Source organism: Mesorhizobium sp. RCAM 06353 (genome assembly GCF_059683585.1).
The window spans coordinates 6,881,338-7,106,924 of the sequence record NZ_CM185031.1 but is presented as its reverse complement, the minus strand read 5'-3'; the positions used below and the strand labels follow the sequence as shown (position 1 = coordinate 7,106,924).

General features: G+C 59.4%; 213 protein-coding genes and 22 pseudogenes (2 of these 235 only partly in view). 132 read left to right on the top strand and 103 right to left on the bottom strand.

Going from position 1 to position 225,587, the window contains the following annotated elements; translation table 11 throughout:
* From hisS to AC56QX_RS34350, 5 genes are all read left to right on the top strand, one after another.
* Positions 1-1,094, top strand: the 3' portion of a protein-coding gene (gene hisS / locus AC56QX_RS34370; protein ID WP_497112966.1) for a histidine--tRNA ligase. The gene continues 412 nt to the left of window position 1, outside the view; only the last 1,094 of its 1,506 coding nucleotides appear in the window; its start codon lies off the left edge, out of view; it ends in the stop codon at positions 1,092-1,094.
* Positions 1,095-1,270: 176 nt separating this feature from the next.
* Positions 1,271-2,392, top strand: coding sequence for an ATP phosphoribosyltransferase regulatory subunit (locus AC56QX_RS34365; protein ID WP_497112965.1), 1,122 nt, complete (start codon positions 1,271-1,273; stop codon positions 2,390-2,392).
* A complete protein-coding gene (gene hisG / locus AC56QX_RS34360) occupies positions 2,389-3,087 on the top strand; it encodes an ATP phosphoribosyltransferase (protein ID WP_497112964.1) in 699 nt (232 codons plus the stop codon). The genes AC56QX_RS34365 and hisG overlap by 4 nt, the downstream gene beginning before the upstream one ends.
* Before the next feature lie 102 nt (positions 3,088-3,189).
* Positions 3,190-4,962 (top strand): AMP-binding protein, encoded by a 1,773-nt coding sequence (locus tag AC56QX_RS34355; protein WP_497112963.1) that lies wholly within the window; start codon positions 3,190-3,192, stop codon positions 4,960-4,962.
* Between the two features lie 69 nt (positions 4,963-5,031).
* Positions 5,032-6,135 (top strand): calcium:cation antiporter, encoded by a 1,104-nt coding sequence (locus tag AC56QX_RS34350; protein WP_497112962.1) that lies wholly within the window; start codon positions 5,032-5,034, stop codon positions 6,133-6,135.
* A 46-nt stretch (positions 6,136-6,181) separates the two neighbouring features.
* Here AC56QX_RS34350 and AC56QX_RS34345 read toward each other — a convergent pair whose 3' ends face one another.
* The gene (locus AC56QX_RS34345) at positions 6,182-7,090 is read right to left on the bottom strand and encodes a LysR family transcriptional regulator (protein ID WP_497112961.1); all 909 of its coding nucleotides are present in this window, start codon (positions 7,088-7,090) and stop codon (positions 6,182-6,184) included.
* Positions 7,091-7,189: 99 nt separating this feature from the next.
* Between AC56QX_RS34345 and AC56QX_RS34340 the strand changes: the two genes are divergently transcribed.
* Positions 7,190-7,714, top strand: coding sequence for a DUF8737 domain-containing protein (locus AC56QX_RS34340; RefSeq protein ID WP_497112960.1), 525 nt, complete (start codon positions 7,190-7,192; stop codon positions 7,712-7,714).
* A gap of 84 nt (positions 7,715-7,798) precedes the next feature.
* Here the strand turns inward: AC56QX_RS34340 and AC56QX_RS34335 are convergent, their stop codons facing one another.
* Entirely contained in the window at positions 7,799-8,707 is a 909-nt protein-coding gene (locus AC56QX_RS34335; protein WP_497112959.1) for a hydrogen peroxide-inducible genes activator, read from the bottom strand.
* A 164-nt stretch (positions 8,708-8,871) separates the two neighbouring features.
* Here AC56QX_RS34335 and katG point away from each other — a divergent pair, with 164 nt between their 5' ends.
* Positions 8,872-11,061, top strand: a complete 2,190-nt coding sequence (gene katG / locus AC56QX_RS34330; protein WP_497112958.1) for a catalase/peroxidase HPI — start codon at positions 8,872-8,874, stop codon at positions 11,059-11,061.
* A gap of 66 nt (positions 11,062-11,127) precedes the next feature.
* Here the strand turns inward: katG and AC56QX_RS34325 are convergent, their stop codons facing one another.
* A complete protein-coding gene (locus tag AC56QX_RS34325) occupies positions 11,128-11,805 on the bottom strand; it encodes an MIP family channel protein (RefSeq protein WP_475452944.1) in 678 nt (225 codons plus the stop codon).
* 301 nt (positions 11,806-12,106) lie between these two features.
* Between AC56QX_RS34325 and AC56QX_RS34320 the strand changes: the two genes are divergently transcribed.
* The 6 genes from AC56QX_RS34320 (at position 12,107) to AC56QX_RS34295 (ending at position 18,314) form a co-directional block, all read left to right on the top strand.
* Positions 12,107-13,396, top strand: coding sequence for an RsmB/NOP family class I SAM-dependent RNA methyltransferase (locus tag AC56QX_RS34320; protein WP_497112957.1), 1,290 nt, complete (start codon positions 12,107-12,109; stop codon positions 13,394-13,396).
* A 73-nt stretch (positions 13,397-13,469) separates the two neighbouring features.
* Positions 13,470-13,922 (top strand): TspO/MBR family protein, encoded by a 453-nt coding sequence (locus tag AC56QX_RS34315; protein ID WP_497112956.1) that lies wholly within the window; start codon positions 13,470-13,472, stop codon positions 13,920-13,922.
* Between the two features lie 99 nt (positions 13,923-14,021).
* The gene (locus AC56QX_RS34310; RefSeq protein WP_023686843.1) at positions 14,022-14,480 is read left to right on the top strand and encodes a PaaI family thioesterase; all 459 of its coding nucleotides are present in this window, start codon (positions 14,022-14,024) and stop codon (positions 14,478-14,480) included.
* Positions 14,480-15,145: a 5'-methylthioadenosine/S-adenosylhomocysteine nucleosidase gene (locus AC56QX_RS34305; RefSeq protein WP_497112955.1), complete on the top strand. Its 666-nt coding sequence runs from the start codon at positions 14,480-14,482 to the stop codon at positions 15,143-15,145. The genes AC56QX_RS34310 and AC56QX_RS34305 overlap by 1 nt, the downstream gene beginning before the upstream one ends.
* A gap of 55 nt (positions 15,146-15,200) precedes the next feature.
* Positions 15,201-16,763, top strand: coding sequence for a glutamine-hydrolyzing GMP synthase (guaA, locus tag AC56QX_RS34300; RefSeq protein WP_497112954.1), 1,563 nt, complete (start codon positions 15,201-15,203; stop codon positions 16,761-16,763).
* Between the two features lie 294 nt (positions 16,764-17,057).
* Positions 17,058-18,314, top strand: a complete 1,257-nt coding sequence (locus AC56QX_RS34295) for a tyrosine-type recombinase/integrase (protein WP_497112953.1) — start codon at positions 17,058-17,060, stop codon at positions 18,312-18,314.
* On the opposite strand, the gene AC56QX_RS34290 is transcribed toward AC56QX_RS34295, so the two are convergent.
* Positions 18,268-18,564, bottom strand: a complete 297-nt coding sequence (locus AC56QX_RS34290; protein ID WP_497112952.1) for a helix-turn-helix transcriptional regulator — start codon at positions 18,562-18,564, stop codon at positions 18,268-18,270. The two genes, AC56QX_RS34295 and AC56QX_RS34290, sit on opposite strands and share 47 nt — an antisense overlap.
* A 338-nt stretch (positions 18,565-18,902) precedes the next feature.
* On the opposite strand from AC56QX_RS34290, the gene AC56QX_RS34285 reads away from it, so the two are divergent.
* Together AC56QX_RS34285 and AC56QX_RS34280 are read left to right on the top strand one after the other, a co-directional pair.
* Positions 18,903-19,859, top strand: a complete 957-nt coding sequence (locus tag AC56QX_RS34285; protein ID WP_497112951.1) for a DUF3987 domain-containing protein — start codon at positions 18,903-18,905, stop codon at positions 19,857-19,859.
* 972 nt (positions 19,860-20,831) lie between these two features.
* Positions 20,832-21,068: a hypothetical protein gene (locus AC56QX_RS34280; protein WP_497112950.1), complete on the top strand. Its 237-nt coding sequence runs from the start codon at positions 20,832-20,834 to the stop codon at positions 21,066-21,068.
* A gap of 303 nt (positions 21,069-21,371) precedes the next feature.
* Here AC56QX_RS34280 and AC56QX_RS34275 read toward each other — a convergent pair whose 3' ends face one another.
* A complete protein-coding gene (locus tag AC56QX_RS34275; RefSeq protein ID WP_497112949.1) occupies positions 21,372-21,746 on the bottom strand; it encodes a helix-turn-helix domain-containing protein in 375 nt (124 codons plus the stop codon).
* A gap of 84 nt (positions 21,747-21,830) precedes the next feature.
* Here AC56QX_RS34275 and AC56QX_RS34270 point away from each other — a divergent pair, with 84 nt between their 5' ends.
* Positions 21,831-22,694 carry an ATP-dependent DNA ligase gene (locus tag AC56QX_RS34270; protein ID WP_497112948.1) on the top strand — a complete coding sequence of 288 codons (864 nt, stop codon included), beginning with the start codon at positions 21,831-21,833 and terminating at the stop codon, positions 22,692-22,694.
* Between the two features lie 387 nt (positions 22,695-23,081).
* Here AC56QX_RS34270 and AC56QX_RS34265 read toward each other — a convergent pair whose 3' ends face one another.
* Together AC56QX_RS34265 and AC56QX_RS34260 are read right to left on the bottom strand one after the other, a co-directional pair.
* On the bottom strand, positions 23,082-23,615 hold the full coding sequence (locus AC56QX_RS34265; protein ID WP_497112947.1) for a hypothetical protein: 534 nt from the start codon (positions 23,613-23,615) through the stop codon (positions 23,082-23,084).
* Positions 23,616-23,732: 117 nt separating this feature from the next.
* Positions 23,733-24,284: pseudogene (locus AC56QX_RS34260) on the bottom strand (pentapeptide repeat-containing protein); the annotation flags it as partial.
* 221 nt (positions 24,285-24,505) lie between these two features.
* Here AC56QX_RS34260 and AC56QX_RS34255 point away from each other — a divergent pair.
* The 6 genes and pseudogenes from AC56QX_RS34255 to AC56QX_RS34230 all read left to right on the top strand — a co-directional run bounded on the left by AC56QX_RS34255 (position 24,506) and on the right by AC56QX_RS34230 (position 27,475).
* A complete protein-coding gene (locus AC56QX_RS34255) occupies positions 24,506-24,706 on the top strand; it encodes a hypothetical protein (protein WP_497112946.1) in 201 nt (66 codons plus the stop codon).
* A gap of 212 nt (positions 24,707-24,918) precedes the next feature.
* A pseudogene (locus AC56QX_RS34250) lies at positions 24,919-25,130 on the top strand (DUF768 domain-containing protein).
* A gap of 60 nt (positions 25,131-25,190) precedes the next feature.
* A complete protein-coding gene (locus tag AC56QX_RS34245) occupies positions 25,191-26,336 on the top strand; it encodes a Gfo/Idh/MocA family protein (protein ID WP_497112945.1) in 1,146 nt (381 codons plus the stop codon).
* 90 nt (positions 26,337-26,426) lie between these two features.
* A pseudogene (locus tag AC56QX_RS34240) lies at positions 26,427-26,754 on the top strand (ATP-binding cassette domain-containing protein); the annotation flags it as partial.
* Between the two features lie 55 nt (positions 26,755-26,809).
* Positions 26,810-27,199, top strand: a complete 390-nt coding sequence (locus AC56QX_RS34235; protein ID WP_497112944.1) for a GntR family transcriptional regulator — start codon at positions 26,810-26,812, stop codon at positions 27,197-27,199.
* A 108-nt stretch (positions 27,200-27,307) separates the two neighbouring features.
* Positions 27,308-27,475 (top strand): FCD domain-containing protein, encoded by a 168-nt coding sequence (locus tag AC56QX_RS34230; RefSeq protein WP_497112943.1) that lies wholly within the window; start codon positions 27,308-27,310, stop codon positions 27,473-27,475.
* A 325-nt stretch (positions 27,476-27,800) separates the two neighbouring features.
* On the opposite strand, the gene AC56QX_RS34225 is transcribed toward AC56QX_RS34230, so the two are convergent.
* Entirely contained in the window at positions 27,801-28,400 is a 600-nt protein-coding gene (locus AC56QX_RS34225; protein WP_497112942.1) for a sulfotransferase family protein, read from the bottom strand.
* Between the two features lie 147 nt (positions 28,401-28,547).
* Entirely contained in the window at positions 28,548-28,685 is a 138-nt protein-coding gene (locus tag AC56QX_RS34220; protein ID WP_497112941.1) for a hypothetical protein, read from the bottom strand.
* A 124-nt stretch (positions 28,686-28,809) separates the two neighbouring features.
* On the opposite strand from AC56QX_RS34220, the gene AC56QX_RS34215 reads away from it, so the two are divergent.
* The 6 genes from AC56QX_RS34215 (at position 28,810) to AC56QX_RS34190 (ending at position 32,345) form a co-directional block, all read left to right on the top strand.
* Positions 28,810-29,055, top strand: a complete 246-nt coding sequence (locus AC56QX_RS34215) for a hypothetical protein (RefSeq protein ID WP_497112940.1) — start codon at positions 28,810-28,812, stop codon at positions 29,053-29,055.
* Positions 29,052-29,309: a hypothetical protein gene (locus tag AC56QX_RS34210; protein WP_497112939.1), complete on the top strand. Its 258-nt coding sequence runs from the start codon at positions 29,052-29,054 to the stop codon at positions 29,307-29,309. The genes AC56QX_RS34215 and AC56QX_RS34210 overlap by 4 nt, the downstream gene beginning before the upstream one ends.
* Positions 29,309-29,473, top strand: a complete 165-nt coding sequence (locus tag AC56QX_RS34205; RefSeq protein ID WP_497112938.1) for a hypothetical protein — start codon at positions 29,309-29,311, stop codon at positions 29,471-29,473. The genes AC56QX_RS34210 and AC56QX_RS34205 overlap by 1 nt, the downstream gene beginning before the upstream one ends.
* Before the next feature lie 119 nt (positions 29,474-29,592).
* Positions 29,593-29,886: a hypothetical protein gene (locus AC56QX_RS34200; RefSeq protein ID WP_497112937.1), complete on the top strand. Its 294-nt coding sequence runs from the start codon at positions 29,593-29,595 to the stop codon at positions 29,884-29,886.
* Between the two features lie 986 nt (positions 29,887-30,872).
* Positions 30,873-31,160, top strand: a complete 288-nt coding sequence (locus AC56QX_RS34195; RefSeq protein ID WP_497118043.1) for a hypothetical protein — start codon at positions 30,873-30,875, stop codon at positions 31,158-31,160.
* A gap of 357 nt (positions 31,161-31,517) precedes the next feature.
* Entirely contained in the window at positions 31,518-32,345 is an 828-nt protein-coding gene (locus tag AC56QX_RS34190; RefSeq protein WP_497112936.1) for a hypothetical protein, read from the top strand.
* 490 nt (positions 32,346-32,835) lie between these two features.
* Here AC56QX_RS34190 and AC56QX_RS34185 read toward each other — a convergent pair whose 3' ends face one another.
* Positions 32,836-33,306, bottom strand: a complete 471-nt coding sequence (locus AC56QX_RS34185; RefSeq protein ID WP_497112935.1) for a hypothetical protein — start codon at positions 33,304-33,306, stop codon at positions 32,836-32,838.
* A gap of 289 nt (positions 33,307-33,595) precedes the next feature.
* Between AC56QX_RS34185 and AC56QX_RS34180 the strand changes: the two genes are divergently transcribed.
* Positions 33,596-34,795, top strand: a complete 1,200-nt coding sequence (locus AC56QX_RS34180) for an IS256 family transposase (protein WP_497112602.1) — start codon at positions 33,596-33,598, stop codon at positions 34,793-34,795.
* A 44-nt stretch (positions 34,796-34,839) separates the two neighbouring features.
* Here the strand turns inward: AC56QX_RS34180 and AC56QX_RS34175 are convergent, their stop codons facing one another.
* Positions 34,840-37,116 carry an ATP-binding protein gene (locus AC56QX_RS34175; protein WP_497112934.1) on the bottom strand — a complete coding sequence of 759 codons (2,277 nt, stop codon included), beginning with the start codon at positions 37,114-37,116 and terminating at the stop codon, positions 34,840-34,842.
* 378 nt (positions 37,117-37,494) lie between these two features.
* Here AC56QX_RS34175 and AC56QX_RS34170 point away from each other — a divergent pair, with 378 nt between their 5' ends.
* Together AC56QX_RS34170 and AC56QX_RS34165 are read left to right on the top strand one after the other, a co-directional pair.
* Entirely contained in the window at positions 37,495-37,926 is a 432-nt protein-coding gene (locus AC56QX_RS34170; RefSeq protein WP_497112933.1) for an Ohr family peroxiredoxin, read from the top strand.
* Positions 37,927-38,022: 96 nt separating this feature from the next.
* Entirely contained in the window at positions 38,023-38,301 is a 279-nt protein-coding gene (locus AC56QX_RS34165) for a VOC family protein (protein WP_497112932.1), read from the top strand.
* 120 nt (positions 38,302-38,421) lie between these two features.
* Here AC56QX_RS34165 and AC56QX_RS34160 read toward each other — a convergent pair whose 3' ends face one another.
* The 3 genes from AC56QX_RS34160 to AC56QX_RS34150 form a co-directional block, all read right to left on the bottom strand.
* Positions 38,422-38,817, bottom strand: coding sequence for an Ohr family peroxiredoxin (locus tag AC56QX_RS34160; RefSeq protein ID WP_497112931.1), 396 nt, complete (start codon positions 38,815-38,817; stop codon positions 38,422-38,424).
* 114 nt (positions 38,818-38,931) lie between these two features.
* A complete protein-coding gene (locus AC56QX_RS34155) occupies positions 38,932-40,221 on the bottom strand; it encodes an epoxide hydrolase family protein (RefSeq protein ID WP_497112930.1) in 1,290 nt (429 codons plus the stop codon).
* Between the two features lie 382 nt (positions 40,222-40,603).
* Entirely contained in the window at positions 40,604-45,412 is a 4,809-nt protein-coding gene (locus tag AC56QX_RS34150; protein WP_497112929.1) for an nSTAND1 domain-containing NTPase, read from the bottom strand.
* A gap of 161 nt (positions 45,413-45,573) precedes the next feature.
* On the opposite strand from AC56QX_RS34150, the gene AC56QX_RS34145 reads away from it, so the two are divergent.
* Positions 45,574-46,434 (top strand): DUF1194 domain-containing protein, encoded by an 861-nt coding sequence (locus AC56QX_RS34145; RefSeq protein WP_497112928.1) that lies wholly within the window; start codon positions 45,574-45,576, stop codon positions 46,432-46,434.
* Positions 46,435-46,894: 460 nt separating this feature from the next.
* On the opposite strand, the gene AC56QX_RS34140 is transcribed toward AC56QX_RS34145, so the two are convergent.
* Together AC56QX_RS34140 and AC56QX_RS34135 are read right to left on the bottom strand one after the other, a co-directional pair.
* Positions 46,895-47,197, bottom strand: a complete 303-nt coding sequence (locus AC56QX_RS34140) for a YdhR family protein (RefSeq protein ID WP_497112927.1) — start codon at positions 47,195-47,197, stop codon at positions 46,895-46,897.
* A gap of 78 nt (positions 47,198-47,275) precedes the next feature.
* The gene (locus tag AC56QX_RS34135; RefSeq protein WP_497112926.1) at positions 47,276-47,983 is read right to left on the bottom strand and encodes a winged helix-turn-helix transcriptional regulator; all 708 of its coding nucleotides are present in this window, start codon (positions 47,981-47,983) and stop codon (positions 47,276-47,278) included.
* A 112-nt stretch (positions 47,984-48,095) separates the two neighbouring features.
* Between AC56QX_RS34135 and AC56QX_RS34130 the strand changes: the two genes are divergently transcribed.
* The 3 genes and pseudogenes from AC56QX_RS34130 (at position 48,096) to AC56QX_RS34120 (ending at position 51,078) form a co-directional block, all read left to right on the top strand.
* Positions 48,096-48,404: a hypothetical protein gene (locus tag AC56QX_RS34130; protein ID WP_497112925.1), complete on the top strand. Its 309-nt coding sequence runs from the start codon at positions 48,096-48,098 to the stop codon at positions 48,402-48,404.
* Between the two features lie 372 nt (positions 48,405-48,776).
* Complete coding sequence (locus tag AC56QX_RS34125) at positions 48,777-50,279, top strand: winged helix-turn-helix domain-containing tetratricopeptide repeat protein (protein ID WP_497112924.1); 1,503 nt, start codon at positions 48,777-48,779, stop codon at positions 50,277-50,279.
* 167 nt (positions 50,280-50,446) lie between these two features.
* Positions 50,447-51,078, top strand: a pseudogene (locus AC56QX_RS34120) (tyrosine-type recombinase/integrase).
* A 122-nt stretch (positions 51,079-51,200) separates the two neighbouring features.
* Here the strand turns inward: AC56QX_RS34120 and AC56QX_RS34115 are convergent.
* Positions 51,201-53,075: an adenylate/guanylate cyclase domain-containing protein gene (locus AC56QX_RS34115; RefSeq protein ID WP_497112923.1), complete on the bottom strand. Its 1,875-nt coding sequence runs from the start codon at positions 53,073-53,075 to the stop codon at positions 51,201-51,203.
* Positions 53,076-53,707: 632 nt separating this feature from the next.
* Here AC56QX_RS34115 and AC56QX_RS34110 point away from each other — a divergent pair.
* From AC56QX_RS34110 to AC56QX_RS34100, 3 genes are read left to right on the top strand one after another with little or no spacing between them, the layout of a single operon-like run.
* The gene (locus tag AC56QX_RS34110; RefSeq protein ID WP_497112922.1) at positions 53,708-58,330 is read left to right on the top strand and encodes a GAF domain-containing protein; all 4,623 of its coding nucleotides are present in this window, start codon (positions 53,708-53,710) and stop codon (positions 58,328-58,330) included.
* The gene (locus AC56QX_RS34105; protein ID WP_497112921.1) at positions 58,327-58,716 is read left to right on the top strand and encodes a response regulator; all 390 of its coding nucleotides are present in this window, start codon (positions 58,327-58,329) and stop codon (positions 58,714-58,716) included. Before AC56QX_RS34110 ends, AC56QX_RS34105 begins: the two co-directional genes overlap by 4 nt.
* Positions 58,713-59,957 (top strand): adenylate/guanylate cyclase domain-containing protein, encoded by a 1,245-nt coding sequence (locus tag AC56QX_RS34100; RefSeq protein ID WP_497112920.1) that lies wholly within the window; start codon positions 58,713-58,715, stop codon positions 59,955-59,957. Before AC56QX_RS34105 ends, AC56QX_RS34100 begins: the two co-directional genes overlap by 4 nt.
* Positions 59,958-60,237: 280 nt before the next feature.
* On the opposite strand, the gene AC56QX_RS34095 is transcribed toward AC56QX_RS34100, so the two are convergent.
* The 3 genes and pseudogenes from AC56QX_RS34095 to AC56QX_RS34085 form a co-directional block, all read right to left on the bottom strand.
* Positions 60,238-60,606, bottom strand: a complete 369-nt coding sequence (locus AC56QX_RS34095; protein WP_497112919.1) for a hypothetical protein — start codon at positions 60,604-60,606, stop codon at positions 60,238-60,240.
* A 204-nt stretch (positions 60,607-60,810) separates the two neighbouring features.
* Positions 60,811-61,258: pseudogene (locus tag AC56QX_RS34090) on the bottom strand (GFA family protein).
* Positions 61,259-61,384: 126 nt separating this feature from the next.
* On the bottom strand, positions 61,385-61,645 hold the full coding sequence (locus tag AC56QX_RS34085; protein ID WP_497112918.1) for a hypothetical protein: 261 nt from the start codon (positions 61,643-61,645) through the stop codon (positions 61,385-61,387).
* 106 nt (positions 61,646-61,751) lie between these two features.
* Between AC56QX_RS34085 and AC56QX_RS34080 the strand changes: the two genes are divergently transcribed.
* Positions 61,752-61,964: a hypothetical protein gene (locus tag AC56QX_RS34080; protein WP_497112917.1), complete on the top strand. Its 213-nt coding sequence runs from the start codon at positions 61,752-61,754 to the stop codon at positions 61,962-61,964.
* Positions 61,961-62,305, top strand: a complete 345-nt coding sequence (locus tag AC56QX_RS34075; protein ID WP_497112916.1) for a hypothetical protein — start codon at positions 61,961-61,963, stop codon at positions 62,303-62,305. Before AC56QX_RS34080 ends, AC56QX_RS34075 begins: the two co-directional genes overlap by 4 nt.
* Here the strand turns inward: AC56QX_RS34075 and AC56QX_RS34070 are convergent.
* The 3 genes from AC56QX_RS34070 to AC56QX_RS34060 form a co-directional block, all read right to left on the bottom strand.
* Positions 62,283-62,588: a helix-turn-helix domain-containing protein gene (locus AC56QX_RS34070; protein ID WP_497112915.1), complete on the bottom strand. Its 306-nt coding sequence runs from the start codon at positions 62,586-62,588 to the stop codon at positions 62,283-62,285. The genes AC56QX_RS34075 and AC56QX_RS34070 overlap by 23 nt on opposite strands.
* A 35-nt stretch (positions 62,589-62,623) precedes the next feature.
* Positions 62,624-63,448, bottom strand: coding sequence for a non-homologous end joining protein Ku (ku, locus tag AC56QX_RS34065; protein WP_497112914.1), 825 nt, complete (start codon positions 63,446-63,448; stop codon positions 62,624-62,626).
* 86 nt (positions 63,449-63,534) lie between these two features.
* On the bottom strand, positions 63,535-67,695 hold the full coding sequence (locus AC56QX_RS34060; protein ID WP_497112913.1) for a GAF domain-containing hybrid sensor histidine kinase/response regulator: 4,161 nt from the start codon (positions 67,693-67,695) through the stop codon (positions 63,535-63,537).
* A 56-nt stretch (positions 67,696-67,751) separates the two neighbouring features.
* On the opposite strand from AC56QX_RS34060, the gene AC56QX_RS34055 reads away from it, so the two are divergent.
* Both AC56QX_RS34055 and AC56QX_RS34050 read left to right on the top strand, forming a co-directional pair.
* Positions 67,752-68,729, top strand: coding sequence for an SDR family oxidoreductase (locus tag AC56QX_RS34055; RefSeq protein ID WP_497118042.1), 978 nt, complete (start codon positions 67,752-67,754; stop codon positions 68,727-68,729).
* A gap of 220 nt (positions 68,730-68,949) precedes the next feature.
* Positions 68,950-69,393 (top strand): hypothetical protein, encoded by a 444-nt coding sequence (locus tag AC56QX_RS34050; protein WP_497112912.1) that lies wholly within the window; start codon positions 68,950-68,952, stop codon positions 69,391-69,393.
* Positions 69,394-69,607: 214 nt separating this feature from the next.
* Here the strand turns inward: AC56QX_RS34050 and AC56QX_RS34045 are convergent, their stop codons facing one another.
* Together AC56QX_RS34045 and AC56QX_RS34040 are read right to left on the bottom strand one after the other, a co-directional pair.
* Positions 69,608-70,120, bottom strand: a complete 513-nt coding sequence (locus AC56QX_RS34045) for a YciE/YciF ferroxidase family protein (protein ID WP_497112911.1) — start codon at positions 70,118-70,120, stop codon at positions 69,608-69,610.
* A 313-nt stretch (positions 70,121-70,433) separates the two neighbouring features.
* Positions 70,434-70,571 (bottom strand): hypothetical protein, encoded by a 138-nt coding sequence (locus tag AC56QX_RS34040; RefSeq protein WP_497112910.1) that lies wholly within the window; start codon positions 70,569-70,571, stop codon positions 70,434-70,436.
* 253 nt (positions 70,572-70,824) lie between these two features.
* On the opposite strand from AC56QX_RS34040, the pseudogene AC56QX_RS34035 reads away from it, so the two are divergent.
* Positions 70,825-71,037: pseudogene (locus AC56QX_RS34035) on the top strand (PRC-barrel domain containing protein); the annotation flags it as partial.
* 53 nt (positions 71,038-71,090) lie between these two features.
* The gene (locus AC56QX_RS34030) at positions 71,091-71,597 is read left to right on the top strand and encodes a DUF6894 family protein (RefSeq protein WP_497112909.1); all 507 of its coding nucleotides are present in this window, start codon (positions 71,091-71,093) and stop codon (positions 71,595-71,597) included.
* Positions 71,598-72,148: 551 nt separating this feature from the next.
* Here AC56QX_RS34030 and AC56QX_RS34025 read toward each other — a convergent pair.
* On the bottom strand, positions 72,149-72,385 hold the full coding sequence (locus AC56QX_RS34025) for a hypothetical protein (protein WP_497112908.1): 237 nt from the start codon (positions 72,383-72,385) through the stop codon (positions 72,149-72,151).
* Positions 72,386-72,697: 312 nt separating this feature from the next.
* Between AC56QX_RS34025 and AC56QX_RS34020 the strand changes: the two genes are divergently transcribed.
* Positions 72,698-72,919, top strand: a complete 222-nt coding sequence (locus AC56QX_RS34020; protein ID WP_497112907.1) for a DUF768 domain-containing protein — start codon at positions 72,698-72,700, stop codon at positions 72,917-72,919.
* Between the two features lie 350 nt (positions 72,920-73,269).
* On the top strand, positions 73,270-73,479 hold the full coding sequence (locus tag AC56QX_RS34015) for a hypothetical protein (protein WP_497112906.1): 210 nt from the start codon (positions 73,270-73,272) through the stop codon (positions 73,477-73,479).
* A gap of 48 nt (positions 73,480-73,527) precedes the next feature.
* Here the strand turns inward: AC56QX_RS34015 and AC56QX_RS34010 are convergent, their stop codons facing one another.
* The 3 genes from AC56QX_RS34010 to AC56QX_RS34000 form a co-directional block, all read right to left on the bottom strand.
* On the bottom strand, positions 73,528-73,674 hold the full coding sequence (locus AC56QX_RS34010) for a hypothetical protein (RefSeq protein WP_497112905.1): 147 nt from the start codon (positions 73,672-73,674) through the stop codon (positions 73,528-73,530).
* A gap of 120 nt (positions 73,675-73,794) precedes the next feature.
* Positions 73,795-73,983 (bottom strand): hypothetical protein, encoded by a 189-nt coding sequence (locus AC56QX_RS34005; RefSeq protein ID WP_497112904.1) that lies wholly within the window; start codon positions 73,981-73,983, stop codon positions 73,795-73,797.
* A 70-nt stretch (positions 73,984-74,053) separates the two neighbouring features.
* The gene (locus AC56QX_RS34000; RefSeq protein ID WP_497112903.1) at positions 74,054-74,353 is read right to left on the bottom strand and encodes a DUF1236 domain-containing protein; all 300 of its coding nucleotides are present in this window, start codon (positions 74,351-74,353) and stop codon (positions 74,054-74,056) included.
* 615 nt (positions 74,354-74,968) lie between these two features.
* Between AC56QX_RS34000 and AC56QX_RS33995 the strand changes: the two genes are divergently transcribed.
* Complete coding sequence (locus tag AC56QX_RS33995; protein WP_497112902.1) at positions 74,969-75,313, top strand: low affinity iron permease family protein; 345 nt, start codon at positions 74,969-74,971, stop codon at positions 75,311-75,313.
* Positions 75,314-75,442: 129 nt separating this feature from the next.
* Positions 75,443-76,843, top strand: a complete 1,401-nt coding sequence (locus AC56QX_RS33990) for a phospholipase D family protein (protein ID WP_497112901.1) — start codon at positions 75,443-75,445, stop codon at positions 76,841-76,843.
* 188 nt (positions 76,844-77,031) lie between these two features.
* Here the strand turns inward: AC56QX_RS33990 and AC56QX_RS33985 are convergent, their stop codons facing one another.
* The 3 genes from AC56QX_RS33985 to AC56QX_RS33975 all read right to left on the bottom strand — a co-directional run bounded on the left by AC56QX_RS33985 (position 77,032) and on the right by AC56QX_RS33975 (position 78,821).
* The gene (locus AC56QX_RS33985) at positions 77,032-77,667 is read right to left on the bottom strand and encodes a LolA family protein (protein ID WP_497112900.1); all 636 of its coding nucleotides are present in this window, start codon (positions 77,665-77,667) and stop codon (positions 77,032-77,034) included.
* 55 nt (positions 77,668-77,722) lie between these two features.
* Entirely contained in the window at positions 77,723-77,986 is a 264-nt protein-coding gene (locus AC56QX_RS33980; RefSeq protein WP_057144520.1) for a YMGG-like glycine zipper-containing protein, read from the bottom strand.
* Positions 77,987-78,311: 325 nt separating this feature from the next.
* The gene (locus tag AC56QX_RS33975; protein ID WP_497112899.1) at positions 78,312-78,821 is read right to left on the bottom strand and encodes a pyridoxamine 5'-phosphate oxidase family protein; all 510 of its coding nucleotides are present in this window, start codon (positions 78,819-78,821) and stop codon (positions 78,312-78,314) included.
* 495 nt (positions 78,822-79,316) lie between these two features.
* Between AC56QX_RS33975 and AC56QX_RS33970 the strand changes: the two genes are divergently transcribed.
* The 3 genes from AC56QX_RS33970 (at position 79,317) to AC56QX_RS33960 (ending at position 82,736) form a co-directional block, all read left to right on the top strand.
* A complete protein-coding gene (locus AC56QX_RS33970; RefSeq protein WP_497112898.1) occupies positions 79,317-80,822 on the top strand; it encodes an ATPase domain-containing protein in 1,506 nt (501 codons plus the stop codon).
* Positions 80,819-81,859, top strand: coding sequence for a sensor histidine kinase (locus AC56QX_RS33965; protein WP_497112897.1), 1,041 nt, complete (start codon positions 80,819-80,821; stop codon positions 81,857-81,859). The genes AC56QX_RS33970 and AC56QX_RS33965 overlap by 4 nt, the downstream gene beginning before the upstream one ends.
* 694 nt (positions 81,860-82,553) lie before the next feature.
* On the top strand, positions 82,554-82,736 hold the full coding sequence (locus tag AC56QX_RS33960; protein WP_497112896.1) for a hypothetical protein: 183 nt from the start codon (positions 82,554-82,556) through the stop codon (positions 82,734-82,736).
* A gap of 827 nt (positions 82,737-83,563) precedes the next feature.
* On the opposite strand, the gene AC56QX_RS33955 is transcribed toward AC56QX_RS33960, so the two are convergent.
* Complete coding sequence (locus AC56QX_RS33955) at positions 83,564-84,763, bottom strand: IS256 family transposase (protein ID WP_497112602.1); 1,200 nt, start codon at positions 84,761-84,763, stop codon at positions 83,564-83,566.
* Positions 84,764-84,820: 57 nt separating this feature from the next.
* On the opposite strand from AC56QX_RS33955, the gene AC56QX_RS33950 reads away from it, so the two are divergent.
* From AC56QX_RS33950 to AC56QX_RS33935, 4 genes are all read left to right on the top strand, one after another.
* Positions 84,821-85,159, top strand: a complete 339-nt coding sequence (locus tag AC56QX_RS33950; protein ID WP_497112895.1) for a hypothetical protein — start codon at positions 84,821-84,823, stop codon at positions 85,157-85,159.
* Between the two features lie 97 nt (positions 85,160-85,256).
* On the top strand, positions 85,257-86,141 hold the full coding sequence (locus AC56QX_RS33945; protein ID WP_497112894.1) for an ATP-dependent DNA ligase: 885 nt from the start codon (positions 85,257-85,259) through the stop codon (positions 86,139-86,141).
* Positions 86,116-86,325 carry a hypothetical protein gene (locus AC56QX_RS33940; protein WP_497112893.1) on the top strand — a complete coding sequence of 70 codons (210 nt, stop codon included), beginning with the start codon at positions 86,116-86,118 and terminating at the stop codon, positions 86,323-86,325. Before AC56QX_RS33945 ends, AC56QX_RS33940 begins: the two co-directional genes overlap by 26 nt.
* 13 nt (positions 86,326-86,338) lie before the next feature.
* Positions 86,339-86,578, top strand: a complete 240-nt coding sequence (locus AC56QX_RS33935; RefSeq protein WP_497112892.1) for a hypothetical protein — start codon at positions 86,339-86,341, stop codon at positions 86,576-86,578.
* Here AC56QX_RS33935 and AC56QX_RS33930 read toward each other — a convergent pair.
* Positions 86,565-86,879: a helix-turn-helix domain-containing protein gene (locus AC56QX_RS33930; protein WP_497112891.1), complete on the bottom strand. Its 315-nt coding sequence runs from the start codon at positions 86,877-86,879 to the stop codon at positions 86,565-86,567. The genes AC56QX_RS33935 and AC56QX_RS33930 overlap by 14 nt on opposite strands.
* Before the next feature lie 169 nt (positions 86,880-87,048).
* A complete protein-coding gene (locus AC56QX_RS33925) occupies positions 87,049-87,336 on the bottom strand; it encodes a hypothetical protein (RefSeq protein ID WP_497112890.1) in 288 nt (95 codons plus the stop codon).
* 1,658 nt (positions 87,337-88,994) lie between these two features.
* On the opposite strand from AC56QX_RS33925, the gene AC56QX_RS33920 reads away from it, so the two are divergent.
* Positions 88,995-89,943 (top strand): IS630 family transposase gene (locus AC56QX_RS33920; protein ID WP_497110998.1). Its coding sequence is split into 2 segments (ribosomal slippage): positions 88,995-89,330 and positions 89,332-89,943, totalling 948 coding nucleotides; the frame shifts between segments, so codons are not numbered across the junction.
* A 353-nt stretch (positions 89,944-90,296) separates the two neighbouring features.
* Here AC56QX_RS33920 and AC56QX_RS33915 read toward each other — a convergent pair.
* The 3 genes from AC56QX_RS33915 to AC56QX_RS33905 form a co-directional block, all read right to left on the bottom strand.
* Positions 90,297-90,950 carry an outer membrane protein gene (locus AC56QX_RS33915; protein WP_497112889.1) on the bottom strand — a complete coding sequence of 218 codons (654 nt, stop codon included), beginning with the start codon at positions 90,948-90,950 and terminating at the stop codon, positions 90,297-90,299.
* A 593-nt stretch (positions 90,951-91,543) separates the two neighbouring features.
* The gene (locus tag AC56QX_RS33910; RefSeq protein ID WP_497112888.1) at positions 91,544-91,732 is read right to left on the bottom strand and encodes a hypothetical protein; all 189 of its coding nucleotides are present in this window, start codon (positions 91,730-91,732) and stop codon (positions 91,544-91,546) included.
* A 62-nt stretch (positions 91,733-91,794) separates the two neighbouring features.
* Entirely contained in the window at positions 91,795-92,100 is a 306-nt protein-coding gene (locus AC56QX_RS33905; protein ID WP_497112887.1) for a hypothetical protein, read from the bottom strand.
* A gap of 500 nt (positions 92,101-92,600) precedes the next feature.
* On the opposite strand from AC56QX_RS33905, the gene AC56QX_RS33900 reads away from it, so the two are divergent.
* From AC56QX_RS33900 to AC56QX_RS33885, 4 genes and pseudogenes are all read left to right on the top strand, one after another.
* On the top strand, positions 92,601-97,436 hold the full coding sequence (locus tag AC56QX_RS33900) for a HAMP domain-containing protein (protein ID WP_497112886.1): 4,836 nt from the start codon (positions 92,601-92,603) through the stop codon (positions 97,434-97,436).
* Between the two features lie 10 nt (positions 97,437-97,446).
* Complete coding sequence (locus AC56QX_RS33895) at positions 97,447-99,522, top strand: PAS domain-containing hybrid sensor histidine kinase/response regulator (RefSeq protein WP_497112885.1); 2,076 nt, start codon at positions 97,447-97,449, stop codon at positions 99,520-99,522.
* Positions 99,523-100,056: 534 nt separating this feature from the next.
* Positions 100,057-101,061, top strand: a complete 1,005-nt coding sequence (locus AC56QX_RS33890; RefSeq protein WP_497112884.1) for a YihY/virulence factor BrkB family protein — start codon at positions 100,057-100,059, stop codon at positions 101,059-101,061.
* 782 nt (positions 101,062-101,843) lie between these two features.
* A pseudogene (locus AC56QX_RS33885) lies at positions 101,844-102,202 on the top strand (YciI family protein).
* Positions 102,203-102,284: 82 nt separating this feature from the next.
* Here AC56QX_RS33885 and AC56QX_RS33880 read toward each other — a convergent pair.
* Complete coding sequence (locus AC56QX_RS33880) at positions 102,285-102,665, bottom strand: hypothetical protein (RefSeq protein WP_497118041.1); 381 nt, start codon at positions 102,663-102,665, stop codon at positions 102,285-102,287.
* A gap of 920 nt (positions 102,666-103,585) precedes the next feature.
* On the opposite strand from AC56QX_RS33880, the gene AC56QX_RS33875 reads away from it, so the two are divergent.
* The gene (locus tag AC56QX_RS33875; RefSeq protein ID WP_497112883.1) at positions 103,586-103,837 is read left to right on the top strand and encodes a hypothetical protein; all 252 of its coding nucleotides are present in this window, start codon (positions 103,586-103,588) and stop codon (positions 103,835-103,837) included.
* Positions 103,838-103,933: 96 nt separating this feature from the next.
* On the opposite strand, the gene AC56QX_RS33870 is transcribed toward AC56QX_RS33875, so the two are convergent.
* The 6 genes and pseudogenes from AC56QX_RS33870 to AC56QX_RS33845 all read right to left on the bottom strand — a co-directional run bounded on the left by AC56QX_RS33870 (position 103,934) and on the right by AC56QX_RS33845 (position 109,834).
* The gene (locus AC56QX_RS33870) at positions 103,934-104,551 is read right to left on the bottom strand and encodes a DUF2062 domain-containing protein (protein ID WP_497118040.1); all 618 of its coding nucleotides are present in this window, start codon (positions 104,549-104,551) and stop codon (positions 103,934-103,936) included.
* A gap of 303 nt (positions 104,552-104,854) precedes the next feature.
* A complete protein-coding gene (locus tag AC56QX_RS33865) occupies positions 104,855-105,259 on the bottom strand; it encodes an MAPEG family protein (protein ID WP_497112882.1) in 405 nt (134 codons plus the stop codon).
* Between the two features lie 452 nt (positions 105,260-105,711).
* Positions 105,712-106,869: an IS110 family RNA-guided transposase gene (locus AC56QX_RS33860; RefSeq protein WP_497112881.1), complete on the bottom strand. Its 1,158-nt coding sequence runs from the start codon at positions 106,867-106,869 to the stop codon at positions 105,712-105,714.
* A gap of 252 nt (positions 106,870-107,121) precedes the next feature.
* Positions 107,122-108,140: pseudogene (locus AC56QX_RS33855) on the bottom strand (IS110 family RNA-guided transposase).
* Between the two features lie 225 nt (positions 108,141-108,365).
* Entirely contained in the window at positions 108,366-108,653 is a 288-nt protein-coding gene (locus AC56QX_RS33850; protein WP_023785323.1) for a hypothetical protein, read from the bottom strand.
* A gap of 551 nt (positions 108,654-109,204) precedes the next feature.
* Complete coding sequence (locus AC56QX_RS33845) at positions 109,205-109,834, bottom strand: hypothetical protein (protein WP_497112880.1); 630 nt, start codon at positions 109,832-109,834, stop codon at positions 109,205-109,207.
* A 299-nt stretch (positions 109,835-110,133) separates the two neighbouring features.
* On the opposite strand from AC56QX_RS33845, the gene AC56QX_RS33840 reads away from it, so the two are divergent.
* From AC56QX_RS33840 to tnpC, 6 genes are all read left to right on the top strand, one after another.
* On the top strand, positions 110,134-110,940 hold the full coding sequence (locus AC56QX_RS33840; protein ID WP_497112879.1) for a sulfotransferase family protein: 807 nt from the start codon (positions 110,134-110,136) through the stop codon (positions 110,938-110,940).
* Positions 110,941-111,004: 64 nt separating this feature from the next.
* A complete protein-coding gene (locus AC56QX_RS33835) occupies positions 111,005-112,309 on the top strand; it encodes a cytochrome P450 (RefSeq protein ID WP_497112878.1) in 1,305 nt (434 codons plus the stop codon).
* Positions 112,306-113,298, top strand: a complete 993-nt coding sequence (locus AC56QX_RS33830) for a glycosyltransferase family 2 protein (protein ID WP_497112877.1) — start codon at positions 112,306-112,308, stop codon at positions 113,296-113,298. Before AC56QX_RS33835 ends, AC56QX_RS33830 begins: the two co-directional genes overlap by 4 nt.
* 176 nt (positions 113,299-113,474) lie before the next feature.
* On the top strand, positions 113,475-113,921 hold the full coding sequence (gene tnpA / locus AC56QX_RS33825) for an IS66-like element accessory protein TnpA (protein WP_095205360.1): 447 nt from the start codon (positions 113,475-113,477) through the stop codon (positions 113,919-113,921).
* A 26-nt stretch (positions 113,922-113,947) separates the two neighbouring features.
* Positions 113,948-114,274 carry an IS66 family insertion sequence element accessory protein TnpB gene (gene tnpB, locus AC56QX_RS33820; protein WP_224690299.1) on the top strand — a complete coding sequence of 109 codons (327 nt, stop codon included), beginning with the start codon at positions 113,948-113,950 and terminating at the stop codon, positions 114,272-114,274.
* 109 nt (positions 114,275-114,383) lie between these two features.
* Entirely contained in the window at positions 114,384-115,862 is a 1,479-nt protein-coding gene (gene tnpC / locus AC56QX_RS33815) for an IS66 family transposase (protein WP_095205361.1), read from the top strand.
* 658 nt (positions 115,863-116,520) lie between these two features.
* On the opposite strand, the pseudogene AC56QX_RS33810 reads toward tnpC, so the two are convergent.
* A pseudogene (locus AC56QX_RS33810) lies at positions 116,521-117,676 on the bottom strand (IS30 family transposase).
* Positions 117,677-118,273: 597 nt separating this feature from the next.
* Here AC56QX_RS33810 and AC56QX_RS33805 point away from each other — a divergent pair.
* From AC56QX_RS33805 to AC56QX_RS33795, 3 genes are all read left to right on the top strand, one after another.
* Positions 118,274-118,501, top strand: coding sequence for a hypothetical protein (locus tag AC56QX_RS33805; protein ID WP_497112876.1), 228 nt, complete (start codon positions 118,274-118,276; stop codon positions 118,499-118,501).
* Between the two features lie 659 nt (positions 118,502-119,160).
* Positions 119,161-119,921, top strand: a protein-coding gene (locus tag AC56QX_RS33800; protein WP_497109867.1) for an IS5 family transposase whose coding sequence is annotated in 2 segments (ribosomal slippage) — positions 119,161-119,488 and positions 119,488-119,921 — 762 coding nt in all. Because the reading frame shifts where the segments join, the coding sequence is not laid out codon by codon here.
* 49 nt (positions 119,922-119,970) lie between these two features.
* On the top strand, positions 119,971-121,806 hold the full coding sequence (locus AC56QX_RS33795; protein ID WP_497112875.1) for a hypothetical protein: 1,836 nt from the start codon (positions 119,971-119,973) through the stop codon (positions 121,804-121,806).
* 651 nt (positions 121,807-122,457) lie between these two features.
* Here the strand turns inward: AC56QX_RS33795 and AC56QX_RS33790 are convergent.
* Positions 122,458-122,703, bottom strand: a complete 246-nt coding sequence (locus AC56QX_RS33790) for an ArsR/SmtB family transcription factor (protein ID WP_497118039.1) — start codon at positions 122,701-122,703, stop codon at positions 122,458-122,460.
* Between the two features lie 103 nt (positions 122,704-122,806).
* A complete protein-coding gene (locus AC56QX_RS33785) occupies positions 122,807-123,130 on the bottom strand; it encodes a DUF982 domain-containing protein (protein WP_497112874.1) in 324 nt (107 codons plus the stop codon).
* A 585-nt stretch (positions 123,131-123,715) separates the two neighbouring features.
* Here AC56QX_RS33785 and AC56QX_RS33780 point away from each other — a divergent pair.
* Positions 123,716-123,928, top strand: a complete 213-nt coding sequence (locus AC56QX_RS33780; protein WP_497112873.1) for a hypothetical protein — start codon at positions 123,716-123,718, stop codon at positions 123,926-123,928.
* 213 nt (positions 123,929-124,141) lie between these two features.
* Here AC56QX_RS33780 and AC56QX_RS33775 read toward each other — a convergent pair whose 3' ends face one another.
* The 3 genes from AC56QX_RS33775 to AC56QX_RS33765 all read right to left on the bottom strand — a co-directional run bounded on the left by AC56QX_RS33775 (position 124,142) and on the right by AC56QX_RS33765 (position 126,059).
* Positions 124,142-124,456, bottom strand: coding sequence for a hypothetical protein (locus tag AC56QX_RS33775; protein WP_497112872.1), 315 nt, complete (start codon positions 124,454-124,456; stop codon positions 124,142-124,144).
* A 430-nt stretch (positions 124,457-124,886) separates the two neighbouring features.
* Positions 124,887-125,516: a zinc ribbon domain-containing protein gene (locus AC56QX_RS33770; protein ID WP_497112871.1), complete on the bottom strand. Its 630-nt coding sequence runs from the start codon at positions 125,514-125,516 to the stop codon at positions 124,887-124,889.
* Between the two features lie 165 nt (positions 125,517-125,681).
* Complete coding sequence (locus AC56QX_RS33765) at positions 125,682-126,059, bottom strand: hypothetical protein (protein WP_497112870.1); 378 nt, start codon at positions 126,057-126,059, stop codon at positions 125,682-125,684.
* 257 nt (positions 126,060-126,316) lie between these two features.
* Between AC56QX_RS33765 and AC56QX_RS33760 the strand changes: the two genes are divergently transcribed.
* From AC56QX_RS33760 to AC56QX_RS33740, 5 genes are all read left to right on the top strand, one after another.
* Positions 126,317-126,655: a hypothetical protein gene (locus AC56QX_RS33760; RefSeq protein WP_497112869.1), complete on the top strand. Its 339-nt coding sequence runs from the start codon at positions 126,317-126,319 to the stop codon at positions 126,653-126,655.
* A 455-nt stretch (positions 126,656-127,110) separates the two neighbouring features.
* Entirely contained in the window at positions 127,111-127,449 is a 339-nt protein-coding gene (locus AC56QX_RS33755; protein WP_497112868.1) for an ArsR/SmtB family transcription factor, read from the top strand.
* A 97-nt stretch (positions 127,450-127,546) separates the two neighbouring features.
* The gene (locus tag AC56QX_RS33750; protein ID WP_497112867.1) at positions 127,547-127,813 is read left to right on the top strand and encodes a hypothetical protein; all 267 of its coding nucleotides are present in this window, start codon (positions 127,547-127,549) and stop codon (positions 127,811-127,813) included.
* 277 nt (positions 127,814-128,090) lie between these two features.
* Positions 128,091-129,719, top strand: coding sequence for an IS1634 family transposase (locus tag AC56QX_RS33745; RefSeq protein ID WP_497112866.1), 1,629 nt, complete (start codon positions 128,091-128,093; stop codon positions 129,717-129,719).
* 2,294 nt (positions 129,720-132,013) lie between these two features.
* Entirely contained in the window at positions 132,014-132,265 is a 252-nt protein-coding gene (locus AC56QX_RS33740) for a DUF1858 domain-containing protein (RefSeq protein WP_497112865.1), read from the top strand.
* On the opposite strand, the gene AC56QX_RS33735 is transcribed toward AC56QX_RS33740, so the two are convergent.
* A complete protein-coding gene (locus AC56QX_RS33735; protein ID WP_497112864.1) occupies positions 132,216-132,932 on the bottom strand; it encodes a Crp/Fnr family transcriptional regulator in 717 nt (238 codons plus the stop codon). The genes AC56QX_RS33740 and AC56QX_RS33735 overlap by 50 nt on opposite strands.
* A gap of 132 nt (positions 132,933-133,064) precedes the next feature.
* Here AC56QX_RS33735 and AC56QX_RS33730 point away from each other — a divergent pair, with 132 nt between their 5' ends.
* The 4 genes from AC56QX_RS33730 (at position 133,065) to AC56QX_RS33715 (ending at position 136,291) form a co-directional block, all read left to right on the top strand.
* The gene (locus tag AC56QX_RS33730) at positions 133,065-133,505 is read left to right on the top strand and encodes a pseudoazurin (protein WP_497112863.1); all 441 of its coding nucleotides are present in this window, start codon (positions 133,065-133,067) and stop codon (positions 133,503-133,505) included.
* A gap of 278 nt (positions 133,506-133,783) precedes the next feature.
* Positions 133,784-134,887 carry a copper-containing nitrite reductase gene (gene nirK, locus AC56QX_RS33725; protein WP_497112862.1) on the top strand — a complete coding sequence of 368 codons (1,104 nt, stop codon included), beginning with the start codon at positions 133,784-133,786 and terminating at the stop codon, positions 134,885-134,887.
* 55 nt (positions 134,888-134,942) lie between these two features.
* Positions 134,943-135,833 (top strand): SUMF1/EgtB/PvdO family nonheme iron enzyme, encoded by an 891-nt coding sequence (locus AC56QX_RS33720; protein WP_497112861.1) that lies wholly within the window; start codon positions 134,943-134,945, stop codon positions 135,831-135,833.
* A 23-nt stretch (positions 135,834-135,856) separates the two neighbouring features.
* Positions 135,857-136,291 (top strand): group III truncated hemoglobin, encoded by a 435-nt coding sequence (locus AC56QX_RS33715; protein WP_497118037.1) that lies wholly within the window; start codon positions 135,857-135,859, stop codon positions 136,289-136,291.
* A 161-nt stretch (positions 136,292-136,452) separates the two neighbouring features.
* Here AC56QX_RS33715 and AC56QX_RS33710 read toward each other — a convergent pair whose 3' ends face one another.
* From AC56QX_RS33710 to AC56QX_RS33690, 5 genes and pseudogenes are all read right to left on the bottom strand, one after another.
* Positions 136,453-136,764, bottom strand: a complete 312-nt coding sequence (locus AC56QX_RS33710) for a cupredoxin domain-containing protein (protein WP_497112860.1) — start codon at positions 136,762-136,764, stop codon at positions 136,453-136,455.
* 11 nt (positions 136,765-136,775) lie between these two features.
* Complete coding sequence (locus tag AC56QX_RS33705) at positions 136,776-137,300, bottom strand: DUF4142 domain-containing protein (protein WP_497112859.1); 525 nt, start codon at positions 137,298-137,300, stop codon at positions 136,776-136,778.
* Positions 137,301-137,414: 114 nt separating this feature from the next.
* The gene (locus AC56QX_RS33700) at positions 137,415-138,044 is read right to left on the bottom strand and encodes an RNA polymerase sigma factor (protein WP_497118036.1); all 630 of its coding nucleotides are present in this window, start codon (positions 138,042-138,044) and stop codon (positions 137,415-137,417) included.
* A 150-nt stretch (positions 138,045-138,194) separates the two neighbouring features.
* A pseudogene (locus AC56QX_RS33695) lies at positions 138,195-138,397 on the bottom strand (HPP family protein); the annotation flags it as partial.
* Positions 138,398-138,569: 172 nt separating this feature from the next.
* Positions 138,570-139,007 carry a MarR family winged helix-turn-helix transcriptional regulator gene (locus AC56QX_RS33690; RefSeq protein WP_497112858.1) on the bottom strand — a complete coding sequence of 146 codons (438 nt, stop codon included), beginning with the start codon at positions 139,005-139,007 and terminating at the stop codon, positions 138,570-138,572.
* A 149-nt stretch (positions 139,008-139,156) separates the two neighbouring features.
* Here AC56QX_RS33690 and AC56QX_RS33685 point away from each other — a divergent pair, with 149 nt between their 5' ends.
* Positions 139,157-140,950, top strand: coding sequence for a chloride channel protein (locus AC56QX_RS33685; RefSeq protein WP_497112857.1), 1,794 nt, complete (start codon positions 139,157-139,159; stop codon positions 140,948-140,950).
* 95 nt (positions 140,951-141,045) lie between these two features.
* Here AC56QX_RS33685 and AC56QX_RS33680 read toward each other — a convergent pair.
* Positions 141,046-142,201 (bottom strand): annotated as a pseudogene (locus AC56QX_RS33680) (IS30 family transposase).
* Positions 142,202-142,901: 700 nt separating this feature from the next.
* Between AC56QX_RS33680 and AC56QX_RS33675 the strand changes: the two are divergent.
* Positions 142,902-144,218, top strand: coding sequence for a tyrosine-type recombinase/integrase (locus AC56QX_RS33675; RefSeq protein ID WP_183447973.1), 1,317 nt, complete (start codon positions 142,902-142,904; stop codon positions 144,216-144,218).
* Between the two features lie 612 nt (positions 144,219-144,830).
* Here AC56QX_RS33675 and AC56QX_RS33670 read toward each other — a convergent pair.
* From AC56QX_RS33670 to AC56QX_RS33660, 3 genes and pseudogenes are all read right to left on the bottom strand, one after another.
* Positions 144,831-147,848 (bottom strand): EAL domain-containing protein, encoded by a 3,018-nt coding sequence (locus AC56QX_RS33670; RefSeq protein ID WP_497112856.1) that lies wholly within the window; start codon positions 147,846-147,848, stop codon positions 144,831-144,833.
* 452 nt (positions 147,849-148,300) lie between these two features.
* Positions 148,301-148,789, bottom strand: a complete 489-nt coding sequence (locus tag AC56QX_RS33665; RefSeq protein ID WP_497112855.1) for a hypothetical protein — start codon at positions 148,787-148,789, stop codon at positions 148,301-148,303.
* Positions 148,790-149,006: 217 nt separating this feature from the next.
* Positions 149,007-149,269 (bottom strand): annotated as a pseudogene (locus tag AC56QX_RS33660) (DUF1236 domain-containing protein).
* Positions 149,270-149,486: 217 nt separating this feature from the next.
* Between AC56QX_RS33660 and AC56QX_RS33655 the strand changes: the two are divergent.
* From AC56QX_RS33655 to AC56QX_RS33635, 5 genes and pseudogenes are all read left to right on the top strand, one after another.
* Positions 149,487-149,741, top strand: a complete 255-nt coding sequence (locus tag AC56QX_RS33655; RefSeq protein WP_497112854.1) for a hypothetical protein — start codon at positions 149,487-149,489, stop codon at positions 149,739-149,741.
* A 49-nt stretch (positions 149,742-149,790) separates the two neighbouring features.
* The gene (locus AC56QX_RS33650; RefSeq protein WP_497112853.1) at positions 149,791-150,099 is read left to right on the top strand and encodes a DUF1236 domain-containing protein; all 309 of its coding nucleotides are present in this window, start codon (positions 149,791-149,793) and stop codon (positions 150,097-150,099) included.
* 185 nt (positions 150,100-150,284) lie between these two features.
* A complete protein-coding gene (locus AC56QX_RS33645) occupies positions 150,285-150,629 on the top strand; it encodes a low affinity iron permease family protein (RefSeq protein ID WP_497118034.1) in 345 nt (114 codons plus the stop codon).
* A 37-nt stretch (positions 150,630-150,666) separates the two neighbouring features.
* A pseudogene (locus AC56QX_RS33640) lies at positions 150,667-150,866 on the top strand (hypothetical protein).
* Between the two features lie 30 nt (positions 150,867-150,896).
* Entirely contained in the window at positions 150,897-151,421 is a 525-nt protein-coding gene (locus AC56QX_RS33635) for a hypothetical protein (protein WP_497112852.1), read from the top strand.
* Between the two features lie 1,276 nt (positions 151,422-152,697).
* Here the strand turns inward: AC56QX_RS33635 and AC56QX_RS33630 are convergent.
* Together AC56QX_RS33630 and AC56QX_RS33625 are read right to left on the bottom strand one after the other, a co-directional pair.
* Complete coding sequence (locus AC56QX_RS33630) at positions 152,698-154,038, bottom strand: IS1380 family transposase (RefSeq protein WP_497112851.1); 1,341 nt, start codon at positions 154,036-154,038, stop codon at positions 152,698-152,700.
* 1,171 nt (positions 154,039-155,209) lie between these two features.
* Entirely contained in the window at positions 155,210-155,368 is a 159-nt protein-coding gene (locus AC56QX_RS33625) for a hypothetical protein (RefSeq protein ID WP_497112850.1), read from the bottom strand.
* A gap of 60 nt (positions 155,369-155,428) precedes the next feature.
* Here AC56QX_RS33625 and AC56QX_RS33620 point away from each other — a divergent pair, with 60 nt between their 5' ends.
* Complete coding sequence (locus tag AC56QX_RS33620) at positions 155,429-155,974, top strand: DUF982 domain-containing protein (protein ID WP_497118033.1); 546 nt, start codon at positions 155,429-155,431, stop codon at positions 155,972-155,974.
* Positions 155,975-156,354: 380 nt separating this feature from the next.
* Here AC56QX_RS33620 and AC56QX_RS33615 read toward each other — a convergent pair whose 3' ends face one another.
* Positions 156,355-156,585, bottom strand: coding sequence for a hypothetical protein (locus tag AC56QX_RS33615; RefSeq protein WP_183447994.1), 231 nt, complete (start codon positions 156,583-156,585; stop codon positions 156,355-156,357).
* 629 nt (positions 156,586-157,214) lie between these two features.
* Here AC56QX_RS33615 and AC56QX_RS33610 point away from each other — a divergent pair.
* Complete coding sequence (locus tag AC56QX_RS33610; RefSeq protein ID WP_497112849.1) at positions 157,215-157,595, top strand: hypothetical protein; 381 nt, start codon at positions 157,215-157,217, stop codon at positions 157,593-157,595.
* A gap of 275 nt (positions 157,596-157,870) precedes the next feature.
* Here the strand turns inward: AC56QX_RS33610 and AC56QX_RS33605 are convergent.
* The 3 genes and pseudogenes from AC56QX_RS33605 to AC56QX_RS33595 form a co-directional block, all read right to left on the bottom strand.
* Positions 157,871-158,506, bottom strand: a pseudogene (locus AC56QX_RS33605) (transposase); the annotation flags it as partial.
* Positions 158,507-158,589: 83 nt separating this feature from the next.
* Positions 158,590-159,399, bottom strand: coding sequence for a transglutaminase-like domain-containing protein (locus tag AC56QX_RS33600; RefSeq protein WP_497112848.1), 810 nt, complete (start codon positions 159,397-159,399; stop codon positions 158,590-158,592).
* 92 nt (positions 159,400-159,491) lie between these two features.
* A complete protein-coding gene (locus AC56QX_RS33595) occupies positions 159,492-160,364 on the bottom strand; it encodes a transglutaminase family protein (protein WP_497118032.1) in 873 nt (290 codons plus the stop codon).
* Positions 160,365-160,735: 371 nt separating this feature from the next.
* Here AC56QX_RS33595 and AC56QX_RS33590 point away from each other — a divergent pair, with 371 nt between their 5' ends.
* The 5 genes from AC56QX_RS33590 to AC56QX_RS33570 all read left to right on the top strand — a co-directional run bounded on the left by AC56QX_RS33590 (position 160,736) and on the right by AC56QX_RS33570 (position 164,682).
* Positions 160,736-160,921, top strand: a complete 186-nt coding sequence (locus AC56QX_RS33590; RefSeq protein ID WP_183448000.1) for a hypothetical protein — start codon at positions 160,736-160,738, stop codon at positions 160,919-160,921.
* A 506-nt stretch (positions 160,922-161,427) separates the two neighbouring features.
* Positions 161,428-162,516, top strand: coding sequence for a L,D-transpeptidase family protein (locus AC56QX_RS33585; protein ID WP_497112847.1), 1,089 nt, complete (start codon positions 161,428-161,430; stop codon positions 162,514-162,516).
* A 760-nt stretch (positions 162,517-163,276) separates the two neighbouring features.
* Positions 163,277-163,465 carry a hypothetical protein gene (locus AC56QX_RS33580; protein ID WP_183448002.1) on the top strand — a complete coding sequence of 63 codons (189 nt, stop codon included), beginning with the start codon at positions 163,277-163,279 and terminating at the stop codon, positions 163,463-163,465.
* 281 nt (positions 163,466-163,746) lie between these two features.
* Positions 163,747-163,974 (top strand): hypothetical protein, encoded by a 228-nt coding sequence (locus tag AC56QX_RS33575; RefSeq protein WP_497112846.1) that lies wholly within the window; start codon positions 163,747-163,749, stop codon positions 163,972-163,974.
* Positions 163,975-164,334: 360 nt separating this feature from the next.
* On the top strand, positions 164,335-164,682 hold the full coding sequence (locus AC56QX_RS33570) for a response regulator (protein ID WP_497118031.1): 348 nt from the start codon (positions 164,335-164,337) through the stop codon (positions 164,680-164,682).
* A 95-nt stretch (positions 164,683-164,777) separates the two neighbouring features.
* Here AC56QX_RS33570 and AC56QX_RS33565 read toward each other — a convergent pair whose 3' ends face one another.
* Positions 164,778-165,788 (bottom strand): sensor histidine kinase, encoded by a 1,011-nt coding sequence (locus tag AC56QX_RS33565; RefSeq protein ID WP_497112845.1) that lies wholly within the window; start codon positions 165,786-165,788, stop codon positions 164,778-164,780.
* Between the two features lie 498 nt (positions 165,789-166,286).
* Positions 166,287-166,706 carry a DUF982 domain-containing protein gene (locus tag AC56QX_RS33560; protein WP_497112844.1) on the bottom strand — a complete coding sequence of 140 codons (420 nt, stop codon included), beginning with the start codon at positions 166,704-166,706 and terminating at the stop codon, positions 166,287-166,289.
* A gap of 208 nt (positions 166,707-166,914) precedes the next feature.
* Here AC56QX_RS33560 and AC56QX_RS33555 point away from each other — a divergent pair, with 208 nt between their 5' ends.
* The 3 genes from AC56QX_RS33555 (at position 166,915) to AC56QX_RS33545 (ending at position 169,486) form a co-directional block, all read left to right on the top strand.
* Positions 166,915-168,114 carry an IS256 family transposase gene (locus tag AC56QX_RS33555; protein WP_497112602.1) on the top strand — a complete coding sequence of 400 codons (1,200 nt, stop codon included), beginning with the start codon at positions 166,915-166,917 and terminating at the stop codon, positions 168,112-168,114.
* Positions 168,115-168,498: 384 nt separating this feature from the next.
* Positions 168,499-168,903, top strand: a complete 405-nt coding sequence (locus AC56QX_RS33550) for a host attachment family protein (RefSeq protein ID WP_497118029.1) — start codon at positions 168,499-168,501, stop codon at positions 168,901-168,903.
* 79 nt (positions 168,904-168,982) lie between these two features.
* Positions 168,983-169,486, top strand: a complete 504-nt coding sequence (locus AC56QX_RS33545; RefSeq protein ID WP_183448018.1) for a hypothetical protein — start codon at positions 168,983-168,985, stop codon at positions 169,484-169,486.
* Positions 169,487-169,548: 62 nt separating this feature from the next.
* On the opposite strand, the gene AC56QX_RS33540 is transcribed toward AC56QX_RS33545, so the two are convergent.
* Positions 169,549-169,851, bottom strand: a complete 303-nt coding sequence (locus AC56QX_RS33540) for a hypothetical protein (protein ID WP_183454655.1) — start codon at positions 169,849-169,851, stop codon at positions 169,549-169,551.
* 1,472 nt (positions 169,852-171,323) lie between these two features.
* Here AC56QX_RS33540 and AC56QX_RS33535 point away from each other — a divergent pair.
* Positions 171,324-173,045 carry an OmpA family protein gene (locus AC56QX_RS33535; RefSeq protein ID WP_497112843.1) on the top strand — a complete coding sequence of 574 codons (1,722 nt, stop codon included), beginning with the start codon at positions 171,324-171,326 and terminating at the stop codon, positions 173,043-173,045.
* 439 nt (positions 173,046-173,484) lie between these two features.
* On the opposite strand, the gene AC56QX_RS33530 is transcribed toward AC56QX_RS33535, so the two are convergent.
* From AC56QX_RS33530 to AC56QX_RS33520, 3 genes are all read right to left on the bottom strand, one after another.
* Positions 173,485-173,814 (bottom strand): hypothetical protein, encoded by a 330-nt coding sequence (locus tag AC56QX_RS33530; protein WP_497112842.1) that lies wholly within the window; start codon positions 173,812-173,814, stop codon positions 173,485-173,487.
* 649 nt (positions 173,815-174,463) lie between these two features.
* Positions 174,464-174,727, bottom strand: a complete 264-nt coding sequence (locus AC56QX_RS33525; RefSeq protein WP_183448022.1) for a YMGG-like glycine zipper-containing protein — start codon at positions 174,725-174,727, stop codon at positions 174,464-174,466.
* A gap of 186 nt (positions 174,728-174,913) precedes the next feature.
* On the bottom strand, positions 174,914-175,165 hold the full coding sequence (locus AC56QX_RS33520) for a GlsB/YeaQ/YmgE family stress response membrane protein (protein WP_111546598.1): 252 nt from the start codon (positions 175,163-175,165) through the stop codon (positions 174,914-174,916).
* 284 nt (positions 175,166-175,449) lie between these two features.
* Between AC56QX_RS33520 and AC56QX_RS33515 the strand changes: the two genes are divergently transcribed.
* Positions 175,450-176,319: a PRC-barrel domain-containing protein gene (locus AC56QX_RS33515; RefSeq protein ID WP_497112841.1), complete on the top strand. Its 870-nt coding sequence runs from the start codon at positions 175,450-175,452 to the stop codon at positions 176,317-176,319.
* 473 nt (positions 176,320-176,792) lie between these two features.
* Here AC56QX_RS33515 and AC56QX_RS33510 read toward each other — a convergent pair whose 3' ends face one another.
* Entirely contained in the window at positions 176,793-178,586 is a 1,794-nt protein-coding gene (locus tag AC56QX_RS33510; protein ID WP_497112840.1) for a PAS domain S-box protein, read from the bottom strand.
* 147 nt (positions 178,587-178,733) lie between these two features.
* Positions 178,734-179,039: a hypothetical protein gene (locus AC56QX_RS33505; RefSeq protein WP_497112839.1), complete on the bottom strand. Its 306-nt coding sequence runs from the start codon at positions 179,037-179,039 to the stop codon at positions 178,734-178,736.
* A gap of 125 nt (positions 179,040-179,164) precedes the next feature.
* On the opposite strand from AC56QX_RS33505, the gene AC56QX_RS33500 reads away from it, so the two are divergent.
* On the top strand, positions 179,165-179,338 hold the full coding sequence (locus AC56QX_RS33500; protein ID WP_497112838.1) for a hypothetical protein: 174 nt from the start codon (positions 179,165-179,167) through the stop codon (positions 179,336-179,338).
* A 230-nt stretch (positions 179,339-179,568) separates the two neighbouring features.
* Here the strand turns inward: AC56QX_RS33500 and AC56QX_RS33495 are convergent.
* From AC56QX_RS33495 to AC56QX_RS33485, 3 genes and pseudogenes are all read right to left on the bottom strand, one after another.
* Positions 179,569-179,842 (bottom strand): annotated as a pseudogene (locus AC56QX_RS33495) (GlsB/YeaQ/YmgE family stress response membrane protein).
* Between the two features lie 211 nt (positions 179,843-180,053).
* Positions 180,054-180,806 (bottom strand): PRC-barrel domain-containing protein, encoded by a 753-nt coding sequence (locus AC56QX_RS33490; RefSeq protein ID WP_183448030.1) that lies wholly within the window; start codon positions 180,804-180,806, stop codon positions 180,054-180,056.
* A 211-nt stretch (positions 180,807-181,017) separates the two neighbouring features.
* Positions 181,018-181,989 (bottom strand): magnesium transporter CorA family protein, encoded by a 972-nt coding sequence (locus AC56QX_RS33485; RefSeq protein ID WP_497112837.1) that lies wholly within the window; start codon positions 181,987-181,989, stop codon positions 181,018-181,020.
* A 1,219-nt stretch (positions 181,990-183,208) separates the two neighbouring features.
* Here AC56QX_RS33485 and AC56QX_RS33480 point away from each other — a divergent pair.
* Positions 183,209-183,418, top strand: coding sequence for a cold-shock protein (locus AC56QX_RS33480; RefSeq protein ID WP_027145347.1), 210 nt, complete (start codon positions 183,209-183,211; stop codon positions 183,416-183,418).
* A 170-nt stretch (positions 183,419-183,588) separates the two neighbouring features.
* The gene (locus tag AC56QX_RS33475) at positions 183,589-183,864 is read left to right on the top strand and encodes a hypothetical protein (protein ID WP_258590100.1); all 276 of its coding nucleotides are present in this window, start codon (positions 183,589-183,591) and stop codon (positions 183,862-183,864) included.
* A 337-nt stretch (positions 183,865-184,201) separates the two neighbouring features.
* On the opposite strand, the pseudogene AC56QX_RS33470 reads toward AC56QX_RS33475, so the two are convergent.
* A pseudogene (locus tag AC56QX_RS33470) lies at positions 184,202-184,782 on the bottom strand (DUF2062 domain-containing protein).
* Positions 184,783-184,973: 191 nt separating this feature from the next.
* Between AC56QX_RS33470 and AC56QX_RS33465 the strand changes: the two are divergent.
* Positions 184,974-185,582 (top strand): ABC-type transport auxiliary lipoprotein family protein, encoded by a 609-nt coding sequence (locus AC56QX_RS33465; RefSeq protein WP_497112836.1) that lies wholly within the window; start codon positions 184,974-184,976, stop codon positions 185,580-185,582.
* 698 nt (positions 185,583-186,280) lie between these two features.
* Entirely contained in the window at positions 186,281-186,637 is a 357-nt protein-coding gene (locus tag AC56QX_RS33460) for a hypothetical protein (protein ID WP_497112835.1), read from the top strand.
* Positions 186,638-186,739: 102 nt separating this feature from the next.
* On the opposite strand, the gene AC56QX_RS33455 is transcribed toward AC56QX_RS33460, so the two are convergent.
* A complete protein-coding gene (locus AC56QX_RS33455) occupies positions 186,740-187,732 on the bottom strand; it encodes a L,D-transpeptidase family protein (RefSeq protein ID WP_497112834.1) in 993 nt (330 codons plus the stop codon).
* A gap of 239 nt (positions 187,733-187,971) precedes the next feature.
* Between AC56QX_RS33455 and AC56QX_RS33450 the strand changes: the two genes are divergently transcribed.
* The gene (locus AC56QX_RS33450; RefSeq protein ID WP_497112833.1) at positions 187,972-188,463 is read left to right on the top strand and encodes a YidB family protein; all 492 of its coding nucleotides are present in this window, start codon (positions 187,972-187,974) and stop codon (positions 188,461-188,463) included.
* On the top strand, positions 188,357-188,878 hold the full coding sequence (locus AC56QX_RS33445) for a DUF4112 domain-containing protein (RefSeq protein ID WP_497112832.1): 522 nt from the start codon (positions 188,357-188,359) through the stop codon (positions 188,876-188,878). The genes AC56QX_RS33450 and AC56QX_RS33445 overlap by 107 nt, the downstream gene beginning before the upstream one ends.
* A gap of 203 nt (positions 188,879-189,081) precedes the next feature.
* Here the strand turns inward: AC56QX_RS33445 and AC56QX_RS33440 are convergent, their stop codons facing one another.
* Positions 189,082-189,618: a cytochrome b gene (locus AC56QX_RS33440; RefSeq protein ID WP_183448046.1), complete on the bottom strand. Its 537-nt coding sequence runs from the start codon at positions 189,616-189,618 to the stop codon at positions 189,082-189,084.
* A 472-nt stretch (positions 189,619-190,090) separates the two neighbouring features.
* Positions 190,091-191,110: a Fic family protein gene (locus AC56QX_RS33435; RefSeq protein ID WP_497112831.1), complete on the bottom strand. Its 1,020-nt coding sequence runs from the start codon at positions 191,108-191,110 to the stop codon at positions 190,091-190,093.
* A gap of 122 nt (positions 191,111-191,232) precedes the next feature.
* Here AC56QX_RS33435 and AC56QX_RS33430 point away from each other — a divergent pair, with 122 nt between their 5' ends.
* A complete protein-coding gene (locus AC56QX_RS33430; RefSeq protein ID WP_497111020.1) occupies positions 191,233-192,654 on the top strand; it encodes an ISNCY family transposase in 1,422 nt (473 codons plus the stop codon).
* A 267-nt stretch (positions 192,655-192,921) separates the two neighbouring features.
* Here the strand turns inward: AC56QX_RS33430 and AC56QX_RS33425 are convergent, their stop codons facing one another.
* From AC56QX_RS33425 to AC56QX_RS33410, 4 genes are all read right to left on the bottom strand, one after another.
* Positions 192,922-193,125 (bottom strand): hypothetical protein, encoded by a 204-nt coding sequence (locus AC56QX_RS33425; RefSeq protein WP_497112830.1) that lies wholly within the window; start codon positions 193,123-193,125, stop codon positions 192,922-192,924.
* Positions 193,122-193,871 carry a COG4280 domain-containing protein gene (locus AC56QX_RS33420; RefSeq protein ID WP_497112829.1) on the bottom strand — a complete coding sequence of 250 codons (750 nt, stop codon included), beginning with the start codon at positions 193,869-193,871 and terminating at the stop codon, positions 193,122-193,124. Before AC56QX_RS33420 ends, AC56QX_RS33425 begins: the two co-directional genes overlap by 4 nt.
* A gap of 161 nt (positions 193,872-194,032) precedes the next feature.
* Positions 194,033-194,590, bottom strand: a complete 558-nt coding sequence (locus AC56QX_RS33415) for a cytochrome c (protein ID WP_497112828.1) — start codon at positions 194,588-194,590, stop codon at positions 194,033-194,035.
* Positions 194,591-194,646: 56 nt separating this feature from the next.
* Positions 194,647-195,189 carry a phosphatase PAP2 family protein gene (locus AC56QX_RS33410; protein ID WP_497112827.1) on the bottom strand — a complete coding sequence of 181 codons (543 nt, stop codon included), beginning with the start codon at positions 195,187-195,189 and terminating at the stop codon, positions 194,647-194,649.
* A gap of 41 nt (positions 195,190-195,230) precedes the next feature.
* Here AC56QX_RS33410 and AC56QX_RS33405 point away from each other — a divergent pair, with 41 nt between their 5' ends.
* Complete coding sequence (locus tag AC56QX_RS33405; RefSeq protein WP_183448056.1) at positions 195,231-195,713, top strand: DUF2127 domain-containing protein; 483 nt, start codon at positions 195,231-195,233, stop codon at positions 195,711-195,713.
* 8 nt (positions 195,714-195,721) lie between these two features.
* Here the strand turns inward: AC56QX_RS33405 and AC56QX_RS33400 are convergent, their stop codons facing one another.
* From AC56QX_RS33400 to AC56QX_RS33385, 4 genes and pseudogenes are all read right to left on the bottom strand, one after another.
* Entirely contained in the window at positions 195,722-195,856 is a 135-nt protein-coding gene (locus AC56QX_RS33400) for a phosphatase PAP2 family protein (protein ID WP_497112826.1), read from the bottom strand.
* Positions 195,857-195,894: 38 nt separating this feature from the next.
* Entirely contained in the window at positions 195,895-196,425 is a 531-nt protein-coding gene (locus AC56QX_RS33395; protein ID WP_497112825.1) for a phosphatase PAP2 family protein, read from the bottom strand.
* A gap of 116 nt (positions 196,426-196,541) precedes the next feature.
* Positions 196,542-196,804, bottom strand: a pseudogene (locus AC56QX_RS33390) (MerR family DNA-binding transcriptional regulator); the annotation flags it as partial.
* 428 nt (positions 196,805-197,232) lie between these two features.
* Positions 197,233-198,015 (bottom strand): alpha/beta fold hydrolase, encoded by a 783-nt coding sequence (locus tag AC56QX_RS33385; RefSeq protein ID WP_497112824.1) that lies wholly within the window; start codon positions 198,013-198,015, stop codon positions 197,233-197,235.
* Between the two features lie 794 nt (positions 198,016-198,809).
* Here AC56QX_RS33385 and AC56QX_RS33380 point away from each other — a divergent pair.
* Positions 198,810-199,316 (top strand): hypothetical protein, encoded by a 507-nt coding sequence (locus AC56QX_RS33380; protein WP_497112823.1) that lies wholly within the window; start codon positions 198,810-198,812, stop codon positions 199,314-199,316.
* 216 nt (positions 199,317-199,532) lie between these two features.
* Here the strand turns inward: AC56QX_RS33380 and AC56QX_RS33375 are convergent, their stop codons facing one another.
* Both AC56QX_RS33375 and AC56QX_RS33370 read right to left on the bottom strand, forming a co-directional pair.
* Positions 199,533-200,279 (bottom strand): ferredoxin reductase, encoded by a 747-nt coding sequence (locus AC56QX_RS33375; RefSeq protein WP_497112822.1) that lies wholly within the window; start codon positions 200,277-200,279, stop codon positions 199,533-199,535.
* Positions 200,276-200,881, bottom strand: coding sequence for a sulfite oxidase-like oxidoreductase (locus AC56QX_RS33370; protein WP_497118026.1), 606 nt, complete (start codon positions 200,879-200,881; stop codon positions 200,276-200,278). Before AC56QX_RS33370 ends, AC56QX_RS33375 begins: the two co-directional genes overlap by 4 nt.
* Positions 200,882-201,030: 149 nt before the next feature.
* Here AC56QX_RS33370 and AC56QX_RS33365 point away from each other — a divergent pair.
* The 4 genes and pseudogenes from AC56QX_RS33365 to AC56QX_RS33350 form a co-directional block, all read left to right on the top strand.
* Positions 201,031-201,105 (top strand): annotated as a pseudogene (locus AC56QX_RS33365) (MucR family transcriptional regulator); the annotation flags it as partial.
* Positions 201,091-201,393 carry a hypothetical protein gene (locus AC56QX_RS33360; protein ID WP_497112821.1) on the top strand — a complete coding sequence of 101 codons (303 nt, stop codon included), beginning with the start codon at positions 201,091-201,093 and terminating at the stop codon, positions 201,391-201,393. The pseudogene AC56QX_RS33365 and the gene AC56QX_RS33360, both read left to right, overlap by 15 nt.
* Positions 201,368-201,577 (top strand): hypothetical protein, encoded by a 210-nt coding sequence (locus AC56QX_RS33355; protein ID WP_497112820.1) that lies wholly within the window; start codon positions 201,368-201,370, stop codon positions 201,575-201,577. The genes AC56QX_RS33360 and AC56QX_RS33355 overlap by 26 nt, the downstream gene beginning before the upstream one ends.
* A 35-nt stretch (positions 201,578-201,612) precedes the next feature.
* A pseudogene (locus AC56QX_RS33350) lies at positions 201,613-202,267 on the top strand (response regulator).
* Between the two features lie 131 nt (positions 202,268-202,398).
* Here AC56QX_RS33350 and AC56QX_RS33345 read toward each other — a convergent pair.
* Positions 202,399-202,899 (bottom strand): DUF2127 domain-containing protein, encoded by a 501-nt coding sequence (locus AC56QX_RS33345; RefSeq protein ID WP_497112819.1) that lies wholly within the window; start codon positions 202,897-202,899, stop codon positions 202,399-202,401.
* A gap of 171 nt (positions 202,900-203,070) precedes the next feature.
* Between AC56QX_RS33345 and AC56QX_RS33340 the strand changes: the two genes are divergently transcribed.
* From AC56QX_RS33340 to AC56QX_RS33330, 3 genes are all read left to right on the top strand, one after another.
* A complete protein-coding gene (locus tag AC56QX_RS33340) occupies positions 203,071-203,292 on the top strand; it encodes a DUF768 domain-containing protein (RefSeq protein ID WP_497112818.1) in 222 nt (73 codons plus the stop codon).
* Positions 203,293-204,689: 1,397 nt separating this feature from the next.
* Positions 204,690-204,992 (top strand): hypothetical protein, encoded by a 303-nt coding sequence (locus AC56QX_RS33335; protein WP_497112817.1) that lies wholly within the window; start codon positions 204,690-204,692, stop codon positions 204,990-204,992.
* Positions 204,993-205,197: 205 nt separating this feature from the next.
* The gene (locus AC56QX_RS33330; protein WP_497110464.1) at positions 205,198-205,368 is read left to right on the top strand and encodes a hypothetical protein; all 171 of its coding nucleotides are present in this window, start codon (positions 205,198-205,200) and stop codon (positions 205,366-205,368) included.
* 294 nt (positions 205,369-205,662) lie between these two features.
* Here AC56QX_RS33330 and AC56QX_RS33325 read toward each other — a convergent pair whose 3' ends face one another.
* The gene (locus AC56QX_RS33325; RefSeq protein WP_497112816.1) at positions 205,663-207,681 is read right to left on the bottom strand and encodes an acyltransferase family protein; all 2,019 of its coding nucleotides are present in this window, start codon (positions 207,679-207,681) and stop codon (positions 205,663-205,665) included.
* Positions 207,682-208,097: 416 nt separating this feature from the next.
* On the opposite strand from AC56QX_RS33325, the gene AC56QX_RS33320 reads away from it, so the two are divergent.
* From AC56QX_RS33320 to AC56QX_RS33310, 3 genes and pseudogenes are all read left to right on the top strand, one after another.
* Entirely contained in the window at positions 208,098-208,625 is a 528-nt protein-coding gene (locus AC56QX_RS33320) for a PRC-barrel domain-containing protein (protein ID WP_497112815.1), read from the top strand.
* Positions 208,626-209,181: 556 nt separating this feature from the next.
* The gene (locus AC56QX_RS33315; protein ID WP_497112814.1) at positions 209,182-209,934 is read left to right on the top strand and encodes a class I SAM-dependent methyltransferase; all 753 of its coding nucleotides are present in this window, start codon (positions 209,182-209,184) and stop codon (positions 209,932-209,934) included.
* 15 nt (positions 209,935-209,949) lie between these two features.
* Positions 209,950-210,158: pseudogene (locus AC56QX_RS33310) on the top strand (SLC13 family permease); the annotation flags it as partial.
* Between the two features lie 26 nt (positions 210,159-210,184).
* Here AC56QX_RS33310 and AC56QX_RS33305 read toward each other — a convergent pair.
* Positions 210,185-210,868, bottom strand: a complete 684-nt coding sequence (locus AC56QX_RS33305; RefSeq protein WP_497112812.1) for an alpha/beta hydrolase — start codon at positions 210,866-210,868, stop codon at positions 210,185-210,187.
* Between the two features lie 575 nt (positions 210,869-211,443).
* Between AC56QX_RS33305 and AC56QX_RS33300 the strand changes: the two genes are divergently transcribed.
* The 4 genes from AC56QX_RS33300 (at position 211,444) to AC56QX_RS33285 (ending at position 215,474) form a co-directional block, all read left to right on the top strand.
* The gene (locus AC56QX_RS33300) at positions 211,444-213,342 is read left to right on the top strand and encodes a PAS domain S-box protein (RefSeq protein WP_497112810.1); all 1,899 of its coding nucleotides are present in this window, start codon (positions 211,444-211,446) and stop codon (positions 213,340-213,342) included.
* Positions 213,339-213,698: a response regulator gene (locus AC56QX_RS33295; protein ID WP_497112809.1), complete on the top strand. Its 360-nt coding sequence runs from the start codon at positions 213,339-213,341 to the stop codon at positions 213,696-213,698. The genes AC56QX_RS33300 and AC56QX_RS33295 overlap by 4 nt, the downstream gene beginning before the upstream one ends.
* A 973-nt stretch (positions 213,699-214,671) precedes the next feature.
* Positions 214,672-215,190, top strand: a complete 519-nt coding sequence (locus AC56QX_RS33290) for a hypothetical protein (protein ID WP_497112808.1) — start codon at positions 214,672-214,674, stop codon at positions 215,188-215,190.
* 14 nt (positions 215,191-215,204) lie between these two features.
* The gene (locus AC56QX_RS33285) at positions 215,205-215,474 is read left to right on the top strand and encodes a phage holin family protein (protein WP_497112806.1); all 270 of its coding nucleotides are present in this window, start codon (positions 215,205-215,207) and stop codon (positions 215,472-215,474) included.
* 616 nt (positions 215,475-216,090) lie between these two features.
* On the opposite strand, the gene AC56QX_RS33280 is transcribed toward AC56QX_RS33285, so the two are convergent.
* On the bottom strand, positions 216,091-216,312 hold the full coding sequence (locus AC56QX_RS33280) for a hypothetical protein (RefSeq protein ID WP_497112805.1): 222 nt from the start codon (positions 216,310-216,312) through the stop codon (positions 216,091-216,093).
* 219 nt (positions 216,313-216,531) lie between these two features.
* Here AC56QX_RS33280 and AC56QX_RS33275 point away from each other — a divergent pair.
* Positions 216,532-216,796, top strand: a pseudogene (locus AC56QX_RS33275) (hypothetical protein).
* 32 nt (positions 216,797-216,828) lie between these two features.
* Here AC56QX_RS33275 and AC56QX_RS33270 read toward each other — a convergent pair.
* From AC56QX_RS33270 to AC56QX_RS33260, 3 genes are all read right to left on the bottom strand, one after another.
* Positions 216,829-217,002, bottom strand: coding sequence for a hypothetical protein (locus tag AC56QX_RS33270; RefSeq protein ID WP_497112803.1), 174 nt, complete (start codon positions 217,000-217,002; stop codon positions 216,829-216,831).
* 77 nt (positions 217,003-217,079) lie between these two features.
* Positions 217,080-217,226: a DUF982 domain-containing protein gene (locus AC56QX_RS33265; protein ID WP_497118024.1), complete on the bottom strand. Its 147-nt coding sequence runs from the start codon at positions 217,224-217,226 to the stop codon at positions 217,080-217,082.
* A gap of 96 nt (positions 217,227-217,322) precedes the next feature.
* Positions 217,323-217,703, bottom strand: coding sequence for a response regulator (locus AC56QX_RS33260; RefSeq protein ID WP_497112802.1), 381 nt, complete (start codon positions 217,701-217,703; stop codon positions 217,323-217,325).
* A 545-nt stretch (positions 217,704-218,248) separates the two neighbouring features.
* Between AC56QX_RS33260 and AC56QX_RS33255 the strand changes: the two genes are divergently transcribed.
* The gene (locus AC56QX_RS33255) at positions 218,249-218,671 is read left to right on the top strand and encodes a hypothetical protein (protein WP_497112800.1); all 423 of its coding nucleotides are present in this window, start codon (positions 218,249-218,251) and stop codon (positions 218,669-218,671) included.
* Between the two features lie 162 nt (positions 218,672-218,833).
* Positions 218,834-219,466, top strand: a complete 633-nt coding sequence (locus tag AC56QX_RS33250; RefSeq protein WP_497112798.1) for a recombinase family protein — start codon at positions 218,834-218,836, stop codon at positions 219,464-219,466.
* Positions 219,467-219,478: 12 nt separating this feature from the next.
* On the opposite strand, the pseudogene AC56QX_RS33245 reads toward AC56QX_RS33250, so the two are convergent.
* Together AC56QX_RS33245 and AC56QX_RS33240 are read right to left on the bottom strand one after the other, a co-directional pair.
* Positions 219,479-219,862 (bottom strand): annotated as a pseudogene (locus tag AC56QX_RS33245) (thermonuclease family protein); the annotation flags it as partial.
* 89 nt (positions 219,863-219,951) lie between these two features.
* Entirely contained in the window at positions 219,952-220,206 is a 255-nt protein-coding gene (locus tag AC56QX_RS33240) for a DUF1127 domain-containing protein (protein ID WP_497112796.1), read from the bottom strand.
* A 180-nt stretch (positions 220,207-220,386) separates the two neighbouring features.
* Between AC56QX_RS33240 and AC56QX_RS33235 the strand changes: the two genes are divergently transcribed.
* From AC56QX_RS33235 to AC56QX_RS33220, 4 genes are all read left to right on the top strand, one after another.
* Entirely contained in the window at positions 220,387-220,902 is a 516-nt protein-coding gene (locus AC56QX_RS33235; protein ID WP_497112795.1) for a winged helix-turn-helix transcriptional regulator, read from the top strand.
* Between the two features lie 193 nt (positions 220,903-221,095).
* Positions 221,096-221,398 (top strand): YdhR family protein, encoded by a 303-nt coding sequence (locus tag AC56QX_RS33230; RefSeq protein ID WP_497112793.1) that lies wholly within the window; start codon positions 221,096-221,098, stop codon positions 221,396-221,398.
* A gap of 676 nt (positions 221,399-222,074) precedes the next feature.
* Entirely contained in the window at positions 222,075-222,479 is a 405-nt protein-coding gene (locus AC56QX_RS33225) for a hypothetical protein (RefSeq protein ID WP_497112792.1), read from the top strand.
* A 283-nt stretch (positions 222,480-222,762) separates the two neighbouring features.
* A complete protein-coding gene (locus AC56QX_RS33220; RefSeq protein ID WP_497112791.1) occupies positions 222,763-222,855 on the top strand; it encodes a putative RiPP precursor in 93 nt (30 codons plus the stop codon).
* 278 nt (positions 222,856-223,133) lie between these two features.
* Here AC56QX_RS33220 and AC56QX_RS33215 read toward each other — a convergent pair whose 3' ends face one another.
* Positions 223,134-223,424, bottom strand: a complete 291-nt coding sequence (locus AC56QX_RS33215; RefSeq protein WP_497112789.1) for a hypothetical protein — start codon at positions 223,422-223,424, stop codon at positions 223,134-223,136.
* 126 nt (positions 223,425-223,550) lie between these two features.
* Complete coding sequence (locus AC56QX_RS33210; RefSeq protein ID WP_497112787.1) at positions 223,551-223,790, bottom strand: DUF6894 family protein; 240 nt, start codon at positions 223,788-223,790, stop codon at positions 223,551-223,553.
* Between the two features lie 462 nt (positions 223,791-224,252).
* Between AC56QX_RS33210 and AC56QX_RS33205 the strand changes: the two genes are divergently transcribed.
* Together AC56QX_RS33205 and AC56QX_RS33200 are read left to right on the top strand one after the other, a co-directional pair.
* Positions 224,253-224,405, top strand: a complete 153-nt coding sequence (locus AC56QX_RS33205; RefSeq protein ID WP_497112785.1) for a hypothetical protein — start codon at positions 224,253-224,255, stop codon at positions 224,403-224,405.
* Between the two features lie 1,115 nt (positions 224,406-225,520).
* Positions 225,521-225,587, top strand: the beginning of a protein-coding gene (locus tag AC56QX_RS33200; protein WP_497112784.1) for a hypothetical protein. 83 nt of this gene lie beyond the right edge of the window; 67 of the gene's 150 nt are visible here — the first part of the coding sequence; it begins with the start codon at positions 225,521-225,523; the stop codon falls past the right edge of the window.

Here is a 225,587-nt window from a genome sequence, read left to right as displayed (position 1 = left end):
GCACGCCGGGCGTCGCCGCCGACGCCGAAATGGCGATGATGATGGCCGACGTCATGGAAGCACTCGGCATCAAGCGCGGCGACTACGTCATCCGCGTCAACAACCGCAAGGTGCTTGACGGCGTGCTGGAGGCGATCGGCCTTGGCGGCGAGGAGAACGTCGGACGCCGGCTGACCGTGCTGCGCGCGATCGACAAGCTGGACAAGCTCGGCCCGGAAGGCGTGAAGCTTCTGCTTGGGCCGGGGCGCTGGGATGGCGGCAAGGAAGGCGAAGGCGACTTCGCCAAGGGCGCCGGGTTGAACAATGGGCAAGCCGAGGCGGTTCTTCATGCAACCGCGAGAAATGCACAGGCCGGCCAGGATTCCATGGTCAGTTCGAACGCGACCTACCAGGAAGGCGTCGGCGAACTCTCGACCATCGAAGCCCTGGTCAGGGCGGCGGGATATGGCGAGGATCGTATTGCCATGGACCGCTCGGTGGTGCGCGGCCTGGAATACTATACAGGGCCGGTCCTCGAGGCCGAACTGCTGGCCGAAATCCCCAATGAGGACGGCCAGATCGTGCGCTTCGGTTCGGTCGGTGGCGGCGGCCGCTATGATGGCCTGGTCTCGCGCTTCCGTGGCGAACCGGTGCCGGCAACGGGGTTCTCCATCGGCGTTTCGAGGCTGATGACGGCGCTGAAGAACCTCGGCAAGCTCGACAGCGCCGATGTGATCGCGCCGGTCGTCGTGCTGGTGCTGGACAAGGACACCGACAGCCTCGGCCGCTACCAGAAAATGGTCGGCGAGCTGCGTGCCGCCGGCATCCGGTCCGAAATGTATCTCGGCGGCGCCGGCATGAAGGCGCAGCTCAAATATGCCGACCGTCGCAACTGCCCGGTCGCAATCATCCAGGGCGGCGACGAGCGCGCCAAGGGCGAGCTGCAGATCAAGGATTTGATCGAGGGCGCGCGCATGTCGGCCGAGATCACCGACAACGCCGAATGGCGCGCCGCCCGCCCGGCGCAGGTCACGGTGGCGGAAAGCGAACTCGTCGCCGAGGTGAAGAAGATCCTGGCGGCGCAGGCGGCAGACCGCGCGAAGGGTGGCGCTTGAACACCCCCCTCTGGCCTGCCGGCCATCTCCCCCGCAAGGGGGGAGATTGGATGTCGTCTAGTCTTTCGCCAATCTCCAGCGTTGAATATGAGGCGCCGAGCCTCAAGCTAGCGATCTCCCCCTTGCGGGGGAGATGGCCGGCAGGCCAGAGGGGGTGCCTCGCGCCCATCCTATCCATGACCTCCCGCTACCCCGCCATCGCAGCCGACATCACTGGCCTCTTCGCTACCCGCAACACGCATGCGGTCGAGGTCGCCATCCTGCAGCCGGCCGACCCGTTCCTCGACATGGCTGGCGAGGATCTGCGTCGCCGCATCTTCCTCACCGAAAGCGAGACCGGGCAGACACTGTGCCTGCGGCCGGAATTCACCATTCCGGTCTGTCTCGATCACATAAGTTCGCAGGCCGGCACGCCGCGCCGTTATTCCTATCTGGGCGAGGTGTTTCGCCAGCGCCGCGAAGGCGGCAACGAGTTCTTCCAGGCCGGCATCGAGGACCTTGGCGACCGCGACACGGCTGAAGCCGATGCCCGCTCGGTAGCCGACGCGCATGCGCTCCTATCGCTGGTGCTGCCCGGTCAGTCGCTCGCGATCACGCTCGGCGACCAAGGCATCTTCGAAGCGGTGCTGGCGGCGCTCGGCCTGCCGCGCGGCTGGCGCATGCGGTTGGCGCGTGCCTTCGGCTCGGCGCCGATGTTGCAGGCGGCACTTGCCGATCTCGCCAATCCGCCGCGCAACGGCCAGCTTTCCGGCGATGTCGCCGCACTTGTCCTCGATGGTGATCTCGAAGGTCTTTCCACCCACATCGCCAGCGGCATGGAGGAAGCCGGCCTGTCGGCATCCGGCGGGCGCTCGCCCACAGACATTGCGCGGCGATTGATCGAGAAAGCCGAATTGCGTAGCGTGCGGCTGTCCAACGAGGCCTTCGCGGCATTGAAGGGCTTTCTGGCGATCGACGTGCCGCTCGATGGCGCGACGCAGGCGCTGGAGACCTTCGCCACAGGCGCCGGGCTGTCACTCGGCCCCGCGCTGGAAAAATTCGCGGCCCGCGCCAGGGCGATCGAGGCGCATGGCTTGCCGGCGGCAAAAATCCGCTACGACGCCGCCTTCGGCCGTCCGCTCGATTACTACACCGGTGTGGTTTTCGAAATCGCGGCGCAGGATGGCGACCGCCCCCTGGCCGGTGGCGGCCGCTACGACCGGCTGCTGACGCTGCTTGGCGCGAAGACCGCCATTCCCGGCGTCGGTTTTTCCGTCTGGCTCGACCGCATTGAGGCGTTGCGGGAGACGGCACCATGATCACGCTGGCGATCCCGTCGAAAGGCCGGTTAAAGGAGCAGGCGCTGGAGGTGCTGGCCAGAGCCGGCCTCGCCATCAGCCTGCCCGGCGACGAGCGCAAATATCACGCCCGCGTCGAGGGCCTGGACAATGTCGAGGTCGCCTTCCTGTCGGCTTCGGAAATATCGGGTGAAATCGGTCAGGGCGCGGTCGATCTCGGCATCACCGGCGAGGATCTGGTGCGCGAAAACCTCGCCGACTGGGAAGCCCGCGCCGAGATTGTTGCCCGTCTCGGCTTTGGCCATGCCGATGTCGTGGTCGCGGTACCGGAGATCTGGCTCGATGTCGACACCATGGCCGATCTCGACGATGTCGCCGCCGATTTCCGCCAGCGCCATGGAAGGCGATTGCGCATCGCCACCAAATACTGGCGGCTGACGCAGCAATTCTTTTCGCAAAAGCACGGCATCCAGGTCTATCGCATCGTCGAAAGCCTCGGTGCCACCGAAGGCGCGCCGGCGGTCGGCCTTGCCGACGTCATCGTCGACATTACCAGCACCGGCTCGACGCTACGCGCCAACCACCTCAAGGTGCTGGGCGACGGCGTTGTGCTGAGGTCTCAGGCCTGTCTGGTGGCGTCGAAGAAAGCTCGCGCCGCAGGCGATGAAGCCATCTTGCGCGACATCATCACGAAGATGGTGGCGGCGGTCGGATAGCGATCCCGCCCCCCGAGGGGAACAGAACTCCAGTACCATCGACAGGATTTCCACTGCCACGTCGGGCTGATGAGACTCGGGCGCGCCTGGGAGGAAACAGCGATGCCGGTCAATCTCGACGAGCTGAAGAACGCCACCAATCTGCGCGGCCGCGGCGCGCGCGCCGGCAGCGTCTTTATCGCACCCGTCGACGGCCGGGCGCATGTCTCGGGCGAGCGCAAGGTGCCGCTGCTCGACAAGACAATCCCCGCGCTTTTCTCCGACACCGCCAGCAGATACGCCACGCAGGATGCCGCCGTCTTCGTCGGTCAGGACAAGCGCTTCACCTGGAGCGAACTGTCGGACACGGTGGATGCGCTGGCCGCCGGCTTCCTGGCGCTGGGCCTCGAAAAAGGCGACCGCGTCGGCATCTGGTCGCCCAACCGCTGGGAATGGCTGGTGACGCAGTTCGCCACCGCCCGCATCGGCCTGATCCTGGTCAACATCAACCCGGCCTACCGGCTGACTGAGCTCGACTACGCGCTGAACAAGGTCGGCTGCAAGGCGCTGGTCACCGCGGCCAGCTTCAAGACCTCGGACTATCTCGGCATGATCGAGACGCTGGCGCCGGAGATCGCGAAGGCCACGCCGGGCAAGCTCAAGGCGCAAAAACTGCCTGATCTGAAGATCGTCATCCGCATGGGCGAGGACAACTCGCCAGGCATGTTCAATTTCGCCGACGTGCTGGCCATGGCCGGCCGCGACGAGCATGACAGCCTCGACCGCATCTCCGAAGGGCTGAAGCCGAACGATGCGATCAACATCCAGTTCACCTCGGGCACGACGGGCGCGCCGAAAGGCGCGACGTTGACGCACCACAACATCGTCAACAACGGCAATTTCGTCACCTCGGCGATCAAGCTCACCGTCGACGACCGGCTCTGCATCCCGGTGCCGCTCTATCACTGCTTCGGCATGTCGATGGGCACGATGGGCTGCGTGTCGAAGGGCGCGACCATGGTGTTCCCGGGCGAGGGCTTCGACCCCGGCGCGACACTGAAAGCAGTGGCGCAGGAGCGCTGCACCGGCCTCTATGGTGTGCCGACCATGTTCGTCGGCATGCTCGATCATGCGGATTTCGCGACCTTCGACCTCTCCAGCCTGCGCACCGGCATCATGGCCGGCTCGCCATGCCCGATCGAGGTGATGAAGAAGGTGGTGTCGCTGATGCACATGTCGGAGGTGACCATCGCCTACGGCATGACCGAGACCAGCCCGGTATCGTTCCAGAGCGGCGTCGACGATCCCCTGGAAAAGCGCGTCTCGACCGTTGGACGCATCCATCCTCATGTCGAGGTCAAGGCCATAGATGCCGATGGTGCCACGGTTGCCGTCGGCGCGCCGGGCGAACTGTGCACGCGCGGCTATTCCGTGATGAAGGGCTATTGGGACGACGAGGAAAAGACCCGCGAGGCAATCGACAGCGACGGCTGGATGCACACCGGCGATCTCGCCACCATCGATGGCGAGGGCTATTGCAACATCGTCGGCCGGGTCAAGGACATGGTCATCCGCGGCGGCGAGAACGTCTACCCCAGAGAGGTCGAGGAATTCCTCTACCGCCATCCCAAGGTCAGGGAAGTGCAGGTGTTTGGCATTCCAGATACCAAATATGGCGAGGAGCTGTGCGCCTGGATCGTGCTCAAACCCAACCAGATCGCCACCGAGCAGGAGATCAAAAACTTCTGCGCCGGCCAGATCGCCCACTACAAGATCCCCCGCCACATCCGCTTCCGCACCGAATTGCCGATGACGGTGACCGGCAAGCCGCAGAAATTCCTGATGCGCGAAGCGATGGTGGAGGAATTGGGGTTGGTGGTGCAGAAGACGGTGTGAACGGGTGAACGCTTCGATCTGTCGGCGCGCGAATGCAGCCAAGGTCCGCAGAAACGCACAGGGGCTTGAATGGGCGGTTTCGGACGATCGGTGACTTCCTATGGGATGCCACTGGCCGCCTTGGTGATGGCCTTAGCAGTCAGAGCCAGCGGACTGTCGGTAGACGTAGGTTCGCCGAGCACCAGGATCCTTGTCGGTGCGCTGTCGTGTGCGATCATGTTCGTCACCATTTTCGTGGTGCTCGACCACGCCGAGGCGGTAGCTCGGCGGGTAGGGGAGCCGTACGGCACGCTGGTCCTGACCTTTGCCGTCACGGCAATCGAAGTGTCGATCATCGTTTCCATGATGCTGCATGGAGAGAACAACCCGACGCTGGCACGCGAGTCCGTCTTCTCGACGGTGATGATCACATCCACCGGCGTTGTCGGCATGTGTCTCGCGTTTGGCGGCTGGCGTCATCGCAAGCAGGCCATCGTGCGGCAAGGGACCAGTGCCTATCTGGCGGTTCTGGCCGCGCTGACCGTCATGACGCTTATTCTGCCGACCTACACCCAGACCACGGATCCCGGCACGTTTTCGGCAGCCCAACTTGGTTTCGTCAGCGTCCTTTCAGTGCTGCTCTATGCAAGCTTCGTGTTCGCGCAGACCGTCCGGCACCGGGAAGACTTCATCCAGGGACAACCACACGACGTTTCGGTGCGCGCTGCCCCTCACGAGAACATCTCTGCCAGCGCTCTGCTGCTGATGGCCGGGCTGATCGGAATTGTCATGCTCGCCGAGCAGGTCGCGGCAAGTGTCGAAGATACGCTCGTTGCCTACCAGGTGACCCAGGCTGACAGCATTGTGGGGGCAATGATCGCGGGGCTGGTGCTGATGCCGGAGGCCATTTCGGCGGTGCGCGCTTCACTCAACAACGAGTTGCAGCGCGGCTTGAATGTCGCGATGGGTTCGGCTTGCGCCACGATCGGCCTGACCATACCGGGAGTCGCAGCCGCCAGCCTGCTGACGGGGAGAGGACTGACCCTGGGGCTGCCAGCTGCCGATGCGGTCCTTTTGGTCTTGGCGCTTTTCATATGCAATGTAAGCTTCAGCACCGAAAGAACGACGTTCTTGACCGGAATGGTCCATCTTGTCGTATTTTTTACTTATGTATTTCTGATATTTATACCATGAGAGCTTTGGTGCAAGCGAAGCACCAAGGGGGACATCCTTCGCTACCTCAGACCCCGGATTTGAGGTGGTCGATGAAGGCGCGCAGTTTCGGCAGGATCTGGCGCCTGCCGGGATGATAGAGGAACACGCCCGGTGTCGTCGCCGCGATGGTGTCCAGCACGGGCTCGAGTTTTCCCTGGCCTATCGGACCTTCGGCGACGGGCCGAGGGATCTGCGCCAGCCCGATCCCCCGCATCGCGGCCCCGACCAGGGTCGGATAGTCATGTGCGATCAGCGGGCCTGAGACCATCGCCTCGATCGCCTCGTTGCCGTCGACGAACGTCCAAGGCGCGATGGCGCCGTTCGAACGGCGCAAGCGCAGGCAGGCGTGGTGGCGCAGATCGTCGACACGCTTGGGGTGGCCGTGGCGCTCGAGATAGTCGGGACTGCCGACGACCACGAACCGGAACGAAGGGGTCAGCCGCACCGCGACCATGTCGGTGGCAATGAACTGGCCGAGGCGAATGCCGGCATCGAACCCGCCACGCGCCAGATCGACCATCTCGTCGCTCGCGGCGATCTCCAGTTCAACTTCGGGATAGGCCTGGCAGAAAGACGCGATCACCGGCTCCAGGATCAACGGCACGACGGCGCGCGGCACCGACAGGCGCAGCAGACCGGTCGGCCGCTGGCCGACAGCCCTCGCGGCCTCGCCGGCGGCGACGATCTCCTCGAAGGCAGGGCCGGCACGGTCGAGGAACCGCTGACCGGCCTCGGTCAAACCGACACTGCGCGTCGTGCGGACAAACAGCGCCGCACCCATGCGGGCCTCTAGCGTGCGCACCGCTTGGCTCACGGCGGATGGCGTCACGCCGAGATCTGCGGCGGCGCGGCGGAAGTTACGGCGCCTGGCGACAGCCAGGAACACCTCGACGCCCTCCAGGGCTCCATGCCGGACTGTGTAGCTGTGCTTCATAGGTTGTTGTGATTACAGCGGCTAGTCGAACTATGGAAGCGGGTTTAGGTAATCGACTAAAGCCAGGGGGCCGCGCGCCAGCTGCCGACAGGAGGCCAAATGCCGACGGAAATACTGTTCCAGACCCATCTCGTTCTAGGCTACGTCGCATGGCTGCTTTGCTTGGGCGCCTATGGCCTGCCGTGGCTGAGCTCGATGGACCGGCTCGCGGCGCAACGCGCCATCGCCACACTGCACAGCTTCCGCTTCTTCGGGCTCGTCTTCATCCTTCCGGGCGTCGTCAGCCCCGATCTGCCCGCAAGCTTCGCCACCTTTGCCGCCTATGGCGACTTCGCAACCGGGGTGCTGGCCATGCTGGCGCTGCTCACGGTGAGGATAAGCCCGCTGTTTTGGTTCTTCATCGTCGCCTTCAATCTCGTCGGCACGATCGAACTCATCATCGACTACTACCACGCCATCCAAGCCGACCTTCCTGCCCATGCGGGCCTACTGGGCGCCGCTTACGCGATTCCCGTCATCTACGTACCGTTGCTGATGATCACGCACATCGCTGCATTCTATTTTCTGCTACGACCGCACCAGAAAACGACGCGCGCCGTCACAGGTGATGCGACCGCTTCCTAGCTTGTCTGGGAGCGCGAGATGATCGCCAACCCGAAATCGCCACGAACCCGCGAATTCCTGTCCCGGGTTCTCTGACGCCTGGCTTCAGGCGGCAAACACCGCGGTGCCGAGGCTGCGGATGATCTTCGCCAGTTCCACGCACTCCCCATGCCTGGCATTGTTGCGCCGCCAGGCAAGGCAGATCATGCGTTGCGGCATCGGTTCCTGGAACGGCACGATCTTGAGATCGGGGATGGTGCCGGCGGGCCCCGTGGCCATTTCGGGGATCAGTGTGACGCCGAGCCCGTGCGCCACCATCTGCAACAGCGTGGTCAGACTGGTGGCGCCGTAGCTTGCCATCGCCACCGGCCGCACATTGCCGCAGACGGCGAGCGCCTGTTCGCGTAGGCAATGGCCTTCTTCCAGAAGCATCAGTCGTTCCAGCGCCGGGCTCTCGGGCGGTACCGGCGGCGAGGCGAAGGCCGGATCGCCAGCCGGCACGGCGAGAAAGAACCGGTCGGGGAACAGCGCCTCGGTGACCAGGCCGGGATGATCGAGCGGAAGCGCGGCGATAAAAGCGTCGAGCTTTCGCGATGCGATGTCCTCGACCAGCGAGGCGGTCACTGCCTCGCGCAATTCGAGCAGCAAGGCTGGAAAGTGCTTCTTCAGTTCGGGCAAAGCGCGCGGCAGGAGATAGGGCGCGACGGTTGGGATGATGCCCAGCCGGAAGCGCCCCTCCATGGCCGTTCGGCCGCGCCGGGCCGTCGTTTCGACATCGCGTATGTCGGCCAGGATACGCTCGATGCGCGGCAACAGCACGACCGCCTCGTCGGTCATGCGGACCGACTTGCCGCCGCGTTCGAACAGCCGGCAGTTCAGCCGCTGCTCCATTTCGGCGATCTGCGAGGACAGCGCCGGCTGGCTGACACCGGCAAGTTTGGCCGCACGCCCGAAATGCAGCGTCTGCGCCAGCGCGTCGAAATAATGCATCTGGCGAACTGTCAATCCGATCATAAGAAAATCCTATCGAAATGAACAGGAAAGGCAATTTGTTTTTATCAGAAATGCGGCCTAGTCTGGAACCATTCCAGATTGGTGCGGTCGTTGGCCGGCCCCGAAATCTTGGGCGAAACCAATCCTGGCAAAAAATCAAACCTCGGCAAAATCGGAGCAGTAAGATGGACGCGAAAACCGACGACAACAGCGCGGGCAAATGCCCTGTGGCGCATGGATCCGCCGGCCGGACCAACCGTGACTGGTGGCCGAACCAGCTGAATGTCCAGATCCTGCATCAGCAGTCATCCCTGTCCGACCCGATGGGCGAGGCGTTCGACTATGCCGAGGAATTCAAAAGCCTCGACCTCGACGCCGTCATCAAGGATTTGCATGCGCTGATGACGGATTCGCAGGAATGGTGGCCGGCCGATTTCGGCCATTACGGCCCGCTGTTCATCCGCATGGCTTGGCACAGCGCCGGCACCTACCGCATCGCCGACGGTCGCGGCGGCGCCGGGGCCGGCCAGCAGCGTTTCGCGCCGCTCAACAGCTGGCCTGATAACGTCAACCTCGACAAGGCCCGCCGCCTGCTGTGGCCGATCAAGCAGAAATATGGCCGCAAGATCTCCTGGGCCGACCTTCTGATCCTCACCGGCAACGTCGCGCTGGAATCGATGGGCTTCAAGACCTTTGGTTTCGCCGGCGGCCGCGCCGACGTCTGGGAGCCCGAGCAGGACGTCTACTGGGGTCCTGAAGGCAAGTGGCTGGCCGACGAGCGCTACAGCGGCGACCGCGACCTGCAGAATCCCCTCGGCGCCGTGCAGATGGGCCTGATCTACGTCAACCCGGAAGGGCCGAACGGCAAGCCTGATCCGCTGGCTTCGGCGCGCGATATCAGGGACACTTTCGCCCGTATGGCGATGAACGACGAAGAGACCGTAGCGCTCATCGCCGGCGGCCACACATTCGGCAAGACCCATGGTGCCGGCGACGCAACGCTGGTCGGTGTGGAGCCGGAAGGCGCCGACATCGAACAACAGGGCCTCGGCTGGGCCAACAAGTTCGGCACCGGCAAGGGCGGCGACGCCATCGGCAGCGGCCTGGAGGTGATCTGGACGACGACGCCAACCAAGTGGAGCAACGACTTCTTCGACAACCTGTTCGGCTTCGATTGGGAATTGACCAAGAGCCCGGCCGGCGCCCACCAGTGGACGCCGAAGGGCGGCGCCGGCGCCGGCACCGTGCCGGACGCGCACAATCCGGCCAAGCGCCATGCGCCCGCAATGCTGACCAGCGATCTGGCCCTGCGCTTCGATCCTTCCTACGAGACGATCTCGCGCCGCTTCCATGAGAATCCGGATCAGTTCGCCGACGCCTTCGCCCGCGCCTGGTACAAGCTGACCCACCGCGACATGGGCCCGGTCGTGCGCTATCTCGGCCCGTTGGTCCCGAAGGAAGAGTTGCCCTGGCAGGACATCATCCCGGCCGTCGATCATGTGCTGATCGACGAGCAGGATGCGGCGGCCCTCAAGGCCAAGATCCTGGCCTCCGGCCTGTCGGTGTCGCAGCTGGTCTCCACGGCGTGGGCGTCGGCCTCGACCTTCCGTGGCTCCGACAAGCGCGGCGGCGCCAATGGCGCGCGCATCCGCCTCAGCCCCCAGAAGGACTGGGCCGTCAACCAGCCGGCCGAACTCGCCAAGGTGCTCGACAAGCTCGAAGCCATCGCCAAGGACTTCAACGCTGCGCAGACCGGCAGCAAGAAAGTCTCGCTTGCCGACCTGATCGTCCTCGGCGGCAATGCGGCCATCGAGAAGGCCGCGGGCCACAGCGTCGACGTTCCGTTCTGGCCGGGCCGCATGGATGCCTCGCAGGAGCAGACCGACATCCACTCCTTCGCGCCGCTGGAGCCGACGATTGACGGCTTCCGCAACTATGTCAGCGGCAAGCAGCGCCAGACGGTAGAGGAAGCGCTGGTCGACCGGGCGCAGTTGCTGACGCTGACAGCGCCGGAATTGACCGTCCTCGTCGGCGGCCTGCGCGTTCTTGGCGCCAATGCCGGGCAGTCCAAGCACGGCGTCTTCACCAAGCAGCCGGAAACGCTGAGCAACGACTTCTTCGTCAACCTGCTCGACATGGGCACGGAATGGAAGGCGACGTCCGACGCCAAGGACGTGTTCGAAGGCCGCGACCGCAAGACCGGCGAAGTCAAGTGGACCGGCACCCGCGCCGACCTGATCTTCGGTTCGCATTCGCAGTTGCGCGCGCTCGCCGAAGTCTATGCGACGGCGGACGCCAAGGCGAAGTTTGCGAAAGACTTCGTCGTGGCCTGGACCAAGGTGATGAACGCCGACCGCTTCGACATCGCCGGCTGATCCGAGCTTGAGGATGAAAAAAGGCGCGGGTCGTGGCCCGCGCCTTTTTCATTCAGGCTTTCGAGATCAATCCTTCTCGAAGACGCGTGCCTTGGCGACGACGCCGGCAATGGCGCCGCCGATCAGCGGTGCGACGATGAACAGCCAGAGCTGGCTGAGTGCGGCACCGCCGGTGAACAGCGCCGGGCCGATGGAGCGGGCCGGATTGACCGAGGTGCCGGTGACCGGGATCATGGCGAAGTGAATGCCGGCCAGCGTCAGGCCGATGACCAGCCCGGCAAACGCCGTCGAGTGCTTTTCGGCGGTAACGCCGAGGATCACCGTGACGAAGGTGAAGGTGCCGATCAGCTCCCACAGGAACGCCGAGCTCATGCCCCATTTCGTCTCGTCCCAGCCATTGGCGCCGAAGCCGGTGGTGTGGCCGCCGGTCTGGCCGGAAACGATGATCCACAGTGCCAGCGAAGCCAGGATGGCGCCGATGATCTGCGCGATCCAATAGGGGATGACGTCCTTGGCTGGCAGCCGGCCGGCGAGGAAGACGCCGAGCGTCACCGCCGGATTGAGATGCGCACCCGAAATCGGGCCGATCGCATAGGCCGCGGCGATGAGGCCGATGCCGAATGCCAGACCGATGCCTTCCTGGCCGAGCGGTAGCGCGCCGCCGAAGCCACCCGTCACCACCGACGCCGTGCCGATGAACACCAACAAAAATGTGCCTAGAACTTCCGCCAGATAAGTTTTCATTGCCCTCTCCTCGTAGCGACCCGCCGGTTCGCGTTTCTCGCGCCGCGAATCATGGTCTGAAGAGTATTCCCAACGCAAAAACTTGGAAAGCAGAGCGGTTGCGCCACAGGCCGTGCTTGCGGTCGCCAGTTACGAACATTAGAGACCTATCATCTATTGATCGATCTGCTGTTGCCGGCCGGGGATATCTATCGATCGGACAGATTTCAGGCGGGCTCTTCGTCGCAGATGGAGCGGGGTTCAATCCGGACGCGAAAGGCTCTAAGAGCAGGCGATAGATTTCGATTTGATGGAATGATGAATGCGACTGGGCGGACGGCTGGCTGCGGCCATCGAAGTGCTGGAGGACATTGGCCGGCGTCACCGGCCGGTGGCCGATGCGCTGAAGGATTGGGGCCTGTCGCACCGCTTCGCCGGCGGCGGTGACCGCGCGGCGATCGGCAACATCGTCTACGACGCGCTGCGCCACAAGCGTTCCGCTGGCTGGCTGCTCGGCGAAGACACGCCGCGCGCCATCGGCTTCGGCGCCTTGCTGCTCGAATGGGGGCAGACGGCGCAGTCGCTCAACGACGCGCTCGACGGCGACAAGTTCGCGCCGCCGCTGCTCAGCGCCACCGAGTTGCAGACGATCGCCGGTCGCCGGCTTGCCGACGCGCCGCCCGCGGTGCGGGCCGACATCCCCGATTGGTGCGAACCGCTTTTCGAACGGGCTTTTGGCGAGACATGGGTCGGCGAGGGCGCGGCGCTGGCGACCCGCCCGCCGCTCGACATCCGGGTCAACACGCTGCAGGCCGATCGCGCCAAGGTCCTCAAGGAACTGGCCGACACCGGGGCGCAGGCCGCGCGGATCGCGCCGCTCGGCATCCGCATTCCGCCCATCGACGGCGACGGCAGACATCCGAACGTGCAGTCCGAGCCCGCCTTTCAGAAAGGCTGGTTCGAGGTCCAGGACGAGGGTTCGCAAATCGCGGCAACACTTGCCGGTGCCGAGGCCGGCATGCAGGTGCTCGACTTCTGCGCCGGCGCCGGCGGCAAGACGCTGGCGCTGTCGGCTGCAATGGACAACCGCGGCCAGATCTTCGCCCATGATGCCGAGAAGGCGCGGCTGGCGCCGATCTTCGACCGCATCCGCCGCTCGGAAAACCGCAATGTCCAGGTCGTCACCAAGCCGGCTGAACTCAGCCCCCTCGCCAATCATATGGACATCGTGCTGGTCGATGCGCCCTGCACCGGCAGCGGCACCTGGCGGCGCCGTCCCGACGCCAAGTGGCGGCTGACGCAAAGGCAGCTCGACGCCCGCAAGGGCGAGCAGTCGGCGATCCTCGATGTCGCCAAGGTGTATGTCAAACCCGGCGGCCTGCTGGTCTACATCACCTGTTCGGTGTTCGACGAGGAGAATGGCGAGCAGATCGCGGCGTTCCGCGAGCGCAACAAAGGCTTTGCCCCGGTCGATCACCGTGCGCTCTGGGACAATCGTTTTCCAGGCCACGAGGCAGCCGCGCGGATCGGCGCTGGCGGCGATATTTCCCTGTCCCCGGCGCTGAGCGGGACTGACGGGTTTTACTTCTGCGCCATGCGCCGGACGAATTGACGCTGCCGTTGAAAGCTGACGATGCCGCCCCAGTTGCAGATGCGCGGCGTCGGGCCGCCACGGGGTGGAATTCTTGCATAGATGCCTGTCGCTTCTGCTTTTCATTGTCCTGGTGCTGGGTGGAGGCCTGGTGATCGGTTACGCGACCTTGCCGGGCGCCTGGTACGCATCGCTGGTCAAGCCGCCCTTCAATCCACCCAACTGGGTCTTTGGGCCTGCCTGGACACTGCTCTATGTGCTTATCGCCGTGGCTGGCTGGCGGACCTGGGTGCGAGAACCCAAGGGAACAGCGATGAAGGTCTGGGGCATCCAGCTCGCCCTGAATTTCGCGTGGTCGCCAACCTTTTTCGGCGCCAAGATGATGGGACCTGCCTTGATCGTCATTGTGCTTCTTCTCGCGAGCATCTTGCTGTTCATCGCCAGCGCCTGGAACCGCGACCGGCTGTCCGGATGGCTGTTTGTGCCTTACGTGGCCTGGGTGGCGTTCGCCACTCTGCTCAACGCCTCGCTTCTGTGGTTGAACTAGGACGCTCGCATCGTCGTTTTGTTGCAGTGCAGCAAAAGCATTTGCCTGCCGCTCGTGCCTCTGCGATAAGCTTTCCCGGCAAAACTGAAGGCATCAGCGATGGCAGCAAAGATCGTACCGGCTCCGGACTATGAGGACCGCGTCAGGGCATCCTTCGCCCGCCAGCAGGCGATGGCGACGATCGGCGCCGAACTGACATTGGTGACGCCCGGCATCATTGAGATCGAGATGCCCTATTCGGCCGCCTTGACCCAGCAGCATGGTTTTCTCCACGCTGGCGTCATTTCAACCGCGCTGGACTCGGCCTGCGGCTACGCGGCGTTCTCGCTGATGCCGGAGAATTCCGGCGTGCTGACCATCGAGTTCAAGGTCAACCTCCTGGCGCCGGGCAGGGGCGAACGTTTCCTGTTCCGTGGCTCGGTGACCAAGCCCGGCCGCACCATCATCGTTGCCGACGGCCAGGCCTATGCCTTTGCCGCCGACGGCGAGGCCAAGCTGATCGCCACCATGACCGGCACGATGATGACGGTGGTGGGCCGCGACGGGATTGCGGGCTGATGGCCAACGTTACGCGAATTGGTGGCAAGGACGTCCTCTTTGTCATGGCGGCGAAGGCCGAATACGGCCCGCATCTGCAAAAACTGTTCACGCCGCTGATGACAGGCGTCGGTCCGGTCGAAGCCGGTGTCCGGCTTGGCGCCGAACTGTCCTGGCTGAAATCCGAGAAGGCCTTGCCGGACCTCATCGTATCGCTCGGCTCAGCCGGCAGCCGGACCCTGGAACAGACGGAAATCTATCAGGCCGTCTCCGTCAGCTATCGCGACATCGACGCCTCGTCGCTGGGTTTCGAAAAAGGCGCGACGCCGTTCCTCGACCTGCCGGCAACCGTGCCGCTGCCGTTCCGGATTCCTGAAATCAAGCAAGCCACGCTGTCGACCGGCGGCGCCGTCATCACCGGCGCCGCCTATGATGCGATCGCGGCCGATATGGTCGACATGGAAACCTTCGCCTGCCTGCGCGCCTGCCAGCTGTTCGATGTGCCCCTGATCGGGCTGCGCGGCATTTCCGACGGCGCAGCGGATTTGCGGCATGTCGGCGACTGGACGGAATATCTGCACGTCATCGACGAGAAGCTGGCCGACGCCGTCATGCGCCTCGAACAGGCGATCGGCTCGGGTCTGCTCCGGGCGGATTCACCCCGTGCCGAGACGAGACCCGTCTGAAAGTCAGCCTACGCAACCCATTGCGCCGACTCATTTCTTTCTCTAAACGCTCGCCATGAAAACAGCCAATCATCCCGACACCGTCCTGATTGTCGATTTCGGCAGCCAGTTTACGCAGCTCATCGCCCGCCGCATCCGCGAGGCAGGCGTGTTTTCCGAGATCGTGCCGTTCCAGTCGGCAGAAGCCGCGTTCAAGCGCATCAATCCGAAAGCGGTCATCCTCTCGGGTGGCCCGGCCTCGACGTCCGACATCGGCAGCCCGCGCGCGCCGCAGATCGTTTTCGACGCCGGCGTGCCGGTGCTTGGCATCTGCTACGGCCAGATGGCCATGTGCGTGCAGATGGGCGGTGTCGCCGAAAGCTCCAACCATCGCGAATTCGGCCGCGCCTTCGTCGAGATCGAGAAGGACAGCCCGCTGTTCGAGGGCCTGTGGGCGACCGGCCAGCGGCATCAAGTGTGGATGAGCCATGGCGACCGCGTCATCGCCTTGCCGCCGGGTTTTCAGGTGTTCGGCAAGTCGGAAAGCTCGCCCTTCGCCATCTTCGGCAATGTCGAGCGCAAGATGTACGGCATCATGTTCCACCCGGAAGTGGTGCACACGCCGGACGGCGCCAGGCTGCTCAGGAACTTCGTCCACAACATCGCCGGCATCGAAGGCGATTGGACGATGCGCGCCTACCGCGAACACGCGGTCGAGGCGATCCGTAAACAGGTCGGCAAGGGCAAGGTCATCTGCGCGCTGTCGGGCGGCGTGGATTCTTCGGTCGCCGCGCTCTTGATCCATGAGGCGGTCGGCGACCAACTGACCTGTATCCTTGTCGACCATGGCCTGATGCGCAAGGACGAGGCGGCCGGTGTGGTGGCGATGTTCCGCCAGCACTACAATCTGCCGCTGATCTTGGTCGATGCCTCCGAAAAATTCATCTCGGCGCTGGAAGGCGAGGTTGACCCGGAGAAGAAGCGCAAGACCATCGGCCGGCTGTTCATCGAAGTGTTCGAGGACGAGGCCAAGAAACTCGGCGGCGCCGATTTCCTGGCGCAAGGCACGCTCTATCCCGACGTTATCGAGAGCGTCTCCTTCACCGGCGGCCCGTCGGTGACCATCAAGTCGCACCACAATGTCGGCGGCCTGCCTGCGCGCATGAACATGCAGCTCGTCGAGCCGCTGCGCGAACTGTTCAAGGACGAGGTGCGGGCGCTCGGCAAGGAGCTTGGCCTGCCCGAAAGCTTCATCGGCCGCCACCCGTTCCCGGGACCGGGTCTCGCCATACGCTGCCCGGGCGGCATCACGCGCGAGAAGCTGGAAATCTTGCGCGAGGCCGATGCCATCTATCTCGACGAGATACGCAAGGCCGGCCTCTACGACGCCATCTGGCAGGCCTTCGCCGTGCTATTGCCCGTGCAAACCGTCGGTGTGATGGGCGACGGCCGCACCTACGAATTCGTCTGCGCGCTGCGCGCCGTCACCTCGGTCGACGGCATGACGGCGGACTTCTACCACTACGACATGGCCTTCCTGGGTGCGGCCGCCACGCGCATCATCAACGAGGTCCGCGGCATCAACCGCGTCGTCTACGACGTGACGTCGAAGCCGCCTGGTACAATCGAGTGGGAATGATTCAGGCCCACTCAGACGCCGCCGAAAATACGACAGTTTGCGACGTAACCTACTGAAAATAAAAATAAATCTCTCCAAAGACAATCAGCGACAATCGGTACGCAGAGATTGGCTGTGACGGACCGACTGACGGGTCGCATACATATTGCCCACAAGAAATTTTCTGAGTACCGTCACGGTCAATGAGGCTAGTGACGGTACTTTTTTGCCCCATAAGGCATTGAAGAAAAAAGGAATTTTCTGCCGAGAAGCCTCAAAATTGTACTGACGGTACTTTTTCAGGAGGCAGTAGGCATGCTGACGGATGCCGCCCTTAAGGCGCTGAAACCAAAACAGAAAATCTACAAGATTGCTGACCGTGACGGCATGTACGTCCGCGTCATGCCCAGTGGGGCGATCTCGTTTCGGCTGGATTACAGGCTCAACGGGCGTCGCGAGACGGTCTATCTCGGCAGGTATGGGCGGGACGGAATCTCGCTCGCCTTGGCTCGAGAGAAGTGCCTTGACGCGAAGCGCGCTGTTCGCGAAGGACGATCGCCGGCCATCGAGAAGCAGCGCGCGAAGCGCCGCCTGAAAGAGGCTAAGAGTTTTGGCGAGTTCGGGGAGAAGTGGCTCACAGCCGCCCCGATGGCCGACAGCACGCGTGCCATGCGGCGCTCGATCTTCGAGCGGGAGCTTCTTCCGGTCTGGCGCAATCGCCTCCTGACAGAAATCACTCCGGACGATCTGAGAGCCCACTGCAGTAGCATTGTCGAACGTGGTGCTCCGGCGACCGCTATCCACGTAAGAGACATCTTGAAGCAGATCTACGGTTTCGCGGTCCTGCACGGGGAGAAGGTGGCCAATCCGGCTGATGAAGTCGGGCCGGCATCGATTGCTACGTTCGTTCCAAAGGACCGCTCACTTTCGCCCTCAGAAATTCGCGTGATGCTGAAGCAGCTCGAGCATATTCCCACACTTCCCACGATCCGTTTGGGAATGCGGCTTTATCTGCTCACCATGGTGCGCAAGAGCGAGCTGCAAGACGCGGTATGGGACGAGGTCGATTTTGAAAAAGCAGTCTGGACGATCCCGAAGGAACGGATGAAGCGGTCGAAGGCGCACAACGTCTATCTATCACGCCAAGCGCTCGACATCATGATCGCCCTAAAGACCTGTGCAGGAAATTCCAAATACCTTCTTCCTTCACGGTACGAAGCGGACGCCCCGATGTCGCGCGCCACGTTTAATCGGATCACTTACGCGGTCGTCGAACGGGCGAAGACCGAGGGGCTGCCCCTTGAGCCATTTACGGTTCATGACCTACGGCGGACGGGCTCGACCCTGTTGAACGAACTTGGCTTCAACAGCGATTGGATCGAAAAATGTCTGGCTCACGAGGACGGGCGCTCGTCGCGCGGTGTCTACAACAAGGCCGAATACGAGATGCAGCGCCGCCACATGATGCAGGAATGGTCGGACATCATCGATGCCTGGGTCAGTGGCAAGAAGTACGTCCCGACGCTCATCCCGCCGATGATGCCGATCCTGGAGCCTGATCCAGCTCTCTGACCGGCCGAGTTCTGCGCTGCTTTAGGTCTGGTTTCGGGGCGCGGAGAATTGGCTTTGAGCGGCGTGCCGCGAGCCATGCTTGAACCTCGCCCAGATCCCAGACCACGCATCTTGGGGTCAACGCGAAGCGTCGCGGGAATTCGCCCCGCTGTTCCATTTCATAAATCGTACTGTCTGCAAGCGGCACCATTTCGCGTAGTTGATGCCTGCGGATTGTGCGTTTCAATTGTTCTTCATTCGATCGGGTCATCTCGTACTCCTGAGCAGTGGTCCGAAATTGAAGACGATTGTGTTCGATGAGAACAGAGCTTCAGCCCCGGCATCGTGTCATCGGCGGTTTCGGCCTGTAGAAGGGACAGGTCCACCTACGCCAATGGTTCCACTGAAATGGAAGAAGGACTGGCTCGTTCGTGATCTATTGAAGGGGATCCCTTCGCGGGTCGGGGGTCGGTAGCGGTAGAGGGATACCGCCAATACCGTGCGGCCACTGAATTCGTTCGCTAACCCGATTGACCGCGCAAAGGCGGATGTTCGCAGGGATATCCACGAACCCCCTGGGCCGAGTCCGCGCGCCTGTGGGTGAAAATTATGGGTGGGCCAAGCGCCGGGAAGACCCCTCAAATCAATGCGGCGGCCAAACCATTGCGCGCGATCGATGACAGATATCAGCGTCTACATCGTGAGGCGTTGGTGGAGTGGAATGCGCTCGACAGAGAGGCGCAGAAAGCCACGCCAATGCCAATTGCGAAGCGTATTCGCATCTCGGACGCCACCGCGGAAAAGGTGGGTGAAATCCTGAAGGACAATCCCCACGGTCTGCTGCTCGATCGTGACGAACTGACAGGATGGTTTGGCGCCATGGAGAAATACTCTTCGGCCAAGGGTGCGGGTGCTGAGCGCGCGTTCTGGCTACGAGCGTTCAATGGTGGCAGCCATTCGGTCGACCGTATAGCCCGCGGCAGTATCTGGGTTCCCAATCTGTCCGTCTCGATGATTGGCGGCATTCAGCCAGGGCCGCTTCGTACAATCATGCAGGGCAAGGACGACGACGGGCTGATCCAGCGCTTCACGCCCATCATGGTCGCTCCTTCTGGTGATGGCTGCGACGAGCCGACCGGGCCCGTGGTGCCAATGTACGAAGCGCTCATTGAGAGGCTCCATGCGCTTCGGCCGCCTACAGGCAAGGCGATACCTGTCCAGCACCAATTGCGTTTTGACGAGGGCGCTCAAGCTATCTTCGTGGACGTCGGCAGGAGGAATCGTGCGCTGCAAAGGGCCTGGGAAAGGTCAACGCCAAGTTGGCAATGCATGTCGGAAAATACGACGGTCTCTTCGGACGCCTCTGCATGCTTTGGCATTGCATTGAATCGACTGAAAGCGATTTGCCCACACGCGTTAACGAGGGCACAGCACAGCGGGTTGCCGAGTTCCTTCATAGGTATCTGTTGCAGCACGCTCTTGCATTTTACCGCGACGTTGTCGGCCTGGCAGACGATCAAGACATCGTGCTTGCCGTCGCAAACTGGATCCTCGCGCGCGATATGAAGACGGTAACCGTAAGCGAGGCTCGCCGCGGGGACCGCGTGCGGAGTCCGCCGATCTCGGCGCCGCGCGCGTGGTGCCACCTGCGGCTACAGCGACACGCGTTGGGGTTGTTCGGTTGGGGCCGGCATCGAGTGGGCGATGAACCAACACCTGTCTTTCAAGGCAGATACCTGCATGTAGATTTGGGAAACCAGACTTCGAAGTTGCTAGGCTGTAGTGACAATTTAATCATTTGAGCCAGAGCATGATGGCTGCGAGCTTGACGAAGCCGAGGAAGTTGGCGACGATTTTGTCGTAGCGCGTTGCGCCGGCCGGCCGGTCTCGCCCCGAACCCTACAGCCATATTGGTACCGCGTCGTCGACGAGCGTGAAGCGACAGTGCATGAATTTAGTGTCTCCGGATCCGATGAAGTCCGAAACTTTGCAAAATGACGAAGCTATCGCTTTCTTCAGCGCAGTGACGGGCTTTTCCAAGTGGCCCGCACTGTCCGCGCTGGCAACGAAACGAGAGGTCGGCGGTAGTAGTGTCGTACTACGTTAGAAAGCGGCTCTCAGTAATTAAGGTGGATCCGGCATTGCGGCCCCGGCCGGCGTACCGCCTCGGTGTACGCGACCAAGCGGCTGAAGTGGCACGGTGGCTCACGGTTCTCGGTAATCGCTACCGTTTCTTGGCAGTCGTCCATTTGATAGACGGTGAAAAAACGGTTGGAGAGTTGGCATCGCTGATCGGCCTCTCCCTTTCGGCCTCGTCACAGCACCTCGTGCCAGGCGGCTCCTATACTTCGCCTTTGATGTTCGCGTAGGAGATGTCACCTTCCACGCCAAGCACGAAGCCGCCATCGCCTCACGCATCATCGCCAACTACACGGCCGGCATCAAGGACGAGGCCGAATTAGTTTCTTTGTCCAAACAGTCGTTGGGCAGGTAAGGCGGCGCGGCCGGAACCTTTGCCATCAATAGAACTTATTGCAGATGAGCAGACGTGGGATCGATTTTCTCAACGAATGGATCGCGGAGCATCTGCCGGACGCCTTCACCGACGATCCGTCTGCAATCACCGATCTTGCCGACCAGATGATGACCGCGGCTGAAAGGCAGGGGCTATCTCGACAGGATATTTCCGAGGAGGTCGGCAGCGTGTTCCAGGTCATTCTCGAAGCGATGCAAAATCGATCTGGAGGAAGATACTACAGCAGCCGCTGGGGCTAATATCGCCGTTCCCAAAAAGGACCAGGAGCGCATCACCTACGCGTGGATGTACTGCTCACAGGTCCGCAAGGACGGGAAGGAAAGGGTCGTGCCAGAGTACTGGCAGGAACTCTCAGACGTTTGGCTGCAAGGCTTCGATGGGCGAGCCGGTAGCCGGTGGCGGCAAGATCAAGGCGGTAGGCGAACGGATGGAAGCGGAGGTGGACGAAACCGGAGTCGACAATCTGCCTACTGAGATTTGGTGCACTCGCTTTCAATCAACGCCAAATTTTCTGACTATGTCTAAGTTTATAGACACGAACTTTAGCTCGCTCTAATGAGAGCCATGCGCTTTCCTGGGGGTGTTGGGCACGGGGCGAGGCCGTCGTTCGTGGGAAACGACGGCCTATCTGCTTGATCTGCCTCTAAAACGTGCGTCCGCTCGGTCGTGAGACCTCTATCACCTTCAAGGCGGGCTAGCGACGGAGCGCCTTCGACGTTGAAAACAATTCCGACGTCCTCCAACGCTTGGCGTATTGCAGCGATATTATGGGGACGCGGTTTCCTAAAGCCGTTCTCAAAATCGCGGATCGTCATTTCGCTAAGATTAGCCTTTGCGGCAAGGCGCACTCGCGACCAGTTCAGTAGGGCTCGTGCTGCCCTTGATTGATCCGCTGAGAGTAGGTTTCGGCTGTCCATAGAACTCGAAACATCCAATATGGCTAAAATGTTCCGGAACATTTTAGGGCGAGCTAATTGACTCGCAGTTATGCAGGTCAGTGCATGCGTCTCAAGTTCATCAAGCCCATGGAACCCGATCTGGTCGACACGCCGCCACAGGGCGATGAATGGCTGCATGAGATCAAGTTCGATGGCTACCGCACCCAGCTTATCAAGGATGAAGATGGCATTCGGCTGATCACCAAGAACGGCTATGATTGGACGTCCCGCTATATCCATCTTGCCGAAGAGGCGGAGGCGATCGAGGCTCAAAGCTTCATCATCGATGGCGAGGCTATCACCGTCAACGAGGCAGGCCTGTCCGACTTCCACGCCCTGCAATTAGCCATGACCAGGCGTAAGCCGTCGCGAGACCTGTATTTGGTAGCATTCGATATCCTGCACCTGAACGGGCATGATTTGCGCAACGTGCCGGTGGACGGCCGTCGCAAGATCCTACAGGAGATGATCCCGTTCGTCGGCCGCATCCAGTTTAGCAAGGCGATGCCTGGCACCGGCGACGCCGTCTATCGCCTGGTCGAGAAAGCAGGGCTGGAGGGCATGGTCTCGAAGCGCAAGGACAGCACCTATCTTAGCGGGCCGACGATGAACTGGCGCAAGATCAAGTGCTATGCCGAAAAGGAAATGGACATCATCGGCGTGCAGCGCGAAGCCGGCAAGCCTGCGATGGTGCTGATGGCCGACAAGGGCCGCTATGCCGGCGGCGCCTTCGTCACTTTCAAGGCCGACATGCGCCAGCGCCTGTGGGACCGCGTCCAAGGTAAGGTAGGCGGGCCGGCGCCTATAGGGCTCAAGAGCGACAAGGCGGAATGGCTGAAGCCCGGTCTCGTTGGTCGCGTGCGGTTCCTCAAGGGCGAGGATAAGCTGCGGCACGCGGAGCTGCTGGATTTCCGGGACAAACAATAGAAGACGCTTGCGGCCACTATCGATCTCAGGAATATAATCCTCCCGTTGCGGCGACCCTTCAATAGAGATCGCCATGCCCCTCAAGACCCTCTCCGACACCCGGGCCGCCCGCGAAACCATCTATGTGCGCGCACCCGATGTGCGGCAGGACGACCAAGCTCGATATTCAGGCGCTGATTGACCGGCTCGGGCCGGGTCATGGCTCAATGCATCAGGATCTTGTCGGGCTTTTCATCTGCTTGCATTGCAAGGCCGCCGGCCGCGACAGGCGCCCCGTGTTCTTCACATGCGTTCCAGACTACGAAGGCCTCAACGCGAAGCGCAACCGCGACTGGAAGTCAACGTTCGGAAGCGCCAAGCCAGAGACCTAGAGCTGCGGCCCAGCGGTCAGTAAGACTCGACGCTCCCATCTTGAAACAGGATCTTCTTCACCGCCACCTCGACCTTGGCCTTTTTGGTCCAGACCGCATTATACATCTTGCGATATGCGTTGTCGGGCATAAGTTCGCTGTCTTCCCAATAGAAGTACGGCGTTGCTGATGTCTGGGTGTGCGGCGCGATGGCTATGTCCATCTTCGCGTCCGTTGCAAGGACATTGTCAACAAAGGCATCCTTGATCGTGATGAATACCGAAAGCCCGGTGACTGGCTTATCGGAGGCGTTCGCAAATGACACATGCAGTTCAATCCGGGGAGTGTTTATTCCTCGGTATGTGTCGACTGCCATGACGTTGAAGAATGAGGTCGATAGCATAACGGGTGACGATTGTGTCGTGGCTGCATTGGCAGACGCCACGCTGTCATAGCAGGCCAGTCTTTCACCATCGTTTTCTATCTGGCGGCACGTCTCAACTGTTCGAGTTGACTGCGCTTCGGCTTGTGAAATTACCAATGCAGCCAGCACAGAAAATATTCTGAGCATCGCCGGTTACTCCCCACCAACGCTCTAATACTTGCGCAACTGTGGGGCGCGCGCAAGCGTCGCCACCGCAAGGGCGCGCTTGACGATCTCAGCCCCGGCAGCGACACGGCGCCGAGCCTATGGCTCGCTACATGGCCAATGTTCAGGCCTCGTCAAGCCAGAAGGCAACTCGGTCCGGGCGTCTCCGCAAGCCATGTTGAGCTGCCACTGGGATAGACCCGCCGAATTGGAAAGATCGAGGCCCTCGATACGGGTCAGAAAGAGAAAAGCGCGGTCAAAGTCTATCGGCGCGGTGAACCTCGCTCCTCGGAAGTCCGCCCGCGCGAGATTGGCAAACGAAAAGCGGCTGCCGCTGATATCGGCGTCATTGAACTGCGCTCGCCCCAATTCCGCCTTTGTGAAATCAACATTGGTCAGATTGGCGTCCTGGAAATTCGAGCGCTGCACTTCCGCGCTCGTAAACACAGCGCCCGGCGCGTCCATATGGCTGAAGTCGGTCCTGTAGGCCTCGATTTTGTCGAACCGGGCGCCTTTGGCGGTCGAGTCGGCCAGGGAAGCACGCACAAGCGTTGCCTTCTCAAAATTTGCGGCAAGGAGATTGCTGTTCCTGAGGTCTGTCGAAGTGAAATCAACACCGATCAGGTTCGCCCCGCTCAGGTCCTGTCCTTTTCTGCAAATCCGGTGCCAGCATTTTTCGTCCCGAAACGAGACAGGCTAACGCGAGCCATGCAGGATCACGAACTTGTAGAGCGGCCATGCAAGGCATGGACGCCGTGGAAGGAAGGCCCACCCGACGGCGCCATCGACAAGATTTGGTGGCCGGGCACGAGCGCTGCATTTCGCGAAACTCAACGTGACACGCTGGTTTGACGGCTCGGATCTGGTCGGGATTGAACACTGGGGTTTCCGCCGGCCGAAGTGGTAACAAGCCCAAGGACTGGCAGCCGTTGCCCGAGATCTACCGCATGGAGCGAGAGTGGGAGAAGGAAGCGGCGTTGCTGCGCTACCGGCTTCCCGCGGAAGAGCGCATGTTGGCCGCTCTGGCGCGCAGCGGGAGGCGCCTGAGCGGGCCGGACGATGCGGCGGCGTAGGACCGCGGCCGAAGACAACGCTCGCTGGTGAGGCTCTGAGGGCACCGGAACCGAATCAGGGTTCGCAGCTTCTACTGGACAAGCATGCATGAGGCGCACCTAATGTTCAGTGACAAAGAGACCCGATTGCTGGAAGTTGGGCTTTTCCTAGCGGTGCCTCTTTCCATCCTGGCCGCGGTGGTGATGGTCAGCGTGACATTCGGCTGGTTTACATGACCACACGCGGGATCAACTTCCTGGATCAATGGCTGGCCAATAACGTCCCTGAGTCGACGAAGGCAGATGTCATCTCCGTTGACGAACTCACGCACAAGCTGATCGCCAACGCCAAGGCACTGGGCATCAAGCGGTCGAGATCGACGAAGAGGTCGACAGCCTCTATCGCACGATCCTTGACGCAATTGTGCATTACGCGTCAAGATAGTGGCTGTGGGAGTTTTGGGAGAATGACGTGCCGTCAACCCGGGGCTTGAGGGTTGGGCTCGTGGGCACCGGCTTCATGGGCCGTACCCATTCTAATGCCTATCATCAGGTGCGGCGCTTTTTTCCCGAGGAAGCGGGCGCGGAATTGGTGGCGGTCTGCTCGCGCGACGAAGCCAAGGCCCGGGATTTTGCCGCCCAATGGGGTTTCGGCTCGCATGAAACCGATTGGCGCAAACTGGTCGAGCGCGACGACATAGATCTTATCGACATCGCCAGTCCGAATGACACCCATGGCGAAATAGCGATGGCCGCCGCGAAAGCCGGTAAGATGGTGGCGTGCGAAAAACCGCTCGGAACGACGCTCGCCGAGGCGCGGCGCATGGTCGAGGTGGTGGAGCGTGCGGGCGTCGCCAATATGGTCTGGTATAATTACCGGCGGGTGCCCGCGCTGGCGCTGGCCAAGCAGATGGTCGAGGAAGGGCGGCTCGGCCAGATCTTCCACAGTCGCTTCAAGTTCCTGCAGGACTGGACCATGTCGGCGGATCTGCCACAAGGGGGGCCGGGTACGTGGCGGCTCGACGCCAGCCGCTCAGGGAGCGGCGTCACGGGCGATCTGCTTGCCCACTGTATCGATGCGGCACTTTGGCTCATCGGGCCGTTTGCCGAGGTGTGCGGCATGACCGAGGTTTTCATCCGTGAACGCATGCACGCGCTGAGCGGCAAGCGTGAAGCCGTCACGGCGGAGGACGCCGGCCTTTTCCTTGCCCGGTTTGCCAACGGCTCGCTCGCAAGTTTCGAGGCGACCCGCTTCGCGCGCGGCCACAAGGCGCTTTTTACGCTGGAAGTGAACGGCGAACACGGCTCGATCGCATGGGATTTGCACGACCTCCACCGGCTTCAGTACTTCAGCCACCATGACGAAGGCGCCCTTCGCGGCTGGCGCACGATTCACGTGTCCGACAGCGACCATCCATACATGAAGGCCTGGTGGGTGCCGGGCCTCCAGATCGGGTACGACCACACATTCGTACATCAGGTCGCCGACTTCCTTCGCGGCCTTCGCACTGGAGAGAAGGTTGTGCCCAACTTTCGAGACGGCCTTGCGGCCGACGCCGTGGTGGACGCGGTGCTGCGGTCCGCCCGGTCGCGGCGGTGGGAGACCATCGAGGAGGTTGCAGCGCCGGTCAATCTGGAGGGTGTCGGCTAAGGGTCGTCGCGTAAACCGCTGCCGTCAGAGCGCGGATGAACAGGCCGTTCGGACCGATTTTCGCGAGTCGCTCGGGAAAGGGAGACAAAAGTGTCACTTCTGGAAGTCCGTGGCGTTTCGAAGAGTTTCGGGGCAATCCGCGCCCTGACGGATGTCAGCTTTACTGTGGAGTCGGGCGAGGTTGTGGGCCTGATGGGCGACAACAGCCGGCAAGTCGACGATGGTGAAGCTGATCGCCGGCAACTTCCCGCCAAACGATGGTAAGGTGCTCGTCGACGATCAGGTTTGCGATTTCCACAAGCCCATCGAGGCGCGGGCCCAGGGCATCGAAGTAGTCTACCAGGACCTTGCCTTGGCCGACAACTTGACGACCGCGCAGAACGTTTTCCTTGGGCGGGAGATCAAGAAGGGTTTCTGGCACCGGATGCCAAAAGTTAGATATCGAAGCCATACGTCTTAAACGCGGTGTCGCGTTGAGCGAACAGGTTTACCAAGTTGTGCGCGGGCTGATCGTCAGCGGCCGCATGCGGCCGGGAGAAGCTGTCATCGAGGCGACGCTCGCAGCCCGGCTCAGCGTGTCGCGCACGCCCGTGCGCGAGGCGCTTAAACGCATCAGCGACGAGGGTCTGATCGACGTCTTTGCCCAGAACGGCACATTCATCGCGCCGATCAGCCGCAGGGCGCTCGAGGAAGCCTACGTGATTCGCACGGCGCTGGAAGCGGAAAGCGCCTCACGCGCGGTGGGTCGCTTGACCACGACGGCCGCCGAAGCATTCGCCGACAACATCGCCGCGCACGAACTCGCCATTGGCGTCGTCATTTTGCCGAGGCGATCCGGCTGGACGACACCTTCCATCGTATGATCGCCGAGGTGAACGGACTGCATATGCTGTGGCGCGCCGTCGACATTTCCAAGGCGCAGATGGATCGCGGCCGGCATCTCGCCAGTACCCGAACCCGGTCTGGGTGCGGTGACGATCCGCCAGCACCGGCTGATCCTGGAAGCGATGCAGACCGGAGACGCCCCGCATGCAGCGCAATGCATGCGTGAACATTTGGCAACTTCACTCCGCAACACGCTCGAAGACTCGCGGCGAAGGCGAGTGGTGGGCACGCATGGTGGAGGTCTTCCACCATGATTGACAGGGCCATTCGCACCCGTTGCCTGTGAGTTTGCTTTCGCCGCGAGGTTCGCATGAGATTTCGGTATCCGCTTTGGGTCGGGCTCTCTTCAGCAGAAGCACACATGACCGCTTTGCGCCTCAATGTTGGCCGTTGAACCTATCATGGCCGCCGTCCAGAAGCGGACATCCGAGCGGCTAGCCGCAATGGCACTTTCGCGCCCAACAGCGGCCACTCTCCCTTGCTGGTGCACCCGCTTCTATTGGTTACAAGCATCGGAGCCTGCTGGACAGGCTGGTACGCGCGTTTACCCGGGCTGCGGCCTCGAACTCGGTGCGGGGCTTATTTGGCGTAGCGCCTTCGAAATTCGTTAGTGGTGTTGCTGTGGGGGAAGGGTTCGTCCGGGATCGGAACGCCGAGAAAGGCGCACAGATTCGGCCAGCCGTCGGCCACCTGATAGACCAGCAGGCGCGACGGCGGGAAAGCCGAGATCACTTCGGCGTTGTGGGCTTCGAGCACTTCGATAGCATGGGTTTCGTCGTCGAGACGACCGCCGAAAATCTTCGTCTCTATGACGGCCCGGCCAAAACTTTGCGGGTCGGAGGTCTCGCCCATGGTGTTGAAGATCGTGGCACGTGCGCTCCTGTACCAGTCTTTGGGGTTGCGAACGGTGAGAATGAGCTTGGCGTCGGGGAAATACTCGGCGAGTTCGCGCCAGAAATAGGCCGTCGGCCAGTCAACTGCCGACTTGTAACCGGCATAGACGACGTCCCAATCCACCGGCTCGCCGCGCCCGGCGGCGCGGATCAGGTCGCGGTGCTCGGGATTAGAATTGACGTCCTCCATGTGATGGCACGGCCCGAACCCGAGCATTTCAAGCGCCAGGTTCAGAGTGTGCGTGCCGGTGCGGCCGAACCCAGCCCCGATAACAGATAATGCCATGCAATCCTCCCGTGGCGGGAGCGGATCATAGATTGCAGAGGTTGGGAAGGGAGGATGGTACTGGCGCTCACCCTGAGAGACCAAATCGGCATATCGAGCGATACGCCGAACTCGCTCTGCCCGAACGCTGCATAGCGGGCTGGCCGGTTAACGGTCGACCACTTCGTGCTCCGGCTGCCAGATGACATTGACGACGCGACCGCCGTTGTCCGCCGCTTCGTTGAGCTTCAAGTGCAGAGCCTTCGCGTCATTCGGACACGGCTCGACGGCATAGCGCAGTGGCATGTGAGATCCCTTTCCACGCCGAATAGATTCCACAACTGGCCTTGACGTTCAAGGAATTTGTTCCTTTTCTGTTCTCATGGCGCATGAACCGATCGACACGCTGGGCAAGGCAACCCGGCACAACATGCTTGTGAAGGCGGAGTGCACCTGTGGCAACGTCTTCTACTGCCGCTCGGCCGACCTGATGATGGTCTATGGCGGCGGCGTTGACCCGTTGCGCCTGAAGTTCGACTGCAGTCGATGCAAGCCGAATATCAAGATCACGCTTCTGGAGGTTCACCCTGAACATCTGCCAAAGCGCCTGGTCATTCACAAGCCGATGAAGGTCGGCGGCAAAATCGTTTGGCACACCGAGAGGTTTCGCGGTTGACCAAGGGCGGGACCTATCAATCGCTGATCGATGAAAAGATGAAGGTGACGGCGCGCTGCCACAACCCGGCCTGCCATCATAAGCAAGTGCTCGACCTGGTGAAGCCCCGCGACCGATTCGGCCCAGATGCGCCAGCAATGGAATGGGACATTCGGCCGAAGCTTCGTTGCAAGAAATGCAACGGGAATGATGTCGGCCTAATTTACACCCCAGACACCAGCCCGACCGCCTACGGCAAAGCCAAAGGTGGATGATGGCCGACAAGCCTGTAACAACCTACATCGTGAGCGTGTTCGAAAAGCCATCCTGGCGGACAGTGCTGACCACCAAGGACAAGCAGAAAGCGTTCGATATGGCCAAGGAGATCGGCGACAAGGTGCGGATCGAGACGATCACGCCGAAGCCGAAGAAGCGGTAGAGGCCCGCCAGGCGACGCAATGGAACATTAGATGTTTCTAATAGTTCTTTAATCAGCAGGGGCAAACCAACACCCCAAGCGTGATTAATTGCGATCGCACTCAAACCGGGAGAAATATCATGCAACGGCTTATGTTAACATCAATTCTAATCGCTTTGTCGGCTGGCCTGTCGTTGTCACAAGCTGCCACGCCCGTTCAACATAAACACGGTATCAGAACGAATTATGGTGCGGCCGGCGGCATGAAGCTTGACCCCACCATAACGGGCGGCACATCGAAACCGAATGCGGCAAAAGATTGTGCCACCGGCCAGCAGACCGGCAGTGCACAGACCTTGGCGCCTGGTCAGGCGACAGACGACGCGAAGGGCGCCGCCCCTGGCCAGATGGACAAGACAGCTGCGCGCTGTTGAAACCATCGCCGCGCGCTCGGTAATGGAAAAGCATGCCGCCTATTGGAGCGTCGTGCGGGATGTCACCGGGAAGGAAGTCGGAGCCATCCAGTGGAACACAATAGCACCGGTGCGACCGCCTAGCGCTTAGCCATACGGGGTTCAAAGAGAGGCGTGATGGTTCGAGCGTCTTTGATCATCCTCGCGGCCTCCTCTCTGGTGAGGCCGAACTTGCGGGCATAGTATTCAGCCTCGGTAGCTCGTTCGCTATCGGCTGGCGGTTCGATCTTGCGCTTTTGCTTAGCCTTCTTGCCCACGACGCGAATCATAACACATCCGCGTGATTACCTCTACTTGACCGCCATTCCCCTACGGCTGTAGCGCGCATGCCGTGCGTCTTTGTGCCCTGCGACATTGGGCACTCAGTCTCATTTAAGGGACTGCTAATGTCCGATAGAATGCCTTCAGAACGGGTTTTGTTAGTTCCCGTGTGGCCGGTGCAGTTGGTTGGGGTACTGCGCCGGCCTATTCGGTAGCGCCTGGGTGGCGCGCGGACGGCGGGTTTCACTGTTGTCTCACCGGGCAATATCGCGTCGGCCATTTTTGGCCGGCTCTGTCGTCCAGATAAATCGGATAAAAAGGCCGGCGCCCTCGCTGGGAGCTTGCCTGAATGGCGCCGGCCGGACGGTCCCTTCTCAGGTCCGCCGCGCCTCAGACATAGCTGAGTCTTTCCGTTACGTCATGTGGTCGGCGCCGGTCACCTTTGCCTCAGCGCCAGCGCGCGACCGACGGCGATGCCAATGCCGACTACACGGCCGCCGCCGGCGTTGAACCCGAGCCGCCCGCCGCTCGTTGACTTTTGCTGGATGATTCCAGCGCTCCAGAACCTGCCCGCCCGTATCCCATTTCGGGCAGGTCTTTTTCACTAAGCGGAGAAACTTTTGCCGAAGAGCCAAGTTGACGTATTAAGCTGCCGCTTTGGCAGCCCTTTATTGGGAGAAATTTCTATGAACATCAAGATGCTTACAATGGGCGCGATGGCGCTTGCGATGACGACTGGTTCGGCTCTCGCTGGCAGCGGCACCGGAACGTCGGCGCTAGACGACCCGGCAAAGATGTCGCCGTTCTTCACCGATGCCGGCATGAAAACCTTGAGGTCGGACGCGGATTTCAAGACCGCATGGATGGCCATGAAACCCGAGGAACAGAAGGCTGTGTTGAAAGACTGCGGCGATACCACGATCAACAAGTCGCATGCGGATTTCTGCGCAATGGCGAAGAAGATGGGCGGCTGAATGTAGGCCCACCCTCGAAGGCGGGACTCGGTGCCCGCCTTCGATTTGACGGCGGCTCGGCGCCCTTCTTTTGAATGGCGTGCGCTCTTTTATGAACGTGGATCCGAACCGCGACAGGATGATACTTGGGCGATAGCCTGGTGGACGTCGTACCGGGCGGCAAGCCGGCTTTAGAGTGCCTTCTACATGAGACAGGACTGTGTCCAGGTGATCGGCGGGACTAGCGGGAAAGCGCCGCGGTTGAGACAAGAAAGCCCGCGCGAGGCGGGCTTTTTGTTGTGAATTTGCTTCGTCTATGATCGAAGAGGATCGCAAGGACTCGGAGATCGAATTTGCCAAGCCTTGCTGTAGGCAACCATGAGCCCCTTTACGTTCCAGCAAGTCGCAAATTACGGGACTAGCGAACCAATAGTCTCGCGCCTGACATTGCAGGCCTTGGCGTTGAGGTTAAGCCACACAGACGACGAGGATGACGTGTTCGGAGAGATTTGGCGGTGCCAGCAGGGTTTGATGGAATGTCACCAAGCTCGCTTGAGGGTTCAGGCCAGTGTCACGTCAGGACAAGAAAAAGCGATTGCCGATCGAGGGAGGGGGATAAACGCCATTCCCTATGCGATTGGCCTTGAGACCGACGCGCAGGCCTTCCTGCTCTCCACAAAGCAGTACCTGCACGCCGTTGCCGGTTTAATCCTGCGGCTGTTCAGAACGGATGCCTTCAAACCTGATGCTGGCTCATTGTGGACGAAAGTCGAGAACGGCAAGGCGAAGATTGCTCCAGCTGTAACCTGGGCAGAAAGCGCCTTGGGTCAGGATGCGGGAATCACAAAGCTCCTCACATTTGCCGACGCTCACGTGGGCGAAGTCATTAAGTGGCGAAATGCAGCCGAGCACTCCAACGACCCCAATTCCAAATCAGGCAATCTTGAGATCAAAAATTTCACAATCGAGCATAGCAGAGTTCTGCCACCCCGTTGGCGCCGCACAATCGTCGTCACCGAGGCTTTTGTGGACGTAGAGGAAAGGCTGGTTGGGTGGGAGAACTTCCTGCTCGAGTTTGGCGAGAGGGTAATTTTGGAGGGCTATCAAAGTCGCCTCCCTGCAATGATGACCATTGCCCTAATTCCACAGGCCGAAATCAATCCGGCGAATCCTTACCGCTATAGATTGGCATTGAGGGGGAGGTAAGCCTTCGCGATGTTGCCGGTGCATGTTACTATCCGTGTTGCTATCGCGATTTCCCGCAACCCTTACAAATCGTTACAAATCAAAGGCTTATGTTGCTAGGCGTTACGCCGGTTAGCAACACGGTTTTGATCGATTTTGGTAGCTAAGTGATTGATTTTGTTTGGCTGGGGTTCCTGGAAGCTTTTCGAACTTTCTGCGTCGCGCGTCAGCCCGAATTGCGGTTGCTTATGGACAAAGTGGGATACTAGATTCGGTTTTTGGATAGCTTTGAAGGCAGCGACTTCTAGCACATACGCCAGATAGCGCGTCGGCACGAACTTCCAAGCGTGCTACCTTTTTGAACGACAGCTTTGCGCCTCATTCCGGTCCTTCGCGTTCCCGGTGGTGCGTACCAGAAGCGGACATCGCGGATGCTCACGGCCAAGTGTGAGGTTGATCAATGAACGAGCAAAGCGGCCTCGTTCAGAAGACTTATCCCGACGTCGCTGCGCTAACTCAATGCTGCAAGCAGCCGTTCGGCCGCTTTTAGATCAGCAGTTTCGAAACCCTCCGTAAATTGCGCCAGCACCGGGTGCAGCAGTGCTTTTGCTTCATCACGGCGTATCTGGCTTGCCAAGAATGCCGCAAGGTCGGTGGCGGTCCGCAGTTCCCAGGCGCGTGCGCCTTGTTGGCGGCTCAGGGCCAGCGACTGGGCAAAGCACCTCTCCGCCTCATCGTAGCGCTGTTCCCGCATAGATATAAGAATGCCGCCTTTTAGGCGGAGAAGTTCCGGCATGTACAGGTCGTCACCGTTCAATTCGACTTTATGGATCGTCTGATCGATCAGCTGAATGGCATCCGTGAGTTTGCCGAGTACTCTAAGTCCTTGCGCAAGGGAGATGTTGAACTCTGTGGTCAGAACTTCATAACCGAGTGCGTGGTTCGCCTCCAACCCGGCTCGCAGACTGGCGACGCCATTCATTGCGTCGCCTCGGAGAATGGCCAACTCTCCCTTTCGCGCTTGCGCAACGGCAACAAAGGGTCCTAGCGAGTTGGATCGGGCTTGGTAGAGCATCGAATCGATGTGTTCATCAGCACTCTGCAAATCGCCGATGGTCGCGTCCCCGGACGTGGTGTAGCTCGGCGGTAGCGAAGCCGCTCGCGAGCGCGCCCTCAACAGCGCCGTAGCGAGCGAGCGGCTTTGCGGCGGTCATCGATGTTCCCCGGTAAGGTCGGGTTGCTGACACCAACCTGATTCGAAGGAACCACCGATGACCGACGACATGATGAACCTGCGCACGCTCGTGGAGAAGACCCCCGACGCCGATATCTTGCGCGAGATGATCGGCTTTGCCGCCGAGCGGCTGATGGAGCTGGAGGTGGGCGCCGCCACCGGCGCCGGCTATGGCGAGAAGAACCCGCTGCGGACGGCTCAGCGCAACGGCTATCGCGATCGCGACTGGGAGACGCGCGCCGGCACCGTCGAGCTGCGCATCCCGAAGCTGAGGAAGGGCTCCTACTTCCCCGGTTTCCTCGAACCGCGGCGCATGGCCGAGAAGGCGCTGACCGCCGTCATCCAGGAGGCCTACGTCCAGGGTATCTCGACCCGCTCGGTCGACGACCTGGTCAAGGCCATGGGCATGAGCGGCATCTCCAAGAGCCAGGTCAGCCGGCTGTGCGAAGAGATCGACGGCAAGGTCAAAGCGTTCCTTGAAAGACCCATCGAGGGCGACTGGCCATACCTGTGGATCGACGCCACCTACCTGAAGGTGCGCCGCGGCGGCCGCATCGTCTCGGTCGCCGTCATCATCGCCGTCGGCGTCAACGCGGACGGCCGGCGCGAGGTGCTGGGCATGGAGGTCGGCACGTCTGAGGCCGAGCCGATCTGGACGGAGTTCCTGCGCAAGCTGACCCGCCGCGGCCTGCGCGGCGTCAAGCTCGTCGTCTCCGATGCCCATGAAGGCATCAGGGCGGCCGTCACCAAGGTGCTGTGCGCGACATGGCAACGCTGCCGCGTCCACTTCATGAGGAACGTGCTGGCCCATGCCGGCAAGAGCGGGCGCCGTGTCGTCTCCGCCTTCATCGCCACCGCGTTTGCCCAGGAGACGCCAGAAGCCGCAAGCACGCAATGGCGTGCCGTCGCCGACCAGATCCGGCCGAAGGTGCCAAAGCTGGCGACAATCATGGACGACGCCGAGCCCGACGTGCTGGCCTACATGACCTTCCCCAGAGAGCACCGCGCCAAGCTGCATAGCACCAACCCGATCGAGCGCCTCAACGGCGAGATCAAGCGGCGCACCGAGGTCGTCGGCATCTTCCCCAACGATGACGCCATCGTCCGCCTCGTCGGCGCGCTCCTGCTCGAACAGAATGACGAATGGGCCGTGCAGCGGGCGCGCTACATGACGCTGGAAACCATCAGCCAAATGAGCGATGATCCTCTCACCAGCCTGCCAGCCGTGGCACGCTGATCATCCCGGCCCTATGCCGGAGAGCGCGGCGACCAAGCCGTCAGCTACACCACTCCCTGGGACACGATCTCGCCGATCCAAAGGAATACCGACGCAGCCCACCCTAGAACGACGACCAGCGCCGCTGGACGGTCGATACTCGCAGCGCTGTCGATCACCTGGAGCGAACGTGCTCTGGCCTGGTCCGGAAGACCTTGCAACCAGAGGGTTCGCGCTAAGGTGACGTCGCTTGGGTAGTGGCGTTCGTGGGCGAGATAAATCGTGGCGCTCCGGGCGCGCGACCAGTGATGCAAGCTGGTCTCAAGCTCGGCCCGCGCGCCCGTCAGGTCGCCCATGAGATGAAGGGATCTACCCAGGAGCGAACAAGCCTGTCCGGTAGCAGCCGAATCCTCGATGAGGTTGGCTGCGGCTCTACAACGACGAGCGTAAAGGAGAGCGGTGATGAAATCCCCGCTACGAAAATAGAAGGTTCGCAACAAACCTAAAAGTCCAACTTGGCTGATGAGGTCACCGCACTCCTCAGCGATCGTGACACTTCTCTCCAATGCCGCGAGCGCCGCATCACTTTTTCCGCGCATCATCATCAGCGATGTCCCGAAGACGGCCTGAAGATGCATTTCCTCCGGGCTGCCCTGTGCGGCATCGTCGAGAACGACAAGCGCACGTTCCGTCCAGTTATGACACTCGGGGAACAGCGACATAGCCAGAAACGCCGGCCCTGCAGCCGAAGCAAGGGCGATCCCAGTTCTCACATTGCCGCCTTCGCCAAAGCACCAGTTCAACGCCGCCCGAGCATTGTTGAGAGCAGCAAGGTGTGGAGCACGCTCCGTCCAATTGGTCAGCGTCGCCCACTCGGTGCCGCTCTGCTCCAGCCAGCGCTGATAATAAACCGCGTGGCGAACGGCCAGACCGGCAAGTTCGGTGGAGTCTACTCCACTTTCGATAACATAGGCGCGCGTCGTATCTAGAAGTCGATAGCGCATCATCGCGCCCAGTTGATGGGTAGCGACCAAAGACTTTCCAACAAGGCTATCGATCGCGTTGAAGACTGTAGATCGATCAAGGTCGACGCCTACGGCGACCTCGAGCGCCGCATCGAGCGTGAAATGCCCGACGAAAACCGCAAGGCGGCGCAGCACTCTACGTTCCGACGAAGACAGTAGCGCATAGCTCCAGTCGAGCGTGGCTTGCAGTGTCTTCTGGCGTGCAGGCGCCGTGCGCGACCCTAGCCAGCCCAGCGCTAGATGCTGGTCGAGAAGCGTGTCGATCTGTGGCAGGCCAAAGGTCTCCACACGTCTGGCAGCGAGTTCAAGTGCAAGCGCCACGCCGTCCAGCTTTCGGCAGATGCTTGCAACGATGCGCGCGTCCGTATCGCTTATGTCGGGGCCAATGCCGCTGGCCGCCGCGCGCTCCATGAACAACTGCGTTGCCGGAAACGACAGTAGGGCCACGGTCGCAATCTGTGGGTCGTCCGGCGGACACGGCAGGGCGTCTAGCTTGTAGACGTGCTCCCCGTCGATGCGAAGAGCTTCGCGGCTTGTGACTAGGATGTGAACCTGCGGCGCAAACTCAAGAATGATCGCCGCGAGCTTAGCGACCGCGTCTATCAAATGCTCGCAGGTATCGAGGATCAGCAGAACTCGTTTGTCACGCAAATACGCGATCAGGTTCGGCTGGATATCGTCGGAGCCGACGGCCAGCCCCAGCATGGACGCGACAGCGGGCGCGACGAGACCTGGATCGCTCAGCATACCGAAATCGACGAAAAGCACGGCCCCGCTGAAGTCGTGGTTTAAATGATGTCCTACCGCGATCGCCACTGTTGTCTTGCCGATCCCGCCAGCACCGACGATGGCGACAATACGCGAGGCGGCGAGTTGGGCCGATAGATTGAGAACATCTCGCTCCCGACCCACAGTCCGACTCTGACGGTTTGGAAGATTGGCGTGCCGAAATTCGGCGGCAAGTGTCTCGCCCGACGTACTAGGGCGCGAGATCGGCGCCACGAAGCAGTAGCCGCGACCTGGCAGGGTCACGATGTATCGCGCGCCGTCCTTTCCATCGCCTAGTACCTTGCGGAGGGCGTTCATGTGGAACCGCAAACTGCCTTCTTCGACGACAACGTCTGGCCAAACGCGCGCCAGCAAATCTTTCTTGCTTACGACTTCGTTCGAGGAGGCGATGAGCACAATCAACAGGTCGAGCGCACGCGCACCCAATTCTATTGGCGCACGTTCTTTCGTGAGAAGCCTTTCGCTCACGAGCAAATTGAAAGGACCGAACGACAATCCTTCCTGATTTTGATTTGAGGTTCCCTCCACCGCACCTACCCAGCGCCCAGGCCGGGCGCATTCCCACATGCTTGAAAAGAAAGACCTGTCAGCTGCTAACAGCCGCTAACAACGCATAACGGGCGACTTCCGCCTCTTGGGCTTAGCTGTTGCCCAGCATGAGAAGTGCGACCAGCAAACCACCAAATCCTGGGGAGAGCAATCGTGACTCCCGAGACGCTCGAAGTAATCGACCGTGATCACAGTCGAAATTCTGCCCAAGCTGTGCTCCTGCGACGATGTCATCGGCCCCTTCACTGCACGCTGGCTTGTGGCCTCTCAGAACTTGGTCGGCCGCGAATGCCGGAGTCCGCTCAGACCGTGTACAGGCATTCGCCTTGCGGGATAAAACACTGAAGAGCGCACACCATGACGCAGGGCCCAAGAGTTCTGTATACGGCCAAAATTCGCACCACGGGGGTGCGCCATAGTGGCGTCTCGCGCAGTTTGGATGGCGTTCTCGACATCAGGCTTTCTATTCCTGGCTCCTCAGGCATAGGAGCAAATCCGGAGCAACTGATTGCGTCAGGATGGTCCTCGTCCCTCGTAAGATCCATCACGCTTGCGGCCGTCAAAAACGGTGTAGTGCTACCGACCGGCGTTAGCATCGACGCGGAAATCGATCTGTGCATAGCGAACGAAAAACACTTTCTGCGGGCTCGTTTCGATTTCTCCCTGTTGGGGCTGGAGCGAAGCGCTGGCCTGATCCTGGCGAATGAAGCGTTCGAATCGTGCCCATATTCGAAAGCCGTTCACGGCAATATTGACGTCACGATTACGCTGACCCAAGAGGTTGATTGAGATGGTTGCGAGGCTCTATGCAGTCGTAGGTTCAAATTGCTTGGAAAAAGCGAGGCCATTCTACGATCGCTATTCGGGTCGACCGGGATCAAGCCGTTGCTCGAACATCCCACGGGTGGTCGCTATTATGGCAAGGACGGTACCTTGTTCTTCGGGGTGCTTGGCCCACACAACAAACACCCCGCCACGGTAGCCAATGGAAGCATGATCTCGTTTTGCTTTGATACTCCCGCAGAAGTGGATGCCTTTTATCAAAAGGCTATCGAGCTTGGCGCCACCGATGAAGGCGCTCCCGGCTATCGTGGCCCGACCTACTATATGTCGTATTTCCGCGACCTCGACGGAAACAAACTATGCGCGAATTGCATCGGCTAGTGTCGCGTCGACTAGGCCGGGCAGAGGCCGACCTCGCGCAGACGCCGTTTTAACGATCATCCATTGCCTCTAGTAAGAGCCTTCGGGGCCGAGCGCCAAGCGCTGACCCCGAATGGCTGCTCAGACCAAAGTTGTCGTGACGTTGATATTGCCGTGGGTCATCTTGGAGTAGGGACAAATGCTATGTGCTGCCGTGAGTAATTCACGTGCGACGAGGGGATCGACTCCAGGTACGCTGACGTTCAGGCGCGCACGCAGAAAATAGTCGCCCTCGCTGGAGTTCAAACCGATCTCGGCCTCGACGGCCGTGCCAAAGGGAAGTTGGAGTTTTCGTTGTGACGCGGCGACTTCGATTGCACCCATGTAACAGGCAGACCACGCTGCCCCGAATAGGTTTTCAGCAGCGGGATGAGGTTGTTTGAGCTTGAGGTCGAGTAAACCGTCGCTGCTGCGTGCGCTGCCATCAAGCCCGTTGGTGTTGTGGGTTTTGCCTGTGAAAGGAGTCTTCTCAGCCATAACGAGATCCTTTGTCGCTTGCGACAAATGCCAACCCATAGGGCTGTGGCATTTGCAGCGGATTGAAGAGTTGGAGGTGTGGACGGCGCATGTATCGGCGCCGTCCCTGATCTTTCAGGCTTGGCGCAGTGGCCGGAACGCCGCCCTTAGATCTTCCGAGATGAGACGAGGCTGCTCCCAGGCAGCGAAGTGCCCGCCAACGTCGTGCTTCTTGTAATATATCAGCTTTTGATACGCCTGCTCGCTCCAGCTTCTTGGCGCCTGGTAAAGTTCGTCTGGGAAAGCGCTCACGGCCACCGGGATGGCGACCCCTTTGACATTGAAATATCCCTTGCCCCAGTACTCCCAGTAGAGCCGGGCGCCTGACACAGCCGTGTTCGTCAGCCAGGTGATTGTGATGTTGTCGAGGACGTCGTCGCGGGACAGACCAGCAGGCTTCCCATCAAAGACACTCGCGATGAGCGCATAGCTTCGGGCATCATGGTCGAGGAAATAGGCTGCCAGGCCGATAGGCGAGTCCGCAATTCCGTACATCGTCTGCGGACGTAGCCCCATCTGGAACCCATACGCGATCCCTTTTTGATAGGCGAATTGCAGACGGTCGTAGGCAGCTTTCTCGTCGTCGGAGAGGTTGGAGGGCGCGGGGGATCCGGAAAAGGCCGCCGCATCAATTTCGGCCGGAAAGATACCAGGCATGTTGCTGTGGATGCCGAGCAGTTCCGGTGCCGCGTGTACACCCATAAGGTCAACGACCACGGCCCCCCAATCGCCGCCTTGCGCCACGAATTTATTGTAGCCAAGGCGTTTCATCAAAACGACCCAGGCACGTGCAATGTGGTCGGGGCCCCAGCCTGTTGTGGTGGGTTTCCCGGAAAAGCCGTAACCCGGCATCGATGGGATAACCACGTCAAATGCGTCTGCTGCGGTACCGCCGTACTCTGTAGGGTCTGTGAGCGGACCGATGATTTTGAGCTGTTCCACAATGGAGCCTGGCCAACCATGGGTGACGATCACCGGTAAGGCATTGTCGTGCTTGGAACGTACATGAATGAAGTGGATGTCTAGCCCATCGATCTCTGTCACGAAGTTGGGCAGAGCTGCCAGCTTTGCCTCACACCTGGACCAGTCGTATTCAGACGCCCAATAGCGGGCGAGCTTTTGCATCGTCGCGAGCTGAACACCTTGTGTAGCGTCGGCGACCGTCTCGCGTTCCGGCCACTGGGTCGCGGCAATGCGCCGACGAAGTTCAGCTATTTTTTCTTCCGGTGCCTTGAAAGTGAATGGGCGGATCGAAACGTCTCCACCTGCAGATCGAGCTGCCTCCGGCAATATTGCAATTGCGCTAACTGCACCGGCCGCAACAATGATGTCACGACGCGATGGCGACGAGAGATTTGCAGACATAGTTATCCTCCATTTGTTGAACGATGTTCGGACGCGGCCTGGTGTGACCGCAGACAACGTTCGCTCAAAAAGGAGAGATCGCGCGAGTTATGCGTTGTTAACATTTGTTAGTTGGTTGGCGGTGCGTCTGTCGTAGAGCTCTCTGGCTGACCAAGCATCAAGATCGCCTCCGTCGCTTTCCAAAAGCAGAGATCACAAGTGAACGCTCTGGTGATCGTGGTCGGATGATAGCGCTCCTCCGACGGGCAAGCGAAATCCCAACAATCATCGTTATGCGCCACGCCGCCCGGATCCGGGGCCGATCCGCTCTGTCACACTTTGGTCCGGACGGTTGGCGGTTCCAGCAGGGGCCTAAGGGGCAAAGTCTGACCCGTTGTCCACCTCAGCCCGGACAAGTACCGGTTGCAGGGTCTTCAGGAAGGAAGAAGCTTCTCCGTTCGCAAGGGGTGAGTTCGCGGGGCACAGTACGCCGGGCGAAATCGATGAGGTCCATGGGTGCCTGGAAAACGCGTACGATCCGGACGCCTTTTTCGCCGGAAACAATTGCGACATGGGTGCCGTCGGAACTGAAAGCTGCGCGTGTAAAGCCCAGTAGAACGGTTGCTTCGTCGTGGCTGCCAAGGACGGCAATCTGGCGCCCCGATTGCGTCGCCCATAGCCGGACCGTGCGATCGTTCGAGGACGCGGTCACGACATACAAACCGCTGGGACTGAACTGGGCGCTGTCCACCGCGCCGCTGTGGCCCCTTAGAACTGCCCTTTCCAGTCCGCCAGCGACGCTCCAGATCCGGACGGTTCCATCGCGCGAGCCGGTTAGCAGCAACTGACCGTCGGGGCTGAAGGCGACGACCGTTACCGCGCCGGTGTGTCCCACTAGCGTTCTGACGTTTGATCCGTCCGTGGTCGACCAAATGCGAGCCGTGTGGTCGAGTGAGCCCGTGGCGACGAGTTGACCGTTCGGGCTGAAGGCCGCTGCCGTGATGCGATCCTGATGCCCCACAAGAACCCTGAGCTCGGCTCCGCCTGTCGTCAGGAGATGGCCCGCATTGTCTTCCCTGGCCGAGAGGATCAGATTTCCGTCAGGGCCAAGGATGGCCTGCGGCAGGTTGCTGCTCGTATTGATGGCGGCTAGCTCGGTGCCGGTCGCCGCGTCCCACAGCTGCGCGGTGCCGTTCATCGATGCGGAAACCAGCGATTTGCCATCGCGGCCAAACTGGATCTGGATCAGTCCGCCATGCGATCGGAACTGGGCGGTCTCGTGTCCCGTGGCCACATCCCAAACACGGACCTGCCCCCCTAGAGATGCCGTCGCGACGCGCCTTCCATCCAGGCTGAACGTCGCGCTTTGAACGATCTCATGTGTATCGAGCCGGATTGTCTCGCGCCCGCTCACGACATCCCAAAGATGCGCCGCGCTGTCGCCGCCGCCGGTCAGCAGGTGGACATTGTCGGGACTGAAGACCGCGAAAGTCGGCCGATATTCATGTGAGAGCGCGGTTGTCAGCGCGCCGTCGACATCCCACAGCCGAGCGGTGCCATCGTGTGAAGCAGTGAGAAGAATGTTGCTGTCGACCGGGCTGAATTCCAGATGCTCGACCAAAGATTCATGACCGGCGATCGTCGTCACCAACGAGGCGCGTTCAGCGTCCCAAATGCGGATCGGCCCATTGATCGAGGCGGTCGCCAGGAAGCGGTCGTCCGAGGTGAAAGCACCGTTCATCTCCACATCGCGTTCATCTGTGTCGATGTCTGGCTTCAACCCCGAAACCTCCTGGCCGAGCAGGTCATCCAGCGTTCCCAAAGCTCCATCCCAAATCCGGGCAGTGCCATCGAGGGATACCGTGGCGATTCGCTGACCCCCGTGACTGAAAATCACGCCGTTCAATTGCGTGTCGCTCTTGCTGCCGGCCAATTTTGCGATCTCCGTTCCTTTCGACACATCGAAAAGGCTGGACGTGTCGCGGTGTGAATGCCAGCCCCACGGGCCGGCCAGCATGCGGCTTCCGTCCGGGCTGAACGCCAGGCTGTAGGGCCAGGAGGTCACTCGGATTGACTGCGTCAGCGCGCCGTCTGCGGTATTCCAGATCGAAACAAAATGCTTGCCTGCCGTCGCGAAGCTGCGGCCGTCTGAACTGAAAGCAGCACGCGTATATGCGTCGCTTCTTACACCTAGCACTTTCTTTCCGGTCCGAGCATCCCAGAGCGTTGCATCGCTGTTCTCCCCCGCTGTCAGCACCCGGGTGCCATCCGGGCTGAAGATTGCCGTTGGATAATTGCCTACCGGCTGCAGCATGAAGAGCTGTTCTCCTGAGACGGTGTCCCAGAGACGTGCAGTGCCGTCCCTCGCGGCGGTCAGGATACGGCTCCCGTCCGGGCTGAATTCAGCCCTCTCCAAGGCCTCTTCATGACCTTTCAGAACTTCAGTTTCGGCACCGCTGGAGATGTCCCAGACGCCTGCGGTTTTGTCGTAGGATGCGGTGACGATGCGATCGCCGGTCGGATTGAATGCCGCATACGTTACGCCGGCGCCATGCCGGAAGATTTTGATCTGTTGGTGCGCCAGCAGAGCCTTGTAGAGGGCTGCCTCCGCCTCGAAGAGATATGGCCGCTCGGATTGGTCTTTCGAGGGCAGTGCTTCAAGCGCCAACAGGATCGCAGCCTCGGTGTTGCCTCTTGCCGTGGATTGCTCCGAAAGGAACGAGAGCGAAAGAGACTGATTGCGCAGCGCCTGGTCTCGTTGCCGCCTTGCCTCCTCCTGGGCCCTGAAGGCGACCAGTGCACCTGCGCCCGCCATGAGAGCGAGCATTATCGCCACGATCGCGGCGTTGCGTGTACGTCGGGCAAGCCGGTTTGCTGCGGCAGCCGCGAGGTTCCGGCGCTCGGCTTCGCGCTCCAGGCGCTCGCGTTTTGCCTCTTCGGCGGCCTCGATCAGCACCAGCTGTGCCTGCCGGTCCTTTTCCTCTTTCTGCCTATGGGCACGCAAGGACGCCTCGATGTATTCAACGACGACGACGTCGACCTCCTCCCGTCTTGACAGCAGCAGCTCTTCGCCCTCCGCAAGACGTTTGCCGGACGGAAGGAGAAGCTCTCGATTCATGCCCTCCATGTGCCATCGGTGGGCGTCGGTCCTGAGGCGTCCGCGTGTTTCGAGGAAGTTCCGGTTTGCATTCACAATGTCACCGGCGCGCGGCCAACGGCTCAAAAGTGCTTCATGCGCAACGCGGACGAAGACATGCCCCCCGGCGTCCTCATCGCTGACGAGGAGCCGTGCGTCGATCAGAGCCCTGACGAGGGCCGACCGCGCGGGAGTGCCTGCAACTTCGCTGAGCAGGGCCGGACGTGCCGTGACTGTTTCATCACCCGGATTTGCCGTGGTGAGGGCGCGCAGCACCGCGGGCAAGGCCTCCTGGATCTCCGGCGCCAGCAAGTCCACGACTTCGTCGGCGCGGCGCGCGATAGCCCCTTCGAGCCCGCCGAGCGCACGATAGTGCGCAAAGGTGAGAACTCGGCGCTCGCGGCCGGCGTCGTACAACGCGTCGAGGACAAACTCGAGAAGCGGCAATGATCCAGGATCGGCAGCTGCTGCCTCCTGCAGCACATCATCGAGGCGCCCCCGCTCGGCATTCTCCTCGAAGCGGAGACCCGCAACGCGCGCAGGTTCGCGGATGATCTGCCCAATCTCTGAGCCAGTCGGCGGCAGGAGTTCGTAGCTAGCGAGGCCGTCCTTGAGCGCCGAGAAACCCTTGACCTCACCGCAGCGGTGAAAGAAGTCCGAACGGATCGCCGCGATCACCCATACCAGTCCGCTCGCGGCCAGCACCGCCATGAACCGCACAAGGGCCTCGCGCGTCGCCGGCTCCCTCTCCGTCGTAACCAGCTCCTCCAGCTGATCGATGGCGACAAGCAATCTGATCTGCGGACGGGCCGGCCCGGCGGCCTTGCCAAGAGCCTGTCGGACCATCGCCAGTGCCCGATCCGGCGCGCTCCTGCAAAGCAGAGCAAACTCCGCGGCCGTTACTTCGCAGGCCAGCTCCGGCACGGCAGCTTCGCGAAGCAGCGCCGCGGCCAGCACAGCGAATGCATCCGGTCCTTCGGAGAGGCGGATCAGGCAGCGACGCCACAAGGATATGCCCGCCACGGCTCCAGGCCGGGTCAATGACGGCAGCAGGCCAGCGCGCAGGAGGGAAGACTTGCCGCAACCGCTCATTCCGTAGATGAGCAGGAATGCCGTGCCGCTGGCTGCCTGCTGCTCCAGTCTTGCAGTGCAGGCAGCAATCGCCCGCGCTCGGCCGAAGAAAAGGTCGGCATCTTCGAATTCGAATGCATCGAGACCGCGAAATGGCGACCTGACCGGTTCCTCCGAAGCAAGGGGTACGCGGTAGATGCGGAAGGCGCGTGCGACGTTCTTCAGCTTGTGCTCGCCGAGATCGACGAATTCCAGCGAGAGTCGGTCTTGAGCCTGGGCGTGGACCGCCTCCGTGACGCAAATCCCGCCCGGTCGTGACAATTTTTGCAGATGAGCGGCGACCTCGACAGCCTCGCCCGCGAGGTGGTCGCCCTCGGCAACGACGTAACCCAGGTGAACGCCGATGCGGAAGCGCAGGCGCTTCGTCGCGGGAACCTCGCAGTTCCGCCTATCGACGTCATGCTGGATCTCGCTCGCACACCGCATCGCCTCGACAGGGCCGGTGAACTCGGCGACCACGCTCTCTTCGCCGCTCCAGAAGACGCGACCTGCATGTTGAACCAGCAGCCGATCCATGATCTGCCTGTACGCCCGGAAAGTTGCAGCAGGGATCCGCTCATCCTTGCCTGTCGGCCGGCCCTCGGCGGCCACTTCGGCGACCAGGATGGTGGCCATTCTCGGTCCGACATTTGAGGGAAGGACCAGCCTGTAACCGCGCCTCGGCACTGTCTGCACGACGGCCTGCCGATTGTCGTCGAGCGCCGCACGGATCTCGTGAATGCATTGCACCAGGCTGTCATCGGTCACGGCAATCCCGTTCCAGACCGCCTTCATCAGGTTGTCCTTGGTGATGACGCGATCGGCGTTCTCCAGAAGGTGGCGAAGCACCGCGAAGGTCTGGTGGCGAAGTGCGATTGTCCTGTTGGACTTGTCGCGCAAGGTCTCGCTGCTCAGATCGGCGGTAACGCCGTTGAGTACGAACGTCGTGGGCGGCGAGCTATTCAAGCCGGTTCCCTCAAGCACGAAGCCGCAGTCTAGCACGGTTTCGCACAGCGAAGAGTCACCCGGACCGGCGGGGAGCACAGATTTCGGCGAATGATCGGAAGCCGTTCGTGACCCGGGAGACGCCTCGGACCGACAATTGCATTGTCAGCGAGAGGTTCGCCATGGACTACTTGGTTCAGATTGCTCGATGTGCGGGCGCAAGACCGGTGCTACGGCTCACGGGCGTCTGTCTGCTCACTCTGTTCTTCGCGATGGCGCCACAGGCCCACTCGACCGACCGTCCGGCGGACGACCTGGCCGAAGTCGATCTGCAATTGATCCTTGCCGTGGACGTCTCGCCCTCGATGAGCAAAGTTGAGCAAGGAGTGCAACGCGACGGCTACGTCGGTGCCTTCCGCCACGCGGACATCGCGATGGCAATCAAGTCGGGAGAGCGGGGCAGAATCGCAGTGCTCTATCTGGAGTGGGCAGGGCCACGGCAGCAAATAGTCATTGTCCCGTGGACAATTGTCGAAAGCCTCGACGACGCTCTGACGTTGGCGGACAGGCTCGCGGCGCTGCCGTTGACCGAAGGCCGCGGAACGTCGATTTCCGGCGCATTGTCGGCAGCGAATTATCTGTTCGCCAAGAGTGGCTTGCGCAGCCCGCGCAGAGTTATCGACGTGTCCGGAGATGGACCCAACAATGCCGGAGTACTCGTTGACCCCGTCCGACAAGTTCTTCTAGCGGAAGGTGTGACGATCAATGGGCTGGCCATCGCACTGTCTCCGATCGGCGCGGCGGACGGATTTGCGAGGTACGACCCTTCCAACCTGCAATCCTATTTCGAGCGCTGCGTTATTGGCGGACCAGACGCATTTGCAATCGGCGTCACCGAAGCCGCGATGTTCGCCACCGCGGTCCGGCGAAAGCTGGTTCGTGAAATCTCCATGAACATGGATCAGGTGATCTACGCCGCATACACCGAGCGTTCGGGCCGCAGGGTCGATTGCAACATGATGGGTCAGTTGCCGGGCCGATAACGCTCGGCAATTGGGTGCCCGAGCAGCAACGGAATAGCTTCGCCCAGCCCACAGTCAAACACGGCAGGTAGCATCAACAGCGATGAACGCCGTCAAAAGGGCTGAAAGGCTGCTTGTCGATAACTTCGTTCCGAAACCGGAAGGCCAAGTTTCGGCCCAGACGCTGCCGGACCGCAATCGCCAATAGCCGGACTCTGTAGCCGACTACCGACCTGGTCTCGCACCACGGCGTGCACCGCGACGCAGCCAAGCTTGGCATGCTCTCGACACACGCTGCAACATTGCCGCCGTCGCAATAGATGCCACCGTTTCTCGACGATGATGTCTCCCACATTCACCCCGATGTGGAACTCGATCCGCCGCTCTTCCGTCCGCTTCTGCACTACTGCGCGCGGCGTGCTAGGGATCGTCGAGCTTCTGGCCGCGCTCCTGCTACTACTCCCTCGTGCCCCCGAGAATACTACTTCACCGGGCCACGTGTGATGGACGTAAGTTCCCCGATCACGTCAAACGCCTTGATGCTCAACGTCGGGTCACCTTTCATCTCCGCAATAATTGGCCCCTCCACGAAGGCTTGCACTGCGGCGTCATCGTCGAACAGGTAGATCCCGCCGGCTTCGCTTTGGGCCTCGTTTATGATCCAGACCTTCCAGCGCAGGCCAGGTATGTCCGCGATAGGTTGAGCATAGGGCAGGTTTTCTTTCTCGTACTCGGCCCTCGGCCCGTTGAGCTTGTAGTTGATTTGCAGAATTTTGGCCGACATGTCTTTCCTCCCTTATTCTCTAGGCGTTGCATGGCCACCCCGGACAGGTCGAATGAGGCTGCAACCTCAGTATGGTCTTCAAGAAAGCGGGACGATCCCCTCAAGCGCGGCATAGACCGAGGTTCGCAGCCAACGGTCCATGCTGCGGGCAAGGCCGGGGTCGCCGCTCAGGAAAAGGCCACCCCTTTCTTTCTCACGCTGGATGCTGGAGCGGCCCTCCAGGATGGCCCCCAGCGAAACAACGCCGGTCTCGACGTAAAGGTCGACGTCCCGGCGGGGGTCGAGCGAGCATAGCTCGGGCAAGTCCGCGCCTGGCTCGACCACAAACCAGTAATGGGGACACTTCGGTGGGGGATCGTCGCGGAAATGGAAGCGGATGACGGCGCGCCGCCGCGGCAGTTCTGCGAGGTCGATCTTTCGCCGCACGGCCCACATGAGGGTCGAAACATCCACGTCGCCGAGCGCGATCTCCGCCTCGATGTTGCATTGCGCCCATTCCGCCAGCGCGTTCATCGCCGGCTCGAGCTTGATCGACTTCTCGGTGCGGAAATAGCCGATGGTGCCCGTCGCCTCGTCCTCGACGCGCTCGACCAAGCCCAACGCTTCCATCTCCTTGAGCCGCCTCGACAAGAGGGCGGACGAGATGTTGCCCACCCCCTTGCGAATGTCATTGAAGCGGGTCGAACCGTTCCAGAGCTCGGTCAGGATTTGGATCGTCCAGCGCGGCTCCAGGAACTCGCAGGCGCGCGAGATCGGGCAGACCAGTCCGTAAGGCCGTCGCGTCATGGCTGACCGCTCCTTTGCCGCAGGTTAGGCCTTGCGGAGGTCTAAGGCCAGTTCACAATCTGAAGCGGAACGCTTCCGAAGCTGCCCTGGCACCTTCCCGCCTTCTGCCGTCATGGTGATCGTCATTCGGCATCCGCAACCAACAGAGGTTACCATGACCTGGCATAACATGACGCAAACGACCGCTCGGCACTTGCCGGGCACCTTTCTCAATCGTTCGCTGGAACGCCTGCTTGTCCTTGTCCATGAGTTGCGGACCCGCCGAAACATAGAGCGCTCGCTTGGTCACCTGTCCAACTTCTATCTGCGCGACGTCGGCTTGACCAAAGCAGACGTCGAAACGGCCTGCGCCGACAGCTTCGATCGATCCGCCTCCCGCGCGCTCAAGAGTGTAGCGCAGAACCGCACGGGCAATTGGTGAGAAGGGAAAGCTGGCGTGTTCGGCGCGCGGTCTAAGTGCCGCGTTGAAACAAAGAAAGGAACCACTGAAGAAGGTAAATGACCAGCCGAAGCCCGAGCCGCCATCGATCTCTAAACCTTAATTTCCAGAAAACTGGCGCACCGGAACTGATTCGAATTGATGCGTCCGCTTCCGGTGCGCAAGCAGACTTATCGGCTATGCGCCCAATTTCGGTCGGTGCGCACGCTCGACCTGAACCCTAAAAGCGGACATCGCTTTGCAAATCTGGTGCCGCGCAAATTGATGACGCAACTTTTGCCGGAGGGTTCGACCCGGGGATTTAAGCGGTGCAGAAACTGTTCCGAAAACTTCCGAAACGTCTAGTATGCCCACATGCAGGGCACTCGCATCGCTTTTGGTCCGTTCGTACTCGATCCCGACATTGGGACGCTCGTTAAAGAGCAGATCCCGATCGCTGTTGGGCATCGCGGGCTGACGCTGCTTGCTGCGCTTACGGCGAGACCCGGTGAGATCCTGACCAAGGCCGAGTTGATGGACGCTGCCTGGCCGGGCACCGCCGTTGAGGAGGGGAACCTTACCGTCCAAATCGCGACACTAAGAAAGGCACTTGGTCCGGCCGACAACGGCGGCGAGTGGATCGCCACGGTGCCTCGCGTTGGCTACCGCTTCAACGGGACTGTCGAGGCGGTGGCGAGCGAATCCCACAGACCGATACCACCGTCCGGCAAGCCGTCGATTGCAGTGCTGCCTTTTGCCAATTTGAGCGGCGATCAGGACCAGCAATATCTCAGCGACGGCATAACCGAGGACATCATTACGGAGCTGGCCAGGTTCCGCTCCCTCCTTGTCATCGCGCGAAATTCATCTTTTCAGTTTCGCCATCCGGCACTGGACATTGCCGAAGTCCATCACAAACTCGGCGTTCGCTACCTCGTCGAGGGCAGCATACGAAAGCTCGGTGATCGCATTCGGATCACCACGCAGTTGATCGATGCGGCCACCGGCACCCACCTGTGGGCCCAACGGTACGATCGGGCCCTCGACGATATCTTCGCGTTGCAGGACGAGGTTGCGGCTCTTATCGCCTCGATGGTCGAAGGCCAGGCGGAGGCCGATTCGGCGAGTCGGACCAGGCGCAAGCCTCCCGCCGATTGGGATGCATACGACTACTACCTGCAGGGGCGCGCGCACTTCCATCGGTATGAACTGGACAAGTCCGAGCCCCTGTTCGTCCGGTGTGTCGAGCTCGATTCGACGTTCGCTCAAGGCCACGCCTTCCTTGCGCAGGCCCTTGTCGGCAGATTTTGGTACGACAACGATCGGCGGACGCTACAGAAGGCCTGGGACTCGGCGCGAACGGCGCTCGCTCTCGACAGGAGCGATGGCGTCTGTCACCAGAGCATGGGGCTGGTGCTTACGCACATGCGCCAGCACGGCGATGCGGGAGTACATTTCGAGCAAGCGCGCTCGTTGAACCCGCTCGACGTGAACATAGCTGGGGACTACGCAAGCTGGCTCAACTACGGCGGACGGGCCGAAACGGCGCTGAGCGTGCTCGAAACTGCGCACCTGCGCGACCCGTTACCTCCGATATGGTTCTGGGAGGTGAAGGGCAGCTCCCTCTTCCTGCTTGGAAGGTACGCGGAAGCTGTCGGTTCGTATCAGAAGGCCGGCGACCAATTCTTCATTCATGTCTTCCTTGCAGCGGCGTACGCACATTTGGGCGAGACGCAGAAGGCGCGCGCTGAAGTCGAGGAAGCACTGACGAGGAAACCCGACCTGACTGTCCGGCTGTTTTCAGGTTTCCCATTCGCCGACCAAGTCGCCCTCGAGCTTTTCATGTCAGGCTTCAGAAAGGCCGGTTTTCCCGCGTGAACGCACGTTCGGTTGGGTGGCTGTCAGATCGTCAAGGCGAGCACCACTGGGCGTCAGCGGAACTACTGCTTTTCTAAATCTGACCGAAAGATGTCGGTCCGCTTTCGGCCCTCCAACCGTCTACCGGCGTTTCTCCGGTGGCCAATCATGGCCGAAGGAGAAACGAAATGGGACACTCGTGCTACGACCTCACCGCCTCCGATCGCCGGGCATGGAATGCTGGCAAGAAGGTCGGAACGAAACGCCCTCTGAAACCTCGACAGATATGGGCGATACGCTTCTTTCTCGATCGGGAACGGCGTCTGCGAGACAGAGCGCTCTTCGATCTGGCGATCGACAGCAAGTTGCGCGGCTGCGATCTCGTCAAGATCAAAATCGGCAACCTTGTCGTAGGGCCGGAAATCCGAACTCGCGCGATGGTCATCCAACAGAAGACCGGCCGACCTGTTCAGTTCGAGTTGATGAGCGACGCACGCTCCAGCCTTGTCGCATGGCTGGCACGACGCGGCGGGACAATGGATGATTACGCATTTCCGAGCAGGATCGATCCAAGGGCTCACATGAGCACAAGCAGTATGCCCGCCTCGTCGACGAATGGGTCGAGGCGATCGGGCTTCGACCCCAGGAATACGGCACTCATTCCCTGCGTCGCACCAAGGCGTCGATCATCTACAAAGCGACGGGAAATCTGCGAGCTATCCAGATTTTGCTCGGTCATACCAAAATCGAGAACACTGTTCGCTATCTGGGAGTCGATGTAGAAGATGCTCTCGAACTTGCCGAGACAACTGAGGTTTGATCAAGAGCGGCTCCACTTCACGAGTGGAGCCGTGAACAATTTGCGCCTCATCTTGGTCAGCTGTTGGTCGCTTTTGCGCCAACACCGGACGATGCAGAGGCTTGACCTGTCGTTTCCCTTACTCACGTCTTCACGCATTCCGGCAGACGGAAAGGCTTCACGAGGCCAGCAAGCTTTTCAGGAGGCGCACATGCCGGAAACCCAGCCTCAAGCATCGTCTCGGCGAGCTTCTTGCGTTCGGTCTCATTGAACCCGGGCTCGTTCGCAAAACCCTCGGCGGTCAGATCGGGATCATGCTCCAGCGCTTCTTTTGTGGCTGTATTCGCCCGGTCAGACTGACCAAGGGCGGCATAACTCGCTGCCCGTATTGTCCAGCTGAATTTGGTGCGGTTCTCGACCGGTTGCCTGTCGATGATACCCAAGGCATCTTCATAGCGTTGAGCCATGAAGTAGGCCATGAAGAAAGACCCCGCCATGACGGTCGGGTAGTTGGGATCGATTCGGATCGCTTGATCTGCAAGCTCAGCGCCGCGTTTGGGGTCACCGAACGTGCTCGCCCAACCTGCATATAGGGCGAGGATATTCGCGTTGCCGGGATTTAGGCGTAGCGCCATATCGAGCTCCACCTTCCCCTGTTCGAAGTCCCCGTCGACTGCGATTTGGTTGGCCAAGACGGCATGAGCGGGGCCGTCCATAGGGTCGATTTCCACCGCCCGCCGCGCCGCCTCCAATGCGAGCGGGTGAGCTGTTGCGAAGTCAGCCCCAAACCAGATGGTGTGATCATAGGCCCAGGCAAGATCTGCCCACGCGCGGGCAAGCGTGGGGTCCTCGTCAAGCACTTGCTTAAAGAGAGCAATGGCCTCGTCAGTTCCCTCCTTGGTGGGCGCCAGGAGTCCTTCGCGGGCGAGGAGATACTTCTCATATGCGCTGAGGTTCCCTGGCCGCTTCCTCTGCGCTGCATTGTGCTCCAACTCCATGATCACCCCGGTAGCCCCGACGCCACCGAGCCGGTTAGCCGCCTGCCGGACGATTTCGGTCTGGAGCGCAAACACATCCGCAGCCGGCCGGTCCCAGCGCTCGGACCAGACATGGGCGCCGGTTTTAGCGTCAATAAGCTGGGCCGTGACGCGGATTTGATCGCCCTGGCGTTGGACCGAGCCTTCGAGAACATAACGGACCTTCAGATCGATGCCGACCTGACGGACGTCGACCGGCTTCCCGGCGTAGACCGCAGTGGAGTTTCGAGCCATCACATAAAAGTCAGGAAACCCGGCGAGATCGGTGATGATGTCCTCGGTTATGCCGTCGGCGAGCCTCCCCGAGGCTTCATCGCCGCCGATGTTGTCGAAGGGCAGAACCGCAATGGCTGGCTTGCCCATGGCGCCATCGATCGGCCTCAGCCACCAGGTTGCGGCGGCCGCAACCGCAAGCAAAACGACGGCTGCAACTGCCATCGGCAGCCACCGGCGAAACCGGCGCGCGCGCAGCTTCCACGCCCGTGGCGCTCCGTTCATTCTGACGCTGTAGGTCCGCACAGGGTCGGAAATGTTCTTGACCCGCTGCTCGCCCATATTGTCCAGCGGCAGACTGATTTTGCCTTTCATCTGATCGTAGGCGGTGCCGGAGATGAGGACGCCGCCAGCCGGCGAGAGCTGCTCCAACCGTGCCGCCACGTTCACGCCGTCACCGAAGATATCGTCCCCTTCGACCACCACGTCGCCCAGGTTGATGCCAATCCGAAAGACGATGCGCCGACCAGGAGCGCTCTCGGCTTGGTGCACGGCGACGCCTTTTTGCATCGCTATTGCGCAGGCGACAGCATCGACGACCGAGTTGAATTCGACCAGGGCTCCGTCGCCCATCAGCTTGACGATACGGCCCTTATGCTCTGCGACAATCGGATCGACGACTTCAGCCCGCAACGTCTTGATCGTCGCAAGAGTCGCAGCCTCATCCGCGTCGATCAGACGCGAATAGCCGACGATGTCGGTGGCCATGATCGCCACCAGACGCCGCTCTACCGGGGCAGCTGTCAACGAACGCCCTCCCGCTCTGCGGTCCGGCATGCTGCCTCAGTCATACAGTGGCTAGGGCGGAGCTGTCGAAACGCCTCAGGCATTCTAGAGCAGTCTGCTCGTCAATGGGAGTGGCTCGCTTTGGGTCAGCTTCAGACCTTGGTACCACCGGGCTGAACGTCCGCTATCGTTCTTCGGACGCCAAAAGCTGCCATTCTGCTCCCGGCCCCAAGGCCGCCTGACCGGAATGCGCCGGTTGAACCCACCGCCTGATACCGGCCGTTGAGGTGATCTTTGCTGCGGCCCGATAGCAGACCTTGCTGGCGACCACCCTGGACATCGCCGTTGCGTCAACACCTGACATTGCTCGTAGATACAGGAGGTCGCGATCAAGCCCACGCAGGCCCTCAGCAGGAAGTGCCACCTAAAGGTTCTGATTGCTGGCGAACCGCTCTATCGGTGGAAAAAACGTCGAGAATCCGGCTTCCGATCTTCCTCGCTGCGAATGGGGGACGAATCGATCGACCGTCGGTGACCTAGTATTTTTAGCTTTATTCTGCCTATGGTTCGTCTCCCAACTTAGTGGGTAGCGGTGCGAAGGCTAGAACCTGCACATGCGGGAATCACACGGCGAACTCGAAGCCACCACGCGCGAGCTTAGTGAAGCCCTCGAACGCGAGACGGCGACCGGCGAGCTGCTTCGCGTCATCGCCTCGTCGCCGACCGATATTAAGCCGGTCCTTGACGCCGTGGCGGCGAGCGCCGCCCGTCTTTGCGACGCCTATGACGTGATCATCCGGCTCAGGAAGGACGATATGCTCCATCTCGGTGCTCATTCCGGCCCGATCGCGGTCGATGAGGCGCCGTGGCCGCTGGGGCGCGACCGGGTTATGGCGCGGTCCGTGATCGATGCGAGGACCGTGCAGGTCGAAGACCTCTCCGAGGCCGGGGCCGAATTCGCGGCAGGCCGGGAAATGGCCATTCACTACGGATTTCGCACGATTCTGGCGACACCTCTCGTGAGCGATGGAAGAGCGATCGGGGCGATCAGCCTGCGGCGAAGAGAGGTGAGACCGTTCAGCGACAGGCAGATCGAGCTTCTGAAGACCTTTGCCGACCAGGCCGTGATCGCCATCTCGAACGTGCGGCTGTTCGAAGAAGTGCAGGCGCGTACGGCCGAACTCAGCGAAGCGCTGGCTCAGCAGACCGCGACGGCCGACGTGCTCAAGGTGATCAGCCGGTCGGCGTTCGACCTTCAACCCGTATTGACGACGCTGCTTGATTCGGCGATCCACCTGGCTGGCGGGGATATGGGCGCGATCTCGCTGCGCGATGGCGATTGGCTACGGGTCATGACCGGCACCGGCTGGACCGATGAACTTCGCGCTTATGAGGAAAGCCATCCACACCCGATCGGGCGTGGGACATTTCAAGGTCGAGCCGCTCTCGATGCAGCAACCATTCATGTGCCCGATGTGTCCAAGGATATGGAATACAAAAGGCAAGAAGCGGCAAGGATGGGCCATTTCCGCGCGGCCCTTTCGGTCCCCCTCAAGCGAGGCCAAGAGGTGATCGGTGTCTTCGGCATGGCGAGGCGGACCGTGGGGCCGTTCTCACAACGCCAGATCGAACTTGTGGAGAGTTTCGCCGACCAGGCGGTCATCGCGATCGAGAACGTGCGCCTTTTCGACGAGGTGCAGGCGCGCAATCGCGAAGTGACCGAGGCACTCGAGCGCGAGACCGCGACGGGCTCCATCCTGCGCGTAATCGCGGCGTCGCCCACCGACATCGAACCGGTTCTGGACGCCGTCGCTGAAAGCGCCGCGCGTCTCTGCGATGCCCATGACGCGACGATCTATCTGCGGCAGGGCGATCGTTTGGCGGTCGGAGCGCATCACGGGCCAATCCAGGTCGACAACGCCGGGCTGCCCGTTGCCCGCGACGTGGTCACCGGTCGCGCGGTGATCGACCGGGCACCGGTCCATGTTCATGACCTGACCGAGGCGGGTGTAGACTTTGCAGCGGGCAGGGCAATGGCCCACCGGCTCGGCTTTCGCACCATCCTTGCGATCCCACTGCTGCGTGACGAGGAAGCGGTCGGAGCGCTGATGATTCGGCGCATCGAGATGCGGCCCTTCACTGACAAGCAGATCGAGCTGCTCAAAACGTTCGCCGACCAAGCGGTCATCGCCATCTCCAACGTGCGGCTCTTCGAGGAGGTCCAAGCACGTACCGCCGAGCTAACCGAAGCGCTGCAGCAGCAGACGGCGACGGCCGACGTGCTCAAGGTCATCAGCCGCTCCGCCTTCAATCTAGGGGCCGTTCTCGACACATTGATCGCTTCCGCCTGCCGGCTCTGCAATGCCGAAATGGGCCTCATATTTCTGGCGCGCGATGGGTCCTTCTCTCCCGAGGCGAGCCACGGCACGCCCCCCGGATACCTGGATTTCGTGCGAACCCATCCCATCAAACCGGGACGCGAGACGTTCACGGGACGGGCGGCGCTGACCAAGGCGGTCGTGAATGTCGCCGACGCGCTTGAGGATAAGGAATTCACGTTTTCCGAAGCCCGCGACCGCGCCGGCTATCGTGCCATCCTTGCCGTGCCGCTATTGCGGCAGGGAGAAGTGATCGGCGTCTTCGCCATGCCCCGTCGCACGCCAGGCGCGTTCAGCGACAAGCAGGTCGAACTCGTGCAGACGTTCGCCGACCAGGCCGTAATTGCGATTGAGAACGTCCGCCTTTTCGAGGAGGTGCAGCAGCGGACACGGGAGGCCACAGAGGCGCTGGAGTATCAGACGGCGACCAGCGATGTGCTTAGCGTTATCAGCCGCTCGCCCACCGATGGGCAGCCAGTGTTTAATATGATCGCGCAAAGTGCCGCCCGTCTATGCGAAGCGCAGTTCTGCTTTGTCTACAGATTTGACGGCGAGCTTCTGCATTTCGTCGCGCATCACGGCATCACCGAAGAAAGCGTTGAGATCGTGCGCAACACCTTTCCTGTGGCACCTACTCGCGGCAGCGCTGCCGAACGGGCAATTCTATATCTTGACGTGGCGCAGATCCCGGACCTCACCTTGGATAGTGAATTCACGCATCGCGCCGCGGCGGCTTTTTCGGGCCTGCGCAGTGCTGTCGCCGTGCCGATGCTGCGTGACGGCCTGCCCATCGGTTGCATAGCAGTCGGGCGTGCTGAGACGGGCTTTCTTGCCGCTAAGCAAGTCGAACTTCTGAAGACCTTCGCCGACCAGGCCGTGATCGCCATCGAAAATGTTCGTCTGTTTGATGAGGTAAAGGCGCGGACCGCGGAGCTAAGCGAGTCGCTTCAGCAGCAGACAGCGACAGCAGACGTGCTCAAGGTCATCAGCCGGTCGGCCTTCGACCTCCAGAACGTCCTTGACACCCTGGCAGAGTCCGCCGCGCACCTCTGCGACGCGGACATTGCCGATTTCTATCGTCTGGTCGACGATGGATTTCAGTGGACCACGACCTTCAGCCGAGATCCGGAAGCGGCCCCTGCCCATACCAAGATCATGCGCCAGCCGGGGCGCGGATCGGTGTCGGGGCGCGTTCTGCTGGAACAGAAAACCGTTCACGTACCGGATTTCGAAGCCGATCCCGAGTTCACCTTCACCGACGTGGCGCGGCAGCGCGGCGTTCGCTGCATCCTCGGCGTTCCGCTCCTGCGCGGCACGGAGCTGATGGGGTTGCTTCTGGTCATGCGCAAGGCGCCCGGGCCGTTCTCTCCAAAGCAGATCGAGCTGGTCGAGACTTTCGCCGATCAGGCTGTCATCGCCATCGAGAACGCGCGGCTGTTTGAGGAGGTGCAGACGCGCACAGCCGAGCTAAGCGAGTCGCTGCGGCAGCAGACCGCGACGGCGGATGTATTGAAAGCCATCAGCCGCTCGACCTTCGACCTGCAACCGGTGCTCGACACTCTGGTGGAATCGGCGGCGCGGCTCTGTGACGCCGACAAGGGCGTCATCTTCAAGCGCGACGGCGATGTCTACCGCTGGTCGGCGAATTACGGCAACCCTCCGGCGCTGGAAGCCTTCGCCAGAACAAATCCGTTCAGGCCCGGCCGCTATTCGGTGACGTCGCGGGTCGCGCTCGAGGCGAGGACCATCCAAGTTTCCGACGTGCTCGCCGACCCGGAATATGGCGCGACGCAGTTTCAGAAGCTCGGCGGCTATCGGACGATCCTGTGCGTCCCGATTTTACGCGAGGGCGCGCCGGTCGGCGTATTCGCGCTGACCCGCGCGGAGGTGCGGGATTTTACGCCGAGGCAGATCGAGCTGGTCGAAACCTTCGCCGACCAGGCCGGTATCGCCATCGAGAATGTGCGCTTGTTCGATGAAGTGCAGGCCCGCACGGAGGAACTGTCGCGCTCGCTGGAAGACCTGCGCAAGGCCCAGGATCGGCTCGTGCAGACCGAAAAGCTCGCCTCGCTCGGCCAGCTGACGGCGGGAATAGCTCACGAGATCAAGAACCCGCTCAACTTCGTCAACAATTTTTCCTCGCTGTCCGGCGATTTGATCGAGGAGCTGCGCGAGGCGCTGCAAGGCGCGGCGCTTGACGACAAAACCCGCGCGGAGATCGACGACTTGTCGGATATGCTGAAGGGCAATCTCGACAAGGTGGTGCAGCACGGCAAGCGCGCCGACTCGATCGTCAGGAACATGCTGCTCCACTCGCGCTCGGGCTTGGGCGAGCACCGTCCGGTCGACATCAACGCGGTGGTGGAGGAGAGCTTGAACCTAGCATATCATGGCGCACGCGCCGAGGGGAACAGCTTCAACATCATGTTGGTAAGGAATTTCGATCCAGGCGCCGGCGAGGTCGATCTCTTTCCGCAGGAGATCACTCGCGTGCTGTTGAACCTGATCTCCAACGGCTTTTACGCGACGACGAAGCGGCGGGCGGGTCAAGGCGAAACCGGCTACGAACCGGTGTTGGCGGCATCGACGAAAAGCCTGGGAGATGCGGTCGAGATCAGAATCCGCGACAACGGCACGGGCATCCCGCCGGACGTGAAAGAAAAAATGTTCAACCCGTTCTTCACCACCAAGCCGGCAGGCGAGGGGACGGGGCTCGGCCTATCGTTGAGCCACGACATCGTCGTGAAACAGCACGCGGGCACCATAGAGGTCGACACTGAGCTGGGCGCCTTCACCGAATTCCGCATCGTCTTGCCGCGCGGGGCCGCGACGCTCGCCAAAGCAGGAGGCAACGCTTGAGTCTGCTCATCCTGATCGTGGACGACGAGCCTGATGTGGAGGTGCTGTTCAGGCAGCAGTTCCGGCGCGATCTCAAGGTAGGGCGCTTCGACATGGCATTCGCCCGTTCCGCGCCGCAGGCGCTCAAGGTGATCGAGGCGGCGGAAAGCGCCTCGCTGATCCTCATCCTGTCGGATATCAACATGCCGGGCATGAGCGGCCTGGAGCTTCTGCCTAAAGCGAAGGCGTTGCGTCCCGATGTGCCCGTGATCATGATCACCGCCTATGGCGACGCAGAGACCAAGAGGAAGGCGCTGGAAAACGGCGCCGAGGCGCTATTGACGAAGCCGCTCGATTTCGTCGCGCTGCGCGGCGAGATCGACGTCCGCGTCGAGTTCGCGGCATGACAGCGCTGATCCTCGTCGTCGACGACGAGCCGGACCTGGAGCCGCTGGTCCTGCAGAAATTCCGCCGCCAGATCCATGCTGGCGAAGTTTCCTTCCTGTTCGCCCGCGACGGTGTCGAGGCGCTCGACGTGATCGCCGCCAACCCCGACATCGAAATGGTCGTTACCGACATCAACATGCCGCGCATGGACGGGCTGTCGCTGCTTGCGAAGCTCCAGGACGCCGAGGAGCGTTTGTCGACCATCATCGTGTCGGCCTACGGCGACATGGCCAACATCCGCACGGCAATGAACCGCGGCGCCTTCGATTTCCTGATGAAGCCGATCGATTTCGCCGACCTGGAGACGACTATCGCCAAGACGCTGAGGCACCTTGCCCTTCTGCGTGAGGCGCGGGGCAAGCAGGTGGCGGCCGAGCGTGCGCACGCCTCGCTGTCGCGCTACTTCTCGCCCAACCTCGCCGAGCGGCTCGCCGGCGACGCTGGCGAGCTTGCCGGGCAGCGACGCGAGGTGGCATCGCTATTCACCGACATCGCCGGCTTCACAGCGATGGCGGAAACGCTCGACCCGGCGGTACTGGGCGAACTTCTCAACGCGTACCTCGGCGGCATGACCGACATCGTTTTCCACCATGAGGGCACGGTGGCCAAGATCGTCGGGGACGCACTGCATGTGCTCTTCGGCGCGCCGGGCGAGCAGCCCGACCACGCCGCCCGCGCGGTCGCCTGCGCGCTTGACCTCGACGACTTTTCGGAAGACTTCCGCGCCGGCTGGCGGGCCAGGAGCGTGGCACTCGGCCCCACCCGCATCGGCGTCCACGCCGGGCCGGCGATCGTCGGCAATTTCGGCGGCGCCCGCTTCTTCGACTACTCCGCCTATGGCGACACCATCAACATCGCGGCGCGGCTGGAAGTCGCCAACAAGCAACTAGGCACCCGTATTTGCGTGAGCGAGAGCGTCGCGAGGCAAGTTGCGAATTTCCGAGGGCGGCCGGTGGGTGACCTCGTGTTGAGAGGACGAACGGAGTCGCTGCGCGCTTTCGAGCCACTGCGACACGAGCAATGCGACGACCTCGCGACAAAGGATTACCTCGCGGCCTTCGCCAAACTGGAAGCCGGCGACCCTAGTGCCCTCACCTCGTTCGCTGCTGAAGTAGGCAGGCGCGCAGAGGACCAGCTTGCGAGCTTCCACTTGAAGCGATTGCTGAACGGGGCGACAGGTCCGCGGATCAACATGGATTGATCGAGCCTACATTCAAATGTCCGCTTCCTCTCCCTTCGATCTCTCTGAGGCTTGTTCTGAAATTCTTCAATACATGAACGGCATCGGCGGGCGCGCCAATCTTGGCGATGGCGCGCAATCTGGAACATCCTTGGCCATCGCCAGGGACTGCCGCACCCTCCGGGCAATCTATTAAAGGACTTCGCAAAGCCGGCCTCGGATGAGCGAAGCGTCAATCGCTGCGCATTCCGAATTAGCAGCGCTCATTGAACGAGTGCCCCCGCCCTCTCTCTGTCGCTTCTCAGTACCTTTTCTTCCAGCCCGTCCGACTGGGTGAGATTCGGGCGGTCGCCTCATCCAGGCGAATATCTGCTTTTCCACCTTGGCTGCACAAAGCGGACTGCCAGCCTTCGGCCCCATTTCGGTCATTCACTACCAGGGAGTTCCTGTCATGGGTCGAGACGGTGTCGTAGTGCCCGGTCAACACGATGGTGCCTCTTCCCGCACCCCGGACCAGCATTGCCACGCAGTGGCGGCCATCCCCGGGTTCAACCTCGATCGTCCAGATTCTTGCATCTCGAAACACAGTCTCCGCGCTAAGCGCGTCGGCAAGCCACAACCCGAACGACGCCTCGCCATCCGTTCCGGTGACACTTTTCTGCTGCGTCAAGGCAATCGCCCAACGGCGCGCTCAAACAGATTGCTTGTTGTCGAGTTGCCCATCATGTCCCCGGTCAAATGGCAAAATTCGATAGTAGAGGTTGGGGACGGGGCCTCAAGTGCATGCGTGGCCGTGTGTGATGGGCACCACCCATCGCTCATCGATCGCTGTCGATCTGGATGGTTGACGGGGGCAGGGCACGCCTGGTTGCAGTCAACCATCCGGCTGCAGAGGTGGGGCTGCGATTTCAGGCTCAATTGATGGCGCGTCTATCGCACGCGGCTCACGGTCATGCTCAAACTGCTCAGCCCACTGCAGATCCATCAGCCAAGGTTCGCGACGGCCGATCCAAAATTCATAGCCGGGTATGATATCGCTGGGGGCAATGTCGAGGGTACCGAGCATGATCTCGGCCTCTTCCTCCCGCAGCGAAACAATGCGCGATCCGCATTCAGGGCAAAAGCTGCGTCCTTCGAAAGCCCGCAGGTTACCAACGCCTTTAAGCAGGTCGTGGCCAAACGCCGAAGAAGGTGAACGCACTGCCACTTGTGCGCCGACAATCCTGGCAATGGCAAAGTCCAACGCGCAGGGGTGCGCCTTTCACCATAAAGCGAACCGCACCGCAAAGGCAGCCACCGCTGCGCACCTCATCGATGCTCATTGCAGAGCTCGCTTTGGGGGATCACGGTTCTCGTCGGGATTGGGGAGAGGAAGTTCGTCCGGCAGAAGATCCGGGTCAGGCTCTCGCACGTCGGGTGTCCAGGCCGGGGCATCTACCGGCGGTTCTTCATTTGGCTCTGGTTTGGGGGGCATGATTATTCTCCCGGTCTGTCGGTCGGACGAGGTGTTTTGCCGGCCACCGGCCGCGCATCGCTTTGTCTGGCAGGGAAGGGTTCTGCCAGAGGGTTTTTGTTTTTAGGAAATGCACCTGCCGTCCTAGGGGCGACGCTTCCTCGTCGCTACCGTTCAGGCCTTTACGCTCTATTTTGGCGCCGGCTGTCTCCAACTCCCTGACAATCGCCGCGCCGAGTTTTTTGATCTTGGCCATTTCCATGTCTCCTTTGCTGGCCAACGACCGGCCGTAGGGAATGTTCCATCTGGAGCGGAACTAGCACTGCCGGGGGTGGTTATCGTTGATCACACGGAGAACACACATGTCTGACAACGAAAACCATCGCGAAACCGGGGCAACAAAATATCCGGCAAAGACCGCCGATCCGTCGGATGCGTTCTCTCAAGACGCGGCCGGAAACAAGAAGCCCAAGAATGGCGTTGGACTGACGCGCCCCGTCAATGAGGTGGACGACAAGACTCACCAGTCAGACGGGCAGAACCCATCCGAGCAGGTAAGGAGTTCCAGGCCATGAACGTCGCCAATCTTCAGCTTGAAGGTCTGGCGGTCGCGTCGATCAACAATTTGCTCGTCCACAAAGGCCTGCTTTCAGTCGACGACATTGATATCGCGTTGCGGAAGTCCGAAGCCAATGTCACGGGCGATGAGCGCACCTACGAAGACATGTCGCCGGCCAATCGCGACGCCATCTGCTTTCCAATCCGTCTTCTGCAGATCGCGAACAATTCCCAAGGCGAATCCGACATTCTACCGTTTTCGGAACTCGCGAAGATGGTTGGACAAACGAAAGAACAACGATCAGAGGTAACGGCAGCTCGATCTGAGCGGCGGCTTACATTTCGCTGTTCTGAATAATTCCCGCTTCGCCATCCTGGATAGGCGTGCGTAGCGCTGTTGACGTCTTGAGCCGAACGCCTGGTCCGCCATGGATCGTCTCGCCATCACTTAGAAACGCAACCCCTGCCAGCTCAAGCGCGGATCGCATCGCAACCAGCATGTCGCCGGCCGGAACGCGCTTGCTCTTCTCGAAGTCCCGAACGGTTCCCTCACTGACCTGCGCTTTGGCGCCAAGCCTGGCTTGTGACCAGTCCACCAGAGCCCGCGCCGCCCGACATTGCTCGACAGTCAATTGGGTCACAAACGGCTCCTTGATCGACTCTGTGCGGGTTTGCACTAAGCGCTCTTGCGCTTCGGAGTGCTCGTCATAGGCGTCGCTAATCCTTCCTGCGCGAGGCTCTTCTTGAGCACCTCGGACAGGTTGATGACGTTCTCCTGCGGCTTGGGCGCCGCCTTTGGGGGCGCCTTGCCCCTGCGCTTCGCGTCTATCATGGAAATCAGCGCATCTTCGTAGGTGTCTTCGAATTTCGAGGGGTCGAAAGTGGTCACCTTTTTGTCGATCAGCATGCCGGCGATTTCGAGCAACTCTGGATCGTATTTTGCCTTGGTCAGACCATCGAAGACACTCTCTTCGGAAACCATCTCGTTGTGGTTTCGCAGCTCGGTCATCACCATGCCCTTGCCGTAGGGCTGGATCACAACTTCCCGGCCGCGCTGATAGAGCACGATGCAGGACCGGGCTGCGACGCCCTTGTTCTTCATGGCATCGCGGATCACGCCGTAAGCCTCGACGGCAGCGCCGTCGGCTGGAATGAGGTAGTAGGGCTTCTCCAGATAGCGGGTGTCGATCTCGCCGATCGCCACAAACTCACCCACCTCCAATGTGTGATCCGAGGTGAGCTTGAGCGCCTTGATGTCGTCCGGCTCGATCTGGAGGAATTCGTCCTTCTCGACCTCGAAACCCTTGACCTGGTCTTCCGTTTCGACTGGCTTCCCTGTCTTCTCGTCGGCATAGACGCTTTTGACGGGCAGGCCGTCCTTGCGGTTCAAGATCTTGAAGTGAATCTTCGAGGCTTCGCTGGTGGCGCCGACAATCTTGACCCCGCAGGTGACCGAGCCAACCTTCAAAAAACCTTTCCAGACAGCACGCGGCGCGACCATGGCATTCATCCTGTTTCCGGTCAGGGGCAACGACAGTGCATGTAAATCGTTCCGTCGAGCCGGCCCAGATGCCGGCTGGGCGCAGGCTATGTAGGATCATCAAGAATCGTCCTCACCTTTTCGGCGAGGTCTTCTAGGCTGAATGGCTTTGGCAAAAGCTGCGTTCCAGGATCGAGGATACCGTTATGAACGATGGCGTTGCGCGTGTAGCCCGTGGTGTAGAGAACCTTGAGCTTGGGGTTGTTCTTGCGCAGGATATCCACCAACTGCCGTCCGGACATCTCCGGCATGACCACGTCGGTGAACAGCAGGGACAATTGCTGCCCAGCTTCGATCAGCTTGATCGCTTCGTTAGGGCCACTGGCTTCCACGACCGTATAGCCAAGTTCGCGCAACGCTTCGGCTGACACGGCGCGGACGCGATCCTCGTCTTCAACCACCATGACGATTTCGCTTGCCAGGCCGCCATTAATCGACCGAGCTTTGAGCTCGGGAGAATCCTGCTCCGTGCTGCCATAATGTCGTGGCAGATAGATCTTGATCGTCGTGCCGACGCCCGGCTCCGAGTATATCTTTACGTTGCCGCCAGATTGCCGGACAAAACCGTAAACCTGGCTGAGACCCAGTCCGGTCCCCTTGCCAACGCCCTTGGTCGTGTAGAACGGGTCGAAGGCTTTGGCGAGCACGTCCGGGGTCATGCCTGTACCGGTATCGGTTACGGCGATCAGCACGAATTGCCCGGCCGCAATGGCCGACTCACGAGCGTATCGCTCATCGACATAGGCGTTCGACGTCTCGATGGTCAGCTTGCCGCCGTTGGGCATGGCGTCCCGTGCGTTTACCGACAGGTTGAGCAAGGCACTTTCCAGCTGGCTGGGGTCGGCCTTGACCTGCCAGAGGCCGGCACCAAAAGCCGTCTCCACCTTGATCGTTTCACCGAGCGTTCGCATCAAGAGATCGGTCATTCCGCCGACCAGGCGGTTCGCGTTGATGGCCTCCGGCTTGAGCGGTTGCTGTCGCGAGAATGCCAGGAGCCGCTGGGTAAGGGCGGCGGCGCGGTGAGCCCCATCCATGGCACCCTCGACAAATCGGCCGACGTCTGTCTCACCCTTGGACAATTTGCGCTGAAGCAGATTGAGCCCACCGATGATGACCGCAAGCATGTTGTTGAAATCGTGCGCAATGCCCCCCGTCAACTGGCCGACGGCCTCCATCTTTTGAACTTGCCGTAGCTGTTCCTCTGCCTTCGAACGTTCCGCAACTTCGTCAATGACGCGCTGTTCAAGCGTGGAGTTGAGTGTCTGTAATGCGGCTTCCGCGCGCCGCCTTTCAGCCAACTCGCGCTCGCTTGACTGGAACAGGCGGGCATTGTCGATCGCCGTTGCTGCATGGCCGGCGATGCCTAAAAGGGCACTCTCGTGCTCAGGGCGAAATTTGCCGGTGTCTGCGTGACCGAAGAACAAACCACCCAGAACTTCGCCAGAGTTCGACACGACCGGCACCGCCAGATAGGAGCGAACTGGCAGATGACCCTCCGGCATACCCTTGCGCGGCGCATTCTTGCCGTATCGCGGATCCTTGAGAATATCGTCCGATCGAACGACGCCTTTTCCGAGGAAGGTCGGTTCGAAGACCGCCGTCGCGCGTGGCATGGGGTAATTTTGGAAGGCCGAACGTGGAGCACCTGACAGGGCGTAGAGCATGTAGCTGCCGCCCTGATCGTCGAGCACGTTGTAAAAGAAAGCGCCAAACTGCGCTCCGGAAAGCTCTACGCCGGCATCGGTGGTGATTTGCACGATCTTGTCGAGATCGAGTTCGGCAGCGACCGCCGCTCCGGTATCGTTCATGATCTTGAGGTGTCGCTCGGCCTTTTTGCGATCGGAAATGTCGATCACAGTGCCGATAAATCGAACGGCCTTGCTGGCTTCGAAGATGGCATGCCCGCTTGCCGCCACCCAACGCTCGATACCGTCTTCCAGGCCAATGGTTCGGTACTCGATGCTAAATCCCTCCAGACTGTCTGGAGCGATTGCCCGTCGGACTGCCTCATCTGCGCGGATGCGGTCGTCTGGATGGAGGCCGGCGATGAAGGACCCCTCATACGACACCTCATCGGTCGACGAAATGCCGAACAATGCGCGGCATTGCGCGTCCCACCGCAAGCGGCCAGTGACCGGGTCGTAGTCCCAGATTCCGATTGCCGCCGCCTGGGTGGCCAGGCTCAGCCGTTCAGCGGTCTCGGCAGCGCCCTGATCCGACCTAACTCGTTCTATATGCGCCCACGACCGCTCGGTTACCTCGGTGAGAAGGGCAAGCTCGTTTTGCGTCCAGACCCGCGGAGCGGTGTCGTGGATCGCCATCAGCGCGCTCAGGCGTCCCTCTTTGACCAGGGGCATGCAGATGGTTGCAGCGATGCCGATGGTCTGGAATGTCGCGGCGTCTTCGGGCGGCAACTCGGCGCGATTGTCGTTGATGATCAAGGGCAGGCCCTGGTGAAGCCTGCGGACGGCGAGCTGGCCAAAATCCCGGAGACTGTAGTAGCCTACGATGCTCGAAGAGCCTAGTCGGTGCCAGTCTCCCCGAATCGTAAAGTGGTCCTGGTCAGGCTCCATATCGGCATAGGCACAGATTGCGACGCCGAGATGCTCGCCAAGCATCCTGGTCGTGATGTCGAGCACCGAGTCGGCGTCCGCACTGTTCGATGTTTCTTTCCCAAGTCGGTCGAGGAAGCGCAAACGAGCTTCATTCTGTCGCAGTTCCGCCTGTGCGCGCCGTCGTTCAACCGCGGTGCGCGTACGCTCCGCCATTTCACGAACAAACTCGATCTCTTCCTCGGTCCAAGTGCGGGGCCTGTCATGATTGAGGTAGAGCAGAGCCACAAAACCACCCCGTTCGGTGACGGGCATGTTGATGAAGGATTGAGCGCTGATCGCTTTCAGAGCCGCTGGATTCTGGCTTGTTCGAGGATCTGTGTCCGCGTCCTCGAGGACAACTGTGATCCCTCGCTTGAGGTCATCGATATACGTGCCGTAGTCGCGAAAATGCAGCACCCCGGCCAGGCTTTTAATGCCAGGGGCATTCCAGTCTCGTTCGATGGAGATGGTCTCGTTCGCCAGATCGATCGTGCCATATCCGGCACGGCTGACATCCAGCTCCTTGCCAATGATCTCGGCCGCGGCATAGGCGAGCTCGTCGGGGTCTTCGACCAGGCGCACGATGTCGCCAAGTTCGGCGAGGGCAGCGCTCCTCTTCCTGGCGCGAAATGTTTCGGTAACGTCAAACCCTTCGCAGAATATTCCTGTGATGATGTTCCCGCCATCATAGAGCGGTGCGTAGATAAACGTCAGATAGCGCGTCTCCTCCGGACTATCCGCCGAGCGGCGAAATCGCACAGGAACGCCCTGCGCTTCAAAAGTCGCGCCGCTTTTGAAGACGTCGTCGAGCCGTTCAAAGAAACCCTGCCCCTCCAGGCTGGGAACGGCATCCCGAATGGGCTTCGAGAGCCAATCGCCGCTGTTGAAAACCTGGCGATGGGCGTCATTCACGAATTCAACCACATGGGCGCGACCGCGCATGATAATGATGAAACCCGGTGCCTGTTCGAACAGATGGATCTGACGTTCAGCGGTGAGGCGTTCGCGCTTTTCGGCCAGAAATCGATCGGTGGTTTCCGTGCAGACGCCAAGCAGGCCGGCGGTCTTCCCAGTTTCGGGCTTCGTAATAGGGTTGTAGGAGAACGCGAAATGCGTCTCTTCCGGCGCGCCGTGCTTGTCGATCCGGATCTCGATGTCGTCCATATGGACAGACTGGCCCTGGTAAACCAGATCGAACATCGGGCCGATCGTCTCCCATGCCTCCGCCCAGACCTGTTGGCTGGGCAGGCCGAGAGCGGTGGGGTGCTTGCGGCCAAGGATCGGGATGAAGGCGTCGTTGTAGAGCCAGATGCGATCCTGACCCCAGACGACGAACATAGGCTGCGCAGAGCCTAGAATGAGATCGACGAGTGTCTTCAGCTCTGACGGCCATGACGAGACAGGCCCGATAGATGTAGCGCTCCAGCCAAACGAGCCGATACGCTCAGCCATTTCTCCAGCACTGCGAACCGCAGCGCTCGCCTTGTCCTCGCTGGATGGTCCCAAGCTATCCCCCGAAATATCGAACCGGACAAAACGGCGGAACTTGGTTTTGGTTGCACAGCGAGGGCAAGGCAAGCAGACGCCTCTTGCGGATGGATGCGTTATCGACATCACTGGTCAACCTTTTCGTTGACGGCACGTTGTTTTTGATAACGAAGGAGACAACGATGCCGAGCGCAAGAAAGACCGACACGTCCAAAGTGATCCAAAAACAAAGCCGTATACAACGCAAAGTCGATGCGGACGACCGAGCCAAACCAAAATCGAAACCAGCTGGGGCCATGCAGGCCGGTGCGCGAAACTACCCGGCGCCGCCTTTCCCCAAACAGCACCACCCAAAGCCAGGCCATGAGTCAGACATCAAACCGGCCCCGTTATACGACGCGCCTTTCTGGCGTGGCTCCGGCAAACTGGAAGGCAAGGTCGCGATAATAACTGGCGGCGATTCTGGCATTGGGCGCGCAGTCGCCGTCTTGTTCGCTCGCGAAGGCGCCGATGTTGCGATTGTCTATCTTTCGGAGGATGGTGACGCGGAAGTCACGAAGCGAGCCGTGGAAGGTGAGGGCCGTCGCTGCATCACGCTCCGCGGCGATGTCGCCGACCGCACCTTTTGCCGCAAAGCGATCGGCAGCACGGTAAAGCGACTAGGAAGCCTGGACGTCCTCGTCAACAATGCCGCCTTTCAGGTGCATTCGAGCGACTTCGCCGACCTGACCGAGGAGCATTTCGACACCACGCTGAAGACGAACCTGTACGGCTATTTCCATATGGCCCAGGAAGCGGTGGCGCAAATGAAACCTGGCTCCGCGATCATCAATACCGGGTCGATCACCGGGATCGATGGATCAAAGGAATTGGTCGATTACTCGATGACCAAGGGCGGAATCCATGCCTTTACAAGAGCGTTGTCAGGCAATCTCATCGACAAGGGAATTCGTGTGAATGCCGTCGCGCCCGGCCCGGTCTGGACACCACTCAACCCATCTGAAAAGCAAGCTGGCGATGTTTCAACATTCGGCGCAAAGACTCCGATGAAGCGACCGGCGCAACCCGAGGAGATTGCGCCCGCTTATGTCTTCCTGGCGTCGCCACAATGCTCCAGCTACATCACCGGAGAGATCCTGCCCGTGATCGGTGGCTATTAGCATTGCGCGGTGACGGAACGTTTCCGCTCACCGCAAGTTCGGGCGACGGCAGCAAATTCCGTGAGGTCTTTCTGCTGTCGGAATCGGCAAAGCCCGACGGCCCGCCACAGGGCGAAAACCCGGTGGCCTCTAATTCAGTGCATTCCGATGGTCGGTGTCACGCCAGATTAGCAAGGGTCTCCAAAGGGGAACCTATTGGCCCATGTGAGCTTAGTCATTCATGAGCAAACGCGGACTTGCCTTTCTACACAAATGGATCAACGAGCACGTTCCCGATCGCCCCTCCACCGACCCGTCGTTGATTACCGACCTCGCCGACAGAGCGTTGGAGGATGCATTGGTGGAAGGCATTTCATCCAGCGAGATTGGCGAAGAGGTTCACAGCCTATTCGCCCTTATGGTCGAAGCGGTGGCAAACCAGAAAAACGGGCGCGTTAAATCATCGGAGTTCACCAGCCGTCATCATGGTGCGAGCTTAGAGCTGGTTTTCCGACCAGTGCCGACGCGAAGCCGCCAACCACCGCTGGCGCTATCGGGTGGCCAAGTGCGAGCTGGGCGCAGGCGTACTGTCTCAGGTCGCTTGAGCTGTCACGGTCTTGATTTTTTCCTGGCCGCCGCGGGATTTTGCCCGGTCGCTGCCGACGTCTTGGCGTCCTTGGAATGAGCCGCGATCGCGGGGCCCGCGCCGGTAGCCTTGCGCATGTCCCCACTTGGTTGTTTGTCTGCCCGTGCTTTGCGGCCCAGGCCGGAGAAGTATTTGCCGAAAAAGCCCATTTTACACTCCCTTTGGCGCTATGCGACGCGCCACTTCAGGTTCTTGCGAGGATGAGCCCTGGAGCACAAATTGACCAAGGCTCATCTGCGCATCGATAGACTGGTTATGCAGCTTCTGCCGCGACATTGACCGCAGACTCCGCGAGCTTGGTAAGCGCGACGTCCGTTTTCTTCTCTTCAGCCAAAGTTAGATCCAGCAGTCGCACCGCCTCGGTCAATCCAAGTTCAGACGCCCATGTCCGCATGGTCCCGTAACGCGAGATTTCGTAATGCTCGACGGCCTGCGCGGCGGCCAGGAGACCGGCGTCCAGGGCAGGGCTGCCCTTGTACTCCTCCATGATCTCAGCGCCTTCTTCTGTGATGCCCATAATGGCGGCGCAGGTGTTGGCCTGGGGCTTCTGCTCAAGGAGTTCGAAAATTTCCTCGAGCCGCGCAACATGCTCGTGCGTCTCGCCACGATGCTTTTCGAACGCCGCCTGCAGTTCGGAACTCTGGGCGGCCTTGGCCATTTTCGGCAATGTCGAGAGGATCTTCTTCTCGGCGAAATAGATATCCTTGAGGGTATCTTGGAAGAGTTCATGTAGCCCCTTGGTCGAGGCCTTTTTTGTCGTCGCCATCTTCGCTTCTCCTGGTTTGTTCGCCTTCTCAAATCAAGGCACAGGAAGCAACTTCACGTTAGCCTACTGGTTCCGGCACTAGGCCGAAAAGCAAATGTGGAATTTCAAGCGCCCAGGCAACCGACGCGTGGCTCGGACATTTAGGGTGCCGGGCGACCACACGAGAACTCTGCAAATCTCGCGCCGCATGAGTAACGAAAAGCACAGAGAACAGTATCGCTAAAGCTAGCGCTTTTTCTGTAATCAGCGCCATTGCCGGGCCTCCACCATCCAGTCGAAACACTTCCTGACCGTCTCGAGAATAAGGCTGCCTTCAGCGGCGCGCCGCGTTCGTGGCGCGCTGATCGGGTCGCGTCGGCAAACGGTGAACTCCGGCCTCGGCACGCCCGACACTTTCACCAATCCTGTAGGCTGCGTAAACGACGCCGATCTGGATCAACAATCTGAGCATCTCATAGTCTCCTTGGCAGGAGAACTTTGTCCCTCGCCATTGGTTCCGACGACGATTCCGCGCAGCCGAATTGTCAAAGCGTCTAAATGCAGGGTCGATCCGTAAACGGGCTCTCATTCGGCTCTGTTTCCCGACGTCAGATCGCTGCGAAGGCACTTCGGCATATTTTGGAACCCTTAGTGACCTCGTAGATTGGGACTGAGCCACTCATTACGGAAGCTATGGACCATAACAATCACACGCGCTTGCCAGCTACGGCGCTGACGATGAAAAGGTCGGCACCGTTTCTCATCTGCACGGCAGCCAAATTGTCATTGATGTCGGCGGCTTTCTCGGCATCGGCGCCAGACCGGTGGCCGTCTCAGCCAACCAACTGCATTTCATGCGCGCCGAAGACGGCGATATTCATGCCGTTACAACCTGGACCAAAGACCAGCTCGAAGTCATGCCTGAGCACCAGGATTGAGACTTGGGCCGGCCTTGAGCCGGCTTGTCACCACCGATGCCAAGGAGCCTGCAATGGAAATCGTTCGCACCCAAATCTTGAATGCCACTGCGCCGGACGGCCAAGCGATTTTACGCGTGGTGTTTTGCGGCGTGGGCAGTGAGTGCGTTACCGTGGATATGGCCAATGCCGACGGAAGCGAGGAACTTGCGCTGAACCGGGCAAAGGCCATCCTCGTCCAAACCGCGACTTTCGGTCTCGCTGCCAATGAATATGACGCTACCAGCAATGGAAATTTCGATGAAGTTGCAGTCACGTCGGTGAGCGATACGGCCGGCGATGTCTATGTCTTCGAATATCGCGACGGCGACACCAGCCGGAGGATTCCTCCGTCGCGAATGCCGAGCTTCGACGCGGCCAAGACCGAAGCAGTTCGCTGCGCCGTTGACCTCTTGGTCGATCTGCAGCCCGGCACCGATGAACTGTCCGGCTGGCTGATACGGGTCTCCAACGAAAAGGGCGAATTGCTCTATACGGTGGACGTCCAGGAGGCCGAGGCCGCTCGTCAGGGCAGTCAATAACGGCGTGAGCCTTTTCTAGTCATTGTCACTGAGCAGCGCCACGATACCGCTCGCTATGCTGCAGATTGAAGAATTGTTGACGCCTTGGCCCGCCGTGTTTTTTGGCTCGAAGAACGCATCCAGTCGGAAACTTGCAGGAGCAGCTTCATTAAAACCGCGCCATCGTTCGCTTAGTGGCGGCTTTTTCGTTGGCGACGGACTTCGAAGGCTGCGGCAAGTTAGCGGGCATGCAGCGTCCCTACCTGGACAGCGCTGCAGGTCGAGGTTCGCAACTTGATCGGCCCGGATCTGACAGAGGTTCGGGCCATTCCTCCTTTCCCCAAGGTACAAAATATGACGACCAACATCCCGGAAAAGAAGGCTCGCCAAGGTGGATTGGGTCGACCTGTTTTGGGCGTCCTTCTGGGCGCGCTTGTTCTGGCCATCGTTGCCTGGCGCATCGCCGAAATCTAGCAGCACCCGAAGTCACTTCGCCTTCGAGCAGCGGCGAGCAGCAGGGCAATCAGCCGGCACCGACAACTTCCAAGCATTCAAAAAGCCGCTCGGAAAGTTCAGCCAGCAATCTTCCAGTCATTTTGCCAACGTGCCCTGACGGCGATCACCAGCATGTCTTCATTGGTCATGCCGGCCTGGAACAGTCTTATCAACTCGGCGGCAATCCCCTGTGCATCATCCGTATCAGGGCAAACGTTGAGTTCGGCACAAAGGGCATCATACGCCGCCTTCAGAGCCTCGAGGTCGGCAGGATAGAACGCGTCGTTATACGAGCGGATGGGTCGTTCTAACATCAGGCGCCTCCGGGTGACAGTGCGATCGTCGCTCTCAAGCAGCAGAGCCTACAAGCAGCCGCCGCCCACTTCTCATGCGACAGTTCGTACAGCGCGTCATTTCACTTTGATGTACCCCGAACTTCTAATCTACCCACACGGTAACCGGCCTTGGGCGTGCAGAAGGTTAGCCGCGCAATGGCCTCCAGAATCATAGCCAACTACATGGCCGGCGTTGTTGATGAGGCCGAGTTGGTCGCGCTGTCCAGGCAGCCGTTGGGACGCTAGAGAAGGGCGCGCGGAACTTAAGCTTGCGGTTGAGCTTATCGCTCCATGAGTGAGCGCGGCCGTAACTTTCTGGATCAATGGATCGCCAACAACGTCCCTAGGACTATGAAAGCCGATGTGATCCTGGTTGATGAACTCACGCACATGCTGCACGCGGACGCCAAGGCGCTCGGGATCAAGCGGGTTGAAATCGACGAAGAGGTCGACAGCCTTTACCGCACTATTCTGGATGCCATCGAGCAGCCCCAGCCTGACTTTCCTGAATGACACGATACGGGTAGGCTCGCACCAATCGGTTGCATTCAGGGCGCCCTCGTGAGCCCACTGCCACGGGATTCAGGGCAGATGACCGTTTCGGCTAGCCCTAGGTTTTAGCCGGTACTGATGTGACGGGCCTGAGACTTATGGCCTCCGAGACCAGGCACTCATCTACCAGGCACTATCCAAGGCAAGCTTCAATGCCCGCGATTTGATCGGTGCTGGAACATTATGGACTCCTGAGGGTTGGTGATTGCGGCAGGCAGCGCTTTCTCGCGTCACCTGCCGAAGATGGGACCAAACCTGGATCGGCCGGCGCCTAAGACGAGGCCTTCCCCATTTGTCGAGAGATCGCGCGCATGTCCCAAGCCATTCAACCACCCATATTGTCGGAAGCTAGCCCGGACCGAACGGTTAACTGCGAGGTGGCCCTGGAAGCAGCGTTCGCGGCATTGGTGGCTGAATCAGAGGCCCAGGGATGGACAGCGAAAGAAACCGCGGAAACCCTGCTCAAAATTGCGACCGATCATATCAAGCTTCTCGAAGCGACCGTCGACCCCAAGGCCTAAAGGAGAGCCGCACCACGCAATCGCTCTGCCGGCCTTACCCGCCTCACACTATTCGGCGGACCCATTGTTGGTGAAGGGCGAAGCGCTCGGGATGCACTGCAAGGTCCAGCCCGGCGGCGTTGGCTGCTTCTGGTATTCGGCGACGGCGGCCGCGCATTGTTCGCGCTTGTCGAAAGTGCTTGGCAACACCGCCATGCCTCCCTGCGGACGACCAGATATCAGATGAGCGCTGCCGTCGAAGTCATGTCGTTTCCTTGCTCCAATCCGACGCTATAGCGCGGGCGGCTGGTCCACCTTAGGCCAAGCGCCAGGAAGCTAATCCTCATTCAAGAAAGTGGCGGCGATCAGGTCGTCTCCGTCAATCTGCCCTCGCCAGTCCGCCATCACAGTCGCGACTTTTCGAAAGGCCTTCATGTCGCCGCCGGTGATGTTCGCGTCCGCGAACCTTGTTCTGAGGGCTGCAACGCGCGTTTCCAAGGCATCGGATTTTGCGAGATCTTGCATTTTGTGACCTTTCCGTTTCATTTGAAAACCCGCCGCCGGCAGAGGCGGCGGGTTTTGGCGGCAAGGCCGTTCAGTCGTAGACTTTGATGATCTTGTGGGTGCTTGGATCCACCAGAACGGTGCGGTTGTCGATCACGACGTAGCGGTATTTGACGTTTGGAACTTCTCGAAGTTCGACCGTGTCGGGCAGAGCGGTGCCGATGCTGAGTTCGACGCCGGGAACCTTCACCGACGCAAGCGGCTGCTTCTTCACATATTCACGGATAATCGTGTCCTGCTCCGGTTGAATAATGATGTCCTCGGCCGCTGCGACGCCGACGCCTGCGAGCAGAAGAAATGCCGCAGCTGCGGCAGATAGATGGAATTTCATAGTCTTGCTCCTCGTGAGATTGGCCTCGATCAAAGACGTCGAAGCCCGACCGCCAACCTGGCGCGGATGCAATCGTTCCCTTGGTCGGACTTCAGTAGAGGACGCAATCGGACCTAGGTCTGATCAGAATTCGGCAATGGTCCTGCAGTCCACTCAGCTTGGAACGGTCGCCTGTAGCGGAGGTTGTCAGGCACGGAAACGGAGGACGGAATTTGTGGATAGGAGTGTTGGTCAAGCACGCTGGTTGCTCGCGCCGGTTTTCCTGTTGGCCATAACCTTGCTCGTGATTGGAATATCCCTTGGCTGAAGACGACATTCGCAACAATCAAAATCCGCGCAGCTATGTCCCTTCCTGCGCTGATAACGGTTCGCTCGCTGCGCCAGCGGCGAGCGAACCCTTCCACTTCAATTTGCTAAGCGCGGGGGGCTTGGATGTTCCACGATAAAGAAAATCGCCTCATCGAGGCTGGCTTGCTCTTGGCCGGGCCCATCTGCGTCGTCATCACCGCGTTGATAGCGGTATTTGCCCTGGTGAAAATATGATGGAGTGGTCTTATCCAAGGCGGCATTTGACGCGAAATCGAGCCGCGGTGTCACAATTATGCGGCCGCTAGAATGAACCGAATCCTTTTCTTGGCGGCCGACTTTCTTTCCCGACCACCGGGTTTCTACGTCATGATGGTCGCGATGCTGGTGTGCACCGCTCTGGTTCCGTTCGGAATGACCAACGCGGTCACCTATGCGCTTTCGGTGGCCGCCATTGTGATCACTGGTGTTGTACTCATACAGGGCTATCGCGATACCGCCGCCATCCATGCCAAGCTAGATGAGATCGTCGTTTCATTGAACGAGACCAGAAACGACGTTGTCGGACTGGAGCATGCCGAGCCGGAGGAAATCCGGGAGAAGATTGGGATGCTGGAACAAGAAGCAGCGCAACGAAATGGGCGAGCCACCTGATCATCACCGGCGAGCTTTTCGTGATCCATCAGCAGGCTCACGACCCTCCTCTCCTGCAACCAGATCAGCGCTTGCGGGTTCTTGATCTATCAAACGGCGCCTCGTTCTCCTCCTAAACTGGTCAAATTCATGGACGTCTCGATTACGCAAACCACGACAGACAAGATCCAAGCGGGTAAGAGTGGCCTGCTGCTGATCTCGGACAATTACGATGCGTTCGCTGCACGTGTGTTGGCGGCAAGGGGCGCCGCTCGCACGCTCGATCTCATGTATTATCTCTGGCATGACGACCACACGGGACGCTTGCTTTTACAAGAAGTTGTCCGGGCCGCCCAGCGGGGCGTGCGCGTCAGAATGCTGCTCGACGATGTCAATCCGCGCACGAGCGATGCCGCTTATTTGGCGCTGAGTAAGCATCCAAACATCGAACTCAAATTGTTCAACCCGAGCGGCATCAGAGCGCGCGGCGTCATGCGTGGCGCGGAAGTCCTCTTGCGGCTTTTCGCATTGACAAGGCGGATGCACAACAAAGCGTGGATTGCCGACGATAACATCGCCATCGTTGGTGGGCGCAATGTCGGCGATGCCTATTTCGACGCGGCAGAGACGAATTTCCGCGACCTCGACATGCTGCTCCTCGGTCCCGCCGTCCAGCAAACCGCACAAATCTTCCAGACGTTCTGGGTATGTCGGCACGCGAAGCCAATAGGTGAACTCGCAGCCGCCGCACCAGACTCGCATGCCCCTTATATCGAGGGAAGCGACGCTGAAACCGAGTCGACGCTTTTGAGCGGTATCGGAGACAAGGGCTCCATCGCCGAGTTCATAGCGGCGAGCAGCGACGTGCATTGGGTCGAGCGCGTGCGCGTGATCTCGGACCCTTCGGAGAAGGTTCGAGGATGGAGACCGCGCAGTTGGCTGATGAAGGAGTTGCTCCCAATCATTCAGTCGGCGCGCAAGTGTGTGGAAATCGTGTCGCCATATTTCATCCCCGGCAAGAAGGGTTCAAAAATCCTCGGCGACCTCGTCGACGACGGGGTGCAGGTCTCTGTTTTGACCAACTCCTTGGCCGCGACAGATGTCGCCGCAGTCCACGGGGCATACGCCAACTATCGCAAGCGCTTGCTGAGAAAGGGCGTCAAGCTTTTCGAGCTTCAGCCCTTTAGCCGCCAGCCGAAGATCTCCGTATTTGGATCCAAAGGCGCCAGCCTGCACACCAAAGCGTTCAGCGTCGACGACCGCGTCGGTTTCGTCGGATCCTTCAACTTCGATCCGCGGTCCGTATCGTTGAATTCGGAAATGGGCGTGCTTTTTGAAGACGAAAAGCTGGTCGCGGAACTGCGACATCGGTTCAAATCGGAGATAGCGCCGGAAGCGAGCTATCGCCTCGAACTGAAGAACGAGGTTCTGCGCTGGCATGGCAGCGATGAAGGCAGACCGCAAACCTATACCCGGGAACCCGAGGCAGCATTTCTCCGCCGCGTCTTGGCAGCGCTCGTCAGGCACCTTCCGATCGAATCCCAGCTTTAGCAATCGGTGACTTGTGCCGAAGGAGGGGGCGGTCCTGAGCATGTTGCCTAGCATGGTCGAATGGAAGCGACGACCAGCAGCCAGTGCACACATGGGCGAGGATTACGGAGTTGGTTGTCGTACTGACAGTGACGATTCCCATTTGCGCATCGTCTCAGCGCTAGACCTGGACCGTACCTGCTCGAAGGCTATTTCGTTTTGGTGTTGAATTCACGATTTGCCGCATAGTCGATCATGAAGGTGCCCGCGGGAGCGCGAATGCCCTGCTTCACGTTGGTTATAGTGACTGTCGTTGTAAGGCCCTTCTCGTCGGTAAGGCTCCATCGGCGCAAATCGAGCGACTTTCTTTCAAACACCATTGTTATGTTCGAATTGCCGAAGGCCGACTTGTCAGCCAGCCTGACCATAACCTGGGTGCCATCGTCCCTGATGCTTTTGACGCGATTGCTGGAGAAATCGACATGATCGTCGAGCAAAAGCTTAAGAGGGGTCTTCGAGAGGGCATAGAGCCGCGAAGTCTTGAGCTTCTTGTTATAGACCACCAAGGATTTTCCATCTGCGATCACGCTGATCCCTGATTGACCTGCATAGTTGAACCGAATCTTGCCCGGCCGCTGGAGAAAAAATGTTCCGCTGTTCCTTTCCGCTCTTGGGCCCGACTGGACGAAGTCACCGGACATGGACTTTACCGATGAGAAGTGATCGGCAATGGTCTTCGCTTCTACAGGCGCGGCCGACACCGTAGCCGTAAGTGCGAAGTTTATCGCGGCAGCGATGAGAACGGCAAACCATAAACCCAGCAATGTTTTGATCTTGTGTGCCATTCACTTGTCCTATCGCGAGGAGGCGCGTGATCGAATGAGATCACGCGCCCTCACATCAATATCCGTCCGGGCACCGTGCAACGTAGACTCGGCCATGCCGATCGCGATATCTGCATTGGCCGGCTTCGCTGGCGTGCCCTATCACCGCCCCGGCTAGTGCGCCGACCGCCCCGCCAACAACCGCTCCTTGCACCGGGTCGCCGGCCACTGCTGCGCCTATAGCTGCTCCACCCAAGCCGCCGACGGCAGCGCCTTGTTCTGTGCGGGAGCATGCCGCGAGCGGAATGAGTAGACTCAAAATGAGCAGCGTCTTCTTCATGGGTTCTCTCCTGAGGCCATTATTAGCCGAAGCTTAAATGCGCCACGGAGTTTTTCGATCCATCGACCCCGGCTAGGTCTTCCAAGGCGCCGGCGTTCTCGCTGAAGGGTGATGACTTCGTCTGACAATCCCGTTGTGCCCTCGGAGATGAGGTTGAGCGCTTGCGTGAATTTATGCCAACCAAAGAGCGCATCCTCGTCGAGCGCCAGCTTCCGCGTCGTGGCAGGGGGCATCTTTCGTTTCGGATTTTCTGAACGCCGTGCACCATCCCAAGATGAGGGAAACCGGTCATATGATACGCGCAATGCTTGGCGGCCTTGCTGTCTCAGAGATCGACCTTGGCGTTGTCGCCCACATTTGGTTTGGCGCCGGTCACAGCCGCGAACACCATTTTCGCTGTAGCGACGACCAGTCCGGGGCTGTCCCACAATTCGCCTTCGTCCGGGTTCACGGTTATCAGCCGGATTTCTGGATCGTCTGCGTTATCCCACCAAGCTGCATCAGTCTTCTCCCACAGCTCGGCGATCTTTGCTCGGTTATTTGTGACTGAAGCCGGGCCGGAGATCGTGACATATTTGTAGTGGCTGCTGTCACTCCAGACCAATGTCACTTTCGGATATTGCGACAGCTGCTTGTTCTTGGCGCTGTCGTCATTGACGAGGAAGTAGATAGCGTTTTCCTCACGGAACACACGGGCAGAAAGCGGCCTGGCGCGATTGTATTCGCCGTCCCACGTCACGAACATGCAGATGTCGATTTCCTTGGCGAGTTCCCAAATGCGGTCTGTTGCCTCAGCGGGTGAGAGATGCGTCTTTTGTTCTCGACGCCTGGCCATAATTTATACTCCGCGGTTGATGTGCTCGTACAACTCGTATGCGGATATCCTGTTCCCGTGGAATTGCCGGGTTGCTCGCCATTTGCATTTTTGGCAGTGCCGGTGACCGCGGGACATTGATGCGGTGGAGGCACTCATCCGGTGTGGAGTTCGATGTGCAGCAAGTTTGGTCGACCGGTCGGATCTGTCCGCCAACTCTCGGATCTCACGCAGGGGCGCGGCAACCGCCTGATCGTCCCGTCGATGTCTGATGGGCCGGCTTAGCGCCGAGTTACCGTATTGTGACTTCCTTGGGGTCCCCGGTGTCGCGTTTGTTGCGGCCTTGGGTGGTGCGCAGAGAGCCGTACCGTGCCGCAACACGGACGTGCCCGCGGCAACTCAGGTTGAAGAGACAAATAGCGCAGGGCCGCCGCCTGCCGGCATCGAATGCACAGCAGCGCCACTCTCCTCTCGGAAGGAACCATTGAAAATGCCATCCGTTAGGGTGTTCACGAAATGCATGAGCGAGGCAACGTGGACCAAACTGACGCTTCACCTACGCCATCCGGCGTTGAGGGCCTCGATTACGTCCTGCGGGGTGGATACGCGAAATTTCGTTCACATCTCGTCGAGGGCAGGCCAGGTTCGGGCAAGACGACGCTCGGGCTCCAGTTCCTGATCAAGGGCGCCGAGAATGGCGAGAAATGCCTCTACATCACCCTTTCCGAAAGCAAGCGAGAACTGCGGGCGGTCGCTGACCGGCACGGGTTTTCACTTGACGGCATTGAGATTCTTGAGTTGGTGCCGCCCGAGCTTAGCCTCGACCCTTCGCAACTTCAGACCTTGGTGCACTCGTCCGATCTGGAGTTGGGTGAGACTGTGCAGTCCGCGCTCGCCGAAATCGAGCGCATGAAACCTGATCGCGTGGTTTTCGATTCCTTGTCGGAAATTCGCCTGCTGTCACAAGGCTCGTTGCGATACCGACGCCAGGTCCTGGCCTTGAAGAGCTTCTTTCTTCTCAACAACGCAACCGTACTTCTGCTGGATGATCTCACCGCCGAACATGACGATCTCAACTTGCATTCGATCAGCCACGGCGTGATCCGAATGGAGCAGCTTTCGCCGATCTATGGTGGGGAGCGTCGACGGCTTCGTGTGATCAAAATGCGCGGCGTCCAAATCCGCGGCGGCTTCCACGATTTCGTCATTCGCCCGGGCGGCGTCACAGTCTTTCCCCGTCTTGTTGCTGCCGAACATGAAATGGCCGAGCACGGCACGCCGGCTGTCAGCAACAGCTCCGTCGATACGCTGGTTGGCGGCGGCCTTGAACGCGGCACCAGCACTCTGCTGATGGGGCCATCTGGCGTAGGCAAGTCCACTATTGCCTGCACCTATTGCCATGCCGCTCTGGAGCGCGGTGAACCCGTGATGGTTCTTTTATTCGATGAGACCAAGCGGATATTCCTGGCGCGCGCGTCGGGGCTCGGCATGGATCTGAAGTCGTTTGCCGATGATGGGAGCTTGTTGCTGGAGCAAGTTGACCCAGCGGAACTGTCGCCGGGCGAGTTGTCGTCGCGCATCCAGTCGGCCGTGGAGCGCTCCAATGCCAGAATAGTCGTGATCGATAGCCTGACTGGCTATCTCAACGCCATGTCGGAGGAGCAACATCTTGTGCTGCAGATGCACGAGATTCTCACCTATCTCAACCAGAAGGGTGTGGTCACGATTTTGCTTCTGGCCAACCATGGATTGATCGGGCAAATGGCGGCACCTGTCGACATGACCTATCTCTGTGATTCCGTCATGCTGCTGCGCTTCTTTGAAAGTGGTGGCCGGCTGAGACGAGCTGTTTCGGTCGTCAAGAAGCGCGTCGGCCCGCATGAAGACACTATCCGCGAATTCAAGATCAGCGCCGCGGGCTTGGCCGTCGGCGAGCCCTTGGAGGAATTCAGAGGGATCTTGACCGGTGTGCCAACCTATGAAGGCAAACAGGGCGATCTCCTCAAAGACAAGGCATCGTGATGCCATCGGAACGCGGTGTGCTCGTGCTTGCGCCGGTGGGGCGCGATGCAAAGATTGCAGCCTCAATTCTGGCGACGAATGGGATAGCGTCGCATTTCTGCGCGAGCCTAGACGAAACCCTTCCGCATCTGGACAAGGCCCAGTGTCTGGTCGTGGCCGAGGAAGCCTTGATTAGCGCGGACCGAAACCAGTTTGCGTCCTGGCTGGATCGGCAGCCAACGTGGTCGGATTTTCCGATCGTGCTGCTGACCATGCGGGGGACAGAAATCGACAAGCGGCTCTCGTTTCTGGATGGCTACCTGATTGTCCTGGAACGGCCGTTCCTGGCCTCCAGCCTGGCAAATTCCGTGCGATCGGCACTGCGCGCTCGCGCCCGCCAGCTTGAGGTGAAGTCCTATATCGAACAAAAGCAGGAAGTTGCCGATCGGCAGAAGCTGCTTATCCGAGAGCTTCATCACCGTGTCAAAAATACGCTGGCCAACGTCCGTGCCATGATGGGGGCGACCGCGAAGTCGAGTGACAGCGTCGAAGACTTCATACGAGATTTCTCGGCAAGAATCGTCTCGCTGGCCGACACGCACTCGATGCTGACTGACGACTACTGGCAGATGGCCTCTCTACAAAAGCTGCTTGAGTCTGAGCTGCGACATTATGATACAAACGACAAGTCGCGTGTCTTGCTCGAAGGCCCCGATGTAGCGCTTGTCGCCGATATCGCGATACCGGTTGGAATGGCGTTTCATGAGCTTGCGTCCAATTCCTCGAAGTATGGGGCGTTATCTCGGCCTCAAGGGCGCCTTGAAGTCCGGTGGTCGGTTGGCATGCTGGGCGATGCTCGAATCGTCACTCTCGATTGGTTGGAACGGGGAGGGCCTCCAGTAGAGAAGCCCAAAAGGCGCGGTTTCGGCACGACGCTGCTAGAGAAGGTTGTAGCTGTACAGTGCGACGCCAAGGTGGAATTGAACTACCACCCCGAAGGTCTGCGCTTCGCAATGGCGTTGCCTGTGCGCGATACAAGGCTCGTGCCTGGGTATTGACGGCGGCGCACCAAATGGTCCTCCCCGGTTTTTCGGACGCGGCCGAAGAGGCGCAGTGCTCGCACCCGCAGTCCTGGGTTAGAGGTCGCTGGTTTCGCCGTATAGCGCGTCGGGTTCGGCGCTATCGTCAAGCGTTCGGCGCGGTCAGCCGGCGAAGTAAAGGGAAATGCTGGCGCCTATCGCGGTGAGACCAATAATGAAGACCAAGAACGCCTCAAACCCATTGCTGCGGTTCCCTAGTCTGTCCATGGATCTCCCCTTCCTTAGCAGTCAGCGAGATTCAAACGTAGTCCGCAAAAAAAGGTTGCGTTCGGTCCCGCAAACCGCGACTTCGCTCTTGCATGCTCTAATCTGCCAGCCAAGCTGCTTCGAGGGTGGGAACCTAAGCCTTGGTAGCGATATTCGCCTGACTTGGCGCTTGTTCAGACACGCGCTTCAGCGCACGGCACGAGAGCAGCCGCCGAAAATTCATCGCCAATCGCCGATTACAGCAGCCTGAGTAACGCGGTACCAAATTCGCGCAGAGTTCGCGGATCTAGGCTGCCGCGAGGCGCCCCTCAATTGCGTGCCGTTCACGGAACATATTTGGCTTACCGCTGTTAGGCTCAGCGGCGCGGTCGCTTGGCCAGGGAAACCTTGGTCGGCCCGCGTATCGCCGAGATGGCGCGGGCCACCGCCCCTTACGGTTAGGCAGATGACAAACATCAGAAGGCAAACTGCAATCGCGAAGCCTGTTCTTGGCATCCTGCTGGGAGGATTGCAGCTTGCTGTGATTGGCTGGGGCATCGGCAGGCCGGACGACGAAGAAGCCATCGCCCGTAACTCCGCCGGTACCGCGATAGTCCACCAGCTGTCTGGAACCAATTCGCGCCCTTGAGGTTCACCATCTGCTCGGTTGTCCCTCGACCGAGCGGACAAACGAGAGCCCGTCACTGCTTCGTCGGTGGCGGGCTCTTCGTTTGGCGATGAAATCCAAGCGGTTAGTTGGATCGTCGCACCGCTCTATTGCGCGGGAGCAACACCCGAGCCTTAAGCTTTCGCTAGTTTAGCGTATCCGATTGATAATCTTTGGCGGCTAACCGCAGTTTCGCGGTCGAGGGACCAACCGGGGGATACTCCATGAAGAAGACCTATCAGAAGCCTGAATTCAAGAAGCGAGAGAAGCTGTCGGCTGTCACAGCCGCTTGCACTCCATCGAGCTGCGTCGCTACCTGATCTACGTTGGCGGTGATCGCCGCCGAAGAGTTTGACCGAAAACCCACGCAAGGCAGTTTGCCGACCGAGGGATAAGCGAGGAGCTAATATGAAGAAGACATGTGAAAAGCCTGCACTGTCAAAGAAGGACCGTCTCTCCGCCGTAACGGCAGGTCCCGGCGCATCGATCATTCCGCCGCCACCGCCGCCAGCTCCCTGAAGGCATGCTCACCATCACCCGCTAGCTCCGCTGGCGGCTTTTTTGTTTCTCACGCAAGGCAGTTTGCAGCGAGGGAAAAGCGAGGAGCGTACATGACGAAGACATATGAAAAGCCGGTTCTGACCAAACGCCAGTGCCTGCCGACGATAACGGCGCAGGCCATTCCGATCTCTGGGCCAGTGCAAAACGGCTGATCACCTTTTCGAGGTGAGCGCACCAAGGATCGTGTCCCAGGGAGTGGTGTAGCTGACGGCTTGGTCGCCGCGCTCTCCGGCATAGGGCCGGGATGATCAGCGTGCCACGGCTGGCAGGCTGGTGAGAGGATCATCGCTCATTTGGCTGATGGTTTCCAGCGTCATGTAGCGCGCCCGCTGCACGGCCCATTCGTCATTCTGTTCGAGCAGGAGCGCGCCGACGAGGCGGACGATGGCGTCATCGTTGGGGAAGATGCCGACGACCTCGGTGCGCCGCTTGATCTCGCCGTTGAGGCGCTCGATCGGGTTGGTGCTATGCAGCTTGGCGCGGTGCTCTCTGGGGAAGGTCATGTAGGCCAGCACGTCGGGCTCGGCGTCGTCCATGATTGTCGCCAGCTTTGGCACCTTCGGCCGGATCTGGTCGGCGACGGCACGCCATTGCGTGCTTGCGGCTTCTGGCGTCTCCTGGGCAAACGCGGTGGCGATGAAGGCGGAGACGACACGGCGCCCGCTCTTGCCGGCATGGGCCAGCACGTTCCTCATGAAGTGGACGCGGCAGCGTTGCCATGTCGCGCACAGCACCTTGGTGACGGCCGCCCTGATGCCTTCATGGGCATCGGAGACGACGAGCTTGACGCCGCGCAGGCCGCGGCGGGTCAGCTTGCGCAGGAACTCCGTCCAGATCGGCTCGGCCTCAGACGTGCCGACCTCCATGCCCAGCACCTCGCGCCGGCCGTCCGCGTTGACGCCGACGGCGATGATGACGGCGACCGAGACGATGCGGCCGCCGCGGCGCACCTTCAGGTAGGTGGCGTCGATCCACAGGTATGGCCAGTCGCCCTCGATGGGTCTTTCAAGGAACGCTTTGACCTTGCCGTCGATCTCTTCGCACAGCCGGCTGACCTGGCTCTTGGAGATGCCGCTCATGCCCATGGCCTTGACCAGGTCGTCGACCGAGCGGGTCGAGATACCCTGGACGTAGGCCTCCTGGATGACGGCGGTCAGCGCCTTCTCGGCCATGCGCCGCGGTTCGAGGAAACCGGGGAAGTAGGAGCCCTTCCTCAGCTTCGGGATGCGCAGCTCGACGGTGCCGGCGCGCGTCTCCCAGTCGCGATCGCGATAGCCGTTGCGCTGAGCCGTCCGCAGCGGGTTCTTCTCGCCATAGCCGGCGCCGGTGGCGGCGCCCACCTCCAGCTCCATCAGCCGCTCGGCGGCAAAGCCGATCATCTCGCGCAAGATATCGGCGTCGGGGGTCTTCTCCACGAGCGTGCGCAGGTTCATCATGTCGTCGGTCATCGGTGGTTCCTTCGAATCAGGTTGGTGTCAGCAACCCGACCTTACCGGGGAACATCGATGACCGCCGCAAAGCCGCTCGCTCGCTACGGCGCTGTTGAGGGCGCGCTCGCGAGCGGCTTCGCTACCGCCGAGCTACACCACGTCCGGGGACGCGACCGCACCAAGCCCGCTGGCTCCGGCCGGCGGGTTTTTTCATTTCCGTCGCGGGAACTCGATGATCGTCGCTTGTGGCTCTGTCTCAAGCTGCTCATGCCCAGGCTCCTCGTGCCAAAACACCTGTCGCAAATCGCGCTGGTCCACCTTCTGTCCGCAGTTCGGACAATTGTAGAAATGGCCTTCCTCGCGGATCAGGTCGCCGCCATGCAGTTTGCCGGGGATCGGCGGGCCAAGGTCTGATAGCTTTGTCATGACCGATCGAACTTCCAATTCGCGTAAAATGTTCCGGAACTATTTTAGCACATGCTAATTGAATCGCGGTCCTGCGAGTCAGTGCATGCGTTTGAAATTCATCGAGCCACTAATGCCGACCCTGGTGGAGAAGCCCCCCGAGGGCGACGGCTGGATTCACGAAGTGAAGTTCGACGGGTATCGGTCGCAACTCGTCATCGACGAGGACGGCACGCGCATCCTCACCCGCCGCGGTCTCGACTGGACGTCCAAATATCGCGACCTCGCGGCGGCCGGCGCTGCGCTTGGTGTCGGGAGCGCCATCATCGACGGCGAGATAATCGTTCTGAACGAAGCCGGCCTCTCTGATTTCGCCGAATTGCGAAAGGCGATCACCCGCCGGCAGCATGACCTCTATTTCGTCGCCTTCGATCTCCTGCACCTCAATGGTCACGATCTGCGCGACATGGCACTGGAGGACCGGCGCGAGATATTGGCAGCGGTGATCCCGCAAGGCGGCCGTATCCAGTTCAGCGAGCCTATGCCAGGCGACGCGAAAGCTATCTTCCACTTGGTTGACCAGGCCGGGCTGGAGGGCATGGTTTCGAAGCGCCGTGACAGCAAATATCGCAGCGGTCCGTCGACCAACTGGCTGAAGGCGAAATGCTATCAGATTGAAGAGTTCGAACTGCTCGGCGTTGAGCGTGAGCCGGGCAAGCCGGCCTTCGCGCTGATGGCTGAACGCGGCACGGGGCGCTATGTCGGCAGCGCCTTCATTAACCTGAACCGGGAAATGCGCGAACGGCTGTGGAAACGCGTCCAGGACCACGCGGGAGCGGCGCCTGAGGGCATGAAGCGACCGGCGACGCAATGGGTCAAGCCTGGTCTTATCGGCCGTGTGAAGCACTTGCGCGGCGAAGAGGATTTGCGGCACGCTTCGCTGCAAGACTTCCGGGAGGATATCGATGCCAATACGCACCAAGGCGAATGAGGCCGGCATTTTCAACCCCTCCGAGGTGGCGTTGCTCGGCAGGGTGTTTGAGCACTTGAGACTCGACAATCAGTCGCCGGAAGCTCGTGACGCCATTGCCTCCCGGATCATCGCCAACTACATGGCCGGCATCAAAGACGAGGCTGAACTTGTCTCACTTTCAAGACAGCCCTTGGGGCGCTAGCGGGAGGAAGACAGTGCCAGTCGCTAAAAAGGACCAGGAACGCGCCAACTACGCCTGGATGTACGGCGCCCAGGCTCGCAAGGACGGCAAGGAGCGTGCGGCGCCGGGATACTGGCAGGACTTTGCCGACGCCTGGCTGCAAGGCTTCGATGGCGAGCCGGTGACCGGTGGCGGCAAGATCAAGGCGGTAGGCGAACAAATGGAAGCGGAGATGGACGAAGCCGGAGTCGACAATCTGCCTACTGAGATTTGATGCACTCGCTTCCAATCAAGGCCAAATTTTCTGCGTGCGTCCGCTCGGTCGTGAGACCTCTATCACCTTTAAAGCGGGCTAGCGACGGAGCGCCTTCGACGTTGAAAACGATTCCGGCGTCCTCCAACGCTTGGCGTACTGCAGCGACATTATGGGGACGCGGTTTCCTAAAGCCGTTCTCAAAATCGCGAATCGTCATTTCGCTAAGATTAGCCTTTGAGGCAAGGCGCACTCGCGACCAGTTGAGTATGGCTCGAGCTGCCCTTGCTTGATCTGCTGAGAGTGGGTTTCGGCTATCCATAGCAACACGAACATTCAATATGGCTAAAATGTTCCCTTGACCCAGTCGTTTGACGCTTCGGATCTCGTCGGCATCGACACGCGCTTACGTGGTGCCCACTATGAGTCCGGACAGCCGTGCGGTCAAATCGAAGGCGGGCACCGGTGCCCGCCTTCGGGGTGGCCTAGCTTCAGCCGCCCATCTTCTTCGCCATTACGCAGAAATCCGCATGCGACTTGTTGATCGCGGTATCGCCGCAGTCTTTCAACACAGCCTGCTGTTCCTCGGGTTTCATGGCCATCCATGCGGTCTTGAAATCGCCTTCCGACCGCAAGGTTTTCATGCCGGCATCGGTGAAGAACGGCGACATCTTTGCCGGGTCGTCCAGCGCGGACGTTCCGGTGCTGGTGCCAGCCAGAGCCGAACCAGTCGTCATCGCAAGCGCTAGCGCGCCCATTGTTAGCATCTTGATGTTCATAGAAATTTCTCCCAATAAAGGGCTGCCAAAGCGACAGCTTGTTGCATCAACTTGGCTCTTTGGAAAAAGTTTCTCCGCTTAAACGAAAAAAGACCCGAAATGAAATACGCTGCAGGGCGCCCCATTAGTTGGGACCGAAAAGCCAAAAGCAGTCACCGGCCAGTTCGAGGCCGAGCTTGACGAAGGCGCAGTCGATAGCCGCCTACCAAGTGATTGGCTCTCGTCCAAAAATCGAGAGCGCGATTCCTGCCTATGATGTCAAATTTTATAGACGGCGGGTTTTAGTGCGCTCTAATACGAGGCTGCGTGCCGTTTCCGGTGGGTGTGGACGGCAAGCATGAGGCCGTCGCGAGGTGGGATGCGACGGCCTCTCTGAGGGACGAAAGCAAGCTGCGCCACGCCACAACGGCGCCCCAACAGACTCTTGCCGACACCCTGGCGCCCGCGAAAGCGTTCACGTCAACTGCTCTCATCCGGCATGCGGTAGGTCTAGCAAGCTCGATATCCAAGCGCTCATTGACCGCCTCGGGCCGGATCATGGCTCAATGCATCAGGATCTCGTAGGGCTTTTCAGCTGCTCGCATTGCAAGACCGCCGGTCGCGATAGGCGGCCCGTGTTCTTCACATGCATTCCTGACTACGAACGGATCGACGCGAAGCGCACAGCGACTGGAAGCCGACTTTCGAGCAGTAGCATAGGGGACTTCAGTCTCAGTTGAGCAATCTCCAATATGCCTATAAATTAGGCATTGCGGGCCAATAACCCCTAGCCACACCCACCCGCAAATGGCCCGACGTGCGCTTGGGTTCCGCCGACCTTCATGGCGCGTGTCGGGCTGTTTCTATTGACGTCTCCAAACAAATCCGAATTTCGCCACTGATTAGCTATCGCTAATATGCTATGTCATTAGGCGAGGGACGATATCATGGGGCGCTCGCAACGGTATTTTGCGTTTGCATTGCTTTTTGCCGGCGATGCCGACGCCCATAGCTGGTATTCCGGCAAGACCGATCCTGTTCTTCATCTCAATTGTTGCAGTGATCACGACTGCCATCCTATCGCTTCACGGGATGTCAGATCGACTAGGCAGGGCTATTACGTCCAGCAACCTCAGCCTTACTCACGAAATGACCCGCCTACTGGCGAGTGGTTCATTCCGTGGGACCGCGTCCAGGTATCGCCTGATGACAAATATCCTATCTGCGAAACTCTTTATCCGGCGTTTCGCGTAGGCAGATACCGAATGAGGTGGACCTGCTTCTTCGCCCCGCGCGGGACCAGTTAAGGGTGGCTCGTGGGAGCTGCCGCAATTCGCTGGCTCGCTTCTTCACCTGCATGTGGCAAGGCTGTTTTCAATGTCAAATGATCGCGGAACATTAGGCGGTTCTAAAAGTTGATCGGCGCGGCAGGTGGTGCCCTCCATCTCCTGCCGAAGATCGGGCCTCCGATCGGCCCGCGCACCTCTGGCCGAGAAGCGCGGGCTTTTCAATTTCTCCAGGGATAGAGATGGCCGACAAGCCCAGCGACCACGTATTTTGTTAGCGTCTTCGCATGTCTGGCGATCCCTAGAGCGTTTCCTGTTTTGAGAGAATCGTAGGATTCCCAAAGAAGGGTGTTTGTGATTCAAGATGCTGGCTGGATTGGAGGCCAGCATCTGATGACGCGAGCGCTTTCAAATGATCTTCGTGAGCGTGCAGTAGCGGCAGTTGGCGAGGGGGAGACCTGCCGTGCGGTTGCCTCGCGCTTTGGCGTTGCAGTTTCCTCTGTAGTGAAGTGGTCGCAGCGTTACCGTGCGACCGGATCGGTGGCGCCGGGCAAGATGGGCGGACACCGCAAGCGCGTTCTGGAGCCGCATCGGGCCTTCATCGTGGAGCGGATCAATCAGACCTCTGAACTGACGCTGCATCGGCTGAAGGACGAATTGGATGCGCGCGGGGTCAAGGTCTCGCACAATACGGTGTGGCTGTTCCTGCGCCGCGAGGGCCTGAGCTTCAAAAAAAACGCTGTTCGCCCTTGAGCAGGCACGCGCTGATATTGCCCGCAGGCGTCAGCGATGGCGATCCTGGCAGACCGGTCTCGATCCGCGGTGCCTGGTCTTCATTGATGAGACCTGGATCAAGACCAACATGGCTCCGCTGCGAGGTTGGGGGCCGAAGGGCAAGCGGCTGCGCGGTCTGGCGCCGCACGGCCACTGGCGCACGCTGACCTTCCTTGGCGCGCTGCGCTGGGATCGGCTCGCAGCACCTTGCGTCTTCGACGGACCGATCAACGGCCAATGCTTTCGCGCGTATGTCGAGCAGCAGCTCGTCACCGTTCTGAAGCCCGGCGACATCGTCGTCATGGATAATCTGGGAAGTCATAAGTCGGCGGCCATCAGGCAGATGATCAAGGCTGCCGGCGCCAGGCTTTGGTACCTGCCGCCCTACTCTCCAGACCTCAATCCCATCGAGCAGGCCTTCGCCAAGATCAAACACTGGATGCGCCAAGCTCAGAAACGCACCGTCGAGGACACTTGGCGCTACATCGGCCACCTCGTCGAAACCATCGAGGCAGCCGAATGCAAGAACTACTTCCAAAACGCAGGCTACGCTTCCGTCAAAACGTGAAAGGCTCTAGGGACGGCCCGCCGCTGCCGTGAATGGGGCGGCGGGGTTGTCGGACAGCAGAGTTTTGGGAGGCCGGCGCCACGCCTTGGAGAACAACGCGACACCGGCCGGACGAACCGTGAGGTCCGCCGCATTGCTCACATGGCTGATTTGCGGCGCGACTGTTATGCCGTGATCACGGAAGAGTTACGCAGGACCGTTCACACTACGCCCGGGATGATTGTTTGGCCTTCGGCTTGGCCGGAGCCTTTTCGGCGGCGCCGCTTTCCGCCCGGGCCTAATCGATTTTGCCAAGGCTAAGCGTTAGGCGGCATTCCTGCCCCAAAGGGCGCACGAACAAACGCCGTGTGAGCTTAAAATTTCATGGCGATTCCGACGCGGAAGTCGTGCGTCTGAACCGTGTGTTCAAGCGTGCACCCGCCGCCGCAATACTCCAGCGACTTCTTGCCGAAGAAGGAAAAATCGTACTCACCACGTAAGAACACGTTGTGAGTAAGTGCCACATCGACACCGGCACCCACAATGCCACCGACAATCGTCGCATCGCGCTCAGCAGGGCCGCCAGGATAGAATGTCTTCAACTTCGCTGCTGTGACACCTGCCGTGACGAACGGTAGATACGATCCCATATCCAAGCCAACCCGGCCCTTCAGAGAACCGAACAGCCCGGTCGACGCATCGAGGACGCCCGGTCCGGGAATGTCGTCGAAAGTGTTCTTCTTGAAGCGATAGCCAAGCTCACCTTCAAGACCATAGACGACCTTGCCTGATTCGAAGTTGTAGCCGGCGAAACCTCCAACGGTTGCCGAACCGACACTGTGTGTGGCACTGGCCCCGATATTAGGCTCGTGAATCTTGTAGTGCTCAAGCGTGCCCGCGCCGAAGACGCCAGCGTAAGCCCCTTGCCAAGTCCATTCAGGGGTTTCCACAGGCGAAACCATATCTGCAGCCATAACAGGCGCACACAGTGCCAAGCCAAAAACAGAAGCGAGCAAAAGGCTTTTCATTAGAATCCCCGGCGACCAAATCTACTGCAACCACAGTTAGGCAGCACCAACGATCTTGTCTGTAACCAGAAAGTCACAGGGCTAGCTCAAAACGACACCGTTCCAATGCCTCCGGCAATACGATTTGGATAGGCATATTGTGGAGCTAGCCGTCCTGCCGCTGGCCGAGCCACGCGGAAGTATGCGGGTTTTCCTCCATTGCCGACACCGTAATTCTTGAAGTCTGCCAAGCCCTGCCGTCCCAACCTACAACGGCACAGAACGCAAAACCGCAGAATCAGTTTCAGGTAAACCGTGTCAAAAACCTCGGCCATGATAGAGGTGTGCATGGTCAATGTAGTCGATTGTCCAAAACTGGACTCTGGCTCCGGAACCATCCTACATCTGGGAGGCGCGGAAAGACCGGTTGTCGTTAGCCGCCGACACGGTAGGTCCACGATATCGCCGGCGCGGTGCGGCGCCTACAAGGTCTCGGATGGGCGGCGGCTGCTTGGCGGGGCGTACGTCAACATGGACCGGCCTACGCTTCAGCCAAGCCAGAAGCATTTCCTCTAAAACTAATTTCAGGTTACGCGCCATGGAAGCAAAGCTCGCTACTGATGAGCCGTCCGCTCATTCTGAGCGGTTGCCCTGGCCAGCCTGGTCACCGCTTGCTCGACCTTTTTGGCGGCTGCGTCGGTTTGCTCAAAACTCAATTCGAGTTCGTGTCTCAGCAGCGCAAGCCTGGCCGCGCGATAAATCGGGCCGCTTCGTGCAATTTCTGGATTCAGGATCGGGATCATGGTTGGCAAATCCTCCAGCTGATTGACCCGGCTCCGATGTCAGAGCCGGGTCCAATCCGAGATCAGTAATCGTTGTTCTCGATAACTACGTGGCGGTGGCGGTGCATCGGGCGATCGTTCGAACGCTTGATGACGACGACATCGGGACGATGATGCCTGCGCCAATGATGGCGATGCCCGTTGTCGTAGAACGCCTCCGTGCCATGGCGGCGATGGTGGAGGCGACCGCCGTCTTCATTAATGACGACTGCTGCGGCGCGGTGATGATGGCGGTGCTGATTGGTCGTCAGAACGATTGCATCGGCCGAGGCAATGGAAGGCGCGGCAATGCAGAGCGCCAGAGCGCCCAAGAAGATAGTGGTTTTCAAGGTAAGAACTCCAGAAAATGTAAGTGCCCTTCGACCCTTCAACATACCAGGCAAGAATTTGTTCCTGCGATTGCGATTGCCCTGATCGGGCCGCGCGGCTTTCCGGCTGCCGTTCTTGGAGCGATGGCGAGGACCGGTCAGCCACGCGACCGAGGCGCTGGAAGGCTAAGAAGAGTTGACGGCGCGCGCGGAACATTAGGCATCGCTAATAGTTATTGATGCGGCAGAGGTTCCAACGCCTCAGCAAGTCCCGCGATCCCTAGGGACGCCCGCCGCTGCCGTGAATGGGGCGGCGGGTTCTGCCTTCATCATATATTGCAAATAGCTAATATAGCGGAACGCCCGACGGACATTCACGGAACTAAAGTGGTAACATCAGACCATAGTTTGACGGTGCTCAAGACTTTAGTCCTGCCAACTTATACTTAAAACGCAAGTTATCCGCGAGCCACCTTAGGGGGGCTCGGTACTCTTCCGACCGGGAGAACCTGACCGGCCAGGTGCGCAACATCGCCGAGGTGACGACAGCCGTGGCACTGGGCGATCTGTCGAAGAAGATTACGGTCGACGTGAAGGGTGAAATTCTTGAGCTGAAATCCACAATCAACACGATGGTCGACCAGCTCAATTCATTCGCCGGCGAGGTGACGCGTGTGGCGCGCGAGGTTGGTACAGAAGGCAAGCTCGGTGGCCAGGCGCAAGTGCGCGGCGTTGCCGGCACCTGGAAGGATTTGACCGACAACGTCAACTCGATGGCGGAGAATCTTACGGGCCAGGTGCGCAACATTGCCGAGGTGACGACGGCGGTCGCTTCGGGCGACCTGTCGAAGAAGATCACGGTCGCGGTGCAAGGTGAAATCCTGGAGCTGAAGGACACCATCAACACGATGGTCGATCAGCTCAACTCTTTCGCCTCCGAAGTGACGCGCGTGGCGCGCGAGGTCGGCACCGAAGGCAAGCTCGGCGGCCAGGCCGAGGTCAAGGGCGTCGGCGGTACGTGGAAGGATTTGACCGACAACGTCAATCTGATGGCTGCCAATCTGACCGGTCAGGTGCGCAACATCGCCGAAGTGACGACGGCCGTGGCTCGCGGTGACCTGTCAAAGAAAATCACCGTCGACGTCAAGGGCGAAATCCTTGAACTGAAGGATACCGTCAACACGATGGTCGATCAGTTGAATTCGTTCGCCTCCGAAGTCACGCGTGTCGCCCGCGAAGTGGGCTCGGAAGGCAAGCTGGGTGGACAGGCCCATGTCGAAGGCGTCGGCGGCACCTGGAAAGATCTGACCGACAACGTCAATGCCATGGCCGGCAATCTGACCGTCCAGTTGCGCGACGTGTCCAAGGTGGCCACCGCCATCGCGACCGGTGACCTGACGCAGAAGATCACCGTCGATGCTCTGGGCGAGATCTTGCAGATCAAGGACGTCATCAACACGATGGTGGACCAGCTCAATTCCTTCGCCTCGGAGGTCACGCGCGTGGCGCGCGAGGTCGGCTCCGACGGCAAGTTGGGCGGCCAGGCACAGGTTCGTGGCGTCGCCGGCACGTGGAAGGACTTGACCGACAACGTCAATGCCATGGCCGCCAATCTGACCGGCCAGGTGCGCAACATCGCCGAGGTGACCACGGCGGTGGCGCTCGGCGATCTGTCGAAAAAGATCACCGTCGATGTCCGCGGCGAGATTCTGGAGTTGAAGGACACCATCAACACGATGGTGGACCAGCTCAATTCCTTCGCTTCGGAAGTGACGCGCGTGGCGCGCGAGGTCGGCACCGAAGGTAAGCTCGGCGGGCAGGCGCAGGTGCGCGGCGTTGCCGGCACGTGGAAAGACCTGACCGACAATGTGAACTCCATGGCCGAAAACCTGACCGGCCAGGTGCGCAACATTGCCGAAGTGACGACCGCCGTGGCGCGCGGCGACCTGTCGAAGAAGATCACCGTCGACGTGAAGGGCGAGATCCTAGAGCTGAAGTCGACCATCAACACCATGGTGGACCAGCTCAATTCCTTCGCTGGCGAGGTGACGCGCGTGGCGCGCGAGGTTGGCACCGAGGGCAAGCTTGGCGGCCAGGCGCGTGTCGAAGGCGTCGCCGGCACCTGGAAGGACCTGACCGACAACGTCAACCTGATGGCGACGAACCTGACCAATCAGGTGCGTGGCATCGCCGACGTCGTGACAGCCGTCGCGCAAGGCAATCTCAAGCGCAAACTGACGGTCGACGCCAAGGGCGAAATCGCGTCACTGGCCGACACCATCAACGGCATGATCGAGACGCTCGCCACCTTTGCCGACCAGGTGACCAATGTCGCGCGTGAAGTCGGCATCGAAGGCAAGCTCGGCGGCCAGGCGCGTGTGCCCGGTGCCGCCGGCCTCTGGCGGGACCTCACCGACAACGTCAATCAGCTGGCCGCCAATCTGACCACCCAGGTGCGCGCCATTGCCGAGGTTTCGACAGCGGTGACCAAGGGCGATCTGACCCGCTCGATCAGCGTCGAGGCCTCCGGTGAAGTCGCGGCGCTCAAAGACAACATCAACGAAATGATCCGCAACCTGAAGGATCAGACGCTGAAGAATGCCGAGCAGGATTGGTTGAAGACCAATCTCGCCCGGTTTTCGCGCATGCTGCAGGGCGAGCGCGACCTTGCCACCGTTTCGCGGCTGATCATGTCCGAGCTCGCTCCTTTGGTGAATGCTCAGTATGGGGTGTTCTACGTCACCAACCGCGACGAGGAGGAGTCCTATCTCGAGCTGGCGGCGTCCTACGGCGCCGAGAGCAAGGCCGCAATCAAGCAGCGCCTGGACCTGCGCGAGGGCCTGGTCGGGCAAAGTGCCGCCGACAAGCGCGCCATCATGCTCGACAATGTGCCGCCGGAATTCCTGCGCGTCACGTCAGGTCTCGGCAGTGCCTCGCCGGCCAACGTCATCATCCTTCCCGCCTTGTTCGAGGATGAGGTCAAGGCGGTCATCGAACTGGCCTCGTTCGGCGAATTCCGTGACACGCACCAGTCGTTTCTCAACCAGCTGATGGAGTCCGTCGGCATCGTTCTAAACACCATTGCGGCAACGATGCGCACAGAGGGCCTTCTCAAGCAGTCGCAGTTGCTGACCTCGGAATTGCAAGCGCGTCAGACCGAACTGACTAAGAAGCAGGAAGAGCTGCATGCGACGAACGAGGAGTTGCAGGAGAAGGCGCAGCTGCTCGAAAACGAAAAGAAACAGGTGGAAAACAAGAACCTCGAGATCGAGATGGCGCGGCGGGCCCTGGAGGAGAAAGCCGAGCAGCTGGCGCTGACGTCAAAGTACAAGTCCGAGTTCCTTGCCAATATGAGCCACGAATTGCGCACACCGCTCAACTCGCTGCTCATTCTCTCAAACCTGCTTGCCACCAACCAGCAGGGCAATCTCAATGAAAAGCAGGTCGAGTTCGCGCGCACCATCAACTCTGCCGGAACCGACCTTCTCAGCCTCATCAACGATATCCTCGACCTGTCGAAGATCGAGTCCGGTACCGTCTCCATTGACATCAACGATATGCCGGTGACGCATCTGCGCCAGCATATGGAGCGCACGTTCCGCCAGCTGGCCGCCGACAAAGGCCTCGGCTTCACCATCAAGGTCGATCCCGCCCTTCCCGAAACGGTGCGAACGGACGAGAAGCGGTTGCAGCAGATTGTCCTCAATCTGCTTTCGAATGCATTCAAGTTTACCTCGGAGGGCGAGGTCAGCTTGAATTTCCGGGTCGAGAAGGCCAGCCGCCGCAACGGCTCGGGGCACGCCATGAAGGCTTTGGCGATCGCGGTAACCGACACCGGCATCGGCATTCCAGAAGACAAGCAGAAACTGATCTTCGAAGCTTTCCAGCAGGCCGATGGCACCACCAGTCGAAAATACGGCGGCACCGGGCTCGGGCTCTCGATCAGCCGGGAGATAGCGCGTTTGCTTGGCGGCGAACTGCGCGTTGAAAGCACGCCGGGCAAGGGCTCGACATTTACGCTGGTCATCCCATTCGCCGGCCCCCGCGTGGCCGCAGCGCAGTCGGCGTTGCCTGCGCCGACGGAGGTTGCGCCAGCATCTCTCGGCAATTCGCCTTCGGCAGAGCTGATCGACGACCGCGATACCATCGCGCCGACCGATCGGGTCGTGCTGATCGTCGAGGACGACCCGACCTTTGGTGGGTTGCTGCTTGGTCTCGCGCGCTCTGCGGGTCTCAAAGGCGTCTTGTCGAATGCAGGATCGGGCACCTTGGCCCTGGCGCGCAAACTGGTTCCCGACGCCATTACGCTTGATCTCGGGCTTTCGGATATCGATGGATGGGTACTTTTCGATCTGTTGCGCCACGATCAGAAGACGAAGGGAATTCCCATTCATGTCATCTCGGGTGCCGAAGATATCGACAGTCTCGCCCGCAAGGGGGCGTCCAGCATTTCCACCAAGCCTGTCTCCTCCGATGAACTGATGAAGGTGTTTCAGGACATCCACTCCAAGAAGCTGCGCATCCAGCGCCGCGTCCTGGTCGCCGACCCCGATCCGGAGCGCCGGCTATCGCTCGTCGAAGCGATCCGCGACGGCGTGACCTCGGTCACCGCGGTCGGCCGTTTCGCGGCAAATGTGGACGACATCGGCATGGCTTCTTATGATGCTGTCGTGCTCGGTTTCGGGCGCTCGGCCAAGGACAACGCACAAGCATTAGACGAGGTCAATGCACAGTTCGGCGAAGCCTTGCCGCAGCTGTTGTTCTTTGCCCCACATCCAGATGCGCTTGATCAGGTGCTGGCGTTGAACCCGGCGCTCGCGAATGCGCCGCGGGCCGAAAATTTTGCACAGCTGGCGCTTCATATCTCGGCGGCACTGCCGGGAGAAGGACGCGAGGAGGTCGCAACAGGAACCGAACAAACCGGCAAGTCCGATCTGGCGGGGGCGAAGGTTCTCATCGTCGATGACGACATCCGCAACATCTACTCGCTCACCAGTGTCCTGGAGACATACGATATCCAGGTTCTGCATGCCGAGCGCGGTCGCGACGGCATCGCCCTGCTGGAACAGACGCCCGATGTCGATGCGGCCTTGATCGATATCATGATGCCGGAGATGGACGGCTACGAGACGATGCGGCGCATTCGCGGCACGCCGGCGATCGCTCACATTCCGCTGATTTCGGTCACTGCTAAAGCGATGAAGGGCGACCGGCAGAAATGTCTGGACGCCGGGGCTTCCGATTACATCGCCAAGCCGGTCGATCTTGATCTGCTGCTGGCATTGCTTCGTGTCTGGATAGGTCGTTCCCGGTCACGCGTGGAGACCCCGGAAAGAATACTCATGGCAGTGAACTGACGGCCGCTCCATGCAAAAGCTTGTGCGAAACAAAGTAAGAAAACTTGAGGTCGTTCAATTGGTCGAAAGACCGGCGAGAGCACGGATCCTCGCCGTCGACGACGACGAGCGAAATTTGCTGGCGATCAGCGAAGTGCTCGCCTCGACCGGTGACGTCATCTGCGCCCAATCGGGCGAAGAGGCCCTGCGCTTTCTGCTGAAGGAGGACTTCGCCGTCATCCTGCTGGACGTCCTCATGCCCGGAATCGACGGCTATGAGACGGCTGCACTTATCCGCCAGCGCGAGCAATCCAAGCGCACGCCGATAATCTTCCTCACCGCCATCAACAAGGAGGAGGCCCACATGCTGCGCGGCTATGATGCCGGCGCGGTCGACTATGTGTTCAAGCCGTTCGATCCAATCATGCTGCGTTCGAAAGTCGCGGTTTTCGTCGAGCTCCACGAAAAGACGCTTGAAATCCAGCGAAAGGCGGCGACCGAGCAGGGGCTGCTGGCCCAGGCGCTCCAGGCGCAGAAGGATAAGCTGCAGGCGGAGCGGGCCCTTCGCAACGCAGAGGAACGTCAGGATGCCATCCTGAGATCCTTGCCGGTCTGTTTCCATGCGCGGGCCGCCGCGCCGCCGTTCGCGGCCCGCTTTGTGACCAAGGGTGTCGAGCGCCTGACCGGTTTTTCCCCTGAAGACTTGACCTCGGATCCGGCTTTCGGCCTTAGCCGGGTCCACCCTGAAGATCTCCCACGGTTAAAGCAAGCCCTGCTGGAGGCAAAAACCAGGGGCTCCTATACCTGCGAATTCCGCTGGCTGTGCGCCAATGGCGAGTACCGCATCTTTCTTGACCAAGGCGTGATGTCAAACGGTTCTGACGACGGCGAGCCGGAAATATTGGGCACGTTGCTTGACGTGACCGAGCGGCGAGGCCTTGAGGACCAGCTGCTGCAATCACAGCGCCTTGACGCAATCGGCAAGCTGACGGGTGGCCTGGCCCATGATTTCAACAATCTGCTCGCCGCTATTCTCAGCGGATTGGGATTGCTCGAACGCCGCGGGATACTGGATGATCAGGGACGACAGGTTGTCGACCTGTTGCGGCGCTCCGCCAAACAAGGTGCCGATCTGGTCACGCGAATGCTCGCCTTTTCGCGCCGACAAACGCTGAAACCAGAAGCCGTGCGGCTTGCAGCCCTTGGCGACACGATGAACGGCTTGGTCGCCCCCGTTTTAGGGGGGCTGATACGCTTCGATTGGCAAATCGACGACACGGTATGGCCCGTGCATGTCGACGCCGGACAGCTTGAACTTGCCTTGATGAATCTGGTTTTTAATGCGCGCGACGCCATGCCTTCTGGAGGCACAATAACGGTTCATGCGCGAAACCATTCAGTTGCAAACCGATCGGAAGACGTTCCGACGGGTGATTATGTCGTGGTGACAGTCAGGGACACGGGCTCCGGCATCGCACCTGATATTCTGGCGAAGGTTATCGAACCTTTTTTCACCACAAAGCCCGTCGGCAAGGGAACGGGTCTCGGTCTCAGTACCGTCTATGGCTTCATGAAGCAGTCCGGCGGAACGCTACGCATTGACAGCGTCGTAAATCGTGGAACAGGCATGCAACTGTGGCTGCCACGCTCACTAGAAGAACCAGCCACTCCCTCGGTGGAAGCCGACGTCGGGCACATCCTTCTAGACGCCCGCACGGAGCGACCGTCGATCCTTTTGATCGATGACAGCAACGTCTTGCGGCAGCTTACGGCCGAGTCGTTACGCCAACGCGGTTTCGAGGTAACTTGCGCGGGGGGAGGGGCAGAGGCCCTCGCTATGATCGAACGCGCTCCCGACGAATTCGACGTCATCGTGACCGACTTCGCCATGCCACTTGTATCAGGAGTGGACGTCATCCGCTTCGCACGCAATCTGCGATCCGACTGGCCGGCGGTTATCATTACGGGCTATGCCGATGCCGAAGAGATCGCCGATCGGCCAGCGGACGTGCCGCTGCTCGGCAAGCCTTTCCGCGACAAGGATCTGTTCGAAAGCATTTTCCTCGCAATCGCCAATGCAGAGCCCCGAGAGGTCAAGACAGGCTAGTGGCATGAGGGTGCCGTTGGCAACGCGCGGTACGAATTTCCTACTTGGTGAAATTCAGATTTCCGACGATCGCTGCGCGATCATCCCGAGCCGGTCAATCAGGTCTTGAGCTTGTTCGCCGGTTACGCCCGTCGCGCATCGCGAGCGCTTCCACGGTCAGCGCGCCGGAACTCGCAACCTCGCGCGTTCCCGAAAATGCGCCGTCTGCTGTGCCTGGAAGGGCGGCCTCGCGAATGATCTCTTCCTGGGCGATTATGCCAGTGCCGTTTGTGGTCGCCATGCGGGCCACCTTCCCGCTGCCAGATGCATAAGCGCGCTGTTGGATCTTCGCGCTTCAAATGCGTCGATTCTTCCAGGCTTAAGCAGTCTAGTCTTCAAATCGAAAGCGCTCGTGGCTCTCGCCTCAAACTCATATGCTACGTGTCTTCACCGAAGAATCCAACCAGTTCACAAATCAGCCGGCGCCACCCAGCCGGAACATCGGGAGCTCTGGCGCATTGCTCATGGACGCCGTCACATGCCTACGGACTCACAATGCGATCATCGATCACAAATATATGGGACTTGGTCAAAGAGAGCGCAGTCGGGTTCCTCAACGACAATGCTCTGAGCCATGGCGCGGCCATGGCTTTTTACGCCACTACCTCCCTGGCTCCAATTTTGCTGATAGTCGTCGCTATTGCAGGTCTGGTCTTCGGTCAGGATGCTGCACAATTGGCATTGTCTGCTCAGATTTCCGGACTGATGGGGCCAGAAAGTGCCGATCTCCTACAGACCGCCCTGCAGAGTGCCTCGAGTAAATTATCCGGAACCTGGGCCGCGGTAATCGGAGTAATCACCTTGTTGGTGGCTGCATCGGGCGTTTTTGGCGAAATGCAGCAATCGCTGAACACCATATGGAAAGTTGAACCTCAGGGAAGTTCGTTCTCGCGTCTGGTCCGGGCGCGTGCGGCAAGTCTGGGTTTGGTCGCCGCGCTCGGTTTCATGTTGCTCGTGTCTCTCGTCGCCAGCGCAGCGATCTCGGCCTTGGGAAACATCATCAACGCTCAGCTGCCGTTTGGCACAATCGTCCTCGGCGTGATCAACGCCGTCGTTTCGTTTGTCCTGATTTCAGTGATGTTCGCCGCAATCTACAAAGTGTTACCCGATCGAACCCTTGAATGGCGTGACGTGGGGATCGGCGCTGTTATGACCGCCGCCCTGTTTACGCTCGGGAAGTCGCTTATCGGCTGGTATATCGGCACCAGCGCGATCGCCTCCTCATATGGGGCCGCCGGTGGACTGCTCGTCATCCTGCTGTGGGTTTACTACTCGTCGGAAATTTTTCTTCTCGGCGCCGAGTTCACGCGCGCCTATTCCATTCGACACGGCAGCAGGTCGGGTTTGGGAGCATTGGCTGACAGTCCTTTGCCTGCAGAACATGTCCCGATTCACCCAGAGCAGACTTCCCCCTCTGCGGGCGTGATCACGCTGTTGGCGGCAGCGTGCGCGAGCGCGACGATGACCGCTCTTGCGCTGGGTCATCGGCGTCAGGGATAGCTGGTGTCGGACGAAAAAAGCTTCGAACTCGGCTTTGTCTCGTCTCAATATCGCTGACAACTCGTTGCAAGCCTGAATCGCTGTGAAAGCGGCCAAAAGCCTTACTGCGGGAGATGGCCATCATCGATGGCGAGCTACCGCTATAATAAAGAGGTTTGAACTTCTGGAGATCGCGCCAGGCGGATCGCCGCTATCCTACCAATCATCCCGATGGAACATTAGGAGGTTCTAAGTGTTCATTACAGCGCGAGGGTTAAATTGCTCCGGCGCCAAATCCTCGAGAGCAGCGATGTGCTTGGCCCGCAAATTCTGAGGAGATGGACTCATGAACAGCATTATCTACATCGTCGGACTCGTCGTTGTCGTCCTGGCGGTCTTGAGCTTTTTTGGCCTCAGAAGATAGGCGACAAAGGGCGTAGCGATAGGCCCAACCGCCGGGCATCCTGGAACCTTTCATCCCTCGGTTTATTGGTGTGCATGTCCTTAACCGTCGAACCACCAATATTGCCAGCGGGTAATCCGGATCGGGAGGTCAATTGTGAAGTCGCGTTGGAAGCAGCATTCGCGGCGCTGGTGACCACCTCGGTAGCGCAGGGGTGGAGCTCGCGGGAAACGGCAGCGACCCTCCTCAAAATAGCTACAGAACATGCCCTCCGGCTTGAGACCGAAGCAGGGACTTTGTCTGAAGGCTAGTCGGGTTCACATGGTGCGCTACTGACTACGATCGTGGCGCCTTAAATGCTCCTGGGCCACGTGGCCCGTAGCGTCAAGGAGGACAGACTGTGCGTGTCATGGTGCTCGTTAAGGCGACTGAAGACAGCGAAAAAGGCATTCTTCCCACCGCGGAAGCGTTTGAGGCGATGGGCCGATACAATGACCTATTGCGCAATGCCGGTATTTTGCGAGCCGCGACGGCCTTGAGCCCTCGTCCCAGGCCAAGCGCGTTGCGTTCGACGGCTCCGGCCGCAAGATCATCGACGGCCCATTCGCCCAGCATCGTGAGTTGGTTGCCGGTTTCTGGCTTTGGGATGTAAAGGATATGGACGAGGCCCTCGCTTGGGTGAAGCGATGTCCGAACCCCATGCCGGGGCCGAGCGAGATCGAAATCCGGCCCCTACAAGAGTTGCCTGATTTGCGATGAGGCCTGCCCTCTGCGAGATGGCTGCGCAGGCGTATCGGGACGGTACCGCATGATGTCGGTTCAGCGCGTGGCAGATGATAATTCAGATGCCAAACGCGCGCTTGTGCTTGAGAAGGAACGCAAACATCAACACGGCTGCAGCCACGATTAGCGAACCGACAGCGACGATCGGCTCAAGGGCCGTATTGCCTTGCAGCATCAAATATAGTGCCGGCAGCATCACAACGAGTCCGACATTGTAGAGACCGTAGTGGATCATCGCGATTTTCCGCGCTGCCTTTGCCGGGTTAAGGGCGTAGTAGCCGCCGAAGATTGCGCTTGTGACCCATCCGAGAAGATTGATATGGGCATGTGCCGGAAAGGCGCCGTGGTCGCCTGAGATCGCCATTTGGAGGCCGGCCCCGATCCCCAAAATGAGCCACACAATAGCTGTCTTAAAGAAAAGATCCGAAACCTTAGGTATGACACTTCCTCCCTGCAAACTGTCATCAAAACTCGCCCGCAGTCGGGTTGATCGCTGCCGGCCGAAAGGCGCTGACGAAGCTTAAGGCCGACCTCTGGGCTGCCTTCCTAATTTAGCAGCCACTGTTACCTGAAGACCGGCAGTGCGTTGGCGACGATTGCTTTCCCTCGTTTCGTCTGCAGCAGATCCCGCTCAAAGGCTAGATCGACCCGCCGCTGCCGTGAACGGGGCGGAGGTTTTCTGGGATTTCTTCACCAGGTAAGGGCTATCGAGCGCAGGGATGAGGGAAGGACATGACGGTGCAAGTTGGATTCTGGCAACGCTGGCTTCGCGGAGGAGGTCGCTGGCATGTATCCCTGTCCCCGACGGAGGTAAGCTGAGCCGCTGCCCACGGCGGCTGGCTTTCTAATCTTTGTGCGGCACAATGTAACTACTGCTGACTCCGTTGATCCCGATGCCTCGGGTGACAACAACTTTTGAGTAACCGGTTGGCAGAGAGCCAGTCACCGTCGCGTCGATGCGGCGGCAACGGCCAATTATTTCACCCCTGGGGGCGCTTGCAAGCCTTCGCTTCAATGAATTTCTGCACTGGTCAAGCGATGAGTATACTGCCTGCGGCGTATCAATTGGTTTGCAGACAAAAGGCTCGTTCGGGTTGCACGAAAGCAGAATCATAACTGCAGCAGTTGCCGGGTCCATAGGACACTCCCATGTTGGACAGGGCTTCAACGCCGAAGGGAGGGCTTTGTTTCCTAGGCGCGAGACATGGCGTGGCGGCCCAGTTTCAGGCATCGGAGGAGCAATGGCGCTGCCGACATCCAGGATCCGTGGGTGAGGGGCAAGACGGGGGCATGGACTTGAGTGGCTGAGTTCGCGGCCGTGAAGCTGGTCGAACTTGCGCAACACTGAGGCTAGCCTTCATGAAGCAAGCTGGCATGGCTGGCACCACGGAGTGCCGGGTCACCTACACGGAAGTCTCGCCGCCCTGTCGGTTGGCCTACAAAACGTTGACCGATTTTGTGCCTGACGTAACACCATACGAAGTGGCCACGGTCGTTGATCTGCGGGCCACTGCCGATCGCGTGAAGGTCACCATCTTCTTCGATGCCATGCACGATGACATCTGGAAGACCGAACGGGTCCGCGCCGGCCACGAAAGCCAGCTGCGCTAGCTCGATGCACTGCTTGCGGCACTAAGCAACACGGTCCACAAATAAAACCTTGGCTCACCAGTGCAGCCGCCATAGTTCAGCTGCCCTACCCGAAATTCACCCTCCAGAACGGCGATGTCGAGTGGGCAGAGGGGGTGATAACACGATGTCTTCCTGCTGCCGGAGCAGGCTCCCCTTTTCGGCCAGTCGCTTGCGCCTCTGTTCGCGGAAGGCTGTCATGCCATAGCGGGTGATGCCATAGAACAACAGGCCAAAAATCAGCCCGAATGGCACCGCACCGCACAGCATGGGCTTTAAGACCGGTGCCCACAATTGCGAAATTGAAAGGGTCTGCAACATCTCACTCAGATGGGCTGGCCGTTCGTGACTTTGCATGTGGCCGTGCAACATGATCTTGCCGGTCTCCCAAGTCGCTCCCACAACAAACGGTAGGGTCAGCGGATTGCCAAAGACAAATGTTCCTAGACCTGCCGCCACCACGTTTCCTGAAATCAGCCAGCACACGATGGCGGCAATGGCGAAATGGGACCCTAGTGGAAAGAAAGACGCGAAAACCCCAGCCGCCACGCCCGCTGCGACGGCGTTTGGAGTGGCGTTCAGACGGAGGATACGCTTTGAAACATACCGAAACGATCGCGAGAAGGAGCGGCGCGGCCACATGTAAATGCGCAATCGCTCGAAGAGACCATCAGGATTTCGGCGTCCAAAGAGCACTTTCTTGCCCACTTCAAACGCGGTCGGTTGAACGGATGGACCTCGTCTCTGAAAAAACGCAGCCTGTGCTGCTTTGTTCCGAATTTGCTGATCAACCGGGTGTCCGAAAGCGCAAGGGCGGATAGTCGGGCAACAGTCGGAAAAAACCCAGGCTGAGAACGCGGCATAGTTTTGTACCGAGTTGAATGGGTAGAGCGTCTGGTTATCGGCATTCCGCCAATCCGCCCCTACGTCGGGCGCCCCTTTTTTCGGCTCCCGCGCAATGCGCCACGGGCCGCCGGGCTTCTGAAGTGGCAGCACTTTTCACCTCAACATCGCCCAGGACCAATACGCACCAATTGCCATTTGCACTGCGAACGCAGTGAACCTGAGACTGACTGCGATCTGGGTCGTGGAGACGAGGTGAATTATCGACTGAACTATTCGCGCGCCTAACAGTGTAGAGGCCAGCGGATCCGTGACATCTGTCTTTGAAATAATGATCGCGACTCCGAGCAGACCTCCGAAAATTGGAAGCCCTTCTATGCAGTTGGCGTGGGCGCGGGCTAACCTCTGCATAAAGGGGGAAAGACCCGCGTTATCTGGCGTAAAGCCGTTTGCTGCGGCCTTTCCAGAGATCACCAGATACGTACGGATCACTTCCATCACGATCAGCAGTCCCAGTGCCCACGAGATGAATCCAGTCAATGCAAACGCAGTCGCCGACATATGCCGTCCCCGTTGCTAACAGTCTCGGTCGTCGAACCAATCAACTAGTCTACCGCTATGCGTTGGTGGAGGCCAATGGCACACCAGTGGCGCATTGCTGACCGGCAGATTTGGGGCCGTGTATGGACGGCTCTCCGTTGGCAAGGGATTTGTGAGCTTTTGCAGTTGCTGGTTGGTGCGGCCATGTATCCGACCTCACATGATGGTTCTCCAGTCAATGTTTTTCCATGGGTGTAATCCGAGGTGAGCTCTCTTCCTGCAGGGCCTGCCTGCTAACCTCACATCCGGCGGGATGATATCCCAACCACTGTCCCGCATTCGGGACGGGAGAGCTCCAAAGGAACGGCACCACTCTGTGAAGACGGCACTGGAGCACCACGCCGGACAACGGCGACGTTCCCTCGGTCACCGGGCTGCTTTGCCGTCGCAGAGCTGCCCGATCTCGATAATTATTATACGGCGGGCTTCATGGTGGCTCCCTCGGGTACGACACCATCGACGGCGAAGCGCCACAGAGCGATCAGCAACTTGCGAGCGAGGGCGACCACTATGACCTTGCGGACGCGGCGGCCAGTAGAGCCGGTGCGTTCCCGGAACCAGGCAACCTGGGCAGCACCAGGCTGGTAGCGTTGCCAGAGCCAGGCCAGCTCCACCATCACCGTTCGAAGCCGCCGGTTCCCGGCCTTTCCGATCCCTTGCTCGCGTTCCACCCCACCACTGTTGTAAGGCGTCGCAGTAAGACCTGCATAAGATCCGAGCGCTTTGGCATTAGCGAAGCGACGGACGAAGGCCTCGCGGACCAATATTGTGGCACTCTGCACCCCTATACCGCGCAGACTGCAGAGCTGCTGGATCATCCGACTGGCATCATCCGAAGCGGGCAACTCCGCTACCGCATCGCGGTCGTGTTCCAGCGTGGCGATCTGATCGAGAACGAGCTCCAGCCGGCTCAGCAACCGTTCGATCTTGGCGAGGGCGTGAGGTGGCATTGGGTCACCCAGACCGGTACGAAGGTCGGCCAGACGCCGCCGGCGGTTTTTCAGGAGCGGGTTGTAATCCTCGACGCCGAGCGTCGCGAGGACAGCACCGATCCGGTTGGCAAGGCTGACACGTTCGGACACGAGCTCTGTTCGTTCGCGGACAGAGCGCCGTGCATCCTCATCGGCTTCGTCAGGGATCGGTACCATGGAGCAGACGCGCGGTTCGCCGCGAAGCCACGCCAGCAGCGTACGCAGGAGTAACTCGGCGTCGATCCCGTCCGACTTTGCGCGACGCATGCGACGATCGACGGGCACGCTGGAAGGCTGGATGACATGGACCTCCACGCCTTTGGCAATCAGCCATCTGGCAAGCCAGAACCCGGACCATCCAGCTTCGTAGGTCGCAACCACCCGATCTACCGGGTGGCCGGCAGCAGCAGCACGAGCACGATAGCCATCGATTGCGGACTGAAGAGCAAGCTTATCTGGCTCAATGGCACGCTTCGCCTTGGTCTGCGGCAGGCCGGGCACCTGGGCGGCCAAAACCCAGTTTTTGTTGCTTAGTTCGATAGCCAGCACGAGCGTACGATCGTATTGGACAACTTCTGCGCCGTTGAATGATTGCGACATGATCAGGCCTCCAGAGTTTGAGATGGCGCAGTCTAATCTGCCTGCGCCGCAAATCATGGGATCTGTAGGTGCGGCCTTTCATGTGCCGCTGGCCATAATGCCAGTCGCGCGTTTCAGGTCCCGATCGAAAGCTCGCACTTATAGTGCACGGCCCCAGTGGGTTTTCCTGATCCGGCGGTTTCAACCGGCTTTGTGCATTAGCTCCTGTCCGCCCTTTCCAACCTCGTTGGCGATCCCGCGCCTTGTTTCGTTCTATGCGATGACCGGCTCCCTGTAGCGCTCGCCGCCGGTCATCAATGCCCAGACCATGCGGGCTGTCTTGTTAGCCAGCGCAACCGCCGCGACCTTGGTTGTTCGCCGCGCCATCAGTTGCACCAGCCATGGCCGCCTAGTCCCGTTCCGTTCGGCATAGCGGATGACCGCCATGGCGCCGACCACGAGCAACTGTCGCAGGTAGCGATTGCCGGCCTTGGAGATGCTGCCGAGCTTCTCCTTGCCCCCGCTAGAGTTCTGCTTCGGCACGAGCCCGATCCAAGCCGAGAGGCATCGCCCCGACTTGAACGCGTGCGGATCGGCGACGGTCGCAACGAACGCACTCGCCAGCAGCGGGCCAACGCCCGGAATCTCCATCAACCTGCGACCCAGTTCGGTCTCTCGCGCACTCGCACGGACCCGGCGATCGTTTTCGAGGATCTGTTCCTTCACGACACGAAGCTGTGCTTCAAGCATCCTCAGGCAAAGCCGTGCGTCGGCCGGTATCCTGGCATCGTTCTCGTCGTTGATGACCACGAGAAGTTGCTCAATTCCACTACGCCCGATCGGCGCCACGACCCCGAACTCGGATAGGTGCGCCCGCAACGCGTTCGATATCTGTGTGCGCTGGCGGTTGAGCATCAATCGAACCCGGTGCAGCATCATCACACTCTGCTGCTCGGGCGACTTCACCGGCACGAAGCGCATCGTCGGTCTTGTCACGGCCTCGCAGATCGCCTCTGCATCTGCAGCATCATTCTTCTGCCGCTTCAGATACGGCTTCACATACTGTGCCGGCAGCAGCCGCACTGGCCACGTGCAGTCAGTTCTCTCGCCCAATAATGCGACGAACTGCAGGCTTCGATTCCGACCAGGCAACGCGGCAGACTCTCAAGGAACGGCAGCACACGCCCACGCGTCAACTTCCTGCGAAGTGCAACCTCACCAGCCGCATCCACGCCGTGGACTTGAAACACGGACTTCGCAATATCCAGACCGATTGTCGTAACGTTGCTCATCATAGCGCTCCTCCAGCTCTAATCCCGCGATCATACCGCAGGAAGGGAGGAGAGCCGTCCACCGCATCAGAAGCGGAACGTCGGCTTTCGGGATGACGGGGATAGAAAGCCGACCGTAGCATCCCGGTAGCGCCGACCGCTTGCGCCAGAAGCGGGGCGCTCGCCACGGCGAAAACGACCCCTACAGGCGATCGACGCGACGGGCGCTAAGGGCCATACCTGACTCTATGTTCCCTTCACGATTCTCGGTTTAGCCGGTCGGCGGGATTGCGTCTCGCTCTCAAGGGCCAAGGCCAACCGCTTCTCGTCTTCGATGGCGCGATCGACTGCCTCAATTTCCTCTTGGAGCGCCTTTAATTCGGCTCCGTAGCTGGCGCCATCGCTGTCCCCGATCTGAAAGCCACTGGCCCGCATTGCGTCGCGAGTATGGTGCACGTTGCGGACTCCTTCGCGTCGAGTCGCGACCAGGATTTCCCTGAACTCTCCAAGACGTTCAACGTGATTACGAGTCATTGCGTTCTCCTATTTCGTCGTCATCGTCGCCGACGGCGATTCAAAACGGCTAAACTTACGGCGCAGACGGTTTAAGTGATTACAGGGGTACCCTCGACAAAGCATGAGTGCGGAAGCTCAAATTTGAACGTTTTGCAATAACGTGGAGCGCGGCAGGCGGACATTGGCTTGGGAGGTCGGACCGATCACCGACCAGGTGCTAGACCCTTCGGCCGAGCGCGTCGGCTGCTCGCCGCGCTTGCTGATCCGTCTAGCAAACGATTCTGGATCGCGAGGGTCCGTTTCTGAGCGCACAGCGACGTTGGTCTCAATGCTCGATAAGAGGCGCATTGCCGTCCGGCAGCTTTTGGGCCGGAAGCAGATTGTCCGGTTCTGGAACAAATAGCCAGAAAACTGCCGTTCCGCAGACGACCTTCCTAGAGCAGCCAGAATAGCTTTGTCATTCAATCGAACTGCGCAGGGACTTCCTTGGGTTGAACTAAGGTGTCAGGCACAGAGGCGGGTCGCAAGCAATCGCCGAGTGACGAAGCAAGAAACACACCCTTGTCAATTTAAGCATCAGGCTGCAGCTCCAACACGAAATCCCTCAATTCGTAGCCGCCTCTCATGTCGGAAACAGCTCCGAACATATTTTGACGCCGCTGGAATATCGTGGCTTGAGGACTACCGTCGAGTTCATCGGCACTGCGACCTAAAACCAGCAAACCACCATCGACGACTGTCTTTGCAACGGCACGGAGCGCGCGTTCGATTTGACCACGAGGAAAGTTCCTCTCCCCAAGGGCGTTCATCACGCGCACGACATCATACTGCATAGGCGACGGCGAAAAGAAATTATCCCTGGTGGCCACGAAGCGGCTGTCAATTTTCGCTCTTTCAATGACGTCAGGATGAAAAAGTGACACGGGCGTAAGCGTTGAAAGGCTGGGCGACAACAGCCAGGCCAGAAACTCATTTGCCCGCTTGCTTCTCAATGCGATAGTGCCCAGCGCTACCTGGAGGACAACTTGGTCGTTGTCGTAGAAGACCCAGAACATCCCTTTGCGAGCCGCGCCAACCTCATCGTAGTAATCGCTTGCCGTCAGCCTGACAGGTCGCTCGTGGCTTAGCCTGTTGAACAGTTCCAAAGACGTAATGCCGTCAGATGCCGCCATATCGTGAACGGTGACTTCCTTGTCCATCGGTAGCCGCCGAATGGCCGATATGATGGACGCGTCCAAGTCCAGGAACCGGTTAGGCCGAGTCGTTTTCGACGTGCACGGTCCAGCTGACATTGATGCAAGTATGCGTTTTCGCTCCTTGGCGGTGGGTGTGGAAAGCAACCTCGCAAAAGACGGCGCTAATATTCGCATGGACAAGCCACTTACCACGCGGCAGGCTGCCTTTGAAGGCGAAGGTTGAGCCTGAAGGTCTGCTCAGGCGGGCTGATACACGGCCAACCCCGAACTCCGCGGCGCCTCTTGAAGTGCAAGCAGCGCGAATGGCGGACACATCCGCCGCGTTATTCGCTCATCGACATGAACTAAATTCGGTCGCCATTCGTTTAGGAATTGAAGAGAGGGCGGGCAGCTTGATACTCAGTCGACATCGTAGGTTCATTTTTTTCAAAACGATCAAAACTGGCGGCACGAGTTGCGAAATCGTCTTGTCGCGATTTTGCGGTCCCAAAGATGTAATCACCTATCTGCCGCCCCCCGATGAACGGCTGCGTCGCAGCTTGGGAGGACGCCCTGAGCAGAACAATCGGGATGCGTTCCACAAACGATTGGCGGGAAGGCTGCTCGGATGGGAACGCGGAAAACAGAAACGTCGCTTCGACCACAATATATCCGCGATTGAGCTTCGGGCGCAGATTCCGGAACAGGAATGGCATTCATTCCTCAAATTTACAGTCGCTCGAAATCCATTCGACCGCGCCATCAGCAAATATTTTCACGACCGGCATCACAACGCATCACTTGAGATCGTTCCGGGGTCACAGCCTTCCAAAGACGATATCAATGGGTACTTGCTGACTTTGCCAGACCGCGATCTGACAAACTGGCACATATATGCCGACGATAAGGTTCCGCTTGTTGACCGCATCATGCGCTATGAAAATCTCTCCGACGAGATCGCAAGCATGTTGCGATCGTTGGGGATTACCGATGAGTTCGCACTTCCGCGTGCCAAGGGCGCGTGGCGGACCAATCGTGAGCCATATCGATCCATCATAGGAGTGGAGCTCCGCCACAAGATTGAAGCCGCCGCCTCAAATGAGTTAGAGCTAATGTGCTACAAATGGTAGCTTGATTACGTCAACGGTCGGTCGACGTTTGAGGGACGCTGGCCGACATCCGGGAATGGGGTCCATGGGCGCTGCGAAAAGACATTTAGACCGCTTCAAGATCGCCAGCAAAATAGGCCAGGCACGGCTGCAGGGTATGTTCACATCCAGCCGGCTCGCTCCGGGACGCATAATTTCGGAGAGTAGCGGGGCGCCGCCTGACCAATTTCACCTTCTGGAACTGCACCGTGAATACGGCAATATTTTCAAGACTTGGTCGGGTGGAAAGCTGACAACGTGCATCGTCGGGCATGAACTAGGCCTGAGGTTTCTGACGGAAAACAAGGCCAAGCTGCGCGCCGCCACGATCGATATGACGCCGATCGTTCCAGAGGGCTTCCTAAGAGCAATGGAGGGAAGTACCCACGTCGATTATCGCCGCATGTTTTTAGCTGCTTTCCGAGCCGTCTCGCTTGAAGGTCGCAGCGCAGAACTTAGGACGATCCTTCACAGCCGCCTGGCGGAACTGACCACCGGCGAAGGCCGGCTGCGCTCCCAGGCAGCAGCTCGAATTCTTAAACAGGCGTCGACGGCGTTGATGCTGCAACTCGTCTTGGGTGCCAAAGATGGGTCCGAGATCGCTGGTGAACTCACCGACGCCTACAATGACTATGCTCCAAATGGCATGCATATTGTCATCACGCCCACCGAGCGCGCCAAATACGAGCGCATCAAAAGTTTAGTGCTTGTATTGGCGGACGACCTGAAACGATCGGAACGTCCGCCTTCGAGCTTACTCGAATACATGGTGCGGTCCCAAATGCTCGATGACACAGTCGTTGGCAATTTGATACATATGACCGAATTTGCTCGTTACGATTTTCACGGCTTGTGGCGTTGGATACTTCTCGAACTGGCGGGCGAGGAGAGTTACCTGAATTTGATAGCAGCCGAACCCGATGCTGGGCGACGCGAGTTGATGGCAAAATCAGCTGTATCCGAAACTCTCCGCATGCAGCAAAGCGAGTTTATCCTTCGGACTGCCACCATGCCGATCGTCTTCGAAGGCTTCCTTATTCCAAGGCGAAGTCGAGTCAGGATCTGCATTTGGGAAGCGCACAGAGACGCCAGCCAGTTTCTCGACCCGGAAGTCTTCAAGCCCGACCGGTTTGTCGACAAGAAATTCTCAAGCGCTTCTTATGCTCCGCTCGGACTTGATCATCACCGGTGTCTGGGTGCTGGTTGGACATTTCAGTTGAGCGGTATGCTTGTTGAGGAGCTCGCAGAAAACTTCTCCGTCAAACTCCTGAATTATGGGACCGTCAGCCGGGGTCATTTCCACTATGAGCCAGGTCCCGACTCTCAGATATCATTGACGGCAAGGCGATGATCGGCGAACTGCGTGATAGGGCCATGACGCGCGTCTATATCGGCATTGCCTCGCGAGATCGGCCGAAAATGGTTTCGGAACTTCTTGACTCGGTTGCTCGCCTCGACACCGAGGCGCACCTTGATCTGGCAATCATTCTTGTTGAGAATGGCAATGGCGAAGTCTTGCGGCAGGTAGTTGAGCGTTTTGCGGCAAACTGTGCCAGCATCAAGATCCACCATCTTGTCGAACCGCGCCTGGGTATTGTTTTCGCGCGCAACGCCGCCGTCGAGTTTGCTACCAATTCGAATTTCGATGGCTTGGCGTTCGTTGATGACGATGAGGTCGTCACGCCCACCTGGATTCTCGAACTGCTGGCGGAACAACAACGCGGCCAATATGACATTGTTGGAGGGCCGGTCAGGGCATTTGTTGACCCGCGTCCATTGACCTTCTGGAATCGGATCGTCTGGAAGGGTCTTTCATCCCGCGTCCAGCAGGTGGAGCAAACATGCGGCGAAAGGAAAGCCAACGGCAAAGAGTCACAGATTGTCCTCTCAACGAACAACTGGCTTGTGAGCCTGCCTTTCGTTCGAAAGGAGAACCTGAGGTTCGATGAGCGCTATAATTTGACTGGAGGAGAAGATACGCGGTTTTTACGTGATGCATGGCGACTTGGTGCCAAAACGGGGTGGGCGCCCAAGGCTGTCGTTCGCGAGCAGATCGTTCGCGAACGGCTGTCGCCATGGTATCAGATAAGACGAGCGCGCGACCACGCCCTTGTTTCCTTGAATGACAAATCCCATCGACGGCCGGCATCGAAATGGCTCCGTGCGCCTGTGTCGGCAATTTTCAAACTTCTGTCCGGCTTGGTGCTATTGTTGCTCGCGCCCTTTACGGGAGGGGCGACATTCTTCAATGCGCTAAGGGCTCTTGGCGAGGCCGCTGGCCGCACCCAGGGTCTCTTAGGCATCAAAAGCAAGCATTACAGGTTGACAATGGGCAAATGACACTTCGTCGCGCGGGGCCGCACATGACGCCCATTGCTTTGCCACGAGGCGCCCTTTTTTTCCGCCAGCCCGAAGTTGCCGTAGGCCTCGCTTTCTAAACGTAAGCGCTGTCCCGTTGGCACCTTTCGCGCGTTGTCGTGAGCGACGATGCTCGGGGCCTTTGAGGGCTTCGACACATGACGATTTCAGAACTTACGCTTAAGTCCAGGGACGAGGAGCCGGTTCGACGGCTTGAGATATTCACGGGTTCTGGACGGCGGCGCGAATGGTTGCCGGAGGAGAAAGCGCGGATCGTGGCGGAAAGCTACGATGCTGGCGAGACGGTGAGCGCGGTGGCTCGGCGACATGCATTGTCCCCGCAGCAGCTGTTCGCCTGGCGCCGGTCCGCGCGGGTGCCGTTGGCGAATGCGCCGGCACCGGAGCCGTTGTTTGTTCCAGCGGTGGTCGCGGCACAGGAGCCCGAACCGGCGGGGAAGCGCGCGAGATCGACACGGCAGCGGAAGGCCGCGCGAGAAACCGGCGTGATAGAGCTGGAGATTGACGGCGTCGCCATGCGGGTCGGTCGTGGCGCCGACGCCAGGACGGTGGCGGCGGTGATCCGTGCGCTGAAGGCGCCGTCGTGATCGGGCCGACGGGTGTGGTCAAGGTGATGGTCGCGACGAAGCCGGTGGACTTCCGCAAGGGGGCCGAAGGCCTGGCGGCGCTGGTGCGCGAGACGATGGGCGCCGATCCGTTCTCTGGCGCGGTCTACGTCTTCAGGGCCAAGCGCGCCGACCGGGTCAAGCTGGTGTACTTCGACGGCACCGGCGTGTGCCTGCTGGCGAAGCGTCTGGAGGACGGGAAGTTCTGCTGGCCTGCCATCACCGATGGCGTGGTGAGGTTGTCGGCGGCGCAATTGCAGGCGCTCCTGGAAGGGTTGGATTGGCGGCGCGTGCATGACGCCCGCGAGACGCGCGCGCCGGTCGCGGCAAGTTGATTCCATGGGAGGCTAGAGGCGCTCGCAAAGCATTGGAATGCATGATTGAATCGGCCTTGTGAGCAACCCGGCCGAGCCTCAGACCAACGATCCGATCGCGCTTCAGGCGATGCTCGCGGCGGAGCGCGCCGAGAACGAGCGGCTGCGCCAGATCATCAAGGAACTGCAGCGCCACCGCTTCGGCCGCAGGGCAGAGAGCCTGCCGGTCGACCAGCTGCTGCTGGGCCTGGAAGAGGCCGAGCAGATCGAGGCTGAAGGCTTCGCCGCGGAGGACACCGCCGATACTGCCAAGCGCGAGGCTCGCGCCAGGAAGCGCCGCGCCAACCGTGGATCACTGCCCGCGCATCTGCCGCGTATCGAGCAGATCATCGACATTCCCGACAAGATCTGCCCGTGCTGCAAGGGAATGCTGCATGTCATGGGCGAGGATCGCTCCGAGCGCCTCGACATCGTGCCGGCCCAATTCCGCGTCATCGTCACGCGCCGACCGAAATACGCCTGCCGGAGCTGCGAGGAGGTCGTGGTGCAGGCACCGGCTCCGCCACGGCTTGTCGAGGGCGGCATCCCGACTGAGGCGACCGTCGCCCATGTGCTGGTCTCCAAGTACGCCGACCATCTTCCCCTGTATCGCCAGGCGCAAATCTACGCCCGCCAAGGCGTGAACCTGGATCGCTCGACGCTTGCCGATTGGGTCGGCAAGGCGGCTTTCCTGCTCCGCCCCATCCACGAGCGGTTGTTCGAGCGGCTGAAGGCCTCCGGGAAGCTCTTCGCCGACGAGACCACGGCGCCGGTGCTCGATCCCGGGCGCGGCCGCACCAAGACGGGCCAGCTGTTCGCTTATGCTCGCGACGATCGCCCCTGGGGCGGGATCGCTCCACCTGGCGTCGCCTATCTCTATGCACCCGACCGCAAGGCCGAACAGCCACTGCGGCACCTTCAGGGCTTCGTCGGAATCCTGCAAGTCGACGGCTACGCCGGATACCGGGCGTTGGCCGAGCGCAATGCCGTGAGCCTGGCGTTCTGCTGGGCGCATGTCCGTCGACGCTTCTACGAACTGGCCCAGTCCGGGCCCGCGCCGATCGCCACGGAGGCGCTCCAGCGCATCGCCGAGCTCTACAAGATCGAGAACGAGATACGGGGACGCTCGCCCGAAGAGCGGCGCACCGCGCGCCAGGAGAGAAGCCGCCCCATCATCGATACCCTCCAGCCATGGCTGCGCGAGAAGCTCGCCCTGGTCAGCCAGAAGAGCAAGCTCGCTGAAGCAATCCGCTACCCGCTCTCGCGTTGGGCCGGACTTGGTCGCTTCCTCGACGACGGCCGCGTCGAGATCGACTCCAACGTCGTCGAACGCTCGATCAGGCCAATCGCCCTCAATCGGAAGAATGCGCTCTTCGCCGGTTCCGACGGCGGTGGCGAGCACTGGGCGACCATCGCCTCGCTCGTAGAAACCGCGAAACTCAACGGCGTCGACCCGTACGCCTACCTCGCCGACGTCATCACCCGCATCGTCGCAGGCCATCCGCAAAGCCAGCTCGACGACCTGCTGCCCTGGGCCTATGCCCCCGCGCCACTCAAGGCCGTGGCCTGAGAACAGCGGTTACTTCTAAACCATGTAGCTCTGGGACCTTGGCCTCTGAGCGGCCGAAGTCAAAAGCGCATGACCACGCTCGAGTTGCGGCGTTTGCGGGAGTTTGCGGAGCGGCCTCCGAGGGCGATAATGGATAATGACCTCCTGCAGGGTCTTCGAAGGTCAGCTGTCATGAATCAGTAAAGCAATCTCAACGACCGACATGAGGCGCATAGTTGTCCGGAGTTTTGAACCCGAAAGTAAACAGTGTTTGCTCGTGAGCGCTGATCTTCGCGCACCGCGCACCCCGAGAAATCCAATTTGCAGGCAACTCCTCAAAATGAGAGAATGGGTACTGCTTCCGTAGGTTTGCGGGCAGGTCAGTACGCGAGTGGCAGCGCTACTTCTCTCGCTTCTCAATCTTGAGGTTTGGGAGGTCGGGTCGCTTGGATTTTAAGCCGGCCTCCTTCAAGGCCGTGTATCCCACCTTTTGGAGGAGCTTCTCTGTTTTGGCGCGCTCCTTGTTGAGAGCGCTCTCACCTTTGGCCTTGGGCATCCATCCGTCCTCCCTTTGGTTGTTGTCGTTCGCCAGCAAATAAGATTGCAAGCGCTATCGCGCGCGATGTCAGCTTGAGGCTGTGGCAGAGACTACGTCAATGACCGAAATGAGGCGGTGGGTTCAGCCGGTCATCGCAACACCTTCTGTAGCCTATCGGCCGGCGTTTCGAAGTCCAGGGTTTTTCGGGGTCGCTGATTGAGCCGCAGGGCGACGGCGTTGAGTTGGGCCTGCGAGACATGGGAGAGGTTGGTTTCTCTCGGGAAGTACTGCCTGAGCAGACCATTGGTATTCTCGTTGCTGCCGCGCTGCCAGGGACTTCGCGGATCGCAGAAGTAGACCTGTAGATCGGTTGCAACGGTGAAGCTCTTGTGCCGAGCCATCTCCTTGCCCTGGTCCCACGTTAGCGAGCGCCGCAACTCTTCGGGCAATGTGCCGATCGTCTGGGCAAGGGCCGCCACGACGGTGGCCGAGTCCCTCCTCGCCACCTTTACAAGCATCGTGAACCGGCTGTGTCGCTCGACGAGGGTGGCGATGTGCGTGTCGTTCGCCCCGGTGAGCAGATCACCCTCCCAATGGCCTGGGATGGCGCGATCCTCAGCCTCGGCGGGGCGCTCGCGGATGGAGATCATATCGAGTATTTGTCCTTGCCCCGTCCGGCTCTGTGCGCCTTTGGCGAGCCGCATCTGTCGTTTGGTACGCAGGTGCGCTGTTAGTTCCTTCTTGAGCACCCCTCGCGACTGGATGAATAGACTGCGATAGATCGCTTCATGAGATATCCGCATGCTTGGATCGCCTGGGTACTCTCGCCTCAGCCAGCCCGCTATCTGCTCCGGGGACCATTGCAGCGCTAGCTTTTGCGCCACCCGCCATCGTAGCCGCCCAGAGCATGCCAGGCGACACTGCTTCGGGCGCAGCGCTCGCTCCCAAGCATACTTGTCGGCCCGGGTTGCACGATACGCTTGTGCACCGCCATTGCGCGAGATCTCGCGACATATTGTCGATGGGGATCGCCCGAGACTTCGTGCAATGGCGCGGATCGCAAGACCCGCCGCGATGCCGCGAGAGATCTCTTCGCGCTCCGCCAGCCCGAGCGCCAAGGCCGCTCTACGCCTAGCTGACGGAGCAATGCCGCGCGTAAGGATACGATCCGCTGAACGCCGGTCTTGTTCCGGCGGTCAAGTGCCCGCGAGATCGACGAAATGCTCTGACCTCGCTTCCATCGCTCCCAAAGCTCGACCTTCTGCGCTGACGTAAACCAGATCCGTGATGTCACCATGCAACACCTCTTCATCCTATCAGATTAAAGCGTGTTGCGACGACCGGTTGAACCCACCGGTCGAGAGTTGCCGTTCCGGCCAGAAGCTCGCCCGTTCAATGGATGGGCAAACGCGCCGATGTCCTGCATGGATTAATGTAGCACAACGTCAGCGAGTGCAGCCCGCCAGATACTAGGCATCTCTAAATGATCGATGGGGAAGCTGACCTAACAAAGCATCAGTGATTGACTGGCGTTTGCGGAGCAGGCTGCTTCGTGGGAGTTTTGACGCACACTGGTCCGCCGCTTCCGGGAAAAGCACAGTCCCAATCCGGTCCGAAGCCAAAATTTCCTTGCGTTTGTATCGCTCGGGTTTGCATCGGAAAAATCGACAACGCAATAATTGCGACAATCACCAACACCAACACCAACAGAATGCCCGTTGCGTCCCCTGGTCGCAGTGTGAGCCAATAGATCTCGCGTCCAAGTACCTTCATGTCGATCCCGCAAACCGAAACCACAATTATATAGCTGGGACTTGCCGAACTATCCTTCAAGAAAGTATATCGAATTTGAACGTCCGCAACGGTCGTCAGGCAACCGAGGAGACAGTCTGCAATGCCCAAAGGTCTCTATCGCTATAGTGGCGATGCCGTGATGGTTCTTTACGAGCAAAACTCAATGATTTTGGCGAACAGCGACTATGTGGAAAGAGGCTACAAGCCAGACCTCGACAAGTTGCCCAGCCATTCAGAGTGGGTGGCATGGCATCGTGCTAACGGAAGTGAAGGCCAGACGCATGCGGAATGGTTGGCATGGCGCGAGGCCCACGGAGTTGACCACTAGTCCGAGGCTTAGGACTCTGCCCTCTGCACCCATCCCCTGCCGAAACATAAACGCTGTCGCCATGGATGCGGCAGAGGTAGGTAGGCGGCACGGCACTTGTGATCCATCGATGTCAGGTTGAGTTGATTATCTGCTGAGAGTCGACTCCGGCCATTCGAGACAGTTCAGTGGGCCGTAAAATCCACGGCCGAAATGCGTTGATTAATGTAGCACAACGTCAACATGGCTGACCCGCCGGATTTCACCCGATTGGCAAGCGGGCCCACTCGATCCGCTCCGGCGCCGGTCGAGATCTGAGGGGAGAAGCGGTGGTTTGGCGAGGTGAGTAGAATGCTCGGGGTCATCCTAACGTGTTGTTCACCAATCCTAGAACGGTCTCGGTGGGAATAAATATGCGGCCTTGCTAATCTGTACTTTGCATGATCACGTTATCGCAATAATCCGACCTGGCATTTCGATTTATCGACGCCCAGTGACCGACGCAGCCCCTGATTGCGTACGATCAAAAGGCAACGCATTTTTCCGCTACGGTATCCGCAGGGGATGGTCCCTTTCTGGCGCCACAGAGCGAGCACCACTAGGCTGTAGTGACAAATTAACGACTTGGGATTCCCATCGCGAGGCAAATCAGATTCAAGGCTGACTTTTGGAGGTCGGCTTTGGAAGGTGAGGTTCTACGCGACGATCAGTGGGAGCAGATCAAGCCTTTTGTGCCGGGTGGGCGCAAGGGCAAGCGGGGTCCGCGTAGCGATGGTCGGCGCTTCTTCGATGCGCTTTTATGGATCGCTCGGTCAGGCGCGCGCTGGCGCGACCTGCCGGAGCGGTTCGGCCCGTATCAGAGGGCAAAGCGACGTTACTACCGCTGGATCGAAGCGGGCGTGTTCGACCGGCTGTTCGAAGCCATCAGCAGGCATCCAGATATGGAATGGCTGATGATCGACGCGACCGTTATCCGCGCTCAGGCCCAGGCTGCTGGAGCCCGGCGTAAAAGGGGGGATCTGAAGCCCAGGCTCTCGGCCGCTCGCGTGGTGGGTTCGGCACCAAGCTCCATGCCGTCGTAGATGCGCTCGGCCTACCGGTCCGCTTCGAGATCGGCCCCGGCCAGCAAAACGACATGGCAGCGGCCTGCGGTCTGATCGAGGGGATTGCAGCAGGCCAAGTGATCGCCGACCGCGCTTATGATGCCGATCGACTGCATGATGTGATCCTCGACCAAGGCGGTGAACCGGTCATCCCGCCGCGGCGCCATCGCAGATACCAACACAGCTATGACAAGATCGCCTACAAAAACCGCTGGGGCATCGAGGCCTTCTTTGCAAAGCTCAAGCAGTGGCGGCGCATCGCAACGCGCTACGACAAAATCGCCGCCAACTTCCTCGGCTTCGTCAAGCTCGCAGCCATCATGCTCTGGCTCAAATGATTAAATTGTCACTACAGCCTAATCACTTTCACGCAGCTGGAGTTATCTTATGACTTCAACGCTTGAGCTCCAGGTTAGCGCCAAAAAGTTCACCGGCCAGGTGCTCCAGACGCTGCTCGCGACACCGCGCCCGCTACCGGACCCCTACCTTGGCATGCAGCTACAGCGGGTGCGCTACCGCGGCGCGAGCCTCCGCCGCGACGTGATGGCGTCCTACCAACTATTGCATGTCAACGCCGGCCACGACCAAGGTCCCGGCTACAACGAAATCACCGCGCGACAGACGCAGCTGGCTGTCGACGTTACTGTCGATATAACGGCCGAAGCCAACATCGCAGCAAACCCGAACCGCCTCGCCACTCCGGATGTCACCATCGACGGCACGCTCATCTTCGACCTCGAGGTAAAGCAATCTTCGATTGGCGTGCTGGCGCTTGAGACGAGATTCCGCGACCTCCAGGTCGGCATCGCGTTCCCGTCGATCGCGGGCGTCGTCGACTCAAAGCAATGGGCGATGGACAAGCTGAAAGCGCTTCTCAACCTGAAGCCTCTCAAGTTGGATCTCTCGGACACGCTCGCCAAGGGCCTGCAGTTCTGGAATCAGGGGATCGCCCTCGACGCGACGGGCACCGCTCTTGTCATCCGCGCCGAGGTGGCCGACGACGGCAACGCCTATCGCTGGACCGACTTCTACAACGGCGTGATCACGGTGAGGCTCGGCGGCGCCGACTGGGCCGTTGTCGCACTTCCAAAGGACCTGAGCCTCACGATCCAGACGCAGATCTGGGGGCGGCTCACGCAGGCGCTCGGCCAGTATCGGGTGCGCACCGTCGATGTGCAGTATTCCGGCCACGGCGATCGCGCCTCCTTCACGATCACGCCGTATCTTAATGTGTGGGAGGACGGCGTCGAGGTGCTTGGCAACGTCGTCTCGGCCTCGTTCGGTATCTCGGTGGGATACGAGGCCGGCAAGGTAATAGTCGAAATCGACGCCTCCGCGGCCGACGACCTTGCCGACGGGATTCGGGCCGTGATCGCCGGCCTCGTCGCAGCGTTCGTCCCGCTCGTCGGTTGGCTGGCGGCGATAGTGCTCAACGAGGTGCTCGGCGTGCTGCTCGACGAGGTGTCCCACACCATCGCCGAGATCGCCTCCGGGATCGACGGTCTCCCGGAGGGTACGACGGTCGAGGAAATCGAACGCTTTAAGTACCGCGCCCGCATTCCGTTCACAGCACCGAGGGCGCTCCCTGGCGCGATCACGACGTTCTCGGCCGATGCCGAAGCGATGACCGTCGGCGGCTCATGGAGCGTGACGAACCTAAGCCCCGGAGAGTTGAAGGTGACAGCGTCGCGGTTTGCTCGAAATGCTCCGTTCGTGTCGTGCGGCGTGCTGGGCTACTCCACGCTCAAGGCATTCGACGACGACCCCGCCAGCTCGATCAGCATGCATGCCGAGGCTGGGCTGACGTCGACCGGCACGGCGCCCGTATCGGTCGACAAGGTCATTCCCGTGCGCATGCCCGCCACGGACGGCAGCACTGGGCTCACCTTCGTCCCCGGCGATAGCGCGCTGCCCTCGAAGCTCGAGCTCGACGGGCCAGGCTCGCTACAGCTCGCCGAACCGATCGTGGTCGAGGTCCGTACCAGCATCGGTGTGGTGCGGCTGAAGTTCGACCAGATCGCCAGCACAGTGATTACCTTGCCGGAACTGAAGCGGCTGCGATCGCAGATCAAGGCGAACCTGGCCTACTGCGACGCCGAGGAGCTACCGATCTGGTGGCTCAAGAAGCACGATCTGATTCCGGGAGGCCCCGACCTCACGGCCGAGGAGATTAAGGCGAAGCTTCAGGAGGAGACCGTCACCACCATCCCCGCCTTCAACTGATCCCCCCTGGTTGCGGCGCAGGGTGTCGTCTCGCACCATAATTCCGTTGCGGCCGCACTCTTTGGAATGGGGGAATCCCCGGGGGCATCCATTGCATGCAACCCGCCCCAACGTCCGCTCAGAGGTCGTTTGCTGATCGGCAGTTATCCGCCGCTCAGAGCCGGACTGTCTGGATATCCGCCCCACGAATAATGGGGTGAGCGATCTGTCCGCGCTTTCCTGCCTCGATCAACGCTCGCTGTTTAATTTGCCACAATGTCAGCGTGGTAACTCTACCAGGCGAACAGTTGGCAATCTAAGTGCGATGAAGTCCTTGATCCTTGGGAATGAGGGTATCCGACAATCGGTAGATCACGTCCAAGTAAATTTAAGTCAACAATCATGTAAGAACGAGACTCAGGTCGCTATAAGAAAATGCATCCATCAGAAACAAGAAAAAATGTCGAACACTCAGGATGGCCTTTTACAAAATGCAGAAATGATTCGGTGGAATCGGGACCGTATCCAATAGTAATGCTACAGGGGACAGATATAATAACGTGGCCAGCAGAAAACAGCTTTACCAAGATGATTTCGTTATTGGGGTCATATCGTCTGTAAGAGAGTAGAATCTCTGCCTGACAGAAAGATCGTCCAACACTAGGAGGCGTGCTAACGGGTTTTTGAATTGCCTGGATATTTCAAGGCGGCACCGAATGGAGGCAGTACCTGCTGCTCTACGAGAAACTGCATGACTTTGAGGACAGGGGCGGTGCACGAGTAATAAATTCTTTGCCCATCATGCCTCGTGGTGACCAAGTCAAAGCTGCGCATTATGGCAAGATGCTGAGACAGGGCGGACCTGCTCAATCCAACCCTGCCCGCCAGAGCGCCAAGCGATATTTCGCCCCTTGCCATAATCATGAGGCAGATAAGCCGCTTCTCACTGGCCATAGCGTCAAGAAATTTCGCTGGTGCCGCATAGCTCTCATCAAGCCGATGGTCGACCTTCACGGTAGACCTAACTGTCAGCGAAAACCTCGGACCGCACATCGTCGGCTGTCATCCACTCTTCTGCCGCGCGTGCAACCGCGAGTTCGATTGCGTCCGGCGCAAGAATTCCGTGGGCCAGGGCAAAGGCTTCAAAGGCAACGCGAGCCGCCTCAACGTCCTCCTTCCGGGCAAGTGCGGATTGGCAAAGCGCAACTGTCGCCGTGTACTTCGGGCTGTGCCGACCCGTCCATTCATCAAGGACATGACGGGCTTCCTGCACAGACGACACAGCATGGGGAAAGCCAAGTCCCACGAACACGTGAACAGGGCGGTTGAAGCGCTGAGCGGACATCGTTTGCGGCTCCGTTGCATTGGACGGTGGCCCGACTACCAAGTCTAGCGTTTGAAGGCGCATCTGGGCAGTCGGGCCGGGGACCATTGCTGGCGCTCGAATAGTCTCGTGCTCTCAGCAACGATACAAGTAAGTCTTACGGACTGCGCGTACCCTCCGAACGTAGAGTAGCCGCGACACCGGCAGCGTCTACGTGGCGATCCTCGACGCTATCGTTCGATCACGAGGAGCGAGGGAGAGGCTTCGGCGGTGTAGGACAGCGGTCGACGAGAACGCACGCTGGTGGGGCTGCTAGCCGGCCAACGCATGCAATGCCGCGCCGGAGTGCAGCCCAAGGGAACGCAACGCAGGCATCCGGCGTTTAAGAAGATGCTAATCGAAGTGGGGGCTATGGATGAGCTCTCTTCGTGAAAAGCCTACTCTAGCGCTCCACACAGAAACGGAACGCTATGCCCGTCTCGAAAAGAACGCCCGTCTGAGGGATCTACGATCTCATGCGTCTTGGTTAGTATTCGATCCTCATGCTCCATTTCATGATGAGATCGATTGCTCAGCCATGTTGGAAGAGAAAAGACATCCCACTTTATGAGCCCGATACCAGCCCGACCGGCTACGGCAAGGCCAAAGGTGGATGATGACGGCAAGCTGGCCACAACCTATATTTTCAACGTGTTCGAGGCGTCGCACTGGCGCACCGTGCTGACGACCGAGGATAGGGCTAAGGCTCTGGCGAAGGCAAAGGAGATCGGCGACAAGGTCAGGGTCCAGACGGTCACGCCAAAGGTGCAGCGGCGCTGAAGGATGCGCGCAAGCTTCGCCCCCGCAAGGGCGCGCTTGACGATTTCGGCGGCGTAGGAGAGCGGCCAGCGGAAACGCGCGCTGGTGGGGCGGCCGCGACCGGCGATTATGCCTCTGACAAACCCGGCCCTCAGCCTTGCGGTAACCCTGTAGTTGACAGGCCCGCCATGCCCGCCCAGATTGCAGGGGGATAGGGTATGGGCAAATGGACAATCAATCTTGGAAAACGGCGGTTGAACTCGACGCAGCAGGCGGCAGCCCGTTCGTTCGTGTGATCGAAAACGGCGTCATACACATCAAGGCATTCAGCGCGCAGTCTGAGGCCGCAGCCTTCGCGCAAAGCGAGAGGGCGCGACTAGGTGTTGCGCCGTTGATTACGGAAAGCAGGAGCGGCCTGTCATAGCGGAGGACCAGTCGGGCTTTGGAGAGTGCGGCCGGCGACACGTCTACCTCTTTCGCGGCGAAAGAAGTTGCGAGGCGACGCTCGCGCAATGGCACAAGGCGGATGAGTGATTTGATCAGTCTCATGGTTTCTCCCGCCCCGCAGCGCTTTGCTAACCTGCTTCAGCATCTTCCTTTGCCAAGCGTCTCGGCGCCATGGCGGCACGACGAGAGCCTTGCTCTGCTCAGTCATGATCTTTTGCCAGTCTGCAACGGTCGAATCCTATCGATGAGACCCATGCCCGGGGGGCGGCTTGTAAATCGGGATCCGTCTACTGCGGTATTGACGATATTTGGGCGAGCCGTGCTGATCGCGCTCCTACACGTCCTTAAGAGTCGTTCGAATGTCGCCTGAGCCCAAGTTGTCGCGTCTTAAAACTGGGATATTGGTCAAGTCCCGCTCCCCTAAGCGGGATGGATTACTCACTTATTGGCGACTAGGTCAATCCTTTACACCCGCTCGCCTTCTACGACCGTGACTTGCGCCTTGGGAACTGCTCACGTCTTCGTCTTAACGCTACCCGACGTTCTTTGTTGACATTGCCCGCCGCTTTGAAGGTGCCTTGCTATGCTCTATCTCTGGACTTTTACTGCCGGCGCTATCGCCGGAGGTATCGGCGCGTGCGGGCGTATGATCGCCCTTGGTATCCTGCACCTTGTTGCGTAGATCCGGCTCCTCGGTTACCTCTAGATGTGCGACTGCTTGATCAACAAGTTTGTTGACATCAACAGATACGTCCACGTTAAATTGGCAGTGGTTTAGGGCGAGCATAAGAACCAGTAGAACCGCGCCGAAAAAGCCGCGGCCTTTCCCTCTCATTGTTTTGACAAGCAAGCCTAGTTTTGGATCTATCTCGGCGGCCTGTTTTTCTAATGCGTCTTCTGAGATTTCCCTCAGTTGTGCCCGAGCCATCAGCGCGGCGAATTGCTCGAGGGCAACCTTTGGCAATTGCGAGGCTTTAAGCTCGTTTAATACGCCGTCTACAACGTCAAATACCCCGCTGGCGATGTCAGCCATATGCCCGCAACGAGGGCAACTTTCTCTGTTTCCCTGAAGAGTGATGCCCCGCACGTCGCCGCCAATCTTTATTCCCTGTGACGCGAAAATATTTCCGCAATTTCGACAGTAGACCGGAATATCAACCATTATCATCCTCAACCAAGCGGCTGCGATAGCTTCTTCTCGCCTACTGCAGACTATGCCTGCTTTTTATAAGCGCTGCTTCTCCGTTTTTATTGGATTCACAACAATGACTATCCAACTCGCCACCGCGCGACCGCACAGCCATGAAGTAAAGCCGTGGGGCCCTTTTCATTTTAGGAGGCCGGACTTCCGAATCTCCGCGAGCAAACTCGCTGCCAATTCGCGATAGCTGACGCGGACCTGCTTTGCCATCGGCAGGAAGGCCCATGCCGTTAATTCGGCAATCTGCTGCTCGCTGCTGGCTATCGGCGCGGACCTAAGTTGTCCGTCCTTGCCCAACAGGATTGCCACGGTGCCATCTTCATCAAACCCAATAGCGGCGATCCTTTGAAAGAGTGCATCGTCATCCACGCGGACATCAAATAAGACCAATCCGTCAGTTTTCTCCGCGACGTCACTCACTCGATCGGAAAACGGACGATTCATACCGCTCCCATTGGCCAGCGACTGCTCCAATAAGACCAGTTCGACCTCTTGCGGCTTCATGTCGGGAGTATGAGCGAGCGCTCATAGTCAGCAATCCTGCCAGAGCCTTTCACACAGGAAATATCATGTTCACACAACGCGCCAAGGCGCGAACGCGGAGCCGTGTCCAGAGTGGTACACCCGAGCGGTCGCGCACCGCTCTGGTCCGTCAATGGTACTAGCGGCGTGCTTGCTGCTTTTTAACGTTATGGCGACGGACCGCCCAAATCGATAGGGCCAGCCGTGGAGACCGGTCTGATAGCCAGTGCTTTCACCGCATGGCCTTTTTGAAAACTGTGAAACATGGGGTGCGGGCTTCCTCCTTATTGATGATGCTGTGTTTCGGCTGGCAGTTGTATGCTCGCAAAAAGGTTCGGGTGCCGCGGGAGGGTGCCATGCGACAATTGCCATTCGACATTGATGCAGATTCCGTGATTGAAGTCGGCCGATATCTGGATGATCACGCGAAGAGCACCGCAGTTTCGATGTCTGAGGCGCTCCGTGTAATCAGGCGTCGCGTCAACATTGCGCGCGTCGGCGACAGCCGCTTGGAGGAACTGATCGTAGAAAGCGCCGCAACCAGAAAGCTTGCTCTCTTGTTGGACAACCATAATTAAATGGGCGCTTGGCCGGGCAAGTCAATCGCCGTTGACCCCAGTCAAAGGCAGGCGTCACCTTCGCAGCCCGAACAGCCACGGGCGGGCGCTAGGCCGCGCGGGACGCTTCGGCGGTGTATATAGGGGGAGCGGCAAAGGAAAACGCTTGCTGGCGAGGCAGCAGACGCCGCGCTGGGGCGGCGGGCCTGGTGGGTCATCTTTCGATAGGAAATTGGGGGAGGCCCGACCAGTCTTCAATTTGACGAAGGATTCCCGGCCGGACCTGAACCGACCATTGGGAGGATCGGTATTGGATGGAATTTACCACTCGATTTCCTGCTCTCAACGACCGAATTCTCACGGACTTGTGAGGTGATAACCCCAGCCTCCGGTACGTTCGGAGCCATGTTAGCGCTCGCTGATTAAATTGCGGTCTGGTAAAAACCGGGTCTCAAAATGACACTTCGCGGGGGCTTATGGTCTCAAAAAAGTTGGTAGCCAACGCCGAGCATGTGGCTGATTTTCTGGCAGCGCTAGCCAGCCCGTGGCGGCTGTTGATCATATGCCACTTGGCCAATGTCGGCGAAATGTCGGTCGGCGCCCTCGGCGAAAAGCTGATGATAAGCCAATCATCCCTTTCACAGCATTTATGCAAGCTGCGCACGCTCGGTCTGGTAGAGACACGACGAGATAGCCAGTTCATCCACTATTCCTGCAAATCCGAAGCAGCACGAGAAATCCTGTCGGTTCTGGAGGGGATGTACGGCGACGGCGCTCCAGAGATGGAGCGGAGGCCCTTGTCTAAGGTAGGGTAGCGCCGCCTCAGAACGCAATCTGAAGCTGGTGGCAGTCGAGACTGAAGCAGGAATAACATAATCCTCCGTTGCGGCGACCCCTTCGACGGAGATCGCCATGCCTCTCAAGAGCCTTGCCGACACCCTGGCCGCCCGCGAACGCATCTATGATCTTGTCGGGACCGCGCCCAACCCCGGCCCCAGCGACACATGCGACCTTGAACTCGACGACAGTGACGACGAGCCGAACGGCGACGAGCGCGACCCTTCAGCGACTCCGGCCAAGGCGGCCACTGGTGCGAAGACGTCGAGGAAGAGAACGAGCACGGCGGCGACATACTACCGGGCGAGCACGACGCCCAGGGCGACGCAGAGCCGTCGCTAGGCTGGGGCAACGTCACCGGACAGACCGGTGTCGGCGTGGAAAGATGGGGAAGTGCCGATGCTGACACCGGCTTCGACAATGGCCTAGGCTTCACCGGTGACGGTCACGCCAAGCCCGACTTGAACAGTTGGAGGTGAACGGATGGCGAACGCTGTCAGTTAAGCTATTGAATTCACTTGCCTTGAATTTCCGGCGCGAAAATGTGTGGTAACAACATTTGTGCTGTTATCGTGGTTCTGTATGGATTTGACGGCATTTATTCGCTAACAACGCTGGCATGTTTGTCGTTGAGAGAGTCGCGCGCGGCCACCGCTATCTCTACCTCGTGGAAAGTGTCCGCGACGGCAAAACCGTTCGCCAGCGCACGATAAAGGCGCTGGGCCGCAAGGATGCGCTGGTTGCCAGCGGCGAACTTGACAGATTGGCGGCCTCGATTGCGCGCCATGGCGAACGCAGCCTCATCCTGTCCGACATTGACGCGGGGCGGATTGCCTCTCGCCGCATTGGCGGTCCGCTGTTGTTCGGGCGGCTGTGGCAGCGGCTCGGGATCGGCGATGTGCTGGAAGAGGTGCTGGAGGGGCGCCAGTTCGGCTTTGCGGTGGAACGGGCGGTGTTCATTGGCACGTTGCATCGGCTGTTCGTGTCCGGCTCGGACCGCGACTGCGCGAACTGGATGGCCGATTATGGTATCGAGGGCGCCGAGGGTCTGGCGCTCCATCACTTTTACCGGGCCATGGCGTGGCTGGGCGAGGAACTCGGCGAAAAGGCGCAAGGCGCGCTGGTGGCGCGCTGCGTGAAAGACGTGATCGAGGAAAAGCTCTTCGCGCGCCGGCAGGACCTGTTCACCGACCTCAGCCTTGTGTTCATGGACACAACCTCGTTGTCCTTCCATGGCGCGGGCGGCGAGACGCTGGGCAAGCGCGGGCATTCCAAGGACTTCCGCCCCGATCTGGCGCAAATGATCCTGGCGCTGGTCGTTGATGCCGAGGGCCGGCCGATCTGCACCGAGATGGTGCCCGGCAACACCGCTGACGTGACCGTCCTGTTGCCGGTGGTCGATCGGCTGCGAACGCGCTTCGGCGTCACACGCGCCTGCGTTGTCGCCGATCGCGGCATGATCAGCGCCGATACCATCGCCGCGCTCGAAAAGCTGGGCATGGAATACATTCTGGGGGCCCGCGAACGCTCGAGCAGCGTGATCCACAACGTCGTGCTCAATGACGCGGCACCGATGGTTCCGCTCGTTCTCGAGCGCCAGCGCGGTGAAACTCAGTTGTGGGTCAAAGAGGTCAAGGTCGGTAAAGACCGCTACATTGTCAGCCGCAATGACGCCGAGGCCGAGAAGGACAAGGCCGACCGCCAGGCGATCATCGCCGGCCTCGAGGCACAGCTCAAGAAGGGCGACAAGGCACTGGTCGGCAACTCGGCCTACCGGCGTTACCTCAAGGCCAGCGGCAAGAACTTCAAGATCGATGTCGGCAAGCTTGCCGAGGAAGCCCGGTACGACGGCCTCACCGTGGTGCGGACCAACGCGAAGGTGACCCCGCTCCAGGCCGTGCTGCGGTATCGCGATTTGCTCGAGGTCGAGAGCCTGTTCCGCGCCGCCAAGGCAACCTTCAATACCCGGCCGATCTTCCACCAATCCGATGCCGCCATCCGCGGGCATGTGTTTTGCTCGTTCCTGGCGCTCGTGCTCAGCAAGGAACTGCGCCGCCTCTGCCGGGCCAAAGGCCTGACGCCCGAATGGCAGCCGCTCCTACGCGATCTCGACCGCCTCCAGGAAGCCACCATAGAAAAGGATGGTCGCATCATCACCACCAGAACCCACGTTACGGGCCAAGTGGGCAACGTCTTCAAGGCATCTGGCATCGCTCTGCCACACAACCTCGACGAACAACTCGCCTGAGATCATCCCCAAAATGTAGTGGTAACACGCGCCGGCGCGCGCCTAACGTGCTGATATAATAACATATTCTTACAGGCGGTGTTTAAGTGGGGCCAAAGGCGGGAGATGCTTCGCGGCATCGGCCGTCGCCGCGATCCAGACGAGTTGACGATCATCGCGCCGGGCATAGCGAGGATAGGACGATGAGTGCTGTACAGACGCTTGATGATCTGTAGGCGAACGCGAAACACCTGCACGATCTGCTCGACGTCATCTGTGATCGTGTTTTCGGCAACGTCGACCACAACCGCGACCAAGCCGTCGATTCCATGCTCTGGATTGCGCGCGATCTCGCGGAGAAGATGGCGGGCGAAACCCAGGGACCGTGAAAATCCGCCAACGTTGGCGCTTTTGGCCCACTGCCGACGGTGGCGGGCTTTCCTTATCTTGTGGCAGAAAAGTCACGGAGCTTGAATATGCAGAGCTTCAACCTGCGCGAGCTTATTATCCAGGTAAGCGGGGCGTACCGTTAATTCACGGGCAAAGGGGGCCCCGTCCTCCCGAACTAGCGCCCGCTGCCTTACGGTGGCGGGCACTTTTAGGGGCAAGTACGGAACAAAGAGACCGGCGCCGAGGTTTCTTTGATATGGCAAACAAGATCAAAGATCCGCCACCGAAGCACGACCCTGAGACGACGCCAGTCCGTTGTCCCGACAAGGACGGTTCGCCAGAGCCCCAGCACGTCGATCCGCCACCGCGGGACGTGCGCGAGGCGCCGTCACCAAATCTAAACGGGGATAAGAAATCCTGATCGCCGGTATGCTCGACGGGCCAGCTGCCTCATGGTGGCGGGCTTTTCTCCGCGTGCTCAGCTGCCCTGATGCCGCGGTCGATCTTGGCAGTGAGAACGAACATAAAGATTCCCAGCGCCTCAGCAAACTCAACTGACTGCTTTGCTTCGTCGGACGAAACGTGGGGTCGCTTTTCGTCCGCATGCCTTGGGCGATTAGAGCCCAGCCTTACGGAATGCGCCCACTTGGCCATGCCCTCAGTGAGGAGGTTTTTCTTCAATGCCTCATCGATGCGCGTACAGGCTGCCTTCCGTAAGCCCATGTTTCTTCAGCATGGCGTCGACGGCACTGCCGGCCATCACCGCTGCGGCGTCTAGGCATGGATAGTCTCAAAAGTTTGCTGGAGGAATGTCCGGGCGGGCCCTGGGATATCTTCCTGCGCGATCTTAGCATCGGGAAAGATCGCGGTCGCTCGCATTTGACCGTCCTTTTCATAGCGCATTTGCATCGAGATAACACCTGAGCATGAGCTACGCCGGAAGGCTGCCCAGCGCTCCTGCCCAGGTTCAGTCCAGGTGTCTGACCAGAGTCGATTGAGTTCGGGCTTGCGATGTCACAGTGGGGACCGCGCCCGAGATCCAAGAACTTGTCGCCAGGAACTTTTCCTGCGCCTGTGGTCGATACTCTTGCATACGGCAACTGCGTATCCCCCGTGTCGCATCCATGTCGCATGGACCAGCCGACAGTATTCGGAAGCCCTTGGAAATCAACGGTAGTGGTTTGCAACATGGTGCGACATGAAGACGGCAACAAAGGCGCGCTCAACGTTGCATAAGTTACTGATTTTGTTGAATGAAATTTGGTATTGGGAGAGGGATACCGGCAATACCGTGCGGCCACTGAATTCGTTTGCTAACCCGATTGACCGCGCAAAGGCGGATGTTCGCAGGGATATCCACGAACCCCATTGTCCTCCGTGGCGTCCAGTTGGGTTGGGGTTCCTGGAAGCTTTTCGAACTTTCTGCGTCGCGCGTCAGCCCGAATTGCGGTTGCTTATGGACAAAGTGGGACACTAGATTCGGTTTTTGGATAGCTTTGAAGGCAGCGACTTCTGGCACATACGCCAGATAGCGCGTCGGCACGAACTTCCAAGCGTGCTACCTTTTTGAACGACAGCTTTGCGCCGGTTGAACCCACCGCCTGATGCCGGACGTTCAGTATCCCGTTGCCTCTGCCTGAAAGCGGACTGTCAGCGACAACACAGTTCGGTTCGAGGTTGCGCAAGGAGCGGGCACTCGGTTCTCATCGGTCGACTGCTGCCCTACGGTCGATCTCCGCGTCAAGGCTCGGCGATAGAGACGCGCTAGATCTATCGATATCGCCGCAACCAGGCGGAGCTTGGCTTTCCTGCAAACGTCCATTTTTGCTAGGCGCAAAATAGCCGTTCTCCTTGTGCAATCACAAAGACAGACCAAACGCCTCTGCTACGGTCTCAAGGTGGAGAGAGCCACGAAGGAAAAGCCCTTGCAGATCGATCCGAACATGTCCGTGGACGACGTCATGAGAAAATGGCCGGCAAGCATTGCCGTGCTGATCCGGCACGGGATGCACTGCGTGGGCTGCCACATCGCCCCCTTTCATTCGATCGCCGAGGCCTGCCGGGATCATCGAATTGACGAAGGCGATTTCCTGAAAGGTCTTGAACGCGCCGTTGCCGGCGGGCCGGTCAGCCGTCCCGATGCTCCGCCAGCATCACCAGGCGATGCGCGTCGGTGATGGTGACACGCTGGCGGCCGCTGACGATGATCCCGCGTTCCTCCCAGGCGCTCAGCAGCCGGCTCACGGTATGCAAGGTCGTCCCCGTCATCTCGGCGATATCCTGGCGAGAGATCGGGAAATCGATTTCGATGCCGGCATCGGTCTTGCGCCCCGTCTGCTTCACCAGCCGCAGCAGCGCACTGGCCACGCGTTGCTCGACCTGCTCGGTGGCCAGTTCCATGACGCGCGCCTGCGTGTCCTGAAGCCTTGTGCCGACCGTCTTGAATGTCCCCGCTGCAAGAACCGGAAAACGGGACGACAGGTCCGGCCATACGGCATTCGGCCAGACCAGAACCACGCAGTCGACCGCGGCGATCGCGGTTGCCGGATAGGTCAGCCGGCCGAGTGCGGCGGCAACGCCGAATATTTCCCCTTCACTGATGTAGCGGGCGATCACCTGGCGCCCGTCGGGCGTGGTCCGCACGACGCGAATGTGCCCCGCCAGGAGCACGTAGAACGAATGCGCCTCGGCCTCCTGCTCGAAAATCGCAGTTTCCTTGGCAAACCGCACGGACCGTGCATCCCCCAGAATGCTGTCCAGGTCCTCAGGCCCCAGGCCCTCGAACAGCGAAAGCCTCGCGATGATCGACCGGTCAAGCGGCAACCCCAAACCCTCGCTGCCCACGGCTCCAGATGACGCCGGCGGCCAGTCTATATTTCGTGCGCCGGTTTGCGCCAGCGCAAATCGCCTGTCCGCGCCGTCGTCTAGAAGGCTGCAACGGTTTGAGCCGTGATGCACCCCAGAAAGGACTTCCTCTTGAAATTTCACCTGATCGTCGCAGCCGCGGCCCTGCTCGCTCTCGCAGGCGTCGCAAACGCCGAAGAGCACTTCGTACAGATGCTGACCAAGGGTGAGAAGGGATCCATAGTCTTCCAGCCCGATTTCATCAAGGCGGCTCCCGGCGACACGATCAAGTTTGTGCCGGGCGACAAGACCCACAATGTCGAAACCATCAAGGGAATGCTCCCTGACGGCGCGCAGGAAATCAAAGGTAAGATGGGCGAAACCACAATCGTCACCATGACGCAGGAAGGCGTCTACGGCGTGAAATGCAATCCGCACTACGGGATGGGCATGGTGGCGCTGATCGTCGTCGGCAAGCTCGTGAACCTCGACGCAGCCCAGGCCGTCAAGCAGGTCGGCAAGGCCAAGACCGTGTTCCCCACGCTGTTTGCCCAGGTGACGAAGACGAACTAATCCCGACCCCACCTGAACTGGAAGGTTTTGTGGGAGTGGCGGTGGCTTAGGCGCCGCCACTCCCGCGCGGCGTTTCATCCCGCATCGCGACGCGCGCGCTGCGGGATTGCCATGCTCGCCAATCGCACGGAGCTCCAGGTCTCTCAAGCAGGTGTCGTCCGATTCTCCAGACGAACCCAATCAACGCAAATTGAGTTCCAAATTTGCGCCAGCGCAAAGAAGTCCTCGACGAAAGGCTTATTCTCAACGCATCGGATGGTTCAAAAAAGGAGCGGGAAATGCTTACGAGACGTGAAGCGCTGTTGGGATCTGTTCTTGCGACGGCTGCCGTCGCGACGGTCGGCCTGATGCCGGCAATGGCCAGCGCCAAGGAAGTCGCTGGGCTGCGGCGTGAAAAGGTGACGTTGGTCGCGCCGCCATTCGTCCATACCCACGACCAGGTGGCCAAGAGCGGTCCCAAGGTCGTCGAATTCACGATGACCATCGAAGAGAAGCCGATGGTGATCGACGCCGACGGCACCCAGCTCAACGCGATGACCTACAATGGCTCCATTCCGGGACCGCTGATGGTCGTGCATGAGGGTGACTATGTCGAGCTCACGCTGATCAACCCCGACACCAACACGCTTGCCCACAACATCGACTTCCATGCCGCCACCGGCGGGCTTGGCGGCGGTGCGCTGACCCTGATCAATCCGGGCGAGCAGACCACGCTTCGCTTCAAGGCGACGCGCTCGGGGACGTTCGTCTACCACTGCGCTCCCGGCGGTCCGATGATCCCGTGGCACGTCGTGTCGGGCATGAATGGAGCGATCATGGTGCTGCCGCGCGACGGGCTCAAGGACGACAAGGGCAAGCCGGTCCGCTATGACCACATTTACTATATCGGCGAGAGCGACTTCTACATTCCCCGCGACGAGCAGGGCAAATTCAAGAAGTATGATTCGGCCGGCGACAATTACGACGATACGGTGAAGGTCATGCGTGGGCTGATCCCGACCCATGTCGTGTTCAATGGCAAGGCGGGATCGCTCACCGGCGAGAAGGCCATGACGGCCAAGGTCGGTGAGACTGTCCTGATCGTCCATTCGCAAGCCAATCGCGACACGCGGCCTCACCTGATCGGCGGACATGGTGACTATGTGTGGGAACAGGGCAAGTTCGCGAACCCGCCCGCAAAGGATTTGGAGACCTGGTTCATTCGCGGCGGCTCGGCCGGCTCCGCTCTCTACACATTCCTGCAGCCGGGCGTCTACGCCTACGTCAACCACAATCTGATCGAGGCGGTGGAACTTGGCGCGACCGCGCATTTCGCGGTCGACGGAAGCTGGAACGACGACCTGATGACACAGGTCGAAGCTCCAAGGGCGATTACGTCCTAGTCGCCCGGCTCCGGCTTAATGGTCGACGCGGCCCCGCAATCTTGCGGGGCCGCGCATGCGCGGGAAGACTGCCATGCCCTTTAATCCCATCGTAGCTCTCGGAGGCCTGGCGGCGGCCACGCTGCTCACGCTAGGCGCGACAGGCACGGTCGACTGGCTTTCGGTGCCTGACCAGGAAACCCTTGCGCGGTCCGAACTCGTGACCCTCTCGCCGGGATCTTTCGCCCATCCGCTCCCCGGCGAATTCCTCAGACAGAACCATCCCGTCAGTGCCCCCGTGGTCCGGGCAACAGTGCAAGCACCCATCGAGATCATGAGATACCAGGTAAGTGCTTCGGAGTACGGGCGTTGCGTGACGGCCGGCGCCTGCAAACCGGCCGATGGCCGCCGCAGCGGTAATGTTCCGGTTACCGGAGTGAGCCATATCGACGCCGAGGCCTATGCAGTCTGGCTCTCGACCGAGACCGGATTTGCATGGCGCCTGCCGACGGACGTCGAATGGGCCTATGCCGCAGGCGAACGCTTTCGAGGCGACATCGAGGCTGGCGAGGGCGACCCGAACAACCCGGCGCAGCGCTGGCTCGTCCAATATCGCACCGAGGCTTCACTTGGACGGGAACCAGACCCGCAGCCGAGGATCAGGGGTGGATTTGGACCCAATTCCAAAGGGGTGGCAGACATTGCCGGCAATGTCTGGGAGTGGACCTCGACCTGCTACGTCCACGCGACGGAAGCCGCCGACGGCACGAGCATTGCGAGTTCGATCGACAATTGCGGCGTCCATGCCGTGGAAGGTTTTCACCGCACGTACATGTCGAACTTCATCCGGGACGGGAAAAGTGGCGGTTGCGCTGTCGGCACGCCGCCCGACAATCTGGGATTCCGCCTTATCCGTGACCGGCCCAACGTCCTGCAGACCGCGCTTCGGTGGTTAAGGTTTTCCTGATTCCAGCAACAAGAGCATGTGCAATGACAATGAAATCATCCGTGGCCGCGCATGCGCGCCCGGTCGCGGAACAACCTCTAAATCAGACCGGCGTTGATCGGGCATCGATCGGCCAGCTCGTCCGCCAATTTTATGCCCGGCTCCGCAAGGACGAGCGTCTTGGACCGATCTTCGCGCGCGAGATCACCGGCGACTGGGAGCCGCATCTCGAGAAGATGACCGATTTCTGGTGCTCGGTCATTCTCAAAACGGGTGACTATCACGGACGTCCGGTGCCGGCGCACCTGAAACTCAAGGACGTGACAGAGGCTGACTTCGATATCTGGCTGGCCATGTTCGGCCAGACCGCGACCGAACACTTTGCCCAGGAAATCGCGGCCGTGTTCGTCGATCGGGCCGAACGGATTGCGACGAGCCTGAAGCTGGCGATGTTCTTCCGCCTTGCGGATCAGCGCTAGTTCGCGGCTTAGCCGATGCCTCCAGTGTTGACCGCTCTCGACCAACGAGCATGGCCGTCAGACGTTAAGGCATGAGGCTGGCAAAGCGGCGCTGATCTCTAAGCAACCAATGAAGCAGGCCTTGCCGATCCGTCACGGCATCGCCTGCTCATTCTGGTCAATCAGGGCGCCACCACCAAACGCCCCTTCATGTTGGGGTGGAAGCGACAAAAATAGTCGACCGCTCCGGCGGTCTTCAATGTCAGGCTTGCGGACTTCTTCGGCGGGATCATCACCTCCCAACCACCCTTGACGGTGGCTGTGTGGGCGAACATGTCCTTGTTCACCCACTCGATCGTATCGCCAACCTTCGCCTCGGCCGTCGTTGGCGAGAACACCAACTTGTCGATGGTGACATGGATGGTTTCTGCCTTCACCGGCGCAACAATGACTATCAGCGCCAGTGCAATCCAAAGATGACGTTTCGGCACCATCAGCGCCGGCCTCATTTCAGCATACTGGCGACGTGTTCGGCATGCTGTTCATGACCCTGGAATATCTTCAGGCCGGTCTCCAGCAGGCTCTTCAGTTCGGCATTGCTGGCTGACGGGATGAGCAGCGTTTCGAGAGCGCCGTCGACCTGCTTGTGATAGGCTACCTCGTTTTCGACATAAGCCTTGTCGAAGGCCGCGCCCTTGAGCTTGGCAAGCTTGGCCCGCTCCTCCGTCGCGGCTTTGGTCAGCGCCTTGCTGGTGGCGTTGTCTTCCGGCGTCACCTTGAGTTTCTTGACCAGGTCGAGCGCCTGCACATTCACCGCCTCATGGTCGCGCACCATGTCCTTAGCAAAAGCGAGCACCTCTTTGTTCTTCGACTTCTTGAGCGCTTGCTTGGCCGCCTCGACATCGATCACGCCGGCTGTGTAGGCAATGTGGGCGATCTGCGGGTCGGTTGGTTTGTCGGCGGCTTGCGCGAGCGGGGCAGTCCCAAGCAGCAGCAAGGCGGCCAGGGCAGCGGTGTGACGAATAAGCATGACATCTCCTTCGCCCGCATGCGCAAATCGCATCGGGCATCGTTCTTAGTTGACGGTCATTAGATGCTGAGTAGTGGCAAACGTTCCCGCCAAATCAGCTGAATCTAACGAGGGTCAGCCTTCCAGGCCGAGCCGCTGCATTACGGCGCTGGTCAGCCTTTCACAGCGTCGGCCGGCGAAGGGGAACGCATCGAGCAGCACCGGCCCGATCTGGTCGTCCAGCGCCTTGCGCACCAATGCCCGTGCGCGGTGCAGTCTTGTCTTGACGGTTTCTGGTCGCACACTGAGAAGATCGGCGGTTTCTTCGATGCTCAACCCCTCGATCAAGCGCGCCATGAACACCGTCCGGTAGACATCGGGAAGGCTGTCGGTTGCCCGTTCCACCAGTTGCAGGATCTGCCGTTGCGCCATCGTCCGCTCCGGATCGTCGCTGGGGTTGAGAGGGAACCGGATGATCTGGGCTTGCGGATTTTCCGGCATCGCCACCGTTCGCCGCCCTTTGCGCAAGCGGCCGAGCGCCTCATTGATGACGATGCGCGACAACCAAGTGGCCAGCGAAGAGTCGCCGCGAAAGGTTTCGAGGCTGGCGAAGGCCCTGACGTAGGCCTCCTGGACGACGTCCTCCGCCTCACTGTCATTGCGCACCACGCCACGCGCGATCCGATAGAGCCTCTGGTTGTGTGTCTTGATGATGGCGCGGAAGGCATCGCCGTCGCGCGCTAGCGCCCGGTGCACAAGTTGCATATCGCCGGAAGCGACAGAAGGCGCGGCCGTCAACACGGCAGGCGTAGCCAGTTTCCTCAACTCAATCTCCTCACCGGAACCTTGCGTGAGAGATTGGACGATATTGTCGGCAAAAGGTTCCCGAACATTTTTCGCAAGGCCCGGAGACGGCTATCGTACCGCTTGCGCCGAAGACTTGTCAGCAGCCTGCAGACGAGCGATTGCCGCCAGTAGATCGGTCTTGGTAATTAGCTCGAGAATTCGCCTGTCGTCGTAGACGACGGCGTGACTGTGGCCATCGGTCAGTACGGGCAGTGGCCTATGGCCGCCGAACCAGCCGAGGCCGTTGCGGCGGGCGAAAGCACCGAACCAACCGCACCCCAGTCGGCGCCCCTTCTCTCGCGAGCGGAGTTTTTCGGAGCGGCTCCATGAGATCGGCCGCGAGCGGTGGTAACCGCAGGGTAGACGCCGCTGCACTCAGTGAGATGATCGTCACCTAAGAACCCGAGCGTGCCTTCGACTGCACAATCGGGATGTGGTGCCGATTTAGCCACCATCGCGAACCAGCAGACGCCTCAGGATCGGTTCTATGCGCGAAAGCTCGTCGAGATGCGCCGCCGACAGTTCGGCCAGGCAATCGTCTGCACGCTCGGTCAGCCGCAGCAGCACGCGGCGATGGTCGTCCTTGTCCTGATCCCGCACGACCAGTCCCGCCTCGCCGAGCCGGTTGACCAGTTCGACGGCGCTGTGGTGGCGGATGCGCAGGCGCTCGGCCAGGTCGCCGATCGTCACCGGTCCGCCGCCTGGGAAACCCTTGATCGCCAGCAGCGCCTGGTGCTGGCGCGGCGTCAGCCCGGCGTCTTCCGCCTGGATCTGGCTGAATTCGAGGAAGCGGCGGATCAGATAGCGGAACTCGGACAGCCGCTGGTAGTCGGCCTGTTTGATGGCGGGGCGTGATTTTTTTGGCTGCGTCATTCCAGACATTTGTTCCATTCCGGCAAAAGGCTCAAACGGTTTTGATGCAAAACCAGCTTGAATTTATATCGTGTTACGATACATAGCGACCCGTCAAAGCCGCCGGCGTCTTCGCCGTGCCGCAAATCCGAGATCCGGCCGCCGCCAGAAAGCCAGCCATGAAGCCCCACCATTCCGAAAACGGCCATCTCAGGGATTTCACCACCGACGCGCGTGTGCTGACCATCGCCACCATAGCGGTGGTGGTGGCAACGGCGGCGCTGTTCGCGGGCATTGCGCTGTTGAAACTGATCCGGCTTGCCACCAACATCGCCTATTTCGGCCAGTTCTCGCTCGCCGATCTGAAAATGCAGGATACGCCGCTGGGCTACGCCGCGGTGCTGGTGCCGGTGATCGGCGCAGTGATCATCGGCCTGATGGCTCGATACGGCAGCGAGAAGATCCGTGGCCACGGCATTCCCGAAGCGATCGAGGCGATCCTGCTCGGACGCTCCCGGCTCGGTGCCAAGGTCGCGATCCTGAAGCCGCTGTCGTCGGCGATCTCGATCGGCTCCGGCGGTCCCTTTGGCGCCGAGGGGCCGATCATCATGACCGGCGGCGCCATCGGTTCGTTGATCGCGCAGATGCTGCCGGTCAGCGACAACGAACGCAAGACACTGCTGGTGGCAGGGGCCGCGGCCGGCATGACCACCGTGTTCGGTACGCCGATCGCGGCCATCATGCTGGCGGTGGAACTGCTGCTGTTCGAGTGGACGCCGCGCAGCTTCATCCCCGTGGCGGTTGCGGCCGTTATCGCCGAGGTCGAGCGCACCGTGCTGCATCTGCCAGGGCCGATCTTTCCGTTCCAGGGCGGCATGACGGTCTCGTTCGTCGGGCTTGGCGGCTGGGTTCTGGTCGGTATCTGCGCCGGCCTGCTGTCGGGACTGCTTACCCAGATGGTCTATGCCTGCGAGGACGCCTTCCAGAAACTGCCCATCCACTGGATGTGGTGGCCGATGATCGGCGGTCTGGTGGTCGGCATTGGTGGTTTGATCGAACCGCAGGCGTTGGGCGTCGGCTATGACAACATCGCCGACATGCTGGACGGACGCACGGTCGCGGCCGCCGCACTGATGCTGTTGGTGGTCAAGGCTATCATCTGGTCGGTGGCGCTCGGTTCAGGAACATCAGGCGGCGTGTTGGCGCCGCTGCTGATCATGGGTGGCGCAATGGGCGCCGTGCTCGGCGGATTCCTGCCGACGGCGGATCCCGGTTTCTGGGCGCTGCTGGCGATGTCAGCGACCATGGGCGGCACGATGCGGGCGCCGCTGACGGCGACGTTCTTTGCCGTGGAACTGACCGGCAACACGCATGTCCTTGTTCCCTTGATCGCAGCTTGCGCGACCGCGCATGCGGTGACCGTCCTTTTGATGAAGCGCTCGATCCTGACCGAAAAGGTTGCAAGGCGAGGGCACCATCTGGTGCGGGAATATCGCGTCGATCCGTTCGCGCTGACCAGGGTGGGCGAGGTGATGACGTCGCAAGTCGAGAGCGTGCCGGCGACGATGACGCTGCATGGCGCGGCGGCCTTCCTGACCGCGCCGGAAACCCGGCATCCAAGTTTTCCGGTGGTGGATGAGAACAGACAGGTGCTCGGCCTCATCGATCCGCCGGCGATCCTGCGCTGGCGCCGTGCTGGCAGGCACCGTACCACGACGCTGGGCGAGTTGCTGGCCGGCAGCAAGGTGACGCTCGCTTTTCCTGACGAATATCTCGAAGGCCTTTCGGACAAGCTGCTGATAGCCAATGTCTCGCACCTGCCGGTTGTTACCCGCGAAGGCCTGCAATTGGTTGGCTATGTCGGCTGGAAGGATCTGATGCGCGTGCGGTCGAGGAAACAGGCCGAGGAACGCGACCGCTCGACCTTGCTTGGCTTCGGTGCCAGACGCAAAATTCAGAGTCTTACCAAATAGAATGACCCTACGATGCAGACCCGATGGGTCGAAAGAATGGCAGCTATCTGCGGAGCTCGCCCCGATAGCGGACGGACTGGTTACGGCCGGTGGGTTCAACCGGTCATCGCAACACCTTCTGTAGCCTATCGGCCGGCGTTTCGAAGTCCAGGGTTTTTCGGGGTCGCTGATCGAGCCGCAGGGCGACGGCGTTGAGTTGGGCCTGCGAGACATGGGAGAGGTTGGTTTCTCTCGGGAAGTACTGCCTGAGCAGACCATTGGTATTCTCGTTGCTGCCGCGCTGCCAGGGACTTCGCGGATCGCAGAAGTAGACCTGTAGATCGGTTGCAACGGTGAAGCTCTTGTGCCGAGCCATCTCCTTGCCCTGGTCCCACGTTAGCGAGCGCCGCAACTCTTCGGGCAATGTGCCGATCGTCTGGGCAAGGGCCGCCACGACGGTGGCCGAGTCCCTCCTCGCCACCTTTACAAGCATCGTGAACCGGCTGTGTCGCTCGACGAGGGTGGCGATGTGCGTGTCGTTCGCCCCGGTGAGCAGATCACCCTCCCAATGGCCTGGGATGGCGCGATCCTCAGCCTCGGCGGGGCGCTCGCGGATGGAGATCATATCGAGTATTTGTCCTTGCCCCGTCCGGCTCTGTGCGCCTTTGGCGAGCCGCATCTGTCGTTTGGTACGCAGGTGCGCTGTTAGTTCCTTCTTGAGCACCCCTCGCGACTGGATGAATAGACTGCGATAGATCGCTTCATGAGATATCCGCATGCTTGGATCGCCTGGGTACTCTCGCCTCAGCCAGCCCGCTATCTGCTCCGGGGACCATTGCAGCGCTAGCTTTTGCGCCACCCGCCATCGTAGCCGCCCAGAGCATGCCAGGCGACACTGCTTCGGGCGCAGCGCTCGCTCCCAAGCATACTTGTCGGCCCGGGTTGCACGATACGCTTGTGCACCGCCATTGCGCGAGATCTCGCGACATATTGTCGATGGGGATCGCCCGAGACTTCGTGCAATGGCGCGGATCGCAAGACCCGCCGCGATGCCGCGAGAGATCTCTTCGCGCTCCGCCAGCCCGAGCGCCAAGGCCGCTCTACGCCTAGCTGACGGAGCAATGCCGCGCGTAAGGATACGATCCGCTGAACGCCGGTCTTGTTCCGGCGGTCAAGTGCCCGCGAGATCGACGAAATGCTCTGACCTCGCTTCCATCGCTCCCAAAGCTCGACCTTCTGCGCTGACGTAAACCAGATCCGTGACGTCACCATGCAACACCTCTTCATCCTCTCAGATTAAAGCGTGTTGCGACGACCGGTTGAACCCACCGCCCCATTGCGGTCATTCTGGAACATGGCTCCGAAGGGTCGCGGATGTTCACAAGGAGATGTTCGGTTAGCTAAAATCGACTTCATGGCGTCACGGGACCATACGGAAAGATGCCGGAAGATTTCTGATTTTGGCCCACGAAAAACTCAACAAAATCAACGATTTTGATACGCCCTCCAGGTCCACCAAAACGACCGCTTAAGTGGCTGATTTTTATGAAATTTTCGGAAGGGGGCACGATGTGGACTCGAACCCCCTATGTCTCACTTACGACTCATCGGTCGCAGGTCAGGCAACCGACCCAAATCTGATCGTTTGTTGAGGTCGTGTGCGGCGCGTTGACGAACGTGTGCGATTGCAGGTTTTGCGAACACTAGAAATCCGAACACAGGTTCCAAAAAAAGCGCCTTCGCATCTCATTTTGCCGGCAAGGCGATCGGCACCGCCGCGCCGCGCGGCAGGAATTTGTCAGACGGCCTTTCCTGTCCTTTCCCAATGCCGGTCGTTATACGATTTGTATCGTGCTAACATGCTCAAGCTGTTGTAGTTTTCGCACTGCGCGGCTATGGTAGCGTAGACAAACCAACAGATCGAGTCTGATCTAACAGAGCGCAATTGTCGTACTAATCCCGTACTAATCTCATGACAGACCTTCGACTCCCCCTTACAGACCGAGCCATCGCAAGCCTTGATCTGGCATCCTCAGGGCAGTATTTTGCTCGCGACACCGATCTGCCGGGTTTCATGGTGCTCGTGGGCAAACGGAAAAAGACGTTCGTTGTCCAAGGTGATCGAATGAAGGCGGGGAAGCGTCTTTCCGTCCGAATGAAGGTTGCCGAGGTTGGAGAACTCACAACGCGCGCGGCGCGGGCGAAGGCTAAGGACATTCTCGGCAAGATCGCCAACGGCGTTGACCCTCGCGCGTCGACGCGCAAGCGGGACGGAGATGCTGAAGCGGTTGATCTGCCGTCTATCACGAACCCCACGCTGCGCACTGCCTGGGAGCGCTATCGCGACGGGCATATGAAGAACAAAGGCCGAAGCGATGGGACGATCAACAACTATCGCGATCACATTGAGCGGCTATTGGTCGATTGGCTCGACGAGCCGGTTTCCAAGCTGGGTAACGATCCGTCCCTCGTGACTGTGCGACACGAGAAACTCTCAAAGGAGAACGGTGCCTATATCGCCAATGGCTGCATGCGAACGCTGCGCGCCGTCTACAACCATGCTCGCAAGGTCGCCCGCACACTCCCTGCCGACAACCCGGTTTCAGCCATAGACTGGAATGCCGAACATCGGCGCAATACCGCGCTCGGGCTTTCGGATCTCGAGGACTGGTTCACTCAACTCGCAGCATTGAAGAACCCAGTTCGTCGGGAGCTCCATCTGTTCATGCTGCTGTCAGGCCATCGCCCTGAAGCGATCAGGAAGGCGCGGGTCGAGCATGTCGACTTTCGCGCGCGTGTCTTGCACATACCCAAGCCGAAGGGGGGCGAGGTCAAGGCATTCGATATCCCGCTTTCCCGAGCCATGATCCGCTGTCTGGTTCGTGTCATGCGCATCGGTAGGGCTCTCTATAGCGAGCAATCGCGTGAATGGCTCTTCCCGGCCGAAAGCAAAAGCGGTCACATTATCGAGCACAAGGAAAAGCGTTGCGATCTGTCGAAATGGGGCAATGATTTGCGGCAGACTTTCCGCACAATCGCCCAAACTGCGGGCGTTGCGGAGCTGGACGTTCACCTTCTGATGAACCACTCCATCCCGGGCGTTAATGCAGGCTACATCACACGCAACAAGCTGCTGAGCGACCACCTGCGCCAGCAGCAGGAAGCCATTTCACGGCGGATGATGGAGGCCGGTCGGTCGCGCCAGAAGGCCGCGAAACCCCTCGGTTGCGCTTGGCCTGCACTTCCAAGCAGGCGCGTGTTTTCTGATCTGGTGAGCGCGAAGGAATAGCGGCTTCAAACATGTTTGAGGTCGAGTCGGGAGGGCGTTTCAATCAGAATAGCCTCAATGTGGTGGCCACGATCGCACGGTTTGCAGTAGCGCTCACGCGCGGACACCCGCTGATATTCGCGCCGATGCTTGCTCGACGTGGGCGCCGGGGGCGGGCCTTCACCATCGGTCCGACAGGGAGACCGTCATCATGTGTGAGGGGGGCGTCGGGCGTCATGGAGCAGTTGCTCCAGCCTAACAATCGTGTCCCGAACAATGTCGTGCGCGCGACTGCTTTCGCCAAGGCGCATAGCGGTCTCGCACTCACGTAGCTGAGTCACCGCTCTGTCAATCTCTCGCTTCAGATCATCTTTTTTTCGCTCATCATCGATCATAATCTTACCGGGGCCCGTCGGCAACTTTTGGCGACTCCTTGGCGATCGTGTCCCGCAACGGGGTCGGCGGCGCGGTGTCTTTCCTTGCGGCCTTTGGGCGGGCTTTCTTAGCCGCCTTCATAAGCTGCTTTGGAGACATGTCGGTGTCACGACCTCATAAGGGTGCCGACAATCTCATCGCGTGCTCAGGCGACATTGCGGGTGCACTTGCTTCATTGCAGCGCAGGTTCAGGACTGACTAGGAGTTGCCGGGCACGTTGAGCAATTTCTCTATATCCCGTGCGGAGACCGGTTTGCTGAAATGATAGCCCTGCATTTCATCGCAATTGTTTTTGAGCAGGAAGGCGATTTGATCGTCGGTTTCTACGCCTTCGGCGATAACCCTCATGTTCAACTTTTGACCCAACGAAATCACGGCGCTGGCAACAGCTTGATCGTTTTCGTCTTCGGCGACGTCGTTGATGAACGATTTATCGATCTTCAGCCGGGCAACCGGAAATCTCTTGAGTGCGCTGAGGCTGGAGTAGCCCGTTCCGAAATCGTCGATCGATATCTGAACGCCGAGATGTTGCAGTTCGTTCATCGTCGCGACCGCCAGGTCGATGTCTTGCATGATGAGGCTCTCGGTCAACTCCAGCTCAAGATAGCTTGCCTCCAGGCCGCTCTCCGTAAGTGCATTGACGACACGTCCGACCAGGTTCTTTTCCTTGAACTGCCGTGCCGACACATTGACGCAAACGGTCATCGGCGGCAGACCCGCATCCTGCCAGGCCTTGTTTTGTCGACAGGCTTCGTGCAGGACCCAGTCGCCGATCGGCACGATCAGACCTGTCTCCTCGGCCGTCGGGATGAACGTCATCGGTGCTACCATGCCTAATGTCGGATGGTTCCAGCGTATTAGCGCTTCTACCGCAAAGACGCGCCCCGAGCGAAGATCGACTTGCGGCTGATAAAGCAAGACGAATTCCGAGCGGGCCACGGCGTTTCGCAATTCCTCCTGAAGCACGAATTTTTCATGCGCCCTGGTGTTGAATTCGGGAGCGTAGAACTGAAAATTGTCGCGGCCGAATTCTTTCGCTCGATACATGGCCGCATCGGCATTGGCCAGGAGCCTATCCGGGCTCGTCCCATCCTTGGGATAGTTTGCAATGCCGATGCTGGCCGTCGTCCTCAGGTGATGCTCTCCGATATGAACCGGCGCTGCAATCGCTGCCCGGATCATTTGCAAGGTCTCCGAAATGAGATCGACATTCGTAGGCTGGTCGAACAGAACGATGACAAATTCATCGCCGCCAAGCCGCACCACGGTATCGGTCGCCCTTACGCATTCGACCATGCGGCCGGCGACAGCCTTCAGCAGTTCGTCTCCGGCATTATGGCCCAGCGTGTCATTAACGAGTTTGAAATTGTCCAGATCGATGAACACCACTGTCACCCAGCGATCGTATCGCTGCGCGTACAGGATCGCTTGAGATAGCCGGTCCTCCAGCAAGGCGCGATTGGGAAGTCCGGTAAGCACATCATGATTGGCCATGAAGTGGATCTGATCTTCAGCCAATTTGCGCTCGATCGCGATTCCGGCGATGCGGGTCGTGAAATCAATCAATCGGGTCTCTGCTTCGGCCGGTTCACGCACCGTCATCGAATACATCGCAAAGACACCCAACACGGCACCTTGATGCGACAGGATCGGGGTCGACCAGCACGAACGATAGCCGTAGGGCGCCACAAGCTCGCGGTAATCTTCCCATAGGGGATCCTGCAGGATGTCGGCGACAATGACCGGCTCCCGCCGATCAACGGCGGTCCCACAGGACCCTACCTTGGGACCGATGGCGATCCCGTCGATGAGAACGGTATAGTCTTTCGCCAGGCTCGGCGCGGCGCCGTGCCGCAAGTGGATGCCGTCTTTGTCGAGCAGCAAGACGGAACCGAATATCCCGCTCAACTGGGATTCCACGAGGCGCATGAGACTATCGAGCACATCTTCAAGCGGAGCGCTCATCGCGATCATTTCCAGGATTTCCGCCTGTCCGTTGCGAAGGACGTCGGCCTGTTTGCGGGCGGTGATGTCGTGAGCAATGCCAACCAGACCGAAGATGGCATTTGCGGTATTGCGCAACGGCACTTTCGTCGACGAGAGCCATTTGCCGGCGCCCGACGCATCGACAATAAACTCCTCCTCGTCGATCATCGGTTGTCCGCTGTTGAGAACCTTTTGCTCGATGAGGCGGAATTTTTGGGCCAGTTCCGGAGCATGGAGATCAAAATCGGTCAAGCCGATCATGTCGCTGGTCTTATCCCGGCCACTGTCGGCTGCAAGGGCGCTGTTCACCACGACGAAACGGCTTTGCGTATCCTTGACCCAGAGATAGTCGGGCACCCAGTCTATCAACGTTTGCAGCGAGATGCGCTCGTCGACGATCTGGCGTTTGGTGGCAAGTTCGGTGATGTCCTCGTGCGTTGAGACCCAACCGCCGTCGGACATAGGTTGGTGACAAACCTGAATTGTCCGCCCATCTGCTAGGCTGGCCGTCCATGTTCTCGACGCGGTGCCCGAATTGACCGTCCGGGCCAATGCCAGATAGTCGTCGGCTGACATAGCAGATGTTCCGGCGGCGACGCGTCGTTCCACAATCTCACCGAGCGTCAGACCCGGCCCCATTTGCCCGGGCGCAATGCGATAGATCTCCGCATAACGTCGGTTGGACAATATCAGCCGTTCATCGGCGTCAAAAAAGCAGATGCCTTGCGAGATGTTGTCGATCAGCGTGGTTAATCGAAGCGCCTGGCCTTCGAGTTCGGCGATCCTAGCTCCAAACTCATGCTCAAGAGTTTGGTAGGAAGCAGTCGCCAGTTTTGCCAGTGCGGCTAGACTGGGCGAATCCGGCGCTTCGGCGGCTTTCGCGGATGATTTCGTGACCAAACAGAGCTCCTCCGGTTTGGTGCTTGGAGCAAAGCAAAGAGGAAGTTGTGAACTGAAGTTGCGAAGGCTACTCTCAAATGTACTAATCGCAGATGAATCGGCCTCAATGATTGAGGCCACTAGAGCCATATGCCTGCAAATAAACGCCATGCTCCTGAAAAGTAAGCTCTCGCCGCCCGGCGATGCGACTGGGCGACGGCCGGTCGGGCTTAGTGCCTCATCGGGACTAGGGTCGCCGCCAAAGCTGATGCGCGGCCCAGCATCTTGGCCGAAATTGACGGTGCCAATGCGGAGCCTCAGCGTATTGCCGATTACAAATACGGCCGCCATTCGTTGGCCTCAACTGGCTAGCGAGGCAACTGCCCTACAAGATACAAGGGATCGGTTTCTCTACTTTCTAGTGCGCAATGGAGGTCGCGTTAGACGCGGCCTCGATCCCGAGAATTTTGCCACTTGTCGACGAGGTCGATTGTCGCCGTAGACGCTGCGTTCCAACGCACTGATATAGATGCCATTTGGCTTCCACGCGGTCAGCCAGCTCTTCTTGCGAACGTCCAGCCGCCTGCCGATGCCGCCTCAGATTGAGCCCTGTGGCGCTGATCGAGTGAAGCAACTTAGGTTTGTCCTGGAACCTATGCCTATACTGTAGGTTGGTATGGCGAGTAAAGGCAAAAACAAATGAGCGAACTCAATCGGGTGCAATCAGAAATCATCACCACGGACCTACTATTCGCAAGGATCATGCACGATTATGATTATAAGTCCTTGCGGGATAGAGCCCATCATACGTCGTGGTCAGGTCCGTCTTCGGACGCCATCCCCTCCGTACTCTTGGCGAGGTGCTTTGGCGCGCTGGACCAAGCTAACTGTGACTTCACCAGAATCTTATCACGATCGCGCCGAGACCCTCGATAGCTATTCTCGGCAAGATCGCCAACGGTGTTGACATCGCGCTGCTCTCCCGTAGATCGGAGTTGAAACCAATCACCGCCGGCGGCGCCAATCAAGGTTCGGGAACGTACAAACCCGGCTTCGACGAATGGACCAACTTCCTGAAAGCTCAGCAATATTTTCCAAATGCCCGCATGCGCAGGATCGCGATGAAAATGTGCTTCGTTATTCAATGCTCTTAGTGCCAGCCGACGCGTCTGTATTCCGGCGTCCGAAATGACGCCAAGAACCGTGAGCGATTTGATGTCGGATAATGGCTTAGGGGTCGTCGTGCTGGCCATCGAGAAAGAACGAAGCTGCAATGAGGTCATCGCCGTCAATTCGACCGCTCCTGTCGCCCGTGATGGATGCGACTCTTTGGAAGGTGCTCATCTCAGTCTCTGTTATGCGGGCGTCGCCCATTCTGGCTTTGAGACTAGCCAATCGGCTATCGAGGGCTGGCGAAGTCTCGACGTCATTCATCATTTTAATCGTCCTGGTTCGCTATGTGAATCCGCAGCCCGCCGCCAGTCATGGCGGCGGGCGACAGCTATTTGATCAGTCGTAGACCTTGATGATTTTCCGGGTGCCAGGGTCGACCAGAACGGTGCGGTTGTCGACCACGACATAGCGATATTTGACGTTGGGAACCTCGTGAAGTCAACTGTGTCAGGCAAAGCCGTGCCGACATTCAGTTCCACACCCGGAAGCTTCAGGGAGGCCAGCGGCTGCTTCTTCACGTATTCGCGGACGACCGTCTCCTGTTCCGGTGTGATGATCACGTCCTGTGCTGCGACAGCGCCAGCGCCTGCCAACAGCATAAGCGCTGCACCAGCGCCGACAGCACCAGGCCAACTCGCCAGGAACCCGAACTGGAATGCCGAACTGGAATGCAGGCAGATTGTCCCTACCTTGGGACTTCGGTCCGAAGTCTATCAGACCAATGTCCTACCCTCTCTCAGACCCAAGCCCCCTCAGTGGAACGCTAACCCGTGGCGACCGTTGTTCAATGTAAGCAATAAAATAGGAGAGGAATTCATGGCTGACGGCCCAACTGTTGTTAATTCTGGTGGGGGCGGCGGCAGTGCGATTGCTGTCGTTATTGGACTTATCGCAATCGTAGTCTTGCTGATATTTGCCGGCGTCATCAATATCCATGGTGGCGGCGGTCAGGACATCAACGTCAAGGTTGAGGCGCCAAAGGCGGAAGCGCCAAAGGTTGAAGCGCCTAAGGTGGAAGCTCCAGCCGAACCGGCGAAGCCTGCTGCCCCAGCCCCGGCCAGTGGCGGTTGATCACTCGCATCCAAAGCTCTCAAACCGATTGTTGTGAAGGAAGACTATCATGACCAAATATTTCGTCAGCGCCGCCGGCGCCCTCGTTCTCATGGCCGGGATCGGCACTTCGTTTGCTGAGGACGTGATTGTTCTCAAGCCCGAACAGCAGACCGTCGTTCGCGAATACATTCACAAGCAGAAGCTAGCGTCGGTAAGCTTGCTCGGTGTCGAACTCAACGTCGGTACGGCGCTTCCCGATACCGTTGAGCTCCACACGATCGACGTTCCGGACGTCCGGTACAAGTACACCGTTGTCGGAGACCATGCAGTTCTCGTCGACCCAGAGACCCGCAAGGTCGTGCAGATCATCGAATAATCGGAATGCCCGCCGCTCCAAACAGGAGCGGTGGGTGTTGTTTGGGCGACTGCAGAGAACTTAAGAGGAGGATGTCCAATGCTTCGTAACAAGGAGACTTGGTTCCTGGAGGCGAGCTGGCTCGCGGCAGTGCCTATTTCCGTCGCCATCACGGCACTGGTCGTCCTCTTGACTTCAGCCTGGATATGAACCGCTACCTGTTTTTAGCGGGGGACTTCCTATCTCGCCCTCCGGGTTTTTATGTCCTGCTTATCGCCATGTTGCTTTGCACAGCGCTGGTCCCTTTCGGCCTGACAAATGTAGTCACTTACGCATTGTCGGTTGCGGCCATCGTGATCACTGGCGTGGTGCTGATCCAAGGCTATCGCGACACAGCTGCCATTCACGCTAAACTTGACGAAATCATCGTCTCCCTGGATGAAACCAGAAATGACGTCGTCGGATTAGAGCATGCCGAGCCGGAGAAGATTCGGGAAAAGCTTCATACGCTCGAAGAAGAGGCACTCGCACGGCAAGTAGGATCTACGTGACGCTTGGTTGCAGGTTCCACGAGGAGGACGCGTAGCCATGCCGATCAGACGAAAAGCTGTGGACGCGGGGATTTTTGATCCTGCCGAATTGGCCTTGCTGGGCCGAGTTTTCGAACAGCTGAAACTCGCAGACCAATCAGCTGATGCGCAGGCTCCCGGATCATCGCCAACTATATGGCCGGCGTGGTTGATGAAGCGGAGCTGATTACGCTTTCAAGGCTACCGCTCGGCCGCTAAAGGCGCGCATCCCGATCTGGCCCTATTGTCTTGGGAATATCATTTGTTGCTGATGGAACGGAATCGCAGGGCTACCCTTTTCCCGTCATGGTACGTTTTCTGCTGAGCCTCGTTCCGGCCCTATTTTGCAGCGCGCTTCTTCAGGCCCAGGCGTGGCAGCAGTTCGGTGTCAGGCAGTTCGGTTTTACATTTGATGTTCCGCCGGGTTTTATCCTAACGCAGCGTTCGGACCAAGGCGCGGCTTTTCAAGGCGAAAACGATGCCTTCCTTGCCGTGTGGGGTGCCAGACTCGGGAACGCCAGTTTTCCCGCTGAGATCGAGCACCGCATTATTGAGGACGAAAAGGTCGGTTGGAAGCTGACCTATCGGCGCGTCACCCCGAGGTGGGCGAGTTACTCGGGCATTAAGGATAGCCAGATTCGATATGTCCGCGCTATAGCGATCTGCAACGACCGTGCCGCACTCTTCACCATAAATTACAGCAGATCGGAAAAAGTCCCGTATGACCCAGTTGTTGTTCGGATGGTGCGATCCCTGAAAGCGGATGGTTGCTAGGTCTTGGGCTTTGAGCAGAACCAAGCCTGCGAAGGTTTGGACGTTCTCTGATCGACGCAGTCATACGGATGGACCGATCAGCCGAATAAAAGGCGCCTTTTCCCGGTGATGGTCTCGATCGATTTCAACAGGGCTCATGGACCTTACGAAGCGCGCGGTAGTGCACCGAACCCGATATGCCGGCAGGGCGTCAAATCACGCCGAGTTCGTTTCGTTGTCGCTGGGATCTAGACAGATTACCCAACGATGAAATCCAGACAGTTTTATCGATCTTGTCAACTTGTAGATAACTATGCTTCGTGTTGCACCGGACTTCCGCCCGAAGCCCGATAGGACTAAGTACCATTGAAATAAACGCAATGGTCCTACACCTGTGACTAGGCGGAACGGCTTAGGCTTTAGTTGGTTGTTTCTCCAAATTCGGAGAAAACAGATGGATAAAAGCATTGGTCAAGCGCGTTGGTTGCTCGCGCCAATTTTCGCGACAGCCGTCACCTTTCTGGTGATGGGTATGGTGCTTGGCTGACATGTCATGAATTGGCGCAGCCACGTCCCTTCCTGCGCTGATAGGACCCGCCAGCCACGGCGGTGGCGGCGTGTCCTCGATAGAGCTGCGCTGGAGCTTCATTCGGCAAGCCCTGCGCCTTGTTCCGCAAACGGTAACTTGGGAGGCATTAATGGATAGGCGATCCTTCTTGACAGCAATGTTTGGCGTGGCCGGGGCAGCAGCTCTCGCAGTTACTCTTCGGCCAATCGAAACCATGGCTGGTGTTCCAGGCGCTGGAAGCGGTGTCCTCGATGAACTTGACGCCCCACAAACCGAGGCCATCGACGAAGATCCCCAGGCAGAAGTGCAGCAAGTGTACCATCGGCACTGGCACCATCGCCGCTATCACCGCCGGCGGGGTTGGAGACGGGTTTGTAGGAGATACTGGCGACATGGTCGCCGCCGCGTCCGGTGCTATCGCAGACGCGGCCCTTCAGTCGTCCTGCGATTTTAGCTTGTGACTGTTGCTCCTTGGCCCGTTCCGGCTCAACGCCGAGAACGGGCCACGAGGTCTCCTCGATGCGATAAAGAACCGCGATGGCTGGGGATGGGCCTAGCCGCCTTGATGCACAGCGATGAGTTTTCGGCGGCCTGAAGCGACGATTTGGTCGCGATGTGGGTGCATTTTGACAAGCCTGGGCGGGCGGCGGCGGTGATCCGTCGTGATGGCAGGCGGGGTTTGCAGGTTGCGGTCGGCGGGTTCGTTTCGGGGCGTCTGCGCCCCTGCGGTTATGTCGCGAGCCGCGGGATGCGGTCGAGGACGATGCGCAGAATACGCTGGTCGGGGCAGGATGTCGGCAGGTGCAGGCGGATTTGCGTTTTGATCTCGACCACCCGCGCGGCGATTTTGATGAGGCGCAATCGCAGCGTGTCGAATTGGGCGACGGCAAAGCTCGAGCGTTTCGGCATCGCAGCGCGCAGGCCCCACATTAGCCAGTAGGCGCCGGCATGCAGGAAGAGCCGGAACTGGTTGGCCGTCGCTCTTGTGCAGGATGTGCGGTCGGCGGCAAGATGCGTCTTCCAGGACTTGATGTGGTTCTCGGCTGCGCCGCGCCGGCAGTAGAGGTCCTCGTAGAGCGCCTTGGCCTTGCCACTGGTCAGATTGGTGACGATGAAGCGGGTGTCGGCTCCTTTGGCGCCGACCTCGACGCGGGCGATGATGCGCTCGACGCGGCTCCAACTGGCGGCGCCGTCAAAGAACTCCTTGAAGCGGCGGACCTTGTTCGATTTCGCCGACGCTTCAAAGCGCGCCGTCGTGCGGGCTTCCAGGTCCGCGACATGCTCGCGCAGCGTCGTGGTCGGCGCTACGCCGAGGATGAAGTCTACACCGTTGGCGCGGCACCAGTCGATGACCTGCGGACCGCAGTAGTGGCTGTCGGCCCGGATCAGGATCCGTGTGTTCGGCCAATTGCTCCGGATCGCCCGCACGAGGCGGCGCAGGTGGGGGCAGATCTCAGCCCCGCGCGGCCGCCTGGCCGGTCGCAGGATCGCGCTGACGAACCGGCCCGCACCGTCGAACACTACGATCGGCTGGAAGCCGTATTCGTCGTAATGCGCGTTGAACAGGCGCAATTGCTGGCCGCCATGTACGGCGTCAAACGTGTCGTCGATGTCGAGCACAATCCGCTTCGGCACCTGCCGGAAGGAAGCGCAATAGAGGTCGACCATCGCCCGCCCCATGGCGACCAGCTCCCGCACGCCGGGCAGGTTCTCCAGCCGGCACAGCGTCGATTGCGAGGCCAGATCCCGACCCGACGGCAGCGCATCCTGGGCCATCTTGAAGACCGGATCGGAGCGCAGCCGGTTGGCGTCGTTGCCATCCTCATAGCCGGCGGCGATCATCTTCATGCGAAAGCCGATCATGTCCGCCAGGCTGTGGACCACCTGGTCCGGGCAGCGCGGATCATCGATGCAACGCGCCAGACGGTCGGCCACCCGCAGTCGTTTTTCCACCTCGGCCAGCACCAGAACGCCACAGTTGGAGGACAACATGCCGCCGTCGAAACGGGCGACGACGGACTTGCCGCCCACTGATGACAAACCGCTCAGCGGCAGGGTAAGATCATTCATGGCGGGTGTGGTCTCCGGGAAATGATTCGGATCGGCCTTAGCAACCAAATCCTACGTCATTTCAACGGCTTGCGCCACATCCGCCAACCCGCCGTGAATTTTTCGGGCTAGCTTGGCGGATTCTCACGCGCAGTAAGACTACGGCGCCGAGCGCGGTTATCAGGGTTGAGGCGACACGGTTGCCTCATTGCAGGATTCCAAGAAGCATGAGCGCTTGCTGCCGATCTCTCATCGTACGCACAATGGGCGCGCTTTGTCCCCCCACAATGGCCGGGGCATAGCCCGGCGTGCCAAATCCTGTGTCATCCTCGATAAGCAGGCCGGGCCATCTAAGAATTCGGAACATTGCTGGTTGCTAAAGGTTGATGCGAGCGGTAGGCGGTGCCCTCCATTGCCTGCCGAAGATCGGGCCTCCGATCGGCCCGCGCTCTCCCACAGAGGCGCGGGCTTTCACGATTTCTGTAATTGGTAAAAACCGTACAAAAACTCCACTTGAAAGACCGAAAAAATCGGTCTTATAAATCCCGGAATTTTTCCTGTCCTGGCGCGAGGCATTGCGATGGACGGCACAGTCCAAAACACCCAAAACTAAACGGTTGAAGTGAACGAAGCCTGCGGCGAAAGGTTTGTCCGCGTGGTCGAGGCAAAGCGGGCGAGGAAGACCCGCGCCTGCATCTCAACTAGGTCACGCGGCTATAGAACGCTTCGTTCACCTTGAGTACGGGATGCGTTCTTCCCTAGTGGAATGTCTTTAAACGGAACCTAATAAAAGCCGCGCGCTTTATCCACTCATGAGCACACGCGGCACCAACTTCCTTCACAAGTGGCTTCCGGCAACGTCGCCGAAACGGTCGGCGCCGACATCTATCTCAGTTGCCGAGTTCACTCAAAATCTATTCGCCGACCCCAAATGATCGGGATAAGCAGCGTCGAGATCTAGGAGGAGACCGGCTTGTCTACGAGTCTATCCCCGACGCGATCGTGCATCACGATGCCGGCTTGGCTGACTAAAGCCATGCCCTGCAACCCATGACCAGCCTCGGGGTCGCGTTCTGTTTCGTCGGCATCGTGGTGGCACTGGCGTGATATGGTGGATGGAGTTGTATTGGATCAGCCGCTTCACACCCTCACCACGCTTTCAGCCGACCATCAGGAGCATCACCCCCAAAGGCTACTTCTTGGTGATGTTGCCGTTGTTCAGGTCAAAGGCCTCGGTGCCGCGCGTCTGGGCATAAAAATCGTCCTGCAGTGCTCCCCATTCTCCGAGGTAGCCACCGCACTTCCTGCAGTGAATCGGCGTGTGCTCTTCAGCACCCGCGGGAATGTCCATCTGGATCGTCCCGCACGCCTTACAATCCAGTTTGTGGTCGAGCCGCTTGTTATCCATTGGATGTGTTTAGCGACCGCCCGGCGACCCGTCTACATGCCTATTGACGCATGGTCCGATGTGCTTTTCTCGCGGCGACCGGAACGAAAACAGTGCTCCGCCGTTCGCTCCTCGAATTGCAAGGGGGTACCTATGCACGACCCGTTTTTTGCAGTTCCAATCATGGTTGAAACGGAAAAGGTGGGGGAGTTTCGCACCTTGAGCAGCGTCTCCGAGGTCGCCATTTTCATGATGGAATGCTGGCCGGAATCGCACGGGCGAAGATATCGGGCTGCACTTCAGGCCTGCACGGGCCCTCTGGGTACAGCCGAAGATGTTGAGAATGCTCGGCGCGCCTTTCTGACGGCTGCCAAGGAAGCTGGGCTGAATGTGAAGGCTGTTCGGTACAGGACGATGCTCCATTGCCCCGCTCACTTGAGCAGCCCAAGTCGTCCTACATCGCCGATCAGAAACGACGCGACCGCGGGGATAGGGAGGAGCAGGAGGATTTTCTCGTCCGGTTCCTCGCGCGGGAAACAGGCATCACCGAGGCGCAGGCCCGTGGACTGATCAAAGTGATTGGCACGGATCGAGCATCATTGCTGCGAGAGGCCAGAATATTGAAGGAGCGGTAGTCATGCGAAGGCGCGGCGCCTCCATCAGGACGTCAGTATGGCATTCCAGTTCTAAGAAAGAGGAACGCCTTGCCGCCCCGTAAGCGAACATACCGTCTACAGATCATGCTCAATGCCGAGGAACTCGCCGTCTTGGACGCTTGGCGGTTTGAGAGAAGAATGTCGAGCCGATCTGGCGCGGTGCGGGAGTTGCTTCGGCTCGGTCAGTCGGCGACCGGATATGATGGACTGCAAGGGGCGCGATCCGTCGATTTCGGAATTCTCGATCCACCGCACCGAACCTCCTAAAACACCTGCTGGAAACGACGGCCTTGGCTAAGAAGGATTGGCTGCAGATGTCCCGCTCCAGTCCTTCACAGCGCCATCCAAGGCCATTCTGATGTCGTCCGGACTATCGATCCCGCCGCTAAAAAGAGCGATCAGGCGCCGCGCCAGATGCTCCCGTGCTGGGTGGGAGCCTTCGATCCCGGCCTGCTCGCAATAGTCGTCCAAAATCCTGGTGAGTGTTGCCAACTGTATTTCGTCAGCCGTTCCGCGAATGGTCATCTCGCATACTCCCTCAGAGGGCGAAAGCGTGATCGACTCTTTCAAGCGCTCGTTGCCGTTAAAGACCGAGCGACGGCCCAACTGTACGCTTCCGACATTCGGGTAGCGAGTCAAATCCGCAGGTACCGATGCAAAGTAAATGATCTGCAGCCCTATAGTTAATGGACGTGAACTTGTTTAAGTGCTTAAACAAGTTTGTCATCAGCCATTGTACGGGCGCTGGTGCTTGAGAGAGCATAACATTCTCCCGCCCCAGCGGGAGCTATGCAGTGACAATCAGCCAGCCAAACATATTTCGGGGATCCCGATCGCGAACAGGGACGGCACGATCTCAGTCCTTGCTACGCTGCCTCAAATGGCCGACGCCTTGGCGAACGACTGGCCATCCGATGGCCCAATGTTTCTAGCCGCGCTTGCTGCCTTGGTGGGGGAACGGGTGGGACGTTGCAGCAAAAGGGACGTACACCGAGCCTTCATAGCTGCGGCAATTGAAGCTGAATGTCTTCCCGACAGCTACATGAAGAACTGAGCGCGAAATGCCTCTCACGCTCCGAACGACACTTTGCGAGACGAGAGATGCGCTACACGTGCTGCGAAGGGCCTTGTTTGTCCGCGGGCATACCGCGGCAATGGAAGAGATCGATTCCCTCATCGGCGTTGCCCAAGATAAGGCGGTCCAGGCAATCGGCGCCATTGATCGGGCAGCGTTTCGAAAACCTATCCTCGTGGTGGTGGCAAATCCGGCGGACCCGACCGCTATTGTCCTGCCGATCGCTCAGCCCGTGAACCTTGGCGAACTTCGCGATCAAGGCATGGGCCTCAGCGTATATTGCGGCAATCCCCGATGCGGTCATCTACGCTCGCTCGATCTCGATGGTCTAATCGAGACCTACGGAACGCACTACGATTTCAACACCGAAAGGCGGTTGGCATCGAAGCTTGTCTGCAAACGCTGCCAGAATGTTGGAGGGAGGCTGGTCGTGGTTTCCGATAAAAGGCCGCGATATTAACATCGATGGTCAGCTAGCACGCCGGTGTCGTTCCGGCACAATGCATGCGCTTGGCGACCGCGAGCCGCCGCTGGTAAGCTTGCCGTATCTTCACGCTAATCCCTGTTGGAGCTGTGTTGTCGGAAAGGTTTCGGTGCGTGATTGGCGATGTCGAACGGCGGGCGTCATTTAGACATGAGCGCTCTGTTTAACATTCCTGCTAGCCATTTGAGATCACCATATCCAAGCGGCTCAAGCACCGCAGTTACAGGCAACTGACAAAGACGTCGCGCACGCCCGGCGGCCTTAGGGGCGGGCAGGTTGTCCATGACGACTACGTCGCCCTCCGTCAATGTCGGGACCAGCACCTGCTCGACATAGGCCAGGAACACGTTGAGCCGTCGTAGATGAAGGGCCCAGTCATGCCGTCAGCCGCAGCGCCCCGGTGAAGGTCGTGGTCTTCCAGTGGCCATGCGGCACGCAGGCCCGGCAGCGCTCGCCGCGCGGCGTTCTTCCACGCAGGCGGGCCATCTTTGTGAAGAGGCCGGTCTCATCGATGAACACGAGTTTCGCCGGATCCTGCTCCAGTGCGTGCGCGGACTCCTTTTTTTGAATGTCCAGCCGTGGCCGAAGCTAGGCGCTCAAGGTGCTGCGGCTGATCCGCACCGACTGCTCGGCGACGAGCCCCTCCGCCATCTCGTTCAGCGTGATGTCCTTGCGCTCCTCGATCACTCGACGATGAAGTTCATGCGCATCGAGGCTGGCGCGGCGGCGCCGCGGCGTGGCGCCAGTTCGCCGATCTTCGCCCGCGCAATCCAGCGGATCGCGCTGGACACCCCCACGCCGAACCGCGCCGCTTGCCGCGCCGACATGCCCTCGTCCGATGCCTTCAAGACCCGCAACCGAAGACCCACGCTCAATGCTCTTCCCATCGTCACTCCATCGAGGTGGATGTTGGATCAAGCACAAAACGCAGCCGTCACATCACAATCGATTCATCGATCAAGGACGTGCTCTAGGTGTCCACCTCTTCAGCAATAACTTCGAAGTGGGTCAGGCTCGACGACCCAAAGCTGGTCGAGAGGGCAACGTCAGTCGCGTCGCGGCCCGTCGCCATCAGGATTCTTCCGATGCGAGGGTGGTTGTGCCGAGCGTCGAAGGTGAACCAATGACCACCGAGATAGGCTTGGAACCAAGCGCTGAAATCCATTGGATCTGGCACGGGGGGAATTCCGATATCCCCGAGATAGCCGGTACAATAGCGCGCGGGAATGTTCATGCAGCGGCACAGTGTAATCGCCAGATGGGCAAAGTCACGGCAAACACCGGTTCGATCGATGAAGCCCCCATGGGCGGTGCGCAGCGCGTCGGCGTTCTGGTAGTTGAACGCTATGTGGTTGTGAACGAAATCGCAGATCGCCTGGACGCGAGGCCATCCAGGCCTTGTATTGCCAAAAGTCGCCCAGGCGAAATCCCCAAGGCGATCGGTATCGCAGTATCGGCTTCCTAGAAGAAAAGTTAGCACTTCATCCGGCAGGTCTTTTATATCGTGTTGTATGGCCTCGGGGGCGACGACGTCCGGTTTGCCACTGTCGTAGATTTCAAAGGTGGTTGAAATCCTAGTCAGTCCAGCAGGAGCCTCGATCCTCGTGCAGGCATTGCCGAAACTGTCGATGTAGCCCCTCGCTTCGATCGGCCGATCAAAACCGATCACCTGTTCCGTCAGAAGGTCGACCCGACGTGACGGGTGGATTTCCAGGACCAGCAGCATCGGCGTTGGCTTCGGACACTCGTAGGTCAGATTGTACCCTGCGCGTATCCGCATCGTCGCTCCAATGGTCTTGTTTGAGGAGACGACCAAACTCCGCTTTGACCAATCGGTTCCACGAAAATCAACGGGTGAGGATCTAGTCTGCTCTATTCCTTGGTAACTTTCACCTCGACGTCCATGCCCAGAAAACTCGAAGCACTTCCCGAATAGCTGCCGGAAAGTGGGATCGCCTGCCGTGGGTGTCGAGCGACTGCCACCCTGATCAGTTCACGATTACCGACAATGCCATTGGTCGGATCAAACTCGACCCAACCGGCTCCAGGCAAATAGACCTGGCACCAGGCGTGGGTCGATCCTCCCCCTCGTACCTCCAACTTGTCTCGGGTTGGGACGTAGATATATCCGGTCACGAAACGCGCAGCGAAACCAAGCGATCGAACAGCTTCCATCATAAAGAGTGCGAAGTCACGGCATGTGCCTCGCCGCAGATGTAGCGTGACAAGAGGGGGTTGCGTCCCGGGTTCCGTTCGACGGGAATACACAAAGCTTTCGTGGATGGCATAGCAGAGTGTCATCAACAGTGTGCCCGTCTCTGTCTGGCCACCGGCGCTCAAGAATTGTCGTGCCCATTTTCCAATCTCGTCGCCTTCATCGGGATGATGACGCACGATGGTTTGGGAAAGGTCGGCTGCCTCGTCAGATTCGTAGGAGAACGGATAGCTGAGTGCCGCTTCGTCGATGCGAAAATCGGGGGCGTGCTGAGGCGTATGATCAAGCCGAATGGCTGTTTCGAAGTGCAGTGTTTTAGCCGCCCCCTTGAAATCGAGCACCGCAACGCAGTTTCCAAAAACGTCGTGGATCCACCGGAGCTCTTTCGGCTCGGGATCAATGGACATGGCGTGGTCTAGAAGTCTCTGGTCGAAGCTGTCGCGCGGTCTGAATATCAGCCGGTGTTCGCCAAACCTTACAGGTCGGCTGTAACGATAGACAGTCGAGTGCCTCACTGAAAAAATTGGCATGACGTCGTTTAATGCCTTCTGCATACACACACCGGTTTCTCCGGGACGATCGAATGGCCTCGGGCGCGGAGAGACTCAACGCCTGACTAAACAAATCAAAGCGGCCAAAAACCGGTCGCTAGTCGGACAATGTCGCTACTGCCGGGCTTCCTACAATGTCGATGCCGGAGGCGGCAGGGCATCAAGACCCACGCGAGATCGGGATAGGCGCTGCCTCAAACCTGCTCACCTCTCGGTTCGAACTTTCCCGCCGAGATACGTCTGATCTATGGATTTGAAATATCCTGCCCAAGGCGTAATGTCCCGCCGGTCTCTTTCGACCGGTTGCGAGCGCGCGAAGAAAACTAAGGCAGAGAAGGACGCCGAAACGTTTGGCTTACACTGTGATTTGGTACGGCAAGCAAGGCATCGTCGAGAAAGCGTCGTTCGAGACCGAGAAAGCTGCACGGGATAACGCGCTGGCGACCTTTTCCGCTCGAAACATAGGCGGTATCGTAGCGGTCGAGGTTCGCAAGGACGACGGCACGGTTGTATTCAGCCAAGCTGGCAGCAACTAATCGTCCGCATCTTGTCAGGCTTAGAATGAGATTTTCCGTCCCCATCCCTGCTCCTTTGGCAAAAGCCCTCAACGGGCTAAGACGCAGCACGGCGCCGGCATCAGGCACTGAACGCCAACCTATCGAGACCTGGGGCTTAGCAGACCTTTGCCCTGGCCTGTAGACCAACGACGTATTGCTTCTGTACCGTCGACAATTCCGCTGCGCCTTACAGTCGGGGTCTCCCAGCTTGATCCACGACCGGTACCGTGATGTTGATCATCTCGCGTCCGAGCTTCGGTAATCCGGGTTCGCGCGCAAGGAACGGATCAGAGTCTTCTGGCTCCTCCCGGTCGGATCGCATGCTTTCTGAACGACGTCGGAACCCAGGGGCGTCACGGCGCTAACCCCCCCTCGCAGGTCTGCAGGCACAGTGAGGTTCAAGTGGACGTCGATGTTAAGAGATCAGTAACCAATCCGGAAGAATGTCGCTTGCGGCCTCTTTTCGCTGCCAGGAGACACTCCACATGCGTCGCGGCCTCGGCCTACTTGTACTCACCTTCAGCACGGCGCTTGGCACTGGCACGGCAACGTTGGTCATCTCACCAGCTCACGCCGCGTCATTGCTTACCCCCGATACCGTCAACGAAGCGCCCCTCGACGCAATTTCGCCGACGTATGCGCCCCGGGATTCGAAGATCGATCCGCTGACCACCGGTAGCACGTTCAATGTCGGTGCCGCCGCCCCTTCTACGGAATTCACCACGGCCGCCGTGAGCGACACGCCCTCACCGTCCATTGTCCGCCTGCAGGTATTGCTGGACAGGGCAGGGGCGTCGCCAGGAGTAATTGACGGTCTTGATGGGGGCAACCTGCGGCACGCCATCGCAGCCTTTGAATTGATGCGTGGCCTTCCGGTCGACGGAAAGATCGGGCCCCAGGTCATCGCCGCCATAGACGGGGACAAGCAGGTGATCGGCAGCTACGTCGTCACGGCGGACGATCTTTCCACGGTAGTGGGTGCCATTCCGAAGGACTACGCCAAAATGGCCGAGATGAAGTATCTCGGCTACGCTCGTCCAAGCGAGGCCCTGGCCGAGCGCTTCCACATGGACGAGGATTTTCTGAAGGCACTCAATCCGGGGGCGACCTTCGCCGAGGGCGAAACGATCTCCGTGCCCGATCTCGGCCCGGGCAAGCGCGGGAAAGCCGTCAGGCTCGAAGTGGACAAGGCCGAAGGCCAGGTTCGCGCCTACACGGAAGACGGGTCCCTTCTGGCGGCCTATCCTGCCACCATTGGCAGCGAGGAAAACCCATCGCCATCCGGAACACATACGGTCAGGGGGGTAGTTTCGAACCCGACCTATACCTACAATCCCAAGCTCAATTTCAAACAGGGCAACAACGACAAGGTCCTGACCCTTCCGCCCGGCCCCAATGGCCCCGTCGGCACGGTGTGGATCGACCTGTCTGAACCGAGCTTCGGTATCCACGGGACCTCCGAGCCCGCCCGTATCGACAAGACCGGGTCCCATGGCTGTGTACGCTTGACCAATTGGGATGCTGGAGAGCTTGGCAAGCTTCTCAGACCCGGCGTGCCGGTCCAGTTCCTCTGAGCGGCGAGGAGAATCCGGGCGTAGACCTCGACTATCAGCCCGATGTCGAGGAGCAGGCCCCCGAAACTGCGCTGGCGCCCGAATGATCGAGTCGAAGTCCAGTTCAATGGTACCGAGACGAAGCCAGAATTGCATTACGGCTGAACCTTGGATTCAACTTCACCACGCAGTCCGGGCCTCGCGCGACGATAGCGGGCAGTCTCCTACCGACATTATGACCAGGGTCGGCGTCGAAATCCGCGCGTCGCCGCCTTGCACCGCCGAATAAGCCGGAGATCTCGTCGCACGCTGTACACTTAAATCGCGGGGCGTTTGCGGAACAAGCATTACGAAGGAGCGTTGCCCGCACGCCACCCACCATCATGAAAGGACCGGTGCAATGCTGAAGGAACTACCTCGCAGGCGAGACGGCGCCCCCTCATGTGGGGTGCGGCGATTGCCAGTGCTTTCTTTGTCGTCCTGATAGGCTTGTTCGTTTTAGGCGTGCTCCAGTCGCAAGGTGGGGCGGAAGCCGAAAGATGTTGTTGGACCCTACGCTCGGCTTTCCGGCTGATCCTCTATTTGATTGGAACTTGATGGGCACCCGTGGGTTACGTCATGAAGAGGAGACATCGCCGTGAAATTGCTGCACCTTGCCCCCATCGCTATTCTTGCCTGCGCCCTGGCTCTGTCCGCTTGCGCTAATACCGTCCGAGGCGTCGGTAGGGACGTCAAATCGACGGCCAACGCAGTTGACGACACCGTCACAAAACCCTGATCGATGCAGCGGACCGTCACGGTTATCGAGAAGGCAACTGGTCGGGTGATCGGCGCACTGCCAATCGATCTTGCAGGCCAAGTTCACCAATCCTCGGATGATGAGTATTTCGCGAAGGCGTTCGAAGCTGCAGTCGACAGCGGCCTCATCAATGAGGCTGATGCGCGTTTGCTTGAATTCCGGCTCGAATAGGTAGGCCCCACCCAGGTCAGGGATAACTTAAGCAACCCGTCTGCACCGGACTGTCAATTCTTGCCGCGCCGCCTGCGTGGCGTTACGAAGTCACCTATTTCGGCGGAAACTCTGTGCGGGTGTGAATGATCTCTCTCGTCTGCGCGGCTGCATTGGCTACGGAACAAAACGTATGGTGCGTAGTTAAATATTAGTGGAGGCTAATGTGATGCTGCTGGCGTTGGGCAACGCCTGAGACCGAGGCACTGTCGTCCAGGAATGCCGACGCGGAAATTCTTGGAGTGCTCGACCTCAGCAACAAAACGGAGGCCAAATTCCCCATCGCCCGCCTCGGAGAGGCAATCCAGTTCGTCGCAAATGCCTCAGTGCTCGGATATGATGTCCGCGCGGCGATGGTCTTCTATGGGGAATCAGGCACACCAAGCCTTAGGTTGATTGACTGCGAGCGGTTATGGGCCAAGTACGGCGCTGCCCTGCTCGAGCCAGAGACCTCGGCCTGTGGAAGCTGAGGATAAAAGGTCGGGCCGGTAACCGTCGAACTCGCATGCTACGCCGTCTTGGCGCAAATCGATGCAGTGCTGGGGCCGCCGATCGGCTCACTTTTAGATCAATGTTTTGCTCGGGTCGAAGGGGAATTGACCGCGTTGACAGCGACAACCAATAAAAAGCCCGCCTAGGTCAGGCGGGTTTCGGACGCGAAGCATCACGTTATCCCAAATCCCTTGCCCGTCGACGCTAATAGGCCGCGAACTTCGGCTCTTGGCGTAAATGCTTGTATTGCAAGTTTTTGTGGAGCGATCTGGGCACAAGAGAGTTGTGGACCACCAGCATCATTTTGGCAGGAGGGTCCATTGGCGCCTAGCATCTGCGTGTTGGTTGTCGAGGACGAGCCGCTAATCCGCATGGACATCGTGGATTTCCTGCTCTGCGAGGGTTTCGAGGTATTGGAAGCTGCCAATGCCGATGAGGCAATCGACTTGCTCGAAGCCAATGCCCAGATCCAAATCATGTTCACCGACATCGACATGCCGGGGAGCATGGATGGCATAAAGCTCGCCGCTGCTGTTCGCGCCCGCTGGCCACCCGTCAGAATTGTAGCGACCTCAGGCCATCGTGCGGTGTCGGTCACGGACCTTCCGAAAGGCAGCCTGTTCTATGCCAAGCCGTATGACAACGCAGCCATAGCGGGAAGTTTACGCGACCTGGTCTCAACTTGACATGGCCAGCCAGCCAGTTCTTCCTCCTCCTCCTCCATGGCGTGGGTAGGTCGGGTCTCGATCACTAGCTTCGGCCTTTGAAGGCGAGCGCGCGGTTATTGTGCGAGGCGCTGCGGCTGGATTTTCAGCGTGACGACCAGGCCATGTTTTGACCAGTCATAAGCGATCGAGCCGCGCAGATGCCCAGTTACGCTGCGCTCGACCAATCTGCTGCCGTAGCCGGGCGGACCTGCAGGTGCCTCAACGAGCGGTCCGCCACTTTCTGTCCAGACGATGGTGACGTCGTCGTCATGCGCCGAGCAGGAAACGTCCAGCGTCCCCGTCTCGGCAGACAAGGCGCCGTATTTGAGAGAGTTGGTTGCAAGCTCGTGAATGATAAGCGCGAGGATAGTTGCCGAGGACTCGCCGACGCTCATCCTTGGTACCGACACTCGAATGCGCCCGCTGAACGCTCCCAGATCGTCATAAGGCGCAAGTAGTACCGTAAGCAGGTCGCCAAGCAGCGCTGAGGCGGCCTCGGTCTGGCCGGGCACAGGCCGCACCAGATCATGGGCTCGCCCCAAGGCAGTCAGCCGCTGTGTAAGCTCCCGCGCCATGTCATTGGTGGTGGTCGTCGAACGCGAGGTGATGGCAGTAAGGCCCGAGGCTATGGTCAGCAGGTTCTTGACGCGATGGCTCATTTCGCCGGCGAGAAGCTCGCGGCTTTCTTCCGCCTGTTTGCGGCCGGTCACATCAATGAAGATGCCGAACATCAGCCGCTGGACGATCCCTTCGTCGTCGCCTTGACCGCGGGCGGAGATCCATTTGAGTTCGTCGCCTATCATGATCCGGAAGTCGATCTCATAGGGGCCGACAATCGCCCGCGTGGCGTTGAAGGCCGCCCGTACTCGGTCGCGGTCGGCCGGATGGATGTGTGCGGACAGGTCTTCGAACTTGACGTCTGTGGTGCGAGGGATGCCCCACAGGTCATAGGCTCGGTCATCCATTGCCAATGCGTCGCTATCCACGTTCCATGACCAAAGGGCGACCCCTGCGGCTTCGATGGCTCGGACCAGGTTCTTGGGTTCCCAGAGGAGGGGTTTTAGATGTGCCGCAGTTGTCGTCATGGAAACTCGCAAAGATGTCGAAAAAGGAACGGTTGTGACGTCGTAAACAAGCAGGCTGGCGGTTCTATTAGCCCAATTCATCCGGCATATGAGAAAAAACCACAGATCATGCCACGAGTTACTTGAGGCACGGCTGTTTCGCCCTCAGTTTCAAATCAACCAATCCTAGCGCACGAGTGGCTATGTGGGCCTTGGGCAAGCCTCCTTGGCGAAAGCCTGCGCGCCTTCTACAAAGGGCGATGAAAAATTCACAACCTGTATATGTAGTCTACCATCCGCCAATGAACGGCTTCCCATACCTGGCGGTCGTTCTGGCACCTGACGGAACTGCGATCGCAACGCGTTTCGACACAGCCGAAGAGGCCTCTGCATTCAACAATCAAACGGCTATGAGGCTGCACGGCGACGGCATCAGGCACTTAACGTGGGGCTGTCCAGCACCCCCATCATCAGCCTAGGCGGCTCATTCCTTCGCGACCATTGCGAGATTCCGGGGTCTCAGCGCTGCGCCTTCAATATTCTGGCCTCTCGCAGGAGTGATCCACGATCAGTACCGACCATATTGATCAGCTCGCGCGCCTGGGCTTCCGTAATCCCGGTTTCGCGCGCTAGGAAACGGATGAGAAAGTCTTCTTGCTCCTCTCTATGTCCACGATCCCGTCGTTTCTCGTCGGCGATGTATGACGATTTTAACTGTTCTACCGAACGCCGCGATGGAGCGTCCTCGTTGTGGTGCACGCCTTGCACGGTCAGCCCTGCCTCCTCCGCAGCCGCCAAAAACGCCTGCCGGGCATTCTCCACCTCGTCCTCCGAAGCCAGTGAGCCGGTGCAGGCCTGCAACGCGTCTCGGTATATCGATCCGTGCTCTTCCGGCCACTTCTCCATCAGCAAGATCGCAGCCTCGGAGGCACTGGACAACCTGCGAAGTTCTCCATTTGGCAACTCAATCGTTACTGGAACCCTGAAAAAGGTCGCGTCCCCGGACGTGGTGTAGCTCGGCGGTAGCGAAGCCGCTCGCGAGCGCGCCCTCAACAGCGCCGTAGCGAGCGAGCGGCTTTGCGGCGGTCATCGATGTTCCCCGGTAAGGTCGGGTTGCTGACACCAACCTGATTCGAAGGAACCACCGATGACCGACGACATGATGAACCTGCGCACGCTCGTGGAGAAGACCCCCGACGCCGATATCTTGCGCGAGATGATCGGCTTTGCCGCCGAGCGGCTGATGGAGCTGGAGGTGGGCGCCGCCACCGGCGCCGGCTATGGCGAGAAGAACCCGCTGCGGACGGCTCAGCGCAACGGCTATCGCGATCGCGACTGGGAGACGCGCGCCGGCACCGTCGAGCTGCGCATCCCGAAGCTGAGGAAGGGCTCCTACTTCCCCGGTTTCCTCGAACCGCGGCGCATGGCCGAGAAGGCGCTGACCGCCGTCATCCAGGAGGCCTACGTCCAGGGTATCTCGACCCGCTCGGTCGACGACCTGGTCAAGGCCATGGGCATGAGCGGCATCTCCAAGAGCCAGGTCAGCCGGCTGTGCGAAGAGATCGACGGCAAGGTCAAAGCGTTCCTTGAAAGACCCATCGAGGGCGACTGGCCATACCTGTGGATCGACGCCACCTACCTGAAGGTGCGCCGCGGCGGCCGCATCGTCTCGGTCGCCGTCATCATCGCCGTCGGCGTCAACGCGGACGGCCGGCGCGAGGTGCTGGGCATGGAGGTCGGCACGTCTGAGGCCGAGCCGATCTGGACGGAGTTCCTGCGCAAGCTGACCCGCCGCGGCCTGCGCGGCGTCAAGCTCGTCGTCTCCGATGCCCATGAAGGCATCAGGGCGGCCGTCACCAAGGTGCTGTGCGCGACATGGCAACGCTGCCGCGTCCACTTCATGAGGAACGTGCTGGCCCATGCCGGCAAGAGCGGGCGCCGTGTCGTCTCCGCCTTCATCGCCACCGCGTTTGCCCAGGAGACGCCAGAAGCCGCAAGCACGCAATGGCGTGCCGTCGCCGACCAGATCCGGCCGAAGGTGCCAAAGCTGGCGACAATCATGGACGACGCCGAGCCCGACGTGCTGGCCTACATGACCTTCCCCAGAGAGCACCGCGCCAAGCTGCATAGCACCAACCCGATCGAGCGCCTCAACGGCGAGATCAAGCGGCGCACCGAGGTCGTCGGCATCTTCCCCAACGATGACGCCATCGTCCGCCTCGTCGGCGCGCTCCTGCTCGAACAGAATGACGAATGGGCCGTGCAGCGGGCGCGCTACATGACGCTGGAAACCATCAGCCAAATGAGCGATGATCCTCTCACCAGCCTGCCAGCCGTGGCACGCTGATCATCCCGGCCCTATGCCGGAGAGCGCGGCGACCAAGCCGTCAGCTACACCACTCCCTGGGACACGATCCTGAAAAAAGCATCGTGCATCGCGCCACCCCTGTCCCCACCATCTCTTAGCGAACGAGGCGCGACGACATTCGTTCCAGCGCAACATGTAATGCCGCCTATCCGTCCAACGTCAGGCAGCTGATGCCGTTATCACAATGAAGCCCCATGGTGTTTGGGGGGCTTTGCGCCCGGTCGGCGCGGCCCCTAGTCGGCCGGGCGTGGTGAAAGGCTCAGATACAAGCATCCATTGGCGGGTTGGGGAGTTAAGACTCACGTCAGCAGGCCTCCAAACCGAAAAGCCAAGGGCTGGCGCAATCTCGGAGAACATTCGCACATGGATATTCCTAAAGGCGCGACCGTTGCTGTGGCCGATGGCGAGAAGCTCAATCTGTTCCGCAATTCAGGAGACGAAGCCAATCCAAAGCTGACGGCCTCGGTCGTGGAAGACGTGGCAAACGAGAACAAGGGATCCGGTGCGCGTCATCAGAGCAGCTCCGCCAATCCGGACAGCAGCCAGATCGAGGAGGACAGTTTCGCAGCCGGATCCGCCGATCTGCTCAACCGACAGGTCCTCGGCGGACAAATCGCCAACCTGATCATCATCGCCGCTCCTCGGACGCTTGGCGAACTGCGCAAGCACTATCATCAGAAATTATCGGACGTTCTGATTGGCGAAATCGCCAAGGATCTCACCGGCCATTCGGCCCAGGAGATAGAGAAGGCAGTTGCTAGCGCCTAGGGCGCATCATCGACAGAAACCTGCATCGCGCTCGCGCTACGATCGTTTTCGCGCCTGCGCCAAATTGAAGGACTTTATCATGACAAAATCCATTGGATGGCTAGCCGCAGCAATGCTTTGCATTGCAGCGCCTGCTCAGGCCGCTGACGGCGCCTTTCTGAAATCGTTTGCCGGCAACTGGGTTGGCAAGGGCACGGTCAAAGTCGACGCCGATTCCCAACCCATCAAGATCAACTGCAAATTTGCATCTGACGCGACGGAAAGCTCTTTGGCGCTTAACGGCAAGTGTACAGGTTACGTGGTCTTCTCGCGGGCGATCGGCGCCGACGTGAAGACGAATGGCAAAACCTATACGGGCATATACACCGGATCGAGCACCGGCCCGGCCGGCCTCAGTGGCGGTCGCTCGGGCAACGCACTGGTCCTCGGCATCCATTGGGCAAAAGAAGTCAATGGCGACCGTGCCGCCCAGCTAAGGCTGGAAAAGGTTGGAGACAATGGCATGCGCTTGACGACGATCGATAAGGACCCGGCGACCGGCAAGACCATTGTGATCAGCCGGATTGATCTCAGCCGCTCCTAGCGTGGTTGGTTGGCCAAGATCCGGCGCCTCGCTAGTGGGAAGACGGGCTGCCGCGCCGACTATTACGTGAGCTCGTAGTAAAAATCGCAAATGAGGTCCGCAACTTTGACGGCTTCAAAATCCGTCATGTGCGCGGCTGTCTCCACAGCGACCGTTTCCATATCGTCCTGATCGACGGCCAGAAGATCCAGTATTTTTGCAAACTTGAACTTGAGCTCCCGGTCCCCATCGAACTCATCGAGAGTGACGTGCAAAATGTTCAGATTCGCATCGATCAGGCGCGTTTGTATGCTGTCGGAAGAGGCTGCGAGCGTGCGGATCGCAGCGAAGAAGTGCTCTCGCGCATTGGAATATTGTCCGCCCATTTTGATACCTTTGAAGGTGAAACCGTGCGCCTTTGGACGTGAGGCCTGAGCCACTTACGCTTTTGGCATTACGGGAGTCAACGATGGAGTACGAGGGGTGGGCGGCGACACGCGGCCTTCGATTTATCGCAACGGCAAAGTAAGAAGGCGCCCGTGGAAGAGTGGGCTCTAACCGGTTCCACCACGAACCTTGCTCGATTTGCATTGTGACCGCCGCATCGAGGCCATGCTTGGCCTCGAGGACTAAGGCGCTTCCGCACTCGCGGCAAGAGTTCAATACCCCGCATCTCGGAATTCGAAACCATGTGCTTATCTCGGTTTTCCCATCCCTGGAAGTAACTAACGCCTCGCCTGCAGGCGCGGTTGAACTGCCTAACGACCGAAAGCGCTTCGGAACGGAAATTAGCACAAGCAACCCTCCATCTGGTGAACTTTACGCCCACGAGAGCGTTGTCCGGGTGTAACGGAGAGTTTTAGATGGGCTGGGTTTTTGGGCTAGCGTTTGCGCTGGTCTTGTTGTTTGCGGTCTTGCTAATCGTTACGGCACAGATCTTCAGAGCTCTCCTACTTTTCATCGCCTGCGGCGTTGGAGAACGGACGCGGATAGTGAATAGTACTTATCGAAGTATCGCGAGCGGCGGCACGGAGCCGAACCTATGCAGCACAGGTTCCAGCCGGATTTCGCGTCTTCGAAAACAAGAATCCCGCAGCGGCCAGCGAACCGCGTAAGTGCCCGATTAGCGCATCTGTGCAGCCGCTGGGCAGATGGCGCCTGTCGGCCAAGCAGAGGCGCTTGTAACTTAGATGCCTCCGAGCACCGCGAAACGGCCCGTGGACATTGAAGCTCATCTCAGCATCTTCGGGGGCGGCTTGAGGCGGTGCCTTGCCGTAATCCAACAACAGTTGCTCGGCTGGGGCAACCAAAATCCAAGTCGCGCATTTTAGTGGATGCTGTTAGACCAATTCCCTATGTGCTGTTCTCGATGCGGTGCGCGCGACCATGGTTATGAACACTGCACGCATCTGAGCCATGGCAGCCTCTCCGAGGCGCATGCGCGTTCGAACAAGGGCGATGAACGGCACAAGCAACGGGTTCCAGTTCGCAATCCAGACCAGGTCCCCGAGCCGCCGATTTTTTTACACTGATTAAAGTCGTCTGCCTGCGGCGGGCAAGTCAGATCGCGGCGCCGAAGCCATTTGCCCGCTGGGTCCCTCCAAGCGGTCAAAAGGGCCGGAAGGCCCGTCGCCCGCTGGCTCCCGGCCAGCGGGCGTTTTTGATATAACAGACACAGATTGCCCCGGAACAGGCGGCCGTCCTTCGACTGTATCTCCGGCCAAGCCCGGCAACTTGCCGCCCCTCTTCCGAAGTAATCCCCGTCGTTTCTGTTGGGGAGCTTATCATTCGGAATGAGCGGAACGAATGTGGCAGTGCCCAGTTTGGATAGCGACGGGACACCACACGGAGAATTCAAATGACACGCCGACCAAAGATTTTGGCCAGCACCGCACTGGGTTTGCTGATCGCCTCAGCACCGTTCGGGGCACCACTCAGCAGCGCAGCCTTCGGTTCCGCACGGTTCGTCGCATCTGCACCGCCTATTTTTATCAAGCTGAAATGTAAGGAGGGCGAGTCCGCCGAAGCCTGCGCGCTGAGGCAACAGGCTCCGTCCGAAAATGCTGCTCCACTTCCAGCGACCGAACCACAGCCTACTCCAAAACCAAAAGAGGCGGCCCCGGCCTCTGAGGCAACTCCTATTCCAGAACCTACCCCACCGGTTGAACCGTCCGCGAAGGAACAGCCTGCTCAACCGGCCGCGCCCGCACCTTCGTCCGAGCCTGCTCCGGCTGGCGAGCCTGCTCCGGCCCTCGGCGAACAGCCGGCGGAAACCAAGAACAAACCCGAAAAGAAACCTGCCGCCGAGCAGCCTGCCGCCGAGGCGCCTGCACCAAAGCAGCCCGTGACTGGCGAGCAACCTTCAACCGACCAGCAGCCTGCAACCTCCGAAAAGCCAGCCAATGGTGAGCCGGCGGCGCCCGCCCAAAGCGAAAAGCCAGTCCAGGGCGAGGCGCCGGCAGATCCGAACGCCGCACCAATCCTCGACAGCGAAAAGGATGCAAAACGTCCGGGCAAGGACGGCAAACCGCCTGCTCAACAGAGCGATGGCGGTCAGGCCCCCGCGCCTGCGGCTACCCCCGTAGACGCCGGACCACCGCCTGCGGACGACAAGGCAGCGCAGCAGGAGATCAAGCCTGAGAAGATCGTTCCGGTGACGGAGGAAAAGGGTACCCGCCGGGACAAGGCGCCGGATGGCCAGGCGCCAGAACGCCCCAAGGGCGCCGATGTCCTTACGGAAATTGGCGGGCGCGTCATCATCCAGTTCAACAACCAGACGATCGTCGAAAGCAACGAAGCACCGCGAATGAACCGTGGTGCCAAGGATGTGTATTACGAGGATCTACCGGGCGACCGGACACGCGAGACGATCATCCGCGACAACGGCAACCAGATCGTCACAATCCGCAACCGCTATGGCGACGTCATCCAGCGCTCTCGCATCACGCCGGACGGCCGCGAGTATGTGTTAAGCTATGTCGACGAGAGGTATTACCAGGACGTCAACGATTGGCGCGATCCTGGAGATGACCTGCCACCGATCCGGCTCACCATCCCGCGCAAGCAATACATTCTGGAGGCGGAGTTGGTAGAAGATCCCGGCGACTACTACACCTTCCTTGAGCAACCGCCGGTGGAAAAGGTCCAGCGCCTCTACTCGGTCGACGAGGTCAAGCGCTCGGCGCGTGTACGCGATATCGCCCGGCGGGTTGATCTCGACACGTTGAATTTCGAGACCGGTTCGGCGGCGATCTCGGACAGCGAAGTCAAAAAACTGCAAGGCGTGGCGGACGCAATGGAGCGGCTGCTGAAGAAGAACCCGGCGGAAACCTTCTTGATCGAGGGCCACACCGATGCGGTCGGTAGCGAAAATGCAAACCTGGCATTGTCCGACCAGCGAGCCGAGGCAGTTGCCGAGGCCCTCACCAACGCCTTTGGCATCGCGCCAGAGAACCTGACGACCCAAGGCTACGGCGAGAGCTACCTTAAGGTGAATACGACGGGGCCTGAACGACAGAATCGCCGCGTCGCTATCCGCCGCATCACGCCGCTTGTGGCGCCCGTCGCCAGCGCCAACTGACCAAGGCATCTCGCGATCCGGTAAGCGCGCCGGATTGCGAGACCATTGCCAGCCAAGGGACCCTATGGCCGGCCGACCCAGATGATTTTAAGACTTGATTTACCGGGCGGTTTTAGCGTCCCACTTGCGGCTAAAGTTGCAGTTCCGCATTTCAGGCAACACCGCCCGTCGCTCTCAGTCCACCTAAGAGCGACGGGTACCTGCCTTAGGCACAAGCCGCCGGCTGTCAGGATGGACGGCTTATGTAGGCTGGCCGCCGCCCCGGAATATGCCCCGACTGGCTGCGTGGCTCGCGCAGGGCTTAGAGCCGAAACGGCGCGCGGCCGAGCGATGTCGCCAACTAGACCACCCGCGTTAAGTACCGTATCGACTGCGAGAACTGGAGTACCGAGCGCTCGTCGAAGGCGCAGGTCCGGCCAGATTGGCCGGACCTGTACCATTACCTCCTGCAGATGCGAACTCGCTCGATGACGCGGTGGTGATGACGCCAATGCTTGATCAGCACGACGCGGCAATGGTGCCGATGATGCCGATGGTAATAACGGGGCCTATAGCTGTTGTCATACATGTCGTAGTATTGGGAATAGCCTTGACCGTAGTAGTCTGGGTACCGATCACGACGGTAGTAGTCGTAATCGTCGTCGCCATAACCACCACCGTCGCCATAACCACCACCAAAGCCAATAATGACGCCGCCGGCGTTTGCCGGAAAGGCGGTAGCGGCACAAGTGACTGCGATCACCGATGAGAGGACTAGCTTCCTTATCATCACAACTCTCCTGAGCTGAGAGTGTCCCGTCGGGACAAAAACGCTCTGGAGCGGAGGTTGTTCCCTACAAAATCACCCGGTGCCGCCCTTGCCCGCGTTTTGGTCAGGAAGTGTCATTCCAGGTACGGAGACCGACGTTCCTCTTCATTCGCCACACCCGCAGCCTTGGATAGATCATCGTGCCAACCGATACGAAAGAACGCTGCGGCGGAAGCCTTGAGATGGGAACCTTTTGTCGGCGAGCCGCTTTCTGAGCATGTCCCAAGCCGTTGAAGCACCTATCTTGCCCGAGAATAGTCCAGACAGGGAGGTGAACTGCGAGGTCGCCTTGGAAGCCGCCTTCGCGGCCTTGGTGACTGCCGCAGAAGGCCAAGGGTGGACGCCCAATGAAACGGCTTTAACTCTACTCAAAATCGCTACGAACCACGCCCAAAAGACCGAGGCTGTCGTTGCGGTCCCTGATACTGACAAAACAGCGATCGAAACTCGGGCCTAGCCGGCAGGGACGCCCAGGCTCAGCCGGCTAATTCGCCCGCCTCAATACCCCGGTTGCCGATTGTCTGAAACCGACCTTTGGTTCGAATTTAACATCCCGGACCGCCAAGTGAGGCGCGTGATCGCAACAGATCACGCGCCTTAGGTATTGGTATCAGTAGCCGTCCGGGCACCGGGCAATGTAAACGCGCCCATTACGATCGCGATACCGGCACTGGCCGGCCTCACTGGCGTGCCCGATCACCGCACCGGCGATCGCGCCGACTGCACCACCAACGACAGCCCCTTGCACGGGATCGCCGGCCACCGCTGCACCGACCGCGGCACCTCCCAAGCCGCCTACGGCAGCGCCTTGTTCGGTACGGGAACATGCTGCGAGCGGAATGAGCAGGCTCAAAATGAGCAGTGTCTTTTTCATGGGTTCTCTCCTGAAGCCTTAATTGGCCGGAGCATAAATGCGCCAACGGTTTTTTCGATCCATGGCCCTGTTGCCTTTATGGAACGGCTCGTCTCCGCTCCATGGGCGGACTGCATAGGCTGAGGCACGCCGAGCCCTTCGTCGGGCGAAGGGCTCAGGTTGAGGTTGACCGCAATAGTTCGCGGATTAGCGTTTGATCGCTCGGGCCACCGCGATCAAGATACACGCGCCGATGAAGCCGGCGACGAGATAGCCGAGCCAGCCGGCCAACGATATGCCAAGCACGCTAAGAATGAGGTTGGCGACGATCGCCCCCACGATTCCCAAAATGATGTTCATGACGACGCCCATGTTGCTTTTCATGAACATCTCGGCGAGCCATCCGGCAATGCCGCCGATGATGATCGCTGCCAGCCAGCCAACGCCAGGATTCTGCATAGTTTTCCCCTTTCCGCGAACCGCAATTGGTTCGACCGGGGAACGTCAAGGAGCCAATAAGGTTCCCGCGATACAGGCGCGTGCGAGCTCGAAAAAATTGCGGAATCGCAGCAGCTTAATTGACTCTACGTCGGTCAGCGCCTCCCAGGCGCCTTCCGAATTCCAAGGGGAACTTCGCTTCGTGCGGCCCGTTGTGAGGTAGCAAACTGTGCCGCGCTCAGCCTCCCTGCGACGGTTCGGCCGAACGCGGCGTGCATCAACACTAACGCACAAAGGAAACGTCCATGATCAGCAAACTTTTGGCTACCACCGCTATTGCAGCCCTGCTGTCGTCTGGCCTGTGGGTCTCGGGGGCCGCCGCTGAAGATGCCACCAAACCTGCCGCCGCTACGACCACTGCGGCGACAGCGCCGGCGGCCGTTGCAGACGGCAGCCTCGTCACCAAGATCATAGGCGCCGACGTCTATGATAGCGCTGCAGACGATGCCGCGAAGATCGGCGACGTCAAAGACATCGTCCTCTCCAAGGACGGCAGAGCCAAGTACATCATCATCGGCGTTGGCGGGTTCCTAGGCCTGGGGGAAAAGAACGTCGCCTACGATTTCAGCAAAGCTGAGTGGGTCGAGAAGAAGGGTGAGCGCTGGTTGGTCGCGAAGACCACCAAGGAAGACCTTCAAGCGCAACAGGATTTTGACCTGAAGGTCTACGACACGGCAGCGGCCTCGAACTCCAATGATGTCGCAGCTACCACCGCCAACAATGAAGCTGCCCCAGCCACGACGGACAACACGGCCACCGCGGCAATCGACAAGTCTTCGCTGACCGAGATGCCGATAGACAAAATCAGCACCAAGGATTTCATCGGCACCACGGTCTACGGCGCCGACGATGCAAAAGTCGGCGAGATTGGAGATGTCGTCCTCAGTGGCGATAAGAAGGTCGACGCGGTCGTCGTCGACGTGGGCGGATTCCTCGGCGTGGGGGAAAAGCCGGTGGCCGTTGGCCTGGAGAAATTGAAGTTCCTGTCCGACAAAGACGGAAACCGGTATCTCTACACCAATTTCACCAAGGCTCAGCTTGAGGCGCAGACTGCCTATGACAAGGGCACCTACGCGCAGAATCGCGACAAGCAGCGGATCATTCTTGCCCAGTAGACCCCAACGTGGCCCGCGGTGTTAGGCGCGCGGGCCACTTTTTTCGATCGTGTATGTCGATCTGACTATCCCGGGTAGGTGAGCACGAGATCATCTCGATCTTCCGATTTGAATAACGTAGCACGTTCAGGGTTCCTTATCGGTTGCACGCAGCAGCGCTCTCGAGAAGGCCGTCCATCGGTTCTCGGAACTACATGTAGTGCAGGCGCTGTGGGGCGGTGGTGGCCTTGGTGGCTCGCTGAGCTGGACGGACGCTACGGACAACTCAAGGATTTCGCGACAGCCATCCTTAGGCGGTCAGGTTCAGCGTGAAATGGTAGCCGCAGTCGAGATAGCGGCGTTGGAAGCGTTTGCTTGGCCAAATCAATTTGGTGGGAGCCGAAGGCGCGTTCCTTCTGCCATCCACGCAGTGACACCGGCGCCGTGGTCACAGTTCGCTGAACTCGGCGTATTGTAGAACCAGGCCTAGGTTTCTAAGCTCCATTGGCAACAGAGGCTTCCACGGCAGCCAGCGGCGCTTCCAGGCTCCAGGTGATGCCATGCGGACCGTACTCGAGAATTCCGTGGCCTCCAACAGCTGCAGGCGCAACCCGCTTCAGCACCACGGTTCCAAACCCACCCTGTCTGGTATCCTGAACTTGCGGCCCATCTGTTTCGGCCCAACTAAGGTGAATGAGCCTCGAGGCACCGGAACCGGTAATGTTCCATCGAACCGAAATCCGGCCCAGGTCCGCTGAGAGCACGCCGTATTTGGCTGAGTTGGTCGCGAGTTCGTGGAAGGCGATTCCAAGATACTGCACAGCATTGGGACTGAGGACCACCGGTGGTCCCGACATATCGATAACCTCACCCCGTGGGAAAGGCCGGGCTTGGGCCGCCACGAGCTCATTGATGGTGGCTCCCTTCCAGTCGGCGGATACCAACAGGTCGTGGGATCGCGACAGCGCCATGATGCGCTCGCGCACCTGGCGTTCAAACTGCTCAGGTGCCTCCGATCGTTTGTTGGTCTCCCGGATCATTGACAGGATGACCGAGTATTGATTTTTAACGCGGTGGTTGACCTCGCGCATCAGCATGCGGATACGGTGCTCGTTTTCCTTTGCCGATGTGATGTCCCGCGCGATCTTCGATGCGCCGACGATCCGCCCGGTCGCGTTGCGCATAGGCGATACGGTGAGCGAGACCGGAACAAGGCTGCCATCCTTGCGCTGACGTATTGTTTCGTACGTTTCGACCCGCTCACCACGGCGAATGCGTCCGAGGATGCGAGGTTCCTCGTCCTGGAGATTATCCGGGATCAACATGGTCACCGGCCTGCCTATCGCTTCCTCGGCGGTGTAGCCGAACAGCCTTTCGGCCCCGTTATTCCAGCTCTTGATGATGGCATTCAGATCCTTGCTGACAATTGCGTCGAACGAGGATTCCACAATCTCTGACAGATGCTGCCTGACTTCTTCGGCACGTTGGCGGTCGGTCAGGTCCAGGAGCATGTTCACGGCACCAATCAGATTGCCGTGCTCATCCCGCAGCGGTGTGGGGTAGGGCAGGAACGGAAAAAAGGATCCGTCCGGACGGCGCGCTATGGCTTCCTGGTTGCGGACCGGCCGGTTTTCCTTGAGCGCGATGGCCATGGGGCACTCGTCATGCGGCAATTCCTTGCCGTCGGGAGTGAAGAGCTTGAACGTGACGCACCATTTGTCCTTGCCGACTCTTGGCTCCCTGCCAGCAAGATCGGCGGCGGCGCGGTTGTAGTAGGTGATCGTCCCGTGCTGGTCGGTCGTATAGATGGCAACCGGAAGGGCGTCGAGAATTTGGTGATAGGTGCTTCCCTGCTGCCTTAATTCGGTGCGTGTCCGCTCCAGGTCGGTAACATCGACCGTGAAGCACCTGGTGTTGATCAGCTTGCCGTCCCGAAAATGGCCGCTCGACGTGATTTCGACATGTTTGATCGATCCGTTACAGGCTCTCAATCGCGCCGGATATCGCGTGATCTTCTCGCCACGGGTCAGACGTTCGAGAATGTCGTCGATCACGTCCCGGTCGGGGTAGAATTCTGCAATGTGGCGGCCGACATAATTTTCGGCACTAAACCCGAGAAGGTCAAGCTCAGCCTGATTTGCGTGAAGGATGACACCATCCGCGCTTACCAGATGGAGCGCGACGGCCCCGTTCTCGAAGAAATCCTGGTAGTCGAAGGCCCGACTATCCTCCCCAGACAAGTCCGGACTCTTGAGGGCGACAACGTTCGCCTGCGATACTTCCTTCATCCGAGTCCCCGATCGCGACTTAACCGACCTAAATGTGGTTCATGGCAATTCGTTCCAAAACAGTCGTTCCGTCGATGGTTCGCACGACTCCTGTCGCCGTCGTTCGTGGGAGTGCGGAAGACTTTTCCGTCATCCCGGCAAAAGCGACTAGTCGGGCCAATCTCTCGACGGTGGGGATTTTGACTTCGGCCTCTTTCCGTGCGCGGTTATCGAGGCGATGTCGACCGTGACCAGACCGCCAACCTTCACGGTCACCTTGCCATCTTGGTCATCGACGCGGATGACACGCCCGACGAGACTAACCTTGTCGCCGGACCTTTTCTTCTTGGGAGCATCGATCGCGAAGGGGAAGTCATAGGTCGGAATACTGACGCTGGCGCGGCCGCTTGGCAGCACCTTTATGATGGTCGCTGTCAACGTAATCTCATCACCGATCTCTATGTCCCACGCCATGGATATGACTCTGGAGCGGTCACGTCGGTCGTCAAGCGAAATTTGATTTGAGATAACAACGAGACCGCTGCGTCACGCGTCTACGGTGATGGCGCCCTGAGCGTCGCAGGGGGCCGACCGGCTGCTTGATTGTGCAGGTGCGGCTGGCCGAGACGTTCCAGCGTTCGGATAGGTTTGCCGGCGTCGGCAGCCCGAGCGAGGGCTTGGCGATCGACTATCAGGTGATCGAGACCCGTTCATTCGAAGCGCGCGTCGACGGCTGCGACCATGCCCAGTCGACCTGTTCGTACGCATCCTGAACGACCGCAATGGCGAGGTTGCTTGCCTCGAAGTGCTTCACCGCTTCGGCGCCTGTCTCGGGCGGCGGCAATCAGGCCTATGTCAGCGCGATTGTGCCGGCCGCACATTCGTTGGGTCTGTGGAACGTTGAGCGCGTCGTCTTGACCCGCCGGCTAAATGCAGACTTCGACTGAGGCCGTGCAAAATCCGATTGCCGCCGTCCGTTGGGGCGATGGGTTCGAACCCCGGGCTACCGCCACCGACCAGATCGACCCCTCCATCCGCCCCCGAAACGACCGCCACCAGCAACCAACCGGATGATTAGGAGAAGTACAATCGCGCCGACGGTGGCATTGACGATCAAGCTGATCGTTCCGCTCCCGAGATGGACGCCCCAAGCGGGGCAGCAGCCAATCCCCGATAAACGCGCCGATGATTCCAATTGCGATGTCCCCGATTAGACCAAAGCCTGAGCCCCGCACGATCTTTCCGGCCAACCATCCCGCAATAAGGCCGACCACCATATGACTATGATGCTCTCGTTCGTCAGATGCATAGTGATCCTCCGGGCCTTCGTTTTCGCAGCGCGATTTCATGTCTGCAACCAGCGACTAGTTCCATAGCCGATCCTCTATCCCCACGAAAGCCAAAGCGCGTCTGTCGTTCGACGCGACCGCCGCGGCGCCCCAAAGCAATAGGACAGTCGACAGCATGATCATCAATTGCGACCGCTACTTATCGAACCGAGTCAGGGATCAACTTCTGGAAGATCGCATCGTTCTTCGCCCGCCATGCTTCATCTGCGAGCCACTGATATTCCTGGTCGGGCATCAACGGAACGGCTTTCACATCGGCACTGGAGATGCGCAGGTAAAAACTGTTCCGCTCCTCATCGACTTGCATATACCGAAGCGGGACGACGATGCTGTCTTTTCCGGCGATGAAAAAGCCGCCTGAGGCAATAACTGCGTAGTCCCATCGGTCCTTGGTTCCAATTACGACGTTGCGAACTTCGCCAACGATCTTGTCGTCCGAACTGCGAACCTCGGAGCCGACGATCTCGTCGACACGCAGACCGGGTCCAAGTTCGTCGATATTGATTAGAGGACGTGCGCCTGGAGCACCGCGATTGCCCTGAACTTCACCACCTTGATGCTGTTGTGGTTCTTCGGCGGCCACCTGTTCATCGGCAAGGTCCTCGTCGTTCCCCCCAAGCTTCGCCATTGATGGCGCGGCAATCAGCTGTCGGATATTGGCGAGCAAGCGTTCGCAGTCGTCCTGTAGGCCATACGACCACAGCAGGAAGGCGGCATCCCTAAGGGTTCGCAGGTCGCGAACGAGATAGCGATTTTCCGGATTGCGCAATTCCGGGCTCTTGAGGACAGCTTCTTCGAGCTTCGCATCGGATATATTACAGACGGCGAACGCCGGTTGGACGCCAAGCCCCAGCAACAACGCCACCGGCGCCGCGATCCAGACAAATCTCATTAAAATTCCCCATGGGCGGCTTTCCTTGACTTCGTGCTTGGAGCAGGCAAATCAGGTGGAAATGTACCGCAAGACATTTGTTCAGCTTGAAACAACGGACCGAATGCATTTCGGTTCCGGCAGCTTAATCATTGAGTGACAGAACATTTACTGGCTCCGCCGTGTCACGCGGCGCGAGTCCTCGCCACTCCTGCGCAGGAATGGACGACCCCTAGAACCAACCCCGCCATTTGAACCACGCCAGCGGAATAATTGCGCTGAGAGCGATGATCCCCAAACCATAGGGATAGCCGAATGCCCAGTCGTATTCGGGCATGTGCTTGAAATTCATGCCGTAGATACTCGCCGCTAGGGTGGGAGGAATGCCGACGATCGAGACGATGGTGAGGATTTTGAAGATGTCGTTTTGCGCAATGCCAATCAATCCAACCATGGCGTCGAGGAGGAACTGCACCTTGTCGGAGAGATGAACCTCGTAATTGTCGAGCGACGCTACGTCGAGCTTGAGGCCGTCCATACGCGACGCGAGTTCTCCATCACCCCAGCCTGCGGTCATCCCGCATGCGAAATCGATGGCGCGTCCAAGGGCAAGCAACGCATCGCGCTTTTCCGAGAGAGCGTCACCCAGCCTGCCGACATGGCGGAGTTGGGCTCGAATAACATTGTTTGAGCGGATCGCCTTACGACCTTGGCTATCCGGGACATGAAAGGCGGTTGCAGAGAGGGTGCGCAGGTCCGTCGCCGCCTGCTCAAGGCCGTCGGCGAGGCGGTCGACAAGCTCATCACAGAGATCGAGGAACACCTCAAGGCTCGAGGTCGGCGGCTCGCCGGAATCGGTGAAGCGCCTAGCAACCGCGTCAAAGGCCGGCAAAGCCGAGAAGCGAACGGTGATCAAACGGTCGCGCGACAGCACAAAGCCGAGGGGAGCAACCAGCGGCGGGCCGCCTTCGACATGGGTGACTATCGGAACGCTCATGGTAAGCACGCCGTCGCGGGCTTTTAGTCGGCTGGAGCTTTCGATCTCGCTGAGATTTTCCCGGCTTGGGAGGGCAACGCCGGCCACCCCCTCGACCTCTTTCACCTCGACCGTATCTGGGTCGATAAGATCCAGCCAGAGCGCCCTTATGGTCGCTTTCGGGGAGTTGCTCTGCGGATATATGCTCAACATTTCCGGAAGTGCCATGAAAGGCCGGCTTGCGTGGACGGGACTTAGGCAGTGAGCCAGATCGAACTGAGGGTCGGTGTACGAAGCAGGCTTCTGGCCATTCCTAAGCCGTCCAGTTGGACAATCCTAACCGTTGAGCCCTCCCATTTTGAACGACTGGTTGAGGGTAATGTTCCAGACCTTCTCATCTCGGAAGTTGTAAGTGCGGCAATCGTCAGTGGAACGCGTCGATTTCTCCGATGGTGCGCCCCTCGATTCCGGGATTGCCCGCGCACTTCCCTGATCGCCGTTATGAGCCGGCATAAGCAGTAATCGGCGACTGAGTGCGCCTTTGGTGGGAGGGCAGCACGCCTGGGCTGTTGCTATGCCCTGCTCGGATCGAAAAGCCGCCTCTGCATTTGTTGGGCCGGGGCTCCCTTCGCCTCCGTGCGTACCCCGATAGTGGCAGAACGGCTACACCAGCGCTCACCGGGGATCTCCATCGTTTATGATTTCACGTACTTGTGCCGAATAGCCGAGCGCCGATTACTTTTGCGCTTTCGTAGAGAGAAGGTCGCGCAAAGATGAGGCGATCGCTGCGTGATTACGGCTTTCACAGTACAGGCCGCGCTCCAGAAGATCCGTCTCCGCCACTGCCGACGTCCAATCCTGATAGGCGCCGGTCACGAACAGCTGCGGAGAGTTTAAGCCCTCCAAGCAGTTACGAAATCGGGGAACTGGATCTGGCATTGGCTCTCGCGAGCGAAATTGCCTAGTCGGGCCGTATTCATGGCATGAAAAACCCGCTGCCGGGAGGAGGTGGCAGCGGGCTCTATATCAAGCTCACCACGGGAGGAGGTGTGGGTCGCTTTGCATCGGCATCGCATCTGGGAGGAGTAGATGGCCGATCTGCGTAACATCGAGTGATGCGAGGCATTGTGCAATGCACAATTTTGCATGGCTGCCGTGTGGATCCAGACGCCGTTCTCTCCCAGTCACTGTCCTGAGGGTGGGAGGCCGATTTGCCTCCTCCTCGAAGAGGGCAACAAAAAGTTGAGGGCGCAATTTCCAAAACCAAAAGTTGACGCCGCCATCGAGGTAGGATATGAATAATCCTGTCGATATTGCTTGCTGAGCTTTGGTTATCGCGCGTTTGGCACCGCGCCCTGAACGAACCTTCCCTTCAAAATCGTCATCGTCACAGATCGGCAGCGCTCTCGCGTTGCCGTCGTCCAATATTGCTATGAAAGGGTTCATCATGACCACTGGCACAGTTAAATGGTTCAATTCCACCAAGGGCTTCGGCTTCATCCAGCCTGACAACGGCGGCGCCGACGCCTTCGTTCATATCTCTGCCGTCGAACGCGCCGGAATGCGCGAAATCGTCGAAGGTCAGAAGATCGGCTATGAAATGGAACGCGACAACAAGTCGGGCAAAATGTCGGCCTGCAACCTGCAGGCCGTCTGATCGGTTCAGCTTTCCTTTGACCACGGATGTACTGGCACTGTTGAAAGCATGAGACCAAGCGAGGTCAGGCAAAATTTGCCTGACCTTTTTTATGTCCGGCCGACCGACCCACTAATTTGCGCGTGTATCGCCGCCTCTTGTCGATGGCCGTCAAGATCAAGGAGATCTGGATGACCGAAACAACGAGCGAGCTTCAGACGATCAATACCGCCTGGCAGATCGCCATCCAGGAAATCCTGCGAATGGTCGTGCGGGATATTTACAGGACGGGCGACGAAACGGTGTTCAAGTCGCATATCAAGCGCATAGAAGAGGCTGCGGTGGACAGCATCTACACTGGCCTGATGCTCCGAGGCACGGACGAATGGACTGAGCTGCTCGTCAAGGAAAAAGCCAGCAATTTCGTCACTACGCTTCTGACATCCTTCACCTTCGATAGGGTCTAGAACCAAAGCCAGCCTTCGCGAACTCGCGCGAGCGCAGCTTTCCTCGCCTTTGAGGAATTTCCACTAGCGCGCAACCCGGCTGATCCACTCGGCCTCGGACCTACCGCGGAGCGCCTGCCCTGCCTGCACTCGCTCCCATTGCCGTTTGCGCATGTCGCCTTTCAACGTGCTGTGCCGCGAAGCTGGCTTCACTTTGCCCGCAGCGCCTGACTGAACTGGATGGCCGCCCTTCTCCTGCAAGAATGTAGCTACGCCAAAGTTACGCCGCCGAGTTGCTTGGTCATCTCGCGGAAATCGTCATGCGCCTTATCAAGAGCTTCGTCGCCGCTTTCCTGCATCAAGCCGGCGGGGGTCTCTTCCACCCTAGCCTTCCAGGCGGCCTAGGGAGAGTGGGCAGTAGCGCGTCGTCTTCTTGCTGAAGAAGTCGACTCGCCTTTTCGGCCAACCGTTTGCGTCTCTGTTCGCGGAAGGCAGTCATGCACCAGAGCGTGATGCCATAGAACAACAGGCCAAAGATCAACCCAAGCGGCACCGCGCCGATCAGCATCGGCTTCAGCACCGGTCCCCACAATTGCGATAAGGAAAGGTTATGCAACATCTCACTGAGATCCGCAGGCGGGCCGTGACTTGGCAGCGGTTGTGCAACATGATCTTGCCGGTCTCCCAGGATGCACCCCACAAAAAGGGGAGCGTCAACGGATTGCCGAAAACGACTGCGCTAAGCGCTGCCGCCACCAGGTTTCCTGCAATCAGCCAGCAGAGGACGGCGGCAATGGCGAAGTGGAAACCCACCGGGAAGAATGAGGCGAAGACCCCCGCCGCGACCCCAGCCGCCACGGCGTGTGGAGTGGTGTCCAGCCGCAGGATGCGCTTTGAAAAGTACTGAAGCGAGCGCGAGAAGGAACTGCGTGGCCACATATAGGTGCGTAAGCGCTCGAAGAGGCCATCAGGGTTGCGCCGTCGAAAGAGCACTCTCGTTCCTAACTTCGCCAACGCTGCGGACTTGTCCGCTGGAATGAAATCGGCTCTAAAAACAAAAAACGCGGGCTGCGTTGCTTTGTTCCGGTTTGCCAGGTTTAGAAAATATTCGGTAATAAGGGTGATCGCGTGTGAAATCGGTTAGGGTCAAATCGGACGCCCTCAACGCTAGTTTGGCGTTGCTTGCGCTGGCGCTCGCCGGCTGCGCGGCATTGGGAGGCAAGCCTGCGCCGCTCGATACGTTCGAGCTGTCCGCCCCCTCGATCGATGCGCGTGGCCACAGCCGCCGCCAGATCCTGATCGCCCAGCCTTCCGCGCTCAAGGCGCTGGACAGCCAGAATATCGTCATCAAGCCGTCCGACGGCTCGATCCAGTATCTCAAGGGCGCGCAATGGGCCGATCGGCTGCCGCTGATCGTGCAGGCCAGGCTCGCCGAAACCTTCCAGCGCTCCGGCAGCTTTGCCGGCGTCGGCAAGCCGGGCGAGGGGCTGGCGATCGACTATCAGGTGATCGTCGAGATCCGCTCCTTCGAAGTCCGCGTCAATGGCGGCGAGCATGCCGAGGTAAATCTGTTCGTGCGCATCCTGAACGACCGCAACGGCGAAGTGCGCGCTTCGAAAAACTTCACCGCATCCGCGCCCGTCGCGGGCAGTGGTAATCCGGCCTATGTCAACGCGCTCGACAGCGCTTTCGGCGAGGCGGCCAAGGATATCGTGCGCTGGACGGACACGACGATCTGATCCGGATAAGCCAACGGTTGCGGCTGCGTCCGATGCAAATATGCGTCGTATGAGCGGATTAGCATCTGGATTGGTAATTGAGACTCGCCTTAGCGTCAGGTGCTGCGCCAAGGTGAGGATCCAATAATCCGAAGACACCAGCGACTTTGAAGCACAAAGGGGTTTGCCCTCCCCAAAGGCGACGTAGGCAGGAGGTGCAAGTCAAGCGCAGCGTGACCGCGCTGCCGCGGACGGCTTATCGTGCAGGGTTTATCGCAGTCCTAGGAAGCCTAAGATAAAAAGGACAATTACGATCGCGCCAACAATCCAAATAATCCGATTCATCATCTTTCGCTTTCTGCTAAAGGAGCCCGCCAAATGAGCGACGGATGGCAATGCGGGCCCGCCTCCTACGCTAAGAAGCGGCATTCGAATAACTGCCTCAACAGTCCACAACCAGTAAGGTTCCAAAGCTCGTTCGCACTCCACACCCCTGAGTAACCACCAAACCTGAATCGCCACGCCCTGCCGGGGGCGCCAGTCGGCATTCGTCTACTGCTGATCTGATCGCTCATTTTTACTTCCTGCCGCTTGGAAAAGCCGGCGCCGCTCGCTGGAGGCTGCAAAGAAAGCGAGCTGAACCGGACGCCAGTCCCCGCGGTCTTAGGAACCTTACGCAGCCGTTGGCCGTTGAGGATTCACAATCAAGGAGTCTGAAGATGGCTGATGACCCAAATGAAGCCGCGACATCCAGGCCGACGCAGCGTGAAGCTCAGGAAGCATTGGAGAAGCAGGTTGCTCAGTTGAAGCGCGAGATTAACAAGATCAATCGGACGCTTGCTGAGCGCGCAGAAGAGGTCGTCGAGGAAGCCACAGGCTGGTATGACAGCGCTGCCGATCGGGCCGGCCGTACAGCTCAGGCGCTTCGGAGCGGGGCTCAATCTGTTTCGGGGGCCGTCCAGGACAATCCGGGCACTGTGTCGACAGCCTTCATAATCGGCGCTGCAATGGGTCTGCTACTGGGGGTCACCCTCAACGCTAGTGGGTCTAGTAGGGACCGATGGTTCTCTAACTAGCCCGGAGATCGTCGCGTCGGTGCACCAAACTTGACACGGCAAAGCAGACCTCGGGGAGGCATTCTGAATCATTTCAAAATGAACCCGATTGGCGCGGCATGCCTATTTAGGTTTGTCGCCAGAGTCGGCCATTTCGCCCTTGAAGGTAACTTTCGTGCCCTTTTGCACCATCGAGGCGAGGTCCTCGGCATCCCAGTTCGTCAGCCTGATGCAGCCATGCGAGAAGGTCTTCCCGATCTTGCCGGGTTCGGGCGTGCCGTGAATGCCGTAGCTTTCGATCGACAGATCGATCCATATCGACCCCACCGGATTGTTCGGGCCGGCAGCAATGGTGAAGGGTCGCTTGGTCTTGACGCCCTTGAAAGCGAAGTCGGGATCGTAGTGATAGGTCGGATTGTGCACCACGCGTTTGACCTCTGCCTGGCCACTCGGCGCCGGCTTTTCGTCGCTGCCGATCGAAGCGGGGTAGACTGCAAGCGCTTTACCGGAAGTATCAAGCGCGCGTAGCACGCGAGCCTCCTTGTCGACCTCGGCAATGGCTGCGGGAGGATCGCCCCGGCCAATATCGGGGACCAGCAGCTTCGTGCCGGCCTTCCTGAAGCCGATGCCAGGATTGAGCCTTCGCAACAGGGGTTCGCTGATATGGAAGCGCTCCGCCAGATTCTCGGCCGCATTGTGATAACCGAGCCTCGACAGCCGGGCCATCCGCTCCAGGCGAGCCGGAATTCGCTTGGTAAAAGGTCCGCGCACATCCTTGCGCGTCAGCTCATAGGTGATCAGGACCGGGCTCGCGGAGGTAGCCAGCAGCTTGTCCCAGGTCTCCTGGGTGAGGTTGCCATCGGACGGGAATCCGTTCGCCGTCTGGAAGGCGCTGACCGCCTTGGTGAAGCTCTCTCCAAGCCGGCCGTCGATCAGGCCCGGCGAGAAGCGCGCGCGATCTAAAAGAATTTGCGCCTTCAAAACGGCTGGGTTGAAGCCCTTTGGCGTGTCGGATGCGAATCGCGCCTGGTTGATTACATCCAAATCCTGCTTCGCCGCTTCGGCTGCCCCACAAGCGAGGAGGAACGCCGCCGTGACAACAAGGAGCCTGATCATCGAGTTCACTCCGGATGGCCTATATGACGCGGCACGCCCTGTTTGGTTCCGTCAACTCGGCCCAAGGCATTGGGATCCAAGGCTTTATCACAAGCATAACTTCGTAACGGCCCTCACATCTCAGTCGATAGATTGGTCGACCTTCCGGACAGCGCCGCAACGACAATAACCAACATTAGATCTCGCGGAACTTTTGTGAAGCTGAGCCCTTCCTCTTGTGAACCGTTGAGGAGACCAAAATGGCGAATCTGGGAAAATTGGCGATCGCGATGCTTGGCGTCCTGGCATACCAGAATCGCGACAAGATCGGCGACATGATCCGTGAAGCGGGAAATCGTAATCCCAACGACCCGCAAGGCGGGATTCTGGATCAGATATCGAAAGGGGTGTCCGGGACGGCCCTTGGCGACATCCTCGACCGATTCAGAGGGGCAGGGGCAGGATCGAAGGTCGACTCTTGGGTTGGCACCGGGCCGAACGAGCCGATCCAGCCAAGCGACGTGGAAGCGGCTATTGACGAAGACACGCTCACTTCCCTTTCGATGCAGACGGGTCTTTCGCGCGAGGACCTCATCCGCAGGATCACACGAGACTTGCCCGAGGCAGTCAACAAGATGACGCCAAATGGTGATTTGCCAGCTGAGGCAACGCAAGGCTCGGATGAGACCACCCTGCTCGACGACGTGCCCCCGCGTAGGCCGCAAGCCAAGAATTCAGGCGGCGATGTCTAGAGTCACAACTCTAGACCGGGGAGGTCTGGTAAATCGCACACGCCCGGCGGCCGGGACGCGGGGGCAGGGCCATCGCGACCCTGAGGCAGAAAAAGCAATCGCCGAGCTGGACCTATTGGCCGCTTTGCTTGATTCCCGCTGGCGCATTCCGGGGACGTCAGTTCGTTATGGACTGGATGCCCTGGTGGGTCTGGCGCCCGTACTCGGAGATGTGGCGACGGGCCTGGTCTCGGCCTATATCGTCTTGCGAGCCCGAAACTGCGGGGCTGGAAATGGCTTGGTCGCCCGCATGTTAGGGAATGTACTGCTTGATACTGTGATAGGAAGCGTTCCTATTCTCGGCTCAATCTTCGACGTCTATTTTAAGGCGAACAATCGCAATATAAGGCTGCTTCGCCGTCACCTCCAAAGGTAAGGCCGAAGCTTGGAGGCTGGCCTGCCGTGAAGTGGCCTCGCGTTACGATGTCATAACTCGCAATACAGCAGCCATCCCAATGGTTTAGCACTGTGGCTGTCGGGCCGCTGGCAGGCTCACCAGCGCCCGTTTCGGCCCGACAGCGTGGAAGTACCTCGCGCGTCGTGGTGGCCCGCCTTGGTTTAGCGTTTAGCCCGCCAGGCTCAACCCTTTGGGAGCATCCTTGTCAGAACTGCATCGCGGCGGACGAAGTGATGATAGAGCGCGGCTGCAGCATGTAAGCTGGCCGCGATCAATATCCCATTGGCGGATAACGAGTGAAGTTCTCGAATCGTGCGAGCCGTAGTTCGATCGGGTGCAAATGGTGCCGGCACTGTGAATAGGCCGAAGAAACTCAACGCATCACCCCTAAGCCATGTCAAAAGGATGCCAAGGACAGGGATCGCGATCAGCAGCGCATAGAGGACAAAGTGGCCGATCTTGGCTGCGGTCCGCTCGGGCGCCGACATTTCGTCTGGAAGACTTGGTGCCCCTCTTAGGCCGCGCAGAACAACCCGCCAAAGCAGCAATCCGGCCAACAGAAGACCAAATGAAATGTGCAGCCGCCAGATGGCACCGACTGTCGGGTCGCCACGAGGCAACAGGTCTTCGCCGTAGGTCAGTGCGTAAAGCAGGAGGACGAGCACGAAGAGCGCCCAGTGCAGAAACTTCTGGATCGACGTGTATGCGGTAGAGGTCATTCGACGACGGCTCCCGTTAAAAGGGTCTCTCCCACTTCAGTTGGCTTCCTGGCAGACTTGTGGCCGCTAAATTACGATTTAGTAATGCCTCTCGCTTTCTCAGCCCTGCCCGCTGGCCCGTTTGTATCGCCTGCCACTCCTGCCAAGCCTGCTCCGCGTCACTTTTTCCATTTCGCCGCCTTTGCCTTCTCCGCTTCGTCGGCCTGGAGTTTCACAATCCAAAGATGCCATTGCGATTGCGAACTGGGTTGTCAGCAACGGGGTCGCGACTATCGCAATTGATGATTTGTCGACGAGCTTTTCTGATTGGCTCCCGAGACGTTTGAACATCGCGGTAAGTTTTCTGGAAGGAGGCGCGTTGATCCAAGCTCAGCACATTATTATTCAGAAACCATGGGTGATGCGTTCCCTGACGGTGACCGACCGCATGCGGCGTTTCGTGCGAGATCATGGATAGGGAATGGTAGAATCGCTATCTGCTGGAATCGGGCACGTGGAGTGCGTAGCGCGTGTGTCTGCGTTCCCCTGTTTTTGTTAGCGCACCTTTGGCAACAAGGTTCTGTAAATCTCTGGTTGTCGTGGCGCGTGATGCCTGTGTGATGGCGATGTAATTCTCGGCGCTGAGCCCGCCTTTGAAGCCGTCGATACCTTCGCGGAACATCCGGGCAATGACCTTTTCCTGCCGCTCGTTGAACTGATCCCGGTAGCGTTCGTAGAACTTGGCCTTGGCGACGGAAAACTCGACACGACCGAGCGTTACGCGCTGCGCTTCAAGGATCGTGTTGGCGAAGTAGAGCAGCCAGTCCGTAACCGCGTTGTTCTTGTTGTTGGCCTCCAGGCTGTCGTAGTAGACCTTGCGGTGGCGTTCGATCGTGTACGCCAAAGCGATGAGGCTGGGCTCACCCAGGTTTTGTGCCAGCGCCTTCTCGCATAGGGCGCGCCCTATGCGGCCGTTGCCATCCTCGAACGGGTGAATGCTCTCGAAATAAAGGTGAGCAATACCGGCCCGCGTCAACGCAGGGAGCGGCGTCTTGCCTTTGGGTGAGGTATCGTTGAACCAAGCGGCGAAGGCGTCCATTTCGGTTTTCACCCGCGCCGACGGCGGCGCTTCGAAATGCACTTTGGCCTTATCCAGCCGATTGGAAACGATTTGCATGGCATCGGCAAAATGCAAGTAAACATCGGCCATCATTTCGGCGATGCCGCGCTCGGCAGGTGGAATGCGCCTGGTCTCGCTGCCCAGCCCAAGTTGCTGGCGCAGGGATGATTGCAGACTCTCGCGGTTGAGGTATTCCCCTTCGATCGCGGACGTCTTCAAGGCTTCTTCGCTGATAAGATCAATGCGGATCTGATCACGATCGTCGGCACCGACATGACGAAAGACGCCCAGGAACTCGCCCGATCGCAACAGGAACTCGCTTTCCAGCGGTTCCAATACCTTTTTATCGTAGGTAAAATGCGGCCAGTCAGCCTGCTCCCAATTCCATAGCATGAGTTATAGGGCACCTTTCTGTAGGCGCAAAGTTAAAATGTCCCACTTCTGCAAAGTAGGAATGTCGCTTCCGCTTTGCTGGATGCCATTCTCCCCGGCACCGATAGCGAGGGAGACTCTAGGTGGGATTGGTGTTGATGAGCGAACGCGAGCTGCAACGCATAGAGGTTCTATCGAAGATCATCGAGCGAAGGATGACAACGGTCACGGCGGCACATGTGCTCGGCTTGACCAGGCGTCAGGTCCAGAGGCTTTTGAAGGCATTCCAATTCGACGGTGCTTCCGCGCTACGACACAAGGCGCGAGGTCGACGCTCAAACCGTGAGATTGGCGATGGCATTCGAGATTTCGCCGTCTGTCTGGTCCGCGAACATTATCTCGATTTCGGTCCGACGCTGGCGGCTGAGAAGCTGGCCGAGGAACATGGCCTGGTCGTGTCGCGCGAGACGCTGCGCAAGTGGATGGCAGAGGCCGGAATCTGGCTGTCGCGCAAGCAGCGCCGGACATTTCATCAACCGCGCTTGCGGCGCGAAGCCTATGGCGAACTCGTGCAGATCGACGGCAGCGAGCATCGGTGGTTCGAGGAGCGGGGTGATGCATGCACCCTGCTCGTCTTTATCGATGATGCCACCGGCAAGCTTCAGCAGCTACGTTTTGTGAAGTCGGAGAGCACGTTCAGCTACTTCGAGGCGTTGGAACTCTATCTGGAGGCGCACGGCTGCCCGGTGGCGTTTTATTCCGACAAGCACACGGTGTTCCGGGTTGCCAAGGCCGAGGCGCGTGCCGGCCGCGGCATGACACAGTTCGGCCGAGCCTTGTCCGAGCTCAACATCGAGATCCTGTGCGCCAATTCGAGTCAGGCCAAGGGCCGGGTCGAACGTGTCAATCGCACGCTGCAGGACCGGCTGGTGAAGGAACTGCGTCTTGCTGGCATCTCAGATATCGAAGAAGCCAACGCTTTTCTGCCGGCATTCACGACCAGCTTCAACGACAAGTTTGCGAAGATCCCTAACCGGCCGGACAATCTGCATCGTGTCTTGAACATGCCGGCCGATCGACTCCGCGACCTGCTCTGCAAACGCGAGCAGCGCTATGTCGGCCAGCAATTGTCTTTCTCCTACCAACGCAAGCAGATCATGCTGGAGAAGAACGATATCTCATGCGGCCTGGTCGGTAGATATGTCGATATTTACGAGTTCGCGGACGGTCGCCTGGATGTTCGATGGAAGGCATCCTCCCTGCCCTACACTATCTTCGACAAAGAGCAGCGCGTCACCCACGCCGCGGTCACCGAGAACAAGCGGCTTGGCGAGGTTCTGTCATGGATCAAGAGCCAGCAAGATGAGGCTCGGCCCGCGCCGAAGATTAAGACGAACAGCGAACAGACTGGCTATCAGAAGCGCGACAGGAAGCCTGGCCGAAGGACGGATTTCATGAACGATCCAGCGGTCATCGTCCGGCGTGAACAGGCACTGGCGGGCCACTCAAAGCTAAAGCCGGGGAGCTTGGCTGGAGCCGCACCCGATCGGGCTGCGCAACCCTGACCAGCTGTCGCCCGATCGGGCGCTCTCGTCGGCGCCAAGAAGCGCGTCACTGTCGCATTTCTAAATTGCTGCGCCCCGCCCCGCCAATTGCCCCGTGGCGACATTTCTACTTTGCTGGCCAAGCGACATTCAAACTTGGTTGCAACACTTTCTATAACTCATCGTGCCATAAATGGTGAGCTATAGCAATCTTCCCTATGCCTCAGAAATCGGGTTTTACCCCGGCGTGATCCCACGACTACCATCCAGGTCGATTTTTTCGAATGCTTATAGCGCCGCGCGGCGAACGCTGTGGATCAGTATGGCGAGGCAGCCGACCAGGAGCAGGATGGCGCCAAGCAATGGCGGCATAGCCAGAAACTTTACCGCCGCTGTCACCGCCGCAATCAGGATCAGCGCCAGCAACGCCAGATTGCCGTCGTCGATGAACATGCCGACGAATTCCTTGATGACAAGACGGACAATGTTCATCGGGCGAGCCCTCCGGCGGGATAGGCGCTGCGCAGCCAGCGGACGACGGCAAAGGACGCAAGCGCAACGATAGCGAAAATGGCGGGAAGGGCGAGATCCGCGCCCGGCCAATCGGCACCGATGCCTTCGCCGGTCCAGAAGATGCCGAAGCTGGTCAGCATCAGCCCGACCACGAATTTGAGCGCATTCTCCGGCACGCGCGCCAGCGGCCGGTGCACGGCCAGGCCGATCAGCATCACCAGAACGAACGCCGCCAGTGCGCCCAGGCTGGCGTAAAGCGTCTGCCCATGCGCGGCACCGACCGCAATAACGATGAACACGACCTCGATCCCTTCGAGCAGCACCGCCTTGAACGACGCCACTCCCGCCAGATAGTCGGCGCGCCCGTCATTGGCCTGCTGCTGCAGGCTTGCTGTTTCCCTGGAAAAAGCCGCCTCCTCGTCATGCAGGGCGATGACGCCGACGCTGCGCAGGATGGCTTTTCGCAGCCAGCGCATGCCAAACAGGATCAACAGCACACCGACGACGAATTGCAAAATGGTGATGGGAACCAGCGCCCGCAGCGGTCCGAACGCCAGCACCAGTGCGGCCAGCAGCGCCAGCGCCAGTGCTGCGCCGGTCAGCGCCGGTCGCCAGCTGCGCGTCACCCCGACCGCGAGCACGATGGTAAAAGCTTCGACGACCTCGACGAAGGAAGCCAGGAAGGCGGCGGTGATGGTCGAAAGGATGGGGGTGAGACTGTGCATGAGGCATCCTGTAGTTTCAAATTATCTTCTTGTTTGAGCGTGATCTTTTACGAAAACCGGTTCCCACCTTACGGGATCATGCTGTATGCGGGCGGCCAGGATGAACCATGCTACGAGAAAAGAAATCGATCGGCTGGATGAGCATTAGACGATCCTCCTCGTCACTCGACCTTTTGCCGGAATTTCGAATGACAGCTGGAGCAATCTTGCAGGATGAGATGCAGGACGTGCTCGGCTGGAAGCTTCGCGGGATCGGCTTCCACCGTCCCCGGCCGTTTGCCAAGTAGGCTGCCACCACCCATCACCAGGCCGGAACCCATTCGCATCTCGTCGGTAATGCGGGGCGGCGCGCGCTCGGCATCGGCAGCCAGGGTGCCCGCCAGTGTCCCGATATGATGGGCCAGCGCCTCGAACTCTGGGCGAGCGGAGTCGATATCAGGCTTGGCGCCCGACGGCGCGCCCAATGTCGCGCTGGGGAATTCCGCAATCAGGGCAGGTCCGGTGCGGGCGCGGAGGGTCTCTGCCGCCGCCTTGAAAGCGGCGGCGTCATAGGCCAACTTGCCGTCGAACATCCCGGCGATTGTCTTTGCCGCTGCGGCCATCTCCTTCATCGAAGCTTGGCGAGCCTCGACGATCGCATCGCGGCTGGTGTGGGTGGCGGCGACCACGGCGGAGGCGCAAGCAAGCGACAGGATCGCTACAATAACTGATTGTGTCATCGGAACGCTCCTTTCAACCGGATCGTTTTCATTTCAGCGCGAGGATCGCCGAGGGCCTAAAGAATTCTTGTCACCAGATTGTCCAGCCGGGAGTTCTCCCGATAGGACAATCGCGCCACAACGGCACCTAAGACGCCAGTGACGGCTCCGCCGATCACGTCGGTCAGGTAGTGGGTGCCTATGTAAATTCTTGACCAGCAGATCAGGAACGCCATGATGGAAAGCACAATCGTCCGGCGCGGCAGACCCTGCATTGCGAAGGCCGCAACAATCGCAACGGTGGCTGTTGCGTGATCGGAGGGGAAAGACCAGTCAGCGCTTGGCGAAATAAAAAGGTGCGTCACGCCGGCATCGTAGGGCCGTATCCGGTGGACGAACAGAAGAATGAACTGGTTGATCGCAAGACCGAGCAGGAACGCCAAGCCGGCCGACAAGGCAGCATGGCGCACATGGTAGCGGTCGGCCTTTACCCACCATTGCAGGGCAACGCCCAGCACCATCAGCGGAACGCCGATTTGTGAGGCGGCGATCATTGCCTTATCAAGAAAAGGGCTGATCCCGGCTGCCGCGTAGATCAAGTGGGTTAGAGCTGCATCCATCGTTTCTCGTTTCCGCTGTTGTCGATCGCGAGGTGAATTTTGTGAAAGCAGTCGACGAACGCCGCATCCATCAGATTTTCGAGGTCAGCATCTGGCTCAAAGGGGCGCATGCCCTGATCGAATGCGTCGGCGGAATCCTGCTTTATGTCGTCACCACCGACGCCATTGCCTCCTGGGTCAATACATTCACCCAGGAGGAATTGATCGAAGATCCGAACGATTTCATAGCTGGCTATCTGTCGCAGATGGCAAGCCATTTTTCGATCGCCAGCAAGGAGTTCTACGCCTTCTACCTGCTAAGCCACGGCCTGATAAAGCTGCTGCTGGTTGTCGGGCTTCTGAGAGGCAAGCTGTGGTCGTATCCGGCTTCGCTCGCGGCGTTGGGTGCCTTCATGGTCTACCAAGTCTACCGTTACTCTTACACCCATTCATTCGGCCTGCTTGTCCTGACCGTCTTCGATGCGCTCGTCATGGTGCTGATCTGGGACGAATGGAAGTTCGTGCGACAGCAAAAGCCCACGTAACTGGGGAATTATCGGCCGCGCCTCTGCTCAATCCACTGGACCCCAGACCAGCACAGGATGGCCCAGGCTGAACCGACGCACCAACCGGCGAGCACATCGGAGGGGTAGTGCACGCCGAGATAGAGGCGGCTCAACCCGACCATGACGGTTAGGAATACCGCGAGTGAAACGAAATACCCCTTTACGCGGGGGTCCGGGTTCGCTTTGCCAGCAGCGCGCCAAGGGTCAGGAAAGTAACCGCCGAAAGCATCAAGTGCCCGCTCGGAAAGCTCGCGGTGAAAACTCTTGCGGAGTGCGCAATATCGGGCCTTTGGCGATCAAAGGCGATTTTGAGAAGTGTGTTGATGGCCTCTCCGCCGGCCACGGCTGCCGCAACCAGCACGGCATATCGTCGCTTTCCCGCTATCAGCAGATATCCCACTGCGGCGACAGAGACGAAGCCCAGGAAAACAAAGCTGCCTAGGGACGTAACGTCGCGCCCCATTTCTTCTAGCCAAGGCGGACCAATTGGGTTCGTCGCATCACCGGCAGTGCGGAACGCCATAAGCACTGCCTGGTCGAAACCGCTCGTGTCGCCCTCTGAGACTATAGCCAGGAGGCCGAATCCGAGGATCAGGCCGCCAGCGACGAGCAGTGAGGCTATCATCCACATGGCGTCGCTTTGAAAACCATGCAGAAAGCGGCTGGGCGAAGAGGGTGACTTGATCACCATGCGTTTATGATCGACCTATTTTGTAGAGGTCACAAGCGCGACGACTCGGCGAGAGTTTCCTATAGATGACGTCGGCAGCAAAACGGTGCCGGAGGCACGCAATCCGACCAGCTGGTGATCTTCCTGTCGATCTCGGCCAGCTTCGCTTCCGCAATTGCTTTTACGTCGGCGCTTTCGCGATCCTTGTCGCGGTAGAGCGACAGCAACTGGCGGCACAACCCGAGGCTCCGGGAGCGCACCGCAGGCGGTGGATGTCGGCCACCGAATAGTCGCGATAACCATTATCCGTCCGGGCTGGGCTGAGAAGGCCGATATCCTCGTAGTAGCGTATGGTCTTCGACGGCAGGCCTGATTTCTCGGACGCGATTCCGATGTTCATGGCTGGAAATCTCCTTTTGCAAGGAGCAATACACCTTCCAGCTATTGGGTTGATCGCAGCCAGTCGATCTAACTGCGCCTAGGGCTCAATGTCTCGGGCGCCGAAGGCAGAGATCGTCCTCGACCCGCGGTCGGACTTTCGAGCGCCGGAACTGCGATCTCGGTCCCGATGGAGTCTGACAGGCGTCACACGCTGCATCTGATGGAATAAGGCGTCAAGCAGCCGACCCTCCAAATCCGAGCGCATTATCCGCTCGAGAAGGTCGGCCTACCAATGCTCCTGAGGGGGGCATATTAACTCAACATTGATGCGTGCATCAGCCCGCGGGCTGACCCGCGTGGCTGGATTGGAACGTAACCGGAGCGATCGGCAGCGAGGCTACTGATCTACTCGTGGTGTCGAGGTGTACTCGAACGGTTCAGTCGCACCTACTGTGCAGTTGCCGCGCTCTCGATTATCTGCGCGACGGCCGCGGGGTTCGATATCATCACCACGTGCGAAGCCCCTTTGATGACCACCGTTTGCTTGGAGTGCGCCCGTTCCGCCATGAACCCCAGAGCCTGCGGCGGAATATTCAAGTCCTTGTCGCCATAGATGAACCACGACGGAATTTTTTTCCAGGCGGCATCACCTGATTCCTCTTTGAGAGCAGTTTCGGTGACTGGCCGCTGCGCCGCAGCCATCAAGGTTGCATCTGCTTCCGGAACATCCGCCGCGAATTGATCATGGAACTTGTCCTGCTGAATGTAGAGATCAACCCCGCCACTCGACAGCGTCACCGGCGGAGCTAGTTTGTCACCGAGCGTGCTTCCGGGAAACTTGCCAGTAAGTCCGAGCGCGGATTCTCCCGTATCGGGCGCAAATGCAGCGACGTAGACCAGCGCTTTGACGTTCGCATTGCCGTTAGCGGCGTTGGTAATGACACTACCGCCGTAGGAATGTCCAACCAGGACGACGGGGGTTTTGATGCCGGCCAGAATGTTCGAGACGTACTGCGCATCACCTTTGACGCTACGGAGAGGATTCGCGGCGCCTACGACAGGGTAGCCATCCTTCTCGAGAATCTTGATGACACCGTTCCAACTCGACGAGTCCGCGAATGCGCCGTGCACCAGGACGATGGTGGGCTTGGCCTGCTGCGCAACTGCACTACTCACGATGGCCCCAAATACGGCGCCAGCGATTGCCAATCCGGTAAGGAATGTCTTCATCCGATATCTCCTTCAGAGATCTGAGTGCCTGGTTGTGAGAGCGATTCGCCTGAGCCCGAGAACGTGTTCAGTGCATAAACTTCGCGCCCAAGCAGGAGCAGCCTTACGGAAGAGCGTCAAGCGATTAGGGAACCAGGGCCACACGCGCGAGCCGCATTTCAGCCCATCAATTCCGCACGAAGGCAGCTTGAAGACACGACCTTGCCGATGCTTCGGTCCAACAGGACCAGATTGCCCGGATGGGCGGGTTGGCCCACGCAGCAAGACAGTATATGCCGCACACAAACACGCAGGAATGGAAAAGAGCCTGTTTGGGCGTTGTGGGAAGATGCCTTCGGCTACGCACGGGCGATCAAGGTCGGAGGCACAATCTAGGTGTCTGGCGAACTCAGCCACGACGACAGCCGGACCCTGATCGCGCCCGACCTGATCGAAACCGTCGCCGTGTTTCGAGATCCATCAGGGATCGGCGGGATAGAAGTCGAAATCGCTGAGCGGCTAACAGCACTCTTGGGCGAGGGCTCTTTGCCCACGGCGTCAACTGGGTTGCGGAATGGTGGTAGCGGAGAGGGATACCTCCAATACAGCGCTGCAACCGAGTTCGTCTGTTGAAGGGACTTCGCAAGCGAGGTCAGCTGATTCAAATCCTGTCCGCGCAACCAATTCTATCATAAATCAATAACCGTCCCGGTCTAACCGGGGCGGTTTTTGCGTTTAGGGGCTATTCGCGTTCAGGATGGCTGAGTTACCGCCCCGACCCCCCCTCGGCGTGATCCGGCGGCTCGATACGCTGGGTGAGCCTGTCGCGAGCAACTGGTTCGGGCGGGCTGTGTCGATCGCTTGAGCCGGGTCGCATAACACTGAACATCTGCCCAAAGGCATGGCGGAAGAATCCCGCCAACGTTCGCAATGTCTTCCGCCGTGAGGCTGAGCCCGCGACTGCGAAACGGCGGGAGGTTGTCGAGATCCTCGTACCTCGATACGAAACACGCCGGCCCACCCCTATTGAGATCAGCAACGTTATCGCCGCCGTTCAGCTTGTCGTCTGGACTCATATTGAAAAAGCCATGCAGTGCGGCAAGAATTTGGGCTACCGTCAACAGCGGGAGATTGTGAAAAGTAAAGCTTACCTCACTAAGTGGGCCGACGCGAGCCTTTCTATCGCCGCCGCGTGTGTCTTGATTGCTTCGGCAGTCGTGAGTATTGCCTTCTTAGGGCCGCGCTTTGGTACTGCACGACCGCTGCCGGCAGGCTTGCTTGGCGGTGACATTGATATCCCCCCGCAGAGCACTCCGGATTAACATTCCGTGGCTTTCAAGAGAGGTATATTTCGTAAGGGAAGTTGTTGCAACTATTGAAAACTTGGTCAGATAAGGGATTTCTATAGTGGGATTCTACGCTCAACCTCCAAGCCAGGCCAGCCGCGAACTGGTTGGTCCTGCTGGCGGGTATTTCGGTGCTTGCGTCTCGTACGTCCTTGTTTGCTTTGGCCGGGAGAGAGGCGTGCGGTTCACTCTTCAAACGCCGTAACGCTCGGTGCGGATAATCCTTGCAGGGACGCCCGCGTCGATTAGCGCCTGGTTGGCGGCCGTTACAAACGCGTTGGACCCGCAGACAAAGGCGACGTCTGGCGGGCTGGGGAGGTATGCTATTGATTGTGTCACCATCGCCAAGTCGATCCGCCGGGAATGGTCGGCAGGGCGGCGGGCGGCCTCCCGCGTCAGCGCGAGCGTCAGGTTGAAACCGTCGCCGCGGCCGTCGAGTTCGATCAGCTCGTCGCGGAAGACGACTTCGTCCCAAGTCCGCGCAGAATAGACTAAGGCGACCGGTACCTCCGAGCTAAGAGTGGCGCGATGGCGGGCCATCGACGCCAACGGAACGACGCCGGAGCCACCACCCACAAGCAGGATCGGTCCTTGGTCGCCATCCGGCCAGACGAAGTGCCCGCCGAGCGGCCCGCGGACCTCGATCTCATCGCCGACCGCCGCCACGTCATGGAAGAACGGCGACACCTCGCCGTCATCAAGCCTCTCGATCGCGACCTCAACTTGCTCGCCAGCCTCGGGCGCGGAGGCAATGGAGTAGGAACGTCGCGCCTCGTAGCCGTCAGGGGCGGTGAGCTTGACGTCGATGTGCTGGCCTGCGCGATAGGCAAACGGCTGCGACGGCTGGAGGAAGAAGCTGACGACCCGAGGCGTACGCCTCAAAATGCTTGCGATTGTCGCCGTTTGCCAAGGCGACTGCGGTGCGCTGACCTCGCTCACGGGTCGTTCGTGTAGCGCTGCTCGCGCCATGGGTCGCCGTAGATATGGTAACCTCGCAATTCCCAGAATCCGGGCTCGTCGCGCTCCGTGAACTGCAGGCCGTTCACCCACTTCGCCGACTTCCAGAAGTAGAGGTGCGGCACCAGGAGCCGCGCCGGCCCCCCGTGGTCGGCCGGGATAGGCTTCCCCTCGTAAAGCAGGGCGACCATTGCCTTGCCCACCACCAGGTCTTTGGTCGGCACGTTTGTTGAATACCCGTCGAAGGAGTGCGCGAGCGTGAAGGCGGTCGGCGGCTCGACACCCGCGTCGGCGAGGATGTCGTCGACGAGGACGCCCTGCCATGGTGTGTCGAACTTGGTCCAAGACGTCACGCAGTGGATGTCGCGGGTCATCTTCGTCACGGGCAGGGCGTTGAACTCTGCCCAGTTCCACTTCTTGATCGGCCGCGGCCCGTGCTTGAGCGTAAACGACCAGTCCTCAGTGCGGACCCTCGGTGTCGGCCCGGCCGACAGGACGGGGAATCCGTGCTCGAGGTGTTGTCCTGGGGGTATGCGCGCGTCGCCAGCCGGCGGCCGGCGTCCTGAAAACCCGCGTGTGACCATCTTGGCGTTGCCTTTCATAGGGCCTTGCTGACTCCGCTTGGAATCATCCTCCAAAGAAGTGATGTCGAGCAACAAAAAAGCTAGAGTCAAGTTCCGCAACCGTTGGCAGGACTCGCCTGACTTGTCGTGAAACGGCTCGACAGCGTATCAAAAAGTCGGTCGCGCCTGACTTCATCATCTGCCTTGAAGACGGCAAGCGCTTCAAGTCCTTGAAGCGGCATATCGGCGAGGCCGGCAAGCCGGCCTTCGCCCTGATGGCCGATCGCACGACCGGTAAGTATGTCGGCTCAGCCTTCATCAATTCTAGCCAGGCGATCCGCGAGCGGCTGTGGCAGCGCGTCCAGGAGCACGCCGGGCCGGCGCCCAACGGCATGAAGCGGCCGGCGACGCAGTGGGTGAAGTCGGGTATCATAGGCCGCGTGAAGCACTTGCAAGGCGAAGAGGACCTGCGGCACGCTTCCTTGCAGGATTTCCGGGAGGAAGACGATGCCAATACGAAAAAAGGCGACTGAAGCCGGTGTTTTCGACCCATCAGAGTTGGCTTTGCTCGGCAGGGTTTTTGAGCGCTTGAGCCTCGACAATCAGTCGCCGGAAGCGCGAGACGCCACCGCCTCCCGGATCATCGCCAACTACATGGCCGGCATCAAGGACGAGGCCGAACTTGTCTCGCTTTCAAAGCGACCATTGGGACGTTAGCGGGAGGTAGACAATGGCGGTCGAGGAGCAAGCGCATGACGGCAACCATTCGTATAGCGATTGTCGATGATCACCCACTCTTTCGCGACGGCGTAACGCGCAGCCTGTCCGAGATCGGAGGCTTCGAGATCGTCGGCGAAGGTGCGACGGCGCAGGATGCCGAACGCATCGCCTCGACGGTGCATCCCGACATATTGCTGCTCGACATCTCCCTGCCGGGCGGCGGCCTTGCAGCGGTTGCAAGCATCCTTGCCGAAAATCCGGCCCAGACGATTGTCATGCTAACGGTTTCGGAGGCCAATGTGGATGTAGTGAAGGCTCTGAATCTGGGTGTGCACGGCTATATCCTGAAGGGTGTAGGATCGCGCGCGCTCGCCGACATTCTGCGCGGCGCGGCAGCGGGCGAGCGCTATCTTACGCCCGCACCTGTCAGCGCGGCTGGTGTCCGATCTGCAATCCCCGCAGCAGCCTGCCAACGGCGTGGCGGACCGTCTGCGTCAACTGACCGAACGACAAACGGAAATCCTGCGGCTGGTGGGAGAGGGTCTCACCAACAAGGAGGTCGCCCTGCGCCTGGATTTACATGAGAAGACCGTCAAGCATCACATGACCGGGGTGCTGACTAAACTCAACGTGCGAAACCGCACTGAAGCGGCGCTGGTCATGCGCGAGCTTCGCGATCCTTTTTAATTCGCAAGCGTCCTTCCTTACGAATCCGTAAGTCGCGTGCAAGACCGCAGTCGACTATGGCTGTCCCGGAGCAGCGAACCATTACCAGCTGCCCATTCGCTGCTCGTGGGGTGTAAGCCCACAGCCCGCTGCTACCCCCCAAGAGTCCCGGCAGCGGGCTGATTCTCCCGCATTAGGCGCCATTCGTGGCAGATCAATACCATCACGATCGCGTCGAACAGGGTCAGGACCAGGAGGCCGGGGGAATACGTGTAGGTGTAGCGATAGACCTGGTAGACCATGAACGCTCCCAATGCGACGAGCGAAGCGGGATACGACCAGAGCTTCCCCCGCAGAAGCCCGACGACCAAGAGCATCTTTATCATTCCGGGGCTAAGCAGGTAGAAGGCATAGAATTCTTTACTGGCGATTGAGAAATGGCTCGCAGCCTGCGACAGGTAGCCAGCTATCAAATCGTTCGGATCTTCGACCAGTTCATCCTGGGTGAAGGCCCTGACCCACGAGACAATGGTCGCCGTGGTTGCGAGATAAAGTAGGACGCCGCCAAAACATTCGATCAGGGCGTGCGCACCCTTGAGCCACACACTGACTTCAAAAATCTGATGGATGCGACGTTCGGCGACGGGTCTCATGCCTCGTGAGCCAGCTGGTTTCTTCGCTGGCTTGGGAGCAGGCGGCATGTGTGCCAGCTTCCCCATAGAGCGTCGGCAGCGGATTTGTCTTCGTCCGCGCTAAGAGCGCCAAAGCTTTCGCCCCAGGCTTCTCATACGGAACCTTATAGGCAGGCGCAGCTTATTCGCGGCATGACCACACGCGGAATCAACTTCTTGCATCGATGGCTGGCTAACAACGTCCCCGAGACGACGAAGGCCGATGTCATCTCTGTTGACGAACTCACGCACAAACTGATTGCGGACGCAAAAGCGCTAGGCATCAAGCGGGGCGAGATCGACGAAGAGGTGGACAGCCTCTATCGAACGATCCTTGACGCCATTGTGCATTACGACCCCGGCCTGCCCGAATAACCGCACCGACGACGTGCATGACACAAGCACGCAAAAAGCCCCGGCGCAGGGTGAATCGCCGGGGCCTTAGCCGATGTACGAGCTACTTATCATGTCCGCATACGACGGTGCGCTAATCTGCTCAACAGACGGTAAGTTCGGCACGCAACTTGAAGCTGATCGGCGGCGCAATCACGATTGGAAGCCGACGTTCGATCGAGGGACTTAGGGGTCATTTATGTCCGGTGAGGCATCGGCACGTCTATCCTGTGCGCTCTTGCAGAGATCGTCTAATTTGTCGCGGACCCGATCGTTATCAAGCAGTAGATTGGCGCGCGGGAACCCTTTGCTGCGAAGCTCCCGTTCAATGGGTTGCCACCCTTCATAGTCGCCCGACAAAGCAAGTCTCCCCGCCTCGCGCCACATACGCACGTCACGCCCTCGGGACACGCCTTTCGCCATGCTTTGCGCTAAAATCCCAATCCACACCTACCCAACTCCGCCCATGCGGCCCGGCATCCCTGCATCGGCGGAGGTGCAGCAGACCGCCGGGCCTGGCCGGCGTGGGGGCATATGATGGCGCACCGGCTGGCGCGTATATACGCCTCTGCTAATATAATCGGGACTCATCCATATGATCGGGATTCATCCATATGAACGATGAAAGCAGCAAAAGATGGAGCATAAACCGGCCAAAACTACGTCGTGAGGTGTCGACAAGCCGCATTGGCGCACCGTGCTGACTACGAAAGACAAGGCCGAAGCAGACTGCGTAACAGAGCCCGCTACAGATCGTGCCGCAGATGAACAGCCCCACGCCATAGTTCCGCTGATCGGTATGTTCTTGCGTGGTCCGGATTGCTGCGCGCAGGCGAAACCCAGTGAGTCGACCTGCAGACGGTCGTTGAGGACACTCTCCTGAGCAATGGGATTGTCAGCCGATGCGCGAGCCGTCCTTGTGGGTGTTTGGTCCGCGGATCCGTCTCCGTCATCGGACGACCCTTGGGCAGATTGGTCGCTTGTGGGTTTAAGCGGTAGCAGCTCGAACGCAAGCTCTAGGTCGCCGCGAATTACGGTCATTTCGATGTGAAGGCCGGCGCCAGAAGCACATCTGCGATCGGAGACTCTCCATCGCGTTAGGACCGCGACGCCCGGATCTCGCCGCCAACAATCGTTTCACCGGTTTCGACCGCTTGTTTGAGTGCGGCTAATGTCAATAGCGTTGTGGCGGGTGAGGAAGCCGGCTCGGCGGCTGGGTCAAGCCCGGGCTGATCGGCCGTGTAAAACACTTGCGGGGCGAGGAAGACCTGCGGCACGCTTCGCTGCAGGATTTCCGGGAGGAGCCTTGTAGCGCACGCTTACCATCAGATCGGCAGTCTGTTGGGGTAGGTCGCGATCGCGCAGCTAAGGCAAAATGAATGGGGCACCTCACTATTTCTGCAATCGACAGACGTAAGGCTGAAGGTTCTGCAGTTCCCTGCAACACATTGGGTCTGTACGATCATCGCGCCATTCGCCTGCCGACCGCGCAAAAAAAAGGATGGACGTTTTCTTATGGAAGCAGCCGAATTGCGGGCGATAAGCGACACTCTCATCCGGATTGTGAGGCCCGAGATGACGCCCAAGCAATTGATCAAAGCGGCACGCAGGGTGCATCCACACGCCTCGAAGAAGAATATCGTTCGGGCCGCGTTCTTCTTGATCATTTCCCATGCGGATGAAGACCTCGGCAAATCGAGGAAATTGTGGTGGCAACGGCGATGAGAATCGGCAAAGGGCGCCAAGATCGGAACTCCCGACCCGCCGGCAGCGATACGGCGCGCCGGGCTAGACCAAAGGTGTAAGGCCCGTCACATTGCGGCAGCGGGCGGATTGGAACATTTTCCCCGGTGATGACGTTTCAGCGACATCAGGGGGGGGCAATTGATGAACAAGCAACCGTGGAAGACTTCGGTCGAGATCGAGGAAGTCAAAGATAGGTATTACGTGCGGGTTATCGAGGACGGTGTGGTAAGCATCAAGGGCTTCAGTTCCAAGGAAGATGCCAAAGCCTTCGCCCAAGACGAACAGGCGCGGCTCGGGCTCGCACACTCCTGAAGACCATTTCCTAGAGGAGCGACTCACACGCAAAGGGGCCTCCCCGCAGAGGTGGCGGGCGCCAGGACGCGCGGGACGCCTCGGCGGCGTAGGAACCCGGCTGGCCGCCTGGCAGGTCTATTGCGCCCTATGTCTCTTGGCTTGTGCGGCAATAGCGCAGAGGAAAGCCAATGCCGCAGCGTCGCATGCCGTCCGCGACGGTCCTTTGGCGAAAAGCACGGCATCCGCAATTGGGATGGCTTAGCCTCGCTTTCCGGCGAGGCTGCTTGAGCACCTTACCGGCAGCATATGGTCTTACATATCATCTCCAGCAGCGCCTGTGGTCCATAGATGTCGGCAATCGTCGGGCGTAAGAACGCCCTTGGCATTGATTTCTTTCAGGATCCTCGTGACCATTTCTTCAGGAGTGAAAGGGAGGCTTTTAAGCTGGGCAGAAGAAAGTCGTGTCGATGCAGGAAGGCCGAAGTGAGTCGTGACCTTGCGGATCTGCTCGTCATTCATGCCGGTCCCGACGTTGGTCAAATGCAAAGCGGAAGCTTGCGTTCCCTTCCAGGGGAATTCTACCCAGCGGTTTTGTGTCTTTATGTAACTGCTGCCGACCCGCTGGCCCATCCAGAATAACCAGATATCATCGCCCTGGGGACAAAGTTCGATAAACCTGTCTTCGTCGATCGTTTCTGGCGATAGCGACTTTGGACCATAAAGAACCCCTCCCACACCGGTGGGAAAAAGCATCTTGGGTGTGTCCGAGACGTCATATGACCAGTTGCCATAAGGCGCGATTTGCCCCGCATCATTGAACGCTACCGAGTGGCCTCGGTGACAAACGATGGTGCTTTCACCAGCCCTTTCGACAAGTTGTTCGAGCCACCTGTGCCCATAGTAGACATCGTCATCTGCCGTAACGATGTAGGCGGTCGGAAAGGCCAGCAACGCAGGAATGATCTTCTTGTAAGAGCGAATATCCTTGCAAAACCGGATCTCGAGGCCTTGGGCTTTCAGGTTCGTGACAGCGGCCGGCAGCTGCGCCGCATGCTCGGAAGTCAGCCACAAAACAACTCGGTCCGGGGCAACCGACTGCGACAACAGACAGCGCAGCGTCAAATGCAGGGTATCGAAACGTTTGGGATAAGAGGTTAGCGAAACGATCAAATTGCCAGGCAACCCGTGCGAACGGCCCTTTCGTCGAAGCGGCCATCGCAAAGAAATCAGGCCTTGGGCGACATACGGCTTGGCAAAGCGAATAAGATTGTCCCGATACTTTTCTGCGCGCCAGCCAGTCGCGTTTCTGAGCGACGCAATTGCGCGACCTGGTGTTCCGGATCCGGTCCCCAAGAACCATGGCGAAAGTCGCGGGGATCGTTTCAAAATGAGGTAGATCGCGAATGGACCCGAAACTGCCACCACAAAGATCACCGCCTCATTGGAAATCCCGATATCACGAAGGGAAAATTGGAAAAATTGATGCAAGAACATGATCACCAACGAGGCTTCGCCAAGCTTCGCCATTGGCGCTGCAAACTTTCCAAATTTGGCTGCTTTCTGCACCGCCATGATGAAGGCCAAGGACAGTGCCAAAGCAATCAGAAGCCCCAGCACCGGCGGGCCGAAAATTGAATATTTCATGTTGAATTGGATGTCGGCTCCGCGTCCAGCTGCGGCGAGGGCTGACGCTCCTACAATCCCGATAAATATCAATCGAGTTACGGAGCGGAATTGATAGGTCTTAAGCAGATGACCAAACCAATAGCAGCAGAGCGCAATCGGCACTGCTGCGACAGCCCAAGGCGAGCGGTTCATTGGCCACTCGAATCCAATCGCATAGCCTAGGACGACGCATAGCGCGACGAACCCTAGCATACGGATGCTGCCAGGACCTCTCGCCCAATTCGCGATCTCATTGTAAATAAGCTGGGTGAAGAAAAGGCAGGTTACAAACCAGAAAACGCCAAAATCACGCCAGAGGCGCATGCCTCCCAAGACATCGTTGACAGCCATTTCACGTATCTGCCAGCGCGTGGGAACATCGCCCAGCAGTACTCTCCTGGATATGACCGCCAGCGTCAAGACCACCAGAAATGCTACGTATGGCACAGCCAGGCTGGAGACTTTCTTCCATAACATCTGGTCACGGTCGGCCGGTTTGTAAACGCAACCGGAGATGACAAAGAACAGGGGCATATGAAAGAGCAGCACGGAGTTGGCGAAGACCGGATCCCACGGATCTCTCCCCGCTCCGGCGATGTGGGCCGCTACCACAAGGAGAATGCCAACGCCCTTGGCGGCATCAATCCAAACTTCACGGTTCGCCATAGCTTGCCCCAGTCGCCCATAAGGACGAGCTAAACAAAGGCAAACTAAACTAACGGCTTCGCACCTGCAATACGAAATTGTGCATCGCAGCATCTTGCCATTGGATAGCCTCTAACGGATTTGCTCAGCGGCGCTGTAAGTTGAAGCATGGGAACTTCGGTCGGTGCGAAATTCGATGAGATGAATTTCCGCTGCGCAATCTCGTGCAGCCATCCAATTGCGTTCGCCCAGGTCTGATTTTTCATGTGCCATCACCGATCGCTTCCATTCCGCAATCCGGCCCAAAGCGGACGCCAGGCTGTTCTACTATGGGCTATCGACTTTGGTTCTTGGAAGCTTTTCGAACTTTCTGTTTTGCTCCTCCAAAATAGATTTGCCAAGCGAGGTGACTTACGGAGAACCTCGAGAATGTCGCGGTGTGCGATCAGGATCGCTGGCTGGTCGCGAAGACCACCAAGGAAGACCTTCAAGCGCAAAAAGATTTCGACCTGAAGGTCTACGACACGGCAGCGGCGTCGAACACCAATGATGTCGCAGCTACGACGACTAATAATGAAGCTGCTCCATCCACGGACAAGACCGCCACAGCGGCAATCGACAAGTCTTCGCTGACCGAAATGCCGATGGACAAGATCAGCACCAAGGACTTCATCGGCACCAACGTCTATGGCGCCGACGATGCAAAAGTCGGTGAGATCGGCGACGTGGTTATGACCGGCGACAAGAAGGGTCGATGCCGTCATCATCGACGTGGGGGGTTCCTTGGCATGGGCGAAAAACAGGTGGCCATTGGCCTGGAGAAACTGAAGTTCATGTCGGACAAGGACGGCAACCGGTATCTCTACACCAACTTCACCAAGGCTCAGCTTGAGGCGCAGACCGCCTATGACAAGGGCACCTACGCGCAGAATCGCGACAAACAGCGGATCATTGTTGGCCAGTAGACCCCAACGTGGCCCGCGCTGCTTAGGCGCGGGCCCCACTGCTTTCGATGGTGTATCCGCGATCGACAATCCGGATGCGTAATCCTAGGCAAGATCATTTCGATTTGCCGGTCGGCTGAACGAGTGGTGTCCTGATCGCAACACTCGTTTCGAGCAAGCTCATTTGCCCGTTTGCGATCGCTCACGAATAGCGTGGCCCGCGCGCCCGGGACGTCAGCCAGAGCCACTGACGGGCGCCCTTGATCGTGCGCCGCTCGTCGCGCCGCGGTCACCTCTACCGCAGTAATACCCCACGTCGGGTCTGGGGCGCGAACCGATGCCAGCAATTCCGCACAGCGGGTAGGTGTGCTTCGACGCCAGAAACTATCATGGGCGTCCAGTGCTGATACGGAAATTGTCGCCTCACGGTCCGTTTTTCGACCATTCCGCGCTTCTCTAATTCGACCAGCATTTCCACACCAATGCCACGCATCCACGCGCGGCCGCCACTATCCAAGCGTCAGGCATTCCAATAGCCTTTGCTCCGCGTAAGGCAGCACAAGAATTGGAGGCGTCCATGACTTCCACGTTCAATGTCGGAAAAGCCGCTGGCTATGAGCAGTTGATGGGCCGGTGGAGCAAACAGCTGGCTCCGCTGTTCATCAATTTTGCTGGGTTGGCAGATGGAGAACGCATCCTTGACGTTGGATGCGGCACGGGCAGCCTCACGTTCGCGCTCCCGCAAGCGGCAAATGTGCGTGAGGTCGCTGCGATCGATTTTTCACCCGTCTTCGTCGATGAGGCCAACAGGCTCAACACCGACCCGCGAATCCAGATTCAGCAGGGCGATGCGACCTCGCTTCCGTTCCCGGATGCGTATTTCGATAGGGCACTTGCGCTTCTTGTGTTGCACTTCGTTCCGGAAGCAGGCAGGGCAATCAGTGAGATGCGGCGGGTGGTGCGGCCTGGAGGCGTCGTTGCTGCTGCAGTTTGGGACCATCTCGGCGGCATGCCGGTTATGCGCATGATGTTGGACACACTCGCGGTACTAGATGAAAACGCGCGGGCGAAGCAGAGCTTCATCGATCAAGGACTGCACGACGTTGAGGAAACCCAGCTTTTCATCCGAATGGATTATGAATCCTTTGATGATTATTGGGAGCCGATCACTTCCGGAGAGGGGCCTCTTGGAAAGTACGCAGCGGGCTTGGAACCCGCGATGCGAGCCAAGGCAGACGCTGCCGTGCGGGATGCTTACGAAGCAGGCCGCCCAGACGGACCTCGTTCATTCGTTTCAGTCGCGTGGGCGTGCCGCGGGACTGTCGAGTAAAACCCTCTGGCACACGGGAAGGTGCTGAAGGCGGTAGCGGTCTGCATCGGATTGGCCGTCGCCTTCTTCGCGGGTGTGCGCCCGTTGCCAAGGCGGCGCTCATTGGCGGCGCCATCCTCTTGCTCACCCGCGCCATCAGACCGGCACGCATCTACCGCAAGATCGACGGTCCGCTGCTGTTCATGTTCGCTGGTCTGTTCGTGGTCGTTGCCGGTGCGGAAAGACTCTGGGGCATAGGGCCGTTTTGCCATCACCCTCGCGTCGCTTCGATCAAACCAATCAAGCAGTCGCCAGCTTGTTTGCCGCCGATGCCTAGATCCGCAACGCTGTTCATATGATGCTTATCGAGCAGACAAAGGTCGCTCACGGCGAGCGCACGCAGCCGCGTCGCGAACTCGGCGGCTTGCCGATGAAATGGCGGCGTTTCCTGTTCTCCGACCATGATGGTCACTGCCGTGCCCGGATCGGGCTGGCGCATCATTGGCGTAAAAACGGCAGCCTCCTCGTCGGCGATGCCGATCAACGGTTGGAGGAAGGACGTCTGCAGGGGCTTAAGATCGTAGAGGCCGCCCAACAGCAGCGCTGCACGGATCTGTGACGATGCTGGCGTCTTTTCGAACAGAAATGTAGCTAGATGCGCGCCGGCCGAATGACCGCTGACGCTTATCCGGCTGGGGTCGCCACCATAGCTGGCGATGTTGTCCAGCACCCATTGTTTGGCGCTCCGTTCCACGCCGCCATCCCGCATCAGCGCATAGTCGATGATCACCGCGATCGTGCCAGCCTCGGTCACGGTATGCGCGACGTGAGAATAGTCGGCTTTGGAGATGATGCGCCAGTAGCCGCCATGGATGAAGATATGAACCGGAAGATTGCCGCCCCGGGCCGGCGGAAAGAACAGTCGCGGAATGGCCCCGCTGGTCCATTTCGTCACTCATACTGTCTGCAAGTTGCACCCAGTACACGCGGCCGATGCCTGCGGATTGTACGTTTCAATCGTTTCGTCATTCGATCGGGTCATCTCGTACTGCAGTGACGGAATTTGAGGGCCATTGTGTACGAAGGCATCAGGCGCACTTCTTGCGCTCAGCCCACCTCGACGCCAAGCCGAAATGCCTGACCATCCGCGTACGAGCGGGCGTAAGTTTCGGCCTCGAAAGGGAAAGTCAGCGTGTTGCCGTAAGCGGTTACGCGCATGGTCCATTTCTTGTCGCGTATAATTTCGACTGCGTGCTCGGGCGATCCCACGATCACTGGTGAGGAGAACAGAGATAGCGTCGCAAAATTCGTTTGAATGCAAACAATTCGACACGACCATGTCGGAATGTCTGAATCCCTCCGCAGGGTATCGTTGCTGCGGCGAACCTGTCAGCGCCGTGTGAAGCGATTGGCAATCCCACTCCAAAGCGGCCGACGATTATCTGCCAAAACTGGACATTGGAACGAAAGCGACCGCTTTGCGTTACATGCGTCGTTGCTAAATAACTATTCGCCAAGGGAGGGTCGGCGTTGCAGTTAGGCGGGGGCAGCGAGAAGCTCACAGAACGTCTAGACGAACTCAGTGCGCTTTTTGTGCTGACGGATCGTCTCTACCGGGCACAGGCAAGTCACGAGGCTTTTGAAGCCGGTCTGGATGCCATTCGCGACGGCTTGGGCTGCAATCGCGCGTCGCTGTTGCTTTTCGACGAGGCGGGCGTGATGCGGTTTGTCGCCTGGCGCGGGCTATCAGAACGTTACAGAAAAGCTCTGGAAGGTCACTCGCCCTGGGTCGTCGGCGAACGCAACCCCGAGGCTATCCTTGTTCCACACATTGCCGAAACGGATGAACCTGCCGCCGTCAAAGAGATGATTGCCAGCGAAGGCATCGTTGGCCTGGCGTTCATTCCATTGACAGTCCGGGGCGAAGTGGTTGGGAAATTCATGACCTACCATGAACACAGGCATTCGTTTGCCAGCCAGGAGATCGACCTCGCCACGACGATTGCCAGACAGATAGGGTTCTATCTCGAGCGAACGCTGGCGGAGAAGGCTCGCAGGGCAGCCGAAGAAGAGCTGCGGGGATCCGAACAACAATTCCGCCTTATGTCGGAACATGCTCCTGTGATGATCTGGACATGCGACGCTTTGGGCAAATGCACAAATCTGAACATGATGCTTCGGGAGTTCTGGGGGGTCGAGCCCGATGATGTCCCGACGTTCAATTGGCACCCAACCATTCATCCAGGCGATGCTGCCGAAATTGGGTCTCGAATGATGCAGGCCTTGGCTACGCAGACAGCCGTCTCGGTCCAGGGGCGCTACAGAAATTGCAAGGGGGAGTACCGCGTCCTGCTCACAACCGCTCGTCCCCACTTCTCCGCAAATGGCATATTCCGTGGGTTGATCGGGGTAAATGTCGACGTCACGGAACGCGACCAGGCAGAGATGGCGATGCGCCATAGTGAGGAACGGTTTCGATCAGCGGTAGAGGCAGCCCCAAGCGGAATGGTGATGACAGACGAGGAGGGGCGCATCGTTCTCGTCAATCTTCATGCAGAAACTCTGTTCGGCTTTGGGCGGGAGGAGATGGTCGGGCAAGGTATCGAGATGCTGGTGCCCGACCGCTCTCGTAGCTCGCACCCGGTTTTTCGCCAGGGGTATGGGAGTTTCCCGCAGGCACGCCCGATGGGTGCGGGCAGGGATCTCTATGCACGCCGCAAAGATGGAAAAGAGGTGCCGGTCGAGATTGGGCTCAGCCCAATTCAGACAAGCGAAGGAATGATGGCGCTCGCCTCTGTGGTGGATATCAGTGAAAGACGGCGCTCAGAGGCACAAAGGGAGTTGCTGATGGCTGAGCTCAACCATCGTGTAAAGAACACTCTGGCGGTGGTACAGGGGATTGCGCATCAGACCTTCAGGGGAACGCAGGCCACCGATGCCCATACCGCGTTCGAAGGTCGGCTCATGGCCCTTTCGGCTGCACACGACATCCTGACGCAGACCAGCTGGGAACATGCATCGTTGGACCAGCTTGTTCGCGACAGCCTTCAAATTAGAGGCGCGTTCTCCAACCGTGTTTCGACAACCGGACCTGCAATTCTGTTGCAGCCCAACCAGGCTCTTTCGCTCGCGCTCGCTTTCCATGAATTGCTGACCAACGCCGTGAAGTACGGCGCCCTTTCAAACGAGGCTGGCAAAATCTCGGTTGAGTGGTTTCGCACCGACAAACCCAAGCCGAGGCTCAAGCTGGTTTGGAGCGAACTCGGGGGGCCTACAGTTTCCTCACCGGCCAGGCGAGGCTTTGGCTCTCGCCTCCTCGAGCGGGGACTAGCTGCAGATCTCGAGGCGGAGGTCGCGATGGATTTCCAACCCCAGGGCCTCGTCTGCAGGATCGATGCCCCCTTGGCAGAGGGGAGGTTGCCTCAATGACAACACTGTCAGGCCGACGTGTGCTCATCGTCGAAGACGAATCCCTGATTGCCATGCTGGCTGAGGATTTTCTGATTGAGCTTGGGGCCACTGTCATTGGGCCTGCCACCACCATCGACGGCGCAATTGCGATGATCGAAACCCAAGATATCGACGCCGCTGTCCTGGACATCAATATACGTGGGGAGCGGAGCGAGCGCGTTGCCGACGCCCTGCGGCTTCGGGGCATCCCAATCGTGTGCGCCACCGGATATGGCGAGGGTGCGTCAGACTTCGCGAAAGGGTCGATGATTATCGCCAAACCTTATTCCAAAGAGAAACTCGACCATTCGTTGCGGTTCGCGCTGTTCGGATAAGACCATCGGCGCAGCCGATCACGTGCGAACCGAGGCAGCGATTCGCGCCCCAGGGCGGAATGACTTTACCCAATCAGCCTCAAGGGCCGAGACTGCGGCGCGAATACGTTTCCTCTTCCGCAGTCGGTAATGCGCCTTTTTCCGAGGCCTCGGACGTTTCGGGTTCTGGTCGCCGCGGATACGCGTCTGCCTCCAGCCCATGCGCATAAATCTGCGTCAGCACAGAAGCGGCTGCACTTGCTCGATAGGACGTGCATCCTACCAGCTCACGGCCGCCGAGGCTGGCAGGTCTGTTGGTGACGCGATCCCATACCTTCTGGCAAGAGAAACGAGAATGGGAATTGTCCGTTTTGCTGATATTGGGGTCGGGTACTTCTTCATCCACTATGTCACCCAGAAAATGGCAATGAATGCGGGGTGAAATAGGGCATTTTCCAAGTCATCGCCTTGATCGGAATCAAAGGATGTCGGTGTCATTTCCGCGCCGGCACTAAAGACGGTGCAGAGGAGACGCCCTAGGAGGCCGGACTCAGCCGCTTTGCAGCCAACATCAACGCTGAAGCCGCTCGCGTGCGGTTCCAACCCGCCCGCTCTGCTCGGTTGTCTGACGACAACTGCACGGGAGCAGCGGCCGAACCCTGTCTGCGGCCGGTCTTCGCGTGTGCCGTCACCTGCTGGATCGGGATAACCCATGCTGATCAGAATCGCGCCAAGTTTTGAGATCTGCGCAGCTATGTCCCATCGTGTGATGAAGGGTCTGCATGGCCCTACCATTTCGCGCTGCGACGTCGCGGCGATCCTTGGTCAATGCTGATCCGGGATTAAACGACGGACCGCAGTTCGACGAGCACCGGCGAGGCTGTCTGCGACGCGACTAAAAGGTCCCGCACGGGGACAAACAAGAATATTCTGCGAAGCCAGGAACCGCCGGCGAGTGGCGAAGTTCACTTCCAATCAACAGGAGTGAAACATTGTGAAAACGCCAGACACAAACGGCTTCCCGGGAACCGGCCCATCCAACGAGACGGGATGGCAGGCTGACAACAAAGGTGCCGGGAAAAGCAAGGAAGCGCTCAGCAGATTGAAGACGAGCGCATCCGAGACCGCGACCCACTTGAGAACTGCCGCTGCCTCTGTGTCGACCGACGCCAAAGAATATGCTGGCTCTGTCGCTTCTGACGCCGCAGGTGCGTTCAAGGAAGCTGTCGAATCAAACAAAACCGCCGGCGCCGATGCGATCGCCAACATCGCGCACTCCGTAAAGGACGCCGCTGACGGCATTGAAAAGCAATCCCCTCAAGTCGCCGGCCTGGTGCGCACCGCAGCCGAAGGTGTGGAACGGATCTCGACCGACATCAGAGATCGCAACGTCGGTGAGCTGTTCGACTCCGTTACGAAATTCGCGCAGCGCCAGCCGGCGGCGTTCTTTGGCGTCGGGATCCTCGCCGGAGTGATGCTGACCCGCATCATGCGCAGTTCGGATAGGTCCTGAGACAGGCTGCTCAGATGGATGAGGGTATCGATCGCCGACCCTTCGGCAGCATCGTCGACGAAGCGATCGCGAAAATCGCCTCATTGATGCGTCTGGATTTTCGCCTGCTTAAGGCGGAAATGCGGAGCAAGATGTGGGCCATCGTGTCCTCGGGCGGATGCTTGGTGGCAGCCGCCATCCTCTTTGTGTTGGGAGCTTTCGCCCTGGTCCAGTTTCTGATCCTGGCGATGATCTCTTGGGTTTCGGCGCTATGTCTTCCTGTCTCGCAGTCGGCGTCATCCTGATAAGCGGAGGTTTGCTTTCGCTATACTCGGCCAAAAGAGCACTAGTTGGCTGGACCATCACACCCATCGAGACCGCGAACCAGGTACGCAGCGATCTGGCTGCAGTAAAGCAGGGGATACGCTATGGCACGACGCAACGATGATATCAGCGAGATCATGTTGAAAAGCCGGGCTGAAAGGCAGGCCCTTTTTGGGCCTGTCGCCGAGATAAGCCGTCGCTTCCAGCCTGGTCATCTGGTCGACGTTACCACGCGCTACGCAAAGGATATGCGCTGCCGCTCTTGGTTGGATTTTGTGTCTCGGCATGCATGCAATCGTTCTTGCCGCACCGTTCGCAGCTCATTTTGCTTCCCACCAATTCGGCCTCAACGTCCCTGAAGATTTCCCTCAGGTCACCCGGGTGATACCAGCGTTTGACGTTGCAGAGCCCGCAACGGAAAAGCACCAACTGCCCGACCTCATGGGCGTTGCAGAGTGTCCATGCGCCTCCGCGCTTCCGTCGTCCACCAGTGTCGGGCATGACCCAAAATAGGAACGCATTCCCCTCGCAGTCATTCATCCTTGACAGTTTTGTTCCTTTTTTGTTCACTGTGGGCATGCAGCGTTTGGAGCAACCTTAGTGGACCAGATCGCGATTGACGAAATCGGCCTTCAAAGGCCAGAACATATCACGGCACCGGGCATCCAGCACCATTGGTGCCAGCGCCTTGGCTGCGGCAAGGATGCCGGCTGGGGTTTCGCGAAGCCAAAGCAGGCACCACATTGGTTCTGTTTTGAGCATCGCGCCGACGGTGAGACGTACCTGTGAGACAGAGCGATGCCAGCCGAGCAACAGCAAGCCGATCCTCCCGCGATGGACTGGGAGCTTGCGGTCGATGAGGTCATTGCAACATGCGGCGGCGATGCCCGAGAGGCCGTGAAGGCGCTCCTTGTCGCCAACGCCACATTGGAGCGTGAGGTGGCGCTATGGGCTCCTGCGGTGAGCTATGGGTTCAGCCGGGGGTGGCATAGAGGGAAGCGCAGCGGGACCGACTAACGGCCAACGGAAAGCATCACCATGTCAGACAACATCCTTCCTCAGCAGAAGGCACCCAAGCTGATCGTCGTCACCGCCTTTGATCGAGATGAGACTGGCGACCTCCAGCCCGTCTACGGGCCAGCCGAGCAGCAGACCGAGGACCGGGCGATAAGGACCGCGAAGGGCTTGGCCGGGAAACATGCGGGTGTCATTGCATGGTCGCGCGAGGCCAATCCGGCTCTCCGGCGAATACGGGGAACCGACGACGCTCTTTATGGGTGGCGATCTGCCGTACATGGAGTGACGGTTGGGTCGGTCCGTCGCGCGTTCACTTCCTTAAGCGCCCAGTTTGCGGACAGCGCTCGCGATCCCTTTGAGCTTAGTCATTGCGTCGTCAAGTTCGCGCCGCGCCTTCCGGATGTCTTCCTTCTTTAGCGCTCGGTCGCAATCGTCGAGTTCTTGACTGACCACACTGAGTATTTGCGAGGCGAGGTTCGCTGCCGTTGCCATGATTTCCTCTCCCGTTTGCAACCGATCAAATGCTAATCAGACGTGGGGGTTGGTGGCAAGCGGGCACGGGTGGAGGCCTAAGCAGGTGGGAGGAGCATGCTCTCCTCCTTGGCCGCCGCCTCGAATGCCCTGCGGGCGTCCTGAGAAGGTACCTGTCCCTCAATGGCTGACATGCAGGTCTCTACGGCATGTTGCCACTTAGGGCCACGCTTAGTCCACTTCAGGAGCTGCTCGGCGGCACCCTCAACGTGGCTGACCCCAAACAGGGCGATCCGTCCTGACGTACACCGGAGGGTTGAACCAATGTAGAGCCATGAACCTTATGCGGTGGACCCATTGGTGACACAAGCCGCAACCGCATCGGTTAGATCAGAATGCCCATTGGGCTTGGGCACCCAACGCCCCTTTAGAAAAATGGGAGCTTCATTCCCCACATCGGGCGAGCTTCCGGTATGAACAACAAACGGAATGTTACGATCATAGAGCAGGCTGGCTATTGCCGCGCAGTTCCCATCCCGAAGCTCAATATCAAGGACGGCGACATCTGGAGAGTTCGTTTCAAGCCACTCGTGGGCGTCGGCGCAAGATGAGATGACTGCCAAAACATTGAAGCCTGCGTCACGCAAGGCCTCTTCCACGTCAAGCGCAATCAGCGCCTCATCTTCCAAAACGACAACCGACAACACCGATTGGCTGTCCATCGTCATCACCCTATTGAGGGCGGGGGGTTAAAGTCCCTTCCCACTCGCCAGCGCCCACAACTTCAGCCGGCGACGTTGCAGAATGAACCTCCCCTAAAGCCCGTCGTCAAGAGTTTTTTGCGCTGAGGGCCAGCGATCCACGCACGGAGTATTTAGCTGGGGATATCAAAGGGATCTTGAGGGTCAGGCTAGGGTTCAGTGGTTGTCCGCACTGTCCAGCGCGTGAAGCAACACGGACACGACCGAGGGCGTGCTGTAGTCTACCTCCTGCTTCAATACCCTCCGCAAAGCAATTCGATTTTGCTCGGTGAGGATCAACTGACGTAAGGACTTTTCCACGGCTATCTGTTCATCTCTGTTAATCATAGTAGGCTCCGAGTAGATTTAACCCGGTACGACAGCGATGGTTCCGACCCAGGAATATTTGGTAGAAAAGTGTGAGCGGGTGATCGGATAACTGGCACGTGCGCCGACCCCCCTTGCCACCCCCTTGGCCTCACAGTAGGGGACGCTCGAAATCATTGGCCAAGGGGGTCACCGTCTACATGCGAAATGCACTTATTCTCGTCGCCATGCTTCTCAGCGGGTGCGGGCAAAGCGATCCATCCTACTGGAAGGAAACGATGGCCCAGGTTTATGCCTGCCATGTTGAAGCTGCGCAGACGGTCGGTGTCGACTTCGAACAGCCGATGCTGCTTCGGGACCTCGAAAGGGTAGCCGAACTACGCGCCCAGTGCATCGTGGACGCCGGCCTTGTGCAGGAGAAGGCGGCGGCTTTCTGTCTTGTGCTGCACGACACCTACAACGACTACGCAGATTGTCTCAATGATAGCAGCCTGAAGAGCAGGACCGCCACCTGTCGGCATGAACACGAGTACGATGACGACGAGTACCGGGAATGCATGGCACAGCCGGTAGTTAAGCTGCGGTCCAGCTACACCCCGCGTCCAAAAGGAGGTAGCATCTAATAGACAGGGACCGATGACCAACGGCACCACACGCCTTTGTCGGTCGGTACTATTGGGTGTGCCCTTTCCGAACCGGGTCGAGGCTGGTTCGATAAATGCCTCGTGACCGGGCAAATCGACCCATCTATTAGCGAACCAGTCAAAACGGACTGGAGCGCAGACATGGCATTCATCCGAGCCTATCTCAGAGCCTCGACCAAGGAACAGGACGCAGGGCGCGCCCGGGGGGACCTTGAGGCGTTCTGCAAGGAGCGTGCGCTGACTATCGCTGCCACTTACGAGGAGAACGAGAGCGGGGCTTCGCTGCACAGGCCGGAGCTGTTCCGGTTGCTAGGAGACAGCAAGCCCGGGGACATCTTGCTCACCGAACAGGTCGACCGCTTGAGCCGCCTGTCAGACAAGGACTGGGACCAGCTCAAGCGCGAGATCAAGGACCGAGAGGTCAAGGTCGTGGCGCTGGACTTGCCGACCTCGCACATGATGCTGAAGACCGAGGACGCCTTCACTGGGCGGATGTTTGACGCGATCAACGGGATGCTGCTCGACATGCTCGCCGCCATCGCCCGCAAGGACTATGACGACCGACGCCGCAGACAGGCTCAGGGGATCGCTAAGGCGAAGGATGAAGGGCGTATGAAGGGCCGGCCCGAGGACGCCGAGCGTAATGAGGCGATCATGGACATGCTGCGGAAGGGCCAGAGCTGGAACACCATTGTGCGAGCCACCAACTGTTCGCGCTCAACGCTCGCAAAGCTGGCCAAGCGCCTCGAAGGAGCCGACACCGCCGGAGGGTGAGGTTAAGTCATCTTATCCGCCCCAAGGGCGGGGCGTTGGCGGACAGCTTGTAGAGCCGCAGGCGAACGGGACGGCCAGCCCCTCGGACACCAATACGTCGCCCACATCTTGGCCATCGGCAAAGAGTGAGCCGCAACTTCGCCCGTAGTTGCACCTGCCGGTGCCCTCAGTGCCTGCCGGGCAAGAACAGGGTACCATCTTCAACTCCAGCTTTGCAGTGGCAACCAACTCTTTGAGGCGCGCCTTCGCTCGACGCCCAAGCTCTGCCTCAGCGTCACACCTTGGCTCGATGCTTTCGGGCGCATTGAAGCCGACGAGCCGGGTCCCTTTCGCGGCACCAACAAGCCTTATGGTGTCCCCGTCCGTGATCGTGAACTGGCTCCTCGTCAATGGCATGGCGGTGATCATTTACCTTCTTCCGTGGTTCCTGTGTTTGGATCAACGCGGCACTTGAACCGTGCGCCGCGCGCGCCAGCTTTCCCTTCTCACCAATTGCCCGTGCGGTTATGCGCTACACTCTTGAGCACGCGGGAGGCGGATCGATCGAAGCTGTCGGCGCAGGCCGTTTCGACGTCTGCTTTGGTCAAGCCAACGTCGCGCAGAAGGAAATTGGACAGGTGACCAAGCTCGCGCTCTATGTTGCGGCGGGTCCGCCACTCATGGACAAGGGCAAACAGGCGTTCGAGCGGAAGATCAAGAAAAATCTCCGGCGCGCGCCGAGCGGCCTGGCTTGGTGCCATTTGCGTTGTGTTACGCCGACTCATGGTGACCTCCGTTGGTCAGGGATGCTCGAATGACGATCACCATGACGGCAGAGGGCGTGAAGGCGCCAGGGCAGCTTCGGAAGCGTTCCGCTTCAGATTGTGAACTGGCCTTAGACCTCCGTAAGGCCTAAACCTGCGGCAAAGGAGCGGTCAGCCATGACGCGACGGCCTTACGGACTGGTCTGCCCGATCTCGCGCGCCTGCGAGTTCCTGGAGCCGCGCTGGACGATCCAAATCCTGACCGAGCTCTGGAACGGTTCGACCCGCTTCAATGACATTCGCAAGGGGGTGGGCAACATCTCGTCCGCCCTCTTGTCGAGGCGGCTCAAGGAGATGGAAGCGTTGGGCCTGGTGGAGCGCATCGAGGACGAGGCGACGGGTGCCATCGGCTATTTCCGCACCGACAAGTCGATCAAGCTCGAGCCGGCGATGAACGCGCTGGCGGAATGGGCGCAATGCAACATCGAGGCGGAGATCGCGCTCGGGGACGTGGATGTTTCGACCCTCATGTGGGCCACCGAAGTGTCCCCATTACTGGTTTGTGGTCGAGCCAGGCGCGGACTTGCCCGAGCTATGCTCGCTCGACCCCCGCCGGGACGTCGACCTTTACGTCGAGACCGGCGTTGTTTCGCTGGGGGCCATCCTGGAGGGCCGCTCCAGCATCCAGCGTGAGAAAGAAAGGGGTGGCCTTTTCCTGAGCGGCGACCCCGGCCTTGCCCGCAGCATGGACCGTTGGCTGCGAACCTCGGTCTATGCCGCGCTTGAGGGGATCGTCCCGCTTTCTTGAAGACCATACTGAGGTTGCAGCCTCATTCGACCTGTCCGGGGTGGCCATGCAACGCCTAGAGAATAAGGGAGGAAAGACATGTCGGCCAAAATTCTGCAAATCAACTACAAGCTCAACGGGCCGAGGGCCGAGTACGAGAAAGAAAACCTGCCCTATGCTCAACCTATCGCGGACATACCTGGCCTGCGCTGGAAGGTCTGGATCATAAACGAGGCCCAAAGCGAAGCCGGCGGGATCTACCTGTTCGACGATGACGCCGCAGTGCAAGCCTTCGTGGAGGGGCCAATTATTGCGGAGATGAAAGGTGACCCGACGTTGACCATCAAGGCGTTTGACGTGATCGTGGAACTCACGTCCATCACACGGGGTCCGATGAAGTAGTATTCTTGGAGGTTACGAGGGAGTAGTAGCAGTAGTGCGGCCAGAGGCTCGACGATCCCTAGCACGCCGCGCGCAGTAGTGCAGAAGCGGACGGAAGAGCGCCGGATCGAGTTCCACATCGGGGTGAATGTGGCGACAACTATCTTTGAGAACCGGTGGCATCTATTGCGACGGCGGCAAGGTTGCTGCGTGTTTCGAGAGCATGCCAAGCCTGGCGCGTGCCGGGTGCGAAACCAGGTCGGCAATCGGCTAGAGAGTCCGGTTATGGCGATTGCGGTCCGGCAGCCTCTGGGCCGAAAGCCGAAGGGCGGCTTCCGGGACGAGGGGACTAGAAAGCCGACCGTCGCGTCCAGGGAAATGCGCCAACCTGATCGACCCGCGCTTCCGCGCGGACGCACAGCCGTGTCCAATAGTACCCTCAAACGGTCGCGCGCCGCTCGGAGGTCCGTCTATGGCCGATAAAACAGCGGCCTGCTCGGCTCGCCTTCATCTCTCGGCTGGCGTCGTGCTGGCGCTGGCGTGAGCCCTTTTGAAAACGATGGATCGACATGAAGCATCGTCGCGATCGAGCCGCTAATGCTCATTGCAAATTAGCGGTCGCTAAAATTTATCCTTTGCACTTAAGCACGTGGTAATGTGCCAGCAACGATAAGGTCGCGGTGGCGGCAAGTGGACATTGGAGAAAACGATGAAAAAGTTCCCTTTGCTGGTAGCGACTTCTGTCGGTGTGCTGGGCGTTTTCATGACTTCGGATGCCTTCGCAAGCCAGGTCTCCGACCATGGTGGTACAGCGACCGCCACCGCATCAAACGATGATAGCCAGGATGCCAGCACCGATGTTCAGAGCGATGATAATGCGGTCCAAAATGAAGCCAGTAGCGGCGACCAGAGTGACGGCAGCGTTGCCGCCGGCCAGCGACAGGGTGGTGACGATCAGGGCGAGAATTCTGGCGATGAGAGCGGCGACAACGGCGACCACCAGAGCGGCGGATCTGGCGGTGGCGACAGCGGCGGATCTGGCGGTGGCGGTGGTGGTGGTGGCGGTGGAGACAGCGGCGGCGGCGGCGGTGGTGACGACTGATAACTGGTTTTAACCCGCTATTGCCATTCCAATGCCTACGCCAAGGCCGATTGCAAGGCCCATGAGTAGCTTGCCGGCAGGGTCTAGGCAATGAGGCGGACAGGTCGCCAGGCGTCTACACGGGGCGCTCTGAGGGCGTTGGATAGGTCATCGAAGATCGTGTCCATGGCTCGATTCTAGATCGAACGGGACTCGATGTGAATCCCCTCTCTGTTCCGCACAGCTTGACAGACAGTAAGGTGCGGGCTCAATGATCTGTGACAGCAAAAGTGGGGAAGGCTCAATGAAAAAGAAATATGAGAAACCTGTTCTGGCCAAGCGCGAGCGCTTGTCGGCAGTGGCAGCGGCAACTACGATTTCCAAAACGGCAGGCTGACGTCATTCCACAGGGTTACGGAAGTTAAGAAGCCCTTGGCTCTCGGCCGGGGGCTTTTCGTTTTTGGCCGCTTGCCGGCGAGATCGACAGGAGGAACATATTCCTTCGTTGCGGCGAACCCCTCAAAACGGAGACTCGCCAAATGGCCACCAGAGCCTTCCCAACAGTTATCGCGGGCTGAAATCGAGTGCTTGCTGGTGGCAGCGGAAGCGCTGCACCTAGGTCCGCCGCACTGCACATATGGCCGATTCGTCAGTCTCGTGATCGCGGAAGCTACCCTACGCCCGTCCGTCTGTCGTTGTGTCGTCGTCTAACTCATAGACCGGCAAGTACGCGTTTGTCTCCAGCCAGTCTCTCAAGATCGTCGCGATAAGGTTCGGCTGGCTCATCTTCATTTCTGCAGCGATTGAGGTCAACGCATCCTGTGTAGGCGCCTCCAGCGGCACGCCAGAGACACTGCGGAGCATCAGGGCGGCGCGGCGGAGGATGATCTGCAGATCAGCACGCGAAATGTCCGCGATGCGATCGGCGGCGCTCTCAAGCTCCTCGACGATGGATGAACGGCTCATCTAGGGATGCTCGCGGAATTTAGGTCTTCTCGCAAGTAGGGTGTTCTCCAGGACACGCGCGGCAGGCTTCGACCATAGAAGCGGCGGCCTGCCGAGACGCCCCGCTGGTGGACCCTGCACAGACGCTCAATCGCCTAAGCCGGGAGTTTTGATGTCCAGTGTGAGGCTGATCTGCAATAGCGGCTTGTGGCCTTCCCGGACCTCTATCGAAAGAACTCGGTGTTCTGACCGCTCGATGCCCTTGGCAAGTTCGGCCAATATTATGACGGCGTCCTCCCTCGCTGTTTCGAGGTCGGCTATTTCGGTGCCCTCCTTATCGGGAACCCGCTTGTCGTTGTCGCGATAGTCGAAGTGGTAAATCGCCATTCTCGCGAAACGCCTGCAGCGTCCGCTAGTTGCGGTACGAATTTAACGAAAGCCTACGGCTGGGTAGCGCTCGCTAGGGACTCCGGTCTTAATTGAGTCATAGCCAATATTGAACAGCCCTGATCAGCACGATTCGCTTGCGCCATCAAAAAGGTAATCCATGAAGAATTACCGCGTTGAAGAGATGGACGGGGAATCCATAGTTTCGACGGTCGACGCGAAGGCTCGCACACCTTTTAAGGCGGCAGAGAAAGCGCTAGGGCAGAGGGTTACTTTGCGAGGCAATTACAGCAAATGGATACGGGTCACAGACCTTGCGGTCACACTGCCAACCCGTTTTAGGCCTCGCCACTTTGAATTCAGACGTCGGGAAGGTACTACGGCTGGGTAGGCCCGCTCTGTACGTTTCCGACCGCAACTATCGTCCCATGGATCACGTGCGGTCATATGGGAGCACAGTTGATGGTTGACGACACTGCCGCACCGGATGAGCTCGTCCGCCGCTTGGTAAGCGAGACCGGCATTACAGAAGCGCAGGCCCGCGAGCTAATCATGTTCTTGGGCCGGAACTGGCCATCGCTCGTACGAGAGGCGCGTCTGCTGAAGAAGCCCTAACGCCGCGACATTCTATATGGGACGGGCGCAGCTTAGGCTCGCTTTTCGTCACATCCAAAGCAACTGAATTCCCATTCATAGGCTTTTCGTGCGGCCACGGTGACATGGTCAACAGCGCCGGCAATAGACCCTCGCCGCGCTTTGCGCCATGGACATGAAGCGCGCGTAACAGCGAGAACATAGGGGGACCTCTTTTGTTAAGGTCGCCCACTCTCACGCTAGCCAACAGCCATCGCCACCCGTTTCCTGCCAACAGGCGAGGGTGCTTCTCTCCCCGCCAGTCGGCTCCCCTGACGATTTCAAGCAACTTTTTGGATAGCGGACTCGTAAATCAATTGGTCGGCCTGTTGTGTCCCTCATGCCAGGGCGGCTGGCACGCTGAGATTCGTTGGGGTTCTCGGCGAGCCTAACAACTGTGATCGGCAAGGAAGTGGAGTTCACAGTGTCACACCACGGGACCGGTACGGCCCCCTGCGGCTGGGTAGCGCCGTCGCGTTTGGCGGCATCACGCGATTGTAGAAAACAAAGCCCCGGCGCTGGGTGAGGCGCCGGGGCCTTTAGTCATGTACGAGCTACATTCCATGTCCGCGTATGATGGTGCGCTAGTATCCTCAACAAACGGTAAATTCAGCACGCAACCTAGGGGGCTGGTCGGCAGCGCAACCGCTTCCTGCGCGGCCTCACCGGCGTAGCCAGCCCTAAGAGAGTTCGGAACCGAATTGGGGGTTGGCCGCTTCTAGCATTCAAAGAAGCATGAGGCGCACCTAATGTTCAGTGACAAAGATACCCGATTTTTGGAGGTCGGGCTGTTCGTGGCGGTCCCGGTTTCCATCCTGATCGCGGTGGTGATGGTGAGCCTTACGTTCGGGTGGGTTGGATGAGGCTGTTTCTCCCGGGCGATTTTCTTTGGGTCTTGATTTGTTCTGTGTCTTTGCAACTTGTCGCAATCACGCAGTGGCGCATTGAGGCGAAAGCGCCCCTAGTTTTCACCTTACGTTCCTGCCATGAACGCTGCTGACCCGTGAGCGTCTTCAGTGGCGGAAAGGGAGATGACTGATACACTCTTCGAGAAGCTTCAGTCTGTCTTTACTTGCCCGTAGTTCGTGAGCGATGTCATGAAGTTTCCATTTCGCATTGGAGTGATTGGCGGCGTTTATCAGCTCGCCTTCGAGCAATATGATT

Bases quoted from the DNA above. Each gene is read 5' to 3' on its own strand.
- AC56QX_RS33445 (WP_497112832.1), top strand. From the start codon at position 188,357: ATGGTGATTTGCCAGCTGAGGCAACGCAAGGCTCGGATGAGACCACCC.
- AC56QX_RS34305 (WP_497112955.1), top strand. From the start codon at position 14,480: ATGGCCAACGTTACGCGAATTGGTGGCAAGGACGTCCTCTTTGTCATG.
- AC56QX_RS33835 (WP_497112878.1), top strand. From the start codon at position 111,005: ATGGGCGCTGCGAAAAGACATTTAGACCGCTTCAAGATCGCCAGCAAA.
- AC56QX_RS33785 (WP_497112874.1), bottom strand. From the start codon at position 123,130: ATGTCCGCTCAGCGCTTCAACCGCCCTGTTCACGTGTTCGTGGGACTT.
- AC56QX_RS33770 (WP_497112871.1), bottom strand. From the start codon at position 125,516: ATGGTTGATATTCCGGTCTACTGTCGAAATTGCGGAAATATTTTCGCG.
- AC56QX_RS33515 (WP_497112841.1), top strand. From the start codon at position 175,450: ATGATCAGCAAACTTTTGGCTACCACCGCTATTGCAGCCCTGCTGTCG.
- AC56QX_RS33230 (WP_497112793.1), top strand. From the start codon at position 221,096: ATGTCGGCCAAAATTCTGCAAATCAACTACAAGCTCAACGGGCCGAGG.
- AC56QX_RS33925 (WP_497112890.1), bottom strand. From the start codon at position 87,336: ATGAACATCAAGATGCTAACAATGGGCGCGCTAGCGCTTGCGATGACG.
- AC56QX_RS33415 (WP_497112828.1), bottom strand. From the start codon at position 194,590: ATGACACAATCAGTTATTGTAGCGATCCTGTCGCTTGCTTGCGCCTCC.
- AC56QX_RS34180 (WP_497112602.1), top strand. From the start codon at position 33,596: ATGACCGACGACATGATGAACCTGCGCACGCTCGTGGAGAAGACCCCC.
- AC56QX_RS33830 (WP_497112877.1), top strand. From the start codon at position 112,306: ATGATCGGCGAACTGCGTGATAGGGCCATGACGCGCGTCTATATCGGC.
- AC56QX_RS33330 (WP_497110464.1), top strand. From the start codon at position 205,198: ATGAACAAGCAACCGTGGAAGACTTCGGTCGAGATCGAGGAAGTCAAA.
- AC56QX_RS33625 (WP_497112850.1), bottom strand. From the start codon at position 155,368: ATGGACATTCCCGCGGGTGCTGAAGAGCACACGCCGATTCACTGCAGG.
- AC56QX_RS33555 (WP_497112602.1), top strand. From the start codon at position 166,915: ATGACCGACGACATGATGAACCTGCGCACGCTCGTGGAGAAGACCCCC.
- AC56QX_RS34195 (WP_497118043.1), top strand. From the start codon at position 30,873: ATGAACATCAAGATGCTTACAATGGGCGCGATGGCGCTTGCGATGACG.
- AC56QX_RS34060 (WP_497112913.1), bottom strand. From the start codon at position 67,695: ATGTCGATAACGCATCCATCCGCAAGAGGCGTCTGCTTGCCTTGCCCT.
- AC56QX_RS34140 (WP_497112927.1), bottom strand. From the start codon at position 47,197: ATGTCGGCCAAAATTCTGCAAATCAACTACAAGCTCAACGGGCCGAGG.
- AC56QX_RS34130 (WP_497112925.1), top strand. From the start codon at position 48,096: ATGGTGATCGTCATTCGGCATCCGCAACCAACAGAGGTTACCATGACC.
- AC56QX_RS33540 (WP_183454655.1), bottom strand. From the start codon at position 169,851: ATGGGCGGACAATATTCCAATGCGCGAGAGCACTTCTTCGCTGCGATC.
- AC56QX_RS33250 (WP_497112798.1), top strand. From the start codon at position 218,834: ATGGCATTCATCCGAGCCTATCTCAGAGCCTCGACCAAGGAACAGGAC.
- AC56QX_RS34040 (WP_497112910.1), bottom strand. From the start codon at position 70,571: ATGCTCAGATTGTTGATCCAGATCGGCGTCGTTTACGCAGCCTACAGG.
- AC56QX_RS34205 (WP_497112938.1), top strand. From the start codon at position 29,309: ATGGCCGACAAGCCTGTAACAACCTACATCGTGAGCGTGTTCGAAAAG.
- AC56QX_RS33650 (WP_497112853.1), top strand. From the start codon at position 149,791: ATGACCAAATATTTCGTCAGCGCCGCCGGCGCCCTCGTTCTCATGGCC.
- AC56QX_RS33400 (WP_497112826.1), bottom strand. From the start codon at position 195,856: ATGGTCGGGTTGAGCCGCCTCTATCTCGGCGTGCACTACCCCTCCGAT.
- AC56QX_RS34055 (WP_497118042.1), top strand. From the start codon at position 67,752: ATGCCGAGCGCAAGAAAGACCGACACGTCCAAAGTGATCCAAAAACAA.
- AC56QX_RS33700 (WP_497118036.1), bottom strand. From the start codon at position 138,044: ATGCAACTTGTGCACCGGGCGCTAGCGCGCGACGGCGATGCCTTCCGC.
- AC56QX_RS34080 (WP_497112917.1), top strand. From the start codon at position 61,752: ATGTCTGACAACGAAAACCATCGCGAAACCGGGGCAACAAAATATCCG.
- AC56QX_RS33745 (WP_497112866.1), top strand. From the start codon at position 128,091: ATGTTTGTCGTTGAGAGAGTCGCGCGCGGCCACCGCTATCTCTACCTC.
- AC56QX_RS33525 (WP_183448022.1), bottom strand. From the start codon at position 174,727: ATGAAAAAGACACTGCTCATTTTGAGCCTGCTCATTCCGCTCGCAGCA.
- AC56QX_RS34220 (WP_497112941.1), bottom strand. From the start codon at position 28,685: ATGCCACTGCGCTATGCCGTCGAGCCGTGTCCGAATGACGCGAAGGCT.
- AC56QX_RS34355 (WP_497112963.1), top strand. From the start codon at position 3,190: ATGCCGGTCAATCTCGACGAGCTGAAGAACGCCACCAATCTGCGCGGC.
- AC56QX_RS33690 (WP_497112858.1), bottom strand. From the start codon at position 139,007: ATGTCTGGAATGACGCAGCCAAAAAAATCACGCCCCGCCATCAAACAG.
- AC56QX_RS33975 (WP_497112899.1), bottom strand. From the start codon at position 78,821: ATGGCCAGGCGTCGAGAACAAAAGACGCATCTCTCACCCGCTGAGGCA.
- AC56QX_RS33520 (WP_111546598.1), bottom strand. From the start codon at position 175,165: ATGCAGAATCCTGGCGTTGGCTGGCTGGCAGCGATCATCATCGGCGGC.
- AC56QX_RS34155 (WP_497112930.1), bottom strand. From the start codon at position 40,221: ATGTCTGCAAATCTCTCGTCGCCATCGCGTCGTGACATCATTGTTGCG.
- AC56QX_RS34125 (WP_497112924.1), top strand. From the start codon at position 48,777: ATGCAGGGCACTCGCATCGCTTTTGGTCCGTTCGTACTCGATCCCGAC.
- AC56QX_RS33345 (WP_497112819.1), bottom strand. From the start codon at position 202,899: ATGAGACCCGTCGCCGAACGTCGCATCCATCAGATTTTTGAAGTCAGT.
- AC56QX_RS33875 (WP_497112883.1), top strand. From the start codon at position 103,586: ATGAAGCAAGCTGGCATGGCTGGCACCACGGAGTGCCGGGTCACCTAC.
- AC56QX_RS34045 (WP_497112911.1), bottom strand. From the start codon at position 70,120: ATGGCGACGACAAAAAAGGCCTCGACCAAGGGGCTACATGAACTCTTC.
- AC56QX_RS33460 (WP_497112835.1), top strand. From the start codon at position 186,281: ATGGCTGATGACCCAAATGAAGCCGCGACATCCAGGCCGACGCAGCGT.
- AC56QX_RS34185 (WP_497112935.1), bottom strand. From the start codon at position 33,306: ATGAATGGCGTCGCCAGTCTGCGAGCCGGGTTGGAGGCGAACCACGCA.
- AC56QX_RS33440 (WP_183448046.1), bottom strand. From the start codon at position 189,618: ATGACCTCTACCGCATACACGTCGATCCAGAAGTTTCTGCACTGGGCG.
- AC56QX_RS33600 (WP_497112848.1), bottom strand. From the start codon at position 159,399: ATGCGGATACGCGCAGGGTACAATCTGACCTACGAGTGTCCGAAGCCA.
- AC56QX_RS33480 (WP_027145347.1), top strand. From the start codon at position 183,209: ATGACCACTGGCACAGTTAAATGGTTCAATTCCACCAAGGGCTTCGGC.
- AC56QX_RS33270 (WP_497112803.1), bottom strand. From the start codon at position 217,002: ATGGCAACGGCAGCGAACCTCGCCTCGCAAATACTCAGTGTGGTCAGT.
- AC56QX_RS34335 (WP_497112959.1), bottom strand. From the start codon at position 8,707: ATGATCGGATTGACAGTTCGCCAGATGCATTATTTCGACGCGCTGGCG.
- AC56QX_RS33750 (WP_497112867.1), top strand. From the start codon at position 127,547: ATGCCTCTCAAGAGCCTTGCCGACACCCTGGCCGCCCGCGAACGCATC.
- AC56QX_RS33760 (WP_497112869.1), top strand. From the start codon at position 126,317: ATGGCCTTTTTGAAAACTGTGAAACATGGGGTGCGGGCTTCCTCCTTA.
- AC56QX_RS34320 (WP_497112957.1), top strand. From the start codon at position 12,107: ATGCGACTGGGCGGACGGCTGGCTGCGGCCATCGAAGTGCTGGAGGAC.
- AC56QX_RS33705 (WP_497112859.1), bottom strand. From the start codon at position 137,300: ATGCTTATTCGTCACACCGCTGCCCTGGCCGCCTTGCTGCTGCTTGGG.
- AC56QX_RS34005 (WP_497112904.1), bottom strand. From the start codon at position 73,983: ATGCAAGATCTCGCAAAATCCGATGCCTTGGAAACGCGCGTTGCAGCC.
- AC56QX_RS33255 (WP_497112800.1), top strand. From the start codon at position 218,249: ATGCGAAATGCACTTATTCTCGTCGCCATGCTTCTCAGCGGGTGCGGG.
- AC56QX_RS33860 (WP_497112881.1), bottom strand. From the start codon at position 106,869: ATGTCGCAATCATTCAACGGCGCAGAAGTTGTCCAATACGATCGTACG.
- AC56QX_RS33215 (WP_497112789.1), bottom strand. From the start codon at position 223,424: ATGAGCCGTTCATCCATCGTCGAGGAGCTTGAGAGCGCCGCCGATCGC.
- AC56QX_RS34010 (WP_497112905.1), bottom strand. From the start codon at position 73,674: ATGGCGGTGTTGCCAAGCACTTTCGACAAGCGCGAACAATGCGCGGCC.
- AC56QX_RS33615 (WP_183447994.1), bottom strand. From the start codon at position 156,585: ATGACCATTCGCGGAACGGCTGACGAAATACAGTTGGCAACACTCACC.
- AC56QX_RS33425 (WP_497112830.1), bottom strand. From the start codon at position 193,125: ATGAACATTGTCCGTCTTGTCATCAAGGAATTCGTCGGCATGTTCATC.
- AC56QX_RS34340 (WP_497112960.1), top strand. From the start codon at position 7,190: ATGCCGACGGAAATACTGTTCCAGACCCATCTCGTTCTAGGCTACGTC.
- AC56QX_RS33895 (WP_497112885.1), top strand. From the start codon at position 97,447: ATGCAAAAGCTTGTGCGAAACAAAGTAAGAAAACTTGAGGTCGTTCAA.
- nirK (WP_497112862.1), top strand. From the start codon at position 133,784: ATGCTTACGAGACGTGAAGCGCTGTTGGGATCTGTTCTTGCGACGGCT.
- AC56QX_RS33410 (WP_497112827.1), bottom strand. From the start codon at position 195,189: ATGGATGCAGCTCTAACCCACTTGATCTACGCGGCAGCCGGGATCAGC.
- AC56QX_RS33435 (WP_497112831.1), bottom strand. From the start codon at position 191,110: ATGCTATGGAATTGGGAGCAGGCTGACTGGCCGCATTTTACCTACGAT.
- AC56QX_RS34350 (WP_497112962.1), top strand. From the start codon at position 5,032: ATGGGCGGTTTCGGACGATCGGTGACTTCCTATGGGATGCCACTGGCC.
- AC56QX_RS34285 (WP_497112951.1), top strand. From the start codon at position 18,903: ATGGGTGGGCCAAGCGCCGGGAAGACCCCTCAAATCAATGCGGCGGCC.
- AC56QX_RS33980 (WP_057144520.1), bottom strand. From the start codon at position 77,986: ATGAAGAAGACGCTGCTCATTTTGAGTCTACTCATTCCGCTCGCGGCA.
- AC56QX_RS33755 (WP_497112868.1), top strand. From the start codon at position 127,111: ATGGTCTCAAAAAAGTTGGTAGCCAACGCCGAGCATGTGGCTGATTTT.
- AC56QX_RS34345 (WP_497112961.1), bottom strand. From the start codon at position 7,090: ATGAAGCACAGCTACACAGTCCGGCATGGAGCCCTGGAGGGCGTCGAG.
- AC56QX_RS33335 (WP_497112817.1), top strand. From the start codon at position 204,690: ATGGGGCACCTCACTATTTCTGCAATCGACAGACGTAAGGCTGAAGGT.
- AC56QX_RS33420 (WP_497112829.1), bottom strand. From the start codon at position 193,871: ATGCACAGTCTCACCCCCATCCTTTCGACCATCACCGCCGCCTTCCTG.
- AC56QX_RS33565 (WP_497112845.1), bottom strand. From the start codon at position 165,788: ATGACGACAACTGCGGCACATCTAAAACCCCTCCTCTGGGAACCCAAG.
- AC56QX_RS33220 (WP_497112791.1), top strand. From the start codon at position 222,763: ATGAAAAAGAAATATGAGAAACCTGTTCTGGCCAAGCGCGAGCGCTTG.
- AC56QX_RS33530 (WP_497112842.1), bottom strand. From the start codon at position 173,814: ATGATAAGGAAGCTAGTCCTCTCATCGGTGATCGCAGTCACTTGTGCC.
- AC56QX_RS34020 (WP_497112907.1), top strand. From the start codon at position 72,698: ATGAGTGAGCGCGGCCGTAACTTTCTGGATCAATGGATCGCCAACAAC.
- AC56QX_RS33620 (WP_497118033.1), top strand. From the start codon at position 155,429: ATGTGTTTAGCGACCGCCCGGCGACCCGTCTACATGCCTATTGACGCA.
- AC56QX_RS33850 (WP_023785323.1), bottom strand. From the start codon at position 108,653: ATGACTCGTAATCACGTTGAACGTCTTGGAGAGTTCAGGGAAATCCTG.
- AC56QX_RS34030 (WP_497112909.1), top strand. From the start codon at position 71,091: ATGGAAATCGTTCGCACCCAAATCTTGAATGCCACTGCGCCGGACGGC.
- AC56QX_RS33510 (WP_497112840.1), bottom strand. From the start codon at position 178,586: ATGAAGGAAGTATCGCAGGCGAACGTTGTCGCCCTCAAGAGTCCGGAC.
- AC56QX_RS33370 (WP_497118026.1), bottom strand. From the start codon at position 200,881: ATGGTCACACGCGGGTTTTCAGGACGCCGGCCGCCGGCTGGCGACGCG.
- AC56QX_RS33325 (WP_497112816.1), bottom strand. From the start codon at position 207,681: ATGGCGAACCGTGAAGTTTGGATTGATGCCGCCAAGGGCGTTGGCATT.
- AC56QX_RS33490 (WP_183448030.1), bottom strand. From the start codon at position 180,806: ATGAGATTTGTCTGGATCGCGGCGCCGGTGGCGTTGTTGCTGGGGCTT.
- AC56QX_RS33945 (WP_497112894.1), top strand. From the start codon at position 85,257: ATGCGTTTGAAATTCATCGAGCCACTAATGCCGACCCTGGTGGAGAAG.
- AC56QX_RS34275 (WP_497112949.1), bottom strand. From the start codon at position 21,746: ATGGACAGCCGAAACCTACTCTCAGCGGATCAATCAAGGGCAGCACGA.
- AC56QX_RS34000 (WP_497112903.1), bottom strand. From the start codon at position 74,353: ATGAAATTCCATCTATCTGCCGCAGCTGCGGCATTTCTTCTGCTCGCA.
- AC56QX_RS33655 (WP_497112854.1), top strand. From the start codon at position 149,487: ATGGCTGACGGCCCAACTGTTGTTAATTCTGGTGGGGGCGGCGGCAGT.
- AC56QX_RS34310 (WP_023686843.1), top strand. From the start codon at position 14,022: ATGGCAGCAAAGATCGTACCGGCTCCGGACTATGAGGACCGCGTCAGG.
- AC56QX_RS33995 (WP_497112902.1), top strand. From the start codon at position 74,969: ATGAACCGAATCCTTTTCTTGGCGGCCGACTTTCTTTCCCGACCACCG.
- AC56QX_RS33805 (WP_497112876.1), top strand. From the start codon at position 118,274: ATGCCCAAAGGTCTCTATCGCTATAGTGGCGATGCCGTGATGGTTCTT.
- guaA (WP_497112954.1), top strand. From the start codon at position 15,201: ATGAAAACAGCCAATCATCCCGACACCGTCCTGATTGTCGATTTCGGC.
- AC56QX_RS33790 (WP_497118039.1), bottom strand. From the start codon at position 122,703: ATGGCAAGGGGCGAAATATCGCTTGGCGCTCTGGCGGGCAGGGTTGGA.
- AC56QX_RS33960 (WP_497112896.1), top strand. From the start codon at position 82,554: ATGACAAACATCAGAAGGCAAACTGCAATCGCGAAGCCTGTTCTTGGC.
- tnpC (WP_095205361.1), top strand. From the start codon at position 114,384: ATGCTCGCGGCGGAGCGCGCCGAGAACGAGCGGCTGCGCCAGATCATC.
- AC56QX_RS33715 (WP_497118037.1), top strand. From the start codon at position 135,857: ATGACAATGAAATCATCCGTGGCCGCGCATGCGCGCCCGGTCGCGGAA.
- tnpA (WP_095205360.1), top strand. From the start codon at position 113,475: ATGACGATTTCAGAACTTACGCTTAAGTCCAGGGACGAGGAGCCGGTT.
- AC56QX_RS34135 (WP_497112926.1), bottom strand. From the start codon at position 47,983: ATGACGCGACGGCCTTACGGACTGGTCTGCCCGATCTCGCGCGCCTGC.
- AC56QX_RS33340 (WP_497112818.1), top strand. From the start codon at position 203,071: ATGACCACACGCGGAATCAACTTCTTGCATCGATGGCTGGCTAACAAC.
- AC56QX_RS34085 (WP_497112918.1), bottom strand. From the start codon at position 61,645: ATGGCCAAGATCAAAAAACTCGGCGCGGCGATTGTCAGGGAGTTGGAG.
- AC56QX_RS33930 (WP_497112891.1), bottom strand. From the start codon at position 86,879: ATGGATAGCCGAAACCCACTCTCAGCAGATCAAGCAAGGGCAGCTCGA.
- AC56QX_RS34265 (WP_497112947.1), bottom strand. From the start codon at position 23,615: ATGCTCAGAATATTTTCTGTGCTGGCTGCATTGGTAATTTCACAAGCC.
- hisG (WP_497112964.1), top strand. From the start codon at position 2,389: ATGATCACGCTGGCGATCCCGTCGAAAGGCCGGTTAAAGGAGCAGGCG.
- AC56QX_RS33505 (WP_497112839.1), bottom strand. From the start codon at position 179,039: ATGGCGTGGGACATAGAGATCGGTGATGAGATTACGTTGACAGCGACC.
- AC56QX_RS33780 (WP_497112873.1), top strand. From the start codon at position 123,716: ATGAGCCCGATACCAGCCCGACCGGCTACGGCAAGGCCAAAGGTGGAT.
- AC56QX_RS33210 (WP_497112787.1), bottom strand. From the start codon at position 223,790: ATGGCGATTTACCACTTCGACTATCGCGACAACGACAAGCGGGTTCCC.
- AC56QX_RS33450 (WP_497112833.1), top strand. From the start codon at position 187,972: ATGGCGAATCTGGGAAAATTGGCGATCGCGATGCTTGGCGTCCTGGCA.
- AC56QX_RS34145 (WP_497112928.1), top strand. From the start codon at position 45,574: ATGGACTACTTGGTTCAGATTGCTCGATGTGCGGGCGCAAGACCGGTG.
- AC56QX_RS33775 (WP_497112872.1), bottom strand. From the start codon at position 124,456: ATGAGACTGATCAAATCACTCATCCGCCTTGTGCCATTGCGCGAGCGT.
- AC56QX_RS34225 (WP_497112942.1), bottom strand. From the start codon at position 28,400: ATGGCATTATCTGTTATCGGGGCTGGGTTCGGCCGCACCGGCACGCAC.
- AC56QX_RS33795 (WP_497112875.1), top strand. From the start codon at position 119,971: ATGACTTCAACGCTTGAGCTCCAGGTTAGCGCCAAAAAGTTCACCGGC.
- AC56QX_RS34190 (WP_497112936.1), top strand. From the start codon at position 31,518: ATGAGCCCCTTTACGTTCCAGCAAGTCGCAAATTACGGGACTAGCGAA.
- AC56QX_RS33485 (WP_497112837.1), bottom strand. From the start codon at position 181,989: ATGGCACTTCCGGAAATGTTGAGCATATATCCGCAGAGCAACTCCCCG.
- AC56QX_RS33205 (WP_497112785.1), top strand. From the start codon at position 224,253: ATGGTTGACGACACTGCCGCACCGGATGAGCTCGTCCGCCGCTTGGTA.
- AC56QX_RS33865 (WP_497112882.1), bottom strand. From the start codon at position 105,259: ATGTCGGCGACTGCGTTTGCATTGACTGGATTCATCTCGTGGGCACTG.
- ku (WP_497112914.1), bottom strand. From the start codon at position 63,448: ATGGTCGCGCCGCGTGCTGTCTGGAAAGGTTTTTTGAAGGTTGGCTCG.
- AC56QX_RS33990 (WP_497112901.1), top strand. From the start codon at position 75,443: ATGGACGTCTCGATTACGCAAACCACGACAGACAAGATCCAAGCGGGT.
- AC56QX_RS33455 (WP_497112834.1), bottom strand. From the start codon at position 187,732: ATGATCAGGCTCCTTGTTGTCACGGCGGCGTTCCTCCTCGCTTGTGGG.
- AC56QX_RS33395 (WP_497112825.1), bottom strand. From the start codon at position 196,425: ATGGTGATCAAGTCACCCTCTTCGCCCAGCCGCTTTCTGCATGGTTTT.
- AC56QX_RS33235 (WP_497112795.1), top strand. From the start codon at position 220,387: ATGACGCGACGGCCTTACGGACTGGTCTGCCCGATCTCGCGCGCCTGC.
- AC56QX_RS34215 (WP_497112940.1), top strand. From the start codon at position 28,810: ATGCTTGTGAAGGCGGAGTGCACCTGTGGCAACGTCTTCTACTGCCGC.
- katG (WP_497112958.1), top strand. From the start codon at position 8,872: ATGGACGCGAAAACCGACGACAACAGCGCGGGCAAATGCCCTGTGGCG.
- AC56QX_RS33545 (WP_183448018.1), top strand. From the start codon at position 168,983: ATGACAAAATCCATTGGATGGCTAGCCGCAGCAATGCTTTGCATTGCA.
- AC56QX_RS34160 (WP_497112931.1), bottom strand. From the start codon at position 38,817: ATGGCTGAGAAGACTCCTTTCACAGGCAAAACCCACAACACCAACGGG.
- AC56QX_RS33910 (WP_497112888.1), bottom strand. From the start codon at position 91,732: ATGATCCCGATCCTGAATCCAGAAATTGCACGAAGCGGCCCGATTTAT.
- tnpB (WP_224690299.1), top strand. From the start codon at position 113,948: ATGGTCGCGACGAAGCCGGTGGACTTCCGCAAGGGGGCCGAAGGCCTG.
- AC56QX_RS33550 (WP_497118029.1), top strand. From the start codon at position 168,499: ATGGATATTCCTAAAGGCGCGACCGTTGCTGTGGCCGATGGCGAGAAG.
- AC56QX_RS33955 (WP_497112602.1), bottom strand. From the start codon at position 84,763: ATGACCGACGACATGATGAACCTGCGCACGCTCGTGGAGAAGACCCCC.
- AC56QX_RS33535 (WP_497112843.1), top strand. From the start codon at position 171,324: ATGACACGCCGACCAAAGATTTTGGCCAGCACCGCACTGGGTTTGCTG.
- AC56QX_RS34075 (WP_497112916.1), top strand. From the start codon at position 61,961: ATGAACGTCGCCAATCTTCAGCTTGAAGGTCTGGCGGTCGCGTCGATC.
- AC56QX_RS33240 (WP_497112796.1), bottom strand. From the start codon at position 220,206: ATGGCACCAAGCCAGGCCGCTCGGCGCGCGCCGGAGATTTTTCTTGAT.
- AC56QX_RS34170 (WP_497112933.1), top strand. From the start codon at position 37,495: ATGACGCAGGGCCCAAGAGTTCTGTATACGGCCAAAATTCGCACCACG.
- AC56QX_RS34100 (WP_497112920.1), top strand. From the start codon at position 58,713: ATGACAGCGCTGATCCTCGTCGTCGACGACGAGCCGGACCTGGAGCCG.
- AC56QX_RS34270 (WP_497112948.1), top strand. From the start codon at position 21,831: ATGCGTCTCAAGTTCATCAAGCCCATGGAACCCGATCTGGTCGACACG.
- AC56QX_RS33670 (WP_497112856.1), bottom strand. From the start codon at position 147,848: ATGGCGGCCGTATTTGTAATCGGCAATACGCTGAGGCTCCGCATTGGC.
- AC56QX_RS34115 (WP_497112923.1), bottom strand. From the start codon at position 53,075: ATGGCCACCGACATCGTCGGCTATTCGCGTCTGATCGACGCGGATGAG.
- AC56QX_RS33285 (WP_497112806.1), top strand. From the start codon at position 215,205: ATGGATGAGGGTATCGATCGCCGACCCTTCGGCAGCATCGTCGACGAA.
- AC56QX_RS33675 (WP_183447973.1), top strand. From the start codon at position 142,902: ATGACAGACCTTCGACTCCCCCTTACAGACCGAGCCATCGCAAGCCTT.
- AC56QX_RS33260 (WP_497112802.1), bottom strand. From the start codon at position 217,703: ATGGACAGCCAATCGGTGTTGTCGGTTGTCGTTTTGGAAGATGAGGCG.
- AC56QX_RS34325 (WP_475452944.1), bottom strand. From the start codon at position 11,805: ATGAAAACTTATCTGGCGGAAGTTCTAGGCACATTTTTGTTGGTGTTC.
- AC56QX_RS33840 (WP_497112879.1), top strand. From the start codon at position 110,134: ATGGCGGACACATCCGCCGCGTTATTCGCTCATCGACATGAACTAAAT.
- AC56QX_RS33720 (WP_497112861.1), top strand. From the start codon at position 134,943: ATGCGCGGGAAGACTGCCATGCCCTTTAATCCCATCGTAGCTCTCGGA.
- AC56QX_RS33950 (WP_497112895.1), top strand. From the start codon at position 84,821: ATGACCGCCGCAAAGCCGCTCGCTCGCTACGGCGCTGTTGAGGGCGCG.
- AC56QX_RS33475 (WP_258590100.1), top strand. From the start codon at position 183,589: ATGACCGAAACAACGAGCGAGCTTCAGACGATCAATACCGCCTGGCAG.
- AC56QX_RS33890 (WP_497112884.1), top strand. From the start codon at position 100,057: ATGCGATCATCGATCACAAATATATGGGACTTGGTCAAAGAGAGCGCA.
- AC56QX_RS33595 (WP_497118032.1), bottom strand. From the start codon at position 160,364: ATGCCAATTTTTTCAGTGAGGCACTCGACTGTCTATCGTTACAGCCGA.
- AC56QX_RS33355 (WP_497112820.1), top strand. From the start codon at position 201,368: ATGCCAATACGAAAAAAGGCGACTGAAGCCGGTGTTTTCGACCCATCA.
- AC56QX_RS33915 (WP_497112889.1), bottom strand. From the start codon at position 90,950: ATGAAAAGCCTTTTGCTCGCTTCTGTTTTTGGCTTGGCACTGTGTGCG.
- AC56QX_RS33845 (WP_497112880.1), bottom strand. From the start codon at position 109,834: ATGGACAAGGAAGTCACCGTTCACGATATGGCGGCATCTGACGGCATT.
- AC56QX_RS33765 (WP_497112870.1), bottom strand. From the start codon at position 126,059: ATGAAGCCGCAAGAGGTCGAACTGGTCTTATTGGAGCAGTCGCTGGCC.
- AC56QX_RS33315 (WP_497112814.1), top strand. From the start codon at position 209,182: ATGACTTCCACGTTCAATGTCGGAAAAGCCGCTGGCTATGAGCAGTTG.
- AC56QX_RS34025 (WP_497112908.1), bottom strand. From the start codon at position 72,385: ATGTTAGAACGACCCATCCGCTCGTATAACGACGCGTTCTATCCTGCC.
- AC56QX_RS34200 (WP_497112937.1), top strand. From the start codon at position 29,593: ATGCAACGGCTTATGTTAACATCAATTCTAATCGCTTTGTCGGCTGGC.
- AC56QX_RS33685 (WP_497112857.1), top strand. From the start codon at position 139,157: ATGAAGCCCCACCATTCCGAAAACGGCCATCTCAGGGATTTCACCACC.
- AC56QX_RS33940 (WP_497112893.1), top strand. From the start codon at position 86,116: ATGCCAATACGCACCAAGGCGAATGAGGCCGGCATTTTCAACCCCTCC.
- AC56QX_RS33585 (WP_497112847.1), top strand. From the start codon at position 161,428: ATGCGTCGCGGCCTCGGCCTACTTGTACTCACCTTCAGCACGGCGCTT.
- AC56QX_RS33580 (WP_183448002.1), top strand. From the start codon at position 163,277: ATGCAGCGGACCGTCACGGTTATCGAGAAGGCAACTGGTCGGGTGATC.
- AC56QX_RS34295 (WP_497112953.1), top strand. From the start codon at position 17,058: ATGCTGACGGATGCCGCCCTTAAGGCGCTGAAACCAAAACAGAAAATC.
- AC56QX_RS33295 (WP_497112809.1), top strand. From the start codon at position 213,339: ATGACAACACTGTCAGGCCGACGTGTGCTCATCGTCGAAGACGAATCC.
- AC56QX_RS34280 (WP_497112950.1), top strand. From the start codon at position 20,832: ATGAGCAGACGTGGGATCGATTTTCTCAACGAATGGATCGCGGAGCAT.
- AC56QX_RS33385 (WP_497112824.1), bottom strand. From the start codon at position 198,015: ATGAAGACATTCCTTACCGGATTGGCAATCGCTGGCGCCGTATTTGGG.
- AC56QX_RS33970 (WP_497112898.1), top strand. From the start codon at position 79,317: ATGCATGAGCGAGGCAACGTGGACCAAACTGACGCTTCACCTACGCCA.
- AC56QX_RS34290 (WP_497112952.1), bottom strand. From the start codon at position 18,564: ATGACCCGATCGAATGAAGAACAATTGAAACGCACAATCCGCAGGCAT.
- AC56QX_RS33610 (WP_497112849.1), top strand. From the start codon at position 157,215: ATGGAAGAGATCGATTCCCTCATCGGCGTTGCCCAAGATAAGGCGGTC.
- AC56QX_RS34365 (WP_497112965.1), top strand. From the start codon at position 1,271: ATGACCTCCCGCTACCCCGCCATCGCAGCCGACATCACTGGCCTCTTC.
- AC56QX_RS33645 (WP_497118034.1), top strand. From the start codon at position 150,285: ATGAACCGCTACCTGTTTTTAGCGGGGGACTTCCTATCTCGCCCTCCG.
- AC56QX_RS33985 (WP_497112900.1), bottom strand. From the start codon at position 77,667: ATGGCACACAAGATCAAAACATTGCTGGGTTTATGGTTTGCCGTTCTC.
- AC56QX_RS33630 (WP_497112851.1), bottom strand. From the start codon at position 154,038: ATGAATGATCTTACCCTGCCGCTGAGCGGTTTGTCATCAGTGGGCGGC.
- AC56QX_RS34015 (WP_497112906.1), top strand. From the start codon at position 73,270: ATGTCCCAAGCCATTCAACCACCCATATTGTCGGAAGCTAGCCCGGAC.
- AC56QX_RS33710 (WP_497112860.1), bottom strand. From the start codon at position 136,764: ATGGTGCCGAAACGTCATCTTTGGATTGCACTGGCGCTGATAGTCATT.
- AC56QX_RS34050 (WP_497112912.1), top strand. From the start codon at position 68,950: ATGAGCAAACGCGGACTTGCCTTTCTACACAAATGGATCAACGAGCAC.
- AC56QX_RS34110 (WP_497112922.1), top strand. From the start codon at position 53,708: ATGCGGGAATCACACGGCGAACTCGAAGCCACCACGCGCGAGCTTAGT.